At 72.2% G+C, this 230686-nt stretch carries 174 protein-coding genes and 4 pseudogenes (2 of these 178 running past the window's edge); 108 read left to right on the plus strand and 70 right to left on the minus strand.

What is annotated here, in order from left to right; all coding sequences use genetic code 11:
- A protein-coding gene (locus ACFVYX_RS03430) for an ROK family protein (RefSeq protein ID WP_389679608.1) crosses the window boundary here: on the minus strand, positions 1–1202 show its 5' portion. Its footprint begins 10 nt before the window's first position; only the first 1202 of its 1212 coding nucleotides appear in the window; its start codon is at positions 1200–1202; its stop codon lies beyond the left edge, outside the window.
- Positions 1203–1395: 193 nt separating this feature from the next.
- On the opposite strand from ACFVYX_RS03430, the gene ACFVYX_RS03435 reads away from it, so the two are divergent.
- A complete protein-coding gene (locus ACFVYX_RS03435; RefSeq protein WP_389679610.1) occupies positions 1396–4029 on the plus strand; it encodes an alpha-N-acetylglucosaminidase TIM-barrel domain-containing protein in 2634 nt (877 codons plus the stop codon).
- A 22-nt stretch (positions 4030–4051) separates the two neighbouring features.
- On the opposite strand, the gene ACFVYX_RS03440 is transcribed toward ACFVYX_RS03435, so the two are convergent.
- The 5 genes from ACFVYX_RS03440 to ACFVYX_RS03460 all read right to left on the minus strand — a co-directional run bounded on the left by ACFVYX_RS03440 (position 4052) and on the right by ACFVYX_RS03460 (position 10435).
- Positions 4052–6481 (minus strand): SpoIIE family protein phosphatase, encoded by a 2430-nt coding sequence (locus ACFVYX_RS03440; RefSeq protein ID WP_389679611.1) that lies wholly within the window; start codon positions 6479–6481, stop codon positions 4052–4054.
- Between the two features lie 167 nt (positions 6482–6648).
- Complete coding sequence (locus ACFVYX_RS03445) at positions 6649–7485, minus strand: ketose-bisphosphate aldolase (RefSeq protein WP_389679612.1); 837 nt, start codon at positions 7483–7485, stop codon at positions 6649–6651.
- The gene (locus ACFVYX_RS03450; RefSeq protein WP_389679613.1) at positions 7466–8398 is read right to left on the minus strand and encodes a 1-phosphofructokinase family hexose kinase; all 933 of its coding nucleotides are present in this window, start codon (positions 8396–8398) and stop codon (positions 7466–7468) included. Before ACFVYX_RS03450 ends, ACFVYX_RS03445 begins: the two co-directional genes overlap by 20 nt.
- Positions 8395–9492 (minus strand): ROK family protein, encoded by a 1098-nt coding sequence (locus ACFVYX_RS03455; RefSeq protein ID WP_389679614.1) that lies wholly within the window; start codon positions 9490–9492, stop codon positions 8395–8397. The genes ACFVYX_RS03450 and ACFVYX_RS03455 overlap by 4 nt, the downstream gene beginning before the upstream one ends.
- On the minus strand, positions 9485–10435 hold the full coding sequence (locus ACFVYX_RS03460; RefSeq protein ID WP_389679615.1) for an SIS domain-containing protein: 951 nt from the start codon (positions 10433–10435) through the stop codon (positions 9485–9487). The genes ACFVYX_RS03455 and ACFVYX_RS03460 overlap by 8 nt, the downstream gene beginning before the upstream one ends.
- A 312-nt stretch (positions 10436–10747) precedes the next feature.
- On the opposite strand from ACFVYX_RS03460, the gene ACFVYX_RS03465 reads away from it, so the two are divergent.
- Positions 10748–11545: a DeoR/GlpR family DNA-binding transcription regulator gene (locus ACFVYX_RS03465; protein ID WP_389679616.1), complete on the plus strand. Its 798-nt coding sequence runs from the start codon at positions 10748–10750 to the stop codon at positions 11543–11545.
- A gap of 225 nt (positions 11546–11770) precedes the next feature.
- On the opposite strand, the gene ACFVYX_RS03470 is transcribed toward ACFVYX_RS03465, so the two are convergent.
- Together ACFVYX_RS03470 and ACFVYX_RS03475 are read right to left on the minus strand one after the other, a co-directional pair.
- The gene (locus ACFVYX_RS03470) at positions 11771–12775 is read right to left on the minus strand and encodes an NEW3 domain-containing protein (RefSeq protein WP_389679618.1); all 1005 of its coding nucleotides are present in this window, start codon (positions 12773–12775) and stop codon (positions 11771–11773) included.
- Positions 12776–12809: 34 nt separating this feature from the next.
- Positions 12810–14255 (minus strand): Gfo/Idh/MocA family protein, encoded by a 1446-nt coding sequence (locus ACFVYX_RS03475; protein WP_389679619.1) that lies wholly within the window; start codon positions 14253–14255, stop codon positions 12810–12812.
- Positions 14256–14553: 298 nt separating this feature from the next.
- On the opposite strand from ACFVYX_RS03475, the gene ACFVYX_RS03480 reads away from it, so the two are divergent.
- Together ACFVYX_RS03480 and ACFVYX_RS03485 are read left to right on the plus strand one after the other, a co-directional pair.
- Positions 14554–15108 (plus strand): hypothetical protein, encoded by a 555-nt coding sequence (locus ACFVYX_RS03480; protein ID WP_389679620.1) that lies wholly within the window; start codon positions 14554–14556, stop codon positions 15106–15108.
- 195 nt (positions 15109–15303) lie between these two features.
- Positions 15304–17088, plus strand: a complete 1785-nt coding sequence (locus ACFVYX_RS03485) for a long-chain fatty acid--CoA ligase (protein WP_389679621.1) — start codon at positions 15304–15306, stop codon at positions 17086–17088.
- 74 nt (positions 17089–17162) lie between these two features.
- Here ACFVYX_RS03485 and ACFVYX_RS03490 read toward each other — a convergent pair whose 3' ends face one another.
- The 6 genes from ACFVYX_RS03490 to ACFVYX_RS03515 form a co-directional block, all read right to left on the minus strand.
- Positions 17163–17609: a hypothetical protein gene (locus ACFVYX_RS03490; protein WP_389679622.1), complete on the minus strand. Its 447-nt coding sequence runs from the start codon at positions 17607–17609 to the stop codon at positions 17163–17165.
- On the minus strand, positions 17606–18727 hold the full coding sequence (locus ACFVYX_RS03495) for a flavin-containing monooxygenase (RefSeq protein ID WP_389679623.1): 1122 nt from the start codon (positions 18725–18727) through the stop codon (positions 17606–17608). The genes ACFVYX_RS03490 and ACFVYX_RS03495 overlap by 4 nt, the downstream gene beginning before the upstream one ends.
- A 183-nt stretch (positions 18728–18910) precedes the next feature.
- Complete coding sequence (locus tag ACFVYX_RS03500) at positions 18911–32110, minus strand: amino acid adenylation domain-containing protein (RefSeq protein ID WP_389679625.1); 13200 nt, start codon at positions 32108–32110, stop codon at positions 18911–18913.
- 172 nt (positions 32111–32282) lie between these two features.
- Positions 32283–41828: an SDR family NAD(P)-dependent oxidoreductase gene (locus tag ACFVYX_RS03505; protein WP_389679626.1), complete on the minus strand. Its 9546-nt coding sequence runs from the start codon at positions 41826–41828 to the stop codon at positions 32283–32285.
- Positions 41829–42102: 274 nt separating this feature from the next.
- Positions 42103–42480, minus strand: coding sequence for a hypothetical protein (locus ACFVYX_RS03510; RefSeq protein ID WP_389679627.1), 378 nt, complete (start codon positions 42478–42480; stop codon positions 42103–42105).
- Complete coding sequence (locus ACFVYX_RS03515; protein WP_389679628.1) at positions 42477–43076, minus strand: RNA polymerase sigma factor; 600 nt, start codon at positions 43074–43076, stop codon at positions 42477–42479. Before ACFVYX_RS03515 ends, ACFVYX_RS03510 begins: the two co-directional genes overlap by 4 nt.
- 1016 nt (positions 43077–44092) lie before the next feature.
- Here ACFVYX_RS03515 and ACFVYX_RS03520 point away from each other — a divergent pair.
- Genes ACFVYX_RS03520 through ACFVYX_RS03540 form a run of 5 tightly spaced genes read left to right on the plus strand, consistent with a single transcriptional unit; the run spans position 44093 to position 48256 of the window.
- Positions 44093–45454, plus strand: coding sequence for an ATP-binding protein (locus ACFVYX_RS03520; protein WP_389679629.1), 1362 nt, complete (start codon positions 44093–44095; stop codon positions 45452–45454).
- 1 nt (position 45455) lies between these two features.
- Positions 45456–45863, plus strand: coding sequence for a roadblock/LC7 domain-containing protein (locus ACFVYX_RS03525; RefSeq protein WP_389679630.1), 408 nt, complete (start codon positions 45456–45458; stop codon positions 45861–45863).
- Complete coding sequence (locus tag ACFVYX_RS03530) at positions 45860–46216, plus strand: DUF742 domain-containing protein (protein WP_389679631.1); 357 nt, start codon at positions 45860–45862, stop codon at positions 46214–46216. Before ACFVYX_RS03525 ends, ACFVYX_RS03530 begins: the two co-directional genes overlap by 4 nt.
- On the plus strand, positions 46197–46820 hold the full coding sequence (locus tag ACFVYX_RS03535) for an ATP/GTP-binding protein (protein ID WP_389679632.1): 624 nt from the start codon (positions 46197–46199) through the stop codon (positions 46818–46820). Before ACFVYX_RS03530 ends, ACFVYX_RS03535 begins: the two co-directional genes overlap by 20 nt.
- Positions 46817–48256, plus strand: a complete 1440-nt coding sequence (locus ACFVYX_RS03540; protein WP_389679633.1) for a cytochrome P450 — start codon at positions 46817–46819, stop codon at positions 48254–48256. The genes ACFVYX_RS03535 and ACFVYX_RS03540 overlap by 4 nt, the downstream gene beginning before the upstream one ends.
- A gap of 99 nt (positions 48257–48355) precedes the next feature.
- On the opposite strand, the gene ACFVYX_RS03545 is transcribed toward ACFVYX_RS03540, so the two are convergent.
- The 5 genes from ACFVYX_RS03545 to ACFVYX_RS03565 all read right to left on the minus strand — a co-directional run bounded on the left by ACFVYX_RS03545 (position 48356) and on the right by ACFVYX_RS03565 (position 55064).
- Complete coding sequence (locus ACFVYX_RS03545; RefSeq protein WP_389679634.1) at positions 48356–49387, minus strand: hypothetical protein; 1032 nt, start codon at positions 49385–49387, stop codon at positions 48356–48358.
- Positions 49388–49811: 424 nt separating this feature from the next.
- Entirely contained in the window at positions 49812–51563 is a 1752-nt protein-coding gene (locus tag ACFVYX_RS03550) for a beta-galactosidase (protein WP_389679635.1), read from the minus strand.
- A 177-nt stretch (positions 51564–51740) separates the two neighbouring features.
- A complete protein-coding gene (locus tag ACFVYX_RS03555) occupies positions 51741–53078 on the minus strand; it encodes an ABC transporter substrate-binding protein (RefSeq protein WP_389679636.1) in 1338 nt (445 codons plus the stop codon).
- A 75-nt stretch (positions 53079–53153) separates the two neighbouring features.
- Positions 53154–54134, minus strand: coding sequence for a carbohydrate ABC transporter permease (locus tag ACFVYX_RS03560; protein WP_389679637.1), 981 nt, complete (start codon positions 54132–54134; stop codon positions 53154–53156).
- Between the two features lie 3 nt (positions 54135–54137).
- Complete coding sequence (locus ACFVYX_RS03565; protein WP_389679638.1) at positions 54138–55064, minus strand: carbohydrate ABC transporter permease; 927 nt, start codon at positions 55062–55064, stop codon at positions 54138–54140.
- A gap of 289 nt (positions 55065–55353) precedes the next feature.
- Between ACFVYX_RS03565 and ACFVYX_RS03570 the strand changes: the two genes are divergently transcribed.
- Positions 55354–56352 (plus strand): LacI family DNA-binding transcriptional regulator, encoded by a 999-nt coding sequence (locus ACFVYX_RS03570; protein ID WP_389680034.1) that lies wholly within the window; start codon positions 55354–55356, stop codon positions 56350–56352.
- A gap of 112 nt (positions 56353–56464) precedes the next feature.
- Here the strand turns inward: ACFVYX_RS03570 and ACFVYX_RS03575 are convergent, their stop codons facing one another.
- Positions 56465–57460, minus strand: a complete 996-nt coding sequence (locus ACFVYX_RS03575; RefSeq protein ID WP_389679639.1) for a LacI family DNA-binding transcriptional regulator — start codon at positions 57458–57460, stop codon at positions 56465–56467.
- A 696-nt stretch (positions 57461–58156) separates the two neighbouring features.
- Here ACFVYX_RS03575 and ACFVYX_RS03580 point away from each other — a divergent pair.
- Both ACFVYX_RS03580 and ACFVYX_RS03585 read left to right on the plus strand, forming a co-directional pair.
- Positions 58157–59596 carry an RICIN domain-containing protein gene (locus ACFVYX_RS03580; RefSeq protein WP_389679640.1) on the plus strand — a complete coding sequence of 480 codons (1440 nt, stop codon included), beginning with the start codon at positions 58157–58159 and terminating at the stop codon, positions 59594–59596.
- A gap of 113 nt (positions 59597–59709) precedes the next feature.
- Positions 59710–62130 (plus strand): RICIN domain-containing protein, encoded by a 2421-nt coding sequence (locus ACFVYX_RS03585; RefSeq protein ID WP_389679641.1) that lies wholly within the window; start codon positions 59710–59712, stop codon positions 62128–62130.
- 42 nt (positions 62131–62172) lie between these two features.
- On the opposite strand, the gene ACFVYX_RS03590 is transcribed toward ACFVYX_RS03585, so the two are convergent.
- The 3 genes from ACFVYX_RS03590 to ACFVYX_RS03600 all read right to left on the minus strand — a co-directional run bounded on the left by ACFVYX_RS03590 (position 62173) and on the right by ACFVYX_RS03600 (position 64791).
- Positions 62173–62406, minus strand: coding sequence for a hypothetical protein (locus ACFVYX_RS03590; RefSeq protein ID WP_389679642.1), 234 nt, complete (start codon positions 62404–62406; stop codon positions 62173–62175).
- A gap of 299 nt (positions 62407–62705) precedes the next feature.
- Entirely contained in the window at positions 62706–63425 is a 720-nt protein-coding gene (locus tag ACFVYX_RS03595) for a potassium channel family protein (protein WP_389679643.1), read from the minus strand.
- Positions 63418–64791 carry a TrkH family potassium uptake protein gene (locus ACFVYX_RS03600; RefSeq protein WP_389679644.1) on the minus strand — a complete coding sequence of 458 codons (1374 nt, stop codon included), beginning with the start codon at positions 64789–64791 and terminating at the stop codon, positions 63418–63420. Before ACFVYX_RS03600 ends, ACFVYX_RS03595 begins: the two co-directional genes overlap by 8 nt.
- A 375-nt stretch (positions 64792–65166) precedes the next feature.
- Here ACFVYX_RS03600 and ACFVYX_RS03605 point away from each other — a divergent pair, with 375 nt between their 5' ends.
- Entirely contained in the window at positions 65167–66228 is a 1062-nt protein-coding gene (locus ACFVYX_RS03605; protein ID WP_389679645.1) for an NAD-dependent epimerase/dehydratase family protein, read from the plus strand.
- A gap of 9 nt (positions 66229–66237) precedes the next feature.
- On the opposite strand, the gene ACFVYX_RS03610 is transcribed toward ACFVYX_RS03605, so the two are convergent.
- Together ACFVYX_RS03610 and ACFVYX_RS03615 are read right to left on the minus strand one after the other, a co-directional pair.
- Positions 66238–67350 (minus strand): sensor histidine kinase, encoded by a 1113-nt coding sequence (locus ACFVYX_RS03610; RefSeq protein ID WP_389679646.1) that lies wholly within the window; start codon positions 67348–67350, stop codon positions 66238–66240.
- Positions 67347–68078 carry a response regulator transcription factor gene (locus ACFVYX_RS03615; protein ID WP_389679647.1) on the minus strand — a complete coding sequence of 244 codons (732 nt, stop codon included), beginning with the start codon at positions 68076–68078 and terminating at the stop codon, positions 67347–67349. The genes ACFVYX_RS03610 and ACFVYX_RS03615 overlap by 4 nt, the downstream gene beginning before the upstream one ends.
- A gap of 135 nt (positions 68079–68213) precedes the next feature.
- On the opposite strand from ACFVYX_RS03615, the gene ACFVYX_RS03620 reads away from it, so the two are divergent.
- The 3 genes from ACFVYX_RS03620 to ACFVYX_RS03630 are packed head-to-tail and all read left to right on the plus strand — an operon-like array spanning position 68214 to position 70179.
- Positions 68214–68891, plus strand: a complete 678-nt coding sequence (locus ACFVYX_RS03620; RefSeq protein WP_389679648.1) for a glycosyltransferase family 2 protein — start codon at positions 68214–68216, stop codon at positions 68889–68891.
- Positions 68888–69520, plus strand: coding sequence for a DUF2064 domain-containing protein (locus tag ACFVYX_RS03625; RefSeq protein WP_389679649.1), 633 nt, complete (start codon positions 68888–68890; stop codon positions 69518–69520). The genes ACFVYX_RS03620 and ACFVYX_RS03625 overlap by 4 nt, the downstream gene beginning before the upstream one ends.
- On the plus strand, positions 69517–70179 hold the full coding sequence (locus ACFVYX_RS03630; protein WP_389679650.1) for a class I SAM-dependent methyltransferase: 663 nt from the start codon (positions 69517–69519) through the stop codon (positions 70177–70179). The genes ACFVYX_RS03625 and ACFVYX_RS03630 overlap by 4 nt, the downstream gene beginning before the upstream one ends.
- Here ACFVYX_RS03630 and ACFVYX_RS03635 read toward each other — a convergent pair.
- Together ACFVYX_RS03635 and ACFVYX_RS03640 are read right to left on the minus strand one after the other, a co-directional pair.
- On the minus strand, positions 70152–70574 hold the full coding sequence (locus tag ACFVYX_RS03635; protein ID WP_389679651.1) for a hypothetical protein: 423 nt from the start codon (positions 70572–70574) through the stop codon (positions 70152–70154). The two genes, ACFVYX_RS03630 and ACFVYX_RS03635, sit on opposite strands and share 28 nt — an antisense overlap.
- Positions 70571–71740, minus strand: coding sequence for a molybdopterin-dependent oxidoreductase (locus ACFVYX_RS03640; RefSeq protein ID WP_389679652.1), 1170 nt, complete (start codon positions 71738–71740; stop codon positions 70571–70573). The genes ACFVYX_RS03635 and ACFVYX_RS03640 overlap by 4 nt, the downstream gene beginning before the upstream one ends.
- A gap of 114 nt (positions 71741–71854) precedes the next feature.
- On the opposite strand from ACFVYX_RS03640, the gene ACFVYX_RS03645 reads away from it, so the two are divergent.
- A complete protein-coding gene (locus ACFVYX_RS03645; protein WP_389679653.1) occupies positions 71855–73261 on the plus strand; it encodes a glycosyltransferase 87 family protein in 1407 nt (468 codons plus the stop codon).
- A gap of 3 nt (positions 73262–73264) precedes the next feature.
- Here ACFVYX_RS03645 and ACFVYX_RS03650 read toward each other — a convergent pair whose 3' ends face one another.
- Positions 73265–73822 (minus strand): GNAT family N-acetyltransferase, encoded by a 558-nt coding sequence (locus tag ACFVYX_RS03650; RefSeq protein WP_389679654.1) that lies wholly within the window; start codon positions 73820–73822, stop codon positions 73265–73267.
- A gap of 137 nt (positions 73823–73959) precedes the next feature.
- On the opposite strand from ACFVYX_RS03650, the gene ACFVYX_RS03655 reads away from it, so the two are divergent.
- The 10 genes from ACFVYX_RS03655 (at position 73960) to ACFVYX_RS03700 (ending at position 82360) form a co-directional block, all read left to right on the plus strand.
- A complete protein-coding gene (locus tag ACFVYX_RS03655; protein WP_389679655.1) occupies positions 73960–74391 on the plus strand; it encodes an NfeD family protein in 432 nt (143 codons plus the stop codon).
- A 3-nt stretch (positions 74392–74394) separates the two neighbouring features.
- Complete coding sequence (locus ACFVYX_RS03660) at positions 74395–75453, plus strand: SPFH domain-containing protein (RefSeq protein ID WP_389679656.1); 1059 nt, start codon at positions 74395–74397, stop codon at positions 75451–75453.
- 246 nt (positions 75454–75699) lie between these two features.
- Positions 75700–76947, plus strand: coding sequence for an alpha/beta fold hydrolase (locus ACFVYX_RS03665; protein WP_389679657.1), 1248 nt, complete (start codon positions 75700–75702; stop codon positions 76945–76947).
- A gap of 9 nt (positions 76948–76956) precedes the next feature.
- Positions 76957–77589, plus strand: a complete 633-nt coding sequence (locus ACFVYX_RS03670; protein WP_389679658.1) for an MBL fold metallo-hydrolase — start codon at positions 76957–76959, stop codon at positions 77587–77589.
- A 48-nt stretch (positions 77590–77637) separates the two neighbouring features.
- Complete coding sequence (locus ACFVYX_RS03675) at positions 77638–78417, plus strand: exodeoxyribonuclease III (protein ID WP_389679659.1); 780 nt, start codon at positions 77638–77640, stop codon at positions 78415–78417.
- Between the two features lie 121 nt (positions 78418–78538).
- Complete coding sequence (locus ACFVYX_RS03680) at positions 78539–78982, plus strand: DUF6278 family protein (protein WP_389679660.1); 444 nt, start codon at positions 78539–78541, stop codon at positions 78980–78982.
- A 169-nt stretch (positions 78983–79151) separates the two neighbouring features.
- Complete coding sequence (locus ACFVYX_RS03685) at positions 79152–79898, plus strand: amino acid ABC transporter ATP-binding protein (protein WP_389679661.1); 747 nt, start codon at positions 79152–79154, stop codon at positions 79896–79898.
- A gap of 14 nt (positions 79899–79912) precedes the next feature.
- The gene (locus tag ACFVYX_RS03690; protein WP_389679662.1) at positions 79913–80830 is read left to right on the plus strand and encodes a glutamate ABC transporter substrate-binding protein; all 918 of its coding nucleotides are present in this window, start codon (positions 79913–79915) and stop codon (positions 80828–80830) included.
- Positions 80831–80861: 31 nt separating this feature from the next.
- Positions 80862–81506 carry an amino acid ABC transporter permease gene (locus tag ACFVYX_RS03695; protein WP_389679663.1) on the plus strand — a complete coding sequence of 215 codons (645 nt, stop codon included), beginning with the start codon at positions 80862–80864 and terminating at the stop codon, positions 81504–81506.
- A complete protein-coding gene (locus tag ACFVYX_RS03700) occupies positions 81503–82360 on the plus strand; it encodes an amino acid ABC transporter permease (protein ID WP_389679664.1) in 858 nt (285 codons plus the stop codon). The genes ACFVYX_RS03695 and ACFVYX_RS03700 overlap by 4 nt, the downstream gene beginning before the upstream one ends.
- A 37-nt stretch (positions 82361–82397) precedes the next feature.
- On the opposite strand, the gene ACFVYX_RS03705 is transcribed toward ACFVYX_RS03700, so the two are convergent.
- On the minus strand, positions 82398–83954 hold the full coding sequence (locus ACFVYX_RS03705) for a CocE/NonD family hydrolase (RefSeq protein WP_389679665.1): 1557 nt from the start codon (positions 83952–83954) through the stop codon (positions 82398–82400).
- A gap of 396 nt (positions 83955–84350) precedes the next feature.
- Between ACFVYX_RS03705 and ACFVYX_RS03710 the strand changes: the two genes are divergently transcribed.
- A complete protein-coding gene (locus ACFVYX_RS03710) occupies positions 84351–85607 on the plus strand; it encodes a cytochrome P450 (RefSeq protein ID WP_389679666.1) in 1257 nt (418 codons plus the stop codon).
- Here the strand turns inward: ACFVYX_RS03710 and ACFVYX_RS03715 are convergent.
- Positions 85558–86292, minus strand: a complete 735-nt coding sequence (locus tag ACFVYX_RS03715; RefSeq protein WP_389679667.1) for a hypothetical protein — start codon at positions 86290–86292, stop codon at positions 85558–85560. The genes ACFVYX_RS03710 and ACFVYX_RS03715 overlap by 50 nt on opposite strands.
- 105 nt (positions 86293–86397) lie before the next feature.
- On the opposite strand from ACFVYX_RS03715, the gene ggt reads away from it, so the two are divergent.
- Entirely contained in the window at positions 86398–88206 is a 1809-nt protein-coding gene (gene ggt, locus ACFVYX_RS03720; protein WP_389679668.1) for a gamma-glutamyltransferase, read from the plus strand.
- Between the two features lie 82 nt (positions 88207–88288).
- Here ggt and map read toward each other — a convergent pair whose 3' ends face one another.
- Complete coding sequence (map, locus tag ACFVYX_RS03725; protein ID WP_389679669.1) at positions 88289–89056, minus strand: type I methionyl aminopeptidase; 768 nt, start codon at positions 89054–89056, stop codon at positions 88289–88291.
- A 32-nt stretch (positions 89057–89088) separates the two neighbouring features.
- On the opposite strand from map, the gene ACFVYX_RS03730 reads away from it, so the two are divergent.
- The 8 genes from ACFVYX_RS03730 to ACFVYX_RS03765 all read left to right on the plus strand — a co-directional run bounded on the left by ACFVYX_RS03730 (position 89089) and on the right by ACFVYX_RS03765 (position 96445).
- Entirely contained in the window at positions 89089–89340 is a 252-nt protein-coding gene (locus ACFVYX_RS03730) for a helix-turn-helix domain-containing protein (protein WP_389679670.1), read from the plus strand.
- Between the two features lie 178 nt (positions 89341–89518).
- A complete protein-coding gene (locus tag ACFVYX_RS03735; protein WP_389679671.1) occupies positions 89519–89683 on the plus strand; it encodes a hypothetical protein in 165 nt (54 codons plus the stop codon).
- Between the two features lie 10 nt (positions 89684–89693).
- Positions 89694–90077, plus strand: a complete 384-nt coding sequence (locus ACFVYX_RS03740) for a PPOX class F420-dependent oxidoreductase (RefSeq protein ID WP_389679672.1) — start codon at positions 89694–89696, stop codon at positions 90075–90077.
- 210 nt (positions 90078–90287) lie between these two features.
- Entirely contained in the window at positions 90288–91607 is a 1320-nt protein-coding gene (locus tag ACFVYX_RS03745) for a UL36 very large tegument protein (protein WP_389679673.1), read from the plus strand.
- Between the two features lie 217 nt (positions 91608–91824).
- The gene (locus tag ACFVYX_RS03750) at positions 91825–92667 is read left to right on the plus strand and encodes a nitrilase-related carbon-nitrogen hydrolase (protein ID WP_389679674.1); all 843 of its coding nucleotides are present in this window, start codon (positions 91825–91827) and stop codon (positions 92665–92667) included.
- Positions 92664–93944 (plus strand): aspartate aminotransferase family protein, encoded by a 1281-nt coding sequence (locus tag ACFVYX_RS03755; RefSeq protein WP_389679675.1) that lies wholly within the window; start codon positions 92664–92666, stop codon positions 93942–93944. The genes ACFVYX_RS03750 and ACFVYX_RS03755 overlap by 4 nt, the downstream gene beginning before the upstream one ends.
- A 49-nt stretch (positions 93945–93993) precedes the next feature.
- On the plus strand, positions 93994–95385 hold the full coding sequence (gene hydA, locus ACFVYX_RS03760) for a dihydropyrimidinase (RefSeq protein WP_389679676.1): 1392 nt from the start codon (positions 93994–93996) through the stop codon (positions 95383–95385).
- Positions 95386–95431: 46 nt separating this feature from the next.
- On the plus strand, positions 95432–96445 hold the full coding sequence (locus tag ACFVYX_RS03765; RefSeq protein ID WP_389679677.1) for a TIGR03842 family LLM class F420-dependent oxidoreductase: 1014 nt from the start codon (positions 95432–95434) through the stop codon (positions 96443–96445).
- A 69-nt stretch (positions 96446–96514) separates the two neighbouring features.
- Here the strand turns inward: ACFVYX_RS03765 and ACFVYX_RS03770 are convergent, their stop codons facing one another.
- Positions 96515–104692 (minus strand): SpvB/TcaC N-terminal domain-containing protein, encoded by an 8178-nt coding sequence (locus tag ACFVYX_RS03770; protein WP_389679678.1) that lies wholly within the window; start codon positions 104690–104692, stop codon positions 96515–96517.
- Positions 104693–105145: 453 nt separating this feature from the next.
- Here ACFVYX_RS03770 and ACFVYX_RS03775 point away from each other — a divergent pair, with 453 nt between their 5' ends.
- The 5 genes from ACFVYX_RS03775 to ACFVYX_RS03795 all read left to right on the plus strand — a co-directional run bounded on the left by ACFVYX_RS03775 (position 105146) and on the right by ACFVYX_RS03795 (position 110978).
- Positions 105146–106144 (plus strand): arabinan endo-1,5-alpha-L-arabinosidase, encoded by a 999-nt coding sequence (locus ACFVYX_RS03775; RefSeq protein ID WP_389679679.1) that lies wholly within the window; start codon positions 105146–105148, stop codon positions 106142–106144.
- 36 nt (positions 106145–106180) lie between these two features.
- The gene (locus tag ACFVYX_RS03780; RefSeq protein WP_389679680.1) at positions 106181–107710 is read left to right on the plus strand and encodes an alpha-N-arabinofuranosidase; all 1530 of its coding nucleotides are present in this window, start codon (positions 106181–106183) and stop codon (positions 107708–107710) included.
- Positions 107711–107803: 93 nt separating this feature from the next.
- Positions 107804–109141, plus strand: a complete 1338-nt coding sequence (locus ACFVYX_RS03785; protein WP_389679681.1) for an extracellular solute-binding protein — start codon at positions 107804–107806, stop codon at positions 109139–109141.
- A complete protein-coding gene (locus tag ACFVYX_RS03790; protein WP_389679682.1) occupies positions 109138–110100 on the plus strand; it encodes a carbohydrate ABC transporter permease in 963 nt (320 codons plus the stop codon). The genes ACFVYX_RS03785 and ACFVYX_RS03790 overlap by 4 nt, the downstream gene beginning before the upstream one ends.
- Complete coding sequence (locus ACFVYX_RS03795) at positions 110097–110978, plus strand: carbohydrate ABC transporter permease (RefSeq protein WP_389679683.1); 882 nt, start codon at positions 110097–110099, stop codon at positions 110976–110978. Before ACFVYX_RS03790 ends, ACFVYX_RS03795 begins: the two co-directional genes overlap by 4 nt.
- 63 nt (positions 110979–111041) lie before the next feature.
- On the opposite strand, the gene ACFVYX_RS03800 is transcribed toward ACFVYX_RS03795, so the two are convergent.
- Together ACFVYX_RS03800 and ACFVYX_RS03805 are read right to left on the minus strand one after the other, a co-directional pair.
- On the minus strand, positions 111042–112127 hold the full coding sequence (locus ACFVYX_RS03800; protein ID WP_389679684.1) for an aldose epimerase family protein: 1086 nt from the start codon (positions 112125–112127) through the stop codon (positions 111042–111044).
- A gap of 66 nt (positions 112128–112193) precedes the next feature.
- Positions 112194–113210: a zinc-binding dehydrogenase gene (locus ACFVYX_RS03805; protein ID WP_389679685.1), complete on the minus strand. Its 1017-nt coding sequence runs from the start codon at positions 113208–113210 to the stop codon at positions 112194–112196.
- A 333-nt stretch (positions 113211–113543) separates the two neighbouring features.
- On the opposite strand from ACFVYX_RS03805, the gene ACFVYX_RS03810 reads away from it, so the two are divergent.
- The gene (locus ACFVYX_RS03810; RefSeq protein WP_389679686.1) at positions 113544–114797 is read left to right on the plus strand and encodes an FAD-binding protein; all 1254 of its coding nucleotides are present in this window, start codon (positions 113544–113546) and stop codon (positions 114795–114797) included.
- 138 nt (positions 114798–114935) lie between these two features.
- On the opposite strand, the gene ACFVYX_RS03815 is transcribed toward ACFVYX_RS03810, so the two are convergent.
- Positions 114936–117242, minus strand: a complete 2307-nt coding sequence (locus ACFVYX_RS03815) for a beta-L-arabinofuranosidase domain-containing protein (RefSeq protein ID WP_389679687.1) — start codon at positions 117240–117242, stop codon at positions 114936–114938.
- Positions 117243–117772: 530 nt separating this feature from the next.
- On the opposite strand from ACFVYX_RS03815, the gene ACFVYX_RS03820 reads away from it, so the two are divergent.
- From ACFVYX_RS03820 to ACFVYX_RS03860, 9 genes are all read left to right on the plus strand, one after another.
- Complete coding sequence (locus tag ACFVYX_RS03820; protein ID WP_389679688.1) at positions 117773–118774, plus strand: ABC transporter substrate-binding protein; 1002 nt, start codon at positions 117773–117775, stop codon at positions 118772–118774.
- Between the two features lie 65 nt (positions 118775–118839).
- Complete coding sequence (locus ACFVYX_RS03825; protein WP_389679690.1) at positions 118840–120402, plus strand: sugar ABC transporter ATP-binding protein; 1563 nt, start codon at positions 118840–118842, stop codon at positions 120400–120402.
- Positions 120399–121514 carry an ABC transporter permease gene (locus tag ACFVYX_RS03830; RefSeq protein ID WP_389679692.1) on the plus strand — a complete coding sequence of 372 codons (1116 nt, stop codon included), beginning with the start codon at positions 120399–120401 and terminating at the stop codon, positions 121512–121514. Before ACFVYX_RS03825 ends, ACFVYX_RS03830 begins: the two co-directional genes overlap by 4 nt.
- On the plus strand, positions 121511–122518 hold the full coding sequence (gene yjfF / locus ACFVYX_RS03835) for a galactofuranose ABC transporter, permease protein YjfF (RefSeq protein ID WP_389679693.1): 1008 nt from the start codon (positions 121511–121513) through the stop codon (positions 122516–122518). The genes ACFVYX_RS03830 and yjfF overlap by 4 nt, the downstream gene beginning before the upstream one ends.
- Before the next feature lie 110 nt (positions 122519–122628).
- Complete coding sequence (locus ACFVYX_RS03840; RefSeq protein ID WP_389679694.1) at positions 122629–123669, plus strand: LacI family DNA-binding transcriptional regulator; 1041 nt, start codon at positions 122629–122631, stop codon at positions 123667–123669.
- A gap of 703 nt (positions 123670–124372) precedes the next feature.
- Positions 124373–126064: a ribulokinase gene (gene araB / locus ACFVYX_RS03845; RefSeq protein ID WP_389679695.1), complete on the plus strand. Its 1692-nt coding sequence runs from the start codon at positions 124373–124375 to the stop codon at positions 126062–126064.
- Positions 126065–126132: 68 nt separating this feature from the next.
- Positions 126133–127641: an L-arabinose isomerase gene (gene araA, locus ACFVYX_RS03850; protein WP_389679696.1), complete on the plus strand. Its 1509-nt coding sequence runs from the start codon at positions 126133–126135 to the stop codon at positions 127639–127641.
- Positions 127642–127688: 47 nt separating this feature from the next.
- Positions 127689–128402: an L-ribulose-5-phosphate 4-epimerase AraD gene (gene araD, locus ACFVYX_RS03855; RefSeq protein WP_389679697.1), complete on the plus strand. Its 714-nt coding sequence runs from the start codon at positions 127689–127691 to the stop codon at positions 128400–128402.
- Between the two features lie 181 nt (positions 128403–128583).
- Positions 128584–131136 carry an alpha-L-arabinofuranosidase C-terminal domain-containing protein gene (locus tag ACFVYX_RS03860; RefSeq protein ID WP_389679698.1) on the plus strand — a complete coding sequence of 851 codons (2553 nt, stop codon included), beginning with the start codon at positions 128584–128586 and terminating at the stop codon, positions 131134–131136.
- A 96-nt stretch (positions 131137–131232) separates the two neighbouring features.
- Here ACFVYX_RS03860 and ACFVYX_RS03865 read toward each other — a convergent pair whose 3' ends face one another.
- Complete coding sequence (locus ACFVYX_RS03865) at positions 131233–132024, minus strand: serine protease (RefSeq protein WP_389679699.1); 792 nt, start codon at positions 132022–132024, stop codon at positions 131233–131235.
- 165 nt (positions 132025–132189) lie between these two features.
- Positions 132190–133245, minus strand: coding sequence for a biotin/lipoate A/B protein ligase family protein (locus ACFVYX_RS03870; protein WP_389680035.1), 1056 nt, complete (start codon positions 133243–133245; stop codon positions 132190–132192).
- Between the two features lie 111 nt (positions 133246–133356).
- Here ACFVYX_RS03870 and ACFVYX_RS03875 point away from each other — a divergent pair, with 111 nt between their 5' ends.
- The 6 genes from ACFVYX_RS03875 (at position 133357) to ACFVYX_RS03900 (ending at position 139277) form a co-directional block, all read left to right on the plus strand.
- Entirely contained in the window at positions 133357–134193 is an 837-nt protein-coding gene (locus ACFVYX_RS03875) for an inositol monophosphatase family protein (protein WP_389679700.1), read from the plus strand.
- A gap of 81 nt (positions 134194–134274) precedes the next feature.
- Positions 134275–135678, plus strand: a complete 1404-nt coding sequence (locus tag ACFVYX_RS03880; RefSeq protein ID WP_389680036.1) for a phytoene desaturase family protein — start codon at positions 134275–134277, stop codon at positions 135676–135678.
- Positions 135679–135687: 9 nt separating this feature from the next.
- Positions 135688–136308, plus strand: a complete 621-nt coding sequence (locus tag ACFVYX_RS03885; protein WP_389679701.1) for an L-threonylcarbamoyladenylate synthase — start codon at positions 135688–135690, stop codon at positions 136306–136308.
- A gap of 131 nt (positions 136309–136439) precedes the next feature.
- Entirely contained in the window at positions 136440–137204 is a 765-nt protein-coding gene (locus ACFVYX_RS03890; RefSeq protein WP_389679702.1) for a metallophosphoesterase, read from the plus strand.
- A gap of 78 nt (positions 137205–137282) precedes the next feature.
- Positions 137283–138767 (plus strand): AlkA N-terminal domain-containing protein, encoded by a 1485-nt coding sequence (locus ACFVYX_RS03895; RefSeq protein ID WP_389679703.1) that lies wholly within the window; start codon positions 137283–137285, stop codon positions 138765–138767.
- A gap of 6 nt (positions 138768–138773) precedes the next feature.
- The gene (locus tag ACFVYX_RS03900) at positions 138774–139277 is read left to right on the plus strand and encodes a methylated-DNA--[protein]-cysteine S-methyltransferase (RefSeq protein ID WP_389679704.1); all 504 of its coding nucleotides are present in this window, start codon (positions 138774–138776) and stop codon (positions 139275–139277) included.
- A gap of 55 nt (positions 139278–139332) precedes the next feature.
- On the opposite strand, the pseudogene ACFVYX_RS03905 reads toward ACFVYX_RS03900, so the two are convergent.
- A pseudogene (locus tag ACFVYX_RS03905) lies at positions 139333–139845 on the minus strand (NAD-dependent deacetylase); the annotation flags it as partial.
- A 65-nt stretch (positions 139846–139910) separates the two neighbouring features.
- Here ACFVYX_RS03905 and ACFVYX_RS03910 point away from each other — a divergent pair.
- A complete protein-coding gene (locus ACFVYX_RS03910; protein WP_389679705.1) occupies positions 139911–140114 on the plus strand; it encodes a type II toxin-antitoxin system VapB family antitoxin in 204 nt (67 codons plus the stop codon).
- A gap of 15 nt (positions 140115–140129) precedes the next feature.
- Here ACFVYX_RS03910 and ACFVYX_RS03915 read toward each other — a convergent pair whose 3' ends face one another.
- From ACFVYX_RS03915 to ACFVYX_RS03925, 3 genes and pseudogenes are all read right to left on the minus strand, one after another.
- Positions 140130–140615, minus strand: a complete 486-nt coding sequence (locus ACFVYX_RS03915; RefSeq protein WP_389679706.1) for an NUDIX domain-containing protein — start codon at positions 140613–140615, stop codon at positions 140130–140132.
- Between the two features lie 52 nt (positions 140616–140667).
- A pseudogene (locus tag ACFVYX_RS03920) lies at positions 140668–140817 on the minus strand (ADP-ribosylglycohydrolase family protein); the annotation flags it as partial.
- A gap of 29 nt (positions 140818–140846) precedes the next feature.
- Positions 140847–142517: a BCCT family transporter gene (locus ACFVYX_RS03925; protein ID WP_389679707.1), complete on the minus strand. Its 1671-nt coding sequence runs from the start codon at positions 142515–142517 to the stop codon at positions 140847–140849.
- A gap of 112 nt (positions 142518–142629) precedes the next feature.
- On the opposite strand from ACFVYX_RS03925, the gene ACFVYX_RS03930 reads away from it, so the two are divergent.
- Positions 142630–143781, plus strand: coding sequence for a glycerate kinase (locus ACFVYX_RS03930; protein ID WP_389679708.1), 1152 nt, complete (start codon positions 142630–142632; stop codon positions 143779–143781).
- A 110-nt stretch (positions 143782–143891) separates the two neighbouring features.
- On the opposite strand, the gene ACFVYX_RS03935 is transcribed toward ACFVYX_RS03930, so the two are convergent.
- Positions 143892–145094: a PucR family transcriptional regulator gene (locus ACFVYX_RS03935; protein ID WP_389679709.1), complete on the minus strand. Its 1203-nt coding sequence runs from the start codon at positions 145092–145094 to the stop codon at positions 143892–143894.
- 196 nt (positions 145095–145290) lie between these two features.
- On the opposite strand from ACFVYX_RS03935, the gene ACFVYX_RS03940 reads away from it, so the two are divergent.
- The 6 genes from ACFVYX_RS03940 to ACFVYX_RS03965 all read left to right on the plus strand — a co-directional run bounded on the left by ACFVYX_RS03940 (position 145291) and on the right by ACFVYX_RS03965 (position 151256).
- Positions 145291–146109, plus strand: a complete 819-nt coding sequence (locus tag ACFVYX_RS03940; RefSeq protein WP_389679710.1) for an ABC transporter ATP-binding protein — start codon at positions 145291–145293, stop codon at positions 146107–146109.
- Positions 146106–146915, plus strand: coding sequence for an ABC transporter ATP-binding protein (locus ACFVYX_RS03945; protein ID WP_389679711.1), 810 nt, complete (start codon positions 146106–146108; stop codon positions 146913–146915). The genes ACFVYX_RS03940 and ACFVYX_RS03945 overlap by 4 nt, the downstream gene beginning before the upstream one ends.
- Complete coding sequence (locus ACFVYX_RS03950) at positions 146912–147802, plus strand: branched-chain amino acid ABC transporter permease (protein WP_389679712.1); 891 nt, start codon at positions 146912–146914, stop codon at positions 147800–147802. Before ACFVYX_RS03945 ends, ACFVYX_RS03950 begins: the two co-directional genes overlap by 4 nt.
- Entirely contained in the window at positions 147795–148919 is a 1125-nt protein-coding gene (locus ACFVYX_RS03955; RefSeq protein WP_389679713.1) for a branched-chain amino acid ABC transporter permease, read from the plus strand. Before ACFVYX_RS03950 ends, ACFVYX_RS03955 begins: the two co-directional genes overlap by 8 nt.
- Positions 148916–150181 (plus strand): ABC transporter substrate-binding protein, encoded by a 1266-nt coding sequence (locus ACFVYX_RS03960; protein ID WP_389679714.1) that lies wholly within the window; start codon positions 148916–148918, stop codon positions 150179–150181. The genes ACFVYX_RS03955 and ACFVYX_RS03960 overlap by 4 nt, the downstream gene beginning before the upstream one ends.
- Before the next feature lie 64 nt (positions 150182–150245).
- Positions 150246–151256 (plus strand): GNAT family N-acetyltransferase, encoded by a 1011-nt coding sequence (locus ACFVYX_RS03965; RefSeq protein WP_389679715.1) that lies wholly within the window; start codon positions 150246–150248, stop codon positions 151254–151256.
- A gap of 70 nt (positions 151257–151326) precedes the next feature.
- Here ACFVYX_RS03965 and pssA read toward each other — a convergent pair whose 3' ends face one another.
- The 9 genes from pssA to ACFVYX_RS04010 form a co-directional block, all read right to left on the minus strand.
- Positions 151327–152199: a CDP-diacylglycerol--serine O-phosphatidyltransferase gene (gene pssA / locus ACFVYX_RS03970; protein ID WP_389680037.1), complete on the minus strand. Its 873-nt coding sequence runs from the start codon at positions 152197–152199 to the stop codon at positions 151327–151329.
- On the minus strand, positions 152192–152848 hold the full coding sequence (locus ACFVYX_RS03975) for a phosphatidylserine decarboxylase (protein WP_389679716.1): 657 nt from the start codon (positions 152846–152848) through the stop codon (positions 152192–152194). The genes pssA and ACFVYX_RS03975 overlap by 8 nt, the downstream gene beginning before the upstream one ends.
- 169 nt (positions 152849–153017) lie before the next feature.
- Positions 153018–154223, minus strand: a complete 1206-nt coding sequence (locus ACFVYX_RS03980) for an acyl-CoA dehydrogenase family protein (RefSeq protein ID WP_356889543.1) — start codon at positions 154221–154223, stop codon at positions 153018–153020.
- Between the two features lie 2 nt (positions 154224–154225).
- A complete protein-coding gene (locus ACFVYX_RS03985) occupies positions 154226–154738 on the minus strand; it encodes a MaoC family dehydratase (protein ID WP_056562929.1) in 513 nt (170 codons plus the stop codon).
- A 5-nt stretch (positions 154739–154743) separates the two neighbouring features.
- Positions 154744–155709: an HpcH/HpaI aldolase/citrate lyase family protein gene (locus ACFVYX_RS03990; RefSeq protein ID WP_389679717.1), complete on the minus strand. Its 966-nt coding sequence runs from the start codon at positions 155707–155709 to the stop codon at positions 154744–154746.
- On the minus strand, positions 155706–157718 hold the full coding sequence (locus ACFVYX_RS03995; protein WP_389679718.1) for a protein meaA: 2013 nt from the start codon (positions 157716–157718) through the stop codon (positions 155706–155708). The genes ACFVYX_RS03990 and ACFVYX_RS03995 overlap by 4 nt, the downstream gene beginning before the upstream one ends.
- A 14-nt stretch (positions 157719–157732) precedes the next feature.
- Positions 157733–159070: a crotonyl-CoA carboxylase/reductase gene (ccrA, locus tag ACFVYX_RS04000; protein ID WP_389679719.1), complete on the minus strand. Its 1338-nt coding sequence runs from the start codon at positions 159068–159070 to the stop codon at positions 157733–157735.
- A 411-nt stretch (positions 159071–159481) separates the two neighbouring features.
- Entirely contained in the window at positions 159482–160318 is an 837-nt protein-coding gene (locus ACFVYX_RS04005; RefSeq protein ID WP_389679720.1) for a TetR family transcriptional regulator, read from the minus strand.
- Positions 160319–160415: 97 nt separating this feature from the next.
- Complete coding sequence (locus ACFVYX_RS04010) at positions 160416–162197, minus strand: 3-hydroxyacyl-CoA dehydrogenase family protein (protein ID WP_389679722.1); 1782 nt, start codon at positions 162195–162197, stop codon at positions 160416–160418.
- 337 nt (positions 162198–162534) lie between these two features.
- Here ACFVYX_RS04010 and ACFVYX_RS04015 point away from each other — a divergent pair, with 337 nt between their 5' ends.
- Positions 162535–163140 carry a HEAT repeat domain-containing protein gene (locus tag ACFVYX_RS04015; protein ID WP_389679723.1) on the plus strand — a complete coding sequence of 202 codons (606 nt, stop codon included), beginning with the start codon at positions 162535–162537 and terminating at the stop codon, positions 163138–163140.
- Positions 163141–163240: 100 nt separating this feature from the next.
- On the opposite strand, the pseudogene ACFVYX_RS04020 reads toward ACFVYX_RS04015, so the two are convergent.
- The 3 genes and pseudogenes from ACFVYX_RS04020 to ACFVYX_RS04030 form a co-directional block, all read right to left on the minus strand.
- A pseudogene (locus ACFVYX_RS04020) lies at positions 163241–163639 on the minus strand (RidA family protein); the annotation flags it as partial.
- Positions 163640–163718: 79 nt separating this feature from the next.
- Entirely contained in the window at positions 163719–165431 is a 1713-nt protein-coding gene (locus tag ACFVYX_RS04025) for an alpha/beta hydrolase (protein ID WP_389679724.1), read from the minus strand.
- Positions 165432–165558: 127 nt separating this feature from the next.
- On the minus strand, positions 165559–166590 hold the full coding sequence (locus ACFVYX_RS04030) for an Rv2578c family radical SAM protein (protein WP_389679725.1): 1032 nt from the start codon (positions 166588–166590) through the stop codon (positions 165559–165561).
- Positions 166591–166759: 169 nt separating this feature from the next.
- Between ACFVYX_RS04030 and ACFVYX_RS04035 the strand changes: the two genes are divergently transcribed.
- Positions 166760–167203 carry an SRPBCC family protein gene (locus ACFVYX_RS04035; protein WP_365780064.1) on the plus strand — a complete coding sequence of 148 codons (444 nt, stop codon included), beginning with the start codon at positions 166760–166762 and terminating at the stop codon, positions 167201–167203.
- 253 nt (positions 167204–167456) lie between these two features.
- Positions 167457–169937: an MFS transporter gene (locus ACFVYX_RS04040; RefSeq protein ID WP_389680038.1), complete on the plus strand. Its 2481-nt coding sequence runs from the start codon at positions 167457–167459 to the stop codon at positions 169935–169937.
- Positions 169938–169952: 15 nt separating this feature from the next.
- Here ACFVYX_RS04040 and ACFVYX_RS04045 read toward each other — a convergent pair whose 3' ends face one another.
- Positions 169953–171092, minus strand: coding sequence for a hypothetical protein (locus ACFVYX_RS04045; protein WP_389679726.1), 1140 nt, complete (start codon positions 171090–171092; stop codon positions 169953–169955).
- A gap of 166 nt (positions 171093–171258) precedes the next feature.
- On the opposite strand from ACFVYX_RS04045, the gene ACFVYX_RS04050 reads away from it, so the two are divergent.
- The 6 genes from ACFVYX_RS04050 (at position 171259) to ACFVYX_RS04075 (ending at position 180354) form a co-directional block, all read left to right on the plus strand.
- Positions 171259–173028: a hypothetical protein gene (locus ACFVYX_RS04050; protein ID WP_389679727.1), complete on the plus strand. Its 1770-nt coding sequence runs from the start codon at positions 171259–171261 to the stop codon at positions 173026–173028.
- Positions 173029–173150: 122 nt separating this feature from the next.
- Positions 173151–173984, plus strand: a complete 834-nt coding sequence (locus ACFVYX_RS04055) for a M55 family metallopeptidase (RefSeq protein WP_389679728.1) — start codon at positions 173151–173153, stop codon at positions 173982–173984.
- Positions 173977–175311: a M20/M25/M40 family metallo-hydrolase gene (locus ACFVYX_RS04060; protein WP_389679729.1), complete on the plus strand. Its 1335-nt coding sequence runs from the start codon at positions 173977–173979 to the stop codon at positions 175309–175311. Before ACFVYX_RS04055 ends, ACFVYX_RS04060 begins: the two co-directional genes overlap by 8 nt.
- Positions 175312–175357: 46 nt before the next feature.
- Positions 175358–177358, plus strand: a complete 2001-nt coding sequence (locus ACFVYX_RS04065; protein ID WP_389679730.1) for a S9 family peptidase — start codon at positions 175358–175360, stop codon at positions 177356–177358.
- A complete protein-coding gene (locus tag ACFVYX_RS04070) occupies positions 177355–178401 on the plus strand; it encodes an LD-carboxypeptidase (protein WP_389679731.1) in 1047 nt (348 codons plus the stop codon). The genes ACFVYX_RS04065 and ACFVYX_RS04070 overlap by 4 nt, the downstream gene beginning before the upstream one ends.
- A 156-nt stretch (positions 178402–178557) precedes the next feature.
- The gene (locus ACFVYX_RS04075) at positions 178558–180354 is read left to right on the plus strand and encodes a CocE/NonD family hydrolase (protein WP_389680039.1); all 1797 of its coding nucleotides are present in this window, start codon (positions 178558–178560) and stop codon (positions 180352–180354) included.
- Between the two features lie 157 nt (positions 180355–180511).
- Here ACFVYX_RS04075 and ACFVYX_RS04080 read toward each other — a convergent pair whose 3' ends face one another.
- A complete protein-coding gene (locus ACFVYX_RS04080; RefSeq protein WP_389679732.1) occupies positions 180512–181600 on the minus strand; it encodes an adenosine deaminase in 1089 nt (362 codons plus the stop codon).
- 91 nt (positions 181601–181691) lie between these two features.
- Positions 181692–182510, minus strand: a complete 819-nt coding sequence (locus ACFVYX_RS04085) for a GntR family transcriptional regulator (protein ID WP_389679733.1) — start codon at positions 182508–182510, stop codon at positions 181692–181694.
- A 230-nt stretch (positions 182511–182740) separates the two neighbouring features.
- Here ACFVYX_RS04085 and ACFVYX_RS04090 point away from each other — a divergent pair, with 230 nt between their 5' ends.
- Together ACFVYX_RS04090 and ACFVYX_RS04095 are read left to right on the plus strand one after the other, a co-directional pair.
- Positions 182741–182992 (plus strand): lipopolysaccharide assembly protein LapA domain-containing protein, encoded by a 252-nt coding sequence (locus tag ACFVYX_RS04090; protein WP_389679734.1) that lies wholly within the window; start codon positions 182741–182743, stop codon positions 182990–182992.
- A complete protein-coding gene (locus ACFVYX_RS04095; RefSeq protein WP_389679735.1) occupies positions 182989–183342 on the plus strand; it encodes a hypothetical protein in 354 nt (117 codons plus the stop codon). Before ACFVYX_RS04090 ends, ACFVYX_RS04095 begins: the two co-directional genes overlap by 4 nt.
- Before the next feature lie 39 nt (positions 183343–183381).
- On the opposite strand, the gene ACFVYX_RS04100 is transcribed toward ACFVYX_RS04095, so the two are convergent.
- Positions 183382–183714, minus strand: a complete 333-nt coding sequence (locus tag ACFVYX_RS04100; RefSeq protein WP_389679736.1) for a DUF6204 family protein — start codon at positions 183712–183714, stop codon at positions 183382–183384.
- A gap of 591 nt (positions 183715–184305) precedes the next feature.
- Between ACFVYX_RS04100 and ACFVYX_RS04105 the strand changes: the two genes are divergently transcribed.
- On the plus strand, positions 184306–184443 hold the full coding sequence (locus tag ACFVYX_RS04105; RefSeq protein ID WP_389679737.1) for a hypothetical protein: 138 nt from the start codon (positions 184306–184308) through the stop codon (positions 184441–184443).
- A 119-nt stretch (positions 184444–184562) separates the two neighbouring features.
- Here the strand turns inward: ACFVYX_RS04105 and ACFVYX_RS04110 are convergent, their stop codons facing one another.
- Positions 184563–185408, minus strand: a complete 846-nt coding sequence (locus tag ACFVYX_RS04110) for a methyltransferase domain-containing protein (protein ID WP_389679738.1) — start codon at positions 185406–185408, stop codon at positions 184563–184565.
- A gap of 89 nt (positions 185409–185497) precedes the next feature.
- A complete protein-coding gene (locus tag ACFVYX_RS04115; protein ID WP_389679739.1) occupies positions 185498–186016 on the minus strand; it encodes a GNAT family N-acetyltransferase in 519 nt (172 codons plus the stop codon).
- Between the two features lie 295 nt (positions 186017–186311).
- Between ACFVYX_RS04115 and ACFVYX_RS04120 the strand changes: the two genes are divergently transcribed.
- Positions 186312–187544 (plus strand): aminotransferase class I/II-fold pyridoxal phosphate-dependent enzyme, encoded by a 1233-nt coding sequence (locus ACFVYX_RS04120; protein ID WP_389679740.1) that lies wholly within the window; start codon positions 186312–186314, stop codon positions 187542–187544.
- 193 nt (positions 187545–187737) lie between these two features.
- Positions 187738–188799 carry an MBL fold metallo-hydrolase gene (locus ACFVYX_RS04125; protein WP_389679741.1) on the plus strand — a complete coding sequence of 354 codons (1062 nt, stop codon included), beginning with the start codon at positions 187738–187740 and terminating at the stop codon, positions 188797–188799.
- Here ACFVYX_RS04125 and ACFVYX_RS04130 read toward each other — a convergent pair.
- Together ACFVYX_RS04130 and ACFVYX_RS04135 are read right to left on the minus strand one after the other, a co-directional pair.
- Positions 188779–189477: a DedA family protein gene (locus ACFVYX_RS04130; RefSeq protein ID WP_389679742.1), complete on the minus strand. Its 699-nt coding sequence runs from the start codon at positions 189475–189477 to the stop codon at positions 188779–188781. The two genes, ACFVYX_RS04125 and ACFVYX_RS04130, sit on opposite strands and share 21 nt — an antisense overlap.
- Positions 189474–190253 carry an MBL fold metallo-hydrolase gene (locus ACFVYX_RS04135; protein WP_389679743.1) on the minus strand — a complete coding sequence of 260 codons (780 nt, stop codon included), beginning with the start codon at positions 190251–190253 and terminating at the stop codon, positions 189474–189476. Before ACFVYX_RS04135 ends, ACFVYX_RS04130 begins: the two co-directional genes overlap by 4 nt.
- 134 nt (positions 190254–190387) lie before the next feature.
- Between ACFVYX_RS04135 and ACFVYX_RS04140 the strand changes: the two genes are divergently transcribed.
- The 3 genes from ACFVYX_RS04140 (at position 190388) to ACFVYX_RS04150 (ending at position 194615) form a co-directional block, all read left to right on the plus strand.
- Entirely contained in the window at positions 190388–190792 is a 405-nt protein-coding gene (locus tag ACFVYX_RS04140; protein WP_389679744.1) for a hypothetical protein, read from the plus strand.
- 232 nt (positions 190793–191024) lie between these two features.
- Positions 191025–193184: a phage holin family protein gene (locus ACFVYX_RS04145; protein ID WP_389679745.1), complete on the plus strand. Its 2160-nt coding sequence runs from the start codon at positions 191025–191027 to the stop codon at positions 193182–193184.
- Between the two features lie 66 nt (positions 193185–193250).
- Positions 193251–194615 (plus strand): amino acid permease, encoded by a 1365-nt coding sequence (locus ACFVYX_RS04150; RefSeq protein WP_389679746.1) that lies wholly within the window; start codon positions 193251–193253, stop codon positions 194613–194615.
- Between the two features lie 79 nt (positions 194616–194694).
- Here ACFVYX_RS04150 and ACFVYX_RS04155 read toward each other — a convergent pair whose 3' ends face one another.
- The gene (locus tag ACFVYX_RS04155) at positions 194695–195819 is read right to left on the minus strand and encodes a serine hydrolase domain-containing protein (protein ID WP_389680040.1); all 1125 of its coding nucleotides are present in this window, start codon (positions 195817–195819) and stop codon (positions 194695–194697) included.
- Positions 195820–196030: 211 nt separating this feature from the next.
- A complete protein-coding gene (locus tag ACFVYX_RS04160) occupies positions 196031–196927 on the minus strand; it encodes an alpha/beta hydrolase (protein WP_389679747.1) in 897 nt (298 codons plus the stop codon).
- A gap of 107 nt (positions 196928–197034) precedes the next feature.
- On the opposite strand from ACFVYX_RS04160, the gene ACFVYX_RS04165 reads away from it, so the two are divergent.
- The 5 genes from ACFVYX_RS04165 to ACFVYX_RS04185 all read left to right on the plus strand — a co-directional run bounded on the left by ACFVYX_RS04165 (position 197035) and on the right by ACFVYX_RS04185 (position 201482).
- Entirely contained in the window at positions 197035–198069 is a 1035-nt protein-coding gene (locus ACFVYX_RS04165) for a helix-turn-helix domain-containing protein (protein ID WP_389679748.1), read from the plus strand.
- A gap of 180 nt (positions 198070–198249) precedes the next feature.
- Positions 198250–198633, plus strand: coding sequence for a hypothetical protein (locus ACFVYX_RS04170; protein WP_389679749.1), 384 nt, complete (start codon positions 198250–198252; stop codon positions 198631–198633).
- A gap of 54 nt (positions 198634–198687) precedes the next feature.
- Positions 198688–198840, plus strand: a complete 153-nt coding sequence (locus ACFVYX_RS04175) for a hypothetical protein (RefSeq protein WP_389679750.1) — start codon at positions 198688–198690, stop codon at positions 198838–198840.
- Between the two features lie 93 nt (positions 198841–198933).
- Positions 198934–200892 carry an alpha/beta hydrolase gene (locus tag ACFVYX_RS04180; RefSeq protein WP_389679751.1) on the plus strand — a complete coding sequence of 653 codons (1959 nt, stop codon included), beginning with the start codon at positions 198934–198936 and terminating at the stop codon, positions 200890–200892.
- 167 nt (positions 200893–201059) lie between these two features.
- Positions 201060–201482, plus strand: a complete 423-nt coding sequence (locus ACFVYX_RS04185) for a hypothetical protein (RefSeq protein WP_389679752.1) — start codon at positions 201060–201062, stop codon at positions 201480–201482.
- A 6-nt stretch (positions 201483–201488) separates the two neighbouring features.
- On the opposite strand, the gene ACFVYX_RS04190 is transcribed toward ACFVYX_RS04185, so the two are convergent.
- Positions 201489–202328 (minus strand): helix-turn-helix domain-containing protein, encoded by an 840-nt coding sequence (locus ACFVYX_RS04190; RefSeq protein ID WP_389679753.1) that lies wholly within the window; start codon positions 202326–202328, stop codon positions 201489–201491.
- Between the two features lie 91 nt (positions 202329–202419).
- Here ACFVYX_RS04190 and ACFVYX_RS04195 point away from each other — a divergent pair, with 91 nt between their 5' ends.
- Together ACFVYX_RS04195 and ACFVYX_RS04200 are read left to right on the plus strand one after the other, a co-directional pair.
- Entirely contained in the window at positions 202420–202725 is a 306-nt protein-coding gene (locus ACFVYX_RS04195) for a 4a-hydroxytetrahydrobiopterin dehydratase (RefSeq protein ID WP_389679754.1), read from the plus strand.
- A 38-nt stretch (positions 202726–202763) separates the two neighbouring features.
- Positions 202764–203510: a class I SAM-dependent methyltransferase gene (locus ACFVYX_RS04200; protein ID WP_389679755.1), complete on the plus strand. Its 747-nt coding sequence runs from the start codon at positions 202764–202766 to the stop codon at positions 203508–203510.
- Between the two features lie 183 nt (positions 203511–203693).
- Here ACFVYX_RS04200 and ACFVYX_RS04205 read toward each other — a convergent pair whose 3' ends face one another.
- Positions 203694–204590, minus strand: coding sequence for an NmrA family transcriptional regulator (locus ACFVYX_RS04205; protein ID WP_389679756.1), 897 nt, complete (start codon positions 204588–204590; stop codon positions 203694–203696).
- Between the two features lie 97 nt (positions 204591–204687).
- Here ACFVYX_RS04205 and ACFVYX_RS04210 point away from each other — a divergent pair, with 97 nt between their 5' ends.
- Positions 204688–205620: a cupin domain-containing protein gene (locus tag ACFVYX_RS04210; RefSeq protein WP_389679757.1), complete on the plus strand. Its 933-nt coding sequence runs from the start codon at positions 204688–204690 to the stop codon at positions 205618–205620.
- Positions 205621–205702: 82 nt separating this feature from the next.
- Positions 205703–206629 carry a class I SAM-dependent methyltransferase gene (locus tag ACFVYX_RS04215; protein WP_389679758.1) on the plus strand — a complete coding sequence of 309 codons (927 nt, stop codon included), beginning with the start codon at positions 205703–205705 and terminating at the stop codon, positions 206627–206629.
- 18 nt (positions 206630–206647) lie between these two features.
- Here ACFVYX_RS04215 and ACFVYX_RS04220 read toward each other — a convergent pair whose 3' ends face one another.
- The 4 genes from ACFVYX_RS04220 to ACFVYX_RS04235 all read right to left on the minus strand — a co-directional run bounded on the left by ACFVYX_RS04220 (position 206648) and on the right by ACFVYX_RS04235 (position 211331).
- The gene (locus ACFVYX_RS04220) at positions 206648–207112 is read right to left on the minus strand and encodes an RICIN domain-containing protein (protein WP_389679759.1); all 465 of its coding nucleotides are present in this window, start codon (positions 207110–207112) and stop codon (positions 206648–206650) included.
- A gap of 145 nt (positions 207113–207257) precedes the next feature.
- The gene (locus ACFVYX_RS04225) at positions 207258–208052 is read right to left on the minus strand and encodes an aldo/keto reductase (RefSeq protein ID WP_389680041.1); all 795 of its coding nucleotides are present in this window, start codon (positions 208050–208052) and stop codon (positions 207258–207260) included.
- A 291-nt stretch (positions 208053–208343) separates the two neighbouring features.
- Positions 208344–210167, minus strand: a complete 1824-nt coding sequence (locus ACFVYX_RS04230) for an AMP-dependent synthetase/ligase (protein ID WP_389679760.1) — start codon at positions 210165–210167, stop codon at positions 208344–208346.
- A gap of 261 nt (positions 210168–210428) precedes the next feature.
- Positions 210429–211331 carry a LysR substrate-binding domain-containing protein gene (locus ACFVYX_RS04235; protein WP_389679761.1) on the minus strand — a complete coding sequence of 301 codons (903 nt, stop codon included), beginning with the start codon at positions 211329–211331 and terminating at the stop codon, positions 210429–210431.
- A 213-nt stretch (positions 211332–211544) separates the two neighbouring features.
- Here ACFVYX_RS04235 and ACFVYX_RS04240 point away from each other — a divergent pair, with 213 nt between their 5' ends.
- From ACFVYX_RS04240 to ACFVYX_RS04315, 16 genes and pseudogenes are all read left to right on the plus strand, one after another.
- A complete protein-coding gene (locus ACFVYX_RS04240; RefSeq protein ID WP_389679762.1) occupies positions 211545–212630 on the plus strand; it encodes a bile acid:sodium symporter family protein in 1086 nt (361 codons plus the stop codon).
- Between the two features lie 25 nt (positions 212631–212655).
- A complete protein-coding gene (locus tag ACFVYX_RS04245; RefSeq protein ID WP_389679763.1) occupies positions 212656–213177 on the plus strand; it encodes an isochorismatase family protein in 522 nt (173 codons plus the stop codon).
- A complete protein-coding gene (locus ACFVYX_RS04250; protein WP_389679764.1) occupies positions 213174–213557 on the plus strand; it encodes a (2Fe-2S) ferredoxin domain-containing protein in 384 nt (127 codons plus the stop codon). The genes ACFVYX_RS04245 and ACFVYX_RS04250 overlap by 4 nt, the downstream gene beginning before the upstream one ends.
- Before the next feature lie 177 nt (positions 213558–213734).
- A complete protein-coding gene (locus tag ACFVYX_RS04255; protein ID WP_389679765.1) occupies positions 213735–214691 on the plus strand; it encodes a beta-ketoacyl-ACP synthase III in 957 nt (318 codons plus the stop codon).
- Positions 214692–214869: 178 nt separating this feature from the next.
- A complete protein-coding gene (locus ACFVYX_RS04260; protein ID WP_389679766.1) occupies positions 214870–215424 on the plus strand; it encodes a hypothetical protein in 555 nt (184 codons plus the stop codon).
- Between the two features lie 116 nt (positions 215425–215540).
- Positions 215541–216260, plus strand: a complete 720-nt coding sequence (locus ACFVYX_RS04265) for a class F sortase (RefSeq protein ID WP_389679767.1) — start codon at positions 215541–215543, stop codon at positions 216258–216260.
- Between the two features lie 188 nt (positions 216261–216448).
- Complete coding sequence (locus ACFVYX_RS04270; protein ID WP_389680042.1) at positions 216449–217630, plus strand: ROK family protein; 1182 nt, start codon at positions 216449–216451, stop codon at positions 217628–217630.
- 171 nt (positions 217631–217801) lie between these two features.
- Positions 217802–219334 (plus strand): sugar ABC transporter ATP-binding protein, encoded by a 1533-nt coding sequence (locus ACFVYX_RS04275; RefSeq protein WP_389679768.1) that lies wholly within the window; start codon positions 217802–217804, stop codon positions 219332–219334.
- Positions 219331–220332, plus strand: coding sequence for an ABC transporter permease (locus tag ACFVYX_RS04280; RefSeq protein WP_389679769.1), 1002 nt, complete (start codon positions 219331–219333; stop codon positions 220330–220332). Before ACFVYX_RS04275 ends, ACFVYX_RS04280 begins: the two co-directional genes overlap by 4 nt.
- Positions 220333–220407: 75 nt before the next feature.
- Positions 220408–221454, plus strand: a complete 1047-nt coding sequence (locus tag ACFVYX_RS04285; protein ID WP_389679770.1) for a substrate-binding domain-containing protein — start codon at positions 220408–220410, stop codon at positions 221452–221454.
- 77 nt (positions 221455–221531) lie between these two features.
- On the plus strand, positions 221532–222734 hold the full coding sequence (locus ACFVYX_RS04290) for a Gfo/Idh/MocA family protein (protein ID WP_389679771.1): 1203 nt from the start codon (positions 221532–221534) through the stop codon (positions 222732–222734).
- 13 nt (positions 222735–222747) lie between these two features.
- Entirely contained in the window at positions 222748–223752 is a 1005-nt protein-coding gene (locus ACFVYX_RS04295) for a sugar phosphate isomerase/epimerase family protein (RefSeq protein ID WP_389679772.1), read from the plus strand.
- A gap of 246 nt (positions 223753–223998) precedes the next feature.
- Positions 223999–227673: a ThuA domain-containing protein gene (locus tag ACFVYX_RS04300; RefSeq protein ID WP_389679773.1), complete on the plus strand. Its 3675-nt coding sequence runs from the start codon at positions 223999–224001 to the stop codon at positions 227671–227673.
- A 111-nt stretch (positions 227674–227784) separates the two neighbouring features.
- Complete coding sequence (locus tag ACFVYX_RS04305; RefSeq protein ID WP_389680043.1) at positions 227785–228996, plus strand: inositol-3-phosphate synthase; 1212 nt, start codon at positions 227785–227787, stop codon at positions 228994–228996.
- Positions 228993–230255, plus strand: a complete 1263-nt coding sequence (locus ACFVYX_RS04310; protein ID WP_389679774.1) for an SCO3242 family prenyltransferase — start codon at positions 228993–228995, stop codon at positions 230253–230255. The genes ACFVYX_RS04305 and ACFVYX_RS04310 overlap by 4 nt, the downstream gene beginning before the upstream one ends.
- Positions 230252–230686 (plus strand): annotated as a pseudogene (locus tag ACFVYX_RS04315) (sugar phosphate isomerase/epimerase family protein) (its annotated part continues 543 nt past the right edge of the window); the annotation flags it as partial. The gene ACFVYX_RS04310 and the pseudogene ACFVYX_RS04315, both read left to right, overlap by 4 nt.

The following is a 230686-nucleotide window of genomic DNA, read 5'->3' on the forward strand; positions in this document are numbered from 1 at the left end:
TCGTGCGGCGTTCCCTGGATCCGGTCCTCCACCACGTCCAGGGAGTGGCGTACGGCGCCCAGCGCCACGGCCCGTTCCCCCAGGGCCGAGGGGTGCACCGCGACCGGCACCAGGGCGTGGCGGCGGAGGTGGCGGCGGACCGGTTCGAGCAGGACGTCACCCGCCCGGGACACTCCGCCGCCGATGACCACGCGGTCCGGGTCGAGCACAAGGAGCAGCGCGGCCAGACCGCGGGCGAATCGGGCGGCCACCCGCTCCACGACCTCGGTGGCCGCCCGGTCGCCTGCCGCCGCCGCCTCGAATAGCGGCGCGATGTCGTCCTCGTCACCCGCCGGGGCACCCGCCTCAAGGGCGAGCCGATGGATGGCCGCCGCCCCGGCCAGCCGCTCGAACGGTCCGGTGCCGTCCGGGGCGCGCGGTCCCGGCGGCGCGTCGGGACCGGACGCCAGGTCGATGAAGCCCAGTTCCCCGGCGGCGGCCGAGTGACCGCGGTACGGCCTGCCGCCGATGATGATGCCGCAGCCGATGCGCCGCCCCCACTGCACGAACACCAGGTTCTCGGCCCCGGCCTCCGGCCGGCGCTCGGCGAGCACGGCGAGGTTGACGTCGTTGTCGATGGACACCGGACAGTGCAGCCAGTCGCGGAGCCGCGTCACCGCGGGGAGCCCGGCCCAGCCGGGGATGCTCGGAGCCAGCAGTACCTCGCCGCGCTCCCGGTCGACGATGCCCGGCGTGCCGACGGTCACCGCCCACAGCGCGGACAACGGGACACCCGCCTCCGCGACCGCGGTGGTCAGCGCGGCGCGGACGGTGCCGAACAGCCGCAGGCCGTCCGCGCCCGCGTCCACCGTCGCACGGTGGACCGTCAGGACCCGCCCCCCGAGGTCCGCTATCGCCACCAGCACCTTGTGGGGTCCGATGTCGATCCCGGCGACGTGCCCCGCCTCGGCGCGGAACCTGGCGTACTGGGCCGGCCGGCCGGGCTGCGGCGAACTGTTCGGTGAGGTGAACTCCACCAGGCCGCGGTCACGGAGGCCCCCGAGCGCTCTCGTCACCGCGGGCCGGGACAGCCCCGTGGCCGTGGCGAGACCACTGACGCTCGTGGTGGCCGATTCGGCCTCCCGCAGTGCCGTCAGGACGGCGGCGACGTTCATCTGCCGCAGCACATGCGGTCCGTTCGCCGCTGTTCCCCTGGCTGCCATGTGCGCCGTTCCCCGTCCCCCCGCCACCTGGGGCCTGTCCCGCGGATCAGGGCCGGACAGAGCCTGGCGGGCACTCTACCCAGCCGGTTTCCGGACGGTGCGGTGCGGTGTCTTGACGGCCTCGGTGAACGCCTCCATATTATCGAACGCTCCATTAATAACCCTCCTCCGCCGGGTAGATGGGTAGCAGCCAGTGAGAAGACCGAGATCCTGGGCCGCCGCGTTCGTGGCCGTTGCCCTCGCCGTACCGGCCGCGACCCCGGGCACATCCGCCGCCGCGACCGTGACAGCGTCACCGACAGCGGCCGGGGCCGGCACCGACGTCGATGCCGCGGCCTCCGCCGGACGGCCCGCCTTCGCCCCAGGACCCGCCCAGGCGACCCTCGCCCGGCTGCTGCCGCGCCACGTCTCCCAGTTCACCCTCGTCCCGGTGAGCCGTCCCGCCTCCGGCGGTGACTACTTCACCGTCTCCGGCGACGCCGGCGATCTGCGGATCCAGGGCACCAGCCCCGCCACCATCCTCAGCGGCGTCAACTGGTACCTCAAGTACACCGCGAAGGTCGACATCGGATGGCCCGGAGACAGCACCGCGAGACTGCCCCGGATCCTTCCCGCCCCCTCCGGCACCGTCCGCAAGGACGCCTCCGTACCCCACCGCTTCGCCCTCAACGACACCGACGACGGCTACTCCGGCGCCTACCGCGACTGGGCCGCGTACGAGAAGCAGATCGACCTGCTCGCCCTGCACGGCGCGAACGAGGTCTTCGTCCAGATGGGTGCGGACGCCGTCTACCACGAGACGTTCCAGGAGTTCGGCTACTCCCGGGACGAACTCCGCTCCTGGATCCCCGGCCCCGCCCACCAGCCGTGGTGGCTGATGCAGAACATGGCGGGCTTCGGCGGCCCCGTCTCCGAACGGCTGCTCGACGACCGCGCGGCGCTCGGCCGCAGGATCGCGGACCGGCTGCGCCAGCTCGGCATGACCCCCGTCCTGCCCGGCTACTACGGCACCGTGCCCCCGGGCTTCACGGCGAAGAACCCCACAGGACCGGTCGTCCCGCAGGGCCGCTGGGTCGGTTTCGACCGGCCCGACTGGCTCGACCCGCGCAGCCCGGCGTACCGCGAGGTCGCCGCCTCGTTCTACCGCCACCAGCGCGAACTCCTCGGCGACTCCACGATGTACAAGATGGACCTGCTCCACGAGGGCGGCCGGCCGGGTGACGTCCCCCTGGGGGATGCCGCCAAGGCCGTGATGAACGCGCTGCAGACCGCGCGCCCCGGTGCCGTCTGGACCCTGCTCGGCTGGCAGAACAACCCCTCCGCACAGATCATCGACGCCGTCGACAAGAGCCGGCTGCTCATCGTCGACGGCCTGTCGGACCGCTACAACGGCCTCGACCGGGAGACCACCTGGCACGGCGCGCCCTACGCCTTCGGCACGATCCCCAACTTCGGCGGCCACACCACCCTCGGAGCCAACACCGCCGTCTGGGCCGACCGCTTCGACCAGTGGCGCGCCAAGCCCGGCAGCGCCCTCCAGGGCATCGCCTACCTCCCGGAGGGCACCGGCGGCAACCCCGTCGCCTACGAACTCTTCACCGAACTCGCCTGGCGGACCGGCCCACTGGACCACAAGGCCTGGTTCGCGCGGTACGCCGAACGGCGTTACGGCGGAGCCGACCCGCATGCGGCCAAGGCCTGGGAACTGCTGCGCGGCGGCCCGTACAGCACCCCGTCCGGCAAGTGGAGCGAGTCCCAGGACAGCCTCTTCGCCGCCCGCCCACGGCTCACGGCGACCTCGGCGGGGAGCTGGGGCCCCGGTTCCATGCGCTACGAAGCGAGCACGGTACGGAAGGCGCTCACGGAACTGCTCCAGGTCGCGCCCGAACTGCGGACCACCGACGCGTACCGCTTCGACCTGGTCGACGTGGCGCGGCAGGCCCTCGCCAATCACAGCCGGGTCCTGCTCCCGCAGATCAAGGCCGCCTACGACGCCGGGGACCTCTCCCGGTTCCGGCAGCGGGCCGGCGAATGGAAGGACAGCCTCTCCCTCCTCGACCGGCTGCTCGCCACGGACACCCGGTTCCTCCTCGGGCCCTGGCTGGAGGACGCCAGGTCCTGGGGCACCACCGAAGAGGAGCGGGCCGCGGCCGAGTTCGACGCCCGCTCCGTCCTCACCACCTGGGGGCACCGCTCCGGAAGCGACTCGGGAGGCCTGCGCGACTACGCCAACAGGGAGTGGTCAGGCCTTGTCTCCGACTTCTACGCCATGCGGTGGACGACGTACCTCGACTCCCTCGACACCGCGCTGACGACCGGCCGGGCACCGGTCGCCATCGACTGGTTCGCCGTCGAGAACGCCTGGAACCAGGAGCGCGACCCGTACCCCGTGCACGCCTCCGGCGACCCGGTGGCCCTGGCCACCGCGGTACACGAGGCCCTGCCGGCCCCGCCGCCCTCGGGTCCCGTCACCGCCTCCGGCGGCCGGTGCGTGGAGGTCGCGGGCAGCGGCTCCGCCGACGAAACCGCCCTGCGGCTCGGCACCTGCGACGGAACACCCGCCCAGACCTGGACCGTCCACGGCGACGGCACCATGCGCGCCCTCGGCTGGTGCATGGACGTCAGGAACGGGGCCGTCACCGACGGCACGGTCGTACAGCTCCACCCGTGCAACGGCACCCCCGCCCAGTCCTGGACCGCACCGGAGGACCGGACCCTGCGGAACACGAAGTCGGGGCGGTGCCTGCACGCGGAGGACGACGGCACCCGGCTGGTGATCCGGAGCTGCACGGCCGGTCCCGAGCAGAGATGGAGCCTGTCCGTCTGACCGGCCACGGACGGGGTGGTCCTCAGCGCCGCGGGGGCAGGGACTGCTCCGTCCAGATCGTCTTGCCGTGCCGGGTGTAGCGGCTTCCCCACCGGTCGGTGAGCTGCGCGATCAGGAAGAGGCCCCTGCCTCCCTCCTCCGAGGCCTGGGCGCGGCGCATCCTGGGCTGGGTGCTGCTGCGGTCGGAGACCTCGCAGATCAGTGACGCCGCGCGGATCAGCCGGAGTTCGAGCGGGCCGCCCGCGTAGCGGATGGCGTTGGTGACCAGCTCGCTCGCCACCAGCTCGGTGGTGAACGCCAGGTCGTCCAGGCCCCACAGCGACAGCTGCCCGAGGACGCGCTCCCGCGCCTCGGCCACCACCGAAGGATCCGCCGGGAACGTCCAGGCGACGGTGGACCCGTCGGGGACCACACGGGTCCTCGCGAGCAGCAGCGTCACATCGTCCGACAGCGGACCGGGAACGAGCTCGCCCACCACGGCGGGACCGGCCTCCTCCAGCGGGCGGCCCAGGGCGACCGCCGCCGACAGCGCGTCCCCGAGCGCCACCATCCCCAGATCGAGATCGGTGTGACCGCGGTCGATCAGACCGTCGGTGTAGAGCGCGAGGACGCTTCCGTCGGCCACCTCCGTCTCGGCGGGATCGAAGGGCAGCCCGCCGACCCCGAGCGGGGGGCCGGGGTTCACGTCCAGGTAGCGGGCGGTGCCGTCGGGAGCCACCAGCGCGGGCGGGGGATGACCGGCGCTGGCCGCGAGACACCGCCGGGTCACCGGGTCGTACGTCATGTACAGGCAGGTGGCGCCGAACGAGCCGTACGCGGTCTCCGCCCCGGGCGCACGCGTCGCCTCGCCGGCCTCGGTCACGAACTGGGACACGAGGTCGTCCAGGTGCGTCAGCAGCTCGTCGGGTTCGAGGTCGAGGTCCGCCAGCGTCCGTACGGCGGTGCGCAGCCGCGCCATCGTCGCGGTGGCCTGGAGACCGTGCCCGACGACGTCACCGACGACGAGCGCGACCCGCGCGGACGACAGCGGGATGACGTCGAACCAGTCGCCGCTGACGCCCGTGGCCGTGTCGGTCGGGAGGTAGACCGTCGCGGTGTGGACCGCGACGGTGTCGGTGGTGGGCGAGGGCAGCAGGCTCCGCTGCAGGCTGATCGCGGCGCTTCGCTCACGGTGGTACCGGCGGGCGTTGTCCACGACCAGGGCGGCGCGTGAGGCGATCTCCTCGAGCAGGGCGAGGTCGCCCGGGACGAACCGATGACGGCCGTCGCCCCGCCCGACCTGCACGCGGCCCAGGAGCAGCCCCCTGGCCCTGAGCCACGCGCTCATCCCGTGCGGAGAGCCGACCACACCGTCGTGGTGGGGTACGTCCGCCGCCCGTGACCACATGTGGGCCGCGAGCTCACCGCCCGAGTCGACCTCGATCCCGGCACCGGTCACGTCCGCGCCCGGCGAGGTCCCCGCGACGGCCGCCCGTCGCAGTGTGTGGTTGTGGTGGTGCTCGGGGGCCGGTTCGTCCGATGTGAAGACGGACTCCGCGATGTCGACGACCGCCACGTCGGCCAGTGCGGGCACGAGCACGTCGGCCAGGTCCCGCGCCGTCTCCTCGGCGGACAGATTGGTGCTCAGCACCGCCGTCGCGCGGTGCAGCAGGTCGAGACGGCGCTGCGAGAGCCGTTGCTCCGTGACGTCGAGGAACAGGGCCGTGACCCCCGCGACCTCCCCGTTCGTCCCCTGGAGCCGGAACGCGGACACCGCCATGATCCGTCCCGTACCCGGGTCGACACGGGTGTGGACCTCCAGATCGACCCCGACCAGCGGCACCCCGGTCGTGAGCACCTCACGCAGTCGCACGTCGATCTCACGGGCGTCCTCCTCCCAGAGGAAGTCCGCGAACCGGGCCCCGTGCAGATCGGGGGGAAGGCCCGTGTACGGCAGCAGATGCGTGTTCGTGCGTACGAGCCGCAGTTCCTTGTCCATCACGGCGAGACCGACGCGCTCCTGGAGGAACAGCTCCCGCATGAAGGCGTGGGCCTGGCGCCACTGCGCGACCAGCGTGCGCGGGGCGGCCAGGACCAGGAACTGGCGCGCCCCTCCGGCGCCCTGTCCGTCGCCGGTGTACGCCCCTCCAGCGCCCTGTCCGTCGCCGGTGCGAGTCCCTCCGGCCTCTCGCCCGTCGTCGAGCGGCAGGACGCGGAAGAGGACGTCGCCGCCGCGGCCCGCGGCCAGCTCCGCCCGCCCCTCCCAGACCGGCCCGTCCTGCTGCGCCATGACCGTCCGCCAGCTCTCGGGGTCCGCGAGCAGGTCGCGGACCCGGTGCCCGCGGAGCTCCGCGGCCGTGCGGTTCAGGAGCGCCTCCGCCGCGGGTGTGCAGCTCAGGATGGTCCCGTCGGCGTCCACGACGAGCCCGGCCGCGTGCCCGGCGTCGAGCGGGTCGTCGTTCGTGCGGGCCATCCGGATGCACACTCCGTTCCACGCCTGGTCACCGGCGAGGACCACGGCTCATGGCCACTCTGCCCCTGTGTCCGCTCCTCGGCACGCCGTCGTGGCCCGAATGGCGCGCGCCCGGGCGGGGGCCGGTGCCGGGCCGCGCACGGACGGGCCCGGGCCCCGACAGCGGGTCAGTCGACCGCGAGCACCTGCAGGAGCCGTGTCACCTCCGCGGCGACGGCGGCGCGGGCCGGACCGAAGTAGGTGCGCGGGTCGGCCGTCTCGGGGTGGGCGAGGAGGTGCTCCCGTACGGTCCGGGTGAAGGTCTTGTTGAGGTGGGTGGAGACGTTCACCTTGGTCATGCCGGCCGTGACCGCCTTGGCGAGATCGTCGTCGCCGACCCCGGACGAACCGTGCAGGACGAGCGGCACGCCCACGGCGGCCCGCAGCCGGGCGATGAGACCGAAGTCGAGGACGGCGTCGCGGGTGAGCATGGCGTGGGAGCTGCCCACGGCGACGGCCAGGGCGTCGACGGCGGTCGCCGTGACGAACGCGACCGCCTCGTCGGGATCGGTGCGGACGCCGGGGGCGTGGGCGCCGTCCTTGCCGCCGACCTCGCCCAGTTCCGCCTCGACCCACACGTTCGCGCGGTGGCAGTAGTCCGTGATGTCCCGGGTCGCCGCCACGTTCTGGGCGTAGGGCAGCCTGGAGGCGTCGAACATGACGGAGGTGAAGCCGAGGTCGACGGCCTCGCGGACCAGGTCCGTGGATTCGGCGTGGTCGAGGTGGACGGCCACCGGGACTCCCGCCGCGCGGGCGACCGCGAGGGACGCGAGGCCGATCGGCGCGAGCGAGCCGTGGTAGCGGGCGGTGTTCTCGCTGATCTGCAGGATCACCGGCAGGCCGGCGCTCTCCGCTCCGGCGACGATCGCCTCGGCGTGCTCGATCTGGATGACGTTGAACGCTCCGACGCCCGACGTTCCCGTGTACGCGGGGTCGACGATCTCGTCAGTCGTTGACAGGGGCATGGGTACTCTCCACAGGAACGGACGTACGGAACTGGGCGTGGAGGCCGGCGTCGAAGTCGCCGGCCAGGGGGCAGGGAACGGCGGCGGCCGAGAGGGCGACGGCCTCACGCAGGACGGCGGGCCAGGCCGCACCCGAGAGGAGCCCCGCGGCGATGGCCGCGACGCACGCGTCCCCGGCTCCCGTGGGGTTGCCCGTCAGCCGCTGCGGGGGAGTGGCGCGCCAGCTGCCCTCGGGAGTGACGGCGTACAGGCCGTCCGGCCCGCGTGACGCGACGACGGACCGTGCGCCGAGCGTCCGCAGGCCCGCGGCGGCGGCCACCACGTCGTCGTGGCCGGTGACCTCGGCGATCTCGGTGGCATTCGGTTTGATCACGGTCGGTCGCGCGGCGAGAGCCGCGAGCAGGGCGGGGCCACCGGTGTCGAGGACCGTCAGGGCCCCCGCCTCCGTGGCCAGGCGGATCAGCCGCCCGTAGGTGCCGGTGGGCAGCCCGGGAGGCAGACTGCCCGACAGGACGACGACCCGGGCGTCGCGTACCAGCCGGGTGAACCGCGTCGTGAACTCCGTCCAGGTCTCCCCGTCGACCCGTGGACCGGACGGGTTGAAGACGGTGGCGTCGCCGTCCTCCCGGGAGACCACGGTGACCGTACGGCGCGAGTCGCCCGGCATGGACACGAGCTCGTCGGTCAGCCGGGCCGCGCGCAGGTCGTCGCGGATGGCACGGCCGGTCGGGCCGCCCGCGAGACCGGTCACCACGGAGGGGAGGCCCAGCGCGGACAGCACGCGTGCCACGTTGACGCCTTTGCCGCCCGCCCGCTCGAAGGACTCGGTGACGCGGTGCGAACCGTTCGGCACCAGGGCGTCGACGGTGTACGTGACGTCCAGAGCGGCGTTGAGCGTGACGGTGAGGATCATGACGCCGCCGCCGACGAGACCCCCACGAGCCGCCGGGACGGCCGCGCGCTGCCGGCCGGGTGGGGAGCGGGGACCGCCGGTACGGGCGTGGTGCCGGCCGCGACGCCCGCCGCGTCCCATGCGGCGAGGCCGGCGCCGAGACAGCCGGCCAGGTCACCGAGCGCGGCGAGGGCCAGCTCGGGCCGCCGCTGGAACGTCAGCCGCCGGGCGAGGCCCGCGCGCAGCGGATCGAGCAGCAGACCCCCGGCCTGCGCGAGACCGCCCCCGAGCACCACGATCTCCGGTGCGAACAGCGTCGTGACGGTGGCGAGCGCCGTGGTGAGGGCGTCGACGGCCCGGTCCCAGACGGCCCGGGCGTCGGGATCGCCCTGGGTGAGCAGCGCCGCCACCTGGGCGGCGCTGTCGACCCGGCGTCCGGTGCGCGCGTCGTAGGCGGCGGCGACCGCCGCGGCCGAGGCCACCGTCTCCAGGCAGCCCCGGGCACCGCAGACGCACGGTTCCCCGCCCGGCTCGGCGACGACATGGCCGAGCTCACCCGCGTAGCCTCCGGCACGGACGGGCCGGCCGTCGCACAGGACGGCCGCGGCGATGCCGGTCCCGATGGGCACGAACCACGCGTCCCGGGCGCCCCGGGCCGCGCCGAGCCGGCACTCGGCGGCCCCGCCGGCCCGCACGTCGTGCCCGAGGGTGACGGGCAGCCCCGAGGCCTCCGCGAGGAAGGCCGCGAGCGGCAGGTCACGCCAGCCGATGTCGGCCGAATAGACGGCCGTCCCGGTCGTCTCGTCGACGATGCCGGGGACCACCACCCCGGCACCGCGGACGGTGAGCCCGCGGGCGGCGGCCTTCCTGTCCAGCTCGATCAGAGCGGCGGTGATCTCGGCGATCACCGGGTCGGGGCCCCAGTGCCGGGGCGTCGCCCTGCGCAGGGTGTGCCGGGACGTCAGGTCGCGGCCGAGGAGGGCCGCCTTCACGCCGGTTCCGCTCACGTCCAGCGCGATGACGCAGTCCTGTCCGCCGTCCGCCGCCGTGTCGCGATCGGGCCCGCCGTCGTCCGGTGCGGCGAGGCCGGGGTCCGCGCCGGTCCCCTCAGGCATGGGGGCTCCCGAGGATCACCGAGCGGGTGAGGTTGCGCGGGCGGTCGGGGTCGAAGCCCTGGGCCTCGGCGAGGCGGACGGCGAGGCGCTGGGCCAGGATGAGGTCGGCCAGCGGGTCGAGCGCGTCGGAGGCTTCGCCGGAGCCCGCGACCATCGTGCCGCCGACGCGGGCGACGTCGTCGGCGAGGCCCGCCGGGGTGGCACCGAAGACCCAGGCCACGCGACCGGGGCCGGTGATGCTGATCGGCCCGTGCCGGTACTCCATGGCCGGGTAGGCCTCGGTCCACGCCCCGGCGGCCTCGCGCATCTTCAGGCCGGCCTCCAGGGCGAGACCGTAGGTCCAATGGGTGCCGAGGAAGGTGAACTGCTCGGCGGCGCACACCTCGGCGTCCAGGTCCCGCGCGATCGCCCGCCGCGCGTCGTCGATCGCGCGGTCGAGCGGCCGCACGCCGGCCGGCAGTGCGTCCTCCGCCTCCAGGTGCGCGCGCAGCAGCGCGAGGACGGTCGTGGCGAACCGGGTCTGCACCACCGACTCCTCGTCGGCGAAGCCGAGCACGGCGACGCCGTCGGCCAGTCCCATGACGGGGGTCTCGGGGTCGGCGGTGATCGCCCCGGTCGGCGTGCTGCCCTTCAGCCGGGCCAGCAGGTCGAGGACCTCGGTCGTGGTGCCGGAGCGGCTGATCGCCAGCACGCGGTCGTAGCGGCGTCCGTGCGGGAACTCCGAGGCCGCGAAGGCGTCCGTCTCACCGTGACCGCCGCGCTCGCGGAGTTCGGCGTAGGCCAGGGCCATGAACCAGGAGGTTCCGCAGCCGACGACGGCGACGCGCTCGCCGCGGCGGGGCAGGACGTCGGCGTGGAGGGCCAGTGACTCCTTGGCCCTCAGCCAGGTGTCCGGCTGCGAGGCGATCTCGGCCGCGGTACGGGACGACGCTGTGGTGGTCATAGAGGACGGCTCCTTGAAGGGACAGGCCCGCACACCCCGGGGCTCGGTGCGTGAAAGCGCATGAGAACAGCTTGCTTCGAGCAGTATCAAGCATATTTGGTGCGAGAAGTATGGCGGAACGGCAGCTCATGGTCCAGAGGGCAGGCCGAGCGCCGCCGAGGCGCCCGGCACCCCGCAGCTGCGGGCTCTTCCGGGCACGCGTTACGCTCCCCCTCCGTCGGCGACACGGCCCGGCCGCAGGCCACCGGCCGGCACCTCGCGACACTCGCGTGCGTGGATCGAGGTCCATCGAGGTCTAAGGAGCTCCGAAGCATGTCCAAACACGAGCGGTGGAACGCGCTCCTCGAGCTGCTGGCCGCCGAGGGCAGGCTGGAGGTCGACGAGACCGCCGCGTCCCTCCAGGTCTCGTCCGCGACGATCCGGCGCGACCTCGACGAGCTCGCCGAGCAGCAGATGCTCGTACGGACGCGCGGCGGAGCCATCGCCCACGGTGTCTCCTACGAACTGCCGCTGCGCTACAAGTCCTCCCGGCACGCCTCCGAGAAGCAGCGCATCGCCGCCGCGGTCGTCGAACTCGTCGGCGAGGGAGACGTCGTGGGGCTCAACGGGGGGACGACCACGACGGAGGTGGCCCGCGCGCTCGCGCTGCGGGTGGGGGGAGGGCGGCGTCACACGAACGAGGCCACGGCGCCCGCCTTCACCGTCGTGACCAACGCCCTCAACATCGCCTCCGAGCTGGCCGTACGGCCCCAGATCAAGATCGTGGTGACCGGAGGTGTGGCCCGGCCCCAGACGTACGAGCTGGTGGGGCCCCTGACGGCCGGCGTCCTGAAGGAGGTCGTCCTCGACGTCGCCGTGCTCGGCGTCGACGGACTCGATCCCCAGCTCGGTGTGATGACCCATCAGGAGGACGAGGCGAGCATCAGCAGGCTGTTCGCCGAGCGCGCCCAGCGCGTCGTCGTGGTCACCGACTCCTCGAAGATGGGGAAGCGCGCCTTCGCCCGGATCTGCGGGCTCGACGCCGTCGACGTCATCGTCACCGACTCCGCGGTGCCGGCCGACATGGTCGCCCGCCTCCAGGACCTCGGCATCAAGGTGATCGCGGTCTGACCCGCCTCCGATCCGGAGTGATCGCGGCCCGACCTGCCGCCGATCCGGGGGATCGCGGCGCGTGACCTGCCTCCGATCCGGGGTGATCGCGGCCCGGCCCGCCGTCGATCCGGCTGATCGCGGCCTCACCCCCCCGCCGTATGACGTGCCGGGGGAACGGGGCAGCCCCGGACCTCGGAAGAGGTCCGGGGCTGCCGCCGGGCGTCAGGGAACGGCAGGCAGGGATCAGGGGGCGACGGCCATGTCGAAGAGGTGGATGTTGCCGTTGCTCGGCAGGACCACGAAGTCGATCTGCTTGCCGCGGTCGAGCGGTATGGAGTGGGCGAAGACCCGGTACTTGATGCCCGCGTTCCCGTACCCGCTCGGCCGGTTGCGTCCGTCGCTCGACGCCACCAGGGTCGCCCCGTGGGCGTTCGCCGGGTCGAACGACCAGTTCGGGAAGCCGAACGAGCCGCTGCTGCTCGTCCCGTCGGTGTAGTACACGGTGGCCGTTCCCGACGCCCCGCTCGTGACGCCGGACCCGAGGAAGACGAGCCTGCCGCCGGTGCCGCTCAGGGTGACGGCCTGGCCCGCGGCGGAGACGTTGTTCCTGGTGCCGCTCGGCACGTCAGGCCAGCGCAGTTCCGCGCCCAGGGCGCTGACGGCCGCGCCGGGGCGCAGTCCGACGTCGGCGAGCTTCTGCGCGGAGAAGCTGTTGCCCTCGCCGTCGTAGTCGCCGGGGCCTGTGTTGCTCTCGTCGGTCACGGCCACGTTGTTGTACGCGGCGGCGAGACCGGCCAGGGGGGTGCCGCTGCGCTGCGTCCTGGTGCCCGTGGCCGAGCCGAAGCCGTCGCCGCCCTGGTAGGTCGCGGTCGCGGTGAAGGTACGGACGGTGAAGCCGGCGCGCTGCTCCGGCACCTGGATGCGGAAGGTGGCGTCGGCGGAGGCTCCCGCGGTGAGGGAGCCGTCCACGCGGACGGCCGAGGGCTGTACGGCCCAGCCGGCCGGCCCGCCGAAGGACACCGTCAGCGAGCGCAGCCGCTCCGGTCCCGCGTTCTTGACGGTCACCTTCACCGTGGAGATGGCCGGGCCGGCCAGGTCGACGGGGGAGATCGTCACCGCCGTCCGCTCGGCGTCCGGCGCCGGCTCCTGTGCCGTCGCGACCGCCGTCCCGGCCGTCGCCGGGAGGAGGGCGAGCGCACCGGCCACGGCCACCGCTCTGAGTGATCCGAGCAGTCCTGCTGATCTCACGTGCTGCTCCTTCTGGGGAGGGGTGCGGGGGACGTCAGGCGACGGGCGGCATCTCGGTGGTGCGCGAGTCGAGCCCCATGCGGAGGTTGACCCAGGCGCCCCGGGTGAAGTCCGGAACCTGCACGGGCCGGCCCTTCGCTGCCAGGGACATGACACTCAGGGGTACCGGGGCGCACCAGGACGCCGAGTCGTAGACGTCGATGTCGGGCACGAGACCCGCCCTCATCAGCTGGATCGTCCGCCACTGCAGGACGTAGTCCATGCCGCCGTGGCCGCCGTTGTTCGCCGCGTCGTCGCCGATCTTCTTCCACAGCCAGTGGTCGAACTCCTTGCGGTAGGAGCCGAAGTCCCGCCACGCGTGCCCGCTGTGGTCGGGCTCGACGTAGACGCGCCCGCCCCCGGCCGACAGCACCCCGGCGTAGTCCTCGAAGATGCCCCGGCTGCCGGCGAGCGTGTTGATCCTGCTGTACGGACGGGGGGAGCTGACGTCGTGCTCCGCGCGGATGACCCGCCCCTTGGCCGTGTCGATCAGACAGGTGACCAGGTCGCCGTTGACGTACGTCTCGTTCCAGGACGGGTGGTTCCGGGGCACGAACCGCTCCCGGTAGTCGGCGAGCCCCTTCGGCGCGGTCGCGGTCGCGCGCAGCGTGGTCATGCGGTCGCCGCGGTTGATGTCCATGGCCGCGGCGATCGGCGCGAGGCCGTGCATGGCGTAGAAGGAGGCGGTGCTGCGGGTGTGCCACAGCCGGCGCCAGGAGTCGGTGTAGTACGTGTCGGAGAACAGCAGCGCGCGCAGGTCGTGGAGATAACCGCCGTGCCCGTTGGTGATGTCGCCGAAGAGCCCCTCGTGCGCCATCTTGAGCATGGCCAGTTCGTTGCGGCCGTAGCTGCAGTTCTCCGCCAGCATCAGATGGCGCCGGGTGAGCTCCGAGGTGTCGACGAGGTCCCAGAGTTCGTCGAGCCCGGTGGCGATGGGCAGTTCGACGATGACGTGCTTGCCGGCGAGCAGCGCGGCCTTTCCCTGCTCGTAGTGGAACTCCCACGGCGTGGCGATGTAGACGAGGTCGATGTCGTCGCGCCGCAGCATCTGGGCGTACGAGTCGGCGGAGCCGCCGAACTCGACGGGGCGGGGCCTGCCGTCGGCGGCCAGCCGGTCGGCGACCCTCTTGGCGCGGTCGGCGCGGATGTCGCAGACGGCGGTGACGGTGCAGCCCGGGACCACGGACCAGCCGGTGGTCATGCCGGAGCCCCGGTTGCCCAGCCCGATGACGCCGACGCGGACCGTGCGGTGGACGTCGTAGGGCACGTCGACCATCGACCGCTGGCCCGCCTGCCGGCGCGGCGTCGCCGCGGCCGCGTCCGCTGTTCCCGTCGCGGCGGCCGCGGTGGTGGCCGCTCCCGCTCCGGTGGCCAGTGCCCCGGTGGCGGCCACGGCGCCTCCCAGAATCAGGCGGCGCGAGACTGCGGGGGTTTCTGTCATGAATACATCGCTCCTCAGTGCGGACGGCGGCGGGCGCGTGACGACTGTGACGGGGCGATCGGATCCATGTCAATAGGTGTTCATTGCGGCGCAGTTCTAAGCATGGTCGCGCATCCTCGGTCGGATTCCCTGCGTGGAGCGCATGCGTCCGGTGTGCGGCGGAACCGACTCAAACCATAAGTACGAAAAAAGGCTGAATACCTCGACGGGAGGGCTGTCGATCAGGGAAGCTGTCCCTCAACAAGCCTGCGCTCAGGCCACGTTGAGGAACATCCGCATCACAGACACGGGGGATGACATGGCAGGATTCGCACACCGCTGGTCCGCGCGCGCGGCAGGCGTGGCGGCAGCGGCGTTACTGATCGCCGGTGGTACGGGCGGCGCCGCCCTCGCCGTCGACACCGACCGTACGGCCACCGCCGCCGCGACGTACCTTCCCACGGTCGAGATCACCGCCAACTTCGCGGTGGTCGCCACCACGCACCCCGACGTCGCGGGGTGCGACGGCTACGTGGTGAAGGGGGCGGGGACCGCCACCGGCAGACCCATATCCAGCAGCACCTGGTCACAGGACGAGGTGGCGTGCACCGCGACCATCCCCGGCAAGTACGACATCAAGGGGACGGCGACGATGACGGAGGCCGACGGTGACAAGCTCACCATCAGCTACGCGCTCACCGCGCCGCTGACCTCGGACACCATGGTCTACTCGTCCGGCACGTTCAAGATCACCGGCGGTTCCGGCAACTACCAGTTCGCGACCGGCAGCGGCAAGATGCACGCCCGGGTCAACCTGCTGGACCACGATCACGTCAGCTCCTCCCTGATCGGCGAGATCCAGTACCTGGGCTGATCCGATCCACGGCAGGACGGCGGCGGCCCCGCTCCCTCCCCCTTGACCGGGTGTTCCGGCCCTCGTAGGTTCGGGCGCGGAACGGGAGCGGGTCCGCCGCCTCCGTGGCTTCCGAGGGCCGCGCCGCCACACGTGGAGCGGCTCCCGTCCGACTCCGGGCACCTTCTGACTGCGCACCTCCAAAGGGGCCGCACCATGAAGAGCACGATGCAGGACCGAGAGTTACTGGTCCGCGACCTCCTCGCGCACGGGCAGCGCGTCTACGCGGACAGCCGGGTGGTGCGCTGCGCCGACGGGCCGACGCCACGCTCCTCACAGACCTTCGCCGACATCGCGGGCCAGGCCGAGCAACTGGCCGCGGCGCTGACCCGGCTGGGCGTCCAGCCCGGTGAGCGCGTCGCCACACTGGCCTGGAACACCCCCGAACACCTCGTGGCGTATCTCGCCGTACCGAGCATGGGCGCCGTCCTCCACACCCTCAACCTGCGGCTCCACCACGACCAGTTGGGGTACATCGTCGAGCACGCCGAGGACGCGGTCCTCCTGGTCGACGCGACCCTCCTGCACATGCTCGCACCCCTGCGGGAGCGGCTGGGCAGCGTACGTCACGTCGTCGTCATCGGCGACGCGCCGGAGGCGGAGCTGCCCGGGCACATCGCCGTGCACCGCTGGGACGAGCTGCTCGCGGCCGAGCGGCCCGGCTTCGTCTGGCCCGACCTGGACGAGCGCGAGGCGGCCGCGCTCTGCTACACGACCGGAACCACCGGCGACCCCAAGGGCGTGGCCTACAGCCACCGCTCCATCTCCCTCCACACGCTCGGTGTTTCGGCCGGCGCCGGCTTCGCCATGCACGACGGCGACCGCGTCCTGCCGATCGTCCCGATGTTCCACGCCAACGCCTGGGGATGGCCGTACGCCGCCTGGCTGGCCGGCTCCGACCTGATCATGAACGGACGGCTGCTGCACACCCCCGACCTCGCCCGGATCATCAACGAGGAGCGTCCCACCGCCGTCGCGGCGATCTGCACGATCTGGAACAGCCTTGTGCACCACGGCGCACGACACCCGCTGGACCTGAGCGCCGTACGGCTCGCGGGCTGCGGCGGCGCGACCCCGCCGCGCGCGCTGCTCAAGGAGCTCAAGGAACGCTACGGCGTCCGCCTCAAGCAGGGCTGGGGACTGACCGAGACCAGCCCCCTGGCCACCTTCGCCGTCCCCCCGCACGGCACACCGGACGAGGACGAGATCGACTGGCTCGCCAAGAGCGGCCGGGTGATGCCCTACGTCGAGGTGCGGCTGATCGCGGAGGACGGCAGCGAGCAGCCGTGGGACGGTACCTCGGTGGGCGAACTGGAGCTGCGCGGGCCGTGGGTCACCGGCTCGTACTACAACACCGAGGAGTCCCCGGAGAAGTTCCACGACGGCTGGCTGCGCACCGGCGACCTGGGAGTCATCGAGCCGGGCGGCTGGGTGGTGGTCAGCGACCGGCTCAAGGACGGCATCAAGAGCGGCGGCGAGTGGATCTCCACCATCGAGCTGGAGAACGCGATCATCGAGCACCCGGCGGTCCTGGAGGCGGTCGTGGTCGGCGTGCCCGACCCGCGCTGGGAGGAACGGCCGCTCGCCTGCGTGTCGTTGGTCCCGGGCGCCGGGACAGGCGGGGACGAGCTGCGGGAGTTCCTGTCCGGGCGGGTGGCGCGCTGGTGGATACCGGAGCGCTGGTCCTTCGTGGACGCGGTGCCCAAGACCAGCGTCGGCAAGTACGACAAGCGCTCGGTGCGGACGCTGTACGCGGAAGGGGCGCTGGACGTCTGGACCCCGCCCACCACGGACGCGCGGGAGCCCACGGAGCCTGTTCGATCCACGGAGTCCACGGTGCCTGTTCGATCCACCGAGCCCACGGAGTCCACGGTGCTTGTTCGATCCACGGAGCCCACGGAGCCCATGCGGCCTGCGGAGCCCGGGCCGCCCCGGGACTGAGAGGCGGTACGGCGCCCCGCGGGCGGACGGCGGTGCGGCGCTCCGGAGCACCGGAGCGCCGCGTCCCGTACGCCTCAGGCCGTCGCCAGGACCGCCGCCTCGGCCAGCAGCTCCCGCTGCTCGTCGGGGCCGAGCCCGAGCTCCCGTACCAGCCTCAGCGTCAGCACCAGCCGGGCCTGGATCGTCGCCTCAGGGCCCGGACCCTCACCGCCGGGCACCTCACCACCGCCGAGCGCGGTGGTGAACAGGCGCTCGAGGAACACCGGGTCGAAGTCCTCCGCGCCGGCTTCCAGCGAGCCGAGGAAACCCGCCACGTACGCGCCGATCCCCTCCGGTGTCCCGCCCTCCGGGAAGCGGCGGCGGACCGCGACCCCGAAGGCGGCCCCGACCGCCTGCCCGTACCGCGGGTCGGCGGGGTCGAGTGCGGCGGACTTCTGCGCGAACCCGATGAAGTCGAACGCCAACAGCGCCCCGAGAACATCGAGTTCGGTCGAGAGGGACGCGGAGGTGTCGGTCGTCATGACGACTCGCCTTCTGCCGGGGAGGATACGGTCGTGGAGCCCTGGGCGGCGGAGCCGGTGACCGCCGCCACCACGCGCTCGGCGTCCCGGCCGACGAAGCCGATCAGCGCCGAACCGCGGGTGCGCATCCGGTAGAGCCCCAGGTAGTAGCTGCCCGGCAGCGCCCCCAGGCCCTCGGACTGCCGGGGCTGCCCGTCGTCGTCGAGCATCTCCGGGTCGAGCCAGCTCCAGTCCGTCTCGTAGCCGGTCGCCCAGATCACCGTGGACGGCTTGACGCGCTCGCCGTCCGCGACCAGCAGCTCGGCGCCCTCGGCCGCGGTGACCCGGCCCACCGTACGGATCCGGCCCTCCGCGACGAGCTCGGGCACCCGGTCGCCGACGACCGGGTCGGGTGCCTGCATGTTCACCGGCAGGCTCATCACGCCGAGGACGCTCATCCACCAGAACATGTCCCGCCCGAGGACGGTCTGCGGCAGGGGCGGTGAGACCCTCTCGCTGCAACTGAGCACCACATGATGGGTACTCGCCAGCTCCCCGGCTATCTGCCGGCCGGAGTTGCCGTCGCCGACGACCACCACCGTGCCCGGCGGCACCTGGGCGGGGCCCCGGTACTCGCTGGTGTGCAGGGTGGACACGTCGGGGCTCAGCCCGGCGGCGAAATCCGGAACCCGGGGGGATCCGAACGCTCCCGTCGCGATCACGACCTGGTCGGCCCGGCAGTCGCCGTGCGGGGTGGTCAGCAGATAGCCGTCACCGTCCCTGCGCAGCGAGAGGACCGGGTGGTCGGTGAGCACCGGCAGGTCGAACCGCTCGGCGTACTCCCGCACATACGCCACCACCTCGTCCTTGCCGGGGTAGTGGGCACGGTCGCCGGGGAACGGGAGGCCGGGCAGCCCGGAGAACTGCGCGGACGTGAACAGGGTCAGCGAGTCCCAGCGCCGCTGCCAGCTCTCGCCGACCTCGCCGCCCGCGTCGAGCAGCACACACCGCACGCCGGCCTGCCGCAGGTAGTACCCGGCGGCCAGTCCTGACTGGCCCGCTCCGATGACGGCGACCGGCACGGTGGCCGGCAACGCGCTCGTCGGCCGCCGGCTCGGGTCGGCCTGATCAATTCGCATACAGAATGTCCTCACTGCTTCGCATACGGACTGTCCTCACTTCTCGGACCTGGACTCGGCCGGGCCCTCGATTTCCGGCCCGGGGCGGACTGGCGGGACCGGCCAGGGTCGGACCGTCCAGGGGTGGACCGGCCCGGGGTGGACCGGCCGGGCCGCCCGCGCGGGCGGCCCGGCCGGTTCGGGTCAGCCGGCGTCGAGGGCCCGCCGCAGCTCACCGGCGAGGACGCGCAGCCGCTCGCCGCGCATCACCGTGTAGTGATCGCCGGGAACATCGACCAGGACGGCGTCGCCGGAGAAGTACTCCATCCAACGGGACGCGGTCTCGACCGACGCACCGCCGTCCGCGGCCCGCAGCGACACCACCCGCCCGGCGAAGCCGCTCGGCGCGTACCGCAGCAGAGCCCGGTAGTTGCTCTGGAACCGGCCGACGATACGGCTCAGCGTGTCGAGGTCGATGTCCTCGGACAACGCCCCCGCGGCACGGGCCTCGTCGTGCAGCACCCGCACCGGCGGGCGCCCGTCGAACGCCTCCGGCGGCAGCTCCCAGTCCACCCCGGCCAGACCCGCCAGGTCCCGGGCGAACCAGGACAGCAGCACCTCGTCGGAGACGGGTGCGCCGCCGGCGGGACCCGGCTGCTCCATCAGGTCGATCACGGCGAGCAGGTCCACCTCGGCACCCGCCGCGGTGAGCTGGGCCGCCATCTCCAGGGCGATCACCCCGCCCATCGACCAGCCGCCGACCCGGTACGGGCCGTCGGGCAGCGCCTCGCGGACCGCCGCGACGTAGTGCGCGGCCATGTCCTCGACGCTCCGCAGCTCCGTGTCCGGCAGCTGGAGCGCGTAGAACGGCTGCTCCTCACCGAGGAGTTCGGCGAGTTCCGCGTAACAGAGCACATCGCCACCGACCGGGTGGACGAACACCAGCGGAGTCCGCGAACCCGTGGTGCGCACCGGCACCAGCGCCCCGCGGCCCTCCTCGCCGCCGCCGGACTCCCGGACCGCCCGGGCGAGCAGCTCGATGGTCGGCCGGGCGAAGAGGCTGGACAGCGGCAGGCCGACGCCCAGACCGCGGGCGATCCTGGCCATCAGGCGCACCGCGAGCAGTGAGTCCCCGCCGAGCTCGAAGAAGCTCGCGGTCACCCCGATCTCGGTCACCCCGAAGAACTCCGCCCAGATCTCCGCGAGCCGCCGCTCCACGTCGTCGCGGGGCGCGACGAACCCGGCGCCCTCGACCGCGACGTCGTCGGGCGCGGGCAGCGCCGCCCGGTTGACCTTCCCGTTGTCGCTGAGCGGCAGTTCGTCCAGGACGAGGACGCGCTGCGGCACCAGATGCTGCGGGACCATCCGGCGCAGCGCCTCGGTGATCTGGCGCTCGGTGTCGTCGCGGCCCTCGTCGAGGACGACGTACGCGATCAGCCGCTTGGGCCCGTGCTGCTCGCCCGCGGCGACGACCGCCGCGCGCCGCACGCCCTCGCACTGGGTGAGAGCGGCCTCCACCTCACCCAGTTCGATGCGGTAGCCCTGGATCTTCACCTGGGAGTCCTGCCGGCCGAGGAACTCGATGCTGCCGTCCGGCAGGAAGCGCCCGAGGTCGCCGGTGCGGTAGAGCCGTTCACCGGTGACCGGGTGGTGCAGGAACGCGGCGCGGGTCTTCGTCTCGTCGTTGAGGTAGCCCCGGGCCAGACCGACCCCGGCGATGTACAGGTCGCCCGGCACCCACACGGGGCAGGGCCGCATCGCACCGTCCAGCACGTGGAAACGCTGATTACGCATCGCCTTGCCGTACGGGATGCTCACACAGTCGTCCTGGACGTCCCCGATGGGGTGCAGGATCGACCAGATCGACGCCTCGGTGGCGCCGCCGAGGCTCCACAGCCCGGCGTCCGGCAGCAGCAGCATGATCCGGCCGGGCAGCGTCACCGGGATCCAGTCCCCGCTCATCATCACGAGCCGCAGCGGCAGCCCGGTGATCCCGTTCGCGAGGGCGTGCTCGGTGAACATCTCCATCAGCGCGGGCACGCTGTTCCAGAGGGTCACCCCGTGCTCGGTGACGAGCTCCGCCCAGCGGGCGGGCTCGCGGTGCGCGGCCGGCTCGGGCAGGACGAGTGCGCCGCCCGCCGAGAGCAGCCCGAACACGTCGTAGACCGACAGGTCGAAGTGCATCGAGGACAGCCCGAGGGCCCGGTCCGCCGCCGTGACGCCGTACCGCTCGTTGACGTCGACCACCGTGTTGAGAGCCGCGCCGTGCTCGATCATCACGCCCTTGGGCAGCCCCGTGGAGCCGGACGTGAAGATCACGTACGCGAGGTCGTTCGACTTGGCGCCGGACGGGCCCAGCGGGCGCTCCTCACCCTCGTCGTCGGCCCGCACCACCGTCCTGCGCACACCCTGCGGCCAGTCGGCCGTGTCGTCCACCCACGGCTGGGTCACGACGCTGCTGATTCCGGCGCTCTCCAGGAGCACGTGCAGCCGCTCGGCGGGCACCCGGGCGTCGATCGGGACGTACGCCGCCCCCGCCCGCAGGATGCCGAGAGCCGCGACGACCTGCTCCCAGCCCTTGTCCATGACGATCCCCACGAGGTCCCCCGGCCCGGCCCCCTGGGCGCGCAGCCGGTGCCCCACCTGGTTGGACCTGCGGTCGAGCTCCGCGTACGTCAGGGTCAGCGCCCGCGAGATCACCGCCGGCGCGTCGGGCGTCGCCGCGGCCCGGTCGAGGACCGCCTCGTGCAGCAGCCCCTCGGGCACGGGCCCCCCGGTGGCGTTGGCCGCGGCCCGTACGTCCAGGTCGGCGGCCGGCGTCAGAGCGGGCCTCGGCCGCTGCCAGGCCGCCGGGTCACCCGACAGGTCGTGCAGCATCCGCAGATAGGCCGCGAACATGGCGTCGACACAGCCCGCCGGGAACAGCTCCTCGATCACGTCCCAGTTCAGGACGAGTTCACCGGCCTCCTCGACCGCCTGGTGGTCCAGCCACACCTGCGGGGTGCGGACCGAGCTGCTCACCTGGCGGCCGTTCTCACCGATCCCCGCCAGGTACTGCACGACTCCGCGCCGTTCGGTGTCCTGCTGACCCGCGAAGTTCACCAGACTGGTGAAGACGACCGGCGCGGCGGCCCGCACCGAGGCCCCGCGGGCCCGGTTCAGCTCCCTGAGCACCTGCACACCACTGACCTGGCTGTGCTCCATGTCGCTCCACAGCCGGCGCTGGACGTCGGCGGCGCGGGCGGCGAACGTGTCCTCCGCCGAGTCGCGGATCTCCAGCATCAGCGTCGTGGAGAAGTTCCCGATGACGTCGCCGACCTGCGGGTGCAGCGGCAGCCGGTTGAAGTACAGCAGGTTCAGCGAGAAGTCGGGAGTGGCGCTCCACTCCGCGATCACCTGCGCGTACGCCGTGCACAGGGCCGCCGAGGCACTGACCCCGGCCGCCGCCGCGTGCTCCTTGAACCGGGCCCAGTCCTCCCGCGAGAGGGTCGCGCCACGGTGGTTGAACACCGGCCGGTCCAGACTCGACGGGTCGACGGCCAGCGGAAGCTGGGGCGCCGGCGGCAGGGTGTCGAGCCGGTCCCGCCAGTAGGACAGCGCCCGCTCGTAGTCGGGCCCGCCCTCCAGGGCGCGCGCCTGAAGGACGTAGTCCCGGTAGCGCAGGCCCAGTTCGGGCAGCGTCTCGCCGCGGTAGTGCGCGGCCCACTCCTTGAACAGGATCGAGGTGCTGAAACCGTCGATGATCAAGGCGTCGAAGCCTGCGTGCAGCCGTATCGTCCGTTCGTCGATCCGGGTCACCCGCACGTCGAACAGCGGCCAGCGGGCCGTGTCGAAGACCTGGTGCCGCATCTCCTCGTGGACGGCGGCCAGCGCGGCTTCCCGCCCGGCCGGGTCCAGTGCGGAGACATCGGTCTCACGGATCACGTACGCCGGGACATCGCGCTGTACGCGCTGCTCGCCCTCGGCGGTGAACACCGCCCGCAGCATGTCGTGGCGCTCGATCATCGCCCGGAGGGACGAGCCGAGCCGGTCCAGGTCCACGTTCTCCAGGTCGATCTCGATCTGGAAGTACGTGGACGTGTTCCCGAGCTCGAAGGCGTCACCCCGGCCCACGAGATAGGCCTGTTGGAGGTCGGTGAGACCGAACGGCTCGTAGCGGTCGGCGTCGTCTCCGGGGGCGCCGGTGTCGGCGTCGGTTCCGGCGTCCGCCTGCTGGGCTTCCGCCTCGGTTCCGGCGCCGAGAGCGGCGAGCACGTCCTCCGCGATGTCCTCGGTGCAGCGGCCGTCGAGGAACGCCGTCATCGGAAGCAGAACGTCGAACTCCCGGTTCAGCGCCGTCCGGATCTTCATCGCGATCAGCGAGTCGAGGCCGAGCGCCTGCAACGAGTGACGGGCGTCGAGCCGGGACGGAACGGTGCCCAGCGCCTGGGCGACGGTCCGGACCACGAAGGCCCGTGCCGCCTCGGGCGACAGGGCGGGTTCGACGCCGGCGGAGCCGGCCGGAACCTGCGCCGGGGCGGTCGCCACCGGCAGCACCGTCGGCGCCTCCGGGAGCGCGGGCGCGTGCTCGGCCGTCCGTACGCCTCCGGCCATGGGGACCCGTACGGCCGCGGGCTCCGCCACGGGCCGGGCCACGGCGGGGACGAAGCGTACGCCGTCGGCCTCCGCGACCAGCCTGCCCTGCGCGGCGACGAGCCGGATACGCGCCCGGGTGCCGCCGTCGAACAGTTCGGCGTGACATCGCAGCCCATCCTGAGACCCGCCGCGGTCGTAGTGGACGAAGCGGTCGAGACCGACCGGCACGAGGGCCGGGCCGTCCGTGGGGAAGCAGGCGAGCGCCGTCTGGAACATGGCGTCGACGAGGCCGGGGTGCATCAGATACGGCTCGGCCTCACCCGGCACGGCGGGCCTGATCTCGGCGGTGGCCTCGCCCCGGCCGAGCCTGATCCGCTCCACCCAGCGGGCGGCGGAGCCCAGATACAGGGCGCGCTGCCACAGCAGCCGGTACAGCTCGTCCCCGGTCAGCTCGCGGCCCGACCCGACCGGTGCGAGCGTCACCGTGGGTGCGGCCGACGCGCCCGACCGGGCCCGGCCCCGCGCGTGCAGCTCCCAACCGCCGGCGGCGTCCTGGGCGTAGTACCGGAACCGGTCCTCGTCCACGATGAGCTGGGCGGCGCGAACGCCGGGCGTCGCCGACGGATCGGCGGCGGCCGGTTCGAGGACCAGGTCGAGGGGCAGTTCCAGGTCCTCGACGGAGACCGGCCCGGGACCGGCGAGTTCGGCGACCGCCTCGATCAGCGTCTCCACGAACACCCCGGCGCTGACCACCGGCCGCCCGCCGACCACGAAGTCACCGAGGCACGGGTGCGCCGCCGGGTCGAGCCGCGGGGCGAACTGCGCCTGCGCGAGCGGCGACGACGGCAGCCGTACGCCCAGCAGGGCTGCGGCCTCCGCGACTTGCCCGGCCGGTCGCGGAACGCCGCGCGCGTCGGTGGCGGCGGGTTCGGGCGTGAGCCAGAAGGGCCGGCGCTGGAAGGGGTAGGAGGGGAGTTCGGTGGTGCGGGCCCGGTAGGGGGCCAGGAGGGTGGGCCAGTCGATGGCGAGGCCGTGGGACCAGGCTCCGGCGGCGGATTCGACGAAGCGTTCCAGGCTGCCGCTGTTGCGGAGGAGCGTGCCGACGGCCGCGCCGGTGTCACCGAGCGTTTCGATGATGCCGGAGACGAGGACGGGATGGGCGCTGACTTCGACGAACACGACGTCGGGTGCGGCGAGTTGTCCGATGACGTCGGCGAGCCGGACGCGGCTGCGGAGGTTGCGGAACCAGTACGCGGCGTCGAGTTCGGCGGTGTCGAGGAGGCTGCCGGTGACGGTGGAGTGGAAGGCGATCCGGCCCGACTGCGGGGTGACGTCCTTGAGTTCGCTGGCGAGGGTGTCGCGGATCTCGTCGACGTGGGGGGAGTGGGAGGCGTAGTCGACGGGGATGCGGCGGGCGTGGACGTCGGTGGCCTCGCAGTGGGCGAGAAGCTCGTCGAGGGCTTCGGGCCGGCCGGCGACCACGGTCGACGACGGGCCGTTGACAGCCGCCACCGATATGCGGCCGGACCAGGAGGTCAGCAGCTCCTCCGCCTGGGGTTCGGGGATGGCGAGCCAGGCCATGCCGCCGCCGCCGGAGAGGACGCGGAGTGCTTTGGAGCGGAGGGCGACGACGCGGGCGCCGTCTTGGAGGGTGAGTCCGCCGGCGATGACGGCGGCGGCGATCTCGCCCTGGGAGTGGCCGACGACAGCGATGGGGTTGACGCCGGCGGTGCGCCAGAGGGTGGCGAGGGCGATCATCGTGGCCCAGGAGGCGGGCTGGACGACGTCGACGCGGTCGAGGCCGGGGGCGCCGTCCTCGCCGCGGAGGACGGCGGTGAGTTTCCAGTCGACGTACGGGGCCAGAGCGGCCTCGCACTCGTCGATGACGCGGGCGAACTCGGGTGAGATATCAAGCAATCCCACCGCCATGCCGACCCACTGGGACCCCTGTCCCGGGAACACGAACACCGCTCGGGAAGGGGACACACCGTTCTCGCCGTCGATCTCGCGGGAGGCGAGTGCGTCCAGGCCGGCGAGCAGTCCGTCACGTCCTTCGGCGCCGGGGATGACGGCCCGTGACTCGAAGGCGGATCGGCCGGTGGCCAGGGAGACGGCCACGTCGGCCGGGCTGAGCTCGGGCCGTGCCCGTACGTGCGCGGCCAGTCGTCCCGCGGCCTCGGCGAGAGCGTCCGCCGAGCGCGCCGAGACCATCCACGGCAGGGCCGTACCGTCCAGCGCGGCCGCATCGGCGGGCGCGTCTTCGACGACCGGCTCTACGGGTGCTTCGGCGAGGACGATGTGGGCGTTGGTTCCGCTGATGCCGAAGGAGGAGATTCCGGCTCGGCGGACCTTGTTGTCGGTGGGGGGCCAGGGGCGCGGCTCGGTGAGTACTTCGACGCCGCCGGTGTCCCAGTCGACGAGTTCGCTGGGCTTGCTGACGTTGAGTGAGGCGGGCAGCTCGGCGTGGCGCAGTGCCATGACCATTTTGATGATGCCGCCGACGCCTGCGGCGGCTTGGGCGTGTCCGAGGTTCGACTTCAGCGAGCCCAGATACAGCGGCTGGCCGTCGCGTTCGCTGCCGTAGGTGGCGAGGAGGGCTTGGGCTTCGATGGGGTCGCCGAGGACGGTGCCGGTGCCGTGGGCTTCGACCGCGTCGACTCCGGCGAAGGTCACTCCGGCGTCCTGGACGGCGGCGCGAATCACCCGTTCCTGCGCCGGGCCGCTGGGTGCGGTGAGTCCGTTGGAGGCGCCGTCCTGGTTCACGGCGGTGCCGGCCACGACCGCCAGAACCGTGTGGCCGAGCCTGCGGGCGTCGGAAAGGCGTTCGACGACGAGTACGCCGATGCCTTCGGCCCATGCGGTGCCGTCGGCGTCCGCCGAGAACGACTTGCAGCGGCCGTCCGCCGCGAGCCCCCGCTGACGCGAGAACTCGATGAAGGTGTTGGGGGTGGACATCACCGCGGCGCCGCCCGCGAGGGCGAGGGAGCACTCGCCGGACCGGAGAGCCCGTACCGCGAGGTGCAGGGCGACAAGGGACGACGAGCACGCTGTGTCCACCGTCAGAGCGGGCCCCTGCAGCCCGAGCGTGTAGGCGATCCGGCCGGTGGCGACACTGCCGGCGGTGCCGGTCAAGAAGTGGCCCTCGGCCTCCTCCGGCAGCCGGCCGCCGCCGCCGTAGTCGTGGTACATCACCCCGGCGAACACACCGGTGTCGCTGCCGTGCAGCGACCCGGGCGCGATCCCGGACCGCTCCAGGGCCTCCCAGGACACTTCGAGCAGCAGCCGCTGCTGCGGATCCATCGCCAGCGCCTCACGCGGCGAGATCCCGAAGAACCCCGGGTCGAACTCGGCGGCCTCGTGAAGGAATCCGCCGTGCCGCACATAGGACGTACCGGAGTGGTCCGGGTCCGGGTGGTAGAGGCCGGCCAGGTCCCAGCCCCGGTCCGCCGGGAAGCCCGAGATCACGTCGCGCTGCTCGGCGACGACCTGCCACAGCGCCTCGGGCGAATCCACCCCGCCCGGGAAACGGCACCCCATGCCGACGATCACGATCGGATCGTCGTCGGGACGCGGCGCGGCGGCGGTGACGGGCTCGGGCGCGGCGCGCTCGGCGCCTTCCCGCGCGAGCGCGAGTGCGAAGTCGACGACGGCGGCCGGCGTGGGGTGGTCGAAGACGAGGGTGGCCGGGAGCCGCAGGCCGGTGGTGGAGTTGAGACGGTTGCGCAGCTGCACCGCGAGGAGCGAGTCGACACCGAAGCTCTTGAACGGCTGCTCCGGGTCGATCCCGTCCGACGAGTCCTGGCCGATGACCGCGGCGAGCTGCCCGCGGACGAGGTCCAGCAGCAGGCGGCGGCCCTCCTCCTCGGACATCCGGCCGAGCCTGCGGCGCAGGCCGGACTCGCCGGCGCGCCGCTGCGGGACCCGTACGAGCGCGCGCAGCACAGGGGACAGGGTGCCGGTGAGCGCGTCGGAGCGCAGCGCGGCCGGGTCGAGACAGGCCGGGACGAGCACCGGATGGTCGTCGGCGAGCGCCCGGTCGAGGAGTTCGAGACCCTGTTCTGTGGAGAGCGGTGCGATGCCGCGGGTCGAGAGGGTTCCGTCGTCCAGGTGGCCGGTCAGGCCGGTGCGTTCGGCCCAGAGGCCCCAGGCGAGCGAGGTCGCGGGGCGGCCGGCGGCCCGGCGGCGGGCGGCGAGCGCGTCGAGGAAGACGTTGCCGGCGGCGTAGTTGGCCTGGCCCGGGTTGCCGAGTACGCCCGCCACCGAGGAGAAGAGGACGAAGGCCGCGAGGTCCTGTCCGGAAGTGAGTTCGTCGAGGTGCGCGGCGGCGTCCACCTTGGGCCGCAGTACGGCGGTGAGCCGCTCCTCGGTCAGCGACTCGACCACGCCGTCGTCCAGCAGGCCGGCGGTGTGGACGACGGCGGTGAGCCGGACACCGGTGAGGAGCTGGGCGAGTGCCTCACGGTCGGCGGTGTCACAGGCGGCGACGACGACCTCGGCGCCCAGCTCGGCGAGTTCTGCGGCCAGCTTCCCGGCGCCCGGGGCGTCGGGCCCGCGACGGCTGACGAGGAGCAGTCGGCGAGCACCGTGCTCGGTGACCAGGTGCCGTGCCACCGACGCGCCGAGCACGCCGGTTCCGCCGGTGACGAGCACGGTGCCGTCCGGGTCGAGCCGGGTGCCGCCGGCCGGGCCGGCTGCGGCGGTGTGCCGGACCAGCCGGGGGGCGAGGAGCGATCCGTCCCGCAGGGCGAGCTGGGGTTCGGTGAGCACGGCACCGGTGACGTTGCCGGCCCGGTGCGGCGCCTCGTCCGTGAGCGTGTCCGTGCCCGCATCCATCCTCCCGTCCGTGTCCAACAGGACGAACCGGTCGGGGTGTTCGGACTGCGCGGCCCTGATCAGTCCCCACACGGTGGCCTGGGCGGGGTCCGTCACCTCGGGGCCGGCGGCGCCGTCGGTCAGGACGACGAGGCGGGAGCCCGCGAAACGGACGTCGGCCAGCCATTCCTGGACCAGTCCCAGAGCCCAGCACGCGGCAGCGTGGGCGTCGTCGGCGAGAGCGGCTCCCGTGCTGCCCGAGTCCCGTGAGGCGACCGGACATCGCACGCCGACCACCTTCGGGACCAGGTCCGGGACCTCCGCCAGGGCCGAGACCAGGCACAGGTCGACGTCGCCCGTGGTGGCCTGGACCGGCTGCCACTCCAGCCGGAACAGCGCGTCGGATCCGCGCCCGGCGGCCAGGTCGGCGGTGAACGGCCGCATCGTGACCGCCTCGGCGGACAGCACGGGCTTGCCCGCGCTGTCGGTGACGCGGAGACTCACGCCGTCCTCACCCCGGGTGCTCAGCCGTACGCGCAGGGCGCCGGCGCCTTCGGCGTAGCGGGTGACGCCGGACCAGGAGAAGGGCAGCACGGTTCCGGAGTCCTCGCGGAGCAGACCGACCGCGTGCAGAGCCGCGTCGAGCAGAGCGGGGTGGACCCCGAACGAGGTCGCGTCGAGCTCGGCGGGCAGGCTCACCTCGGCGTAGACGTCATGGCCGTCACGCCAGGCGGCCCGCAGGCCCTGGAAGGCCGGGCCGTAGTCGTAGCCCGCTTCCGCGAGGGTGTCGTAGCGCGTCTCGACGTCGATCTCGCGGGCGCCGGGCGGCGGCCACGCGGCGAGGTCGAAGTCCGCGGCGGCCTCGTCGATGTCGAGCACCGCCGCGGCGTGCCGCGTCCACGGGACACCCGGGTCGGCGTCCTGCGGCCGTGAGTGCACGGCCAGCTCCCGCTGCCCGTTCGCGCCCGCCGGCTCGACGGTCACCCGGAGCTGTACGGCTTCGCCGGGCGGAAGCACCAGGGGAGCCTGGAGGGTGAGTTCGGCGAGCCGCCGCCAGCCCGTCCTAGCTCCCACGGCCATGGCGAGTTCGAGGAACGCGGTACCGGGCAGCAGCACGGTGCCGAGCACGGCGTGATCGGCGAGCCACGGCTGGGTGTCGAGGGCGAGCCGCCCCGTGTACACCAGCCTGTCCTCCTCGGCGAGTTCGACCACGGCCCCGAGCAGCGGGTGCCCGGCCGAGGCCAGACCGAGTCCTCGTGCGTCGGTGGTGGCGGGTTGGGGTGTGAGCCAGTAGTGGTGGCGTTGGAAGGGGTAGGGGGGGAGTTCGGTGGTGTGGGTTTGGTAGGGGGTGAGGAGGGTGGGCCAGTCGATGGTGAGGCCGTGGGACCAGGCTTCGGCGGCGGATTGGATGAAGCGTTCGAGGGTTCCGGTGTTGCGGTGGAGGGTGGCGACGGCCGCGCCGGTGTCACCGAGCGTTTCGATGATGCCGGAGACGAGGACGGGATGGGCGCTGACTTCGACGAACACGACGTCGGGTGCGGCGAGTTGTCCGATGACGTCGGCGAGCCGGACGCGGCTGCGGAGGTTGCGGAACCAGTACGCGGCGTCGAGTTCGGCGGTGTCGAGGAGGCTGCCGGTGACGGTGGAGTGGAAGGCGATCCGGCCCGACTGCGGGGTGACGTCCTTGAGTTCGCTGGCGAGGGTGTCGCGGATCTCGTCGACGTGGGCGGAGTGGGAGGCGTAGTCGACGGGGATGCGGCGGGCGTGGACGCCGGTGGCCTCGCAGTGGGTGAGGAGTGCGTCGAGGGTTTCGGGCTGTCCGGCGACGACGGTCGAGGAGGGGCCGTTGACGGCTGCCACGGAGATCTGTCCGGGCCAGGAGGCCAGGAGTTCTTCGGTTTGGGGTTCGGGGATGGCGAGCCAGGCCATGCCGCCGCCGCCGGAGAGGACGCGGAGTGCTTTGGAGCGGAGGGCGACGACGCGGGCGCCGTCTTGGAGGGTGAGTCCGCCGGCGATGACGGCGGCGGCGATCTCGCCCTGGGAGTGGCCGACGACAGCGATGGGGTTGACGCCGGCGGTGCGCCAGAGGGTGGCGAGGGCGATCATCATGGCCCAGGAGGCGGGCTGGACGACGTCGACGCGGTCGAGGCCGGGGGCGCCGTCCTCGCCGCGGAGGACGGCGGTGAGTTTCCAGTCGACGAAGGGTGCGAGGGCGGCTTCGCAGGCGTTGATGACGCGGGCGAATTCGGGCGAGGAGTCGAGCAGACCGCTCGCCATGCCGACCCACTGGGACCCCTGCCCCGGGAACACGAACACGGCTCGGGAAGAGGACACACCGTTCTCGCCGTCGATCTCGCGGGAGGCGAGTGCGTCCAGGCCGGCGAGCAGCCCGTCACGTCCCTCGGTGCCGGGGACCACGGCCCTCGACTCGAAGGCGGACCGGCCGGTGGCCAGGGAGACGGCCACGTCGGCCGGGCTGAGCTCGGGCCGTGCCCGTACGTACTCGGCCAGACGTCCCGCGGCCTCGGCGAGAGCGTCCGCCGAACGCGCGGACACCATCCACGGCAGGGCTGCCCCTTCCAGGGGGCCCGCATCGGCCGAGGTCTCCCGCGCGGTCTCGTCCTCGGCCGGGGCTTCGGCGAGGACGATGTGGGCGTTGGTTCCGCTGATGCCGAAGGAGGAGATTCCGGCTCGGCGGACCTTGTTGTCGGTGGGGGGCCAGGGGCGGGGTTCGGTGAGTACTTCGACGCCGCCGGTGGCCCAGTCGACGAGTTCGCTGGGCTTGCTGACGTTGAGTGAGGCGGGGAGTTCGGCGTGGCGGAGTGCCATGACCATTTTGATGATGCCGCCGACGCCTGCGGCGGCTTGGGCGTGTCCGAGGTTGGACTTCAGTGAGCCGAGGTAGAGCGGCTGGCCGTCGCGCTCCTTGCCGTAGGTGGCGAGGAGGGCTTGGGCTTCGATGGGGTCGCCGAGGACGGTTCCGGTGCCGTGTGCTTCGACCGCGTCGACTCCGGCGAAGGTGATGCCGGCGTCCTGGACGGCGGCGCGGATGACCCGTTCCTGTGCGGGGCCGCTGGGTGCGGTGAGTCCGTTGGAGGCGCCGTCCTGGTTCACGGCGGTGCCGGCCACGACGGCGAGGACCGTGTGGCCGTGCCGGCGGGCGTCGGAAAGGCGTTCGACGACGAGTACGCCGACGCCTTCGGCCCATGCGGTGCCGTCGGCGTCCGCCGAGAAGGACTTGCAGCGGCCGTCCGCCGCGAGCCCCCGCTGACGCGAGAACTCCACGAAGATGCCCGGTGTCGACATGACGGTCACACCACCCGCGAGGGCGAGGGAGCACTCGCCGGACCGCAGGGCCTGCACCGCGAGGTGCAGGGCGACAAGGGACGACGAGCACGCCGTGTCCACCGTCAGCGCCGGGCCCTGCAGCCCGAGGGTGTAGGCCACACGTCCGGACGCCACACTCGACGTCGTCCCCGTCAGCCCGAATCCCGTGGCCGCCGCACCCGCCTCACCGAGGCGCGGACCGTACTCCTGGGCGATCGCGCCCAGGAACACGCCCGTCGACGTGCCGTGCAGCGATCCGGGCGTGATGCCGGACCGCTCCAGGGCCTCCCACGACACTTCGAGCAGCAGTCGCTGCTGCGGGTCCATCGCCAGCGCCTCACGTGGCGAGATGCCGAAGAACGCCGGGTCGAACTCGGCGGCACCGTCGAGGAAGCCGCCGTTGCGTACGTACGACGTACCGGCGTGGTCCGGGTCGGGGTGGTAGAGGCCGTCGAGGTCCCAGCCCCGGTCGGCCGGGAGACCCGAGATCACGTCGCGCTGCTCGGCGACGACCTGCCACAGCGCCTCGGGCGAGTCCACCCCGCCCGGGAAACGGCACCCCATGCCGACGATCACGATCGGATCATTGGTGCCCGCCTCCAGCTCGCGGACCCGCTGACGTGACTGGTGGAGGTCGACGGTGAGGCGCTTGAGGTAGTCGACCAGTTTGTCGTTGTCCGGTGTTGTCATGGCGATGATGCCCCCGTAGGCGTCGTGAAGCTGTGCGTGTGCATGTGCGTATGCATGTGCGTGTGCCTGAGTGCGTGCGGTACGGGCGTGGGTGCCCGTGCGACGCGCGGGAGCGCGCCGCACGCGGCGGACAGGCTGAGCGGGGTGGAGGTCCGCGCTGAGCGGAGCGGTGTCAGAGTTCGGAGTCGATGAACGCGAGGAGTTCGTCGACCGACGCGGACTGGACCCGCGCGGTCAGATCGTTGTCGTCGGCCCGGGACCGCTGGGCCGGTACACGGATCACCAGTGCCTGGAGCCGTTGGACGATCTCGGCCCTGATGTCGTCCTGGGTGTCGTCCGACAGCCCGGCGATCGCCGCTTCCAACCGGTCGAGTTCGACCAGACCGGGTACGGACCCGGGGGCGGTGGAGCCGACGGATTCCGGCTCTGTCGGAGCCAGTTCGGCGTGGAGGTGGGCCACGACCGCCAGCGGTGTCGGGTAGGTGAAGAGGAAGGTCGCGGGCAGCCGCAGTCCGGCGCCGCTCTGCAGCCTGTTGCGCAGTTCGACGAGGGTGAGCGAGTCGCAGCCCAGGTCCTTGAAGGAGCGGTCGGCGGGAATCCCGGCCGCGGAGGACCGGCCGAGTACGGCGGCGGTCTGCACGCGTACGAGATCGAGCAGCAGCTCCTCCTGCTCGGCCCGGCTCAGCCCGGCGAGCCGGTCGCGCAGGGTCCCGGTCGTCGCGGACACGGCGGCCGTGGCCGTGGCCTGGGCCGGTCGCGGCGCGGCCGGTGCCAGGTCCCGCAGCACCGCGGGGAGCTGGGCACCCAGCGCGCCGAGCGCGGCACGGTCGAGGGGCGCGGGCACGAGCGCGGCGGTGTCCATGCGCAGTGCCGCGTCGAGCAGGGCCAGGCCCTCCGCCCGGTCGATGGGGGCGAGGCCGGTCCTGGCGATGCGCCCCCGGTCGGCTTCGGACAGCGTGCCCGCCATGCCGGCGGCACCCGGCCCGCCCGCCGTGTCCGCCCACATGCCCCAGGCCAGGGAGACCGCGGGGAGACGCTGGGCCGCGCGGTGCTGGGCGAGGGCGTCCAGGTAGGCGTTGGCCGCGGCGTAGTTGCCCTGGCCGGCGCCACCGATGACACCCATGACGGAGGAGAAGAGGACGAAGGCCGCGAGGTCCTGGTCCACGGTCAGCTCGTGCAGATGACGGGCCGCGGTCGCCTTGGCCGCGAGCACCGTGTCGAGGCGTTCGGGGGTGAGCGCGCTGATCACGCCGTCGTCGAGCACGCCTGCGGCATGGACGACGGCGGTGAGCCGGACGCCGGTGAGGAGCTGGGCGAGTGCCTCTCGGTCGGCGGTGTCGCAGGCGGCGACGACGACCTCGGCGCCCAGCTCGGCGAGTTCTGCGGCGAGCTTCCCGGCGCCCGGGGCGTCGGGCCCGCGACGGCTGACGAGGAGCAGTCGGCGTGCGCCGTGCTCGGTGACCAGGTGCCGGGCGACGAGTCCGCCGAGGGCCCCGGTGGCGCCCGTGACGAGGACCGTGCCGTCCGGGTCGAGGGACGGAGGGAGGGTGAGGACGACCTTGCCGATGTGCCGGGCCTGGCTGACGTGACGGAACGCCTCCGGCGCCCTGCGGACGTCCCAGGTGCTGATCGGCAGCGGGGTGAGCGCCCCGGACGACAGCAACCGCAGGACATCCGTCAGCAGTTCGTGGATCCGCTCGGTCGGTTCCTGGAGCAGGTCGAAGAAGCGGTAGTCCACGCCGGGGTGGACGGCCGCGATCAGCTCCGGGTCGCGCAGATCCGTCTTGCCCATCTCCACGAAGCGGCCACCGTTCGGCAGCAGCCTGAGGGAGGCGTCCACGAACTCACCGGCGAGGGAGTTCAGTACGACGTCCATGCCGCGGCCCCCGGTGGCCGCGCCGAACGCGGCCTCGAAGTCCAGGGTGCGCGACGACGCCAGGTTCGACCCGGCCAGGCCGAGGCCACTCAGGGCGTCCCACTTGCCCGGCCCCGCCGTGCCGTAGACCTCCGCCCCCAGATGCCGGGCCAGTTGGACGGCGGCCATACCGACGCCGCCCGCGGCGGCGTGGATCAGGACACGCTCGCCCCGGGCCAGACCGGCGAGGTCGACCAGGGCGTGGTAGGCGGTCAGGAACACGATGGGCGCGGACGCGGCCTGGGCGTACGTCCAGTCGGCGGGCATGACGGCGACCCGCCGGTGGTCGGCGACGGTCACCGGACCGAACGCGCCGGAGAACAGGCCCATGACCCGGTCTCCTGCGGCGAGACCGGTGACGCCCGGCCCGACCTCGGTGACCACACCGGCCCCTTCGAGGCCGAGGAGACCGGGGTCGCCGGGGTAGAGACCGAGGGTGTTCAGGACGTCGCGGAAGTTGACGCCGGCGGCGCGTACCGCGATGCGCACCTCGCCGTCGCCCAGCGGGGCGACCGACTCCGGGCAGGGTTCGAGCAGCAGGTTGTCCAGGGTTCCGCGGTCGCGGACCGCGAGCCGCCAGGCGACCGTCCCCGCGGGGGGAACCAGGGCTCCGCCGCCCGTGGCCCGGCCGAGCCGCGGCACCAGCGGGGCCCCGTCCCGTACAGCCAGCTGCGGTTCCGCGTCGATCAGCGGCAGTGCGGTCCGGCAGTCGGCCGCGGAGTCCACGTCGAGGAGTGCCACCCGCCCCGGGTTCTCGGTCTGCGCCGAGCGTGCCAGACCCCAGACGGCCGCGCCGTCGGGGTCCACGTCGGCGTCGGGTGCCGTGGCCACGGCGGCCCGGGTGACGAGCACGAGCCGTGAGTCGGCGAGCCGGTCGTCGGCCAGCCAGGCCTGGAGAAGGGCGAGCGCCCGGTGCACGGCGGGCCGGGGACCGGCCGCCTGCCCGTCCCCGACGTCTGCCTGGTGTACGGCGGGCAGGGCACCGGCCGCCGGCCCGTCCCCGAGGCCTGCGGGGTTCGCGCTGCCGCCGGGCGCCGCGAGGTCCGCCGGGTCCGCGAGTGTCCCGAGCGGCGCGAAGACCACCGCGGGGGCGGGAAGCCCCGCGTCGAGGGCCAGGCCGAGCTCCGCGAGACCGGCGTACCGCGGGCCGACGCCCAGGTCGGCGGAGCCGAGCACGGCGGCCGACGGGGACGTTTCCCCGTCCGACGTGGCCGGCCGCCAGTCCAGGCGGTGGAGCGACCGGGGAACGGCCACGTTCTCGCTCACCGGCCGCAGGAGCAGCTCCTCGACCTCGGCGATCACCGCGTGGGACTCGTCGACGAGCGTCAGCGACACCGCGTCGGGACCGGTGGTGGTGATCAGGACGCGGGCGGCGCGGGCCCCCGGCTGGTGGACGCTCACGCCGCGCCACGAGAAGGGCAGCAGCCTGCGGTCACCGTCCTCGAGGGCGGCCAGGACGATCGGGTGCAGGGCCGCGTCGAGCAGCGCCGGGTGCAGCCCGTAGGAGCCGGCGTCGGTGACGGACGGCGGCAGGGCGACGTCGGCGAGCAGGTCCGTGCCGTCCCGCCACGCGGCGCGCAGGCCCTGGAAGACCGGCCCGTAGGCGTAGCCCGCCGTGGCGAGTCCGTCGTAACAGCCCTCGACGGCCAGCGGCTCGGCCTCCGCGACGGTCCGGCCCGCGGCGCTCGCGGACGCCCCGCCGTGCGGCGCGAGGGTCCCGGTGGCGTGGAGGGTCCATGGCTCGGTGGTGCCGTCGGGCGACTCGGTGCGGGCGTGCACGGTCAGCGCGCGCTGGCCGTCGTCGCCGGGCGCGGCCACCACGACCTGTACCTCGCTGCGGCCCTCCTCGGGGATCACCAGCGGGGCGAGCAGGGTGAGTTCGGCGACCCGAGGCGTACCCGTCCGTGCTCCCGCGTGGGCGGCGAGTTCGAGGAAGGCGGTGCCGGGCAGCAGGACCGAGCCGAGGACGGCGTGGTCGGCGAGCCAGGGGTGGGTACGGCGGCCGAGCCGGGCCGTCAGCGCGGTCTGCCCGGACTCGGCGAGTTCGACGGCGGCGCCGAGCAGCGGATGACCGGCCGGTCCTTCCGTGCCGTGCGCGGTCAGCCAGTAACGCTCCCGCTGGAAGGCGTACGTGGGCAGGCCGGGCGTCCGGCCAGGGCCGAACACGGCGTGCCACTCCGGGCTCCGGCCGCGGACGTGCAGGGCGCCGAGCGCACCGGCCAGTGTCCGGCGCTCGGACCGGCCACGGCGCAGCACGGGGACGAAAGCGAGCGCGTCGTCGTCCAGACAGCTCTGGCCGAGCGCCGACAGCACACCGTCGGGGCCGAGTTCGAGGAAGGTCCGCACCCCGAGGCCGTGGAGCGCGGCCAGACCGTCGGACATCCGTACTTCGCGGCGCACCTGCCTGACCCAGTAGTCGGCGGTGACCTCGACGGGCTGACCGGTGACGGTGGACACCATGGTGACGCGCGGCTCCGCGTAGCGGATGCCCGCCGTGACGGCGGCGAACGCGTCGAGCATCCCGTCCATGCGGTGGGAGTGGAAGGCGTGACTGACGACGAGCCGGCGCGTCTTGCGGCCGGTGGCGGCGAACGTGGCGGCGACCTGCTCGACGGCCTCGACGTCGCCGGAGACGACGACGGCCGAGGGACCGTTGACGGCGGCGATGCTCACCTCGTGCTCGCGGCCGTCGAGGAGCGCGCGGACCTCGTCGTGCGACGCCTGTACGGCCATCATCGCCCCGCCGGCCGGCAGGGCCTGCATGAGCCGGCCGCGCGCGGTGACCAGGGCACAGGCGTCGGGCAGGGTGAGGATCCCGGCGACATGAGCGGCGGCGAACTCGCCGATGGAGTGGCCGAGTACGGCGTCCGGTGCCAGGCCTTGGTGTTCGAGCAGCCGGAACAGCGCGACCTGGAGCGCGAAGAGGGCGCCCTGGGTGTTCTCGGTGCGGTCGAGTGCCTCGGCGTCGTGGAACATCACGTCGCGGATCGGCGGCGTGCCCGGCACGGAGCCGCGGCAGGCGTCGAGTTCGGCGCACACCGCGTCGAGTGCCTCGGCGAAGACCGGCTCCGCCGCGTACAACTCACCGCCCATTCCCACCCGTTGGCTGCCCTGCCCGGTGAAGAGGTAGGCGAGACCGTCGTCGGGGCGTGCCGTTCCGAGGGTCAGCGCGGAGTGCGCCTCACCGCGCCCGAGCGCGGCAAGCGCCGCGACGGCCTCGGTCCGGTCCTCCGCGGTGACGGCCGCGCGGTGGTCGAGCGCGGTACGGGTGGTGGCCAGGGCGCGGCCCAGGTCACGGGTCGACACGTCGTCGCGGGCGTCCAGGGCCTCGACGAGTGCGGTGGCCTGCGCGCGCAGTGCCGGTTCGGTACGGCCGGACAGCACCCAGAAGGGGGCGGAGCCGTCGTCCCCGGGCTCGTGCGCCGTCTCGTCCTCGGCCGGGGCTTCGGCGAGGACGATGTGGGCGTTGGTTCCGCTGATGCCGAAGGAGGAGATTCCGGCTCGGCGGACCTTGTTGTCGGTGGGGGGCCAGGGGCGGGGTTCGGTGAGTACTTCGACGCCGCCGGTGGCCCAGTCGACCAGCTCGCTGGGCTTGCTGACGTTGAGTGAGGCGGGCAGCTCGGCGTGGCGCAGTGCCATCACCATTTTGATGACACCGCCGACGCCTGCGGCGGCTTGGGCGTGTCCGAGGTTCGACTTCAGCGAGCCCAGATACAGCGGCCGGCCGTCACGTTCCTTGCCGTAGGTCGCCAGCAGGGCCTGCGCCTCGATCGGGTCACCGAGGACCGTGCCGGTGCCGTGTGCTTCGACCGCGTCGACTCCGGCGAAGGTGATGCCGGCGTCCTGGACAGCGGCGCGGATGACCCGTTCCTGTGCGGGGCCGCTGGGTGCGGTGAGTCCGTTGGAGGCGCCGTCCTGGTTCACGGCGGTGCCGGCCACGACGGCGAGGACCGTGTGTCCGTGCCTGCGGGCGTCGGAAAGGCGTTCGACGACGAGTACGCCGACGCCTTCGGCCCATGCGGTGCCGTCGGCGTCCGCCGAGAACGACTTGCAGCGGCCGTCCGCCGCGAGCCCCCGCTGACGCGAGAACTCCACGAAGATGCCCGGTGTCGACATGACGGTCACACCACCGGCAAGGGCCAGCGAGCATTCGCCGGACCGGACAGCGCGTACGGCGAGGTGCAGGGCGACGAGCGACGACGAGCACGCCGTGTCCACCGTCAGCGCCGGGCCCTGCAGCCCGAGGGTGTAGGCCACACGTCCGGACGCCACACTCGACGTCGTCCCCGTCAGCCCGAAACCGGCGGCCCCCACGCCGGCCTCACCGAGGCGCGGACCGTACTCCTGGGCCATGACACCGGCGAAGACCCCCGCCTGTGTGCCGCGCAGGGAGTCGGGGGCGATGCCCGCCCGCTCCAGGGCCTCCCAGCAGACCTCGAGGAAAGCGCGCTGCTGCGGATCCATCGCCAGCGCCTCACGCGGCGAGATCCCGAACAGTTCGGCGTCGAAGTCGGCGGCATCGTCGAGGAAGCCACCAGTGCGTACGTACGAGGTGCCCACGTGTGCGGGGTCCGGGTGGTAGAGACCGTCGAGGTCCCAGCCCCGGTCCGCCGGGAAGCCCGAGATCACGTCGCGCCTCTCCGCGACGACCTGCCACAGCGCCTCGGGCGAGTCCACCCCGCCCGGGAAGCGGCACCCGATGCCGACGATCACGACGGGGTCGTCCTGATCGGTACGGGCCTCCGGGGCCGCGGCGTCGTGCGGCGCGTCGGCGAGCAGCGCGGCCAACCGGGCCGGGCTGGGGTGGTCGTACACGACTGTGGTGGGGAGCTTGCGCCCGGTGGCGGCGACGAGCCGGTTGCGCAGCTCGACGACCATCGCCGAGTCGATGCCCAGCTCCTTGAACGTCCGCCGCGGTTCGATCTCGGCGGCGGACTCGTACCCCAGGACTGCGGCGGTGTGCGCCCGCACCAGTTCCAGGGCGGCGGGGCTGGTCAGCGAGCGGTCCTGGCCGGACTCGTGTCCGTCGGAGGTGTCCTGCCGGGGCTCCGGGGCCGGTGCCTGCGCGGTCGCCGCCGACGGCAGGGCGCGGGCCGCGCCGGGCTGCGCCGCGATCCAGTGGCGGCGCCGCTGGAAGGCGTACGTCGGAAGCTCGGCGCGGGCGGTGCCGGCGGGCAGGACGGCGGACCAGTCCACCTCCGCGCCGTGGCAGAACGCCTCGCCGAACGCGAGCAGCAGCCGCTGCGTGCCGCCCTCCTCGCGGCGCAGCGTGCCGAGCGCGGCCACCGGCAGGTCCGCGGCCTCCGCCGTCTGCTGGACGGCCAGCGAGAGCACCGGGTGGGGGCTCATCTCGATGAACAGCTCGTGTCCCGCGTCGAGGAGCGCCCGTACGGTCGGCTCGAACCGCACGGGTTCCCGCAGGTTGCGGTACCAGTAGTCGACGTCGAGCTCGGAGCCGTCGAGCGCCCCGGCGGTCACGGTGGAGTGCAGCGGCACGCTTCCGGTGCGCGGTGCGATCCCGACGAGGTCGGCCGGCAGCGTCTCGCGTACGGCGTCGACGTGCGGGCTGTGCGAGGCGTAGGCGACCGGGACGCGCCGGGTGCGGACGTCGCTCTCGCCGTACCGCGCGGCCAGCGCGTCCAGGGCGGCCCCGTCACCCGCCACCACGGTCATGCCGGGGGAGTTGACGGCCGCCACGCTCAACTGCGGGTACGCGGCGAGGTCCTCGCGCACCCGGTCGGCGGGCAGCGACACGGTGAGCATGCCGCCTCCGCGCCCGGCGAGGGCGCCGAGGGCGGTGCTGCGCACGGCGATCAGCCGGGCCGCGTCGTCCACGGTGAGGGCGCCGCTCACGGTGGCGGCGGCGATCTCGCCCTGTGAGTGGCCGACGACCGCGGCCGGTTCGACGCCCGCCGCCCGCCACAGCGCGGCGAGGCCGACCATCACGGCCCACAGGGCGGGTTGCACGACGTCGTCGCGGTCGAGGGCCGGCGCGCCGGGGCGGCCGCGCAGCACGTCGGTGAGCGACCAGTCGCGGTACGGGCGCAGTGCGCGCTCGCACTCCTCGACGACCCGGGCGAAGACGGGGGCGCTGTCGAGGAGTTCGGCTGCCATGCCGGCCCACTGCGAGCCCTGGCCGGGGAAGACGAACACCGCCTCGCGGACGGTCCGCCGGCTGGTTCCCTCGACCGCGGCCGGGGTGACCCGGGCCTCGGCGACGGCGTCCAGGGCGGTCAGCAGGGCGTCGCGGCCGGCGCCGACCAGGACGGCCCGGTGGGTGAAGGCCGTGCGGTCGTGGGCGAGGGTTCGGGCGACCTCGACGGCGGGGAGATCCTGGTGGGCGGCGAGGTGGTCGCGCAGCCGGGCCGCCTGGGCGCGCAGTGCCTTGTCCCCGCGCCCCGACAGCACCCAGGGGACGGAATCGAATCCCGTCGAAGCGTCCGCGTCCCTTGGCTGTTCTGGCTTGTTCTCTACGGCCGGGGCGGCGTCGCCCGACCACTCGCCGAGCACCAGATGACAGTTGGTTCCGCCCATGCCGACCGAAGTCACACCAGCGAAGAGCGGCTCATCGGGATTCGGCCACTGTCCGGTTTCCGTGAGGGCGGCGATCCGCAGATCGGAGAAAGGTATCTGTGGATGGGGGGTGCGGTAGTTGAGGGTGGGAACTAGCTCTCGCTCTTTGAGGCAGAGAATGGTCTTGATGAGCCCCGCTATGCCCGCGGCGCCTTCGAGATGGCCGATGTTCGTCTTGACGGATCCCAGTCTGAGCGGATTATCCGTGGTGCGGGACGAGGCGAAAACCGAGCCCAGAGCTGATGCTTCTATGGGGTCGCCGACCCGGGTGCCCGATCCGTGTATTTCTACGTACTGTGCTTGTTCCAGCGGTATTCGCGCGTTTTCCCAGGCGTCACGTATGACCCGTTCCTGGGCCTTTCCGCTCGGAGTGGGAAGGGTGTCGCTCGCGCCGTCGCTGCCGATGGCGCCACCGTGCAGCAGGCAGTGGACGCGGTCCCCGTCGGCCAGGGCCCGGCTCAGCAGTTTCAGCGTGACCACGCCGCCGCCCTCGCCCCGGACGTAGCCGTTCGCCCGGGCGTCGAGCGTGTGGCATCGGCCGTCGGGCGAGAGGCTCCCGAAGGCCGCGAGGGCCTCGGTGCTCTCCGGTGCCAGGTTGAGGTTGACGCCGCCGGCCAGGGCCACGGTGGACTCTCCGCGACGCAGGCTCTCGCAGGCCAGATGCACCGCGACCAGCGACGATGACTGCGCGGTGTCGACCACCATGCTCGGTCCCCGCAGGCCCAGGACGTACGAGACCCGGTTGGCGATGATGCCGCGGTGCAGCCCGGTCACCGTGTGCGCGGAGGTGGCGCCGGGGCCGGCCGCGTGGGTGAGGGTCGCGTAGTCGTCGGCGATCGCGCCGACGAAGACACCCGTGTCGGTGTCGGCGAGCGCGGCCGGGACGATCCTGGCGTCCTCCAGCGCCTCCCAGGCGAGCTCAAGCACGAGCCGCTGCTGCGGATCCATCGCGGCGGCTTCACGCGGGGATATCCCGAAGAACTCCGCGTCGAAGGTGTCGACCCGGGGCAGAAAACCCCCGGGGCGCGACGATCCGTCGCCTAATGCACCGAGGTGTGCGCGATCCGCGGGTGGCTCCCCTATCGCGTCGCGGCCGTTCCTGAGGAGATCCCAGAATTCGGCAGGGCTTGCCCCGCCGGGAAAGCGGCAGGAAAGTCCGACGACGGCAACGGTCCGGTCGTCACTGTCCGGCGGCGGCCCTGCCGCCTGATTCCGGGCATGGCGGATCATAGTGTTGTTGCTCCCCCCGTGAAGCACAATCAACGGCGCAGCCGACTCGGCGGCCCAGCCACATTCGATTCGGACACTAGCACCGAGTCGGCGCTCCGTAAACCAATGGCCATGGCCGCGAGTTGGTTAACAAAATTAATACGCCCGGGTAATCGGGGGAGGGCGTCACTCGCACCTTCTCGTCGACCACGGAAACACCGTCGACACGCGGTAAAGCGGTTGACAACGGCCGGCCCGCCGCTTTCGCGAGTTCAGCGGACGGGCCGCGGTCAGGTCACCGGGAAGCGGCCGGGGTGTCGCCCGTCGCGCCCTCCGCGGCCTTCGCCGCCGGGTCCGCCTTGGTGAGGGTGCAGACGCCGTCCACGCACTGGCGCTCCAGGCGCCCGCGCGAGATGGTCTGCGCCAGGCCGACCATCCAGCAGGTGGGGCAGCCGCGGAAGGCGATCAGGGCCAGCGGGGCCGCCAGCAGGGTGGCCGGGCCGGCGACGGGCACCATGGCGATCGAGCCGATGATGAGCCCGAAGCCGATGGCGCCGCGCGCCAGATGGCGCGGGACCGACTTGCTGGCGAAGTTCATGTCGCGGGACGCGGCCCGCGTGGTGGCCGGGGCCTTCACGTCCTGTGCGGGCTTCACGGTGTTCACGGTGTTCACGGTCGCGAGTCTCCTTCGACGGGTGGGTCGATGGCTTGATCCGGTATGGGGTCGGTCACCGCGAGGGACTGACGCAGTGACGCGCGCGCTCTGTGCAGCCGCGACTTCATCGCGGCGGTGCTCAGACCGAGCGAACTGGCCACGGTCCTCCCTGGCAGGCCTTGTACGTCCCGCATGATCAGGACCTGCCGCTGGTCACGGGGAAGAGCGCTGACCGCGGCGGCGATCCGTTCCACCTCCAGCCTGTGCAGCACCGCCTCCTCGGCGGACGGTTCCGCGGACGCCTCCGGTCCGGCCGACGCCTCGTCGCTCCGTGAGACGAGCAGCCGTACCTGCCGGAGGCATTCGTTGCGCACGATCCGGAACATCCATGAGGCAAGCGCACCGGTGGCCCGCAAGGTGCCGATCTTCCGGTAGAGGATGATCAGCGCCTCCTGTGCCGCGTCCTCCGCGTCCTGCGGCGAGGCGCACAGCGAGATGGCGAACTTGCGCACATGAGGCTGCGATTCCATGACGACGGTCGTGAGCGAAGTGACGTCGCCGTCCTGAGCGGCCTTGATGAGCCGCTCGTCCGGCCAGGGGAAACGTTGGTTCATGTGCTACTCATACCCGTAGGGCGCCCCGCGCGCAGGCGCGCCGGTCAGCTACGGCTCTTGTAGCGGCGCATCAGGTGCCAGCTGCACGCGCCCACGAGCAGGACGCCGACGACGACGAGGGTGGTGACCAACATGTGCGTTTCCTCCTGGTTCCACCGGCCGGTTCAGCCGGTACACGGATAAGAGACGGCGAGGTCCGGAAAGGATTCGGCTCCGCCCGAAGTTTTTTCCGAACCGCGCACGGCCCCGCTCGCGCGCGGGCACGGAGGCGTGCCGCCGGCCCTGCCGGGCCGTGACGCCGAGCGGGTGCGGCGGCGTCCGGGGGTGTGTCAGGTCGGAGAGCGTTGCCGCGCCTCGCGACGGACGCGGGCGTGCTCGCGGTCGCAGCCGAGCTCGCAGTCGCAGTCGCAGTCGCAGTCGCGATCGAGCTCGCAGTCGAGCCGGCAGTCGCGGTCGAGCTCCCCGCTCGCGACCGGGCGTCGCGGCGGCAGAGCGGGCAGCGCCCGAATGTGATCGGTTCATTGCGTCTTCGGTTCGGTGATTGGTCGTTTCATGGGGCCGGAATGACCGCTGGAGGCTGTCCTTCCAGCAAAGTCACATGGCGAACCCGAACTGACTATGCTCCCCGATGTGTTGCGCCGCGCTCACAGCGAGTCATGGACGCTGTGGTGTGCGCGGGACGGAGCGTGGCCGTAAAGGGGAGCGATCATCGGCACGATCTCGAAGCGACTCGCCGGGGCCTCATCGGGAGCACGCGTACGTGCCCGGATGAAATCCGGCCGGTCCGTTCCCTTCGGCGCACCGCACCCTTTCAGTCCGCTCATTCCAGAGTGTTTAGGGACCCCTTGATGGTTCGTGCAGGTTCGTTTTCCAGAGCCCGGCCGACTGCGGTTGCCCGGGAATGGCTTCTCCCACCCGGAGTCCTGGCCCTGGCGTCCGCGATAGCGCTGCTCTTCTGTCCCGCGCAGATACGGACACCGGTCGCCTGGTGCGGCGTCGCCGCGGTCGTCCTGACGGTGATCACCTCCGTCGCGACCGCGCACCGGCTGCGGGCCGCTGAAGCGGTCCGCCACGCGCGGGTGATCGCCGAGGCGGAGAAGTACCACGCGCAGCGCGAGGCCGCGCTGCTCACGCGTCTGGAGGATCAGCGGGCCGCCACCGTCTGGCTCGCCGAGGAGCTCCTCCCCGCGACCGTGGCGCGGCTGCGCAGGGGCGACCCCTCCGCGGAGATCATGCGCGCGGTCAGTTTCGGGGACCACCTCGCCGACGACTTCACCGAAGCGCTCAAGGGCGCCCTGCAGACGCTCCTGGAAGCCGTGGAGGCGGAGGAGAACACACGGGACGCCTCCCAGCGGGCCCTCGTGGCGATCGCGCGCAGGATGCAGGCGATCGTGCACCAGCTCGCCAAGGACCTCCACGCCATGCAGATCCAGCACGGCAACGACCTCGTGGTCTCCCGCGGTCTGCAGGGCGTCGACCACCGGAACGCCCTGATCGGCCGCCTCGCCGCCAACATCGCGGTCCTCGGCGACGCCCGGCCGGGCCGTCAGTGGCGGAAGGCGATTCCGCTCTACGACGTCCTGCGCGGCGCCATGTCACGCATCGTGGACTACCCCCGCGTGAAGCTGCACTCGGTGGCCGAGGTGGCCGTGGTCGGCCCGGGAGCCGAGCCGCTGATGCACCTTCTCGCCGAACTGCTCGACAACGGCACGACGTTCTCGCCGCCGCACACCCCGGTGGTGGTGACCGCGAGCGAGGTGCCCTCCGGCATCGCGATCGAGATCGAGGACCGCGGAGTCGGACTCACCGAAGAGGTCCGGGAACGCGTCGAACGCGTCATGGCGCAGTCGCGGAGGTACGTCAACCTGTCGGGCCTCGGCGAGGTGACCCAGCTCGGTCTGCCCGTCGTCAGCCGGCTGGCCCGCGAGCACAAATGCGAGGTCGACCTGCGCACGTCCGCGTACGGCGGAGTACGTGCCGTGGTCCTCGTTCCCCGGGACCTGATCACCACCATGCCGCCGTCCACCATGAAGCTGCCCCCGCACCTCATGAGGCGTCCGGGCGGCCCGGTCCTGCCGCGACCGACACCGGCGGCCGCCCCCGCCCCCTCCCCTGCCCCCGCCGAGGTCGCGATCACCGCCAACGGCCTCCCGCAGCGCCGGCGCGACTCACCCGTACTCCCGCAGCGGCGACGTGAGTCGCCCGTTCCTACACCGGTCGTCCAGACGACCCCCACGCCTCCCGTCGCTCCGACCGGCTCACGGGGCGACTCCCCCCCGCCGGGTCTGATGTGGGAGGCGTTCAACGGCACCAGGAGTCCGGACGCCGACGCCGAGCCCAACCCTTCCCCCGACGAGCCGTCAGATGAGGACGAGTAACATGCAGCCACTGCCCAACATGGACTGGATGCTCACGGACATCGTGAGCAGCGTCCCGTACGTGCGACACGTGGTCGTCCTGTCGGCGGACGGCCTGTGCATCGGGCAGGCGAACACGGCGCCCGACACCGCCGACGCGATCGCGGCCGCCTGCTCCGGCATCCAGAGCCTGGCCAGGGCCATCGCGCAGAGGTTCCCGGACGGGGACGGATCGACACGCATGGTCGGGATCGAGGCCGACGGCGGCTACTTCTGTCTGATGGCGGCCGGCCCCGGGGCCTATCTCGCGGTCCTCGCCGACGCGGAGGTGGACGCCGGGCTCCTGGGCAACCGGATGCGGACGCTGGTGGTCCGGATCGGCCAGCACATGACCAGCCCGCCTCGTGAGGACGTCGGGCAGGCGATGTGACATCGGAGAACCAGGACTCCTGGAGTGAGAACACTCCCGTCCCGCTCTACGTCATCACCGGTGATCAGGGTCCGGCCGCCAAGTCCTTCAACCTGGTCACCCTCATCGCGACGAGGTCCGAACCCGAGGCCGAGATGCAGCCCGAGCCGGCGGCCATCCTCACGATGTGCACCTACCCGCTGTCGGTGGCCGAGCTCTCGGCGTACCTCGGTCTTCCGTTCAGCGTCGTCACCGTGCTGCTGTCCCAGCTCGTCGACGAGGAGCGGGTCGAGGCCATCGCTCCCGTGCCGGTGGCGGCCTATCCCGAACGCGGCCTGCTGGAGGCGGTGATCCATGGACTACGCAAGCTCTGACGTACTCGACATCACCCGGCGTGACACCGACGTGCTGCTGCCTCACGGCGCCAGGGGCGTCAAGGTGGTCGTCGTCGGCGGCTTCGGTGTCGGCAAGACGACCATGGTCGGGGCGGTGAGCGAGATCCCGCCCCTGACCACCGAGGAGACCATGACCCAGGCGGGCGTCGGGATCGACGACAACCCCGGCGCCTCGGGCAAGAACACCACGACCGTCGCGATGGACTTCGGACGGATCAGCATCAACGAGGAGCTGATCCTCTACCTGTTCGGCACCCCCGGACAGGAGCGCTTCTGGTTCCTGTGGAACGGCATCTTCGAGGGGGCGCTCGGTGCCGTGGTCCTCGTCGACACCCGCAGGGTCGAAGTCTGCTTCGAGGTCATCACCCGCCTGGAGGACCGCCGGGTCCCCTTCGTCGTGGCCGTCAACGCCTTCCCGGAGGCTCCGCAGTACCCCCTGCCAGATCTGCGCACCGCGCTGGCCCTCAGCGACTCCGTGCCCATCGTCACCTGTGACGCACGGGACCGGGCGTCCTGCCGCGACGCCCTGCTCGCGCTGATGACCTACCTGTGCACCCTCGCCGCCGCCCAGGAGAACGCATGACCGTCCCACCCGCCGAGCACGCCACCGCGACACCGGGACCGATCCCGCCGCCCGGCTGCCCGGCCCACACCGCCACGGGACCCGGCGGGGCCACCCGGCTCTACGGCCCCGCCGCGTCGACGGACCCCATGGGCCTGTACGAGGAGCTGCGCGCCGCCCACGGTCCGGTGGCGCCCGTGCTGCTCGACGGCGACGTACGCGCCTGGCTCGTCCTGGGGTACCTGGAGAACCGTGACGTGGCCAGCCGCCCGACCCAGTTCTCCCGCGACCCGCGCGTCTGGCACGGCTGGACGTCCGGGGAGATCGACCCCGAGACCTCCCCGCTGGTCCCGATGATCGGCTGGCGCCCCGACTGCGTCTGCGCGGACGGCGAGGAACACCAGCGGCTGCGCGGCGCGGTCACCGCCGGTCTCGGCCAGTTCGACCACCGGGGGCTCCGCCGCCTCATCACCCGCTTCTCCCACCAGCTGATCGACGGCTTCTGCGAGGACGGCGAGGTGGAACTGGTGAGCCGGTTCACCGAGCACCTGCCCATGCTCGTCCTCATCCATCTGCTCGGGATGACCGACGAGGACAGCCCCGAGCTGGTCCGCGCCGCCCGTGACCTCTTCAAGGCCACCGAGACGTCGCTCGCCAGCAACGCCTATGTGCTGGAGAGCCTCAGGAAGCTCGTCGTCGCCAAGGCGGCCCGCCCGGGGCACGACATCGCCTCCGCCCTGCTGGCCCACCCGGCGGGACTCACGGAAGAAGAGGTCCAGCACCACCTCCGCCTCGTCCTGCTCGCCGGCTACGAGACGACCGCCAACCTGATGTCCAACGTCCTGCGCATGGTCGTCACCGATCCCCGGTTCCGCGGTTCGCTCGCGGGCGGCCAGATGACCGTGCCCGAGGCCGTGGAACAGGTCCTCTGGGACGAGCCGCCGCTGATGGTCTGCCCGGGCCGCTGGGCCAACGGGGACACCACCCTCGGGGGACAGGAGATCAAGGCGGGGGACATGCTCCTCCTGGGCCTGGCCGCCGGAAACGTCGACAAGACGATCCGCCCGGACGCCGAGACCCCCGTGCACCACAACCGCGCCCATCTGTCCTTCAGCGCCGGTACGCACGAGTGCCCCGGCCAGGACATCGGCCGCATCATCGCCGACACCGGCATCGACATCCTGCTCACCCGGCTTCCCGACATCGACCTGTCCGTCCCGGAGGAGAGCCTCAGCTGGCGCTCCTCCACGTGGGCCCGCCATCTCACGGCGCTGCCCGTGTCCTTCGGCCCCCGCGCTCCCCAGGGCTTCGACTCCCTCGCCCCGCTGCCGGCGCCGCCCGCCAGGAGCGAGGCGGTCCCGGCTCCACGGCCCGTGCCCGCCTCCGACACGGCCGGGCGGACCGGGCCCCGTCCCTCGTGGTGGGCGCGCGCCACGCGTTTCCTGCGAGGGAGGTAGCCGGCGCGGCCGGGCGCGCGGGGCCGACAGCGCCGCACGAACGGCCGGGGGGCGTCGACGAGTTCCTGTCGGCGCCCCCCCGGTGCGCTTCCCGTTTCCCTACTCCTGGAGGGAGAGGTCCGAGGAGGCGTAGCGAGGGGCCCCGGTGTACCAGGCGTGGAGTCCGGAGAGGAATCCGCAGGCTCCCCTGAGCCAGGTCTCCAGCTCGGCCCGCTCGTCGCGGTCGAGCCCGGACCTGCGGACGAGCTGCGGCAGGTCACTCTGCCGGAGGTGCTCGAAGTCCCGCAGCCGGGCGTTCACGAGATGCAGGGTGGCGGGCACCGCCTCGTGCAGGGTGATGCCCAGAGACGTTCCGACGACGAGAACCAGGTTGTTGACGTCGTGTTCCTCATGCACTTCCCTTTCGTAGGAGGCGATGTCGTTCGCCAGTCCCATGAAGTCCATGAAGGCGTCGAGCAGAGCCCGGACGGTCCTGCTCTGCCGAATCTGCTCGGGTATTCGCGCGCCGGTCGCCAGTTCCACGGAATAGGGCGCGGTATAGGCGGCGAAGCTCTCCCGCCGGAAGGGGGCGTAATCGATCAGGTGGGGAATGCGGCCGCTGCGGCTGTTGGCCAGTTCCTCGACTCCCGCGTCGATGTATCTCGCCAGGGCCCGGTTGAATTCGTGCCGCCAGTGCGCGAGTCGCGGTGGGAAGAGATCGTGCTGCAGATCCGCAATTCCCCGCTCGACGGCATTCGTCGGCTCCGGGAGCCGGGCGCCCTGCTCCGGTCGGAGAAAGGCGTGCAGCCGGGCGGTGAAGGCGACCGCGCCGGAGAGGTCACCGGTCTGCTTGAAGGCGGAGGCGAAGTAGTCGTCCCACGCGAGGGCCCAGACGTTGAACCGGTGGTTGAGCCGGAGGTCGGCGAGCGAGGCGTCGGGAAGAGTCCACGCGGTGAGCTGGTCCACGGTCATGTCGCGGAACGCGGACCGGGTCCAGATCGCCCGGTCGGCCGACGGCCCCCCGTGGTCGTCCAGCATGCCCATCGCGCGCGCCCAGCTCTCGTTCTCCTCGTGCAGGGCCGACAGCCAGGGGTTCACCCGCAGCGGGTAGGGCATCCACAGCTGGGGGAGCTCGATGGCACGCACGGTCATGGGGACCGACCTCCTTCTCTCCTCGGTCCGCACCGTGTGCGGACCACCATGCGAGTGGCCTCTCCGAGTGCCTCGAACCGCGAGCCGGAGGGGCGCGTTGTGCTGTGCGTGCTCCCGGGCGAGGTGACAGCCGCCGGGACCCCGAGGCCGGACGATGCCCGCCCTGCGGCTCTCCAAACCTGCCCACCGGGGATGTACGGCAATCCCGCCAATGCCCCTGGCATCAACCGGCGTTGATTCACGGACCGGTCTCCGCTCGCGCGCCGACGTCCTGCTCCGGCGGGACCACGGGCGACCGGCCCCGGCGAGGCCCGGTCGGCCTCCCCCGCTGACCGGACGCGACGGACCGGCGCACCGGCGCGCGGAGGAGGCCCGCCCCCTTCGGGGGAGCGGGCCTCACGGCGTCCCGGTGTCGCCGGGTGTCCTACTCCTCGGTGGGGCCGAGGTCGGGCGTCTCGCGGAAGGCGACGGTACGGGTCCGGGGGCCGGCGTGGAGTTCCAGGACGACGATCTCGTTCGTACCGGCGCGCAGGACGGGAGCGGGGACGTACAGCGACTGCTGCGGGCCGCGGGACCAGTAGCGGCCGAGCGGGAAGCCGTTCACCCAGGCGTTGCCCTTGGTCCAGCCGTCGAGGTGCAGATACGTGTCGGCCGCCTCGGTGAGCTCGAACGTGCCCCGGTGGAAGGCCGGACCCACGGGGGTCGTCGTGGTGGCCGCGAAGGGGATGCCCTCCGGGGAGGCGAGCGGCAGCGGACGGTTCGTCCAGGCCACCGGCTCGACGCCGTCGAGAAGGACCGCGCCGAGCAGTCCCTTGCGGTCGTGGATGCCCTGGCCGTAGTTCACCCGGCCCTGGTTCTCCACGAGGATCGAGAGCACACTGCCGGCCCGGGGAACCGCGAAGGCCAGGGAGTGCTCGTGGTTCTCGCGCTCCAGGACGCCCACCGGCTGCCCGTCGACGAAGACCTGGGCGCGGTCGCGGACGTGCTCGATCTCGAGCAGGGCGGGGCCGCGCACGGGCAGGGTGGTCTCGTAGAGGACGAAGCCGAAGTCCTGCTCCAGCTCCTCCATGGTCAGCGGCCGCCGGGAGTCGGTCCGCGGCGCGAGCGTGGCCGCGCTCGGCAGCAGCTCGGCACTCTCCGTCAACTCGACCGCCGGGAGGCACAGTTTGGGTCCCGGGGCCGGGACAGGGCCGTCCGGCACGGGTGCGTACCTGGCGATGACGTCACGGAAGGCGGTGTACTTCTCCGTCGGGTCCCCGGCCTCGTCGAGCGGCGAGTCGTAGTCGTAGGAGGTGACGGTGGGCCGGTAGGTGTGCTTGTCGTTGGCGCCGTTGGTGAAGCCGAAGTTGGTGCCGCCGTGGAACATGTAGAAGTTGACCGAGGCGCCGGCGGCGAGGGCCTCGTCGAGCTCGCGGGCGGCCTCTTCCGGGTCGCGGACCACGTGCCGGGCGCCCCAGCGGTCGAACCAGCCGATCCAGAACTCCGAGGCCATCAGCGGCCCCTCGGGCCGCTGGGCGCGCAGGGCGGCCAGATGGTGGGCCGAGCGGCTGCCGAAGTTGGCTGTGGCGAGGACACCGGGCAGGGCGCCCCGCTCCAGGTCGACGGGCTGGTCGCAGGTGAACAGGGGGACGTCGACCCCGCAGGCGCGCAGCGAGCCGGCGATGTGCTCCATATAGGCGGTGTCGTCGCCGTAGGCCCCGTACTCGTTCTCCACCTGGACGGCGAGGACCGGGCCGCCCCGCGAGGCGAGGTGGGGCTGGAGCGGGGTGAGCAGGCGGTGGAAGAAGTCGTCCACCGCAGCCAGGAACCGGGGGTCGCGGGAGCGCAGCCGTATGTCCGGCTCGGCGAGGAGCCACGAGGGCAGACCGCCGCCCTCCCATTCGGCGCAGATGTACGGGCCGGGCCGCAGCAGGACGTGCAGCCCTTCGGCGGCGGCGAGTTCGAGAAAGCGGGGGAGGTCGAGCCCGCCGTCAAGCACGAACCGGTCGGGGCGTGGCTGGTGGAGGTTCCAGGGGACGTACGTCTCGACGGTGTTCAGTCCCATGAGCCGGGCCTTGCGGAGCCGGTCCTGCCACTGCCCGGGGTGGACCCGGAAGTAGTGCAGCCCGCCGGACAGGAACCGGAAGGGCTGGCCGTCGAGCAGGAATCCGGCCTTGTCGGTCTGGAGAACGGGCATGCGCTGTTTGCTCCTGTACGTGGAGGGTCGTGCGGGGCGAGACCGCCGCCCTCTATGTTTACGTAAACATAGAGGGCGCGGCAAGCCTCTGCCGAAGCTGGTGGGGGTGGGGCCGGGCAGGTGGCGGCGGGCGGGGAGGCGGAGGCGCGACGCCGGGCTCGCACCGCCTCCACGGGGCTACTTGTTGACGGTGAAGCCCTGGTCCTTGCCGTACTTGACGCTGGTCTCCTGCCAGGCCTTCAGGCCGTCGGAGAGCTTCGTCGGGGAGACGTACGCCTTGCCGACGGTGTCGTTGAAGACGGAGTTCGCGTACACCTGGAAGGGCAGGTACGACCAGTCGGCGCCGACGTTACGGGCGGACTCGGCGAAGATCCGATTGGCCTGCTGGCCGCCGAAGTACGGGAACTCGGTGTCGAGGAACGCCTTCGACTCCAGGTCGGCCCGGGTGGCCGGGAAGGCGCCTTCGGCGACGCGGGCGCTCGCGCCGGCGCCGGTGGTGGCGAACTCGGTGAAGGCGTAGGCGAGTTCCTTGTTCTTGGCGGCCTTGGGCACGGCGAGCGAGCTGCCGCCGTTCTCGGCGGTCGTCTTCTCGCCCTTCGTCCACTGCGGCAGCGGGGCGACCCGCCAGTCACCGGAGGCGGAGGCGACACCGGAGCTGAGGTTGGCCGGCATCCAGGCGCCGATGGAGAGGGTGGCGATGGAGCCGTCGGCCAGTCCCTTGTACCAGGCGTCGCTCCACGAGCTGATCGGCGAGACCAGCTTCTCGTCGAGCAGCTTCTGCCAGGTGGCGGCGTACTTCCGGGTGCCCTCGTCGTCGAAGTTCACGGTGACGTCGGTGCCGTCGGTCCGGTACGGGCGGCCGCCGGCCTGCCAGATGAGACTGGTCGTGGCGCCGGCGTCACCGGTGTCGTTGGTGATGAAGATCTTCGGGTCGGCCTTGTGGAGGGTGCGGGCCGCCTCCACGTACTCGTCCCAGGTGGCCGGCACCTTGATGCCGTGCTTGTCGAAGACCTTCTTGTTGTAGAAGAACGCCATCGGGCCCGAGTCCATGGGCAGGGCGTGGATCGCCTTGTCCTCGGTGACCGCGTTCCACGGGCCGGGCGTGAAGGCCGTGCCGTACTTCTGGGCGCCGTAGGGGGCGAGGTCCTCGATGGTCCTGCCGATGGAGAACTGGCCCAGCGCGTAGTACTCGACCTGCGCCACGTCGGGGGCGCCGGAGCCGGCCGCCATCGCGTTCTGCAGGGCGGTGTACTGCTTGTCGCCGGTGCCCGCGTTGACCAGCTCGACGTCGACCTTGGGGTACTTCTTCTCGAAGTCCTCCACCACCTTCTTGAGCGTGGGCTCCCAGGCCCACACCGTCACCTTTCCGCCCTTCGCGAGCGCGGCGGCGATGTCCTTCGGGGCTCCGCCGGCGCCGGCGTCCCCGCTGTCGGAGCCGCAGGCCGTGGCGGTCAGCGAGAGCGTGGCGAGAACGGCGAGTGCGCCGAGCAGTCTGCGGGTGGTGTGCGTACGCATGGGAGGTGCTCCTGGTCGGGGGTGCGGGTGGGGACGTACTTCCGGAAGGGGACGGGACGGGTCAGGGGCGGGCTGTCATTCCTTGACGCTGCCGGCGGCCAGGCCGGACTGCCAGTACCGCTGGAGCAGCAGGAAGACGGCCACGATCGGGACGATCGTCAGCAGGGAACCGGTGACGATGAGGTCGAAGACGGCCTCGCCGCCGGCCGTCTGGGCCTGGGCGTTCCAGGCGTTGAGGCCGAGGGTCAGGGGGTACCAGTCGGGGTCCTTGATCATGATCAGCGGCAGGAAGTAGTTGTTCCAGGTCGCGACCATGGAGAACAGCAGCACGGTGACGGTGCCCGGCACGAGCAGGGGCAGCGCTATGCGGAAGAAGGTGCGCAGTTCGCCGGAGCCGTCGATGCGCGCGGCCTCCAGGAGCTCGGTGGGGACGGCCTCGGCGGCGAAGACCCACATGAGATAGAGCCCGAAGGGGGAGATCAGGGAGGGGATGATGACGGCCCAGGGGGTGTTCGTAAGACCCATGTTGCTGAACATCAGGAAGGTGGGCACCGCGAGGGCGGTGCCGGGGACGGCCACGGCTCCGATGACGACCGCGAAGACCGCCTTGCGGCCGGGGAAGTCGTACTTCGCGAGGGCGTAGCCGCCGAGGACGGCGAGGACCGTGGCGCCGCCCGCGCCGGCGGCCACGTACAGCATCGTGTTGAGCAGCCAGCGGACGAAGACGCCGTCGTCGTAGGTGACCGTGCGGGTGATGTTGTCCCACAGGTCGAGGTCGTCGGCGAACCACAGCCCGAAGGAGTCGAGCAGTCCCCGCTGGCTCTTGGTGGCGTTGATGACGAGCCAGGCGAGCGGGAGCAGGGTGTAGACGAGGACGAGGCCGGTGACGAGGGTCAGCGGGATGCTCGGGCGCGGGTGGAGCGGAGTGTGCGGGAGCCGCTTGCGGCGCCTGCCGGTGGCGGGGCGACGGGTGTGCGAGGAGGCGGGGGCGCCGGTCCGGGTCTCCGTGGCGGAGGGGGCGGGCTCGGCCGCCGCGGTGGTCATGGAGGTGGTCATGGCTCAGCCCTTCCGCATGCCGCGCAGCTGGACCGCGTAGGCGATGATCGCGGTGATCACACCCATCACGATGGCCACGGTCGCCGCGTAGTTGTGCTGCTGGCCCGCGAAGGACAGCGAGTACGTGTAGAGGTTGGGGGTGAAGTCGCTGGTGATGGCGTTCGGGGCGACCTTCTGCAGGATGCTCGGCTCGTTGAAGAGCTGGAAGCTGCCGATGATCGAGAAGATCGTGGCGATGACCAGTGCGCTGCGGATGGCCGGCAGCTTGACCGAGGTGACGACGCGCCACTCCCCGGCGCCGTCGATCGCCGCCGCCTCGTAGAGCGAGCGGGGGACGACCTTCAGGGCCGAGTAGAAGATCAGCATGTTGTAACCGACGAACTCCCAGGTGACGATGTTGCCGATCGAGGCCAGGGCGAGGGAGGGGGAGAGCGGGTCGGGCAGGGTGACGCCGAACGTCTCGTTGATGTTGCCGACCAGGCCGAACTGGTTGCCGTACATGAAGCCCCAGATGAGGCTGGCGACGACGGCGGGTACGGCGTACGGGAGGAAGATCGAGACGCGGAAGAAGGTCTTGCCGTAGAGGCGGCCGCTGTCGATCGCGAGGGCGGCGAGGAGCGCGATGCCGAGCATGACCGGCACCTGGATCAGCAGGAAGAGACCGACCCGCGTCAGGCCGTCCCAGAAGCGGGGATCCGTCAGGGCCTCGCCGTAGTTGTCGAGTCCGACGAAGGAGGTTCCGCCGATGAGCCGGTCCTGGAAGAGGCTCAGGTATCCGGCGTACCCGATCGGCGCGAGGAAGACGAGACCGAAGACGGCGACGAACGGGCCGGCGAAGCCCCAGCCCACGAGGGCCTCCTTGCGGAAGCGGAAGCGGGCTCGTGGGCGGGGCGGTGGTGCTGCCGTAGCGCGCGTCGACAGGAGCGTCATGGCTTGGGTCCTAGCGTCGGTGACCGAGCGGTCCGGAGACGGGGAGGGGTGGTGGGGGAGGCGGTGGGGCCTATGGCCGAGATCCGACCCTGCGGGAGGGCTGGCCGATGAGAAATGTTTACGTAATCATCGGTAGCGTGATGGTGACATTCCCGCTGAGGGGCGTCAAGCACGAAGTGACAGCGAAGGAGAGGGACATCGGGTGACCGAGCAGAACGCGACCGGCCGGCCGGCGGCAGCAGCGAACGACGGCCGACGGGGGGCGCGGAGGGCGCCGCGCCGTGTCTCCATGGCGGACGTCGCCCAGCGGGCGGGGGTCTCGTCGCAGACGGTGTCCCGCGTCTCCAACGGCGACGCGGCCGTCGTCGAGGCCACCCGGCAGAAGGTCCTCGACGCGATGAAGGAGCTGGGGTACCGGCCCAACAGCGCGGCCCGCGCCCTCAAGCGTGGCGAGTTCCGAGCCATCGGCGTCATCACGATGGGGCTCACCAGCACGGGCAACGTCCGGACCCTGGACGCCATCGCCGGCTCGGCGTCCCGCGCCGGCTACGCGGTCACCCTCATCCCGCTCGACGCGCCCACCCAGGACAACGTCAAGGGGGCGTTCACCCGCCTCGACGAGCTGGCGGTCGACGCGGTCGTGCTGATCATGGAGGTGCACCTGCTCGACGCCGCCGCCCTCACGCTGCCGCCGCACGTCAAGGTGGTCGTGGTGGACTCCGACGCCACGGGACGCTTCCCGGTGGTCGACACGGACCAGCGGCAGGGCGCCCGCGCCGCGGTGCGGCATCTGCTCGGCCTCGGCCATGCCACGGTCTGGCACATCGCGGGACCCGAGGAGTCCTTCGCCGCGGGCCGTCGTGCCGAGGCGTGGGAGGCGGCGCTGCGTGAGGAAGGGCGCACGGTGCCCCCCGTGCTGCGCGGGGACTGGACCCCCGAGTCGGGCTACGAGGCCGGTCTGCGGCTCGCCGACGAGGCCGACTGCACGGCGGTGTTCGTGGCCAACGACCAGATGGCCCTCGGTGTGCTGCGAGCCCTCCACGACCGCGGCGTACGCGTTCCCGGGGACGTCAGCGTCGTCGGCTTCGACGACATCCCGGAGGCCGCCTCCTTCATTCCGCCCCTGACCACGGTCCACCAGGACTTCGCCCAGGTCGGAGCGTGGTGCGTCGACGCGGTCCTGCGGGAGCTGGCGGGCGAGGAGGTGACGGGGGTACGGCTCGTGGCGACCACCCTCGTGGAGCGGAACAGCACGGCGGGCCCGGGCGGGCCCGGAGGGCGCGGCTGAAGCGGGGGCCACGGCGCGGAGTTCGCGCCGGCCCCGCGCCCTGTTCGCGCGCGAGAGCCGGAGTGGAGCGGGGAGGTGACGTCGGCGCCGGAGAGTGCGTCAGGCGCCCGCTTCAGGCCCTCGCGTCCGGTCGCGGGGGAGCCGTGCTCGAGCGCACCACGAGGACCGGTTCCACCGCCCTGCGCCGCGGCCCGTCCGTACGGCCTTCGATCTGGTCGAGCAGCAGCGCGACGCAGTGCTTGCCGACCACCTCGAAGTCCTGGTGCACGGTCGTCAGGGGCGGATGGAGGTACGCGGCCTCGGCGATGTCGTCGAAACCGGCCACACTGACGTCTCCCGGCACGTTCGTGCCCGACTCGTGCAGGGCGCGCATCAGCCCCGTCGCCATCTGGTCGTTGGCGGCGAAGACGGCCGTGACCTCCGGCCGCCGGGCGATGTCGAGCCCGGCCCGGTAGCCCGACCGCGCCGACCAGTCCCCGTACACCACCGGCGGGACGGGCGCGCCCGCGTCCGCGAGGGTCCGGCGCCAGGAGTCGGCGCGCCGGCGCGCGGCGAAGGAGTCCGGGGGACCGGCGAGGTGCCAGACCGTGCGGTGGCCGAGGCCGAGCAGGTGGGACACCACGCTGTGGGAGCCGTGGGCCTGGTCGAAGTCGACGCGGGAGTACGCGTGGCCGGTGTCGCCGTCGGCGACGACCACCGGCATGGACGGCGGCAGGCGCAGCGACGGGGTGTCGAGCATCTGCGACTCGACCAGCACGATGCCGTCGACGGACTGCAGCATCAGATGCTGGAACGCGTGGCGTACGGCGGCCTCGGTCTGGGCCCGTACGCCCATGAAGTTCACGGAGAAGTCGGCCTCGCGCGCGGCGTCGGCGATCGCCCCGAGCGTACGGGCGTTGCCGTGCGCGCCCACATCGAAACTGACCACGCCCAGGGCCCCGAACCGGCCGGTGACCAGTGCGCGGGCCGCCGTGTTGGGACGGTACCCGAGCGCCTGCATGGCGGAGAGCACCTTCTCGCGGGTGGCGGAGTCGACGTTCTGCCGGTTGTTCGCCACGCGGGAGACCGTCTGCGAGGAGACGCCCGCCATCGTGGCGACGTCCGCCATGGACGGCCACCGGCGGGCCGGCCGTGAGCGGGGCGACCGCGTTCTGTTGTCCGTCGCCATGCGCGCGACCTTCCGCCGGAAGACATCGAAGGTCCTCCCGCGCGGAGGTCCCTCGGCATGTTGACGTAAACACACCGGCCGGTCAAACTTCGGCGGATCTTGTCCGGGTCCTTGACAGCCCCCACGGCCCCTTCCAAACTCTCGTCCCAAGCGGTCGTGTTAACGCGAACATGGCAAGGCGGAACCTCTGCGCAACGCGGCGGCCACCTTCCGTCGGTGACGCCGGACCCCACCCGGTCGTCGCTTCCGGTCGGCGACGCCGCGCCCCACCCAGCGATCACCTCCGGTCGGTGGCACCGGACCCAACCTCCCAGCGACCTTCGGTCGGTGGCACCGGACGAACTCCCCGGCCGCCTGCGGTCGGTGGCACCTGACCCAACCCCCCCGGCCGCCTTCGGTCGGTGGCAACGGACCAACCCCGACGACTGCCGGTCGGTGACGTCGGACCGCACGCCGCGACCACCTCCCCCTCGGTGGGTGACGCCGGACCCCACCCGGCGATCCCCCCGCTGGGCATGCGATCCACCAGCGCGTTCCCCACCCCGTATCCGAAGGCGCCCCCCGCGCCGGAGGTGCTCCGCACGCCTGCCCTCCACCCCCGTCATCCCCCGGACCCACACCACGAGGTACGCGATCATGCGACGCACATCCTCGGGGACGGCCACCGTGCTCACCGCGCTCTGTGCCGTTCTCCTGTCCCTCCTCGGCACCGCCGGCACCGCCCACGCGGCGGCCGTGACCGTCGCCAACGCCACCCAGTTCACCGACCCGGCGGGCAACCCCGTCCACGCCCACGGCGGCGGGGTCCTCAAGGTCGGCACGTACTACTACTGGTTCGGCGAGAACCGCAACGCCGACAACAGCTTCCGGTACGTCTCCGCCTACCGCTCCTCCGACCTGAAGACCTGGGAGTTCCGCAACCACGTCCTCACGGCGAGCAGCCACCCCGAACTCGCGGGCGCCAACATCGAGCGGCCCAAGGTCATTCACAACGCCTCGACCGGGCAGTTCGTGATGTGGATGCACAAGGAGGGCAGCGCCACCGACTACTCCGAGGCGCGGGCCGCCGTCGCGGTCTCCTCGACCGTGGACGGCGACTACACCTGGCGCGGCAGCTTCCGGCCGCTCGGGCACATGTCCCGTGACATCACCACGTTCGTCGACACCGACGGCGCCGGCTACATGATCTCCGCCGCCAACGAGAACGCCGACCTGCACGTCTACCGGCTGACCCCGGACTACACCGGCATCGCGGCGCAGGTGCGGAAGCTCTGGGCCGGGCAGTGGCGGGAGGCCCCGGCGATGTTCAAGCGCGACGGCGTCTACTTCCTCCTCACCTCCGGCGCCACCGGCTGGTCCCCGAACCAGCAGAAGTACGCCACCGCCACCAGCATCACCGGCACCTGGACCGGCCTGAAGGACATCGGCGACGGGAACACCTACGGCTCCCAGACCGCGTACGTCCTCCCCGTCCAGGGCACCTCCGGCACCTCGTACCTCTATATGGGCGACCGCTGGGGCAACTCCATGGGAGGCATGGTCAACGACTCCCAGTACGTCTGGCTCCCGCTGGAGTTCCCGACCGGCACCACCATGACCATGGCCTACTACCCGCAGGTCACCGTGGACACCGCCACCGGCTCGGTGCGGGGCCTCGGAACGTGGGAGACGCTGACCGCCTCGCACAGCGGCAAGTGCGCCGACGTCGCCGACCGCTCCACCGCCGACGGCGCCGCCCTCATCCAGTGGGGCTGCGGCAGCGGCGTCAACCAGCAGTTCTGGCTCAGGTCCGCCGGCGACGGCCGGGTGCAGATCGTGGCCCGGTACAGCGGCAAGTGCCTCGCCGCCCGCGACGGGTCGACCGCCGACGGCGCGGCGATCGCCCAGTACACCTGTGACGGTACGGCCGCACAGCGGTGGAGCGTGACCGGCACCGGCGGCACGGTGCAGCTGGCCGCCGCGCACAGCGGCAAGTGCCTCGACGTCACCAACACGTCCACGAGCGACGGCACGCCACTCATCCAGTGGAGCTGCAACGGCGGCCTCAACCAGAAGTGGCGTCGCGCGGCCGTCTGACCGCCGCCCGCACCACGGCGACCACCGACCGCCGACCGCCGACCACCGAGCACCGATCACGACCACCAGCCCCCAACCACCGACCACCCCCGACTCAGGGAGACAGTCCGACCATGCGCCCCACCCGTGAACGACCCCCGACCCGTGTGCGCAGGAGCGGCGCGGTCCTCGGCACCGCCGCCGTGGCCGCGCTCCTCGCGACCGGCCTCACGCCCGTGACCTCCGTGGCCGCCGAGAGCGCCGGGCAGGCGGTGACCGTCCGCCCCGACCCCAGCTACCAGCAGCAGCCGTTCGAAGGGTGGGGGACCGCGCTCGCCTGGTTCGCCAACGTGACCGGAGGCTGGCCGGACGCCCAGCGCAACGCGCTCGCCGACGCCCTCTACGGCGCGGACGGCCTCGGCTTCACCATCGCCCGCTACAACATCGGCGGCGGTGACAGCCCCGAGACCACTCCCTACATGCGTCCCGGCGCCGCGGTACCCGGCTGGTGGAACCGCCCGGGGCCCGAAGCCCCCGACTGGTGGGACCCGGACAACCCCGCCCACTGGAACCCGAACGCCGACGCCAACCAACGCTGGTGGGTCAGCGCCGCCAAGGCGCGAGGCGCCGACACCTTCGAGGCCTTCTCCAACTCCGCGCCGTACTTCATGACGAACAGCGGTCTCGTCTCCGGAGCGCAGGACCCGAACCGCGACAACCTCCGCTCCGACCAGTACGAGCGGTTCGCCGCATACCTCTCCGGCGCCATGAAGCGCGCGCAGAACGCCACCGGCGTCACCTTCGACTCTCTGTCCCCCATCAACGAACCGAACACCGACTACTGGCGCGCCGGCGGGCGGCAGGAAGGCTCACACTGGGACCCCGCGTCCCAGGCGCGCATGATCACCACCATGCGCGCCCGGCTGAACGCCGACGGCATCACCACCCGCATCGCCGCCATGGACGAGACCAACCCGAACGTCTTCCGCGGCAACTGGGACACCTACGACCCGGCGGTCAAGTCCGCCGTCGGCAGGCTCAACACCCATACGTACGGCACCAACGGCCGTACCGGAGCCCGTGACATCGCCAAGGGGACGGCCACCCCGCTGTGGATGTCCGAGGTGGACATCGGCGGCAGCGTCGGACAGAGCTTCACCGACATGAGCCCCGCTCTCGACCTCACGCAGCGCGTCAACGAGGACTTCCGCGAGCTGGAACCCCGCGCCTGGGTCCTGTGGCAGGCCGTCGAGGACTACGAGAACATGACGCCGGGCCGCGAGAACTCCAACTGGGGCCTCATTCAGACCGACTTCACCCCGGCCGACGCCGCCACCGAACCCCTCCGCAAGAACAAGAAGTACTGGGCGATGGCGAACTACACCAGGTTCGTCCGCCCGGGCGCCCGCGTCATCAACACCGACAACGCCGACACCTTCGCCGCCCTGCGGCCGGCCGGCCAGGGCGCGGTCGTCGTCCACACCAACCCGACCGGCGAGTCCCAGCGGCTCACCCTGAACCTCGCCGGGTTCCAGAACGTCGGCACCGGGGCCGTCCAGCGATACACCACCGACGGCACCAAGAACCTCCAGCGCGAGAGCGACCTCACCACCGCGGGCAGGACGCTCACCACCACCGTGGGCGCGGGCTCTGTCACGACGTTCGTCCTGCCCGCCGCGACGGGAGTGAACGTCTCCGACACCACGGCTCCCACCGGCGCCGCGCGGCAGCTGCTCAACGACAACAGCGGCAAGGCCCTCGCCGTCGCCACCAGCAACGGGCGGACCACACTGGTCCAGCGCACCTCCAGCCCCGGCACCGCGGCGCAGCAGTGGACGTTCACCAAGCTCTCGCCGGGCGACTGGGGCAACACCGCGGCCTACCGCATCACCAGCGTCGCCGGCGGCGAGGCGCTGGCGGCCCAGGGCGACGCCCTCAGGCTGGTGAGCCCGGGCACCTCCGCCGAACAGAGGTGGATGCTGTCCACCACGGGCGACGGACACCACACCCTCGTCAACAGCGCCGACGGCAAACTGCTCGACGTCAGCGGCCAGTCGACGAGCGACGGCGCGCCCGTCGGTGTCTACCGTCCGACGACCGGGTCCAACCAGTCCTGGACGCTCCGCTCCGTCGCCGCGGACACCTGGACGCCGCTGCGCATGCGGCACAGCGGCAAGTGCCTCGACGTGGCCGGCGCCTCCACCGCGGACGGCGCGCAGGTCGTCCAGTACACCTGCGGCGGCGCGACCCACCAGCAGTGGTCCCTGCGGCCCGCGGGCGGTGGCTACGTCAACGTCGTCGCCCGGCACAGCGGCAGGTGCCTCGACGTCACCAACGAGTCGACCGCCGACGGCGCGATCGTCTTCCAGTACGGCTGCAACGGCGGCGCCAACCAGCAGTGGTCGGTGCACAGGACGTCCGACGGCTTCCTCACCCTCCTTGCCCGCCACAGCGGCAAGTGCCTGGACGTGAGCGGCGTCTCCACGGCGAACGGCGCCGATGTCGTCCAGTACGGCTGCCGCACGGCCGCCAACCAGAAGCTCACCACCTCCTAGGGGGTGTCTTGTCGATCAGGCCGGGCCCGCGACCCCTGCCGGTCACGGCGTCGCGTGGGAAGGGTAGGGCCACGGGGCCTGTGTCTGGGGCGGGCTCCAGGTGGGAGAGGGGGGCGGTGCGAAGGGGCCCGCGCGGTTCTCCATGAGGAGGACCATGACGACGGCGAGGCCGCCGCTGATGAAGATCAGGGCGAGACCGATCGGGTTGTTGGCGTTGTAGACGTAGCGGCTGGTGCCCCACTTGCTCTTCTTGAAGACGGGCTCGTCGTTGTTCATCGCAGCGGACTCCTTGTCGTGAGGGGGCGTGCGTGCCGGCCGTGCACTCGGCTGAACCGCCGCTGCGGACACGTGCCCCTTGTCCGCCGACCAGGCTTCCCGGCCCTCCGCTACGGACCTTACAAGTCCCGTACACGGCAGTGACACGTCCTTGGCGTGCAAGCAAGGACGCGAGCGGACTGCCGGAAACCGGCAATGCGGGCCGCGGATCCGCCGACCCCGTACGCGGACGAACTCCAGGGCCGGCGGAAGACCGAGCCGCCCGGGCTTCCCGGCACACCGTTGGCGGAATCTGCGCGTCAGGGCAGTTCGGTGAAGGTCTCCACGGCCCCGGTCCTGCCCGTGACGACGATGATGTCCCCCTCTTCGACGACCGTGTCGGCGGTGGCGTAGGTGAAGTCCTCGCCGGGGCGCTTGATGCCGACGACGGTGACGCCGTACTCGCTGCGCACCCTGGACCGGCCGAGGGGCAGTCCGGTGGCGGTCCTGGGGGCGACGGTCTTGACGAGGGCGTAGTCGTCGTCGAACTGGATGAAGTCGAGCATGCGGCCGGTGACGAGGTGGGCGACGCGTTCGCCCATCTCGTGCTCGGGAAGCACCACGTGGTGCACGCCGAGGCGTTCGAGGATCTTGCCGTGCTGGCGGCTGATGGCCTTGGCCCAGATGTTGGGGACGCCGGCTTCGAGGAGATTGGAGCTCACGAGGATGCTCGCCTCGATGTCGCTTCCGATGCCGACGACGGCGCTGGAGAACTCGTGGACACCGAGCTGGTTCAGGACGTCCGGGTCGGTGGAGTCCGCGACGGCCGCGTGGGTGAGGCCGTCGCTGTACTTCTGGACGAGGCGGGCGTCGGTGTCGATGCCCAGGACGTCCCAGCCCCGGCGCATCAGCTCGTTCGCCAGCGAGCTGCCGAAGCGCCCGAGACCGATGACGGCCACCCGCTGGTCCGCGACGGGCCGGTGCTTGTCGGTGAGCCGCTTGCCGCGCCGCTTGCGCAGGTTGCGGAGGTGGTCAGCCAATGACAGGTCGCTCCTCGGGCAGTTCGTACCGTCGCGTGCGTTCGCGCAGCGCGAGCGCGGAGACCAGGGTGATGGGACCGATGCGTCCGATGAACATCAGGGCGACGAGGACGAGCTGTCCGACCGCGGGCAGGTCGGCGGTGATGCCCGTGGACAGGCCCACGGTCGCGAAGGCGGACACGACCTCGAACAGGACGGCTTCGAAGGGCGCCTCGCTCGCCGAGAGCAGCGCGAGCGTGGCGCTCATGACCAGTCCCACACCCAGGAGCGCCACCGTCAGGGCCTGGCGCAGCACGTGCGGGGCGAGGCGGCGGCCGAGGACGACGGAGTTCGGCTCGCCACGCACCTCGGCGAGGATCGCGGCGGCCAGGACGGCGAAGGTGGTGACCTTGATGCCGCCCGCCGTGCCCGCGCTGCCGCCGCCGATGAACATCAGCATGCACGTCAGCAGGAGGGTGGACGCGTGCATGGCGCCGATGTCGAGGGAGTTGAAGCCCGCGGTGCGGCTCATCGACGAGTGGAAGAAGCTGTTGAGGAGCTTGCCCCAGACGTCGTACGCGCCGAGCGTGGCCGGGTTGGTCCACTCCAGCAGGCCCGTGAGCACCGTGCCGACCACCAGCAGCACGACCGAGGTGATGACCGTGAGTCTGGTGTGCAGGGTCCAGTTCTTCCGGCCGGTGGTGCGGGCGCGGTTGCGGTGGCGCAGCATCTCGAGCAGCACGGGGAAGCCGATGCCGCCCAGGATGACGGCGACGGCGATCGGCAGGGTGATCCACGGGTCCTGGGCGTAGCGGGTGAGGTTGTCCGCGTGGAGGCCGAAGCCCGCGTTGTTGAACGCCGACACGGAGTGGAAGAAACCGAGATAGGCGGCCTCGCCGAGGCCGTTTCCGTACCCGAGGCGGAACCGCAGCGCCAGGAAGGCACCCACGGCGAGCTCGACCATCAGGGTGGTGCCGGCGACGCCGAGCAGGACGCGGCGTACGTCCCCGATGCCCAGGCTCTTCGTCTCGGCCTGCGCCGTCAGCTGCATCCGCAGCCGCAGCCGCCCCGACACCAGCAGGGCGAGGAGCGAGGCCATCGTCATGATGCCGAAGCCGCCGACCTGGATCAGCGCCAGGATGACGCCCTCACCGAAGCCGCTCCAGTAGGTACCCGTGTCGACGACCGCGAGACCTGTCACACAGACGGCGGAGGTCGAGGTGAACAGCGCGGTCACGGCACCGGCACTGCCGTCGCCCTCGGCTGCGAGCGGCAGCATCAGCAGGACCGTGCCGATCACCACGACGCCGGCGAAGGCGAGGACGACGGTCCGGGCGGGATGCGTGGAGAAGAAGGAGTGCGCACGGTGACGCGTGGCGATGACCACGGCTCGCCTGTCTCCTTCCCGCGGATGCGCCGGGCCTCTCGTACCGGCGGCGCACCGATGAACGGCCGTCACCTTACCCGCGCCTCCGGCGCCAGGGCCGCACGACGCCTGCGCGGTCGTGCCGTCGTCGATCCACCGCGGTCGGACCGCGGAGATACGGGTTCGGGACGGGTGCGAGGAGCGCCTCGCCGGTGCGGGCCGCCGAGGACACGCTCCGGGAGGCCGCGTTCGCTCGGCGGTGCGAACGCTCGATGTGCGGAACGAGCGGCAGGAGCCGGCGGCGCGAGGCATCCCGGCGGACCGCCCTGATGACGGAACCCTTACGTCACGGCGGGGATGCTCCCGCCGCACGGCATCGGCCCCTAACGTCGCCCCATGCGCGTACTCGTCACCGGAGGGGCCGGATTCATCGGCTCGCAGATCGTCACGGCACTGCTCGACGCCGGCCATGATCCCGTCGTCCTGGACGCGTTGCTGCCCAGCGCGCACCCCAGCGCCCCGGCCCCCTCGCCCGTGGAGTTCCTGCACGCGGACGTCAGGGACCCGCAGAGTGTGCGGGCCGCACTGGACGGGGTGGAGGCCGTCTGCCACCAGGCCGCGATGGTCGGCCTGGGCAAGGACTTCGCCGACGCGCCGGACTACGTCGGCTGCAACGACCTCGGGACCGCGGTGCTGCTCGCGGCGATGGCGGAGAGGGGGGTGCGACAGCTGGTCCTCGCCGGTTCGATGGTCGTGTACGGGGAGGGGCGGTACGAGTGCCCCGGTCACGGTCCCGTACGGCCGGGTCCCCGGCGCGCCGAGGACCTGGCGGCGGGACGCTTCGAGCCCCGGTGCCCGGCGTGCGACGCCGAACTCGCCCCGGGACTGGTCCAGGAGGACGCGCCGGCCGACCCCCGGAACGTGTACGCGGCGACGAAGCTGGCCCAGGAGCACCTGGCGGCCTCCTGGGCCCGGTCGGTGGGCGGCACGGCGGTCTCGTTGCGCTACCACAACGTGTACGGGCCGGGCATGCCACGGGACACCCCCTACGCGGGCGTGGCGTCCCTGTTCCGCTCGGCACTCGCCCGCGGTGAGGCGCCCCGTGTCTTCGAGGACGGCGGACAGCGCCGGGACTTCGTCCACGTACGGGATGTCGCGGCGGCCGACGTCCTGGCGCTGGAAGCCGCCGCCGGTCTGCCGGTGGGGGCGCTCACCCCGTACAACGTCGGCAGTGGAGAGCCGCACACGGTGGGCGAGATGGCCGCCGCCCTGGCCCGCGCTCATGGTGGCCCGCAGCCGGTGGTGACCGGGGAGTTCCGGCTCGGAGACGTCCGGCACATCACGGCCGACTCGGCCCGGTTGCGGCACGACCTCGGCTGGCGGCCGCAGGTCGGTTTCACCGGGGGGATGGCGGAGTTCGCCCGGGCCGGCCAGCGGGCCTCCGCCGCCGTGGGCTGACCGGCGTGCTCAGCCCGCGGCGGCCGGAAGGGTGACTTCGAAACGGCACCCTCCGGGAACGTTGCGCACCTCCGCACTGCCCGCGTGGGCCTCGACGATGCCCCTGACGATCGCGAGACCCAGACCCGCGCCCGCGGGCGGGGTGCGTGCCTCGGTGCCGCGCCAGCCGGTGTCGAAGACCCGGGGCAGGTCCTCGTCCCGGATGCCTCCGCAGCCGTCGGTGACGGACAGGACGACGGCGCCGTCGCGCCGCTCGGCGGCCACCGCCACCGTGCCGTCGGGCGGGGTGTGGCGGATGGCGTTGACGAGAAGGTTGGCGAGGACGCGGGTCATCTCCTTGCCGTCCACTTCGACGGGCACCGCCTGGACCGTTTCTCCCACCAGGCGTACGCCGTGCTCGCGGGCCAGCGGGTCGGCGCCGCTGAGCGCGTCACCGACCAGGTCGTAGACGGAGAGGCGGCTCGGAGTGAGGGTGAGCGCGCCGGCGTGGATCCGGGAGAGCTCGAAGAGGTCGGTGACCATGGCGGTGAGGCGTTCGATCTCGGTGCGGATCTGCCGGTGGTAGCGGGCCGGGTCGGTTGCCACGCCGTCCTCCAGCGCCTCCGCCATGGCCCGCAGCCCGGCGAGCGGGGTGCGCAGGTCATGGGAGATCCAGGCGACGAGTTCCCGCCGGGAAGCCTCCAGGGCACGCTCGCGCCGACGTGATGCGTCCAGTTTGGCGCTTGTCGCGGCCAGTTCGCGGGTGAGGGCGGCGAGCTCGGCGGTGGCGGCGCCGTCCGGAGCGGAGAATCGGCCTCCGTCGCCGAAGTCCCGCGTCGCCTTCGTCAGGGCGCGACTGCGGGCCACCACCCACCTCCCGAGCAGGAGCGCCGTGGCCAGCGAGACGAGGGCGGCCATGGCGACGACGACGGTCACGACCCACAGGTCGTGGGCGGACAGGAACATCGCCTGGGCGACGGCGAGCGTTCCGGCGAGCATCGCCGTCACGGTGACGGCGGCGACCACGGTCAACGAGACCGCGACCGAGCGGTGGCGTACGAGCCGGAGGACGGCCGCGCCGGCCAGCCCGGCGGAGAGTGCTCCCGCGAGTGCGAAGACGGCGATGAGCAGGATGTCCTTCACGCCGCTTCCTCGTCGCTCTCCGGCTCGAAGCGGTAGCCGACGCCCCACACGGTCCTGACGAACCGGGGCCGGGCCGGATCGTCCTCGATCTTGGCGCGGAGCCGGCGCACGTGGACGGTGACGGTGGACAGGTCGCCGAAGTCCCAGCCCCATACCTCGCGCATCAGTTCCTCTCTGGTGTGCACCGCCCGCGGGTGACCCAGGAAGTACACGAGGAGGTCGAACTCCCGCAGGGTGAGGGCGAGTACCCGTCCTGCCCGGGTGGCGCGGCGGGTCGCGGGATCCACGGTGATGTCCCCGGCCCGAAGCACCGGTCCCGTATCCGCCGGGGCGGCGGTCGTACGCGTCCGCCGCAGCACGGACTCGACCCGCAGGACCAGCTCGCGCGGGCTGAACGGCTTGGTGACGTAGTCGTCCGCGCCCACCTCGAGGCCGGTGATCCGGTCGTCCTCGTCGCCGCGGGCCGTCAGCATGATGACCGCGACAGGCCCGCGGGCACGCAGCCGCCGGCACACCTCGAGACCGTCCAGACCGGGCAGCATCAGATCGAGCACGACCAGATCCGGCCACTGCTGCTCCGCCCACGACAGCGCCTGAAGGCCGTCGGCGGCATGCCCGACGGAGCAGCCCGCCCGCTTCAGATAACTGCCGACCACCTCGGCCACCGTGGGGTCGTCGTCCACCACCAGGATCCGGGCCGGTGCGGTCGGGGCGTCATGCTCGCTCATGGCGCCCACCCTCGCATCCGTGTGCCGCCGACGGCCACGCCCAGGCGGGGGTACGCGGACCGACGTCCGCGTTTCGTAAGGAGTGAAAGGACCTGGAAGGCGCAGGCGATTCCTACGGTGAGACGTGTGACACCCATGACCGCAGATGTCGTCCTCCCCTGCCTCGACGAAGCCGAGGCCCTCCCCTGGGTCCTCGCCAGGATCCCCGCCGGTTGGCGGCCGATCGTCGTCGACAACGGCTCCACCGACGGTTCGGCCGCGCTCGCCGCCGACCTCGGGGCCACCGTCGTGCACGAGCCCCGGCGCGGGTTCGGCGCCGCCTGCCACGCCGGGCTGCTCGCCGCCGAAGCCGAGTTCGTGTGCTTCTGCGACTGCGACGCCTCGCTCGACCCCGCTCTGCTGCCCGGCTTCGTCCGCTCCGTGGCCGAAGGCTCCGCCGACCTGCTCCTCGGCCGCCGTCGCCCCACCGAGCGCGGCGCCTGGCCGGCCCACGCCAGAGCGGGCAACATCGCCCTGTCCTGGCTGCTGAACCGCCGCACCGGGCTACGGCTGCACGATCTCGGACCGATGCGCACGGCCCGCCGCGAAGCCCTCCTGGCGCTGGGCCTCTCGGACCGGCGCAGCGGCTATCCGCTCGAGATGGTGGTGCGGGCCGCCGACGAGGGCTGGCGCGTGCGCGAGGTCGACGTACCGTATCTGCCCAGGGCCGGCCGGTCGAAGGTCACCGGCACCTGGAAGGGCACCTGGCAGGCCGTGAACGACATGAGGCGCGTGCTCGACGAGCCCGTCGCCGCCGGAGGTGGCCGCCCGTGACCACCCTTCTGGTCATCGCGAAGCAGCCGCTGCCCGGCCGCGTCAAGACGCGGCTCACGCCCCCGTTCACCCCGGTGCAGGCGGCCTCCCTCGCCGAGGCGGCCCTCGCGGACACGCTCGCCGCCGCGGCGCGCGTTCCGGCGGACCGGCACGTCCTCGTGCTCGACGGCGAACCGGGGCCGTGGCTGCCGCCCGGTTTCCTCGTCGTCCCCCAGGCGGCGGGCGGGCTCGACGTCCGGCTCGCGGCCGCGTTCGCCGCCTGTGACGGCCCGGCACTCCTCATCGGTATGGACACTCCGCAGATCACCCCGGAGACCCTCGCCCCCGCGCTGTGCTGGGATGTGCACGACGCCTGGTTCGGCCCCGCGGCCGACGGGGGCTTCTGGGCCCTCGGTCTCGCCGTTCCCGATCCCGCCCTGCCGCTCGGTGTTCCGATGTCGAGGTCCGACACCGGAGCGGTGCAGTACGCACGGTTGCGGGCGGCCGGACTGAGGATCGGCTCCCTTCCCGTCCTGCGTGACGTGGACACCGCGCGGGACGCCCGGCACGTCGCGGCCCAGGCTCCGGGCACCCGTTTCGCCGCCCGGCACGCCCGACTGACGACCTCGATGGCGGGGGCGGGCTCGTGACGACGACGGCCTGGCGCTCGGATCCGTACACCGACGCCCTGCGCACCGGACAGGGGCCGCTGTTCCTGCGGCGCGACGACGGCTGGCTGCTGCCCCTGGAGGTCGAGCGATGGTGCGATGCGCCGGACTCCGCGGACCTGTCCGTCCTGGAGCGCTGTGGTCACAGGGTCCTCGACATCGGCTGTGGTCCCGGACGGCTCGTCGCCGCCCTCGCCGCCGACGGGCGACGGGCCCTGGGCATCGACGTCAGCCCGGAGGCGGTGTCCCGTACGGAGAGGGTCGGCGGCACGGCTCTGTGCAGGTCCGTCTTCGAGCCGCTGCCCGAGGAGGGCCGCTGGGACACGGCCCTGCTGATCGACGGGAACATCGGGATCGGAGGCGATCCGGCCGGTCTGCTGCGGCGGCTGCGCCGGATCGTGTCCCGCACCGGTCGTGTCCTGGCCGAGTGCGCGCCCGTCGACGTCGACGAGCGCTGCGAGGTGCGGGTCGACGACGGCCGCGGCGGCCGGGGCGAGCCGTTCCCCTGGGCCCGGGTCGGCGCCCGGGCTCTCTCCGTCCAGGCAGCCGGGGCCGGATGGACCGCGTCCGAGAGCTGGACGGCCGCGGGACGCTCCTTCCTGTCCCTCGTTCCTCAGCCGTCCGTACCGGCCCGCCGCTGAGACCGCTGCCCCCACCGGCGTACGAGACGCGGCAGCACCGCCCCGACGGCCACGGCCGCCAGCACGATCACGAGGTTCCGCCCGTACGGGAGCGGCAGCGCCGACGGGTTGGGCGGCGGGCCGGGCCGTACGAGGAGCGGCAGGGTCACCAGAACCACGCTGCCGGCGATGACCAGCGCTCCGCGCCACAGTCTCCGTCCGGGCCGTCCGGCGATCAGCAGGCCGCCGGCCAGGACCAGCGGGGCGAGCACACCGTCGTGGAGGACGAGCGATCCGGCCAGCCACACCAGCACATCACCCGGCGCCGGTTCGGCGGCCACCAGCCAGGCTCCCAGGCAGATCAGGCCGACACCCAGACCGCCGACCGCGTGGCGCACCATCCGCAGCGGGTTCACAGCACCTCCAGGCGGTGCGCCCACTTGGTCTGAAGGACTCCGGGGCGGTTGGGGGCGATGATCCGGGCGGGGAATCCGTGGTCGAGGGAGAGCCGCTGCCCGTTGAGCGTCAGGGCGAGGAGGGTGAGCGGATCGTCCACGTACTCAGCGCCCATCTCCATCACCCGATAGGCACCACCGACCTCCAGGGAGGTCACCCGCAGCGCGTCCCGGCCCGGCCGCCCGCCGGCTCTCTCCACCAGGTCCCGCACCCGTACCCCGCCCCAGTCCGCGTCGACGCTCCAGCCCTCGACACAGGCGATCGGCAGTCGTGCCCGCGCGGGAGGCATCGCCCGCAGCGCGTCGAGGGAGAGCGTGTAGGGCCGGGGGCCGACGACCTCGAGGCGCCAGCGTCCCAGGCCCTCGGCCGAGACGCCGGCCGCCGCCGCGGTCCGGTTCACCGGCAGCCCCTGGGGCCCGTGGTCGGGGTGGCGGGGCGCGAGCAGGTCGAACGCCTTCAGGGAGGTGACGGACTGGCCGACCGTCGTCAGCGTCACCACACCCACCGCTCCGCCCACGGCGAGAAGCAAGGAGCGGCGATCGGCGTCGGCCTCGGCCGGCAACGCCCGTGTCCCCTTGGAGCGCCTGCTCCAATGGGACCTGATCTCCGGTGCCTTGATCGCGACGTGCAGCAGGATCGAGCCGGTCACGGCCCAGGCGACGGCGAAGTGCGCCGGCACGAAGGAGAACGACCACGGGTACCACTCGACGATGTTGAGCAGCCCGGTCACCACCTCGAAGACGGCCGTGGCCACCAGGACGGCGACGGACAGGCGTTCGAGCGCGTGCCGTACGGACCGGACCGGTGGCCACACGAACAGCCGCGGGTACACCGCCCAGAGCTTGACCAGGAGCAGCACGAGCGCGGCGATGCCGCTGGCGACGTGCAGGCCCTGGGTGAGCCGGTAGCCCCACACCGGCCGGGTGGGCAGACGGTCGGCGAGCCAGCTGGGCGGGTGCTGGAGGTAGTGGCTGACGAGACCGGTCACCAGGCAGACGCCGAAGGCGGCGGCGAGCCACCGGCCGACGGCCGTCGCTGTTCTGGCGTCGTGCAGCCGACCGCTGAACGCCGGTGGCCGCAGCGCGGACACGGCCCGGCTCGGAGGTTTGGGCAGACGAAAGGTCATGCCGTCCATGACACCTCCACGAGACGCCGTGGATAAGGTTCGACACCTTACGGAACGCGAACGCCCCGCCGGGTCGTCTCCCCTCCCGGGCCGGTGCGCTGCCACGCTTCGTACGTGATCCGCAACCGCCCGGTCGTCGTCGCCGCCCTGCTGCTCTCGGCCCTGACCACCCTCCTCACCGTTCTCTTCCACGGGAACGCGCGCGGCGTCGGCTTCCTCGCCGGTTACGCGGGGGCGTGGGCGTTGTTCGCGGCGGCCGTCGTCGTCCTGCGCCGGGTTCCCGGCCCGTCGGTCGTTCCGCTCCTGGTCGCCGGGGCGCTCGCGGTCACCGCCACCGGACTGACGGCGGCACCGGCCACGAGCACGGACTCCTACCGGTACGCGTGGGACGGACGGGTGCAGGCGTCCGGCATCTCCCCGTACGACCACGCACCGGACGACCCGGCACTCGCCGGGCTGCGCGACGGATGGCTCTTCCCCGACACCGAGGCCTGCGCACGCGGGGGAACCGTCCTCGCCCCCCTCGACGGCGGGATGTGCACCCGCATCAACCGGCCCGCGGTCCACACCATCTACCCTCCGACCGCCGAGGCCTGGTTCCTGCTGGTCCACGTCCTGTCACCGGACGGCGCCCGCCACAAAGCCCTGCAGACCGCCGCCGCCCTCCTCGCGCTGGCCGTCACGGGGCTGCTGGTCGTGACCACGCGCCGCCGGGGCGCCCCCCTCTGGGCCGCCGCCCTGTGGGCCTGGTGCCCGGCGGTCCCCGTCGAAGCCGTCAACAACGCCCACGTGGACGTCCTCGCGGTCCTGCTCTCCGTCGCCGCACTGGCCGTCATGGCACGCCGCCGCGCCACCGGGGGAGTACTGCTCGGTCTGGCGATCGCCACGAAGATGCTCCCGGCCCTGCTGGTACCGGGAGCGCTGTCCGGCGCGAGGCGGCCGCGCACGGCCCTGGCGGTCCTGGTCCCGATGACCGTCACCATCGGGGCGCTGTACCTGCCGTACGTCCTGCTCTCCCGGGGATCCGTCCTCGGGTACCTGAGCGGCTACGCCCAGGAGGAGGGGTACGACGACGCGGGCGCGAGCGGCCGGTACGCCCTGCTCCGACTCGTCCTGCCCGACGCGTGGGCGGTGCCCGCCGTCGCTCTCGTCATGACGGCGGTGGCGCTGACGGTCTGGTGGCGCGGAGACCCCGAACGGCCCTGGCGCGGCGCTCTGGTGACCACCGGCACCGCCTTCCTCCTGCTGACCCCCGGCTACTCCTGGTACGCCCTCCTCCTGATCGCGCTCGTCGCCCTCGACGGCCGCTGGGAGTGGCTGGGCGTGGCACTCGCCGGCGCCACCGCCTACCTCGCGGCACCCCTGGTCGGGTACGGGGTGGCCACCACCGCCTACGGGGTCGCGGCGGTCGCGGTCGGTGCGGGCTGGTGGACACGACGACGCCCGGACGGTCCGGGGCCCGGTCCGGGACGGCCACGACCGCGCCGGGAACGGGCCGCTCCCACCTTGGACGGCCGTTGACGCCTACCGCTGTTCCCACTCGGTCCGGGTGATTTCGTACTCGACCTCACCGTGTTCGGAGCCCTCGATCGCCTCCGTCCAGTCACCGGTGAAGCTCCGGACGAAGGACAGGCCCGACTTCTCCATGACGCGACGGGAACGCGTGTTGACGGCCATCGTGTTCGCCGTGACGCGCTCGACCCCCAGGTCCGTGAACCCCTTGTGGATCAGTGCCCGGGACCCCTCGGTGGCGTAGCCGTGGCCCCAGGCCGCCTGGTTCAGGCGGTAGCCGAGTTCGACCACGGCGGGGTCGTGCTCGTCCAGCGGCCGGAGTTCGAACCAGCCCAGGAACGTGCCGGTGGCCTTCTCCCGCGCGGCCCAGTAGCCGCGGGTCTTCCAGCACGGGTAGTCGTGCAGGAGCCGCGGCATGACCCGCGTCTCGATCGCCGCACGGCTGGTGGGGCGACCTCCGTTGATGAAGCGCATGACCTCGGGGTCGTTGTCCAGGGCGAGCAGGTGGCCGGTGTCGGCCGTCGTGAACGCGCGCAGGGCGAGCCGGTCGGTCTCCAGGAAGTCGGACATGCCGCGATCTTCACCCCGGTCCGGCCGGGCCCGCCACCGGATTTCCGACCGATGACCGTTGCCTCTTCGCGAAACGGGGTAGAAACCGCAAAAGGGTGCTGTTTGCTCAGAGGAGCGGCACCTGCCGGGAGAGTGCCATGGACCTATGGCTGGTCTGGTTGATCGTCGCAGGGGCGCTGGCGGTGGCGGAGATCTTCACCCTCACCGCCGCGCTCGGGATCCTCGGCGTCGCCGCGGCGGTCACGGCGGGAACCGCCGCCCTGGGGCTCCCGCCGCCCTTGCAGCTCGTGACCTTCACCGCGCTGGCCGTGATCAGCCTGCTGTTCGTGCGTCCCGTCGCCGTGCGCCACCTGCTCAGGCCTCAGGCCGAGCGATTCGGCGTGGACGCGTTGGTGGGCCGCCCCGCTCACGTCGTCTCGGAAGTGACCGGCCTGGGCGGCCGGGTCCGCATCGGCGGCGAGGAGTGGACGGCTCGCGCCTACGACGAGACGCTGGTGATACCTCCGGGGGCGACCGTCGACGTCATGGAAATCGATGGCGCCACCGCCGTCGTCTACCCCCGGGAGTGAGTCATGGACGTGCCGGGACTGCTCATAGCCGGTCTGATCCTCGCGGCGCTCGCCGTGTTCACGGTGGTGAGGGCGGTACGCATCGTGCCGCAGGCGCGGGCCCGCAACGTCGAACGCCTCGGCCGCTACCGGCGCACGCTGCGGCCCGGGCTCAATCTCGTCATCCCCTACGTCGACCGCGTCTATCCGGTGATCGACCTGAGGGAACAGGTGGTCTCGTTCAGGCCGCAGCCGGTCATCACCGAGGACAACCTGGTCGTCGAGATCGACACCGTGCTGTACTTCCAGGTCACCGATCCACGAGCGGCAGCCTACGAGATCGCCGACTTCCTGCAGGGCGTCGAACAGCTGACCGTCACCACCCTGCGCAACGTCGTGGGCTCGATGGACCTGGAGAAGACCCTGACCTCCCGTGACACCATCAACAACCAGCTCCGTGGGGTGCTCGACGAGGCGACGGGCAAATGGGGGCTGAGAGTCAACCGCGTGGAGATCAAGGCCATCGACCCTCCGCAGTCCATCAAGGACGCGATGGAGAAGCAGATGCGAGCCGAGCGGGACAAGCGGGCGGCGATTCTCGGGGCCGAGGGGCAACGGCAGTCGCAGATCCTGACCGCCGAGGGAGACAAGCAGGCCGCCGTGCTCCGGGCCGAGGGCAACCGCACGGCCGAGATCCTCAAGGCCGAGGGGCAGGCCCGGGCCGTCGACGAGGTCTTCCAGGCCGTGCACCGCAACGACCCCGACCCCAAGCTCCTCGCCTACCAGTACATGCAGATGCTGCCGCAGCTGGCCCAGGGCGCGGGCAGCACCTTCTGGGTGATCCCCAGCGAGGTCACCTCCGCGCTGCAAGGGGTGTCCCGCGCCTTCAACGAGGCACTGCCCCAGTCTCCGGCCACCCGGGACACGTCCGCGGAGGACAGGGCCGCCTCCCAGGCGGCCGACGACGCGGCGCAGGCCGCGGAAGCCGCCGCCGAGGCACTCGCCGACGCGGCAGAAGCCGATACCGGCCCCCACCCCTTCACCGCCGGCCGTCAGGTAACGCAAGGACCGGAGGACGGGTAGGGGCACCCGCCGGCGCCCTGGCCGGAAGGCAGGACCTACACCACTCTCGCGCCCCGGCCACGTGGACCGCCGTACGCGAGCTGAGGGAACCGGGCAGCGCGGGAAACGCGCGGGAGCCCGCCTCTCTTACGGGGCACGTCGCACGTGTACGGGTTCCAGCCGTCGCAGACCCCTGCCACCTGGTCGGACCCGTACAGCCGTGCCCCCGCTCACACCCGCGGGGGCGCGGGATGAGAGGGTCTTGCGGTGAGTGAGACACCGACGAACACCCTGCAATACCGCGTTGACGGGCGAGACGACGCTCCGGTCCTGGTCATGGGATCCTCCCTCGGGACCACATGGCACATGTGGGACCGGCAGATACCCGAGCTCACCCGGGACTGGCGGGTCGTGCGATTCGACCTTCCCGGGCATGGCGGCGCGCCCGCCGTTCCCTTCACCTCCGTGGCCGAGCTCGGCGACCGGCTCCTCGCCACCCTCGACGCCATCGGCGTCCAGCGCTTCGGCTACGCCGGGTGCTCCCTCGGCGGCGCCGTAGGCCTGGACCTGGCCCTGCGTGCGCCCCACCGGGTCGCCTCCCTCGCCCTGGTCGCCGCCTCGCCGCGGTTCGGGAGCGCCGACGAGTTCCGCCAGCGCGGTGTCATCGTCCGCACCAACGGCCTGGAGCCGATGGCCCGCGCCGCCCCCGAGCAGTGGTTCACCTCGGTGTTCGCCGGTGCGCAGCCCGCGATCGTCGACTGGGCCGTGCAGATGGTCCGGACCACCGACCCGGTCTGCTACACCGCCGCCTGCGAGGCCCTCGCCGGCTTCGACGTACGGGAGGCCCTGGACCGGATCACCATCCCGGCCCTCGTCCTCGTCGGTTCCGAGGACCAGGTCACCGGCCCCGCCGAGGCCAGGACGCTGGTCGCCGGGATCGCCGACGCACGTCTCGCCGTCGTCCCCGGCGCCTCGCACCTCGCGCCCGTCGAGCAGCCGGCCGCCGTCACCGATCTGCTCCTCGACCACTTCGCCGGTGCCGCCCCTGACACCAGCGGCACGCTGACCGTGCCGCCCCTGCCCGCGACCCCGGTGCCGGTGGCCCAGCCCGCGCCGGCGGACGAGGTCGCGGCCGGCCGTCCCGACCCGTACGACAAGGGGCTCGGGCTGCGCCGCGAGGTCCTCGGCGACGCCCATGTGGACCAGGCCCTCGCCGACGACCCCGACGGAGCCTTCCAGGAGCTCGTCACCCGCTATGCCTGGGGCGAGGTCTGGAGCCGTGAGGGTCTCGACCGGCGGACCCGCAGCGTCGTCACCCTCACCGCGCTCATCGCCGGAGGCCACCGCGAGGCCCTCGCCGACCACACCCGGGCCGCCCTCCGCAACGGCCTCTCACCCGAGGAGCTGCGGGAGATCGTGCTCCACGCGGGCGTGTACTGCGGCTTCCCCGCCGCCGAGAGCGCGCTCCGCGTGGTGGCTCGCGTCGTCGCCGAGGAGACCACGCCCCCGGCGTAGCCTGGGCCTGTGAAGCTGACGAAGAAGTCCCACGCCTGCGTGCGGCTGGAGAAGGACGGGCGGACGCTCGTCCTCGACCCCGGCATGTTCACGGAGGAGGACGCGGTCCTCGGGGCCGACGCCCTCCTCGTCACGCACGAGCACCCCGACCACTTCGACGAGGGCCGCCTGCGTGCGGCCCTCGAGGCCGACCCGTCCGCCGAGATCTGGACGCTGCGGAGCGTCGCCGACCAGCTCTCGGCGGCCTTTCCCGGGAGGGTGCACACCGTCGGGCACGGCGACACCTTCACGGCGGCCGGGTTCGACGTCCAGGTGCACGGCGAGCTGCACGCGGTGATCCACCCGGACATCCCGCGCATCACCAACGTCGGCTTCCTCGTCGACGGCGCCGTCTTCCACCCCGGCGACGCGCTCACCGTGCCCGACCGGCCCGTGGACACCCTGCTGCTCCCCGTCATGGCCCCGTGGAACAAGATCTCCGAGGTCATCGACTACGTCCGCGAGGTCAAGCCGCGCCGGGCCTACGACATCCACGACGCCCTGCTCACCGACCTCGCCCGGCCCATCTACGACCGCCAGATCGGCGCCCTCGGCGGCACCGACCACGAGCGGCTCGCCCCCGGCGCGTCCACCACCGTGTAGGGCCCGGCCGGGCGCCGATTGTCGGACCCCCCACGTAGGCTTGCGCACATGCGCATCGCCACCTGGAACGTCAATTCGATCACCGCCCGGCTGCCACGGCTCCTGGCCTGGCTGGAGAGCAGCGGCACGGACGTGCTGTGCGTCCAGGAGACCAAGTGCACGGCCGAGCAGTTCCCCACCGAGGAGCTGCGTGCCCTGGGGTACGAGTCCGTGGTCAACGCCACGGGCCGGTGGAACGGCGTGGCACTGCTCTCCCGTGTCGGCCTCGCGGACGTGGTCATGGGCCTGCCCGGCGGCCCCGACTACGAGGGGGTCGAGGAGCCCCGGGCGATCTCCGCGACCTGCGGCCCGGTCCGCGTCTGGTCGGTGTACGTGCCGAACGGCCGGGAGGTGGCCCACGCGCACTACGCGTACAAGCTGCGCTGGCTTGAGGCCCTGAAGGCGGCCGTCGCGGACGACGCGGCGGCGGAGCGCCCCTTCGCCGTCCTCGGCGACTACAACATCGCGCCGACCGACGACGACGTCTGGGACATGGCGGTCTTCGAGGGCGCCACCCACGTGACGGAGCCGGAGCGGGCCGCGCTCGCCGGTCTGCGCGAGGCCGGTCTCGCCGATGTGGTCCCGCGCCCCCTCAAGTACGACCACCCCTACACGTACTGGGACTACCGCCAGCTCTGCTTCCCCAAGAACAAGGGCATGCGCATCGACCTGGTCTACGGCAACAAGCCCTTTGCCGAAGCGGTCACGGACAGCTATGTGGACCGCGAGGAGCGCAAGGGCAAGGGCGCGTCGGACCACGCGCCCGTCGTGGTCGACCTCGATGTGTAGGGCGTGTCCCGGCGGTGCCACCACCGCGGCTGCCGTCACCACCGCTGCCGCGGCCCCGCGTCGATAACGATCTCAGCGCGCCGGGTGGTCGACCGGCAGGTGGCAGTGCGACGCTGTTCTGATGAACATCCCGTTTCTCGACAACTGGCGCAAGCGGCATGAACCCGAGCCGGCCGACTCCCCGCTGGTCGCGGCCTTCGACCGCGACCCCGAGGGAGTCGGCGAGCTGCTCGCCGAATGCGAGCTGCTGCGTGCCCGTGTCGCGGAGGCCGGGGTGGCTCTCGACGACACCCCCCGCTCCCTTCAGGAGCTGGACCAGCTGCCGCCCCGCTGGCGTGACGACCCGGAGGAGCTGCCCTGGATCGGGAACGACGCCGGCCTCTACCTCGGCACCGTCATCGTCCGGAACGTGCCGGGTGCCCGCTGGCAGGTCCAGCCCGGCGGCGGCCCGGTGGTACAGCTCGCCTCCGGCCGGGAGATCCAGGTCGTCGAGGCCGGTCTCGACTGGGCGATGACGGGCTCGCCGGAGCTCTCCCAGGTGTACGCGGAGTCCGCCGAGCACTGAGCCGCCCGGCACCCGGAGCTGCCGCCGCCGCCATTCGTCGTACACCGGCGCCACCCTTACGCAGTAAATACGGCTTTTTCCGTTTTCATGCGTGTCGGGTGTGAAGTCCCTTTCTCCGTCGATAGTTTGCGCTGACTCGACACCGCTGAGAAATGGGGCAGGGCAGCGTATGGCCGTCGTCGATCCGCTGATCGAACTGCGTGGCGTCAACAAACACTACGGCACGTTGCACGTCCTCCAGTCCATCGATCTCACCGTCGGCCGGGGGGAGGTGGTCGTCGTCATCGGCCCGTCCGGCTCCGGCAAGTCCACCCTCTGCCGGGCGATGAACCGACTGGAGCGCGTCGAGTCGGGCGAGATCGTCATCGACGGGCAGCCGCTCCCGGAGGAGGGCAAGGCGCTCGCCCGGCTGCGGGCCGAGGTCGGGATGGTCTTCCAGTCCTTCAACCTCTTCGCGCACAAGACCGTCCTCGCCAACGTCTCCCTCGCGCAGATCAAGGTCCGCAAGCGCAAAAAGGACGAGGCCGACCGGCGTTCCCGCGAACTCCTCGACCGGGTCGGACTCGCCGCGCACGCCGACAAGTACCCGGCCCAGCTCTCCGGCGGCCAGCAGCAGCGCGTGGCCATCGCCCGCGCCCTCGCGATGGACCCCAAGGCGCTCCTCTTCGACGAGCCCACCTCGGCCCTCGACCCCGAGATGATCAACGAGGTCCTCGAGGTCATGCAGCAACTCGCCCAGGAGGGCATGACGATGGTGGTCGTCACCCACGAGATGGGCTTCGCCCGGTCCGCCGCCAACCGGGTCGTCTTCATGGCCGACGGGAAGATCGTCGAGGACCGCGCGCCGGAGGACTTCTTCACCGCCCCGCGCAGCGAACGCGCCAAGGACTTCCTCTCCAAGATCCTCAAGCACTGAGCGGAACGGGAACCATGCAGCGTACGCACCGGACCCCGGTCGCTCTCGCCCTGCTGCTCGCCCTGACGGCGGCACTCGGCGGCTGCGGCAGGGAGGGCAGCCCGCCCGTCAAGGGTCCTCAGCCCGACCAACTCCCCGTCTACCAGGTCAGGACGGGCTTCACCCTGCCCGGCTCCGGCACCTGGAACCGGGCGAAGAAGCGCGGCCGGCTCGTCGTCGGCGCCAAGGAGGACCAGCCCTACATGGGCGAGAAGGACCCGGCCACCGGCCGCTACTCGGGCTTCGACATCGAGATCGCCAAGATGATGGCGGCCTCCCTCGGCTTCGACCCGGCCGGCATCGACTTCCGTACGATCGCCTCGGCCAACCGCGAGACCGCCCTGCAGAACGGCCAGATCGACTACTACGTCGGCACGTACACCATCAACGACAACCGCAAGAAGCTCGTCGGCTTCGCCGGGCCCTACTACCAGGCCGGCCAGTCCCTCCTGGTCCGCACCGACGAGAACGACATCAAGGGCCCCCAGGACCTGGCGGGCAAGCGGGTCTGCTCGGCCGCGGGCTCCACCCCGTACCAGCGGATCGAGAAGGACTACCCGAAGGCCGAACTCGTCGCCTACGACACGTACTCCGCCTGCGTGGACAATCTGCTCACCTACCAGGTCGACGCCGTCACCACCGACGACACGATCCTCATGGGCTACGCCGCGAAGGTCCCCGACGAACTCAAGGTCGTCGGAAAGCCGTTCTCGAAGGAGCCGTACGGCATCGGCGTCCCGCGCGGCGACAACGCGCTGCGCTTCGCCCTCGACGACGCCATCGCCGCCCACGAGAAGAACGGCGACTGGAAGAGGGCGTACGACGCCACCCTCGGTCTCTCCGGGGTCCCCGCCCCGAAACCGCCCGCCATCGACCGCTACCCGGCGAGCTGACCCGGAGGAGCCCCCACATGGAGTCACTGGCATGGACGTCCTGACCGACAACTTCTCGCTCTACGGCAAGGGATTCCTCGGCACCGTCGAACTCACCGTCTACGCCTCGGCGCTGGCCCTCGTCCTCGGCTTCGTCATGGCCTCGTTCCGGGTCGCGCCCGTCGGCTCCTTCCGGGTCTTCGGCACGGTCTGGGTCGCCGTCCTGCGCAACACCCCGCTCACCCTGCTCTTCTTCGCGGTCATGCTGGGCCTGCCCCGCTTCGGACTCGTGCTGCCCTTCGAGCTGTTCGCCGTCCTCGCGCTCGGCTGCTACACCTCGGCCTTCATCTGCGAGGCGCTCCGCTCCGGCATCAACACCGTGCCGCGCGGACAGGGCGAGGCCGCCCGCAGCCTCGGTATGACCTTCACCCAGACGCTCGGCACGGTCGTCCTCCCGCAGGCCTTCCGCACGGTCATCCCGCCGATCGGCTCCACCCTGATCGCCCTCGCCAAGAACTCGGCCATCGCCGGGGCCTTCAGCGTCACCGAACTCCTCGGCACCTACAAGACCTTGAGCGAACTCGGCTACAACATCGTCTGGACCTTCGTCTGGATCGCCGCCGGATACCTGATCATCACCCTCACCATCAGCGCCCTCTTCCACATCCTGGAGAAGCGCTGGGGAGTCGCCCGATGACCGAGTCCACCGCCCTCTACGACATCCCCGGACCGCACGCCCGGCGCCGTCACCTCCTCTACGGCCTCGTGTCCAGCGTGCTGATCCTCGCCCTGGCCGGCTGGATCCTCTATCTCCTGTTCGACAACGACCAGTTCACCTCCACGAAGTGGTCGCCGTTCGCGTACGAGGGCATCCAGGAGCTGCTGCTCGAAGGGCTCGGCAACACCCTCAAGGCCTTCGCCTACGCCTCGGTGCTCTCGCTGGCCCTCGGCGCGCTGCTCGCCACCGGACGCCTCTCCGAACACCGGGCACTGCGCTGGATCTCGACGCTGCTCATCGAGTTCTTCCGCGCCATGCCCGTCCTCGTGATGATCTTCTTCATCTTCGTGGCGCTCAAGGTCCAGGCGCTGCCCGCGCTCGTCGCCGGACTGACCCTCTACAACGGTTCCGTGCTCGCGGAGGTCTTCCGCACCGGCATCCACGCCGTCGCGCGCGGCCAGGGCGAGGCGGCGTACGCGCTGGGCATGCGCAAGACACAGGTCATGACGTACGTCCTGGTGCCGCAGGCGGTCCGCGCGATGCTGCCGGCCATCATCAGCCAGCTCGTGGTCGCGCTCAAGGACACCTCGCTCGGCTTCCTCATCACCTATGAGGAGTTCCTGCACGCGGGCAAGCTGATCGCCTCGAATCTCGACTACGACCTGCCGTTCATCCCCGTCGTGCTCGTCATCTCGCCGATCTACATCGGGATGTGCATGCTGCTGTCCTGGTTCGCCACCTGGGTGGCGCGCAAGGAGCGCCGCAACCCGAAGACGAAGGCCGTGGACGTCGCTCCGGCCGAACCACAGACGCTGCTGCCGGGACAGCAGTAGCGGCGAGGAGCCGCACCCGCCCGGCAGCAGCCGGTGATCACTCCTGCCGCAGCGGTACCGACACGTACGACGGGTCGGCCGCCGGGGAGGAGAAGGTCAGCTGCGCGCCGGTCGGGTTGTGCTCGATGTAGAGCGGGTCGACGGTGTCGACGACCAGGGCGAGCCGGTGCCCGGCCGGTACGTCGTACGCCGTGGAGAACAGCTCCAGGTCGAGTGCGAAGGGCTGCCCCGGCGTCCGGTCGTGGAAGGTGTACGGGGCATTGCTGACGAGCTTGCCGACGCCGAGCGGGCCCACGTCGTAGAGGTACGCGACGAGGGTGCCGCTCTCCTTGCTGGAGGCGACCGTGGTGTGCACCTTCACCGTGCCGCGCACCCGCTGCGGGGTGTCGTACCGCTCCGACTGCCAGACGCCGGCGAAGGCGCGGGGGAGGAGGGGGACGGAGACGACGGGCGGGGTGCGGAGGAACTGGTCGAGGGCGTTGGTGAGCAGGGTGATGCCGCCGTTGGCGCCGGAGTCGACGTTCGCCCAGATCCGCTGCGTACCGTCGAGGTCGAACTTCCGCTGGTTCGCGTGGACGGACTTCCAGTCGGGGTAGCCCTCGTAGCCGTCGGCGGACCGCGACTTGAGCTGGACCGGCTGCTCGCGGTCGATGCCGTTGTCGACGCCCTTGAGGTGGCGGTCGAACCAGCGGTGGGCGCTGGTCCAGGTGTCGTTGGGGAGCCCGAACAGGCCGGTGGCCTCGGCGGTGGCGTGGTCGCCGGGGCGGAACTCCAGGCGCTTGGGGCCGGTGAGCTTCTCGAAGAAGCTCGCGTACTGGTTGGGCGGGAAGATGGTGTCGCCCCAGGCGTTGCCGAGCATGATCGCGGCGCCGTTGGCGTTGATCCGGTCCAGGTGGGTGGCGGGGGACCGGGTGCGGCCCCAGGCGATCATCTCGTCCTCCTTGTCGAGGTTCGACGAGAGGAAGTCGCCGAGGACCTCCTTCAGTTCGGGCCCGGGGCGTCCCGTGAGGTATCCGGCGCCGCCGAGCAGGGCGGCGGCCTGGAGGTGCTGGGTGCGGCCGCTGTAGATGGACTCGATGAGGTCGGCCCAGCCGCTGAGCGCGGCGACGGCCTTGATCCGGGGGTCGTGGGCGGCGGCGAGGAGGCTGATCCCGGCGCCGTACGAGACACCCGCCATGCCCACGTGCGCGGGGTCGGAGGGCGTGTTCGCGAGGGCCCAGTCGATCACCTTCGAGGCGTCGGCGACGTCCTTCGGACCGGCGGTCTCGATCTCCCCGCCGGACTGCCAGAAGCCGCGCGAGTTGTAGCTCACCACGACGTAACCGGAGTCGGCGAGCTTCTTGGCCTGGGCGAGGTACTCGATCTGGGGCATGGCCCAGCTGGTGGGGAGCACGATCAGGGGATGGCGGCCGCCGCCGGCGGGGGCGATCACGTTCGCCTTGAGGACGGTGCCGCCCTCCCCGGCGATGTCGACGAAGCGGATGCCGGTGTCGGTGCTCGCTCCGGTCTCTCCGGCCTGGGCGGCGGGCGCGAGCCCGAGGGCCGTACCGGCCACGAGAGCGGCCGAGACGGCGAGGGCCAGGGATGTGCGCACGGGTCACTCCTCACTGGGGGCACTGTGGGGTCAGTGCGTGCACCGCTGGGGGGCGGTGCTGGGGCAGTCATGGGGGGCAGTGAAAGTGACCCGACGGTAACCGGAGCGGCTTACCCGTGGTAACTGGTCAGTAAGTTACGTGCCGGTAACGATTGGGGTGAGGGGCCTTCCCGGACCGTGCGATCAGCCCTGCGGCGGCCGCCCCCGGCCTGTCATGATGGTGCCGTTCTCACCTCTGAAGGGCAGTCGGCGGGAGGCGCGGTGACGGAACCGAGCGACGGACCCGACGTACCCGATGTGTCCGACCGGCCTGACGTGCGCGTCGTATCCGATGTGTCCGGCAGTCCCGACGTATCCGATGCGTCCGAGAGTCCCGGTGTACTCGACGTATCCGATGTGTCCGGCAGTCCCGACGTGCCCGACGTCTTCGATCCGCGGATCTACGCCACCGGCATCCCCCACGACCGCTTCCGCGCTCTGCGCGACCTCGCGCCCGTCGCCCGTCAGGAGGAGCCCGAGATCCTGGGATGGCCCGCAGGGCCAGGGTTCTGGGCCGTCACCCGGCACGCCGACGTCACCCGCGTGCTCAAGGACGCGGGGACGTACTCCTCCTGTCTCGGTGCCACCCAGATCCGCGACGCCGACCCCGCCGACCTGCCCTTCATCCGGCGCATGATGCTCAATCAGGATCCTCCGGACCACGGCCGGTTGCGGCGGCTTGTCAGCCGGGCCTTCACCCCGAGGCGGATCGAGCGCTTCGGAATCACCGCGCGGGAACGGGCGCGGGCCCTGATCGGTGCGGCAGTCGCGGACGGTGGCGAGGTGGACCTCGTCCGGGCCGTCACCGACGACTACGCGCTGCTCAACCTGACCGACCTGCTCGGCGTGCCCGCGAGTGACCGGGGGCTCCTCCACACCTGGACCGAACGGGTCATCGCCTACCAGGACCCGGACGAGCCCCCGGCCCTGGACGCCGAGGGGCGGCCGGTCAACCCCCGCTCGCCAGCCATGCTCGCCGAGATGTTCTCCTACGCCCAGGAGCTGGCCGCGTACAAGCGCGCGCACCCCGCCGACGACGTCATGACCTCCCTCGCCACCTCCGAGCTCGCCGACGCCGAGCTGGAGATGTTCTTCTTCCTGCTGACCGTCGCCGGCAACGACACGGTCCGCAGCGCCGCCCCGGGCGGACTCCTCGCGCTCGCCGAACACCCGGACGAGCAGCGGAGGTTCTGGGAGGGGGACGTCTCCCTGGACACGGCGGTGGACGAACTCCTGCGTGTGCACCCGCCCGTCCTGTCGTTCCGACGCACCGCGGCCCGGGACACCGAGCTGGCCGGCCAGGCGATCCGGCGCGGCGACAAGGTCGTCGTCTTCCACGCCTCCGCCAACCACGACGAGCGCGTCTTCCCCGACCCGCACCGCCTCGACCTCGGCCGGACCCCGAACCCTCACGTCTCCTTCGGCGACGGCCCGCACGTCTGCCTGGGCGCTCACTTCGCCAGGCTTCAGCTCCGGCTGCTCCACGAGGAGACGCGCCGGGCCTGCGACGGCCTGGAACTCGCCGGACCGCCCCGGCGCCTCGTCTCCAACTTCATCAACGGAATCAAGTCGCTGCCGGTGCGGCTGCGGGAGCCGTCCGCGCCTCGCGGGTGACATCGGCCACCAGCTCCGCCACATCGGGGCCGTACGCCCGCGAGTTGACCACCTTCAGAAGGAGCGCGAAGGAGCCGTCCGACCCGTATGTGCCGGCCAGCGCCTTGTGGTGGCGGGCCAGATACCGCGCCGCGGCCTGATTGGTGACAGCGGCCTGGCCGCAGATCAGGAACACCGGCCGGCCACCCTCACCACGGGTGAGGCGTGCGAGGACGACGTACTCCCTGACGCCCCACTCCGGACGGTAGGCCTCGCCCGCCACGGTGATCATCCCCCGGTCCTCGCGCGGCTCCTGCTCGACGTTCATCGTGAGTCCCGGCAGCAGGTTCGGCAGATGGGCCGCCATGCGCCGATTGGAGTAGGGGCCGCCGATGCAGAACTCGGCTATCTCGCCGAGTCCCTGCCGGGCCGTGTCGTGCTGCACGATACGGGGCCGCGCCCCGCAGTCCTTGACCAGCGCCGACAGTTCGAGCAGCGCCGAGACGTCGGTGGCGTGCACGCCGCGCTCGCTGCCGGCCAGACGGTTCACCACGAGCAGGCACTCCGCACCGGAGGGCAGCCCGAAGAACGCCTGCTTCCGGCGGAGCCCGCGCCGCCAGAGGTACGTACGGGCCAGCCAGCCCAAGGAGGCGCTGACCCCGGTCGCCAGGACTCCCAGCACGATGTTGCGCACGTCTTCGTTCATGGGCGCGCATGCTAGCGGCGAACCGGTTCCTTGTTCGAGGCGGTCCTGACGGAACGGGGCGGGGGAAGTTACGCTGCGCGGACGGTTGTTGACTGGAGGTAGGGAATGCGTCGTTCCGTCGCTGGGAAGGTCTCCGTTCTCGCCGTCGCGGCGACGGTGCTCTCGATGGGCGCCGCCCCGCCCACGGCCCGGCCGGCCACCCCGCCGCCACCGGTCAAGGAGCCCGTCGCCGTCGGATACGGGGGTGCTGTCGCCAGTGTCGACGCCGACGCGTCGGCCGCCGGGGTCGAGGTGCTCCGCGAGGGCGGCAACGCCGTGGACGCCGCCGTCGCCGTCGCGGCCGCGCTCGGCGTCACCGAGCCCTACTCGGCGGGCATCGGTGGTGGCGGCTACTTCGTCTACTACGACGCGAAGAGCCGTACGGTGCACACCGTCGACGGGCGCGAGACCGCGCCCCGCTCCGCCGACACGAACCTCTTCGTGGAGAACGGCAAGCCCATCCCCTTCGAGGAGGGCATGACCAGCGGCCTCGGCGTCGGCACCCCCGGCACCCCCGCGACCTGGAAGAGCGCTCTCGACGCCTGGGGCAGCAAGCGGCTCGGGGCGCTCCTCGAACCCGCCGAGCGGCTGGCCCGTGAGGGCTTCACCGTCGACCCCACGTTCCGCGCCCAGACCGCCTCCAACGAGGCACGGTTCCGTGACTTCCCGGCCTCGTCGGACCTCTTCCTGCCCGGCGGGCAGCTGCCGGTCGTCGGGTCCGTCTTCAAGAACCCCGACCTGGCCCGTACGTACGAGACGCTCGGCCGTGAGGGCGTCGGCGCCCTCTACCGGGGCCCGCTCGCCCGGGACATCGTGAACACCGTCCGTACGCCTCCGGTCCGCGAAGGCGCCACCCGGAAAGTCCGCGCGGGCGACCTGACGACCCGTGACCTCGCCGCGTACGAGACTGAGTTCCGGCGGCCCACGAAGGTCTCGTACCGGGGGCTCGACGTCTATGGCATGGCCCCCTCCTCCTCCGGCGGTACGAGCGTCGGCGAGGCGCTCAACATCCTGGAGGGCACCGACCTCGCGGACGCCTCCCAGGCCCGCTATCTGCACCGGTTCATCGAGGCCAGCCGGATCGCCTTCGCCGACCGGGGCCGCTGGGTCGGCGACCCGGCCTTCGAGCGGGTGCCGACGCGCGGACTGCTCTCCCAGCGGTACGCCGACTCCCGCGCCTGCCTGATCCGCGACGACGCCGTCCTGACCAGCCCGCTCGCGCCCGGCGACCCCCGCGACCCGGCGCCGTGCGCCAGCGGCGGCACGGCGGCCCCGACCACGTACGAGGGGGAGAACACCACCCACCTCACGGTGGCGGACAAGTGGGGCAACGTCGTCGCGTACACGCTCACCATCGAGTCCACCGGCGGCAGCGGCATCACCGTGCCCGGCCGGGGCTTCCTGCTCAACAACGAGTTGACCGACTTCTCCTTCGCCCCCGCCAACCCGGCCGTGCACGACCCCAACCTGCCGGGACCCGGCAAGCGGCCGCGCTCCTCGATCTCCCCGACGATCGTCCTCGACCCGCACGACCGGCCGGTCCTCGCCCTTGGTTCGCCGGGCGGCGCGACCATCATCACGACGGTCCTGCAGACCCTCACCGGGGTCGTCGACCGGGGTCTGCCGCTCGTCGAGGCCATCGCCGCGCCGCGCGCCAGCCAGCGCAACCAGGCGACCACCGAACTCGAACCCGCGCTCTGGAACAGTCCGCTCCGGGCGGAGCTCGAAGGGATCGGGCACGGTTTCCGGCAGAACCCGGAGATCGGCGCCGCCACCGGCGTCCAACGCCTGCCGGACGGCCGCTGGGTGGCCGCCGCGGAGACGGTCCGCAGGGGCGGCGGTTCGGCGATGGTGGTCCGGCCGGCGGGGCCGTAGGTCACCGGCGGCTGACGTCCCCGCTCGGGCGGCGGGGACGTGGGCGACCGGCGGCTGACGCCCCCCGCTCGGGCGGTGAGTGCTACAGCGCCGTCAGCACGCGTGGGCCCTCGTCCGTGATCGCGACCGTGTGCTCCGCGTGGGCCGCGCGCGAGCCGTCGGACGTGCGGATCGTCCAGCCGTCGGCCGCCGTGTAGTGGTCGTCCGTGCCTCCCCCGATGAGCATCGGTTCGATCGCGAGCACCATCCCGTGGCGCAGTTTCATGCCCCGGCCCGGGCGTCCCTCGTTGGGGACGCCCGGGTCCTCGTGCATCGTGCGGCCGATCCCGTGACCGCCGAAGCCGTCCGGGATGCCGTACCCGGCGGCGCGGCAGACCCGGCCGACGGCATGGGCGATGTCGCCGATGCGGTTGCCGACGACGGCCGCCGCGATGCCCGCGGCCAGGGCCTCCTCCGCCGCGGCGATCAGCCGGGTGTCCTCCGGCCGGGCCGGGCCGACCGTGAAGCTGACGGCCGAGTCGCCCGCCCAGCCGCCCAACAGGGCGCCGCAGTCCGCGGAGACCAGGTCCCCCGGGGCCAGCCGGGTTCCGTCCGGGATGCCGTGCACGATGGCGTCGTTGACGGAGAGGCACACCACCGCCGGGAACGGCACGGGTGCCCACTCCGGGCGGTACCCGAGGAAGGGCGATCCGGCGCCCGCCTCGGCCAGGACCTCCCGCGCGGCCAGGTCGAGGTCGGCCAGGGTGACCCCGGGCGCCGCCTTCTCCCGTACGGCCGCGAGGGCGCGCGCCACCACCCGCCCCGACTCGCGCATGGCCGCCAGGTTCTCGTTCGTCTTGATCTCCACCATTCCAATTACTATACCGGTATTAGAATGGTGGCATGGTGCGCACACCCCTGACCCCCGAAGAGCGCGAGCGCGGCGAGCGCCTCGGCCTGTTCCTGCGCGAGGCGCGCGGCGAGCGGTCCATGGTCGAGATCGCCTCGGCGGCCGGTCTGTCCGCCGAGACCCTCCGCAAGATCGAGACCGGCCGGGCCCCGACCCCGGCGTTCTTCACCGTCGCGGCCCTCGCCCGGGTCCTCGGCCTCTCCATGGACGAGCTGGTCGTCCGGTGCGCGCTCGTGCCCGTCTGAGCGCCGTCACCGCCCAGACGGAGACCGCCGCGCGGGCCGGTCACCCGGTGGCCCCGAACCGGATGCGCGTCCCGGGGCCCTCGGTGGGCCCCGGCCGAGCCGGCCGCCGTCGCCCCCGAGCGCTTCCGCCACCCCGGCGTCCTCGTCGGAGGCGTGCAGCCGGCGGTCGTGCGCCGCCGTGTCGCCGCACGTCGAGGTCGCCCTCAACCATCTCGCAGGGCGGATGGGCATGAAGCTCCCGCAGACCGCGAAGCTCGCCCTGGGCCGGCGGCCGGGCGGCATGCATGACCTCTTCGTCGCCCGGGAGACCCTGACCCACGCGTCCAACCCGGCCCCGGCATAGGCTCGCGGGCATGATGCCCGAGGAGCTGCGGCGCGGCCGCTACGCCAGCCTGACCACGTACCGGAAGAACGGCACGGGCGTCGCGACGCCCGTCTGGTACGCGGTGGACGGCGCCGAACTGTACGTCTGGACCCGCACCGACTCCTGGAAGGTCAAGCGCCTGCGCAACGACCCGCGGGTCGAGGTCGCCGTCTGCGACCTGCGCGGCAACGTCGCCGAGGGTGCCCGGCGCGTCGCCGGCGAGGGGCGGCTCGTGGAGGGGGAGGAGCTGCGCCGGATCCGGCGCCTGCTCGCGCGCAAGTACACCTGGCAGTTCTGGCTGACCGACGTGCCGGCCACGCTCGCCCGCCTCGGGAAGCGCCCGCACACCGGGATCGTCGTGCGCTTCGGGTGAGACGTGCGCTTCGGGTGGGACGTGCGCTGTGGGAGAGCTGAGACGCGCGCTTCGGCCGGGACACGCGCTTCGGGTGAGACGCGCGCTTCCGGTGAATTGCGCGGCAAGGCACCCGTAGGAAAACGGTCCGTAGTCGTCCCGTAACACGACTGCGGTCCAATACCCGCGGACCGGAAGGTTCCAGTCGACCGCGGGGCAGGTGCGTGACGCATGACGGTGTATCAACTGCCGGCTGAAATACTGGCGTTCACTCGCTGGCTGACGGAGCTCGTGGGTCGCATCACGCCGGGCGGCGGCTGGTACGGCGTCTTCGCCGAGCGCGACCCGGAGGGGCTGCGCGCCTGCTTCGACGGGACGGAGATCCTGCCGTGGGACGTCGTCGAGTCCCTGCTCCAGGACGCCGGCGAACCCGCCGAAGGGCCGCTCGCCCTGCGGGGCAGGACGCTGTACGCGGCCGCCGCCGGCGCCCACGACCGGCGCCCCGGGGGAGCGGAGGCGCTCGCCGAGCGCAGGGAACTCATGGAACGCGAACGCCGGTACGCCGACTCCCGCGCCCGCGAACTGGACGACCGGCTCCGCGCGGCCGCGGCCCAGGATCCGGAGGAGACGGCCCGCCTGGCGCACGACCTCGCCTGGACCCGCGACGACCACGCGAGGGCGACGGCTCGCGTCAGGGACCTGACGGCCCGCCTGGAGCGCCTGGGGGAGGGGAGCCCGCTCGGGAAGGCACCGGACTCGGCCCCCGACCTCACCTCCGCCGGAGATTCCCCCTCCCGCCCCGGCAGAGCCAAGCGGCGGCCCCGGGGCGCCCGGTACGCCTGGCTGGAGGGGGCCGAGGAGCAGGGACCGGTGGCCGCGCCCGAGACCGTACTGCCGACCGGGGGAGCGGCGCCCCGGGGAGCCCGCTTCGGCGGCGGGCCCGCCGCACCCGACCGGATGCCCGGCCCGGTGCGGGGCCCTGACGCGGCCCCCGCAGAGGACCTCGCGGAGGACCCCGCCGAGGCTGCCCGCGCCGCGGCCAACGCGGTCTACGCCCTGCGGCGGCTCCGCGCCCAGGGCCGTAGCGGCGAGGCCCACGCCCTGCTCTGCGAGGCGCTCAACGGGCCGCCCGACCGGCTGCCCGTCCTCGCCGGGGAACTCCACCGCGCCGGACTCGGGGCCGACTGGTCGATCCTGCTCTGGGAGGCCGCCTCGCTGACGCCCGGCCGGCTCGCCGCCGTCGCCGGAGCGCTGGCCGACGCGGGCCGGACCCCCGACTGCGAGCAGCTCCTGCGCCAGGGCGTGGCGCGCCCGGTCGAGGAGCTCGCGGGCGCGTGCGCCGCCCTGCGCGCGGAGGGCCACCACCGTGAGGCCGGTGCGCTGCTCGCCGCGTTCGTGCGGGTCCGCACCCCAGAGGACGCGGCGCGGCTCGCGGTCGAGGACCCGCGCGAGCTGCTCCCCGGGCTCCTCGAAGCGGCCAGAGCGGTGTCGGCGACCCGTGAGCGCGAACTGCTTCACGCCCTGCGCGTGGCGGGTGTCGCCGGCGCCTGACGGGGAGGGCGGCAGGGGCGGGACCCCGCACGTGTCGGTCCTTGCCGGTACGTGTCGGTACGTGTCCGACGTGGACCACTCGGGTATGAAACATGATCGACCCGGCCGCTTCACGGCGGCGGTCTTGCTCCGCGGTGTGACGGGGCTTACGTTCTCCTCCTACGCACCGCGTCTACGTGCGTAGAGGCTCTCTGACGCCGTGCCGAAGGAGCAGCTCATGACCGACGTCGTACGCGCCGCGCTCGTCCAGGCGACCTGGACCGGCGACACCGAATCCATGATCGCCAAACACGAGGAGCACGCCCGGGAGGCGGCCCGCCAGGGTGCCAGGGTGATCGGATTCCAGGAGGTGTTCAACGCCCCCTACTTCTGCCAGGTCCAGGAGCCCGAGCACTACCGCTGGGCCGAGCCCGTCCCCGACGGCCCGACCGTGCGCAGGATGCGGGATCTCGCCCGGGAGACCGGAATGGTGATCGTGGTGCCCGTCTTCGAGATCGAGAGCGAGGGCTTCTACTACAATACGGCCGCCGTGATCGACGCCGACGGCACGTACCTCGGCAAGTACCGCAAACACCACATCCCCCAGGTCAGGGGCTTCTGGGAGAAGTACTACTTCCGCCCGGGCAACGTCGGCTGGCCGGTCTTCGACACCGCCGTCGGCAAGGTCGGCGTCTACATCTGCTACGACCGCCACTTCCCGGAGGGCTGGCGCCAACTCGGCTTGAACGGCGCGCAGTTGGTCTACAACCCTTCGGCCACCCACCGCGGGCTCTCCTCCCACCTCTGGCAGCTGGAACAGCCCGCCGCGGCCGTCGCCAACGAGTACTTCGTCGCCGCCATCAACCGGGTCGGCGTCGAGGAGTACGGCGACAACGACTTCTACGGCACCAGCTACTTCGTCGACCCGCGCGGCAAGTTCGTCGGTGACGTCGCCTCCGACAAGACCGAGGAACTCGTCGTCCGCGACCTCGACTTCGGTCTCATCGAGCAGGTGCGGCAGCAGTGGGCCTTCTACCGGGACCGCCGCCCCGACGCGTACGACGGGCTGGTGCGGCCGTGAGCAGCCTCCACGACCGGCACAAGGCCGTCCTCCCCGAGTGGCTCGCCCTCTACTACCGGGACCCCATCGAGATCACCCATGGCGAGGGCCGCCACGTCTGGGACGCCGAAGGCCGCAGATACCTCGACTTCTTCGGCGGCATCCTCACCACCATGACCGCCCACGCCCTGCCCGAGGTCACCAAGGCCGTCGCCGAGCAGGCCGGGCGGATCATCCACTCCTCCACGCTCTACCTCAACCGCCCGATGGTGGAGCTCGCCGAGCGGATCGCCGGGCTCTCCGGAATCCCCGACGCCCGTGTCTTCTTCACCACCTCCGGCACCGAGGCCAACGACACGGCGCTCCTCCTCGCCACCGCGTACCGCCGCTCGAACCAGATCCTGGCCATGCGGAACAGCTACCACGGCCGCTCCTTCTCCACCGTCGGCATCACCGGCAACCGCGCCTGGTCACCGACCGGCCTCTCCCCGCTCCAGACGATGTACGTGCACGGCGGCGTCCGCACCCGCGGCCCCTTCGCCCAGTACACCGACGAGCGGTTCATCGAGGCGTGCGTCGCCGACCTGGAAGACCTCCTCGGCCACACCCGGGACGTCGCCGCTCTCATCGCCGAACCCGTCCAGGGCGTCGGCGGCTTCACCTCCCCTCCCGACGGTCTGTACGCCGCCTTCCGCCGGGTCCTCGACCGGCACGGCATCCTGTGGATCTCCGACGAGGTGCAGACCGGCTGGGGCCGCACCGGCGACAACTTCTGGGGCTGGCAGGCCCACGGCCAGGCCGGACCGCCCGACATCCTGACCTTCGCCAAGGGCATCGGCAACGGCATGTCCGTCGGCGGGGTCGTCGCCCGCGCCGAGGTCATGAACTGCCTCGGCGCAAACTCCATCTCCACCTTCGGCGGTTCACCCATCACCATGGCGGCGGGCCTCGCCAACCTCTCGTACCTCCTCGACCACGACCTCCAGGGCAACGCGCGCCGCGTCGGGGGCCTCCTCATCGAACGCGTCCGGGCCGCCTGCGCCGGAGTGGCGGCGGTACGGGAGGTCCGCGGCAGAGGCCTCATGATCGGCATCGAGCTCACCGAACCGGGCACCGACCGGGCCGCCCCGGACACGGCCGCCGCCGTCCTGGAGTCCGCCCGCGAGAACGGCCTGCTGATCGGCAAGGGCGGCGGCCACAACACCAGCACCCTGCGCATCGCCCCGCCGCTCTCGCTCACCGTCGCCGAGGCCGAAGAGGGCGCGGCGATCCTCGAACAGGCCGTAAGGGGCCTGTGAGCCCGTCTTGGTGGTGCTGGTCTGGTCGGTGTGAAGGGATGGAGGGGACATGACTCGGACTCTGATTACCGGTGGTCTTGTGATCACGGCGGCGGACGAGGTGCACGCGGATGTGTTGATCGAGCACGGCCGGGTGGTGGCCTTGGCGGCGCCGGGGACGCAGGAGTGGACGGCGGACCGGGTGATCGACGCGTCGCAGAAGTACGTGATCCCTGGTGGGGTCGACGCGCACACGCATATGGAGCTGCCGTTCGGCGGCACGTTCGCGTCGGACACGTTCGAGACGGGGACGAGGGCCGCGGCGTGGGGCGGGACGACGACGATCGTCGACTTCGCGGTGCAGGCGAAAGGCGAGTCGCTGCATGCCGGCCTGAACGCCTGGATGGAGAAGGCGGACGGGAACTGCGCGGTCGACTACGCGTTCCACATGATCATGTCGGACGTGAACGAGTCGACGCTGCGGGAGATGCCGAAGCTCATCGAGCACGGCGTTTCCTCGTTCAAATTGTTCATGGCGTATCCGGGTGTCTTCTATTCGGACGACGGCCAGATTCTGCGGGCGATGCAGGTTGCCGGCGATACGGGCGGGCTGATCATGATGCACGCGGAGAACGGCATCGCGATCGACGTCCTGGTCGAGCAGGCGCTCGCCCGGGGTGAGACCGACCCTCGCCATCACGGGGAGGTCCGCAAGGCCCTGCTTGAGGCGGAGGCCACGCACCGGGCGATCCAGCTCGCTCGCGTCGCGGGCAGTCCCCTGTACGTGGTGCACGTCTCCGCGCAGGAGGCGGTGGCCGAGTTGGCGGCGGCGAGGGACATGGGCCTGCCGGTCTTCGGCGAGACCTGCCCGCAGTACCTCTTCCTGTCCACGGACAATTTGGCGGAGCCGGAATTCGAGGGCGCCAAGTACGTCTGCTCCACGCCGCTGAGGCCGAAGGAGCACCAGGCAGCGCTCTGGCGCGGCCTGCGGACCAACGACCTCCAGGTGGTCTCCACCGACCACTGCCCCTTCTGCTTCGTGGGACAGAAGGAGCTCGGCCGGGGCGACTTCTCCAAGATCCCCAACGGGCTGCCCGGCGTGGAGAACCGCATGGACCTCCTCCACCAGGCCGTCGTCGACGGGCACATCTCCCGCCGCCGCTGGATCGAGATCGCCTGCGCGACACCGGCGAGGATGTTCGGCATCTACCCGCAGAAGGGCACGATCGCGCCGGGCGCGGACGCGGACGTCGTCATCTACGACCCGCACGCGACGCAGGTGCTGTCCGCCGAGACCCATCACATGAACGTCGACTACTCGGCGTACGAGGGCAAGACCGTCACGGGTCAGGTGGAGACGGTCCTCTCGCGTGGTGAGGTCGTCATCGATCAGCGGAAGTACGTGGGCCACGCGGGGCACGGGGTGTTCGTGCCGCGTGGTCTTTCCCAGTACCTGGGCTGAGTGGCCCGGGGTCTCGTCGTACCGAATCGAACGTGGAGGCCGCCCCTTGGACTTCGGACTCGTCCTGCAGACCGACCCGCCCGCCTCGCAGGTCGTCGGCCTGATGCGCCGGGCGGAACGCAACGGTTTCCGTTACGGCTGGACCTTCGACTCCGCCGTGCTGTGGCAGGAGCCCTTCGTCATCTACAGCCAGATCCTCGCCAACACCAAGAAGCTGCACGTCGGCCCCATGGTCACCAACCCGGGGACGCGTACCTGGGAGGTGACGGCCTCCACCTTCGCCACCCTCAACGACATGTACGGCAACCGGACCGTCTGCGGCATCGGCCGCGGCGACTCCGCCATGCGCGTCGCCGGCCGCAGGCCCAACACCCTGGCCCGGCTCGGCGAGGCCATCGACGTCATCCGCGACCTGGCGGAAGGGCGGGAGGCGCAGGTCGACGGCAACCCGATCCGCATCCCCTGGATCAAGAACGGCAAGCTGCCCGTCTGGATGGCGGCGTACGGCCCCAAGGCGCTCGCCCTGGCCGGGCAGAAGGCCGACGGCTTCATCCTCCAGCTCGCCGACCCGTTCCTGACGGAGTGGATGGTCAAGGCCGTCCGTGACGCGGCCCGGGAGGCCGGCCGCGACCCCGACGCCCTCACGATCTGCGTCGCCGCCCCCGCGTACGTCACGGCGGACGACTCGCCCGGGGCCCTGGCGCACGCCCGCGACCAGTGCCGGTGGTTCGGCGGCATGGTCGGCAACCACGTCGCCGACCTCGTCGCCAAGTACGGCGAACACTCCGGCATGGTCCCCGAGGAACTCACCGCCTACATCAAGGACCGGCAGGGCTACGACTACTCCCACCACGGCCGCGCCGACAACCCCGACACCACCTTCGTCCCCGACGAGATCGTCGACCGCTTCTGCCTTCTCGGCCCCGCCGAGGCCCACATCGAGAAGCTCCGCCATCTGAAGAGCCTGGGCGTCGACCAGTTCGCCGTCTACGACATGCACGACAACCGCGAGGCCACCATCGACGCCTACGGCACCGACATCATCCCGTTGTTCCGCTGAGCGGTGCCGGACTCGTGCGCGCGGGGGCAGCCGGGAACGCCGGCCGCCCCCGGGGTCGGCTCACGCCCGCTATTTCGGCCGGTGTCGGGTCATCCCGGCGTCCTTCAGCGCATCGAAATGGTTCTTGATCTCCGCCTCGAGGATCTCGGGTGTCATGCCCTTCTCGCCGTATCTCAAGTACAGGCCGACACCGAACGCGATCGCGGCGATGTCCGCCGCGTAGAGCGTCTGGTTCTCCTTCAGGTCCACCAAGCCCGCACCCGCTTGCAACACCCGGTGGCTGAACCCGGCCGCCGTGCCCACGTAGCCGTAGTGGACGTTGGACCAGAAGTCGTCCCGGACCTGTCCGTCGAACCCGGGGATGTCCGTCCAGTCCCAATCCTGGCCGGTCATGCCCTGGATGTCGTCCTTGTGATCCCACGGACCGCCGGTCTTGACGAGTTCCTTCCACGCCAGCAGCGCCGCCGCCTTGTCGGCGTACCCGTGCAGCGGCTGGTACCACTTCGTCTTCTTCTTGCCCGTGTTGATGTCGTTCATCTTCTGTACCGGTTCGGAGCGGGAGTTGACCGTCATCTCATGTGCCATGAAGGCCGTGAGCTTCTGGAAGGCCGCTTCTGGAGCCCGCCCGGTCGGATCGACCAGCTTGACGGGGTTGTTGTGCGCGTACGTGTAGACCGCGAGGTTGCGGGGTTCGGAGATCCCGCCCGCGAGCTTCGTGTCGAGGTACTCCGGCAGGGCCGGGTCGGCGCTCGCCCACAGTTGGGTGCGCGGGTTGTAGTAGCGGGCGCCGTGGTAGTTGAGGCCCGTCTCGCTGTCGAGTTCCTTGCCAGTGAACTGGTACGGCGTGTCCGCCTGCCCGGCCCGTTCCTCCACCCAGGTCTCCCCGGACGCGAAGTACTCCAGGTGCTCGGTCACCGCCCCCGTGCCGTCCGTGACGTACCCGGACGAGCCGAGGTGGTCGGTGTGGAAGAACGACCGGGCGTTCTCGACCCCGTCCGCCACGGTCTTGGTCGTCAGGCGGCTCTCGCCGATGAAGACGTGCTTGTAGCCGGTACCGTCCCGCTCGCTGTAGTTCCGGTTGGGGTACAGCGAGAGGCTTTCGGCCTTCTTGACCACCCGCTCGCCCGTCGCGTCGTACACATAGGACACGGTGGCGTCCGCGCAGCCCGCGGGGCTCTGCTCGACCGTCGGGGACGGGGCGTCCTGGTTGCAGGCGAGGCGGTTCTCCTCGTCCCACACGTACTGGCGGCGCTTGCCCGCCGCGGCCGTGTTCACCGTGGCGGTGAGGTTGCCGTTGGCGTCGTAGGCGTTCGTGACCGGGCCGACCCGGCTCGGCGCGTGCGGCTTGTCGCCGCCGTAGGCGTAGGTGTAGTCGTACGTGGTCCTGTCCTGCACCTCGGCCGGGTTCGACGGGTCGTCGACCGGCTCGATCGGGCCGGGGGAGCCGGTGCCGACCGGGAAGGCGGGGACGCCGCCGGTGATCTCGTGGCGCTGGGACTTGCCCGTGATGTTGTGCACGGAGTCGTAGCCCAGCGTCAGGCTGTACGTGTTGACCTGGTTGTTCTTGTCCGTGTACCGCCCGGACGCCGACGTCAGCCGGTTCAGGTCGTCATAGCCGTACGTCTGGGAGCTCGGACCGCCGATCTCCGCGTTCCGCGGCGCGGAGTTCGCCAGCGCCGTGACGTTGCCCGCGGCGTCGTAGGTGTAGCCCACGTCCTGGAACGTCGACGCGGTGGGCGCGGCGGACTTCAGCGTCGCCAGCCTGCGGTCCTCGGCGTCGTAGGTGTAGGTCGTGCGCACCCCGTTGCCGGTCTCCTGGAGGGCCTTCTGACCGAACTTGTCGTAGTCCAGCCGTTCCAGGTACGTGTAGTCGGTGCCGCCCTTGGCCCCGGTCGCCCGTGTGACCTGGCCACCCGAGTCGTAGGCGTAGGTGAGCACCTCGCCGTCGGGGTAGGTCAGCTGGAGCACGCGGTTGAAGCTGTCGTAGCGCCACGCGGTCGTGTACGTGCGGGGTGCGCCGGCGACGGCGCTGATCACGCGCGTCTCCCTGGTCAGCTCGCCCAGCGGCCCGTAGCCGCGGGTGGTCGTCCCGGCCGCGTCCCGGACCTCGGTGATCCGCGACGCGGCGTTGTCCGCCGCGCCGGGGGCGCCGTAGGAGTACGTGACGTCGTTGGCCGGGAACCTCGGGTACCGGACGGCCTTCAGCCGGGAGTAGTCGTAGTCGTACGCGATGGTCTGGTCCGTGGCCCGCAGGTTCGCGGTGGTCTTCGACGTGATGTTGCCGGCGAGGTCGTAGCGCGTCTCGGTCCGGCCCGCGTCCGGGCTGTCGAGCACCGTGCGCCGCCCGAGGCCGTCGTAGGCGGCGCGGGTGACGTTGTTCCGGTCGTCGGTGATGGTCGTGATCCGGCCGAGCGGGTCGTGCGCGTAGCTGGTCCAGACGGCCGTCGAGCCGTCGAACTCCTTCACCGCCGCGGTCGTGCCGCGGACGCCGGTGTAGACGCGGCGCTGCTTGCCGTTGGCGTTGGTCGCCGTGTTCTCGAACCGCGTCGCACCGGCCCGGTCGGGCCCGAATCCGTACGCGTTGGTCGTGCTGGTCCCGTCGGGCCGCAGGATCCTGACCGACCGGTCCAGGACGTCGAACGACTCCTTCGTCGGGGCCACCGTGTCGAACGCGGCGTTGAACGTCGTGTTCGCCGCGCCCTTGGGCTCGGTCACCGGGTAGTACGTCTGCGTCGTGCGGCCGAGGAAGTCGAACGTCAGCCGCCCGGACACCGTCATCACCGGCTGCGGCGCCGCCCCCGGCGACGCGGCGACCGATGCGTCCTTCTTGGTCTGCAGCACCCGCTTCAGGCCGTCGACGAACGTGACGGTGTCGATGGTGTCCGCCCGCGCGCCGCCCGCGTCCCGGTCCAGGTGCTTCGTCGTGGCGTACGGGACAGCCGCCTCGGGGTGGTAGTCGAAGTCGATCGTGACCCGGTCGCCGCCCGCCTCGTACGGGCCGGTGACCGTGTCCAGCCGGCCGACGCTGTCGTACGCCATCGTCAGCGGCTGGTCGTTCTGGTCGGTGCTCCGCTCCGGCAGGCCGTACTTCAGGTTGTGCGTCGTGGCCGACCGGTACCCGAAGCTGTCCACCACGGACTCGATGTGCACGCCGACGACGGTGTCGTAGCCGTACTCCAGCCGGTAGCGCTGACCGGACTCGTTCGCCGGCCGCGTCACCGACCGCAGGTTCCCGTCCGGGTGGTACTCCAGGTCCGTGACCGCGATGTCGGTGGGCGTCGCGTACTCCCGGATCTGCCGCAGCGCCCCGGTCGCACAGTCCACCGTGGCCTCGCGATGCTGGAGCGAGGTGTCCGTCGCGGTCGCGCGCCGGGCCACGGACCGGGCCAACCCGACCAGGTTGCGGTCCCGGCACGCCTGGTCCGACGTGGTGTACGCGAAGTTGGTCCGGACGTCGTCCTCGACTCCGTCGTCCCCGGCGTCGAAGGATTCCGTCAGGTTGCCGTACTCGTCGTAGGCCATGACGGTGTGTGTGGTCTTCGCGGGTTCCCGCGCCCCCTCGTGGAACTTCGTGTCCACCCGGGTCAGCTTCGGGAACACCGACGCGGTGGTGCCCGCCGGATCGGCCGCCGTGCCCGTGGCGATGTCGTGGAGCTGGTAGGTGTTGACGGTCTCGGTGAACGGGCGGCCCGCGCCGTCGGTGGTGAGGGTGCGGGCGAGCAGGCCCCTGGTGTAGACGCTGTCGGTCCTGTACTCGTTGGTCACCGACCGGTAGAGCGCATCGCCCGCACCCGGATCGCGGACCTCCGAGACGACCTTGCCGAAGCCGCGGAACTCGCGCTCCAGCCGGTCGTACGTGCCGTTCTCGTACCGGTGGGTCGTGAGCTGCTCGTCGGCCCCGTCGCCGGTCCGGCCGTCGAACACGGAGGTGCGGGAGAGGACCCAGCGGCTGTCGGGCATGGCCCGGGTGTTGCCGGTACGGGCGTAGTCCAGGTCGATCCGCGCGCCCATCGGCCGCGAAACCGAGCGCAGGAGGTTGGTGCGCCCGGTCTTGTTGGCGGCGACCAGCATCTCGTTGTCGCGGGTCGACCTGACGTGGTCGGCGAGGCCGTCGCCGTCGACGTCGCGCAGGATGGTCTCGGCCCGGCTGATGCCGGTGGAGGCGCTGGCTCCGGGGTTGAAGACGAAGACGCCGACGGGAGTGGGCAGGCCTACGGTGAAGTAGACGCCCGCGCCGAGGCTGGCGTTCTTGTCGACGGCGATCTCCGGGAAGCTGCCGCGGAACGGAGCGGGCGTGGTGAAGCCGGTGCCGGTGTTGACCGCGACCTTGATCGCGTTGGCCCCGTCGGTGAACACCCGGTCGGTGAGGCCGTCGCCGTTGACGTCCAGCATGCTCGCGTTCGTGAACGAGGTTCCCAGCTCGGCGGAGAGGCCGCCCGCGAAGCCGTAGCGGTCGACGTTGAACCCGAGGTTGACGCCGACGTTGCGGGTGGACGCGTCGTTGATCGGTCCGGCCGACCAGCGTTCGCGGGCGGCGAAGGAGTAGCCCAGGTTCAGCTGGGCGTCGCCGTTGCCGAACACCTTGTCCGGCAGCCCGTCCCCGTTGACGTCGATCAGGTCGACGCGGGAGTCGGACTCGCCGCCGCCGAGGCTGCCGCCGATGCCCAGCGACGGCTGGACCGCGCCGGTGGAGGAGGTGTTGGCGCTGGTGCCGGCGTCGGGCGCGGCCATGCCCAGGGCGCTGGCGATGGTGGCGGTCTCGCTGCCCGCCGAGAGCGACACGTTGCCGGAGACGTTGTCCGCCTCGCGCACGTTGCCGCCGAGGGTGCCGCGCGTGGCGCCGAGCGCGCCGTTCATGTCGGAGAACTGGATCTCCTTGGCGCCCACGACGTCGGGGTAGCCGTCGCCGTTGAGGTCGAGGTAGTCGACCGAGCCCGCGGTGATTCCGCCGACCACGGTGCCGCCGAACGGGCCGGCCGCGAGGGTGGCCGACACCTGGCCCGTGACACCGCGCCGCATCACCGCCCGGTCGCCCGCCACGTCGGCGTCGGTGACGACGTCGATGGTGTCCGCGCCGAGGCGGGAGCTCGTCGCCATCGCGGCGGTGACCCAGGAGGACTCGTCCTGGGCGGCCCAGCCGCCCTTGGCGGGAACGGGGGCGAACACCGCGAGCCGCGGCATGGTGAGCCGGGGGTTCGCGGCGAACGCCGGGACGTCCGCCTCCTTGGGCTGCTTGGGGAGCGCGTCCTTGAAGCTCTGGTCCAGCGTGAGTTCGGCCTGCTTGAGCGGCTGGGTGGCGCGCTCGCGGTTGCCCTGGTAGCCGATCACACCCCAGCCGCGGTAGGGCTGGGCGAAGGCGCCCTGCCCTACGGAACCGTGCATGGCGCTGGGCGCCTGGGTGAAGGTCGGCCAGCTCGACGTCACGTCGTAGGTGACCGAGGCGGACTGCTCGACGAGCATGGGGAGCACTCCGGGATCGGTCGTGGAGTAGTCGATGTAGAGCTCGTCACCGACGGTGACCGGTACGGTCAGGTCCAGGTTCGGGCCACCGAAGTAGGTGTCCTTGGCCTGGAAGATCCGTTTGCCGATCAGCTGCCCGCCGCGCTTCTTCACCGTGAGCGCGATCTTGGCGTCACTGAGGAACCCGAAGGTGAGGGACATCTTCGGCCGCACCTTCATCTGGCCGGTTTTGGTCGCCCTGTAGGTCTGCTGCGGCGCGGTGAGGGTGTCCGCCGGGAACAGGCTCATGTCGTACGGCGGGGTGATCACCAGCGTGGGATCCCCGGCGGCGTCGACGACCGACTCGACCCCCTGCGCGGCCGTGTAGTGCGCCTTCGGCGCCCAGCTCACCGCCGAGGGGTCGATCGGGGAGTCGGTCTTCAGCTTCCACGACATCTTCTCGAACATGGTGACCGGGATGCTCACGTCGATCGCGGTGGTGCCGGTCGACGCGGCGGGCAGGACCTTGCGGAACACCTCGGTGCCGGGGTGGACGCCGTTGCCCTTCTCGATCACGACGGTCACGTCGTCCGAGGTCGCCTCGGACTTGACCACGTCACCGGTGAGCCGCAGCGTGCCGTTCACCGGCACGGTCACCAGGGACGGCCTGCCGCCGAAGGTGAAGTCCGTCGACGCCCGGAAGACGGTGTCCGGCAGCCCGTTCGCGTCCGTGCCGGCCGGCAGGTCGGTGTAGGTGATCGCCGGGTCCCACGCCACGGTGTCGTACCTGCCGTCCAGGATGGACTGGGTACGGAAGTACAGCGCGTCGCCCTTCTTCACGGGGATCGCCGCCACGTTGCCCGGGGTGAACCGGGTGTGGTCGTCGGGGCCGATTCGCTGCGCCCAGAGTTCGGCGTCCTTGTGCTGGATGGTGACCCGCACGCCGTCGGCCTTGGTGTAGGCCGCCCGCGCCGCGGAGGGGTCCTCGGTCAGCTGCACGCCGCCGTCCACGCGGACGGTGCCGTCGAACGGCGCGATCCAGCGGCGTACCGTGTCGAGGAGCGGCGAGTTGTCCACCTGCTGGTTGAACTGCGCGGTCTGGTCGCCGACGATCGCGCCGGTCACCGAGCCGCCCCCGATCGGCGCCGGCGTACGGGCCGAGTCGGCGCTGTAGGCGGGCTGCCCCTCGGCGTCCAGGTAGCCGAACAGCACGCCGCCGTTGTTGACCAGGTCGGTGATGCCGTCACCGTTGACGTCGCTGAAGAACCGGTCCGAGGTGGTCGTCGTGCCGACGAAGTCCAGCTGCGCCGAGGTGGTGAGGACGTACGACTCGACGCCGATGGTGCCGGTCAGCGTGCGCTCGGTCGAGATGCCCGGGAGGTTCGTGAGCTTGACCGGAGTGTCGCCGAACTTCGGCTCACCGCCCGGCCCGGCCAGATTGGGCCGGTAGAAGACGTCGTTCTTCTTGCGGAACACCTTGTCCGGCAGGTTGTCGCCGTTCACGTCGACCAGCGACGACAGACCGTCGGACTGGCCCGCGCTGAAACCGACCTTCAGCCCGACGGAACCCTCCTTGGTCGGCAGCCCCTGCACGTTGTAGCCCGCGAACAGGTGCGCGCCGAAGCCGGCCGACGTGTTCGCCGAGATCGCGCTCGCCTCGCCCTCGCGGATGTTCACCCCGAGGTCGTCGTCCGGCACCGACCAGCCCTTCGCGGCGCCGAAGGCGTTGTAGTGGCCCGACTGGTCGCGCACGTCGTCGAAGTAGTCGAACGTGTGGGTGTTGAACAGCTGGTTGCTCTCGCCGAACTGCGACACCGAGGTGAGCAACGTCGTGGCGAACGCACCGGTCCGGTAGTTCAGCTCGTAGGCGCGGATCAGCTGGTCGTCCAGCTTGACCTCGACGCGTCGCAACAGGTCGGCGGTGACTTTCTTGAACCCGTACCTGGCGTCGATCCGCACGTCCGGCCGACGGGGCTCGCCACGCTCACGGTCCCGGACGAACGTCACCGAGTACCTGCCGTCGGTGTCGCCGCGGCCGGTGTAGGTGATCTTCTGCGGGTACAGGTCGCTGCCCGGCACCGCGGAGTCCGCCGTGCCACCGTCGGCCACCTTGGCGTACCGGTAGCGCAGGACGTTGTCGTTGCCGTCGCGGGTCTCCCGTGCCGCCCAGGTGGCGACGTGGCCCTTGCCGTCGGCCAGCGTGCTGTCGGCCGTACCGCCGAAGAGCGTGCGGACACCCTGCTTGTCGGTGACCTCCCACCAGTAGTTCGCGGGGCTGTCGCCGTGGCGCACGATCCGGTCGAAGCGGCCCTCCACCCGGGAGTGGAACACCTTCTCCGCGGTGCGCGCCCGTAACGCGCTCCGGTGCGCCACCGGGGTCAGCTGCTCGCCGTTGAGCAAGTAGGTCTCGGTCTCGAGGCCGGCGTCGTAGCGCGGCACACCCCACCGTGTGTCGACCGTGACCATGGGGGTGGTGACGTCCCACCCGACGCCGAGCCACCCGTTCGCCGCCGACGAGTTGTAGGTGACGGCCAGCTTCGGCTCCAGGCCCGCACGGCCCTTCGGGACCTCCAGCGGGTACGACAACCGCGCGTCACCGCTGTTGTTCGCCGAGGGCGCCTCGACCAGGTTCACCCCGGAGCCGGGGTCGGCCGCCTTGATGTCCTTGATCTGGTTCGGGTTGAACGACGTGCCCTCAGGGTGCTCGGGGCCCTTCACCGCCGAGTCCGCACCCGCCTGCGGTCCCGCCGCAGTGGCCCACCCCGGTGGCATCACCCCCAGTGCCGGCAACGCGACGACCAAGGTCACCAGCAAGCTTCTGACGCGCGCACGAGCCGACGCGAGGACGATCATGCCCCCGACCCCCTCTGGAGACTGAACTCGACCTGGGACACGGAACTTTCCGTGGAATCGCGGCCAGTAGACCCACCCCGGTGACCGCGATGTGAACGTACACGTTCAGAAAGGTCGCGGGCAGGGTGATCGCGACATCGGCCGGTTCGTCACCTTGGGCTCGCCGGCGGCTGCCCGTCACCGGCAACCGGTGACCGGGCCCGGCTCGTTGGGCGACCGGCTGACGGGCCGTCAAACAAGCGGCCGTATTCACCACCCCTTCCGTTCGAGATGTCGAACGGCGTTCGGTATTTTGCGCAATCCATTGACGCTGTGTTTCCGGCGGTCTAATTTCGCGATTCGAAGTTCCGGAAGGCGTTCGGAATTTCGAATGCCCTTCTTCCCGATTCGGTCGAAAGGAGACCCTCCATGCCCGTCGGGCGCCCCGTCCGTCGCCGGACCGCGACACTCCTGGCCGCCGGTGCCGCGGTCCTCGCCTGTCTGGCCCCCTCGGCCGCCGCCGTGCCCCCGGCCGCCTACCCCGACCCGCTGCCCGTCACCGGCGACGTCGTCGTCCACGACCCGGCGGCGATCAGGCTCAAGGACGGGACCTACGTGGTCTACTCCACGCACGGCGGTCTCGAAGCACGCACCTCGCGGGACGGCCGCCACTGGGAGCGGGCGGGATCCGCCTTCACCACGCTCCCGGCCTGGTGGCGCGCCTACTCCCCGGAGAGCGACCCCTGGGCCCCGGAGATCGTCCAGCGCAAGGGCCGCTACTGGCTCTACTACGCGGTCTCCTCCTTCGGTTCGAACCACTCCGGCATCGGGCTCGCCACGTCGCCCAGCGGCCGACCCGGCACATGGACCGACCACGGAGAGATCTTCGCGAGCGGTACGACGGACCCCTACAACGCCATCGACCCGGGCATCGTCGAAGGCGGAGGCCGGCTGTGGATGTCCTTCGGGTCGTACTGGACCGGCATCCGCATGGTGGAGCTGGACGGCCGTACCGGACGCCCGCTGCCCAACGCCCCCGTCCACCACCTCGCCACCCGCCCCGATGCCCCCTACGCGGTCGAGGCCCCGTACATCGTGCGCCGGGGCGGTCACTACTACCTCTTCGTCTCCTACGACCGCTGCTGCGCGGGCACCGAATCGACGTACAACATCCGCGTCGGCCGCTCCACCTCACCGACCGGCCCCTACGTGGGACGCGACGGCAGGCCGATGACGCAGGGCGGCGGTGACGTGCTCCTTGCCGCGCACGGCAAGTACCTCGGGCCCGGCGGACAGTCGGTGCTTCGCGACCGGGGCAGGGACGTCCTGGTCCATCACTACTACGACGCGGAGGACCGGGGCACCCCCAAGCTCGGCCTCACGCCCCTCTCCTGGAGGGCCGACGGCTGGCCCGCGCTCACCCGCTGACCACGACCCGCCCCCTCGATCCACGTAAAGGAAGTCATGACCCCGACCCCGGACCACGGCGCCCGGTTCACCCTCGATCCGGCGTTCACCGTCGGTGAGGTGAACCCCAGGCTCTTCGGCTCGTTCGTCGAGCACCTCGGGCGCTGCGTCTACACCGGCATCTTCGAACCCGGCCACCCCACGGCGGACGAGGCGGGCCTGCGCACCGACGTCCTCGAGCTCGTACGCGAGCTCGGTGTCACCGCCATCCGCTACCCCGGCGGCAACTTCGTCTCCGGATACCGCTGGGAGGACTCCGTCGGCCCCGTCGAGGACAGGCCCCGACGCCTCGACCTCGCCTGGCGCTCCACGGAGACCAACCGCTTCGGACTCAGCGAGTTCATGGCGTTCCTGAAGAAGGTCGGCCCCGAGGCCGAACCCATGATGGCCGTGAACCTCGGCACCCGGGGCGTGGCGGAGGCCCTCGAACTCCAGGAGTACGCCAACCACCCCGCCGGTACCGCCCTTTCCGACCGGCGCGTCGCCCACGGGGACAAGGAACCGTTCGGCATCCGTCTCTGGTGCCTCGGCAACGAGATGGACGGGCCGTGGCAGACCGGTCACAAGACGGCGGAGGAGTACGGCCGGGTGGCGGCCGAGACCGCGCGCGCCATGCGTCAGATGGACCCGGGCCTGGAACTCGTCGCCTGCGGCTCGTCGAGCCAGGCCATGCCCACCTTCGCCGCCTGGGAGGCGAAGGTCCTGGAGGAGACGTACGACCTCGTCGACCACATCTCGCTGCACGCCTACTACGAGGAGAAGAACGGCGACCGCGACTCCTTCCTGGCCTCCGCCGTGGACATGGAGTCGTTCATCGAGAACGTGGTCGCCACCTGCGACCACGTCGGAGCCCGGCTGAAGTCCCGGAAGAAGATCAACCTCTCCTTCGACGAGTGGAACGTCTGGTACCAGAGCCGCTTCGAGGCCGAGGCCGCGGCGAACCCGCTCGACTGGCCGGAAGCCCCCCGCCTCCTCGAAGACAGCTACTCCGTCACCGACGCCGTCGTCTTCGGCTCCCTGCTCATCGCCCTGCTGCGGCACGCCGACCGCGTGACGGTCGCCTGCCTCGCCCAGCTCGTCAACGTCATCGCCCCGATCATGACCGAACCCGGCGGCCCGGCCTGGCGACAGACCACCTTCCACCCCTTCGCCCACGCCGCCCGCCACGGCCGCGGCGAGGTCCTCGACGTGCGCGTCGACTCGCCCACGTACAGCACGGCCGTCCACGGAGACGTACCGCTGCTGCAGGCCACCGCGGTGCGGGACCCGCGGACCGGCGCCGTCACCGTCTTCGCCGTCAACCGGGCGCAGCACCGTCCTCTGCCGCTGCGCGTCGCGCTCAACGGCATGGACCTCGGCGAGATCGTCGAGCACACCGTCCTCGCCGACTCCGACCCGGACGCCCGCAACACCCTCGACGCGCCGGACCGCGTCGCGCCCCACCCGGGCGAGGGAGCCGTGCTGGCCGACTCCGCGCTGAGCGTCACCCTCGAACCACTGTCCTGGACCATGATCCGCCTGGCCTGACGGGCCACTCCCTCCACGAAAGCCGCCTCCGGGTGGCTCCGCACCGGAGGGCGGTCCCCAGCCGCCCTCCGCACCCCGGGAATACGAGCCGCTATGCATGCATCCCACCCCAGCCGGCGCCGTGTGCTCGCCGGCTCTCTGAGCGCCCTAGCCACCACGGGCGTCCTCGCGTCGACCGCGAGCTGCGCGGTGCCCACGACCGTCGCGTCCGGCCGGACCCGCCTCCGGTTCTGGCACCTCTTCGGCGGCGGGGACGGCGTCAACATGCAGACGATGCTGGACGCCTTCCGCGCCGCCCATCCGGAAATCGAACTGGAGGCCGCCACCCTTCAGTGGGGCGCCCCCTACTACACCAAACTCGGCATGGCGGGAGCGGGAGGCCGCGCGCCCGAGGTCGCCGCACTCCACATGGCGAGGCTGGCCGGGTTCGGCCCCGGGCGACTGGTCGACCCGTTCGACCCCGACCTGCTCGCCGAGGCCGGCATCCGCCCGGCGGACTTTCCCGAGGACCTCTGGCGGCGGGGACAGATCGAAGGGCGCCAGTACGCCGTCCCTCTCGACACCCATCCCCTCGTGCTCTACTACCAGACCGACATTTGCCGCAAGGCCGGTCTGATGGACGGCCGACGCCTCAAGCCCATCACAGGAGCGGCGGACTTCACCGCGGCCCTGCGCGCCGCCAAGAAGGTCACGGGAGGACCCGGCCTCGTCACCGAGACCCTGGGCCCCGACTGCATCACGCCCTGGCGCGTCTTCTCCACCTTCTACTCCCAGACCGGCGGGACCGTTCTCACGCCCGACGGCAAGGGACTGGCCCTCGACGACGCCAAGGCCCTGCGGGTCCTCGAGTACATGGCCTCGCTCATGGAAGAGGGGCTGTGGAGGCGCCGCGCCGACTACGGGGCCTCGGTGGGCATCTTCAACCAGGGACGAACGGCGTTCCACCTCAACGGGGACTGGGAGGTGACCACCTTCCGGACGGGAGGGACACCGTTCTCGATGACGCGGATCCCCGCTCTGTTCGGTCGGGCCACGGCTCAGGCCGACTCCCACGCCTTCGTCCTGCCCCACCAGCGCGCCCGTGACACCGCGACGGACAGGGCGGCCTGTGCCTTCGTCGCCTGGATGCTGAAGCACTCCGTCGAATGGGCGGCGGGCGGCCACGTCCCGGCGTACCGGCCCGTTCTCACGGATCCCGCCTACCTCGCGCTCGATCCGCAGTCCGCGTACCGCGACGTGATCGACGACGTGGTGCTCGACGAGCCGGCCTGGTTCGCCGGGTCAGCCTCCCGGATGTGGATCGAGCTCGGCGAGGTGTTCTCGACGCTCCTCACCGGCTCCCGCACGCCCCGCGAGGCGCTCTCCGAGGCGAAGCTCCGGCTCGGGCGCCTCCTCGACACCCGAAACCCCCTCCCCGGAGTCACGTCATGAGCACGCTCACCCCCGCCGCCCCGGCGCCCCCGGCCTCCGGGACGGGCCGCGGTGCCGGCACGGCCCGTCCCGGAGCGGTCCGGAGGAAGTGGACCGAACACGGTCTCGTCTTCGTGGCCCCCTTCCTGATCGTCTACGGCCTCTTCCTCGTCTGGCCTCTGATCAGCGGCCTGGGGATGAGCCTGACCAGCGAGAACATCACCGGCACCGAGGCGGAGTTCATCGGCCTCGACAACTACGCGGAGGCGCTGGCCGACCCGCAGATGTGGTCCTCGCTCTGGAACACCGTCTGGTTCACCGTGCTCTCCACCATCCCGCTCGTGCTGGTCGGACTCGTGCTCGCCCTGGTCGCCCACCAGCTGCGCGTCGTGCAGTGGCTGTGGCGGATCAGCTGGTTCGCGCCCTTCCTGCTGCCTTCCGGCGTCGTCTGCATGCTGTTCGCGCAGATGATATTCCCGCCGGGATTCGGGCTCGCCGACCAGCTTCTCGCCTCCGCGGGACTGGAACCAGGCATCGGCTGGCTGAGCGACGAGCGCTACGCCATGCTCTCCATCGTCCTGACCACGGTGTGGTGGACGGTCGGATTCAACTTCCTCCTCTACCTCGCGGCGCTCCAGGCCGTCCCGCAGCATCTGTACGAGGCGGCGGAACTCGACGGCGCCGGCGCGTGGCGGCGGCTCCGCCACATCACCCTGCCGCTCCTGCGACGCACCACCGGACTCGTGCTCGTGCTCCAGGTGCTCGCCTCGCTCAAGATCTTCGACCAGGTCTACCTGATGACCGGCGGAGGACCGGACGACTCCACCCGGCCGATCCTGCAGTACGTCTACCAGCAGGGCTTCACCGGCTACCGGATCGGCTACGCGTCCGCCGTCTCCTACATCTTCTTCGCCCTCATCCTGACCGTCTCCCTGGTCCAGCCCTGGCTGGCCCGGCGCCGAGAGGAGGCCGGCAAGTGAGCCTCGCCGTCCGTGACCGCACCGTCCGAGCGTCCCGCACCGAGAGGCGACGGCTCCGGTGGACCGCGGGCCGGATCTCGCTGCTCGTCGTGGCACTCGTCCTGGCCGCCGCCTGGCTGCTGCCGCTGCTCTGGGCCGTCGCCACCTCGCTGAAGCCGGAGGGGGAGACGACCGGGACACCGCTGGAGTGGATCGGGTCGCGGATCACCTTCGAGGCGTACACCAAGGTGTGGGAGTCGGGCACCCTCCTGCGGTGGACGGTGAACTCCTTCGTCGTCTCGGGGCTCACCACCCTGCTCACCGTCGCCCTGTGCGCCATGGCCGCCTACGGCTTCACCCGGACCGTGTTCCGGGGGCGCAGGTTCCTGTACGGCCTGGTCCTCGCCGGCATCATGGTGCCGCCCCAGGTCCTCATTGCGCCGCTGTTCACCCAGATGGTCCGCATGGGGCTCGTGGACACCTACTGGGGAGTGATCCTCCCTCAGGTCGCCGTCCCCGCGATGGTGTTCATCCTGGTGAAGTTCTTCGAAGGGGTGCCGAGGGAACTGGAAGAGGCGGCCTTCGTCGACGGCGCCGGCCGCTGGCGGGTCTTCTGGACGATCGTCATGCCGCTGTCCCGGCCCGTTCTCGCGGCTGTCGCGATCTTCACGTTCATCTCCACCTGGAACAACTTCCTGTGGCCGTTCCTCGTGACCACGGACCCCCAGGCCATGACGCTCCCGGTGGGTCTTGTCAACGTGCAGTCCGGATTCGGGGTCCGCTACGCCCAGATCATGGCCTCCCTGGTGATCGCGGGCCTTCCCCTGCTGTTCGTCTTCGCCCTGTTCCAGCGGCAGATCGTGCGGGGCATCGCTCACACGGGCCTGGCCGGTCAGTGAACCGTGTGCGAAGGGCCCGTTCCTCCGTGGGGGAGGAACGGGCCCTTCGCGCCGGGCGGTTGGTCAGAGCGTGGTGAAGGAGTGCACGGTCGTGGACCGGTAGGTCTCACCGGGACGCAGGACCGTACCGGGGAACTCGGGCTGGTGGGGGGAGTCGGGGAAGTGCTGGGTCTCCAGGCACAGTCCGTCTCCGCGCCGGTAGGGGCGGCCGCCGCTGCCCGTCGAGGTCCCGTCGAGGAAGTTGCCGGAGTAGAACTGGACACCGGGCTCGGTCGTCGCGATGCGCAGCATCCGGCCGGACACCGGCTCGTACAGCGTGGCGGCGGGCTCCGGGGTGGGGGTGACCCCTTTGTCGAGCACCCAGTTGTGGTCGTAGCCCCCCGCGTGCCGGAGCTGGGGGTCGTCGGCCGAGAGCCCCGGGCCGATCGCCCTGGCCGTCCGGAAGTCGAAGGGCGTGCCGGCGACCGGAGCCAGCCGGCCCGTCGGGATCAGCCCCGTTCCGACCGGAGTCGTCCGGGACGCCGCGATGGACAGTTCGTGTCCGTCGACGGAGCCGGCGGACTCGCCGGCAAGGTTCCAGTAGACGTGGCTGGTGAGATTGACGACCGTGGGCCGGTCGGTGACGGCGCGGTAGTCGATGCGCCAGTCACCCCCCTCGGTGAGGGTGTACACCACGCGTACGTCCAGGGTCCCGGGGAAGCCCATGTCGCCGTGGGGACTCGTGAGGGTGAGGACGAGACCGACGTCGGTGCCGCGGGCGAATCCGTGCACGGTCCAGTTCCGCCGGTCGAATCCCAGAGCGCCGCCGTGCAGGGTGTGTTCACCGCTCGCGACGGACAGGAAGTGGCGTGTGCCGTCCAGGTCGAACCAGCCGTGGGCGATCCGGTTGCCGTAGCGGCCGACGAGGGCACCGAAGTACGCCCGGGAGCCGAGGTAGTCGTCGAGCCCGCGGAAGCCCAGCGACACGTTGGCGCGTCGGCCGTCCCGGTCGGGTGTCTCCAGGGACTGCACGATGCCGCCGTGGCTGAGCACCGCGAGGCGTGTTCCGCCGTTCTCCAGCCACCAGCGGCGCACCTCCGTGCCGTCGGGCAGACGGCCGAAGGGCTCGGAGACGGGGGGACGGGACGGGTGGTGGGGCAGTGTCGTCATCGCGTTCCGGAGGTCGTCGAGGAGATGAGGAGAGATCAGGACGGAGGGCCGGTGCCTTACGGGCCCTCAGGGGCGCAGCAGCACTTTCCCGGTCGCGGGATCGCCGTCGCGGACGAGCTCCATGGCCCGTCCGAACTCGTCGACGCCCAGCTCGTGCGTGACGAGCGCGAGCGGGGTCAGCAGCCCCGCGGCGAAGGCGCGCACGGCGTAGGTCCAGGCGCCGGACGAGGCTCCGAAGACGGTTCCGACCGACAGTTGCCGTACGACGACCTGGGCGGGGTCGAGTCCTTGCGCACCGGGTGCCAGGTTGCCGGTGAGGACCAGACGTCCTCCCCGTCGCAGCAGGTGGGTCGCGGCGTGGGCCGTCGAGACGGCCCCCGCGGCCTCGATCACGACGTCGAAGTCGGCGAGACCGGCGGTCCGGTCCCATGTCCGGTAGGAGGTGGCCCCGAACCGGTGGGCGAGACCGGCGCGGCCGGGGTGTGTGCCGATCACCACGAGTTCGCTCGGGGAGAAGGCACCGAGCAGCTGTGCGGTGAGCAGGCCGAGGGCGCCGGTGCCGATGACGGCCACCCGTGAGCCGGGGAGCGGGGACGCCTTCAGGACGGCGGCGGCGGCGCAGGCCGCGGGCTCGAGGAGCGCGGCGGCGGTGAGGTCGGCGTCCGGCGGAAGGGTGTGCAGGAGGCGGGCGGGGAGTGTCAGGGTGGGGGCCATGGCGCCGGGAACGGTGAATCCCGTCTCCTCGTAGCCGGCCGTGCACAGGTTGCTCTCGCCGTCGCGGCAGCGTGCGCACGTCTGGCAGTTGTGCAGCCCCTCGCCCACCACCTTGTGGCCGATCAGGGAGGAGGGCGCGTGCTCTCCCACGGCGATGACGGTCCCTGACCATTCGTGGCCGGGGACGATCGGATAACGGACGTACTCCGGGGGGCGGCTGCCCTGGTAGAGCTCGCGGTCGCTGCCGCAGACCCCCACGGCGTGGACGCGTACCTGGGCCTCGCCGGGGCCCGGTTCCCGGGGCGTGTGCGCGACGAGGCGGAACCTCCCGGGGGCGTCGAGGACGACGGCCGACTCTCGGGGGCTCACCGGGAGCCGCCCCCGGGCGTCCCCACCCCATGGGTGCTGATCCGAGTGACGCGCACGTCGGCGACTCCCCTCGTTCGATATCTCGGCCAACGTTCGAAATCTTGCCGCGACAGTACGAAGTGTGATGTGGCGGTGTCAACGGTCGTGCACGCCGGGCGGATTGAACGGTCCGCGGAGCGGCCCTTGACTGCCCCGAAGCGGCGATCCTAGTCTGCGGCGACCGAGATCATGAACGTTGTTCGATATGACGAACGGTGAGTCGGTGAAGTCACCGTCAGGGCCGTCACCGCCCAGCACCTCGTACGGGAAACCGCGGGAACGACAAGGACGGACATGAACGACACCCTCACCAACTGGGCGGGGAACATCACCTTCGGTGCGGAACGCTTCAGCGCCCCCACCTCCGTCGAGGAGCTCCAGGAGCTGGTGGCCCGTTCCCGTGCCGTACGCCCCCTGGGCACGGGACACTCCTTCAACGCGATCGCGGACACGTCCGGGGACCTGGTGTCCACCGCACGACTGCCCCGCGTGCTCGACATCGACAGGCGGGCGGGCACCGTCACCGTGAGCGGGGGAACACGGTTCGGGGAGATCGCCGGTGTCCTTCACGAGGCCGGATACGCCCTGCACAACCTCGGTTCCCTGCCGCACATCTCGATCGCCGGCGCCTGCGCGACCGGCACGCACGGTTCGGGAGACGGGAACGGCACCATCGCCTCGGCGGTACGGGCCGTCGAGTACGTATCGGCCTCCGGCGAGCTGGTGACGACGCAGCGAGGAGGAGAACACTTCGCGGGCTCCGTCGTCGCCCTCGGCGCCCTCGGCATCGTCACCACGCTGACACTGGACCTGGTACCCGCCTTCGACATCCGGCAGTGGGTGTACGAAGGGCTGGCCGTCAGCACCCTTCGCGACACCTTCGACGAGGTGATGTCCGCCGCGTACAGCGTCAGCCTCTTCACCCGCTGGCAGGGAGACCTGATCGACCAGATCTGGCTCAAGCGGCGTGCGGACGCCCGCGAGCCCGCGCCCGCGCGCTGGCTCGGCGCCGTACGGGCCGACGGGCCGAGGCACCCCGTCCCCGGCATGCCGGCCGACTCCTGCACCCCGCAGCTGGGACTGCCGGGCCCGTCCCCGTTCCGGCTGCCGCACTTCAGACTGGAACACACGCCGAGCAGCGGCGCGGAACTGCAGTCGGAGTACTTCGTCGCCCGCGAGGACGCCGTCGCGGCCTTCGACGCCCTGCACGCGGTACGGGACGCCTTCGCACCCCATCTGAGAGTGGGGGAGATCCGGAGCGTGGCCGCGGACGACCTCTGGCTCAGCCCCGCGTACCAACGCGACTCGGTCGCCTACCACTTCACCTGGCTGCCCGACGCCGGGTCCGTGACGAAGGCCCTCCGGGTCATCGAGGACGCTCTGGCGCCCTTCGCCGCCCGGCCGCACTGGGGCAAGCTCTTCACCACGGAGCCCGACGCCCTGCGCGGTCTCCATCCGTGTCACGACCGCTTCGCGCGGCTGATGACGGCCCGCGACCCGGCGGGCGTGTTCCGCAACGACTTCATCGCCCGCCACTTTCCTTCCTGAGACCCGCACGGTGAGGGAAACGGTCCCGTGGCCGTCGCGCGCGGCGGCGCGGGAGGCCGTGACCCGTGTTCGGCCTGCCCCTTCCCCGGCCGGATGCGCGGGGAAGGGGCACGCGTCACGGCTCCTCCGCCGCGCGCCTCAGTCGCGTACGATGCGCCACCGGTTGTCGGCGGTGCCGTCGTCCGAAGCCTGGACCACATAGGCGCCGAGGGCCGCGGAACCGTTCTCGATCGCGAGAAGCCTGCCGCTGTGCGCGTTGCGGATCTTGAAGGTGCCGTCGTTCTGGCCGAGCAGGGTCCACCGGTGGTCGGCGGTGCCGTTGTCCGACCACTGCAGGACGGGGGCGCCGTCGGCCGTGGACATGTTCAGCACGCCGAGGACCTTTCCGCTGTGCGCGTTGCGGAACCGGAAGGCGTCGCCTTCCGCGATCATCACCCAGTCGTGGTCGGCGGTGCCCGAGTCGGTCCACTGAAGTGCCCTGCCGCCATCAGCGGTGGACATGTCCTGGATGCCCAGGACGAGGCCGCTGCCCGCGTTGACGAGACGGACGGTGGGGGCGGTGTTCCAGTAGACGGTGTAGTTGTGGCCGTGCGCGTCGTGGAACGGGCCGAGGGCGACGGCGGAGCCGTTCGCGGTGGCGGTGAAGGCGAGCGCGGTGGAGCTGGTCCGCCTGATCGAGGACGTGTCCAGCGACGGCAGGGAGCTGAGGGCGGTCGCGCCGTAGTCGCCGGACAGGACGACCGGCCCGTAGGTGACCGCGGCGACAGCGGGGTCGTCGTTGGCCGGACGCGTGACGATCCGCATCGGCAGACGTACGGTGACCGTGTCCCCGGAGGTCCAGGCGCGGGTCACGGTCGCGTAGGTGCCGGGCACGGCGGCGATGTTCTGCGGGACGCCGTTGACGCTGACGACGGCCCCGGTGGTCCAGCCGGGGATACGGACGCGCAGGGACCAGGTCCCACCGGCGTTGCCGGTGACGCGCAGGGTCGTGGTGTCGTTCGCCGGGTACGACGTGGTCTGGACGACGGTGATGCCGCGTTGCGTCCAGGTGAGGACCGAGGGCACGTACAGGTTCACGGTCAGGGTCGTGCCCGCGTGGAAGTAGACGGAGTCCATCAGACGGGTGTGCATCTCGAGGCCCGTGCCCTGGCAGCACCAGAAGGTGGAGTAGTCGGTGCTCCACGTGCCCCCGCCCCAGGCCGGGCCCACGCCCCGCCGGCCTCCGGGACGCAGCGGGGTGAAGTAGGTGACGTGGCCGTGCGGGTCGGCCGGATTCTGCTGACCGATCATGTGGTTCAGCCACGCCTGCTCGTAGTAGTCGAACAACGCCGCCCGGTCAGGAGTCAGCGAGAACAGCTCGCGGGTGAGCGTGAGCATGTTGACGGTGTTGCAGCTCTCGCACGTGTCCTGGCTCAGGTAGGCGGCGATGGAGTTCGGGGCACGGAAGTGCTCCCCCTGGCTGTTGCCTCCGATGGCGTAGGTGTGCGTGCCCACGCACATGTCCCAGGCATGGGTGGCGATGTCCCGGTAGCGCCTTGCCCCGGTCGCCTTGTACTCGCGGACGGCCCCGATCCATTTCGGCACCTGCGTGTTGGCGTGCAGCCCGGCCAGCGTGTCCTGGTTCGCCGCCAGCGGGTCGAACACCGCGGCGTGGTCGAACCGCTGGGCGACGGCGAGCCACCGGGCCTCGCCGGTCTGCTGGTAGAGGTCGGTCAGGACGGCGTTCATACCGCCGAACTCGGTGCCAAGCACGGCCTGCATCTGACCGCTGCTCAGCCGTCCGGTCCGCCGGTCGACCCAGCCCGCCAGGGCCAGCAGCACATCACGGGCCTGGGTACTGCCGAGGTGCCGCCACACGTCCAGCAGGCCGGCCATGGTCTTGTGAACGGTGTAGTACGGCACGTTGCCGTTGGTCAGCGTCCGGGCCTCCAGGGCGGTGAAGTCGGACTCCGGATAGCCCGACAGATACCCGGCGCTGAAGCCCGCGGCGGTGTTGTTGGCCTGGCACCGGGCCAGCTCCGCGACCATGTACAGGGCTTTGTCCCGGCATACCGCGTCCCCGGTCACGGCGTACACCTGCGCCCACGCCGTGAGGAAGTGGCCCTGGACGTGACTGCGGAAGGGGAAGTCGGGTGCTTCCCATCCGCCGGTGGCGGACGCGCCGGCGGTGGACAGCCGGTGGTTGGCGCGGAAGTTGTACAGCAACCGGTCCACGTCGACGAACCGCAGGTAGCTGTGGGTGCGGTTCTGGTTGTCCAGCCACCGGCTCGCGGTCAGCCGGACCTGGCCGAGTTCGAAGGGGGAAGCCAGGGATCCGATGTCGGGCCGGGCCGGAGGGACGGCCGCTTGCGCCGGGGAACCGCCGAGGAGAGGGCCGACGGCGGATGCCGCGGCGGTCGCTCCGGCCAGGTGGAGGAGGCGTCGTCTGCTGACGGAGGAGGACATGATGCACCTTTTCTCACGGACGAGTGACGGCTGTGTGCTGGAGCGGTTCTGGTCTCCTTCGGAGATGCGTACGCGAGGGGGCGCCCGTCGTCGGCGCTCCCGCCGATGGGCGAGCAGGGAATGACGGCATGAGTGTTAACGCTCACAAAGCTGCGGTCAATACTCGGCGTACGACGGGGAGTCGGGGGCGGGGAGGGGGTCGGGCCCCGATTCGGCCGGAAGTCGTCGACCCGACAAGGGGAGGGGGTTGGCAGCTGTAAGTGCCAGGATCCGAGGAGCCTTGGCCTGTTTCGCTGCTCGGCCACCGACGTGCTCCCCCGCATCAAGAACGTGTAACGGTCGTGCGAACCCTTGAGTTACGTCTGTGTTAGCGCTCACAATGTGTCGCACTCGTCGGTCCCCGGCGGTCGAGGTGGACGCCTCGTCCGCCTCGCCTTCCGCAACCGACCCCTGCGCAGTCACACCTCCACCGGGCCCATCGCCTTCAGGGCTCTGCCTGGTACGACGCACGTCCCGAGAGGATCCACGACATGGCCCACAGAGCCCTCCGCATCGTCGCCGCCGCCGCCCTGGCCGGCAGCGTGCTGACCGCCTGCACCACCGAGCCCGCGACCACCGGAAGCACCGGCGGCACCGGCAAGGGCTCCTCCGACGGAAAGCTGGTGCTCGGTTTCGCTCAGGTGGGCGCCGAGAGCGGCTGGCGCACCGCCAACACCAAGTCCGTCCGCGAGGCGGCCGAGAAGGCCGGTATCACGCTGAAGTTCTCCGACGCGCAGCAGAAGCAGGAGAACCAGATCAAGGCGATCCGCACCTTCATCCAGCAGAAGGTGGACGTCATCGCCTTCTCGCCGGTGGTGGAGTCCGGCTGGGACACGGTCCTGAAGGAGGCCAAGAGCGCCGGCATCCCGGTCATCCTCACCGACCGCGCGGTGGACTCGCAGGACACCTCCCTCTACCGGACGTTCCTCGGCTCCGACTTCGTCAAGGAGGGACAGGAGGCCGGCAAGTGGCTCGTGAAGGAGTACGAGGGCGCCCCCGGGCCGGTCAACGTCGTCGAGCTCCAGGGCACCACGGGCTCCGCGCCCGCCAACGACCGCAAGGCCGGCTTCGCCGAGGCCGTCAAGGGCGACCCCAAGTTCAAGGTCGTCGCCTCGCAGACCGGGGACTTCACCCGCGCCAAGGGCAAGGAGGTCATGCAGGCCTTCCTCAAGTCCCACGAGGACATCGACGTCCTGTACGCCCACAACGACGACATGGCCCTGGGCGCCATCCAGGCCATCGAGGAGGCGGGCAAGAAGCCGGGCACCGACATCAAGGTGATCTCCGTGGACGGCATCAAGGACGCCTTCGTCGCCATGCAGCAGAAGAAGATCAACGTGGTGGTCGAGTGCAACCCGCTCCTCGGTGACCAGCTCATGGAGCTCGCCAAGAAGGTCGCGGCGGGGGAGAGCGTCCCCCGACGGGTCGAGGTCAAGGAGGGCGTCTTCACCCAGGACCAGGCCGCGGCCGCCCTGCCCGGCCGCCAGTACTGACCTCACGCCCGCACCGGACCGGGGCGGCCTCGCGCCTGCCCCGGTCCCTCAGGAGAGGAGGGCGGATGGCAGCCCCACCCACCCCTCGCACACCCACCCGCGCCGACCGGCCGGTCCTGGAGGCGCACGGCATCCGCAAGGCCTTCCCCGGCGTCCTCGCCCTCGACGGCGTGGACCTGCGCCTCTTCCCGGGGGAAGTGCACGCGCTGATGGGCGAGAACGGCGCCGGCAAGTCGACCCTCATCAAGGTGCTCACCGGAGTCCATCCGCCCGACGCGGGAACCATCGCCATCGACGGCGGTCCCCAGCGGTTCACCGAACCACTGGAGGCGCAGCACGCCGGAATCAGCACGGTCTACCAGGAGGTGAACCTGTGCCCCAACCTCTCGGTCGCCGAGAACATCCTCATCGGCCGTGAGCCACGGCGCCTGGGGCTCGTCCACTGGTCGGCTCTCCACCGGCGCGCGGCCCAGCTCATCACCGAACTGGACCTCGACCTCGATGTCGGCCTTCCGCTGAGCGCGCACTCCCTCGCCGTCCAGCAACTCGTCGCGATCGTCCGCGCCGTGGACATCCGGGCGAAGGTGCTCGTCCTCGACGAACCCACCTCAAGCCTCGACCGGGACGAAGTCGCCCAGCTGTTCGCCCTGGTGCGCCGGCTGCGTGACCGGGGCGTCGCGATCCTCTTCGTCACCCACTTCCTCGACCAGGTCTTCGACCTGTGCGACCGGGTGACCGTCCTGCGCAACGGACGTCTCGAAGGCGAGTACCGCATCGACGAGCTGACACCCGTCACCCTGGTCCACCACATGGTCGGCAGCGAGCTGCGCACCCTGGACGAACTGGCCGAGACGTCCCACACCGGCACCGCCGCCACCCCCCGTTCCACGGACACCCCCTTCCTGAGCGCCCGCGGACTCGCCCGCGCCGGTTCCATCCAGCCGTACGACCTGGACATCCACCGCGGCGAGGTCATCGGTCTCGCCGGACTCCTCGGATCCGGACGGACCGAGGCGGCCCGGCTGCTCTTCGGGGCCGACCACGCCGACGGCGGCGAGCTGCGGATCGACGGCGAACGCGCCGCACTGCGCTCGCCGCGCGCCGCGATCGCCCGCAAGATCGCCTTCTGCTCGGAGAACCGCAAGGCCGAGGGGCTGATCGGCGAACTCACCGTCCGCGAGAACATCGTGCTGGCCCTCCAGGCCGCACGCGGCTGGACCAGGCCCCTCTCCCGTACCCGACAGGACGAGATAGCCGCCCGGTGGATCGAGGTCCTCGACATCCGCCCGGCCCATCCCGAGGCGCAGGTCCGCAACCTCAGCGGGGGCAACCAGCAGAAGGTGCTGCTCGCCCGGTGGCTGCTCACCGACCCCCGGCTGCTGATCCTGGACGAACCCACCCGCGGCATCGACATCGGGGCCAAGACGGAGATCCAGAGACTGGTCACCCGCCTGGCCGCGGAGGGCACCGCGGTCCTCTTCATCTCCGCCGAACTCGAGGAAGTGCTGCGGCTGAGCCACCGAGTGGGCGTCCTGCGCGACCACCGGCTCGTCGCCACCCTCCCCAACGACACGACCCTGACGCCCGACCGGATCCTGGGCGCCATCGCCACCGGAGCCACCTCATGACACCACCCGACGACACAGGCGCGGGCGCGCGCAAGGCCCCTGCCGCCGGCGCCCGGCGGCTCACCGAACACCGGCTGTTCTGGCCCGCCGCCGTCCTCACCGTCCTGTTGCTGGGGAACGTCGCTCTCACCCACGACTTCTTCGCCGTCCGCGTCCAGAACGGACATCTGTACGGCAGCCTCATCGACATCCTCCAGTTCGGCGCCCCCCTGATCCTGGTGTCGCTCGGCATGACGCTGGTCATCGCCACCCGGGGCATCGACCTCTCGGTCGGCTCGACGGTGGCGATCGCCGGCGCCCTCGCCTGCGAGCACATCGCCACGGCCGAGGACCCCGGAAGCCTGGGCACCGTCATGTCGGCGGTGGCCGTGGCGGTCTGCGTCGCCGCCGCGATCGGGCTGCTGAACGGCTTCCTCGTCGCCAGGCTGGGCGTCCAGCCCATCGTCGCCACGCTGGTCCTCATGGTCGCCGGACGCGGCGTGGCCCAGCTGATCACCGACGGGCAGATCATCAGCGTGTCCAGCGGCGCCTACAAGATGATCGGCGGCGGCTACTGGCTCACCCTCCCGTTCGCCGTCCTGCTGGCCGGGGCCCTCGTCGTCGTCGCCTCTCTCCTCACCCGACGGACCGCACTCGGCATGCTCATCGAATCAGTGGGCGGCAACCCGGTTGCGAGCCGACTCGTCGGGATCAGGGCGAGCGGACTCCTGGTCATGGTCTATGTCGTCAGTGCCGTCTGCGCGGCGGTGGCCGGACTGATGATCAGTTCCAACGTCTCCAGCGCCGACGGCAACAACGCGGGCCTGTGGATCGAACTGGACGCGATCCTCGCCGTGGTCATCGGCGGCACCGCGCTGACGGGCGGCCGATTCTCCCTCGGCGGCACGGTCCTGGGCGCGCTGATCATCCAGACCCTCTCGACCACGATCTACACCCTCGGCGTACCGCCCGAGACCACGCTCGTCTTCAAGGCCCTGGTCGTCATCGTCGTGTCTCTCGTCCAGTCGTCCGCGTTCCGCGCGCGACTCTCACGCCGTCGCGGACCGGCCGCCCCCGACACGGTCCCCGCGGCCGGCGACCTGGGAGTCCGTCAGCAGGAGGTCCACCCGTGAGCACCACCCTCGCCTCCCTCACCAAGCCGCTCCACCGGTTCTCGGTACGGCACGCCACCCGCCTGCCGCTCATGGTGACGGCCACTCTGCTGGTCGCCATGTTCTCGATCGGCTCCGTCCAGTACGAAGGCTTCTTCTCGGCGCAGGTCCTGCTCAACGTCCTGGTGGACAACGGCTTCCTGCTCGTCGTGGCGATCGGCATGACGTTCGTCATCCTCACCGGCGGAATCGACCTGTCCGTCGGCTCCATGGTGGCCCTGTCGACCATGCTGACGGCCTGGCTCGTCGAACAGAACGGCCTGCCGCTCGCTCTGGCGGTACCGGTGGTCCTGCTGGTGGGGGCCGGAGGCGGCGCGCTGATGGGGTGGGTGATCCACGCCTTCGAGATCCAGCCCTTCATCGTCACCCTCGCGGGCATGTTCCTCGCCCGTGGTCTCTGCTACATGATCAGCACGGAGTCCATCTCCATCACCGACCCGACCACCACGCGGATCGCCCAGACACGGGTGCTCCTGCCCGGAGGCCTGTTCGTCTCACCCGCTGTGATCATCGCCCTGGTCGTGCTGGCGCTCGCCTTCGTCGTCCTGCACCACACCCGCTTCGGCCGTACCGTCTACGCCCTGGGCGGCAGTGAGTCCTCGGCCCGTCTCATGGGCCTGCCGGTGGGACGCACGAAGGTCGCGGTCTACGCCGTGAGCGGTCTGTGCTCCGCCCTGGGCGGCCTGCTGCTGACCTTCTACATGCTGTCCGGTTACGCCCTGCACGCCGTCGGCATGGAGCTCGACGCCATCGCGGCCGCCGTCATCGGAGGGACGCTGCTGACCGGGGGTTCCGGATTCGTCCTGGGGACCGCACTCGGCGTGACGGTCCTCGGTCTGATCCAGACCATCATCAGCTTCCAGGGCACGCTCAGCTCGTGGTGGACGCGCATCGTCATCGGCGGCCTGCTGTTCGTGTTCATCCTTCTCCAACGGCTCTTCGGCGGCTCCCGTCCAGCGGAATAGACCACCCGGCCGATCGGCGCTTGTTAGCGCTCACAATGGTGTGACGGAAGAGGCGCTAAGGTCTTTCACGCATCGACACACAGCCGTAAGCAGGGAGAAGGGAGGCGAACGTGGCACATCCCGCGGAAGACGTCCGCCCGCCGACGATGGCCGACGTCGCACGAGAGGCGGGGGTCTCCCACCAGACCGTCTCCCGGGTGCTGAGCGGTCACCCCAACGTGCGAGCGGCCACCCGGGAGCAGGTCACCCTGGCCATCGAGCGGCTGGGCTACCGCCGTAACTCCGCCGCGCGCGCCCTGGTGACGCGCCGCACGAGGACCCTGGGCGTCATCGCCGTCAACACCACCCTGTACGGCCCCGCCAGCACCATGGCCGGCCTGCAGGAGGCGGCCCGGGACGAGGGCTACCTCGTGTCGACCGTCAATCTCCGCACGGGGGAGGGGCAGGGGCTGAAGGACGCCATCGACCACCTCGCGTCCTGGGGCGTGGAGGGTGTCGTCGCCATCACCCCGCAGCGCTCGCACGTGCAGGCGCTCGCCGAGCTCGACGCGCCCTTCCCCGTGGTCACCGTGGAGGGCGGTCACCAGCTCGACCTGCCCGGCGTCTCCCTCGACCAGGAGCTCGGCGCCCGCATGGTCACGGAGCACCTGCTCGCCGCCGGACATGCCACCGTCTGGCACGTGGCGGGGCCCGAGGACTGGCTGGAGAGCGAGGCCCGCACCGCGGGATGGCGTGCGGTCCTGGAGGAGAGCGGCATCCGGCCGCCCCGTGTGCTGACGGGCGACTGGAGTCCGCTGTCCGGGTACCGCGCGGGGCAGGAACTCGCCGGACTGGCCGTGGCCCGCCGGGGGACGACGCCGGTCACCGCGGTCTTCGTCGCCAACGACCAGATGGCGCTCGGTGTCCTGCGGGCGCTGCGCGAGGCCGGCATCCGCACCCCCGACCAGGTGGCCGTCGCCGGCTTCGACGACATCCCGGAGGCCGAGTACTTCCCGCCGTCGCTGACAACGGTCCGCCAGGACTTCACCGCCATCGGGCGCCGGAGCATCGGCCTCCTGGTGGACCACATCGAGGGACGCGCCCGCAAGGCCGAGCACCTCCTGGTGGAGCCGCAGCTCATCATGCGCGCGAGCACACGCCCCTCGAACTAGGGGGTGCCTTGTCGATCAGGCCAGGCTCGCGGCGCCTGGCACCGCGCCTCGCCGCGTTGTCGTCGGTCGGCATGGCTCCGCCATGCCTCCTTCCTCCGCCTTGCGATGCACGGCACCGGACGCCGCTCCCTGATCCGGCCTGATCGACAAGACACCCCCTAGGGAGTGTCCGGCGATTCGCGTCGGATCAGGCCGGGTCGTTCGGCGCGTGCGACCCGGCGTGCGGCCGGGGCGCCGCTCGTAGGGGAGCTGCTCGGGTTTCCGGGAGACCCCCAGGCCTGACGCGGCCGGCGGCTCCCGTCACCGCTCTTCCGGCCACCCGCCTCGGGTCGGCCAGTTCGTGGCACGCGGCGCGGCTCCCTTCTCGGCAGCCCACGGCCACCCGCCTCGGTCCGCCCGGCCCTGGCGTGCGCCGCGGCTCCCTTCCCGGCGGCGGCCCACGGCCACCCATCTCGGGCCGGCCCGGCCCTGGCGCGCGCCGCGGCTCCCTTCCCGGCGGCTCACCCTGTGCCGCCCGCGCCGGACACGGCGTGGGCCCCGCACCCGGTGACCAAGTGAGCGCTCACGTCAGAGTCCTCATTCCTCCGCGGGATTTCGATAGAACTGCACGAAGCTCTTGTCCAACCCGATTGTGAGCGTTAACAATCGGTGGCGCCCCACCCCTGCCCATGACGAGAGAGACCGCATCGTGACCACACACGCCATGTCCGGCCCTGCAGCCCGTCACGACCCCGAGGCCTGCACGATCGGAGTCGACTTCGGCACCCTCTCCGGGCGCGCCGTCGTGGTCAGGGTCCGGGACGGCGCCGAACTCGGTTCGGCGGTCCACGAGTACCGCCATGCCGTCATCGACGACCGCCTTCCCACCAACGGCGCCCCGCTGCGCCCCGACTGGGCCCTGCAGCACCCCGAGGACTGGCGCGAAGTCCTGCGCACCGCCGTCCCGGCGGCGGTCGCCGACGCCGGGGTCGACCCCGCCCGCGTCATCGGCATCGCCACCGACTTCACCGCCTGCACGGTCCTGCCGACCACACCGGACGGCACGCCCCTCGCCCTGACGCCCGAGTGGGCCGACCGCCCGCATGCCTGGCCCAAGCTGTGGAAGCACCACGCGGCCCAGGACCAGGCCGACCGCATCAACGCCCTCGCGCACGCCCAGGGCGAGAAGTGGATCGCACGGTACGGCGGCAAGATCTCCTCCGAGTGGCAGTACGCCAAGGCCCTGCAGGTCCTGGAGGAGGACCCCGCCGTCTACGCCGCCTGCGCCCGCTGGATCGAGGCGGCCGACTGGATCGTCTGGCAGCTGACCGGCACCGAGTCGCGCAACACCTGCACCGCCGGCTACAAGGGCATCCACCAGGACGGCGCCTACCCCTCGCCCGGCTTCCTCGCCCGGCTCCACCCGGACTTCGCGGACTTCCCCGCCACGCGTCTGGAGCACCCGCTGTCACCGCTGGGCTCCCGCGCCGGCGGACTGAGCAGCCGGGCCGCGCGCTGGACCGGCCTCCCCGAGGGCATCGCGGTCGCCGTCGGCAACGTCGACGCCCACGTGGCCGCGCCCGCCGCGGGCGCCGTGGAGAACGGCCGGATGCTCGCCATCATGGGCACCTCCACCTGCCACGTCCTCAACGGCGCCGCCCTTGCCGAGATCCCCGGCATCTGCGGCGTCGTCGACGGCGGCATCGTCAAGGGCGCCTACGGCTACGAGGCGGGCCAGAGCGCGGTCGGCGACATCTTCGCCTGGTGGCTCCGCCAGGGCGTCCCGGAGCACTACCACGCCGAGGCCTCGGCGGCCGGCGAGGACCTGCACCAGCTCCTGACCCGCAAGGCCGCCGGCCGGCCCGTCGGCGCGCACGGTCTGGTCGCCCTGGACTGGATGAACGGCAACCGCTCCACCCTGGTCGACCACCACCTCTCGGGAGTCATCGCCGGACTCACCCTCGACACCCGGCCCGAAGACGTCTACCGGGCCCTGCTCGAATCCACGGCCTACGGCACCCGGATGATCGTCGAGGCCTTCGAGGACGGCGGGATTCCCGTCGAGGAGTTCATCGTGACCGGAGGCCTGAAGAAGAACGAACTGCTCATGCAGATCTACGCCGACGTGCTCCGCCGCCCCGTCTCCCTCGGCACCTCCGAGCAGGGGCCGGCACTCGGTTCGGCCATTCACGCCGCCGTCGCCGCCGGGTCGTACCCCGACGTCCGCTCCGCCGCCTCCGCCATGGGAAGCGTCCAGCGGCACGCCTACGTACCCGATCCCGCGAGGGCCGACGCCTACGACGCGCTGTTCCACGAATACCGCGCTCTGCACGACCACTTCGGCACGGGAGCGGACCTCCTCCTGCACCGCCTGCGCAGGATCCGCAACGCCGCCCGCACCGCGACCACCGACTGACCGGTCCGCCTCCCCGGCCTCATCGGTCCAGCCTCTCCACCCCAGCACCTCCGAGGAGCACACCCGACATGACGCTCGCCCCGCCCGACCGCGAGATCTGGTTTCTCACCGGCAGCCAGGCCCTCTACGGCGACGAGACCCTGGCCCAGGTCGCCGAACAGTCACGCACCATCTGCCAGACCCTCGCCGGCCAGCCGCAGATGACCGTCCGCCTCGTCTGGAAGCCGGTCCTCACCGACGCGGCCGCCATCCGCGCGGTCTGCCTGGAGGCCAACGCCGACGACCGCTGCATCGGCCTGATCGCCTGGATGCACACCTTCTCCCCGGCCAAGATGTGGATCGCGGGACTCGACGCCCTGAGCAAGCCGCTGCTGCACCTGCACACCCAGGCCAACCGCCGACTGCCCTGGTCCACCATCGACATGGACTTCATGAACCTGAACCAGGCCGCCCACGGCGACCGCGAGTTCGGCTTCGTCCAGACCCGCCTCGGTGTCCCCCGCAAGACCGTGGCCGGCCACGTCTCCACTCCCGAGGTCGTCGACCGCGTCGCCGGATGGGCCCGCGCGGCCGTCGGCCGCTGCGAGCTGACCACCCTCAAGCTCGCCCGCTTCGGCGACAACATGCGCGACGTCGCCGTCACCGAAGGCGACAAGGTCGAGGCGCAGCTGCGGTTCGGGGTCTCGGTCAACACCTACGGCGTCAACGACCTCGTGGCCGCGGTCGACGCCGCCGACCAGGACACCGTCACCGCGCTCGTCAAGGAGTACCAGGACCTCTACGCCCTCGCGCCCGAACTGCGGCCCGGCGGCGAGCGGCACGACTCCCTGCGCTACGCCGCCCGGATCGAAGCCGGCCTGCGCGCCTTCCTCACGGAAGGCGGCTTCCGCGCCTTCACCACCAACTTCGAGGACCTCGGCGGCCTGCGCCAGCTGCCCGGCCTCGCCGTGCAGCGCCTGATGGCCGACGGCTACGGCTTCGGCGGCGAAGGGGACTGGAAGACCTCGACCCTGCTGCGCACGCTCAAGGCGATGGCCGACGGCCTGCCCGGCGGCACCTCCTTCATGGAGGACTACACCTACGACCTCACGCCCGGCCAGGAACTCATCCTCGGCGCCCACATGCTGGAGGTCTGCCCCTCCCTCACGACGGCGACGCCCACCTGCGAGATCCACCCGCTCGGCATCGGCGGACGCGAGGACCCGGTCCGGCTCGTCTTCGACGCGGACCCCGGTCCGGCCGTCGTCGTCGGTCTCGCCGACATGGGCGACCGGTTCCGGCTCGTCGCCAACCACATCGACGTCGTCGCCCCGCCCGAGCCGCTGCCCCGGCTCCCCGTCGCCCGCGCCGTCTGGCAGCCCCGCCCCGACCTGCGGACCTCCACCGAGGCGTGGCTGACGGCCGGAGCACCGCACCACACCGTCCTGACCACCGCTCTCGGCGGCGAGGAGCTCGAAGACCTCGCCGAGATGCTGCGGACCGAGCTCGCCGTCATCGACGAGGACACCACCATCCGGCGCTTCACGCGTGAGCTGCGCTGGAACCAGGCCTACCACCGCCTGGCCCAGAGCCTGTGAACACCCCCGCCTCCGCCACCACCGCCGCCACCAGGACGGAGCCCTCCGTGCGTACGACCGTTTCCAAGGAGCTGCGCCGAGAGGTGCTGGAGGCCAACCTCCGCATCCCCCGGGCCGGGCTCGCCACCCTCACCTGGGGCAACGTGAGCGGTGTGGACAGAGAGGCCGGCGTCTTCGTCATCAAGCCCTCGGGAGTCGCCTACGACGTGCTGAGCGAGGAGGACCTGGTCGTCGTCTCCCTGTCCGACGGGAGCGTCGTGGACGGCCGCCTGCGCCCGTCGACCGACACGGAGACGCACCGCAGTCTCTACCTGGCCTTCCCCTCCATCGGAGGCGTGACCCACACGCACTCCACCCACGCCGTCGCCTTCGCCCAGGCCCGGCGCGCGATACCGGTGCTCGGCACGACCCACGCCGACACCTTCAACGGTCCCGTCCCCGTCACCGAGGTCCTCACGCCGCAACAGTGCGCCACGGACTACGAGTACAACACCGGCCAGGTCATCGTGGACCTGCTGGATCGTGACGACACCCGGGCCCGGGAGGTCCCCGGCGCCCTGGTCGCCCACCACGGCCCCTTCACCTGGGGCACCGACGCCACCGCGTCCCTGGAGCACGCCATCATCTGCGAGGCGGTGGCCGAGATGGCCCTCCACACCATCGCCCTGGGCACGGTCGAGCCCCCGCAGCACGTCCTGGACCGCCACTTCACCCGCAAACACGGCCCGGACGCCTACTACGGCAACCCTCCCACCGTGTGAGCACACCGGCACGGCCGCGGCGCGCGTCCACCAGCGCGCCGCGCCGTGAAGGCTCCTCGAAGCGGACGCGCGCCCCCGGGCGACGGGAGCCCGCGTGCCGATGAACGCCAGGGCCCCGCCCGTACCGCACCGCGCACCGAGAGCACGACGCCCATCACCGTCCATCTCAAGGAGAGCACCCTTGCGCACGCACGCCCGCACCACCAGAAAGGCCGGTGTCATCGCCGGTGGCCTGCTCGCCACCTCGCTGGCAGCCGGTCTCCTCACCCAGTCCCCAGCGGTGGCGGACACCGCCGTGACGGACTACACGATCTCCGTCGACGCCGATCGCGCGGGACCGGCGATCGACCCCACGATGTATGGCGTCTTCTTCGAGGACATCAACAACGCCGCCGACGGCGGGCTCTACGCCGAACTCGTCCAGAACCGTTCCTTCGAGTTCAGCCCCGTCGACAACCGGTCCTACACCCCGCTGACCTCCTGGCGGCAGACCGCGTCCGGCGGCGCCACCGGCACCCTCCGCGTCGCCGACGACGCCGAGCGGCTGAACGAGCGCAACCGCAACCATCTGCGTCTGGACCTCGCCGGGACGGGCGGCACCAACGGCCGCTTCGGCGTCGTCAACACCGGTTACGGCGCGGGCATGGCCCTCAGGGAGGGCGCACGCTACGACTTCTCCGTCTGGGCGCGCACGGACAACCCAGCCGGTACGCGTCTGACCACGGAGTTCCGCACGGACGACGGCACCGTCCTGTCCGCACCCCTGGGCATCGCCGTACGAGGCGACCGGTGGACCAAGTACACCGGCACGCTCGTCCCCAAGGTGACCACCACCGCGGGGCGGCTCGCGGTGACGGCCGCGGGCGCGGGAACCGTACGCCTCGACATGGTCTCGCTCTTTCCCCGTGACACCTACAAGGGCCGCAAGAACGGGCTGCGCAAGGACCTCGCCGAGAAGATCGCCGCACTTGACCCCGGCTTCCTGCGCTTCCCGGGCGGCTGCCTGGTCAACACGGGCAGCCACGAGGCCTACGAGGCCCCCGACTGGGAACGCCGCCGCTCCTACCAGTGGAAGGACACCGTCGGCCCGGTCGAGCAGCGGGCCGTGAACGCGAACTTCTGGGGCTACCACCAGAGCTACGGCCTCGGCTACTACGAGTACTTCCAGTTCGCCGAGGACATCGGCGCGATGCCGCTGCCCGTCGTGCCCGCCCTGGTAACCGGCTGCGGTGAGAACCAGGCCACCGACGACCCCGCGCTCCTGAAGCGACACATCCAGGACACCCTGGACCTGATCGAGTTCGCCAACGGTCCCGTCACCTCCCCGTGGGGTCGCAAGCGAGCCGCGATGGGCCACCCGAAGCCCTTCGGCCTGACCCACGTGGGCGTCGGCAACGAGGAGAACCTGCCCGACGCCTTCTTCGCCCGCTTCACCGAGTTCCGCAAGGCGATCGAGGCCGAGTACCCGCAGATCACGGTCGTCTCCAACTCGGGCCCCGCCTCCAGCGGCGCCACCTTCGACCGGCTGTGGGACCTCAACCGCCAGGCGGGCGTCGGCCTGGTCGACGAGCACTACTACAACTCGCCGCAGTGGTTCCTGGAGAACAACAACCGTTACGACTCCTACGACCGTACGGGCCCCAAGGTGTTCCTGGGGGAGTACGCCTCCCGTGACAACCGCTTCTCGAACGCACTCTCCGAGGCGGCGTTCATGACCGGCCTCGAGCGCAACGCCGACGTGGTCAAACTCGCCTCCTACGCCCCGCTGCTGGCCGACGTGCACCAGAACCAGTGGCGGCCGGACATGATCTGGTTCGACAACAACCGCTCGTGGGGCTCGACCAGCTACGAGGTCCAGAAGCTGTTCATGAACAACACCGGTGACCGGGTCGTGCCGAGCCGGGCCTCCGCCACGCCCTCGGTCTCCGGCCCGATCACCGGGGCGATCGGCCTGTCGACATGGGCCACCAGCGCCGCCTACGACGACGTCGAGGTCACCGCCGCGAACGGCACCACGCTGCTGAAGGACGACTTCTCGACCGGGGCCTCCCGATGGACGCCGGCAGCCGGGCGCGGCACCTGGGCCGTCCAGGACGGAGCCTACGTCCAGTCCGACGAGGCCGCCGAGAACACCCTGGTCACCGCCGGTGACACGAGCTGGCAGGACTACGACCTGAAGGTCAGGGCCACGAAGAAGTCCGGCAGGGAAGGCTTCCTGATCGCCTTCGGCGTACGTGACACCGGCAATCACTACTGGTGGAACCTCGGCGGCTGGGGCAACACCCGCTCCGCCGTCGAGAAGGCCGTCGACGGAGGCAAGCAGACCCTGCTGGAGACCCCCACCGCCATCGAGACGGGCCGCACCTACGACGTCCACGTCCAGGTACGGGGCCGGCAGGTCACCCTCTACCTCGACGGGCAGAAGTGGGGCTCCTTCACCGACGACAAGACCGCCGAACCGTTCCGCCAGGTGGTGACGAGGGACAAGGGCGACCTGATCGTCAAGGTCGTCAACGCCCAGGCCGCCGCGGCCCGTACGCGCATCGACCTCGGGACCGCGGGCGTCGCGTCGACCGCCAGGCTGACCACGCTGGAAGGCGCACCGGACGCGGTGAACAGCGCCGACGCCTCCCCGATCCAGCCGCGCACATCGACGCTGCGGGGCATCGGGCGGACCTTCACGCACACCTTCCCCGCCCATTCGGTCACGTTCCTGCGGATCAGGACCAGCTAGAAGGAGCCGGCGACGGGCCGCACCGCGGTCCCGCGCCCCGGCCGGGAAGGGCAGTCGTCCGCCCCGGCCGGGGCGCGTCCGCGAGCGGCCCCGCGCTCACGAGGCGCGGGGCAGCCGCCCGGTCGTCCGCTCGATCCAGCCGAGGTAGGACCCGACACGGGTGTTCACGGCGGGAGTGTCGGTGGCGCACTCCCTGCCGTAGGACACCAGACCCACGACGTACGGCCGCCCCTCGACCACCCGGACCAGGGGGCCGCCCGAGTCGTACTGGCAGCTGTCACGGCCGGGGGCGTACGTGCAGATCTGGGTGGAGGCGATCTGCCCCATGCCCCGGCTCGCGCAGACCGGGTTGCTCAGGGTGCGGAGGGCCACGGTCCGCAGGACGTCGGAGGCGCGGCCGCCGAACGAGGTGGTGCCCCAGCCGGGCACCTCGACCTGGGCGCGGTCCAGGGACCCGCCGGCGTACGGAGCGGGCAGGCCGACCGGGCTCACGTCACGGCTGAGGGCGACCGGCTCGGGGAGCCGGACGAGCGCGATGTCGTTGCGCTGGCTGACCGGGTCGTACTCCGGGTGCGGGACGAACCGGTCGGGGGTCACCAGGACCGCGTGCGGGCTGTCGGCGCCGGTCGTCAGATCATGGTCGCCCAGGAGCACACCCACCCGGGCGGGACTCGCGTACGACCCCGTCAGACAGTGGGCCGCGGTGAGCACGTACCGGTCGCCGATCAGCGCGCCGCCGCACATCACCCGACGCTCCACGACGTCGACGAGCCCCGCCATGAAGGGGTACTGATGAGGCCGCGCCTCCTGTCCGCCGACGACCGCCTGCGCGGGCGGCGCGATCCCGAGCGGACACACCCCCATCACCACGCCCGCGACCGTCGCCATGAGCTTCCTCGCCCGTCCCACCAGATCTCCGCACTCTCGGCGCCGCGTTCCCGGGCCGGAGAGGTGCGGAGACGTTTCCGCACGCCCGTCCCGGCCCGCGTGGGCATCAACGAGACAAGCGGGACGCGGTCACTCGATCACGGGGCCGGACCGGTGACCGATGCCCTACGGCACCCGGGCCGTCCACTCCGGCGTGCCGAACTTGGACTCCGCGAGTTCCTTCGCCCGGGTCAGCTCGTCCTCCGTGACATGGCCGTCCGACAGCCCGTACCGGCCGCGGAAGGAGGCGATCATCCGCTCGATGACCGCCTCGCGCGGCAGGCCCGTCTGACGGCGCAGCGGGTCCACGCGCTTCCTGGCGCTCTTCGTGCCCTTGTCCGAGAGCTTCTCGCGGCCGATGCGGAGGACCTCCGTCATCTTGTCCGCGTCGATGTCGTACGCCATCGTCACGTGGTGCAGCACCGCCCCCCGGCCCGTCACGATCCGCTTCTGCGCCGCGCCCGCGATCTTGCCGGCGTCCGTGGCGATGTCGTTGAGCGGCTGGTACCAGGCCCTGACACCCATGTCGCCGAGCGCGCCGAGGACCCAGTCGTCGAGGTAGGCGTAGCTGTCGGCGAAGGACAGACCCTGCACCAGGGCATCGGGTACGGAGAGCGAGTACGTGATCGTGTTGCCGGGCTCGATGAACATCGCCCCGCCCCCGCTGATCCGCCGCACCACCTGGATGCGGTGCCGCTCCGCCGCCTCCGGGTCGACCTCGTTGCGCAGGGACTGGAAGCTGCCGATCACCACCGCGGGGGCGCCCCACTCCCAGACCCGCAGGGTCGGCGGGCGGCGCCCGGCGGCGACCTCGGACGTCAGGACCTCGTCGAGCGCCATGTGCAGGGCGGGCGACTGCGGCGGCTCGTGGACCAGCTGCCAGTCGTAGTCGGTCCAGTCCGTGGCGTGGGCGAGGGCACGGCGGACCGCGATCCCGACGCCCTCCGTGGTGAGCCCGAACATCCGGGTGTCCGGGGGCAGTGCCGCGTCGATCCGCGCCGCGAGCCCCAAGGCGTCGGTGTCGGCGGGCGCGCCCTCCAGGGCGCGGTCGATCGCCAGGATCGCCTCGTCGGGCTCCAGGAAGAAATCGCCCGCGACCCGCACGTGACGCAGGACGCCGTCCTCGGTGTCGAGGTCGACGACCACCAGCTTCCCGCCGGGGACCTTGTACTCGCCGTGCACGGAACCCTCCCGTAGGTAAGGGGTGAACTCGGCCAAAGGGTACTCCCCGGGAGAACGGGGGGTGACGAGTGCGGTGGTCCGGTTGTCAGCGCCGCGTGCTTAGCTGGACACATGACCGAAGACTTCATCGAGCACGTCCTCGGCGGCCGTACGACCGAGGTGGAAGAGGCCGTCCGCAAGGCCGCCGCCGCCGAGATCATGCCGCGCTTCCGGCAGCTCGCCGCCGACGACATCGTCGAGAAGAACGGCCCGCACGACCTGGTCACCGTCGCCGACCGGGCGGCCGAGGCCCACCTCACCACCTCCCTGACCGCCCTGCTGCCCGGCTCGGTGGTCGTCGGCGAGGAGGCCGTCCACGCCGACCCCACGGTCTACGAGGCGCTGCGCGGCGACGCCCCCGTCTGGATCGTCGACCCCGTCGACGGCACCCGGCAGTTCGTCCACGGCGACCCCGCCTTCTGCACCCTCGTCGCCCTCGCCCGGCACGGCGAGCTGCTCGCCTCCTGGACCTACGCGCCCGCTCTGGAGGAGTTCGCCATCGCCGTACGCGGCCGGGGCGCCACCCTCGACGGGCAGCCCCTGCACGCCGGTTCACCCGAGCCCGGCGCCGCCCTCACGGTCGCCACCTCGCACCCCGACTACACCACGCCGGACCAGAAGCGGGCCCTGCTCGGCCTGGTCACCGAGGGCGTCGCCCCCCGGCCCTGCGGCTCCGCGGGGCTCGAATACCTGGCTGTGGCGCGCGGCGCGCTCGACGCCACCGCCTTCAGCTGGGAGTACGCCTGGGACCACGCGGCCGGGCTGCTCCTGGTCACCGAGGCCGGCGGTGCGCAGACGACCGTCGCCGGTGAGCCCTTCCGCATCACCGGCGGCAACGCGCTGCCGTTCACGGCCGCCAGGGACACCGCCACCGCCGACCGTGTCCGTACGCTCCTGAGGGGCCGTTAAGAGCCGCCGGAGCACAGGAATATCCTGAGAGCCCTGGCCATCGGCTGACGAAGGAGTCCGAAGGTGTCGAAGAGGACGTCGATGCTCGATGCCGTCGTCGTGGGCGCGGGGCCCAACGGACTGACCGCCGCCGTCGAACTGGCCCGCCGCGGCTTCTCCGTGGCCGTCTTCGAGGCGAAGTCCACCGTCGGCGGCGGCGCCAGGACCGAGGAGCTCACCCTCCCCGGCTTCCGGCACGACCCCTGCTCCGCCGTCCACCCGCTCGGCGCCGGCTCGCCCGTTTTCAGGACGATGCCGCTCGACCGGTACGGCCTGGAGTGGCTCCACCCCGAACTGCCCATGGCCCACCCCTGGGACGACGGCACCGCCGCCGTCCTCGCCCGCTCCGTCGCGGAGACCGCCGCCTCCTTCGGACCGCGCGACGCGGGCGCGTACCGCAGGCTCGTCGGCCCCTTCCTCGGCAAGTGGGACACCCTCGCGGGGGACTTCATGCAGCTGCCGCTCACGGCGCTGCCCCGCGATCCGGTGACCCTCGCCCGCTTCGGCCTCACCGGGCTGCCTCCCTCCACCTGGCTGATGCGCCGCTTCCAGGACGAGAAGGCCCGCGCGCTCTTCGCCGGCCTCGTCGGCCATGTCATGGCCCCGCTGGACGGTTTCGCCACCGGCGCCGTCGGCCTCGTCTTCGCGCTCGCCGCCCACGCCGGCGGCTGGCCCATGCCCCGGGGCGGCTCCCAGTCGATCTCCGACGCCCTCACCGCGTACCTCCAGGACCTCGGCGGCGCCGTCCACACCGACTTCGAGGTCAAGCGCCTCGACGACCTGCCGCCCGCCCGCGCCTACGTCTTCGACACCTCGCCCACGGCCCTCGCCCGGATCGCCGGCTTCGGCGGCCACTACGACCACTACCGGTACGGCGCCGCCGTGTTCAAGGTCGACTACGCCCTGGACGGCCCCGTGCCGTGGACCGCCGAGGAAGCCCGGCGGGCCGGCACCGTCCAGATCGGCCCCACCGCCGGAGACATCGGAACCGCCCTGCGGGAGGCCTCCTCAGGCACCGCCCCCGACGCCCCCTTCCTCATCACCGCACAGCCCAGCCTCGTCGACCCCTCCCGCGCCCCCGAGGGCAAGCACGTGTTCTGGGCGTACGGCCATGTGCCGAACGGCTGGCGCGGCGACCTCACCGAGGCGATCGAGCGTCAGATCGAGCGCTTCGCCCCCGGCTTCCGGGACCGCGTCCTCGCCCGCGCCACCGCGGGCCCGCCCGAACTCGCCGCGCACAACGCCAACTACGTCGGCGGCGACATCGCCTGCGGCGCCGCCCGCGGCCTCCAGCTGCTGCTGCGCCCCACCCTCTCGCTCCGCCCCTACGCCACCCCGCACCCGGCGGTCTTCCTCTGCTCCTCCGCGACCCCGCCGGGGCCCGGCGTGCACGGCATGTCCGGCCACAACGCGGCGAAGGCGGTATGGCGGCGGCTGCGAAAATAGACTGCCCCCATGGCCAAGTACTTCGACGTCCACCCCGACAACCCGCAGCCCCGCACCATCGGTGCGGTGGCCGACTCCATCCGGAACGGGGCGCTCGTCGCGTACCCGACCGACTCCTGCTACGCGCTCGGCAGCCGCCTCGGCAGCCGCGACGGCATCAGCCGCATCCGGGCCATCCGCGACCTCGACGACCGGCACCACTTCACGCTGATGTGCCAGAACTTCGCCCAACTGGGCCAGCTCGTGCACATCGACAACGACGTCTTCCGCGCGGTGAAGGCGGCCACCCCCGGCGCGTACACCTTCATCCTGCCGGGCACCAAGGAGGTGCCGCGGCAGCTCCTCCACCCCAAGAAGAAGACGGTCGGCGTCCGCATCCCCGACCACGTCGTCACCCAGGCCCTCCTCGCCGAACTCGGCGAGCCGCTGCTCTCCAGCACCCTGCTGCTGCCCGACGAGGCGGAACCCCTCACCCAGGGCTGGGAGATCAAGGAGCGGCTCGACCACCAGGTGGACGCGGTGCTCGACTCCGGCGAGTGCGGGACCGAACCCACCACGGTCGTCGACTTCTCCAGCGGCGAGCCCGAGATCGTCCGCCGCGGGGCGGGGGACACCGCGCGGTTCGAGTAGGACGCGGAGGCGGGCCACCGTGCGGGGCAAGGAAGCGGGCCACCGGTCCCGACGCGGCCCTTCCCGGCCCGGTCGTGGCCACCGTACGGTCACGGTGAATGCCCTTCGCACCCCATGGAGGTCCCGCCCGCATGATCGTCCTCGCTCACCTCAGCGACGTCCACATCGACGGCGGGCAGCGCGGCGCGGACCGCACCCGCGCCGTCCTGCGGTACTTGGAGGAGCTGCCGTACGACCTGGCGGCCGTGCTCGTCACCGGGGACATCACCGACCACGGAACCCCCGACGAGTACGCCCGGGCGCGGGAACTGCTGAGCTCCCGCCATCCGCTGCTCCTCTGCCCCGGGAACCACGACGACCGCGCGGCCTTCCGGAAGACCCTGCTGTCCGAGGAGACGGGAACCCGCCCGTACGCCCCCGTCAACCAGGTGCTCCGGGGCGAGGGCTTCGTCATCGCCCTCTGCGACTCGTCCGTCCCCGGTGAACACCAGGGCCTCCTGGAGGACGAGACGCTGGAGTGGCTGGACGCGGTCCTCACCGGCACCCCGCCCGAGGTGCCCGTCCTCGTCGCCTTCCACCACCCGCCCGTACCGCTGCACACCCCGTACGTGGACGAGATCCGACAGTTCGGCGAGGAGCGGCTCGCCGCGCTCGCCGACCGCCACCCCCACCTCACGGCCTTCCTCGCGGGCCACGCGCACACGGCCGCCGCCACCACCTTCGCCGGGCGCCCGCTGCTCGTCGCGCCCGGCGTCGTTTCCACCCTCCGGCTGCCCTGGGAGAACCCGGGCCCGGACGACCCGCACGTGCACCTCGACCTGCCGCCCGCTCTCGCTTTCCACGTCCTCGGCGACGACGGCAGGCTGACCACCCACTTCCGGACGGTCACCGGCTGAGCGCGACCGGGGCGGGGGACGGACGTCCATGTCGTTTTCTCGCCAGCCCGCGGGCCGTCCGTCCCCGATCCTGGACTCATGCACACCGACACCGAGCGCTGCGTACGGGCCGTCCAGTCGAAGGACGCCCGCTTCGACGGCGTCTTCTTCACCGCCGTCCGCACCACCCGGATCTACTGCCGGCCCAGCTGCCCGGTCGTCCCGCCCAAGCCCGAGAACATGGAGTTCCACGCCAGCGCCGCCTCCTGTCAGCGCGCCGGTTTCCGGGCCTGCAAGCGGTGCCGCCCCGACACCAGCCCCGGCTCGCCCCAGTGGAACGTCCGCGCCGACGCCGTCGCCCGCGCCGTCCGGCTCATCCAGGACGGGGTCGTCGACCGGGAGGGCGTCCCCGGTCTCGCCCGCCGCCTCGGCTGGTCCACCCGCCAGATCGAACGCCAGCTCCTCGCCGAACTGGGCGCAGGACCCCTCGCCCTGGCCCGCGCCCAGCGCGCCCAGACCGCCCGGGTCCTCATCGAGACGACCCCGATGCCCCTGGGGGAGATCGCCTTCGCGGCCGGCTTCTCCGCCATCCGCACCTTCAACGACACCGTCCGCGAGGTCTTCGCCCTGACCCCCGGCGAACTGCGCGCCCGTGCGGCCCGCCCGATCCCCGACCGGACCCCCACCCCCGGCGTGATCAGCCTCCGCCTGCCGTTCCGTGCCCCGCTCGAACCCTCCAACCTCTTCGGCCACCTCGCCGCGACCGCCGTGCCCGGCGTCGAGGAGTGGCGCGACGGTGCCTACCGGCGGACCCTCGCCCTGCCGTACGGGCACGGGATCGTCGCCCTGGCCCCGCGCACCGACCACATCGCCTGCCGCCTCTCCCTCACCGACCCCCGCGACCTCACCCACGCCATCAGCCGCTGCCGCCGCCTCCTCGACCTCGACGCCGACCCCGTCGCCGTCGACGAACGGCTGCGCGCCGATCCGCTGCTCGCGCCGCTCGTCGACAAGGCGCCGGGCCGCCGGGTGCCCGGCACCGTCGACCCCGCCGAGTTCGCCGTACGGGCCGTCCTCGGCCAGCAGGTCTCCACCGCCGCCGCCCGCACCCACGCCGCCCGGCTCGTCACCGCGTACGGCACCCCCGTCGACGACCCCGAAGGCGGCCTCACCCACCTCTTCCCGGACCCCGAGGCACTCACCGCCCTCGACCCCGAGACCCTCGCCCTGCCCCGCAGCCGCCGCACCACCCTCCTCACCCTGGTCCAGGCCCTCGCCGACGGTTCACTCACCATCGGCCCCGCCGACGACCGCGAGGAGGCCCGCGCACGACTGCTCGCCCTGCCCGGATTCGGGCCCTGGACCACCGAGGTCATCGCCATGCGTGCCCTCGGCGATCCCGACGCCTTCGTCCCCGGGGACCTCGGCGTCCGCCGCGCCGCCGAGGGTCTCGGCCTGCCCGGCACCCCCGGCGCGCTCACCGCACGGGCGGCCCACTGGCGCCCCTGGCGCGCGTACGCCGTCCAGTACCTCTGGGCGACCGACGACCACCCGATCAACCACCTGCCCAGCGAAGGACACTGAACCGTCATGGCCCCCACCGTCCGGCACACCGTCGTGGACAGTCCGTACGAACCGCTGACCCTCGTCGCCGTCGACGGCGTCCTCAGCCGCGTCCACATGACCGGGCAGCGCCACCGCCCGCCCGAGGAGAGCTTCGGCGAGCCCGACCCACGCCCCTTCGGCGAGGCGATCCGCCAGCTCGACGCCTACTTCGCCGGCGAACTCACCGCGTTCGACCTGCCGTTGCACCTCATCGGCACCCCCTTCCAGAAGCGGGTCTGGGAGCAGCTGCTCCGCATCCCGTACGGGGAGACCCGGACGTACGGCGAACTCGCCGAGGAACTGGGCAGCCCAGGGTCCTCCCGGGCCGTGGGCCTCGCCAACGGGAAGAACCCGGTCAGCATCATCGTCCCCTGCCACCGCGTGATCGGCGCGGGCGGCGGCCTGACCGGCTACGGCGGCGGCCTCGATCGCAAGCAGCGGCTCCTCGCCTTCGAATCGGGTGCGGCGGAACCGGACGCCCTCTTCTAGGACCGGCTCCTTCCGCGAGCGCCGCCTTCCACGAAGCGGCTCCCTGCCGCAGCGGCTACCGGAGCCGGTCGAGCAGCGCGGGCAGCGCGGTGCCGATCGGCTCACGGACGACCTCGTCGGCGACGGGGTCGTACGGGGTGGGCTCCGCGTTCACGATGACCAGCCGCGCGCCGTGCTCGGCCGCGATCCCCGCGAGGGAGGCCGCCGGCTGCACCTGGAGACTGCTGCCGACCGCGACGAACACCTCGGTGGCCTTGGCGATCGACATGGCCTCCCTGAGCACCACCGGATCGAGCCGCTGTCCGAACATCACGGTCGCTGTCTGCAGGATCCCGTGGCACACCCGGCACGCGGGGTCGTCCTCACCGGCCCGCACCCGGTCCAGCGCCTCCGCCATCGACGAGCGGGCGTGGCAGGCCGTGCACACCACCGACCGCGCCGAGCCGTGGAGTTCGAGCACCTTGCGGCCGGGCACCCCGGCGGCCTGATGCAGTCCGTCCACGTTCTGGGTGATCACCCGCAGCGCGTTCCCGCTCGTGCGCTCGTACGCGGCGATCACGTGGTGCGCCACGACGAGCCCAGGCACCGCGAAACCGCTCCCGCGAACGGGTTTCCGGATGCTAGGTTCCCGGCATGGCCAAGGTGAACATCACGCTCGACGCCGACCTCGTCGTGGAGGTCATGGTCCTGGCAGGGGTCGGGAACCCGCAGGACGCGGTGGAGGCCGTCGTCCGCGACTACATCGCGCGCGGCCACCGTACCGAGGCCAGGGTCGCCACCCGCGACGAGCCGCACCGCACCGGCGAACTCCTTCCACCCGAACCCCCGCAGGGCTAAGGGGCGTCTTGTCGATCAGGCCGGGTGACCGTTCTCCAGCTCCACCGGCCCCGTGCCCGTCGCCAGGACGTCCAGCGAGGCGAGGACCCGCAGGCCCAGGCTGCCCGGAAGGTGGGCGGTGACCTCCCCGCGCTCGATCAGCTTCCAGGAGAGCAGCTCCTCCTCCTGGAGCCGGATCTCCGCGAACCGCTCCTCGGCCAGCACACCGCCGTCGTACACGTACGCCACGATCGGCGGCCGGGCCGAGCCGTGCGACCAGTCCACCGCGAGCAGCGGACCCAGGGCCAGGTCCAGGCCGAGCTCCTCAGCCGTCTCCCGGCGGGCGGCCTGACGAGGCGTCTCGCCGGCGTCGGACTCGATCGTGCCGCCGGGCAGTGCCCAGCCCTCGCGGTAGCTTGGCTCCACCACGAGGACACGCCCTCCGGCGTCCCGGAAGAGCGCGGCGGCGGCCAGGACGCGGGGGAGACCGGCGATGTACGTGGCGTAGTCGGTGGTGGTCATGGCGGCAGCGTAGCCAGCCGCAGGGTCCGCTCGGCCGGTTCACCCACCCCGGCGCCGCCGCCCCGTCGGAGTCCGTGTCCAGGCCGTCGCGTTCGGTAAGCGCGACCGTGCGGGTGAAGCCGCCCTCCCCGTAGAGGAGTCCGGCGGTCGGTACGGACGTGTTCGGCATGGTGTGGATCCGGCCGAGGCCCGTCGTGCGCTCCGTGGGTTCCCCGTCCGCGCGGGGCCGTGTCAGTCCTTGTCCTCCGGCGGTTCCACGTCCGTGCGCGCCTTCGCCGCCCGGCGCAGCCGGTGATGACGGGAACCCCCCTGCTCGGTGATCGCCTCGCCGACCAGGGCCCGTACCGCGTCACCGAGACCGTGCAGCGCGTGGTGCCGGACCGGACCCGCCCCCGGGTCCTCCCGCAGCTCCTTCAGGAGCGCCCAGCACAGGGCGAGCATCACCAGCACGAACGGCAGCGCCACCAGGATCGTCGCCGTCTGGAGCGACTCGAGACCGCCCACCACGAGCAGGACCGCCGCCACGGCGGCCATCAGGACGCCCCAGGTGACCACGAGCCAGGTCGGCGGGTGCAGCGAGCCGCGGCTCGTGAGCGAGCCCATCACCAGCGAGGCCGAGTCCGCGCTCGTGATGAAGTACGTCATCACGAGCAGCATCGCCAGAACCGACGTGACCGTGCCGATCGGCAGCGCCTCCAGCATCGCGAACAACGAGGCCTCCGCCCCGTCCTTCACGGCCGCCGCCAGGTCCGCCGCGCCCGTGGACTCCAGCCGGATCGCCGTACCGCCCATCACGCAGAACCACACCACCGTCGCCCCGGACGGCACGAGCAGCACACCCACCAGGAACTCCCGGATCGTCCGGCCCCGTGAGATCCGGGCGATGAACGTGCCCACGAACGGCGCCCAGGAGAGCCACCAGGCCCAGTAGAAGATCGTCCACGCCCCCAGCCACTCGGGGTCGGTGAACGCTCCCGTCCGGCTCGCCAACGGCAGCAGCTGGTGCAGATAGCCCCCGACGGAGGCCGGGATGGTGTCCAGGATGTAGACCGTGGGACCGAGCAGGAACACGAAGAGCATCAGACAGGCCGCGAGGACGATGTTCAGGGTCGACAGCCACTTCACGCCCTTGTGCAGCCCCGAGAAGGCCGACAGGACGAAGGCCGCGGACAGCGACGCGATGACGATCAGCTGGGTGGAGGTCGAGTTCTCCACGCCCATCGTCAGGTTCAGCCCCTCGGCGACCTGGAGCGCACCGAGCCCGAGGCTCGTCGCCGTGCCGAACACGGTCGCGAACACCGCGAGCAGGTCGATCGCCCGTCCCGGCCAGGACTCCACCCGGCGCGCGCCCAGGAGCGGTACGAAGGCGGAGCTCAGCCGGTTGCCCCGGCCCTTGCGGAAGCCCGCGTACGCGAGGGCGAGGCCCGCGATGCCGTAGATCGCCCACGGGGTGAGCGTCCAGTGGAAGAACGAGTACTCCATCGCGTTCAGGGCCGCCGTGCCCGTTCCGGCCGGCGCCCCGCTCGCCGGGGGCGGGCTCAGGAAGTGCTGGAGCGGCTCCCCGACCCCGTAGAACATCAGCCCGATGCCCATGCCGGCGCTGAACATCATCGCGATCCACGCCAGGTTGTCGAACTCGGGCTCCGAGTCGTCCGCGCCCAGCCTGATCCGGCCGAACCGGCTCAGGGCGATCACCACGCACAGGACGAGGAAGATGTCCGCGGCGATCACGAAGAGCCAGGCGAAGTTCGACAGCACCCACTGAAGCGCCGAATCCGACGCGCTGTCGAAGGACTCCTCGCCCAGGGCGGCCCAGCCGACGGCCGCGACGACGGCCGCGACCCCGATCCCGATGACCTGCACCTCGGGCCTGTCGTCGGGAACGATCTTTTCCGTACTCATGGGACCCCACTATGGTGCGGCATATCGTCTTATCCGGGGGTGGCACGCCGTCCGGGGGTACGGATAGGGTCGGCCTCGGCGCGACTGCACGTTCGAAAGCAAGGGATGCAAGGTGACGGACGGAGCAGCAACTCGGGTCGCTCACGTACTCGTGGCGGCCGACAAGTTCAAGGGTTCGCTCACGGCCGTACAGGTCGCGGAGCGGGTCACAGCAGGACTGCGACGGGTCATCCCCGAGCTCACGGTGGAGACGCTGCCCGTCGCGGACGGCGGCGACGGCACCGTCGCGGCAGCCGTCGCGGCCGGATTCGAACGCCGCGAGGTCCAGGTGACGGGACCGCTCGGCGAACCGGTCACCGCGGCCTTCGCGCTGCGCGGCACCACCGCCGTCGTCGAGATGGCCGAGGCCTCCGGCCTCCAGCTACTCCCGCCCGGCGTGTTCGCCCCGCTGACCGCGACGACGTACGGCTCCGGCGAACTGCTCCGCGCGGCGCTCGACGCGGGCGCCACCACCGTCGTCTTCGGCGTCGGCGGCAGCGCCACCACCGACGGCGGCGCCGGCATGCTCGCCGCGCTCGGCGCCCGCTTCCTCGACGCGTCCGGCGCGCCCGTGGGCCCCGGCGGCGCGGCCCTCGCCGACCTGGCCACCGCCGACCTCACCGGGCTCGACCCCCGCTTCGGCTCCGTCGACCTGATCCTCGCGAGCGACGTCGACAACCCGCTCACCGGTCCCAAGGGCGCCCCCGCCGTCTACGGACCCCAGAAGGGCGCCACCCCGGACGACGTCCGCACCCTGGACGCGGCCCTCGCCCACTTCGCCACCGTCCTGGAGAAGGCCATCGGCCCCAAGGCCGCCGAGGCGGCTCTCGCCCCGGGCGCGGGCGGCGCGGGCGGCATCGGCTACGGCGCGCTCATCCTGGGCGCGAGCTTCCGCCCCGGCATCGAGCTGATGCTGGAGGTCCTCGGCTTCGCCCCCGCCCTGGAGCGCGCCACCCTGGTCATCACCGGCGAGGGGTCCCTCGACGAGCAGACCCTCCACGGCAAGGCCCCGGCGGGCGTCGCCGCGGCGGCCCGCGCGGCCGGCAAGGAGGTCGTCGCGGTCTGCGGCCGGCTGGCTCTGCCCCCCGAGGCCCTGGGCACCGCCGGCATCCGCCGCGCGTACCCCCTCACGGCGCTCGAGCCCGACCCGGCGACGTCGATGGCGAACGCGGGCCCGCTCCTGGAGGAAGTGTCGTCGCACATCGCGCGAGACTTCCTGACGTAGCACCGCCGTCCACGCCCGCCGCCCTCGTTGTGGGCATTCGTCCCGCCCAGCGGGACGATCGCCCACACGGGGCCGAGGGGGTGGGGAGAGCCACACGCGGGGGCCGGTCCTCAACCTCCCGACGCCGTCAGGCGGAACGCGTCCAGGGCCAAGGTCATCTCCGTCAGGTCCCGCGGCCGGGACAGCGACCGCGACGTCAGCTGCTCAAGCCGCCGCAGCCGGTTGAAGACCGTGTTCCGATGGCAGTACAGCCGCCCCGCCGCCCGCCCCGCCGACCCCTCGCAGTCCAGCCACGCGTCCAGCGTCTCCAGGAGCACCGCCCGGTCCGCCGGATCGAGTTCGAGCAGGCCGCCCAGGACGTCCGAGACCAGCAGGCTCGCCATCTCCGGCTGGCCCACCACCAGCGCGCCCGCCATCCGCCGGTCGAGCCGCACGATCTGCCGGCTGCCCGGCGGGCAGGTCCGCAGGGCCAGTTCCGCGAGCCGCCGCGCCCGGCCGAGCTCGGTGAGGCCCACCACCACCGGACTGATCCCGCCCGGCCCGGGGCACCGCCCGTCGAGGAGCTCCGACAGCGCGTCGAGACCGGTGTCGCCGGCGAGCGCCACCACCCCCAGCTCGCAGTCCGCGCCCATCCGCCACAGGAACCGCACGCCCTCGCCCTGCACCTGCCGGTGGAACGGCTCGCGCTCCTCCCGCCGGTCGTAGCGCAGCACCACCACCGCGTACCGCCCCTGCTCCGGCAGATCGAGGCCCGCCGCCGCCCGCGACACCAGCTCGGGCGACCGCTGACCCTGGAGCAGCGCGTCCAGGAGCGCCTGGAGCTGCTCGTCGGTCCTGCGGCGCAGCTCAAGCTCCGTCTCCCGGTAGGCCTCCGACGCGGTGTCCGCCTGCGCGTCCACCGCCGACCACACCGTGGTCGCCGACTGCATCAGCGCCGCGAGCTGCGCCGTGTCCGACCCGGCGCCGTCGATCAGCGCGTCCCAGACCAGATGCCCCGCGTGCCGGTACGCGTGCACGACGAGTTCCAGCGGCATGCCCTGCGCGGCCCGTCGCCGGCCCATCTCGTCCGCGTGCTCCAGGTCCCTCCGGGGCGAGTTGCGGGGCGCCGAGATCATCTCGATCCCGATCCGCATCGCCTCGTGGGCCTCCTGCCAGTGCTGGTCGTACGGAAGAATCCGCCCGTAGGCGGGCTCGTAGGCGTGAAGTTCCCTCAGATGCTCGTCCACCAGCTCCGGCACCCGCTCCAGAAGCGCCGTGCACGCCTGCGCGAGCATCTTCCAGTCGTCGCCGGTCCGCCGTCTGCGCCGTCCCATGCCGGGAGGATCCACCGCCCCGGCCCCCTCCGCACAGCCCTGACGCGCACTGTTGTGCGCATGCACAGCCCGCCGCCGTCCCCGCTGGTCACCGGCAGCGTTTCGGCCGCGGAACGTGGACGCGCGGTCGGGCGCGGTGTTGGGGTGAGCGCCACTGAACGGCCGAGTAACAAGCGAGGCCGGGGAAAGGGGAACCATGGGAGGTACCGCACCCGCCCTCGAGGTGACGGACCTGACGGCGGGATACGGCCCGGTGCGCGCGCTGCGGCGGGTGTCGTTGACCGTGCCGGCGGGCGAGGTCGTCACCGTCCTCGGCGGCAACGGCGCAGGGAAGTCCACACTGCTGCGGGCGGTCTCGCGCACCCTGCGGTTCCACGGCGGTGCCGTGGTCTCCGGCGCGGTGAGCCGGGACGGCAGGCCGCTCGACGGGCTGCCGCCGGACCGGGTCGTCGCGGCCGGTGTCTCCCAGGTTCCCGAGGGCCGCCAGGTCTTCGCCCGGATGACGGTCGAGGACAACCTGCGGGCCGGCGCCCTCGGGGGGCGCGGCAACCGGGCGGCGAAGGCCGACGCCCTCCGCCGCGTCCACGAGCTGTTCCCGGTCCTCGCCGAACGCGCCCGGCAGCAGGCCGGACTGCTCTCCGGCGGCGAGCAGCAGATGCTGGCCGTCGGCCGCGCCCTGATGGCCGGACCCGACCTGCTGCTCCTGGACGAGCCCTCGCTCGGCCTCGCCCCGCTGATGGCCGCCCGGATCGCGGACGCGATCCGCGAGATCAACGCCCAGGGCACCGCGGTGCTCCTCGTCGAGCAGAACGCGGCGCTCGCCCTGCGGCTCGCCTCCCGCGCGTACGTCCTGGAGGTCGGCGAGGTCACCCTCTCCGGTCCTGCCGCCGAACTCGCCGCCTCCGACGAGGTACGACGGCGCTATCTGGGCGTGGTCGACGAGGACGCCGCCGCCGACGCGGACCGCGCCCGCACCACACACCCGGTCCTGTCCCGCTGGGAGGAGACCCGATGACCGACGCACCCGCGACTCCCACGGCCGCGCCGGACGTCCCCGCACTCGTCGTCGAGGGCCTGACCGTCCGCTTCGCCGGACTCACCGCCCTCGACGGTGTCGGCTTCACCGTCCGGCCCGGCACCGTGCACGCCCTCATCGGGCCGAACGGCGCCGGCAAGTCCACCTGCTTCAACGTGCTCTCCGGCGTCTACCGGGCCACCGAGGGCTCCGTCCGCCTCGGCCCGCACGAGCTGACCGAACTGCCCCCGCACCGGATCGCGGACCTCGGCGTCGGCCGGATCTTCCAGAACCTGGCCCTGCCGCCGCGCGCCACCGTCGAGGACAGCCTGATGCTCGGCCGCCACCGGCTGACCCGCACCGGCTTCGTCGCCGCGGGGCTCCGGCTTCCGTCCGCCGCCCGCGAGGAGGCGCGCCACCGCGCCAGGGTCCGGGAGATCGCCGCCTTCGTCGGCCTGGAGGATCAGCTCGCCAAGCCCGCGGGCTCGCTGCCGTACGGACAGCAGAAACTCGCCGAACTCGCCCGCGCCCTCTGCATGGAGCCGAAGCTGCTGCTGCTCGACGAGCCCGTCGCCGGCATGACCGCCGACGAGCGGGTCCGTACCGCTTCGGTCATCGCGGGCGTCCGCGACAGCCTCGGCATCTCGGTCCTCCTCGTCGAGCACGACATGGGCCTGGTGATGCGGCTCGCCGACTCCGTCACCGTCCTCGACTTCGGCCGCCGCATCGCCGACGGGGCACCCGCCGCCGTCCAGAACGACCCGGCGGTCGTCCGCGCCTACCTCGGAGAGGAGTCCGCCGCGTGAGCACCTTCGCCGAGTTCCTGATCAACGGCATCTCACTGGGCTCGATCTACGCCCTCATCGCCCTCGGCTTCGTGATCATCTTCCGTGCCACCGAGGTCGTGAACTTCGCCCACGCCTCCCTCCTCCTGGCCGGCGGTTACGTCACCGCCGTGCTCCACGACGAGATCGGCTTCTGGCCCGCCCTGCTCGCGGGCATCGCGGGCGCGGCCGTCGTCGGCGCGGCTGTCGAGTTCCTCGTCATGCGCCGCCACCGGGGCGGTGACCACAGTGTCCTCGCGATCGTCACCATCGGCGTCGACATCCTGCTCGCCACCGAACTGACCCGCAGGATCGGCACCGACATCCTCGCCCTGGGCGACCCCTGGGGCGACGCCGTCGTCACCGTCGGCCCGGTCACGATCGCGGAGACCCGGATCGCCGCCCTGCTCGCCGCGGCCCTCCTCATCACCGCCTTCCTGCTCGCCTTCCGGTACACCTCCTGGGGCGTCGCCATGCGGGCCGCCGCCGAGAACCAGGAGACCGCCGCCCTCATGGGCATCCGGCTCGGCCGGGTCTCGCTCGGCGCCTGGGCGGTCGCCGGCGGTCTCGCCGCCGTCGCCGCGCTCTTCCTGACCGTCTTCCCGACACCGGGCCTGGAGCGGGCCACGTCGCTCGCCGCGCTCAAGGCCTTCCCCGCCGCCATCCTCGGCGGCCTCGACTCCACGACGGGCGCCCTCGTCGGCGGTCTCCTCGTCGGCGTCACCGAGTCCCTCGCCACCGGCTACCAGGGCGACCTCGCGTTCCTCGGCCGGGGGATCGGCGACCTCGCCCCCTACCTCGTCATGGTCGCGGTGCTCCTGATCCGCCCGGCCGGACTCTTCGGCACGAAGGAGCTGGCCCGTGTCTGAGACCCTCGCCAGGAGCGGCCTCCGGGTCCGTACCCCCGCGGTGTACGGGTGGGCCGCCGCCGGCCTCGTCCTCGTCGTCCTCCCCTTCTACCTGGACCGCTTCTGGCTCCAGGCGGGCCTGTTCGCGATGGCCGCCGCCCTCGGCGCGATCGGCATCAACCTGCTGACCGGCGCCACCGGGCAGCTCTCCATGGGGCACGCCTTCTTCCTCGCCGTCGGCGCGTACGGCTACTGCGCCTTCGCCGGTGACGGCGCCGACGGGCTCGCCGGGCTCGGACTGCCCGGCTGGCTCGCCGCCGTCCTGGCGGTCGCCCTCTCGGGTGTGGCGGGCGGGGTGTTCAGCCCCATCGCGGGACGGCTCCGCGGCGCGTACCTCGGCATCGCCACCCTCGCGCTGATCTTCATCGGGCAGCATGTGCTCTTCAACGCCCATGACCTCACCGGCGGCTACAACGGCCGTGCCGTCCCCCCGCTCAGCCTCTTCGGTCTCACCTTCGACGACAGCGAACTCCTGATCGCGCAGGTCCCGTTCGGGGCGGTCGAGAAGCTCTGGTACCTCGGTCTCGTGCTGCTCCTCGCCGGAGTGGTCTTCGCCCGCGGTGTCCTGCGGGGCCGCCCGGGCCGTGCGATGAACGCCATCCGGGACCACCGGATCGCCGCGGGCGTGATGGGCATCCCGGTGGCCCGCTACCGCGCCGCCGTCTTCGTCCTCTCCTCCATGTACGCGGGCCTGGCGGGCGTCCTGCTCGCCCTGGTCTTCCAGCGCACGGTGCCCGAGTACTTCGGCATGGCGCTCTCCCTCGAGTACCTGGCCATGATCGTCATCGGCGGTCTCGGCTCGGTCGCCGGCGCGGTGGCCGGAGGCGTCTTCGTGTCCCTCCTGCCGCAGCTCCTCAACCGGTACAGCGACGCCCTCCCGCTGGTCTCCGCCCCGGGGACGGGCGGGATCGCACCGGGGGAGGCCTCCCGCTACCTGTACGGCGCCGCCGTCGTCGCGGTGGTGCTGTTCCTGCCCGGAGGCCTGGCCCGGCTCGCCGCCCGCAGGCCCGGCAAATCCAAGAACCCCACATCCAAGAGCCCCACACCCACCACCGAACCCTCTGGGGAGACACGATGAACCACAGCAGACAGGCCGTGCGGGGCCTGGCCGCCGCGCTCGCCGCACTGGTCGCCCTCACCGCCGCCGGATGCAGCTCCAAGGCCAAGACCGGCGACGGCAAGCAGACCGACGCGGGCGGGGTGAAGACGGGCGAGGGCGTCACCGACAAGACGATCTCGCTCGGCGCGCTCACCGACATGACCGGCGTGTACGCCACCCTCGGCAAGAGCGTCACCCAGGCCCAGCAGCTGTACGTGAAGCAGGTCAACGCCGCCGGCGGGATCTGCGGCCGGCAGCTGGAGCTGACGGTCCGCGACCACGGCTACGACCCGCAGAAGGCGCTCGCCGCCTACACCGAGCTGGAGCCGAAGGTCGTCGGCTACGCCCAGTTCATCGGCTCGCCGTTCGTCGCCGCCGTCAAGCCCCGGGTGGACGGCCAGGACAAGGGCCTCGTCCTCCCGCAGGCCTGGTCGGCCTCGCTGCTCGGCTCCCCGTACATCCGCGTCCTCGGTGCCACGTACGACGTCGAGACCATCAACGCCGTCGACTTCCTGGTGAAGGAGAAGGGCCTGAAGACGGGCGACAAGCTCGGCCACGTCTACTTCGAGGGCGACTACGGCGAGAACGCGCTCAAGGGCTCGAAGTACGCGGCGGAGAAGGCGGGCCTCACCGTCGTCGAGCAGAAGATCAAGCCGACCGACAACGACATGTCGGCGCAGGTCGCGGCGCTCAAGCAGGCCGGGGTCAAGGCCATCGTCATCAGCGCGGGCCCCCGCCAGGCCGCCTCCCTCGTCGGTGTCGCCGCCGCCACCGGCCTCAAGGTCCCGGTCGTCGGCAACAACTCGGCCTTCGCCCCTCAGCTCCTCGGCACCCAGGCGGGACCCGCCCTGGAGAAGATGTACTGGTTCGCCTCCCCGAGCCTCCCCATCGGCGCCGACACCCCGACCGCGAAGAAGCTGGTCGCGGAGTACAAGGCCGCCTACCCGAGCGACGCCCTCGACAACGGCATCGTCGCTGGCTGGACGGCGGCGAGCGTCTTCGGCGAGGCCCTGAAGAAGGCCTGCGCGGACAAGGACCTCACCCGTGACGGCGTCGGCAAGGCGCTCCTCACCCTGACGGCACACGACGCCGGCTTCGGCATGAGCCACGACCTCGGCGATCCGAAGGCACCCTCGTCCCGCGAGTCCGTCATCATCCAGCCGGACAAGACCGTCCCCGGCGGTATGCGCACGGTCCGGCAGCCCTTCGTCTCGGACGCCGCGAAGGCCTACACCCCCTGATCGACCCCGCTGGACCCGGGCCGGGCTTCACACACGTGAAACAACACGGTGTGAAGCTCGGCCCATGAACGTGATGATCGAGGAGAACCGCTCCCACCCGCGCCTTCCTGAGCTCCTTGCGGCCTACCACCTGATCAACCAGGCGGGGAAGGGGACGCCCGTGGCGACGGCAGCCGGGCTCCCGGCCGCATACCGCGCCGAGACCGAGGACCCGGCCGCCGCCTTCGTCGCCGACACGGTCCTGCTCGCCACCCCGCCCGGCGGAGACCTCCCGGCCGGCTGCGTCGTCCTCAAGGCCCCGCAGGAGGGCCGGGCGCCCGAGATCAAGCGGCTCTGGGTGGCCCCCGAGGCCCGCCGCAAGGGGATCGCGAAGGCCCTCATGACCGAGGCCCTGCGCCGGGCGGCCGCCGCCGGCGCCTCCGCCGTACGCCTCACGGTCTGGAACGGGCGGGAGGAGCCGCTGGCCCTCTACCGGGGCCTCGGCTTCGAGACCGTCGCCTCCTGGGACGACCGCCCGGACCTGCTCTGTCTGCAGAAGCCCCTCGGGACGGCCGACCGCGTCGAACGCCTCACCGCCGAGGAGGTACGGGCCCACGCCCCCGCCGGTCTCGCCGCGCTCCTCGTCGACGCCGTCGAGGGCGGCGCCTCCGTCGGCTTCCTGGCGCCCCTGGAGACCGCCGAGGCGGCCGCCTGGTGGACCCGCGTCGCCACGGAGACCGCGGAGGGCGCCCGGGACGTCTGGGCGGCGCACGCCCCCGACGGGCGTCTGACGGGCGTCGTCACCCTCGTACGCGGCTCCACCGCCAACGGCCGGCACCGCGGCGAGATCGCCCGGCTCCTGGTGCGTCGCGACGCCCGGGGCAGGGGCCTCGGGTACCGCCTGCTCGCGGCGGCCGAGGCCCACGCCGCCGCCACCGGTCTCAGCCTGCTCGTCCTGGACACCCAGACCGACAGCCCGGCCGAGCGCCTCTACCGGGGAGCGGGCTGGACGGCCGCCGGAACGATCCCCGACTTCGCCGCCGACCCGGCGGGCGTCCCGCGCCCCACCACGCTCTACTACAAGCGCCTCGGCTAGACAGGCCCCAGGGCACGCGGAAGGGCCCCGGAGGCGTCTCGCCTCCGGGGCCCTTCTCGTACAGCGTCCGCTACGGCAGCTGGGCCGCCCGCGCCTCCCGGCTCTCACGCCGGTTGCCGCGGAAGGTGTTCACCCGACGGGCCGTCGCGAAGAGGGGGATCACGGCGCCCATCACGACCTGCAGCGCGCAGCCGGCCTGGAGCAGGAACGCGCCGCCCGGGGCGTCGAACGCCCAGGCCGCCAGCATGCCCATCGCTCCGACGATCCAGCTGAGCATCGCCACCGCGAGGATGCCCCGCGGCTTCGGGTACTCGACCCGGCTCACCATCAGCCAGGCGACACCGATGATCGCGAGCAGCGTCGGGACGAACGGCAGCTCGAGGAGCACGATCGAGACGACCGTCAGCGCGCCGAAGGGGCTCGGCATGCCCTGGAACATGCCGTCCTTCATGGTCACGCAGGAGAATCTCGCGAGCCGCAGCACCACCGCGAGCAGCACCGCGACCGCGGCCACCGCCGAGACCTTCTGCTGCGCGCCGTCCGGGACCGCGACCATCCCGTACACAAGTACGAAGTAGGCCGGGGCCAGACCGAAGCTGATCAGGTCCGACAGGTTGTCGAGCTCGGCGCCCATCGGGGACGAGCGCAGCTTGCGCGCCACGATGCCGTCGAAGAGGTCGAAGATCGCCGCGGCGAGCATGAGGATCACGGCGGTGGCGGCGCTGTTGCGCGCCATGCCGGTCTCGGCGCTGCCCGTGAGGTGCGGGATGAGGATTCCGGTGGTGGTGAAGTACACCGCCATGAATCCACAGGTGGCGTTACCGAGCGTGAGGGCGTCCGCTATGGACAGCCTCAGCGACAACGGCATCTCCTCGGCCTCGTCGGCCGCGTCCGCATCGGTGCCGGCGACCCAGTCGGCGGCCCGTGTGTCGGGATCAATCACGGTCAATGCGAGTCACCCCCGCTGTGGTGACCTGACCGACCTCGACGTCGACCTCGACACCCTCGGGGAGGTAGATGTCGACGCGTGAACCGAAGCGGATCAGACCGATGCGGTCACCCTGCTCGACCTTCGTCCCCTGCGGGATGTACGGCACGATGCGCCGGGCGACGGCACCCGCGATCTGCACCATCTCGATGTCGCCGAGCTCGGTGTCGAAGTGCCAGACAACGCGCTCGTTGTTCTCGCTCTCCTTGTTGAACGCCGGGACGAACCCGCCGGGGATGTGCTCCACGGACGTCACGGTGCCGGCCAGCGGCGCCCGGTTGACGTGGACGTTCAGCGGGCTCATGAAGATGGCGACCCGGGTGCGTCCGTCCTTCCACGGCATGATGCTCTGCACCACACCGTCGGCGGGGGAGATGACCCGGCCCTGAGCGATCTCACGCTCGGGATCGCGGAAGAACCACAGCATGCCGGCCGCGAGAGCGGTGGTCGGCACGGCGATGGCCGCGGCCCGCCTCGACTTGCGCGCGCGCACGAGACTGAGCGCCGCGGTGGCGACGGTCGGCAGAAGCCACGGCGATGCTCCGCGCGCGAGGCGTACGCCCGTGAGGCTGTCGCGGTGTGCAGAGGTTTGGCTGTGGGGCATGGATGACCTTCGTAGCGGATGATGCCGCACTGGCAACGGGGGACGGCGGCTTTCCCGCGATGTTATCGGTTGCGGGGCGCAACTGGGTAAGCCAGGAACCGAGTCGACGGCCGGAAGACGAACACAGGGTGTGATCTTCTTCGCGGCCGAAACGACTCAAAGCCGACAATCACCCCTGGAAACGGTACTCCTCGAGGAGCCGGCGACCAATGATCATTTTCTGGATCTCGGCGGTACCTTCACCGATGAGCAGCATCGGAGCCTCACGGTAGAGGCGCTCGATCTCGTACTCCTTGGAGAACCCGTACCCGCCGTGGATACGGAAGGCATCCTCCACGACTTCCTTGCAGTATTCGGAGGCGAGGTACTTCGCCATCCCTGCTTCGAGGTCGTTTCGTTCCCCGGAGTCCTTTTTGCGTGCTGCGTTCACCATCATGGCATGCGCGGCCTCGACCTTGGTAGCCATCTCGGCCAGCTTGAACTGGATCGCCTGGTGCTGGGCGATCGGCTTGCCGAAAGTGTGACGTTGCTGGGCATACGAGACGCCCAGCTCGAAGGCACGCTGAGCGACGCCACAGCCACGCGCCGCCACGTTGACGCGGCCCACCTCGACGCCGTCCATCATTTGGTAAAACCCTCGGCCGGTGGTGCCGCCGAGGACCCGATTGGCCGGAATGCGCAGTCCGTCCATGATGAGTTCGGTCGTGTCGACGCCCTTGTAACCCATCTTGTCGATCTTCCCGGGGATGGTGAGGCCGGGGCGGACCTCTCCGAAGCCGGGCTCCTTCTCGACGAGGAAGGTCGTCATCGACTTGTGGGGGGCGGTGCCCTCCGGGTGTCCTTCGTCACTTCGGACGAGAACGGCGACCAGCGTTGACGTTCCGCCGTTCGTCAGCCACATCTTCTGACCGTTGAGGACGTACTCGTCGCCGTCCTTGACCGCCTTCGACGTGATGGCCGACACGTCCGAGCCGAGCGCCGGCTCCGACATCGAGAACGCGCCACGCGTCTCGCCGGCCGCCATCCGCGGAAGGAAGTACTCCTTCTGCTCCTGCGTGCCGTGCTGCTTCAGCATGTACGCCACGATGAAGTGCGTGTTGATGATGCCGGAGACCGACATCCAGCCGCGGGCGATCTCCTCCACGCACAGCGCGTAGGTGAGGAGCGACTCACCCAGACCCCCGTACTCCTCGGGGATCATCAGACCGAAGACGCCGAGCTCCTTGAGCCCGTCGACGATCTGCTGCGGGTACTCGTCGCGGTGCTCCAGCTCCGTCGCGACCGGGATGATCTCCTTGTCGACGAAGTCCCGGACAGTGGCGAGGATCTCCTGCTGGACATCGGTCAGACCGTGGGTCTGGGCGAGACGCGCCATGGCTACTTCCCCTGTTCCTTGAGCTGGGGGCGGCCGGGCTGCTCGCCGCCGCGCTCCTTGATGTACGTCTCGGTGGGGACCATCACCTTGCGGCGGAAGACGCACACGAGGGTGCCGTCCTGCTTGTAGCCCTTGGTCTCGACGTAGACGATGCCGCGGTCGTTCTTCGACTTCGACGGGGTCTTGTCGAGGACCGTGGTCTCGCCGTAGATCGTGTCGCCGTGGAAGGTCGGCGCCACGTGCCGCAGCGACTCGATCTCCAGGTTGGCGATGGCCTTGCCGGAGACGTCCGGCACGGACATGCCGAGCAGCAGCGAGTAGATGTAGTTGCCGACGACGACGTTCTTGCCGAAGTCCGTCGTGTTCTCGGCGTAGTTCACATCCATGTGCAGCGGATGGTGGTTCATCGTCAGCAGACAGAAGAGGTGGTCGTCGTACTCGGTGACCGTCTTCCCGGGCCAGTGCTTGTAGACGGCACCGATCTCGAACTCTTCGTAGGTACGGCCGAACTGCATGGGACTCAGGCCTCCGGGATCTCGAACTTGCTGGTGCGCTGCATGCCGGCGGCGCGGCCCTTGCCGGAGATGACCAGGGCCATCTTGCGGGAGGCCTCGTCGATCATCTCGTCGCCGAGCATCGCGGAGCCCTTCTTCCCGCCGGCCTCGGACGTGTAGTAGTCGTACGCGTCGAGGATCAGCTCGGCGTGGTCGAAGTCCTCCTGCGAGGGCGAGAAGATCTCGTTCGCGGCGGCGACCTGGTCCGGGTGCAGCACCCACTTGCCGTCGAAACCGAGGGCGGCGGCGCGCTGAGCGACCGCCTTGTAGCCCTCCTGGTTGCGGATCTGGAGGTAGGGGCCGTCGATCGCCTGGAGGTTGTTGGCGCGGGCGGCCATCAGGATGGCCATCAGGATGTAGTGGTACGCGTCGGCGCCGTAGCCGGGCGGCTGCTCGCCGACGACCAGCGACTTCATGTTGATGGAGGCCATGAAGTCGGCCGGGCCGAAGATGATCGTCTCGACCCGCGGGGAGGCCTGCGCGATCGCGTTGACGTTGTTGAGGCCCTGGGCGTTCTCGATCTGCGCCTCGATGCCGATCTTGCCGACCTCGAAGCCCATCGTCTTCTCGATCTGCGTGAGCAGCAGGTCGAGCGCCACGATCTGCTGGGCGTCCTGGACCTTCGGCAGCATGATGCAGTCGAGGTTCTGGCCGGCGCCCTCGACGACCGTGACGACGTCACGGTACGTCCAGTGGGTCGTCCAGTCGTTGACCCGCACGACCCGGGTCTTGCCGGTCCAGTCGCCCTCGTTGAGGAACTTCACGATGGTGTGCCGGGCCTCGGGCTTGGCCAGCGGCGCGCACGCGTCCTCAAGGTCGAGGAAGACCTGGTCGGCGGCGAGGCCCTGGGCCTTCTCGAGGAAGCGCGGGTTGGAACCGGGTACCGCCAGGCAGGAGCGGCGGGGGCGGAGCCGGTTCACGGGGCTGGTCATGCGGGAACCTCCAGGGGGTCGAGCTTGTTCGCTGTCCGGATCTCGTCGACGATACGGCCGATGATCTCCGTGATACCGAAGTCCTTCGGTGTGAAGACGGCGGCCACACCCGCCCGCTTCAGTTCTGCGGCGTCGGCGTTGGGGATGATCCCGCCGACGATGACCGGAACGTCGGTCGCGCCCGCCTCGCGGAGGCGGTCGAGGACGTCCGGGACCAGCTCGGCGTGCGAGCCGGAGAGGATCGAGAGACCGACGCAGTGCACGTCCTCGGCGAGGGCCGCGTTCACGATCTGCTCGGGGGTCAGCCGGATGCCCTGGTAGACCACCTCGAAACCGGCGTCACGCGCGCGTACGGCGATCTGCTCGGCCCCGTTGGAGTGTCCGTCGAGCCCCGGCTTGCCGACGAGCAGCCGCAGCCGCCCGCAGCCCAGCTCCTCGGCGGTCCGCGCCACCTTCTCCCGTACGAGAGCCAGCGGGGTGCCCGCCTCCGCCGTCACGGCGACCGGAGCGGAGGACACGCCCGTGGGGGCGCGGAACTCGCCGAAGACGTCCCGCAGCGCCCAGGACCACTCCCCGGTCGTGACGCCCGCACGCGCGCACTCCAGGGTGGCGGCGAAGAGGTTGCCGTCGCCGGCAGCCGTCGCCTTCAGCTTCGCCAGGGACTCCTGGGCGCGGGTCTCGTCGCGGTTGTCGCGCCACTCGTGGAGGGCGGCGACGACGCGCGCCTCGTTCGCCGGGTCCACCGTCATGATGGCGGTGTCCAGATCGGCGGTGAGGGGGTTCTCCTCGGTCGCCTGGAAGATGTTGACGCCGATGATCTTCTCGTCGCCCGCCTCGATCCGGGCGCGCCGCTCGGCGTGCGAGGAGACCAGCTGCGACTTGAGGTAGCCGGACTCGACGGCGGCCATCGCGCCGCCCATCTCCTGGATCCGCCCGATCTCGGCCAGGCACTCCTCGACGAGCGACTCGACCTTGGCCTCGATGACGTGCGAGCCGGCGAAGATGTCCTCGTACTCCAGGAGGTCGGACTCGTGGGCGAGGACCTGCTGGATGCGGAGCGACCACTGCTGGTCCCAGGGCCGGGGCAGACCGAGCGCCTCGTTCCAGGCGGGGAGCTGCACGGCACGCGCGCGGGCGTCCTTGGAGAGGGTGACGGCCAGCATCTCCAGGACGATCCGCTGGACGTTGTTCTCCGGCTGGGCCTCGGTCAGACCGAGCGAGTTGACCTGCACGCCGTAGCGGAACCGGCGCTGCTTCTCGTTCTCGATGCCGTACCGCTCGCGGGTGATCTTGTCCCAGATGCGGCCGAAGGCGCGCATCTTGCACATCTCCTCGATGAAGCGGACGCCCGCGTTCACGAAGAAGGAGATACGGGCGACGACCTCGCCGAAGCGGTCCGCCGGGACCTGCCCGGAGTCCCGTACCGCGTCGAGCACCGCGATCGCGGTGGACATCGCGTACGAGATCTCCTGGACCGGGGTCGCCCCCGCCTCCTGCAGGTGGTAGCTGCAGATGTTGATCGGGTTCCACTTCGGGATGCTGTTCACCGTGTAGGTGATCATGTCCGTCGTGAGGCGGAGGGAGGGGCCGGGCGGGAAGACGTGCGTCCCGCGCGACAGGTACTCCTTCACGATGTCGTTCTGGGTGGTGCCCTGGAGCCGGGTGACGTCCGCGCCCTGCTCCTCCGCGACCACCTGGTAGAGCGCCAGGAGCCACATCGCCGTGGCGTTGATGGTCATCGAGGTGTTCATCTGGTCCAGGGGGATGTCCTGGAACAGCCGCCGCATGTCACCGAGGTGCGAGACGGGGACACCGACCCGGCCGACCTCGCCGCGCGCGAGGATGTGGTCGGGGTCGTACCCGGTCTGCGTCGGCAGGTCGAACGCGACCGAGAGTCCGGTCTGACCCTTGGCGAGGTTGCGCCGGTACAGCTCGTTGGACGCCTCGGCGGTCGAGTGACCGGCGTACGTCCGCATGAGCCACGGCCGGTCCTTCTGGCGCTCAGTCATCTATGGTCCCGGGCTCAGATGTTGCGGAAGCGGTTGATGGCGTCGATGTGCTTCTCGCGCATCTCCGGGTCGCGCACACCCAGGCCCTCCTGGGGCGCGAGGGCGAGGACGCCGACCTTGCCCTGGTGCAGGTTGCGGTGCACGTCGTAGGCGGCCTGGCCGGTCTCCTCCAGGGAGTAGACCTTCGACAGGGTCGGGTGGATCTTGCCCTTGGCGATGAGGCGGTTGGCCTCCCACGCCTCGCGGTAGTTCGCGAAGTGCGAGCCGATGATCCGCTTCAGCGACATCCACAGGTAGCGGTTGTCGTACTCGTGCATGTAGCCGGAGGTCGAGGCGCAGGTGGTGATCGTGCCGCCCTTGCGGGTGACGTACACGGAGGCGCCGAAGGTCTCGCGGCCGGGGTGCTCGAAGACGATGTCGATGTCCTCGCCGCCGGTCAGCTCGCGGATCTTCGAGCCGAAGCGCTTCCACTCCTTCGGGTCCTGGGTGTGCTCGTCCTTCCAGAACTTGTAGCCCTCGGCGTTGCGGTCGATGACCGCGTCCGCGCCCATCGCCCGGCAGATGTCGGCCTTCTCGGGGGAGGAGACGACACAGATCGGGTTGGCGCCGCCGGCCAGCGCGAACTGGGTGGCGTACGAGCCGAGTCCGCCGCTCGCGCCCCAGATCAGGACGTTGTCGCCCTGCTTCATGCCGGCGCCGTTGCGGGAGACCAGCTGGCGGTACGCGGTGGAGTTGACGAGACCGGGGGAGGCCGCCTCCTCCCAGCTCAGGTGGCCGGGCTTCGGCATCAGCTGGTTCGACTTGACGAGGGCGATCTCGGCCAGGCCGCCGAAGTTGGTCTCGAAGCCCCAGATGCGCTGCTCGGGGTCGAGCATCGTGTCGTTGTGGCCGTCCGAGGACTCCAGCTCGACCGAGAGGCAGTGCGCGACGACCTCGTCGCCCGGCTTCCACGAGTTCACGCCGGGGCCGGTGCGCAGCACGACGCCCGCGAGGTCGGAGCCGATGATGTGGTACGGGAGGTCGTGGCGCTTGCTGAGGTCGCTGAGCCGCCCGTAGCGCTCCAGGAAGCCGAAGGTCGACACCGGCTCGAAGATCGAGGTCCAGACCGAGTTGTAGTTGACGGAGCTGGCCATGACGGCGACCAGGGCCTCGCCCGGGCCGAGCTCGGGCAGCGGCACGTCGTCGAGGTGGAGCGACTTGCGCGGGTCCTTGTCACGGCTGGCGAGCCCGGCGAACATCTCCGTCTCGTCCTTGTGGACGGTGACGGCCCGGTACGACTCGGGGAGCGAGATGTTCGCGAAGTCGGCGGACGTGGAGTCCGACGACTGGATCGCGTCCAGGATGTCCTTCACGGGTGTGCCTCCGGCGGTGCGGCGTCCGAGGGGGACGCGCTGAGGGTCTCGTCTTGGGTGCTGCTGTGGAGGTGTGCCGTCGGTTCGGCGGGTGGAGCGGCTGCGCCTGGTGAGCGCGGTGGTGCCCCGAGGGGCGGGTGCCTGTGACGCAGGCGTCCGGGCGCACATTCACGATCGCCTGTGGGGACAGCCGGCGCACGAGGAGACCTCTGCGCGCCGGCCGCCCGGACACCCTCAACGTATGGCACGCCGTGTCACGTGACAAGGCACTGCGTGCCAACAATTTCACTCATGTGCAATCTGCCGGTCACATGTGAGCGATGATCGATCGAAGGAGGGGTGAAAACGGACGAAGGCCGCCCCCGGTGAGGGGGGCGGCCTTCGTCGTGGGCAGGGATTGTGGGCGGACGGTCAGCTCTTCCGCAGGGCCTGCTGAATCGTGCGCATGACCTCGTCCAGGGGCGCGTCCGTACGGGCCACGGCGACCACCACGTCGCCCTCCGTGGAGGCCATGGCGAGAGGGGCCGGGGCGGCCGGCTGCGAGGCGGTGGCGGGCCGGGCGCCTATGCCCGAGCCGAAGGTCTCCCGGACGATCGCGAAGGCGTGGTCCAGCTGGGTCTCCACGTCGCCCTGGCCGCCCGCCCGCAGCCAGCGGCGCAGGACGTGGTTGTGGGCCGTGACGACCGCCGACGCCGCCACCTCCGCGAGCAGCGGGTCGTCGTTTCCGTCGTGGTGGTCCCGCTCGTCGAAGTGCCCGAGGAGATAGCGGGTGAACAGACGCTCGTAGCGGGCCACCGAGGCGATCTCCCGCTCCCGCAGCGTCGGCACCTCACGGGTGAGCCGGTACCGCTCCACGGAGACCGCGGGCGACCCCGCGTACATCTTCATGACTTCCTTGATGCCCCGGCACACCGTGTCGAGCGGGTGCTCGTGCGGCGGCGCCGCGTTCAGCACCGCCTCCGCCCGCACCAGCGTGTCGTCGTGGTCGGGGAAGATCGCCTCTTCCTTGGAGCGGAAGTGCCGGAAGAAGGTCCGCCGCGCGACCCCGGCCGTGGCCGCGATCTCGTCGACCGTCGTGGCCTCGTACCCCTTGGTCGCGAAGAGCTCCATCGCGGCCGCGGCGAGCTCCCGGCGCATCTTGAGCCGCTGGGCGGCGGCGCGAGTACCGGCCGCGCTCTCCGGAGCGTCGGTCGGCAAGGTGGCACGGGGTGTCTTCGCGGCCTTGGGCATGGTCCGAACGTACTGCATCGGAGGGACAGTGTGCCCAGGTGGGGGCGGGGAACCCCCCGGGACACCGACGGTGCCCGGGGAGCTCAGCAGACCACCCCAGCCGGCCGCTCCGGGCTCAGCGTCGGGCATATTCGCGGAAGCCGCGCCCCGTCTTGCGGCCCAGGCAGCCGGCGGCCACCAGGTGCTCGAGGAGCGGGGCGGGGGCGAGGCCCGGGTCGCGGAACTCGCGGTGCAGCACCTGCTCGATCGCGAGCGAGACGTCCAGACCGACCACGTCGAGCAGCTCGAACGGGCCCATGGGGTACCCGCCGCCCAGCTTCATCGCCGCGTCGATGTCGTCCAGGGTCGCGTAGTGCTCCTGGACCATCTTGATCGCGTTGTTCAGGTAGGGGAAGAGCAGCGCGTTCACGATGAAACCGGCCCGGTCGCCGCAGTCCACCGGGTGCTTGCGGATCTTCGTGGTGACCTCGCGCACGGTCGCGTGCACGTCGTCGCCGGTCAGGACCGTGCGGACGATCTCGACCAGCTTCATCGCGGGCGCCGGGTTGAAGAAGTGCATCCCGATGACGTCCTGCGGGCGCGAGGTGGCGCGGGCGCAGGCCACGACCGGCAGCGAGGAGGTCGTGGTGGCGAGCACCGCGCCCGGCTTGCAGATCTTGTCGAGCCGCGCGAACAGCTCCTGCTTGATCTCCAGGTCCTCGGCGACCGCCTCGACGGCCAGGTCGACCTCGGCGAAGGCGTCGAGCGTGCCCGCCGCGGTGATCAGGGCCAGCGTCGTGTCGCGCGCCTCGGCCGTCATCCGGCCCTTGTCGACCGAACGGGCAAGGGACTTGGCGATACGGGCCTTGGCGGTGTCGGCCTTCTCCTGGGAGCGGGCGGCGAGCACGACCTCGTACCCGGCCTTGGCGAAGACCTCGGCGATGCCGGAGGCCATGGTGCCCGAGCCGGCGACGCCCACCGAGCGGACCTCGCGGCCGGCGGCGGCCTCCGCGGAGCCGAGCGGGGTCAGCGCGTCCCGCACCACCTCGCCGGAGCCCGGCTCCGCGTACGTGTAGAAGCCGCGGCCCGTCTTGCGGCCGGTCAGACCGGCCTCGCTGAGCTGCTTGAGGATCGGGGCCGGGGCGTGCAGCCGGTCGTGCGAGTCCGCGTACATGGCCTCGAGGACCGTACGGGCCGTGTCGACGCCGATCAGGTCGAGCAGCGCGAGCGGACCCATCGGAAGCCCGCAGCCGAGCCTCATCGCCGCGTCGATGTCCTCACGGGAGGCGTACTTGGCCTCGTACATGGCGGCGGCCTGGTTCAGGTAGCCGAAGAGCAGACCGTCCGCGATGAAACCGGCCCGGTCGCCGACCGCCACCGGCTCCTTGCCGAGGTCATGGGCCAACCGGGTGACGGCGTCGACGGCCCGCGGGTCGGTCAGCACGGAGGAGACGACCTCGACCAGCTTCATGGCCTGGACCGGGGTGAAGAAGTGGAGACCGAGGACCCGCTCCGGGTGCGCCGAGTCGGCGGCGAGCCGGGTCACGGAGAGCGCGTTGGTACCGGTCGCCAGGACGGCGTCGGGCCGGACGATGCCGTCGAGGGCCCGGAAGACCTCCTGCTTCGCCTCGTACGACTCGGGCACGACCTCGATCACGAGGTCGGCGTCGGCGGCCGCCTGGAGGTCGGAGAAGGTACGGAAGCGGGCCAGGACGTCCTGCCGCTCCTCCTCGGTGATCCGCTCGCGGGCCACCGCTCGGGCGGTGGAGGCCTCCAGGGCGGCGACGGCCTGGGCGGCGGCGGTGTCGCTGATGTCGATGCCGATGACCTCGCGGCCGGCGCGGGCCAGGACATCGGCGATACCGGTGCCCATGGTGCCGAGACCGACGACGGCGATGGTGGAGAGAGGGGTGTCCATCAGGGGACTCCAGAGAGGAAGAGTGACGACTGAGGGCAGTACGTGAGGGTGGTGCCGCTGAATTCGCGCGGAGAGAAGCGCGAAAGGGGGAAGCGGGAGAACACGCGGGGAAGACCCTGGAAAAGCAGGGCGGTGCCCGGTGAAAGGGCGACGGACTCTGTCCCGGAGCCACGTCGAACTGCCGAACCGACGTACGCCCACCACGGCTGCGTCACCAGGCCGTCGTGGGAAGTGCGGGGGGTGCCCCGCTCACCTGAGACTAACTGGCCGGTAACGAGCGCGCCAGTCCCGGGAAGTTGAGGAAGATGTGATCTGTATCGCGGATAGGCTCGGATTCATGGAATACGCCGAGGATCCGGAATTCTGCTCGATGATCGATCGATTGCGGGACGAGATCGAGAATGACTCCGGAGAGGTCCCCGCCGCATTCGAACGGCTCGCGCGAACCGCCGACCCCGAGGAACTGCACAGCGTCCTCACCGCACCCGCGCAACCCCTCTGGGCCCGCGAGATCGCCGCCTACACGCTCGGCGTCGCGGGCGACCCGCGCGCCTTCGAGGCGCTCGTCCTGCTCCTCAACCACCGCGACCCCGAGCGCTGCGTCACCGCCGCCCACGCCCTGACCCGGCTCGCCGACCCGCGCACCGCCCGCGCCGCCGCCGCCCTCGCCACCAACGAACTCCGCGCCGCCTACGCCCTGCTGCCGGTCCGGCTGCTCGCCGCCCTCCGCGCCCCCGAGTCCGTCCCGGCCCTGATCACCGTCCTCGAACGGCGCCTTCCCGCCGACGACCCCCACTGGCGGGTCGGCCTCGCCTGCGTCGAAGGACTCGGGGCCCTCGGCGATCCGCGGGCGCGTCCCGTCCTGGAAGCGGCGCTCCCGCACCCCCGGCTCGGCGCGGCGGCCGAGCGGTCCCTGACCCGGCTCGCCGCGGCCGCCGGCTAGGCAGCGGGCAGGCGGGTCAACGGAGCAGGCGCAGACCCGCCCCGGCGCCGTCGGCCGGACCGGGCTCCGGTGAACGCTCCGGGCTCCGCTCCGTCCTTCGCTCAGGCACGAGGGCGAACGCCTCGATCTCCAGGAGCAGTTCGGGGCGGACGAGCGCCGACACCTGCACCGCCGAACTCGCCGGCAGCGGCTTCCCCGCGAAGTGCTCGTCCCGCGCGTCCCGCACCGCCGGGAGATGGGCGACGTCCGTGACGAAGTACGTCAGCTTCACCACGTCCTCGAAACCGGCGCCCGCCGCGGCGAGGCAACGTGCCAGGTTCTCGAAGACCTGCCGGGCCTGCGCCACCGCGTCGCCCTCCCCGACCACCCCGCCGGACGCGTCGAGCGCGCACTGGCCGGATATGGCGACGAAGCGGCCCGTCCCCCATACGACGTGGCTGTACTGGGGGCTGGCGGCGACGCCGTCGGGGGCCGGGACGTGGGTGAGGTGGCTCGTCATGACGGACATCCTCGCGCACGCCACTGACAGTGCCCGCGTCCCCAGGGGCGCGGGCACTGCCGACGGGTGTACGGCGAGGTCAGCGCTCGTGACCGAGGAGCCCGTGCAGGGTGCCGCCGGCGGCCTCGGCGCGCAGGGCGGCGGCGCGGTCGACGGCCTTCCGCGCCGGGTCCTGTCCCGCCTTCCCCGCCAGGTCCTGTCCCGCCGTCCGCGCCGCGTTCTGCTCTGCCTTCCTGCCCGTCCTCTGCCCCGTCCCGGCCCCGGCCGGGGCGACGGGGTCCGGCTCCGGCTCCGGGAGCGCGGCACAGACCGCGTCGACCTCCGCGTCGTCCTCGCCGCGCGGGACCTTGCCCGTGGCGAGGTACTCCGCGAGGTGCCCGTCCATGCAGTCGTTGCCGCCGAGCGTCACCCCGTGGTTCCCGCCGCCCTCCTCGACCACCAGGCTGGAGCCGCGCATCAGGCGGTGCAGGGCGACCCCGCCCTCGTACGGCGTCGCCGCGTCGTCCGTGGCCTGGAGGATCAGCACGGGCGGTACCTGGTCGTTGGCGACGTCCGGCGGAGTGAGCGAGTCCACCGGCCAGAACGCGCACGGCGCGTTGTACCAGGCGTTGTTCCAGGTGGAGAAGGGCGCCTTGGCGTGCACGTCCCAGCTGTCCTTGCGCCAGACGTTCCAGTCGCGGGGCCAGGCCGCGTCCCGGCACTGCACGCTGGTGTAGACCGAGTAGCCGTTGTCGCTGGCGGCGTCGGCCTCCCCGTACCGCTCGTACGCCTCCGTCAGCGGCACCGCGTCCGCGTCGTTGACGTACGAGGAGAACGCGCTCGCGAGGCGGGGCCAGTAGCCGTTGTAGTACCCGCCGGGCAGGAAGGTGTCCTCCAGCTCGCCCGGACCGACCTTCCCGCCGGCCGGGGCGGTGCGCAGCGCGTCGCGCATCCGGTACCAGGCCGCCTCGACAGCCGCCGGGTCGGTGCCCAGCTTGTACACGGCGTCCTGCCGGGCCACCCAGGCCATGAAGTCCTTGTGGCGGGTGTCGAAGGCGTAGTCCTGCGCGATGTTGTCCTCGTACCAGACGCCGAGCGGGTTGACGACGGAGTCCAGGGCCATGCGCCGCACCCGGTCGGGGTGGAGCCGCGCGTACACGGCGCCCAGATAGGTCCCGTACGAGTAGCCGAGGTAGTTGATCTTCGGCGCGTCGAGGGCGCGGCGGATGAGGTCCAGGTCCCGCGCGGTGCTCACGGTGTCGATGTACGGCAGCACGTCCGCGTACTTCTTGCCGCAGGCCGCGGCGAAGGCCTGGGCGCGCTCGACCGCGGCCCGCTCGCTCGCGGCGCCGTTCGGCACCGAGTCCGGCCGGACCGGATCGAAGTGGCCGGGCCGGCAGTCGAGCGCCGGCTCGCTCTTGCCGACCCCGCGCGGGTCGAAGCCGATGACGTCGTACTCGGCGGCCACCTTCGGGGGCAGCGAGGCCGCGACGTACCCGGCCATTCCGCGCCCGCTGCCACCGGGCCCGCCCGGGTTCACGAGCAGCGGCCCCTGGAACTTCTCGGCGGTGTGCTGGATCCGGGTGAGGGCCAGCGTGACGGTCCGGCCGGCCGGGTCGTCGTGGTTGAGGGGGACCTTCAGGGTGGCGCACTGGAGCTTCGGGTACGCCTTCGTGGCGCAGCCGGTCCAGGCGAGCGGGGGGAGCGGTCGGGGGGCCGGTTCACCGGCGCCCGCGGGGGCGGCGGGCAGGACGGTCACCGTCCCGGCGACCAGCGCTCCTGCGGCGATCAGCATTCCTGCGCGTGGGGTCATAGGGCGTTTGTGTCCCGAACGGGCCTCGGCGGGACCCTTTTCGCCGAGAGTTGACCCGAACGGAGGGGAATCCGACGGCGTGTCAGGTGACTGGTCCGATGATCGGAAGACGTCGTGGGGGCGGTGGTCAGAGGAGGGTGAGCTGCTCGGGGGCCGCCTCCGCCTCCGGTTCCTCCGGTGCGGGTGTCCGGCGCGAGGCTCCCCGGTGCGCGGGTCCGATGCCGAACTCGGCGGCGAGTTCGTGCACCTGACGGGTGATCCGGCGCTGATACCAGGTCGGCGCGTAGGCCCCGTCCGCGTACATCCGCTCGTACCGCCGCACCAGACCGGGGTGGTGGCGCCGCAGCCACTGCATGAACCACTCGCGGGCGCCCGGCCTCAGATGCAGCACGAGCGGGGTGACCGAGCTCGCCCCGGCCTCGGCTATCGCCCGGACCGTGTCCCGCAGCTGCTCGGGGCGGTCGCCGAGGAAGGGGACGACGGGGGCCATCAGGACCCCGCAGTCGATGCCGTGCTCGCCGAGCGTGCGGACCACGTCGAGACGGCGCTGCGGGGACGGGGTGCCGGGTTCGACCGTGCGCCAGAGCTCCTGGTCGGTGAAGCCGACGGAGACGGAGATGCCGACCTCGGTGACGCGGGCCGCCTCGGTCAGGAGCTCCAGATCGCGCAGGATCAGGGTCCCCTTGGTGAGGATCGAGAACGGGTTCGCGTGGTCCCGCAGGGCGGTGAGGATGCCCGGCATCAGGCGGTAGCGGCCTTCGGCCCGCTGGTAGCAGTCCACGTTGGTGCCCATGGCGACGTGCGCGCCCTGCCAGCGGGGGGAGGCGAGCTGGCGGGCCAGCACCTCGGGGGCGTTGATCTTGACGACGATCTGGGAGTCGAACCCGAGCCCGGTGTCGAGGTCGAGATAGCTGTGGGTCTTGCGGGCGAAGCAGTACACACAGGCGTGCGTGCAGCCCCGGTACGGGTTGACCGTCCATTCGAACGGCATGCGGGAGGCGCCCGGCACCCGGTTGAGGATCGAGCGGGCGCGGACCTCGTGGAAGGTGATGCCCCGGAACTCGGGGGTGTCGAAGGTGCGGGTGGTGACCGCGTCCGTGCCGAACAGCGCGATGTCCGCGGGAGCGGCAGGGGTGTCGCCCAGATTGTCCCAGCGCATGGACGCCTCCTCGATGGCTCTGCCTCGGCTCCGCTTCGACTCCGCGTCGGCCGTTCGACCAGAATAGAACACATGTTCCCTTGATCGTCGCAACCCGGATTTCGCACGCCGGAGCCCTCGTGGTTCTCTTGGCCCACACCCCTGAGGAACCACGAGCTGGAGGAAGTCAATGGCGCAGGTCGAGGCCACGACGGAACGAATCATCGCCGCCGACGCGGAGACGGTGTTCGACGCGCTGGCCGACTACAGCGGCACGCGCGCGAAGGTGCTCCCCGAGCACTTCAGCGAGTACGAGGTGCGCGAGGGCGGTGACGGCGAGGGCACCCTCGTCCACTGGAAGCTCCAGGCCACCAGCAAGCGCGTCCGCGACTGCCTCCTGGAGGTCACCGAGCCCACCGACGGGCAGCTCGTCGAGAAGGACCGCAACTCCTCCATGGTCACCACCTGGACCGTGACCCCCGCGGGCGAGGGCAAGTCCCGTGCCGTCGTCACCACCGTCTGGGACGGCGCCGGCGGTGTCGGAGGCTTCTTCGAGCGGACCTTCGCACCCAAGGGCCTGGGCCGGATCTACGACGCGCTGCTCGCCAAGCTGGCGGACGAGGTCGAGAAGTAACGCCCGAAGCGTTCACCGATTCGAGTGGATCGCCCGTGCCCCCGGTCACTCGCGCCCGCGCGCGACGGGGGCGCGGGCGCTCTCGTAAACGCGCTGATGAGCGACCCAAGTGCGCCGCACCGCCGGGACGTTCGACGCCTTGGACGCCACTGACCTCCCGTCCCGCCCGACTTGCTCCCTCTTCGCGCCCAATGCGAAGAATGGCGCGGCGCAGACGCCGTGACGAGGGGAGCAGTACGTGGGTGCGATCACGATGGCGAAAGCCGCCGACGGTGCGGCGGGCACCGCCGGTGCCGCGGACACCGAGGGGGGAGCGGAACCCCTCGCCGCGGGCGGCCCGCCCGCCGGCCTCGCGCCGTCCTCCGGACCGGGACCGGCCGCACTCGACCCCCGCCGCGTCCGGCTCGTCTTCTGCGGCCTCATGCTCGCGCTGCTCCTCGCCGCGCTCGAGCAGATGATCGTGGCCACCGCCCTGCCGAAGATCGTCGGCGAGCTCCAGGGCCTCGACCGGATGTCCTGGGCGATCACCGCCTACCTGCTGACCTCCACCATCGGCCTGCCGATCTACGGAAAGCTCGGCGACCTCCTCGGCCGCAAGAGCGTCTTCCTCTTCGCCATCGTCGTCTTCGTCATCGGCTCGGGCCTCGCGGGCTGGTCCCGCAGCATGGACGAGCTCATCGCCTTCCGCGCGATCCAGGGCGTCGGTGCCGGCGGCCTGATGATCGGCGTCCAGGCGATCATCGCCGACATCGTCCCGGCCCGGGAACGCGGCCGGTACATGGGCCTGATCGGCGCCGCCTTCGGTCTCGCCTCCGTCGCGGGACCCCTGCTCGGCGGCTTCTTCACGGACCACGTCTCCTGGCGCTGGTGCTTCTACTTCAACGTCCCCTTCGGGCTCGTCACCCTCGCCGTCGTCGCCGTCGTCCTCAAACTCCCCAAGCCCACGGCCCGCGCGCGCTTCGACGTCCTCGGCGCGCTGCTCCTCGCCGCCGCCTCCACCTGCCTCGTCCTGCTGACCAGCTGGGGCGGCACCGAGTACGCCTGGGACTCCCGGGTCATCCTCGCCCTCGCCTGCGGCGCCGCCGGAACGACCCTGCTCTTCCTGGTCGTCGAACACCTCGCGCCCGAACCCCTCATCCCGCTCCGGCTCTTCCGCGACTCCGTCTTCACCGTCACCGCCCTCGTCGGCGCCGTCGTCGGCATCGCGCTCTTCGGCGCCGCCAGCTACCTCCCCAGCTTCCTGCAGATGGTCGAGGGCGCCACCGCCACCGAGTCCGGCCTCCTGATGCTGCCCCTGATGGGCGGCATCGTCATCGCCTCCGTCGTCTCCGGCCAGCTCATCAGCCGTACCGGCCACTACAAGATCTACCCGGTCGTGGGCGGGGCCGTCTCCGTGCTCGGCATGTGGCTGCTCTCCCGGATGGACACCGACACCCCGCGCCTCCAGCACAGCCTCTGGCAGGCCGTCCTCGGTACCGGGATCGGCCTCGTCATGCCGGTCCTCATCCTCGCCGTGCAGAACTCCGTACGCCCCGCGGACCTCGGCACCGCCACCAGCGCCCACAACTACTTCCGGCAGATCGGCGGCAGCGTCGGCGCCGCCGTCTTCGGCACCCTCTTCGCCTCCCGGCTCGACGACGCCCTCGCCGACCGGCTCTCCGGCGTCCTCACCGGCGGCCCGACCTCCCTGCCACCGGCCGAGTCGATCACCCCGCAGACGGTGCACACCCTGCCGCCCGCCGTGCGCGACGCCTACATCCAGGCGTACGCGGACGCGATGCCACGCATCTTCCTCTACCTCGTGCCGGTCCTCGTGCTCGGCCTCGTCCTCGCCTTCTTCCTCAAGGAGAAACCGCTGGTGTCCCACCACAGCCCCACCACCGAGGCCACCGGGGCCGACGACTTCGGCGGCGTCCAGGCCGTCCCGCACGCCCGGCACGCCGCTCCGGCCCCGGCCCCCGCCGCCCCACCACACTCCGGCGTCCCGGTCTGCGGCACCGTCCAGCACCACGACGGCAGCCGGGTCCCCCGCGCCGCCCTCACCCTCATCGACGTCCAGGGCCGACAGGTGGGCCGCGGGGCCAGCGGCGAGGACGGCCGGTACGCGCTGAGCGTCCCCGGCGGCGGGGCGTACGTCCTCATCGCGGCGGCCGGCGGGCACCAGCCCCAGGCCGTCTCGGTCACCGTCGGCGACCGGCCGATCGACCTCGACGTCGTCCTCGGCGGAGCCGGTCGGCTGGCCGGCAGCGTCGTCACGGCCGACGGGACGCCCGTGCGGGACGCGGCCGTCACCCTCACCGACGTACGTGGGGAGGTCGTCGCCTCCACCCGCAGCGGACGCGAGGGCGGGTACGTCATCACCGAGCTGGTCGCGGGCGAGTACACGCTCGCCGCCAGCGCCCCCGCCTTCCGTCCCGCCGCGCTCCCGGTGAGCGTCCAGGCCTCACGTGAGACCCGCCAGGACATCGAACTGGCCGGCGGAGCCGTGCTGCGCGGTACCGTACGGGCCGGTGGCGGGCGCCCCGTCGAGGACGCCCGGGTCACCTTGCTCGACGCCGCGGGCAACGTCGTCGACACCCTCACCACCGGCCCCGACGGCATCTTCCGGTTCGTGGACCTGTCCTCCGGCGAGTACACGGTCATCGCCGCCGGGTACCCACCGGTCGCGACCGTCCTCCAGATGGCCGGCGGGGGCCGCACCGAGCGCGACCTCCAGCTCGGCCACCAGGACTGAGGCGGCAAGGGCCCGTCAGGAGGCGGTCGCCTTGCGCAGGGCGCTGATGCAGGTGCCGATCGCCTCCTGGAGGGCTTCGAGGCGCTGGAGCATGTCCGCCTCGTAGATGTCCTCCTCCATCACCTCGTCCAGGGTCAGCTCCTCGAAGACCTTCGTCGCCTTCTGCAGGCTGTTGTAGAACTTCGTCCGCCGCTCCTGGACGCGCAGCGCGGGATCCTCCTCGACCGCCTTCGCCACCAGGCCCTTCACCGTGTCGTACGCCTCACCGGCCCACTCGCCCGCCTCCTCGGAGTCGTCGAGCTCGTCGAGGAGGGACAGGTGCCGCTCCGCCTCGGCCCGCAGCTCGGCCGGCGCGTCCACGGTCTGCCCGGCGGGGGTCCTGATCTGGCCGTTCTCGACGATCTGGCGCACGTACCCGATGCGGTCGGCCGCCTTCGCCTCGCTCGCCACCGCCTTCTTCAGGTCATCGGTCCGCGCGATGGCGCGGGCCATCTCGGTCTGCAGGGCCGGGTCCTCCTTCATCCGGTCGAGCAGCGCGCCGCGCGCGGCCTCCGCCGTCCCGGGGTCGGCGAGGATCGCGGCCCGCAGCGCCGTCGGGTTCTCGGCGACCTCCAGGGCCTTCGTCGGCCGGATGCCCTCCGCCTCGGCCGCCGCGCTGATCGCCTGCCCGCGCACCGACGAGGCGCTGTTGCGCGAGGTGTAGTACGAGAGCCAGACGTCCGCGTCGGGCAGCTCGATGTCCTCACCGGGGACGAGCACCTCGAACTGCGGGACCAGACCGTCGTCGGCCGCCATGTCCCAGGCCTTGTAGTAGCGCATCACCCGCTCGGGGGAGCACCCCGCGAGCTCCGCGAAGGCCTTCGCCGAGACCTTGGTCCGGGCCGTCCCCTCGGCGGCCTGGCCGCCGGGCCGGACACTCCGCGCCACCTTGAGGGCGAAGGCCCAGCCGCCCGTGCGCGCGTACACCCCGAAGTCCTGGGCGTCACGGACCACGACGGGGTCGTGGTCCTCGGCTGCGTCCTGGACATCCGGCGCGTCGTGCGTCGCCTCCCGGGGCTCGGGAGCCGACGGCTCCCAGAACTCCGGCTCGGAGATCGCCGTGACGCTCTCGGGTTCGGCGGGCGAGGTTTCGGACGGGGAGAAGGCGATGGTCACCGAGAGCGCTCCGGAAGGTCGGCGAGGACGATTGCGGCCGACAGCCTATACGCACCCGTTGACGATAATTCGTCCGATTCCATGCTCCGGTAAATCACTGGCGGTGCGAGCGACGCCCACGACATGATGCCTCCATGACCTACCGAATCGAGCTCCACACCGCGCGTTGAGCGCCCCGCACGAGCGCCCGACGCTCGCACCCGCGCTGTACGCGTACGCCAAGGGCCTGCACGACAGCGACCCCGACAGGCCCCCGCCCCAGGGCGGTCACCCCGTCCCCGACACGGCACGGTCCCAGGGCCGCAGGCGCCCCGGTCTGAGCTACCGCGAGGCCCGCAGGGCGGTCACCGACGTCCTGCTCCCGTTCCTCGACGCCCCCGCCCCCGACCCCGCAGAGGTCGTCGCCGAGGCGGAACGGGCGCTCGCCGCGACGGGCGTCGTCCGCGGGCAGGCCGTCTTCCACACGGCGGCGGCCATCGAACCGCCCGACGCACCCGCCTCCCGCGCTCTCGCCCGATCGTTCGCCCGGCACCTCGTCCGGACCGGAACGACCGTCCTGGGCGTCTCCGCCGGTCTCGGGCTCCTGAGCCGGCTCGCGGAACCCGAGGACGTTCCGTACCTGCGCGTCCTCGGCCTGCTCGACGGTCTCGGCCACTCCGTCGACGGGGCCCTCGCACCCCTGGACCGCGAGGCCGCCGGCCTGATCTGGCTGATCCACCGGACCCACGGAGAGGAACTGCGCGGCCTCGTCGACACCCTGGCCGCCGGAGACCGGGCGGCCGCGCTCGACCGGCTCCTGAACCTTCCCGCGGACGCGCGTGTGCTGGGGCCCGAGGTCGCACGGCGGGTCGCGGAGGCCGTCGGCCTCGCCGGACTCCTCCGGGCGGACCCGGACCACCCCGGCCTCCTCGGGCGGGCCGTGCACCTCCTCGGCCGGATGACCAGCAGCCGCGACTACCACGCCGAGGTCCTGCGGTACGCGGACGCCGTCGACCTCTACGAGACGGTGGCCGCCCACGCCCACCGGCTGCCCCGCGACGTGGAGCACCGTGCCCGGCTGCTCACCCTCGCCCTCGACCTGCACAGCGGCCCCTCACACGTCCTGGCCTGGCCGCCCGGCCGGCGCGAGGCGCTCCACCGCACCCTCCTGGACACGGCGGCGTGGCCGGGGAAAGTCCCTGCCGACCCGGACGGGCGACGGCGCGCCGCGTGGATCCGCCGCACGGCACGTCAGCTGCGAGCCGCTCCGCAGGACCCGCCCCGGTTCCGGATCGAGGTGGCCGTCGCGGACCCCGGCGACCCGGACGTCGTCGAGACCCGCATCCTCATCGACGGGCGACCCCTCCTGCCCGAGGCCTTCGGCCCGGGCCCGGGGGAGTCCCCCGAGCGGCTTCTCGACAGCGGCGCCCTGCGGGCGGGTCCCGAGCCCCGGGAGGTGCGGCTCGCCGAGGCGTACTGCACCGAGGGCTGCTGCGGCGCGCTGTACGTGACCGTGCGCCGTGCGGGCGAGCACGTCGTGTGGAGCGACTGGCGAAGGCCGGGCATGGCCGCGCCCACGGACCTCCCCGAGCACCGCTTCGACGCCGCCGCCTACGACGCCGAGATCGCGCGCGTCGAGCACGACCACGGCTGGACCTGGCCGGCCCGCCGCACCGCCCGGCTGATCACCGCCGGGCTGCGCGACCGACCGGACCTCCTCACCCGCTGGGGTCTCCGGCAGGGCTGGATCAGCTCGGACTTCAGCGAACCGGACACCACCGTGGTCACCTTCACCGGGCCGCCCCTGGGCGGTCCCGGCGGGAGCGCCGCAGAGGGAGAGTCCCGCCAGTTCCTCTGGCGGCTGCCCGACGACGGCACCCCGCCGGAGCGCCGCGCGGCCGAGGCGTTGCGCCGGCTGGCGGAAGAGGACCCGAGGTCCTTGGCGGGACGCCCCTAGGGCCTGATCCAAAAGACACCCAGCAGCCCGTACGGCCGTCCCGGTGACTGCCAGTGGTCCACTCCAACGGCGGTTGTCCACAGGGGTGGTGAGGCCGCCGGGCGGCGCGTACGGTGCCAGACATGAAGATCCTCATCAGTGCCGACATGGAGGGCGCGACCGGTGTGACCTGGCCCGCCGACGTGCTGCCCGGCACGCCCCAGTGGGAGCGGTGCCGCGGAATGTTCACCTCCGACGTGAACGCCGCCGTGCTCGGATTCTTCGACGGCGGCGCCGACGAGGTCCTCATCAACGAGGCGCACTGGTCCATGCGGAACCTGCTCCTGGAGCGGCTCGACGAGCGGGCCGAGATGCTCACCGGGAAGCACAAGTCGCTCTCCATGGTCGAGGGCGTGCAGCACGGGGACGTCGACGGCATCGCCTTCGTCGGCTACCACACGGGCGCCGGCGCCGAGGGCGTCCTCGCACACACCTATCTCGCGAACTCCATCACGGGCGTCTGGCTCAACGGCGAGCGGGCGAGCGAGGGCCTGCTCAACGCGCATGTGGTCGCGGAGTACGGGGTCCCCGTCGTCCTCGTCACCGGCGACGACCTCACCTGCGAGGACGCCCTGGGGTACGCGCCGGAGGCACCCAAGGTCGCCGTCAAGGACCACGTCTCGCGGTACGCGGCGGTGTGCCGGACCCCGGCCAGAACCGCCGCCGACATCCGGGCGGCGGCGAAGACCGGCGCCGCGCTCGCCATCCGTCACGAACCGGTCCGGGGCGGCCCCTTCACCGTGGAGCTGGAGTTCGACGCCGAGCACCTGGGGGCCGCCGCCACGGTGGTTCCCGGCGTGGCGCGGAGCGGCGAGCGGCGCGTCGCGTACACCAGCGAGACGATGTACGAGGCAATTCGTACGTTCAAGGCGGTCACGACCATCGTCTCGGCCGCGGTGGAGGAGCAGTATGGCTGAGGAGGTCCGGGGCCCGGACACGACGGCGCTCGACGAGGTGGTCACCTACACCTCGGAGCTCATCCGCATCGACACCACCAACCGGGGCGGCGGCGACTGCCGCGAACGGCCCGCCGCCGAGTACGTCGCCGAGCGGCTCGCCGCCGCCGGCGTCGAACCCACCCTCCTGGAGCGGACCCCCGGCCGCACCAACGTGGTGGCGCGCATCCCCGGCACCGACCCCTCGGCCGAGGCGCTCCTCGTCCACGGCCACCTGGACGTCGTGCCCGCCGACCCCGCCGAATGGACCACACACCCCTTCTCGGGGGAGGTCCGCGACGGGATCGTCTGGGGACGCGGCGCCGTGGACATGAAGAACATGGACGCGATGGTCCTCGCCGTCGTCCGCTCCTGGGCACGACAGGGCGTCCGGCCCCGCCGCGACATCGTCCTGGCCTACACGGCCGACGAGGAGGCCAGCGCCGAGGACGGCTCCGACTTCCTCGCCGACCGGCACGCCGCGCTCTTCGAGGGCTGCACCGAGGGCATCAGCGAGTCCGGGGCGTTCAGCTTCCACCCCCAGCCCGGCACCACGATCTACCCGATCGCCGCGGGGGAGCGGGGCACCGCCTGGCTCAAGCTGACCGCGCACGGCCGGGCGGGCCACGGCTCCAAGGTGAACACGGCCAACGCCGTCACCCGTCTCGCCGACGCCGTCGCCCGCATCGGCTCCCACACCTGGCCGGTCCGCCTCACCGCGACCGTCCGCGCCGCCCTCACCGAACTGGCCGCGCTGTACGCCATCGAGATCGACACCCACGCACCCGACCTCGACGTGGACCTGCTCCTCGACAAGCTCGGACCGGCCGCGGCCCTCGTCGAGCCGACCGTCCGCAACAGCACCAACCCGACGATCCTGGACGCCGGTTACAAGGTCAACGTCATCCCCGGGCAGGCCGTCGCCTACATCGACGGACGGACGCTGCCGGGCACCGACGAGGAGTTCGCCGCGACCATGGACCGGCTCACCGGGCCGGACGTGGAGTGGGAGTTCCACCACCGCGAGGTGGCACTGGAGGCCCCCGTCGACTCGCCGACCTTCGCCAAGCTGCGGGCCGCCGTCGAGCGGTTCGACCCGGCCGGACACGTCGTGCCGTTCACCATGTCCGGCGGCACCGACGCCAAGCAGTTCTCCCGGCTCGGCATCACCGGCTACGGCTTCTCGCCGCTCCGGCTGCCCCCGGGCCTCGACTACGGGGCCCTGTTCCACGGCGTCGACGAACGCGTCCCCGTGGACGCCCTGCACTTCGGTGTCCGGGTGCTCGACCACTACCTGAAGACCGCGTAGCCGTGAAGCGGCGTGTGCGCGCGACACCGGGACCGGGGGAAGTCGTATGAAGAGCACGGCAGCCTACGGCAGCTGGCCGTCACCGGTCGACGCGGCGCTCGCCGCCGCGCACGACGGGCGGCCCGAGTACCTCGGCGCCGTCGGCGACGAACTGTGGTGGACCGCGCCGCGCCCCGCGGAGGGCGGCAGGCGCGCCCTCGTCAGACGGCGCGCCGACGGCACCGAGGAGAGCGTGCTGCCCGCCCCGTGGAACGTCCGCAGCCGGGTCATCGAGTACGGCGGCCGGCCCTGGGCGGCGGCCGCACGGCCGGAGCACGGACCGCTCGTCGTGTTCGGCCACTTCCCGGACCAGCGCCTCTACGCGTACGAGCCGGACTCCGGCCCCGGCGCCGGGCCCCGGCCCCTCACCCCCGTCTCGGACGTCGGCGGCGGCCTGCGCTGGGCGGACCCCGTGATCCACCTCGACCGGGGCGAGGTCTGGTGCGTCCTCGAGGAGTTCACCGGACCCGCTCCGACCGATGTGCGCCGGGTGCTCGCCGCCGTGCCCCTGGACGGATCGGCCGCCGACGACCGCGCGGCGGTACGCGAACTGTCCGACGGACGCCACCGGTTCGTGACCGGGCCCCGGCTCTCCCCGGACGGACGGCGGGTGACCTGGATCGCCTGGGACCATCCCCGGATGCCCTGGGACGGCACCGAGGTCATGCTCGCCGAGCTCGGCCCCGGCGGCACCTTCCGGGGTGCGAGGGCCGTCGCGGGCGGGCCCGCGGAGTCGATCCCCCAGGTCGAATGGGACACGGCGGGACGGCTGCTCCTCGTGAGCGACCGCACCGGCTGGTGGAACCTCTACCGGGCGGAGGTAGACGCGGACGGCGGGGTGGGAGAACCGCTCGCGCTCTGCCCCCGGGCCGAGGAGTTCGGCGGACCGCTCTGGAAGATCGGACTGAACTGGTTCACCCCCCTGGAGGACGGTCTGATCGCCGTCGTCCACGGGAAGGGGAGCACCACCCTCGGCATCCTCGACCCCGAGCGCGGCACACTCGTCGACGCCGTGGGCCCCTGGACCGAGTGGGCCTCGACGCTCGCCGCCCACGGCACCCGTGCGGTCGGCGTCGCCGCGGGACCGCACACCTCGTACGAACTCGTCGAGCTCGACACCCGCACCGGCCGCACCCGGGTGGTCGGCGCCGCCCACACCGACGCCGTCGATCCCGCCTACCACCCCGAGCCGCAGGTCCGCACCTTCGCGGGACCCGGCGGCCGGGACATCCACGCGCAGATCTACCCGCCCCACCACCCCGCGTTCACCGGGCCGGAGGGCGAACGGCCGCCCTACGTCATCTGGGCGCACGGCGGCCCCACCGGACACGCGCCGCTCGTCCTCGACCTGGAGATCACCTACTTCACCTCGCGGGGCATCGGCGTCGCCGAGGTCAACTACGGCGGTTCGACGGGCTACGGCCGCGCGTACCGGGAGCGGCTGCGCGAACAGTGGGGTGTCGTCGACGTCGAGGACTGCGCCGCCGTCGCCGAGGCCCTCGCGGCGGAAGGCACCGCCGACCCGGCCCGCCTCGCCGTGCGCGGCGGCAGCGCCGGAGGCTGGACGACCGCAGCCTCCCTCGTCGCCACCGACGTGTACGCCTGCGGCACGATCATCTACCCCATCCTCGACCTGCGGGGCTGGGCGACCGACGAGACCCACGACTTCGAGTCCCAGTACCTGTACGGCCTCATCGGCGCCCTCGAAGAGGTGCCCGCCCGGTACAAGGAGCGCTCCCCGATCGAGCACGTCGACCGCGTCACGGCCCCCTTCCTGCTGCTCCAGGGGCTCGACGACGTCATCTGCCCGCCCGCGCAGGCCGAGCGGTTCCTCGCGGCCACGGCCGGCCGGGGCGTCCCGCACGCCTACATCGCCTTCGAGGGCGAGGGCCACGGCTTCCGCGGGGCCGACACCCTGGTGCGCGCGCTGGAGGCCGAACTCTCCCTGTACGCCCGGGTGTTCGGTGTCGAGCGGACGGACGTTCCCGGCCTGGAGTACCGCACATGACGGGAACGGCCGCTCGTCCGGCGACGGGATCGGTGGCCGGGTCACCTGCCGCCGGCCCGGCGGTCGGTCGCGCGGCCGGTCCCGCCGCCGGTGGGGCTGTCGGGGCCGGGCCGCACGCCGGCCCGCTCACCCGGCCCGAGCGGCTCCGGCCAGGGGCGCGGGTCGCCGTCGTCGCCCCCTGCGGGCCCGTCCCGGAGGAGCGGCTGCGGGCGGGGCTCGACGTCCTGCGCGGCTGGGACCTGGACCCCGTGGTCGCCCCGCACGTCCTCGACACCCATCCCGCCCTCGGACACCTCGCGGGCGCCGACCGGGCGCGGGCCCGGGACCTCACGGAAGCCTGGTGCGATCCCTCGGTCTCCGCCGTCATCTGCGCGCGCGGAGGGTACGGGGCGCAGCGCATGGCCGACCTCGTCGACTGGAGGGCGATCACGGAGGCCGGGCCCAAGGCGTTCGTCGGCTACAGCGACGTGACCGCCCTGCACGAGGCCTTCGCCGTCCGGGCCGGATTCGCCACCCTGCACGGTCCGATGGTCGCCGCCGGCACCTTCCTCACGGACCCGCACACCCAGGAGTCCTTGCGGGCCACCCTGTTCGAGCCCGAGTCGGTGAGGACCCTCGGCCTGGAGACGGCGCGGGCCCTGGTGCCGGGCCGGGCCCGGGGAGTGACCCTCGGCGGCTGCGTCAGCCTCCTCGCCGCGGACCTGGGCACCCCGCACGGCCGGCCCTCCGCGCACGGCGGGCTGCTGCTCCTGGAGGACGTGGGGGAGGAGCCGTACCGGCTCGACCGGGTCCTCACCCAACTGCTGCGCGCCGGTTGGTTCGACGGGGTCGCCGGCATCGGCCTCGGTTCCTGGGAGGAGTGCGGGCCGTACGAGGAGGTGCGGGCGGTGCTCGCCGACCGGCTCGGCGGGCTCGGCGTGCCCGTCGTCGAGGAGATGGGCTTCGGGCACAGCGCGACGGCCCTCACGATGCCGCTCGGACTGCCCGGGACGCTCGACGCGGACGGGGGCACGCTCACCCTCGACGTACCGGCCCTGCGCTGAACGACGCGAGACGCGCCTTCCGGTGCGCGGCCTTCACCGAATCTCCGTCAACAACCTCTGCCGGGAGCGTTGACGGGCTTTGACACGTGTCACAGCATGGGCGCTGCCCGTACCTACCAGTCGGTAGATGCCCGGGTCTTCGGCGTCGTCCTCAGCGTGGAGGTCTCTGTGTCCCGTGCCGTGCCCCGTTCCCGCAAGACCCTCGCCCTCGTGGCCGGTGCGGCCGCGCTCGCCGCCCCCCTGACTCTCGCCGCGCCCGCGAGCGGAGCGGATGCGGAGACCGGCACCGGCGCGTACACCGTCACCCCGCTCCGGTTCACCGTCCAGGCGGGCGGCCGGAGTTGTGCCGTCGACGCCGACCTCTACCGGCCCGCGGGCGTGGACGCCGCGCACCCCGCCCCCGCCGTGCTCGCCACCAACGGCTTCGGCGGCAGCAAGAGCGACGGCTCCACCGGCGCCATCGGCAGGGCTTTCGCGGCGCGCGGCTACGTCGGCCTCGTCTACTCGGGCCTCGGCTTCGGGAAGTCCGGCTGCCTGATCTCCCTCGACGACCCGGAGATCGACGGCCGCGCCGCCTCCCGACTCGTCGACTTCCTCGCCGGCGGCCTCGCCGCGGACGACGGAACCCGCGCGGACTTCGTCACCCGGGACGGCGCCGGAGACCCGCGCGTCGGCATGATCGGCGGCTCGTACGGGGGCGCGGTGCAGCTCGCCGCCGCCTCCGTCGACCACCGGATCGACGCCCTCGTCCCCCTCATCACCTGGAACGACCTCGCGTACTCCCTCGCCCCCAACGCCGCGGACCGCGAGACTCCCGGCGTCTTCAAATGGCAGTGGGCCAACGGCTTCTACCTGATGGGGGAGGGGCAGCCGCTGCTCGTCCCCTCCCTCGACCCCAGCCGGATCAACTCGCTCGGCTGCCTGCACTTCGTCACCGACGCCTGCGACACCGTGCGGCTCCTCAACTCGGGCCGCTACCCGAAGGCCGAGACGGAGAAGATGCTCGCCTACGCCCGGAGCGTCTCCCCCGTCTCGTACGTGGACCGGATCACCGCCCCCACGCTCATCGTCCAGGGTCAGGCCGACACCCTCTTCAACCTCAACGAGGCACGGGCCACCTACGACCGGCTGCGCGAGCGGGGTGTCGACACCCGGATGATCTGGCAGTCCTGGGGCCACAGCGGCGGACAGAAGCCCGGCGAGCTCGACCTCGGGCAGGGCAACCTGGAGAGCAGCTACGTCGGGCAGCGGGTCCTCGGCTGGTTCGACCGCCACCTCCGCGAGAACCCCACCGCGGACACCGGCCCCGCCTTCGCCTGGTACCGCGACTGGCAGAGCGGATACGGCACGGCGGCCCGGGTCCCGGCGCTCAGCCAGCGGCTGTACCTCTCCGGCGACGGCAAGCTCGTCGACAACCGTACGAAGGTCGCCGAGGGCTCCCGGCGGTACAGCAACTGGCTGGTGCCGACGAGCCATTCGGAGTCCTCGCTCGCCGGGACGATCGGCCTGCCCGACCCCCGGCCGTACGACACCCCGGGCACCTACCTCGGCTGGACCAGCGCCCCGCTCGACGCACCCGTCGACCTGGTCGGCGCGCCGAGGGCCACCCTGAAGGTGGTCTCGCCCGCGACCGAGCGGGTCCAGGGTTCCGGCGACGCCGCCGACAAGCTGGTGCTCTTCGCCAAGCTCTACGACATCGCGCCCGACGGGACGAAGACCCTCGTCAACCGGCTCGTCGCGCCGGTACGGGTGCCGGACGTCACCCGCCCGTTCACCGTCGAACTGCCCGCCGTCGTCCACCGGTACGAGACCGGCCACCGCCTTGAGTTGGTGATCGCGGCCAGCGACACGGCGTACTCCGGCAACCGGGGCATCAAGCCGGTCACCGTCGTCAGCGCCCCCGAGGACACGGGGACGCTCGAACTGCCCCTGGTCAAGGGGCGGGTGGGGTAGCGACGCGACCGGCCCCCCGGTTGCGGGTGGGGGAGCCGACGCGGCCCCGAGGCCCCGGGGTGGGGGAGCCGACGTGCCCCCAGGTTCCTGGGCGGGGGAGCCGACGCACCCCCCGCTTGCCGGACGGGTAGTCGGCGCGACCCGCCCCCGGGCGCGGTCAGAGCGCCGCGTACCCCGGGCGGACCACCTCGTCGATCAGCCGCTGCCGCTCCGGCAGCGGCAGGAAGGCGGCTTCGAGGGCGGCGACCGTGAACTCCTCGAAGACCTCGGGGCCGTATCCGAAGGCGTCGACCATGTGCTGGAACTCCTCGCTCATGGTGGTGCCGGAGACCAGCCGGTTGTCCGTGTTGAGCGTGATCCGGAAGCCGAGCCGGCGCAGCTCGTCGATCGGGTGCGAGGCGTAGTCCTTCGCCGCGCCCGTCTGGAGGTTGGAGGTCGGGCAGACCTCCAGGGCGATGCGGTTGTCCCGGACGTACGAGGCCAGTCGGCCCAGCGTGCCGTCCTCGGCGATGTCGTCCGTGATCCGCACGCCGTGGCCGATCCGCTCGGTGCCGCAGACCTGCACGGCCTCGTGGATCGACTCGGCGCCGACCGCCTCGCCCGCGTGGATCGTGAAGTGGCAGTTCTCCCGCTTCAGATGCTGGAAGGCGGGGAGGTGACGGGCCGGCGGGTTGCCGATCTCGCCGCCCGCGATGTCGAAGCCGGCCACGCCGTTGTCCCGGTGCGCGACCGTGAGCCGCGCTATCTCGAGGGAACGGTCGGTGTGGCGCATGCCGGTGAGGAGGGTACGGACGGTGATGCGGCCGCCGGAGCGGCGCTCGCCCTCACGGAAGCCGTCGTTGACCGCCTCGACGACCTCGTCGAGGCTCAGCCCGCCCTGGAGGTGCTGCTCGGGGGCGTAACGGATCTCCGCGTAGACGACGCCGTCCGCCGCCAGGTCCTCGGCGCACTCGGCCGCGATGCGCGTGAGCGCCTCACGGGTCTGCATGACCGCGCAGGTGTGGGCGAAGGTCTCCAGGTAGCGCTCCAGCGAACCGGAGTCGGCGGCGTCCCGGAACCAGACCGCGAGCGCGGCCGGGTCCTCGGTCGGCAGCGCGGTGTAGCCGCACTCCCGCGCCAGCTCGACGATGGTCGCGGGGCGCAGTCCGCCGTCGAGGTGGTCGTGGAGGACGGCCTTGGGGGCCCGGCGGATCCACTCGGAGACGGTGGCGGCGGCAGGCGTGGCAGAGTTGTCAGACAAGTGCATGGCGGGGAAGTGTACGCGACGGCGGAGGGGTGCGCTGTGACGGCCCGCGCGCGGGGCCCGGAGGCGGTGGTGAGCACGGCCGAAACGGTGGTCAGTGGGACTGGAGCACCGGCAGGGCGGGGGCGCCCGTCGGGAGCATGTGCTTGGCCGCGAGGACCGGGACCTGCCCGACCCGCACGACCTGGGTGACCAGCACCGCGGGGGTGTCCGCCGGGCGTCCCAGCTGCTCTCCGCGCCGCCGTCCGAGCAGCGTCGCCGTGATCCCGCTGCGCGCGCTCAGGGCCGTCTCGCGTGAGGCCCCGAGGAGGACCGAGAGCATGGAGGACGCTGGTCCGCGCCCGGCGACCACGGCCCGCGCCGGGGTGTCCGCGCGTGCCGGAATGTCCGCCTCCGTCGGGGTGTCCGCCTCGGTCGCCCGCAGGGCCCGTGCGAACTCGGGGTGCACCCGGTCGAGCAGCTCGTCGGCCGCCGCCCACTCGTGGCTGAGGGCGGCCGCCGTACCCTCACCGGTCAGCACGGACTCCCAGAACCGCAGCTCGGCACGGGCCGGCGCGAGGAGATGCTGGGTGGTGAAGTCGGTGGGCTCCTCGACCGTCCGGAGCAGTGCCCGCACCCGCAGCGGCGCCCCCACGCCGATCAGCTCCTCCAGCGGCTGGACGTGCTCGAAGCCGCGCCGGGGCGGGCGGTCGTTGACGGTCCTGCCCACCCCGCGCCGTACGGAGAGCAGGCCGTCCTCCTGCAGCAGCAGCAGCGCCTCGCGCAGGGCGGGCCGGCTCACGCCGAGCTCCGCGGCGAGCCTGGGCTCGGAGGGGAGCGTCGAGCCCGGCGGGTACGTGCCGTCGTGAACGGCGTCCGCGATCCGCTCGTAGAGGGCCACGACCGGTCGCCGCCGCTGTCCGCTGACCGCCACGGCCGCTCCTCGTCTCGATTCCGGTGGATCCGGTCGGATCCGGTGCAGGGCCCCGGGGGTCCGTACACCAGGCTCCGGCGGTGTCCGGCACCACGGTAGTCGGCCCACGTTGTCTGACAAGTCACCCGTACGGCTCTCCTCGCCGTCACGGTGACGCCCCGCTCCCCCCATTCTGGTCCCACGGCGGTGGCCGGGTACGGCCGACGGCACGACGGAGGAGAGGGCCGGGCATGAGTCCCCAGGAGACGTCACGGACAACGGGCCGGGGCAGGTCCCGGTTCACCGAATCCCTCACCCCCGGCCGCATCGGGATGGCCGCGCTCGCGATCATCACCCTCGTCTTCATCTTCCAGAACACCCGCGAGGTCAAGATCCGGCTCCTGATTCCCGAAGTCACCATGCCGCTCTACCTGGCCCTGCTCGCGACCGCGATCCTCGGCGCGGCCTGCGGCTTCTACGTCGCCGCCCGGAGGCGGAAGTGAGGCGGCGCGCCGTCGTGGGCGCGGGCGCCGTCCTCGCGCTCGCCGCCTTCGCCGTCAGCTCGACCGAGGAGACGGCCACGGCCGCACCCGGCGACGCCGGGACCCACCCGGTGCCGGACTTCCTCGGCCGGGGCCTCTGGCAGGTCTTCACCCGTCTGGACCGCCGGACCCGGATCGACGTCCACGACGTGAGCGGACGGGACCGGCGGATCCTCTGGCCGCCACGGTGGCAGGTGTGCACGCAGTACCCGGCGGCGGGCACGGGCCTCGACCGCCGCACCACCGTCATGATCGGAGTCGTACGGAAGGGGGAGAGCTGTCCGCCCCGGGTGCGCATGGCGCGACGCTGAGCGGTCCGCCCCCGTACCCCACCGCCCGACCCGAATCGCTCAGCGCTTGTAGTTGATCTTCATCGTGTCGAGGTCGGTCACCGTCGACCGCAGCGCCCTGAATCCGTGCCCGAGCTCCCCGAGCGCGGTCTCCACCCGGTCCTCCGCGAGCGCGCCCGCCATCTCCTCGCCGTCCGCGGCGTCGGAGACGACGACCAGGCGGTACGAGAAGTGCTTCAGCGTCCTGTCGTAGCTGAGCGAGCCCTCCTCCGTGAACTGCATCGCGGTCAGCCCGTGCGCGTCCACCTCGGCGAGCAGCCGGGCCCGGCTCTCCTCCGACAGACCGTCGAACGTGCCGCGCACGATGACCCGGTAGGTGTGCTGCGTGCCCATTCCTCGTACTCCCCGCGCCCTGGTTCTCCGGCCGCCCGACGGCGCGCCGACCCTCCACCCTACGGCGGCGGCCGTCCGATCCGCCGGGAATTTCCGGCCGTCCCCGCGCCCTGGGACCGGCGGAGCCCGACGCGGCGAACTCCTGCCGGAGGACTATGAGTTCACGATGCGACCGAGCTGAGGGCGGGGGCGGTCCGGGGGCGCGGTCGCTACCCTGGACGGGCGGAGACCGTGAGGGACCGGAGGTCCGGGGATGGCCGCGTGGGCGACACAGGAGTGCCGGTGCGGGCATCCGCGTTTCCGTCACGGGGCACCCCGGTTCTCGGGAACCTGTGAGGTCTGCCTCTGTGAATTCTTCGAGCTGCCCCCGGCTCCGGCCTTCACGGACGAGCCGCCCCCGCCGCCCGTCGTGGGCAGGGTGGCAACCGACGACGGGCCAACGGCGGTTGCCAGCCTTGCGGGACCTCGTCCGGTGACCGCGGGAGTTCTTGTGAGTGATGGGCCTGCTCAGGCATCTCCCAGAAGGGTGAGAACCTCTACCTCCACCAGGACGCCACAACAACCGGCTCGAAGGCCCTCGCTGTCGCGGGGGTGAAGGCCGGAGAAGCCAAGCGTACCTGGAGTCGGCAGACGTTCAACCTCCAGAAGCTGGTCTGCAAGGAGCGCCACAACATCAATCTCAAGGACCGTCTCACCGACGGTGTGTGGCCCCAGGGGCCCAACGGCTGAGCCCAGCCCTCGTTCCGGAACCGAACGGGGGAAGCCCCCGACCGCATCCGCGGTCGGGGGCTTCCCCCCCCCCTTGTCGGCGCCACCGTCCGTGGAAGGGCGGTGAGTCCGGAGCCCCGTCAGGACACCCGGCACAGGATCTCGCCGTGCGGGACCATGAACCAGGCGTCCTCACGGGTGCCCCACTCCCGCCAGGCCTCCGCGATCGACGCCAGCTCGGCGGCGGTCGTGTGGCCGCCGGACACGGCCAGATCGGCGTAGCCGGAGCCGGTCGTACGGTCCGCCCACAGGCCGCTCCACCAGGCCCGCTCGTCGGGCGTGGCGAAGCACCAGGTCGCGGCGGTCGTCGTGATGTCGGTGAAGCCGGCCTCGCGTGCCCAGGCGAACAGGCGCCGCCCCGCGTCCGGTTCGCCGCCGTTGGCCCGCGCGACCCGGTGGTACAGGTCCAGCCAGCCGTCGAGGGCGGGCTGCTCGGGGTACCAGGCGAAGGCCCCGTAGTCGCTGTCGCGGGCCGCGACGACACCGCCGGGGCGGCACACCCGCCGCATCTCGCGCAGCGCCTGGACGGGGTCGCCGACGTGCTGGAGGACCTGGTGGGCGTGGACGACGTCGAAGGAGTCGTCGGGGAAGTCCAGGGCGTGGACGTCGGCGACGGCGAACTCGACGTTCTCCAGGCCGCGTTCGGCAGCAACGGCACGGGCGTTCACCAGGACGCCCTCGGCGGCGTCGACGGCGGTGACGCGGCCGGGCGAGACCAGCGCCGCCAGGTCGGCGGTGATGGTGCCCGGCCCGCAGCCGACGTCCAGGACGTCGAGGCCGGCCCGCAGTTCGGGCAGCAGATAGGCCGCCGAGTTGGCGGCGGTCCGCCAGCTGTGCGAGCGCAGGACCGACTCGTGGTGACCGTGGGTGTAGACGGCCGTCTCATGGGCCGCGGGGTGCGCGGAAGGGGTGGAGGCATGCGACATCGAAGCGACTCCCTCGGTGTGGGTGCGTGCTCACCACCGTACGCAGGGATGTCGAATGATGAGATCCATGTCTTGGTATATGGACGGCGTCAGTCGAACAGATCGGCCCTGTAACGGAGTTCGCCGAGAACCCTGCCTCCCGTCTCCTCCCGCACGGCCGCGCCGTCCGGGCGCCAGCCCGCCGCCTCGTAGAAGCGGCGCCCCCGTGTGTTCCCCGCGAACACCCACAGCGCCGCCGTACGGAACCCGGTCGCCAAGAGCACCTCCGTGGAGGCCGCGAGCAGGGACCGCCCGACCCCTGTGCCCCACACCTCCGGCAGGGCGTACAGGGCGGCCAGTTCGGCCGTCGTCGACCGGTCGAACTCCTCGTCCGGCCAGGCCCGGAAGCAGGAGAACGCCCGCACCCGCTCGTCGGGGCCCGTCTCGACCAGGACCGTGGGCCGGTCCGGGGTGGTGAGGCGGGTCCGCCAGGTGGCGGTGCGCTCCTCGATGTCCAGGGCGTCCAGGTAGGGGCCGGGCAGCAGGTCGCGGTAGGCGGCCTGCCAGGACAGCACGTGCACGGCGGCGACGGCCGCCGCGTCCGCGGGAAGCGCTTCACGTATCCGCATCCCGCATTCTGGGCCGGGGAGCGCCGTCGGCGCCTCCGAAATTCGGCGCCGCCGACGCCTCCGTGGGGTGGTGACCACGGCCGTCCCCGCCCCGGCGGAGCTTCTGGGATCGTCACCCGTACGGCCCTGGTCGCACGCGCCACGAACGGCCGGGGGCGTCTGCGGTACCCGGTCGCCGTCACCGCCCCGCCCGTCGCCTGAAGCGACGCCTGGAGCGGCGGAAACGTCCGAAACTTCGTATAAAGGGCACGGGGGTGCCGTGCCGGCGCCCCCGTGCGCTCAGGAGGTACGGGACATGCGGCAGACGGCTCCGGACGGCCGTGGCCCGGTGCGGTACGGCCCTCCCGACCCCGACACCGGCCTCCCCGTCCTGCCCGGGCTCGCCGGACTCCTCGCCGCCGCCGCCGGACGGACCGCCCCCGAACCGCCCGGCGGCGGACCCGTCCTCCGCGAGGCGGCCGCCGGCTACTGGTGGCGCCGCGGCCTGCGCACCCACCCCCAGGACGTGGTGGCCGCCCCCGGCGCCCCCGCCCTCCTGCTCGCCCTGATCGCCGCCCACGGCGGCGACCTGCTGCTGCCCCGGCCCTGCCCCGCCCGATGGACCCCGCAGGCCCGCCTCCTCGGCCGCCCCGCCTACCACGTGCCGACCCCCGCCGAGTGCGGCGGCGTCCCCGACCCGTACGCCCTCCTGGAGACGGTCCGCCGGATCCGCGCCGAGGGTGGCACCCCCCGCCTCCTGCTGCTCTCCGTCGCCGACGACCCCACCGGCACCGTCGCCCCGCCCGAACTCGTCCGCGAGGCCTGCGAGGCCGCCGTCGCCGAGGGCCTGCACGTCGTCAGCGACGAGACCTGGCGCGACACCCTCCACCACCCGCACGACACCGTGTTCCTCAGCCCCGCCGAGATGAGCCCGGACGACGTGACCGTCGTCAGCGACCTCGGCGGCGCCCTCACCCCGGCCGCCTGGCCCTGCGCCGTCGCCCGCTTCCCGCCCACCGACCCCTCCCGGGCGGACCGTTGGACCGACCGCAGGGCCCGCGTCCTCGACGTGCTCACCGCCCTCGGGGCCGTCGTCCCCGGCCCGGTCGCCCCCGCCGCCGCGCACGCCCTCGACGAACCCGAGGACGTCACCGTACGGGCCGGGCTCGCGGCCGCCGTCCACGGCCGCCTCGCCGCGGCCGCGCATCAGGCCGTACTCGCCGCCGGAGCCCTCGCCCGTCCGCCGCAGGCCGGCCGGCACCTCTACGCCGATCTCGGACCGCTGCGGGCAGGCCTCGCCGCCCGGGGCGTCACCGATTCCCTGGAACTGGAGAGCCATCTCACCGAGCGGCTCGGCGCCCCGGTGACCGGTGGCCACCGATTCGGCGACGAACTCGGCGCGCTGCGCGTCAGGTTCGACACGGGCATGTTCCTGGGAATCGCGGAGAAGGAGAGGGTCGAGACACTGGAGTCTCCGGAGCCGCTGCGACTCCCCCATGTGGCCCGGGCGCTCGCGAGGTTCGGGGGAGCCCTGGAAGAACTCCGATGACGGCACGAGCCGCAAGCCCGCCAAGCCCCGCACGAGCCATGATCCCCAAAAGCCCCGCCCGACCCGCACGAGCCGCAAGCCCCGCCCGACCCGCACGAGCCGCAAGCCCAGCCCGACCCGCACGAGCCGCAAGCCTCGCAAGCCCCGCCCGCACCGCACGCCCCGTCCGACCCGCGTAGAACGGAGTCCGCAGATGACCGAACGGACGGCACCGCCCGCGCGCGCCGCACAGCCCCAGGCCACGGCTTCCGCAACCGCCCCCGAGCCCGCTTCAGCGCCCCCGCCCCTGTCCGCCCTCCAGCCGGTCGGGCGGCTGCGGTCGGACTGGCCGCGCACGTTCGCCGACCGGCTCACCGCCCCCCTTCCCGGGCTCGGGGCCCTGGCCCGGCTCGCCCGCGAGGGAGCACTGCGCCCCCGCCCCGGGGCCCTCCGTGACACCCCCCTGCTGCCCTTCGAACCGGGCCCGCTGCCGCACGCCGGGCCCGGCACCCTCGCCGTCACCTGGGCGGGGCACGCCAGCTGGGTGCTGAGGCTCGGCGGGCTCACCGTCCTCACCGACCCCGTCTGGTCCCGCCGCATCTTCGGCACGCCCGCCCGCCTCACCCCGGTCGGGGTCCGCTGGGAGGACCTGCCGCCCGTCGACGCCGTCGTCATCAGCCACAACCACTTCGACCACCTCGACGCCCCCACCCTGAAACGGCTGCCCCGCCACACCCCGGTCTTCGTCCCGGCCGGCCTCGGCCGCTGGTTCACCCGCCGCCGCTTCAGCCGGGTGACCGAGCTCGACTGGTGGGAGGCGGCCGAACTCGACGGCGTCCGCTTCGACTTCGTCCCCGCCCACCACTGGTCCAAGCGCACCCTCCTCGACACCTGCCGTTCCCTGTGGGGCGGCTGGGTGCTGACCGACCGGGACGGCCGCCGGGTCCACTTCGCGGGGGACACCGGATACGGCCACTGGTTCGCCGAGATCGGCCGCCGCTATCCCGGCATCGACCTGGCACTGCTCCCCATCGGGGCCTACGACCCCCGCTGGTGGCTGAGGGACGTCCACACCGACCCGGAGGAGGCGGTCCGCGCCCACCAGGACCTGGGGGCGCGGCGGATGGCGCCGATGCACTGGGCCACGTTCGTCCTGTCCTCCGAGCCCGTCCTCGAACCCCTCACCCGGGTCAGGACCGCCTGGGAGAAGGCGGGCCTGCCCCGCGAGGACCTGTGGGACCTGCCGGTCGGCGGCTCACGGGTGCTCGTGCCCTGACTCCTGCCCCGAAGGAGCCGCGGGCTCCTGCCCCGAAGGCGCCGCGGGGGCCGTCCCCCGGACCCGCCGCCACAACGCCGGGACCGCGCTGATCAGCACGGTGAGAACCACCGCCGCGACGACTCCCTGCCACGGCTCGGGGAAGAGCGAACCGCCCAGGACGCCGATCAGCTGGTACGTCGCCGCCCACGCCAGGCAGGCCGCGACGTCCCCCCGGACGAAACGCCGCAGCGGCATCTCCGAGAGCAGGCACGCCAGCATCACCGGGATCCGCCCCGCCGGCACGAGCCGGGACAGCACGAGGACCGACACCTGATGGCTGTCGAGCCGCTCCTGCGCGTGGGCGAGCCGCTCGGGGGTCGCCCGGCCCCGCAGCGCGGCGAGCCACCGCGAGCCGTTGCGGGAACGGACCCCGCGCTGCCCCAGCCAGTAGAGGGCGGCGTCGCCGAGGCACGCGGCGAAGGCCGCCACCAGGAAGACGAAGAGCAGGGCGAGCGGCGAGGTCTGGTGGAAGGCGACCACCGCGGCCGAGCTGACGATCGCGCCCGTCGGCACGACCGGCACCAGCGCGCCGAGCGCCACGAGCAGGAAGAGGGAGGGATAGCCGACCGCCTGCTGGGTCGACTCGGGCGGGAGATCCCCCAAAGCGGCCGCGATCCGGGTGAACCCGTCGGTCACCGCGCGACCTCCGGCCGCACCCGTTCACCGTGGCCGAGGAGATGCACCGCCACCTTCGGCGCGAGCCGTGCCGCATGGCGTACGAACTCGTCGCCCGGCGCGTGGAACTCGTGCGGGCGGACACCGTCGAGCCCGATGGGCCAGTACGTTCCGTAGTGCACCGGCACCGCCGCCGCGGGGGAGAGCGCGGCGAGCGCCTCTGCGGCCCGGCCCGCGTCGAGGTGGCCGTGCCCGAGGTACGGTCCCCAGCCGCCGACCGGCAGCAGCGCCACGTCCACCGGCCCCACCGCCTCCGCCATGCCGTCGAACAGCCCCGTGTCCCCGGCGAAGTACGTGCGCGCCTCGCCCTCGACGACGTATCCGAGGGCGGGCGCGCGATGCGGTCCGACCGGCAGCCGCCGTCCGTCGTGCAGCGCCGGCACGGCCCGTACCGTCACGCCCTCCACGGTCACCGTGTCGCCCGGCTCCACCTCGGTCAGCCGCAGCCCGTTCCCGTCGAGCCTGCGCAGCCCCGGTACGGCGGCGGGGGCGCCGCGCGGTACGACGAGCAGCGTCCCGGGCGCGAGCCGGGCGAGCGACGGCAGATGCAGGTGGTCGGCGTGCAGATGTGAGACGAGGACGGCCTCGGCGGCCGCTGCCTCGGGCGGCGGCAGGGCTCCGCGGCGCCGCCGCAGATGGGCGAGCCGCCGGGTGAACAGCGGATCGGTGAGGAAGCGGACCCCGGAGTCCTCGACCGTGCAGGTCGCGTGACCCCACCAGGTGACCTCCACCGGCATGCCGCCTTCCGTTCTCGGGGCTCCGGCCGTCGTCCACGAGGGCGCGGCCGTTCCATACCTCCCTCCCGAGGGTAAATGTCCGGAGCGGCCGCCGGAGGATGTTCGGCCGTACCGTCCCGCAGTAGGGTCGGCCCATGGACGACGTTCGGGTGGCGGCGATCGCCAGCCTCACCCCGCTCGAAGAGCTGGACAGCGAGCCCTTCCTTGTGGACACGCGCGGCCAGCACGCGGTGTGTGCCCGCTGGGCGGACGACAAGGGGTACGTGGTGGCCCGCCAGTTGCTGTTCTACGGCATCCGGCCCGACCACGCCGCGCTGTGGGCGGACGTGGAGGCGGGAGCGGTCGACCTCTTCGTCGCCGCCAACGAGCGGGTCCTCGCCCGCGCGTTGACCTCCGTGCCCGGCTTCCGCGCCGAGTGCGCGCGGCGGGGGGTGCGGCTCGAGACGGTCTGTCCCGAGGAGCCGGCGTACGACGCGGCGGCCAAGGCGGGGGTGCACCGGCGGCTCTCCATGCCGACGGCCGGGTACGACGGCTGCTGATCCCGCCCACGACCGGACACACGACCGGACCGGGCGACCGGACACACGACCGGACCCGGCGACCGGCGCGGTCCCGGGCACCCGGTCCGGCACACGACCTGCTGCGTTGCCTGACGTACGACCTGACACACGACCTGACACATCCGGGCCGATCGCCCTCACCCGTTTCCCACGCCGGCCGTGGGCGTTGTGCCACGCTTGAGGCAGGAAACAGGCGAAAGGTGAAGCGGGCGTGGGTGACGGGCGATGGGGTGGCGCCAACCGCTGGCGATCGGCGGGCGGTGCGCTGGGGCGGGTGGCCGTGGTCTGGGCGGTGTCCACGCTCACCCTGCTGATCCTCGCGGGGCTGCTCCCCGACTTCCAGCTGCAGTCCGCCGACGGCGACACCTTCACGAGGACGGCGCTCACCGCCGCCGCAGCGGCCGGCGCGTTCGGTCTCCTCGGCGCGCTCGTGTGGCCGCTGATCGTGCGGGCCCTGCTGCTCGTCCCGGCCCTGGTCCTCGGTCTCCTGGTGTTCTTCCTCAACGGCTCGCTGCTGCTGCTCGCGCTCTGGCTGATCCCCGACGGGCGGGGCGCCGCCGACCCCGAGACCGCCGTCGTGGTCGCCGCCGTCATGTCCGCGGTCGCCTCCGCCACCTCCACCGCCCTCGCCGTCCGCGACGACGACGCCTACCGCCGCCGCCTCTACCGGCTCACCGGCCGCACCCGCCCCCGCGCGCAGGTCGCAGGTCCCGAGCAGGTCCCGGGCACGGTCTTCCTCCAGCTCGACGGAGTCGGCCACCACGTGCTGCGCGGCGCCGTCGCCGACGGGCTCATGCCGACCGTCGCCGCCATGCTCGACGCCGGCCACCGGCTCACCCCCTGGCGTACCGACTGGTCCAGCCAGACCGGCGCGAGCCAGCTCGGCATCCTGCACGGCTCCAACGAGGACGTGCCCGCCTTCCGCTGGTACGAGAAGGACACCGGCCGGCTCATGGTGTCGAACCGCCCGGCCAGTGCCGTGGAACTCCAGCGCCGGGCCGTGCGCCGCACCGGGGACGGCGGGCTGCTCTCCTTCGACGGGGCCTCCCGGGGCAACCTCTTCAGCGGGGGCGCCGACCAGGTCGCCCTTGTCCTGTCGGTCGCCGCCCGGCGCGGCCGGCGCAACCGCTCGCGGGCCGGCTACTTCGCGTACTTCTCCGATCCGGCCAACGCCGTCCGCACCGCCGGGTCTTTCGTCGCCGAGTGCCTGCGGGAGATGGGTCAGTCGACCCGGGCGCTGCTGCGCCGCGAGACCCCGCGGGTCTCGCGCGGCGGCACGTACCCCTTCGTCCGGGCGTTCGCGACGGTCCTGGAGCGGGACGTCGTGGTCTCCGCCGTGATGGGGGACATGCTGGCCGGGCGGACCGCCGTCTACGCCGACCTCGTCGCCTATGACGAGGTGGCGCACCACTCGGGCCCGCACGGCCGGGACACCGACCAGGTCCTGCGGCGCCTGGACCGCGCGATCGGCCTCGTCTCCACGGTCGCCGAGCACGCCCCCCGCCCGTACCGGATCGTGCTGCTCTCCGATCACGGGCAGAGCCCGGGCGAGACCTTCGAAGGGGCGTACGGGCTGACGCTGAAGGACCTCGTCAGGGCCGGGTGCGGGCTTCCGGTCCCGCGTCGCGTACGGCGCACCAGGAGCGGTTCGGAGGCGCGGGACGCGGCCAGGGACGCGCTGCGCCTCGCTCTGCACCGGCCGGTGGACGAGACCGGCGAGACGGCGCGGGAGCTGCCGGCGCGGCCTTCGGAGCCGGTCGTCCTCGCCTCGGGCAACCTGGGGCTCGTCTCCTTCCCGGACGTGCCGCACCGGATGACCCGGGAGGAGATCGACCGGCGCCACCCGGCGCTGCTCCGTACGCTGGCGAACCATCCGGGCGTCGGCTTCGTCCTGGTGGCGAGTGCCGAGCACGGGTCGGTGGTCCTCGCCAGGGACGGGGTGGAGGTGCCGGTCGCCGAGCTGGACGACGGGGGACCGCTGGCCGTCTTCGGGCCGGGCACGGCGGCGGCGGTGCGGCGCACGGACGGCTTTCCGCATGTCGCGGACATCATGGTCAACTCCATGTACGACCCGGCGACCGGCACCGTGCACGCCTTCGAGGAGCAGATCGGCTCGCACGGCGGTCTCGGCGGCGAGCAGTCGCACCCCTTCCTCCTCTGGCCGCCGGAGCTGTCGCCGCCCGTCGCCGAGGGGGAGCGGCTGGTCGGCGCGGAGCAGGTGCACCGGGTGCTGCGGCGGTGGCTGCGGGAGTGCTCGGGTCCGCAGGTGCCGCTGCCACCACGGTCACCGCTGGAGATTTCACCGTCCACAGACGGATCGGAATCACTTCTTCCGGTTGACGGCCCGGTCCCGCAGGACAAAAACCGCTGATTTGGACGCGTGTTCGTCGCTACCGGACGATGGTCCGGATTTGTACGACGGAAGGCGCACCACCCCATGAGCACGGCCACCACAACTCCACAGAGCGGACCCCGGACGGACCCCGAGCCGGTCGAACGGCGCTCCCGCCGCTTCGGGCTCCCCGTTGCGACCGCCCTGGTCATGGGCAACATCATCGGCGGCGGAATCTTTCTGCTGCCCGCCTCCGTCGCCCCCTTCGGCACCATCAGCCTGGTCGCCTTCGGCGTCCTCACCCTCGGCGCGATCGCCCTCGCCCTCGTCTTCGGCCGCCTCGCCCACCGCCACCCGCGGACCGGCGGACCGTACGTCTACGCCCGCGAGGCCTTCGGTGACTTCGCCGGATTCCTGACCGCATGGTCGTACTGGATCACCACCTGGGTCTCCAACGCGGCCCTCGCCGTCGCCGCCGTCGGCTACCTCGACGTGCTGATCCCCCTCCACGGATCGACGCCCGCCACCATCGCCGCCGCCCTTCTCATCCAGTGGCTCCCGGCCCTCGCCAACCTCGCCGGCACCCGCTGCGTCGGCGCCGTACAGCTCGTGGCGACCGTGCTCAAGTTCCTGCCGCTGCTGCTCGTCGCCTTCGGCGGACTCTTCTTCTTCGACAGCGACAACCTCGGGCCCTTCCACGCCGGCGGAGACAGCGCGCTCGGCGCCGTCTCCGCCTCCGCCGCGATCCTGCTCTTCAGCTACCTCGGTGTCGAGTCGGCCGCCGTCAGCGCCGGCGAGGTCCGCGACCCGCGCCGGAACGTCGGCCGCGCCACCGTCCTCGGCACCCTCGCCGCCGCCCTCCTCTACCTCCTCACCACCCTGTCCGTCTTCGGCACCGTCCCGCACGAGCGGCTCGTCGCCTCCAGCGCCCCCTTCACGGACTCCGTCAACCTCGTGTTCGGCGGCTCCTGGGGCGGCACCGCCGTCGCCTGCATGGCCCTCGTGTCCATGCTCGGCGCCCTCAACGGCTGGACCCTGCTCAGCGCCCAGACCCCGTACGCGGCGGCCCGCGACGGCCTCTTCCCGAAGGCCTTCGCCCACAAGCGGCGCGGCGTCCCCACGGTCGGAGTGATCGTGACCGTCGTCCTCGCCTCGCTCCTCACCGTCTACAACTACACGGCCGGCACCGAGGGAGTCTTCGAGACCCTCGTCCTCGTCACCACCTTCACCGCCACCGTCCCCTATCTGCTCTCCTCAGCCGCCCAGTTCTTCTTTCTGCTCTCCGGACAGTCCGACCGGGTCCACCGCCCCCGGCTGATCCGCGACACCCTCCTCACCCTCGCCGCCTTCGGCTTCTCCCTCTGGCTGGTCGCGGGCTCCGGCTACGCGGCCGTCTACCAGGGCGTGCTGTTCCTCTTCGCCGGTGTGCTCGTGTACGCCGGGATGGCGGGCCGCAGGCAGCGCGCCTGACACCCCGGAGGCGGGGCGGCGCGGGGCGACGGACTTCGATCAGCCTCCGCCCTCGGCCTGCGGGCCTGCGACGCTCCGGCTACGGGGTGGTCTCCGGGGCCTGTGAGGCGTTCTCGGCGTGGACGCTGCCGTTGTCGCACATCGCTCGCTGGTACAGCGTCTTCAGCGCGTCGTCGATGGGGTGGTGCTGCGGCTTCCCCGAGGAGTCCGGCTGGTTCCACCTCTGGAGGTTGACCGCGACGGACATCTGGCGCTTGCCGTCGGCCGAGGTCAGGGAGATCGTTCCGGCCCCCCAGACCGTGCCGTCGTGACCCCAGAACGTGCCGCAGCCCCGGATGTCGACCTTGTGCAGGCCGAGGCCGTACTGGATCGTCGTGCCGTCCAGGGCGATCACCGGGACCGTGCGTCGCATCTCCGCGAGCGACGACCGGCTGACGATCCCGCCGCCGAGCAGCTTGCCGTAGAAACGGTTGAGGTCCTCCATGGTCGACACCAGAGCGGCCCCCGTCCCCGTCCAGGACATGTCGTAGACGCTGTAGTCGCGCGGCGGGTCGTTCAGTCCCCACAGGGCCTCGTACATCCGCGAGTGCGGTCCCCGGATGCGTGGCCCGGCAGGGAACCCGGTGTGCCGGAGCCTCGCACGCTCGATGACGTTCCGGGTGATGTACTCCTCGGCCGGGGCGCCGGTCACGTGCTCCAGCAGCTCGCCGAGGAGCAGGTAATTGGTGTTGGAGTACACCCCCGGAGTGGCTCCGGGCTCGCCCGCGGGAGGCGCGTCCACGCCCATCCCGATCAGCTCGGCCGGGCGGAACCGCCTGAACCGGTTGTCGTCCAGGCTCTTGGGCGACATGTCCTGCAGAGAGGGGAACGCGTAGCGGATGTAGTCGGGGAGGCCGCTGGTGTTGTTCAGCAGCATGCGGACCGTGATCTTCCTGCCGCGCTCTCCCGGTACCAGCCGCGGCAGGTAGTCGCCGATCGGCGCGTCGAGCCGGATCCGGCCCTGCTCGACCTGCTGCATGATCGCGGCGGCGGTGAAGGTCTTGGTGATGCTGCCGACGCGCTGCCGCATGCCGGGCGTCACGGGACGGCCGGTCCTGACATCGGCGACCCCCGAAGCCTCGCGCCACACCTGGCCGGCGGCGCGCACCTCGGCGAACGCCCCCGGGATCCCCGCGTGGTGGACAGCCTCCAAGGCGGACTTCAGCTCCGCGGGATCGAAGCCGGTCGACGGGTTCGCGCCGGCGGCCGGGACGGCCCTTGTCGCATCGGGCGCGGGAACCGCCGCCACCGTGCCCGCCGCACAGACACTCAGCGCGGCCACACTCCCGCATATCGCCAGTCGGATCTTCAAGACGTCCGTCCTTTCGTGATCGGTGAACGCACAGGGGACTCCCCGTGCAGGTCGACATCCACGGCTATCCCGCCAGCGCGCGGCGCAGAGCGGCGCCGAGTTCGGCGTTCTGCCGCTGCGAGACATCGGCGGAGAGGATCGCCTGGGACCCGTGGAAGGTGCCGGGCCACTGGTGGAGTTCGACCGACACACCCGCCTGCATCAGGCGCAGCGCGTAGGCGATGCCCTCGTCCCGATTCGGACAGAACTCCGCGGTGGCGATGTAGGCCGGCGGCAGGCCGGACAGATCGGTGGCCCGCGCGGGGGCGGCGTACGGCGTGGCGGGCCGGGAGCCCAGGCAGTGCCGCCACGCCGCGGCGAGCTTGTCCCGATCGAACCACGGCGTGTCGGTGAAGTTCCGTGCCGACCACGACTCCTGACGATCGTCCAGGCCCGGCTGGTTGAGCAGCTGGAAGCAGATCGCCGGCCCCTGCTCGTCACGCGAACGCAGGCTCACCGCGGCCGCGAGGTTCGCACCGGCGCTGTGTCCCCCGACCGCGATCCGCGCCGGGTCGACGCCGAGTTCGCCCGCGTGCTCGCCGGCCCAGGCCAGTACGGCACAGGCGTCGTCGAGGGCGGCCGGGAACCGGTGCTCGGGCGCCAGGCGGTAGCCCACCGAGATCACCACCGCCCCGGAGAGGTCCGCGATCCGGGCGGCCCACGGATGCTCGGTGTCCAGGTCACCGAAGACTCCGCCGCCCCCGTGCAGCCAGACGACGGCGCCCTGTGCCCGGTGCGGACGGTAGACCCGCACCTTCACGTCCGGATCGGCGGGCACCGTGCGGTCCTCGACGTCCATGCGGGAGGTGTCCGGCGCCGGCGCCGCGGCCGCCCGCTCGGCGAAGTCCTTGCGCGCGGCGACCGGGTCGTTCATGTCCATGTGCGGGAGGAAGGGGATGAATGCTTCGAGTTCGGGATCCATGACGACCATCCTCACGGCCGTGGGCCGAGAGGTCGTCCGACATCCGTCGCGCGTCCCGCACCGATCACGCGCCCCTCGGCGCACCCCCGTTCTTCTACCCTTCTGCCATGGAAGCACTGGCCGTACGGCTGTCGGGACTCGATCCGTACGTCGACGGAGCGATCCGCATCCTCGCGTTCTACGACACGCTGATGCGCCGACGGGTGGATCTGCCGGCGCTCGCACGGGCATCGGCGGGCCTTGCCGAGTGCGTGACCGGCATCCGGCTCCACGGCACGGGCCGGACGATCCGCTTCGCGCCCGACGGCAGGCAGGCCACCACCCCGCCGTCGCCCGCGTCCACCACCCTCCCCATCACCCTCGACGAGGAGGAGATCGGCACGGCGTGGCTGGAGCGCCCCGGCTCACCCAATCCGCTCGACGAGGTACTCCTCGACCGGCTCGCTCTCGCCACCGCGGCGGCCGTCGAGCGATACGGCCCGGCCCGCACGACCATGGCCGACCCCGCCCTCGTCGAGCTGGCCGTCAGCTCCGACGGCGACGAGGTGGCCAGGGCGCGCGCGTTGCGGCTCCTCGGCTTCGCCGCCGACCTGCCGGTCCACGTCGTCGCCGTGCGCTCGCGGCTCCCGCTCGACCGGATCGGCGGCCTGATCTGCCCGGCCCGCCCGGTGAAGGCGGCACCGCTCGCCGACGTGGGCGTCATCCTGGCCACCACCCTGGACCCCGCCCGGTTCCCGGCGGGCGTGCGCGCGGGCATCGGCGCCGCCGGGAGCCCCGACCGGTCCTGGCGGGAAGCCCGTGCCGCGCTCCGCTTCACCACTCCTCGCGAACCCGTCGTCCGCCACGCCGACCTGGGCGCGCTCGCGCTCCTGGCCCAGCTCCCTCCGGACGCCTTGCGTGACAACGCCGACGTCGCCGCCATCGCCCGCGTCGCGGGCAACCCGGGAGACATGGAGACTCTGGACGCCTACTGCGGCACCGGCTCCCTGCGCCGGGCCGCCGATCTCCTCCACCTGCACCACAGCAGCGTCGCCCGCCGACTCGAACACATCGCGAGGACCCTGGACATCGAACTCACCGAACCCGCGGGACTGACGCGGGTCAGGCTCGCCCTCACCGCATGGCGGCTGCTCGACGCATGAGAAAGATCCACCCCTCAATGAGCGCAGCCTTGTTGGAAGGGTGGTGCGGCCGGCCTCGTGAGGCAGGCGTGCGCGGCACGCAGGGGATCGTCGGGGAGTCCTTACGCCGCTCGGGCGGATCTGAGCCCCGGCCGGCCTTCCCGGGGTGCTCGCGGGGCAGTACGGATCACCGTGAGCCCCGTGAACCGGACGACCGGAGCGCCCGCCACCCCGGCGGGCGCTCGGACGCGCCCGGCCCGGGGCGGCGGGTACCCCTGGATCGTCCTGTTCCTCGTCCTGCTCGCCCTCGTCGGCACCGGCACGGCGGGCGTTCTCCCCGGCGGCGCCGAGTTCCGTACCGCCGCCGCCGCCCCGGCGCCCGACCCCCACGGCGAGACCCACGACCCGGCGGCCGCCGAGGCCGGACCGCCCCGTCGGGCCAGGCGGCACCGCACGGGCATCCGCCCGGCCCCCGCACGGCGGCACCCCCGTACCGGCCGCCGCCGGCCGTCCCGTACCGCCGCCCCCGCTCCCGTACCCGCCCCGCGCGGCGACGCGCTCCGGCGCGTGGTGATGCGCTGCTGAGAGGAACGCACCTCCCGGCAGCCCACTTCACCCCGCACCACGAGGAGTTCCGTCATGCCCGTCGACCCGTTCGCCGTCCTCCAGGCCCTGCTGCGCGCCGAGGCGTCCCGCTCCCGGCTCGCCGAACGCCGTTCCGCCGAGCCCGCAGAACCGGCGCCCGCTCCGGCGCCCGAGCGGCCCGCACCCCGTGAGGAGCCCACCCGCTGACCTCGCGTAACCGCTGAACCCGGCGGGACGGCCCGACGCGGGCCCGGCACAAACGCATTGCGGACCGATGTCCGGTCGTACGAGGCTGACCCGATGACCTCGACCGACCGGAACACCAGCCCCGATCGGTCCGCCGGACCCGCGCCCGGCCCGGGCCCCCACACCGACGCCCTGACCGCCGAAGCTCCGAGCACGGACACCGGGACGACCGACGCCCTGACCGCCGAAGCTCCGAGCACGTACGCCGGAACGACCGACGGCCGGGACACCGGCGCGCGGCGCGCCCCCGCCGCGAGCTCCGACGCCGGCGGCCGTGGTCTCCCCTCCCGCGCCGCCGACCGGCTCCTCGCCTTCGCCCTGCGCCCCTACTGGGACCGCCCGGACCCCGCGTACCTCATCCGCCGCTGGCCCGACCTCTTCGCGCTCAGCTGCGCCACCGTCTTCTTCTGGTCCAGCCTCACGCCCTCCCTCGTGCCCCGCCCGTGGCACCTCCAGGGGCTCGTCGGCGGCATCACCGCCGTCATCGGATACGCCCTCGGCTCCACCCTCGCCTGGCTCTTCCGCGCCCTCTCGCCCCGGCAACCGCCCACCTGGGTCCGTACCCGCTGCTGGCAGGCGTACTGGCTGCTCAGCCCGGTCCTCGCCGTGTGGCTCATCTCCGAGAGCGCCCGGATGCAGCGTCAGCTCCGGGTCCTCCAGGGCCTCCCGCCCTCCCTCACCTGGCACACGCCGGTGATCGCGCTCATCGCGCTCGGCCTGCTCCTCTCCGCGCTCCTCGTCGCCCGTGCCGTACGTCTCGGCTCCGTCACCCTCATACGCGTGCTCGGCAGGCTCCTGCCCCGGCCCCTCGCCTTCGCCGTCGGCGCGGTCCTCTCGGCGCTCGTCGTCCTCGTCGGCGTCCGCGACATCGTCTACGACCGAGGAGTCGTCGACATCGCCGACCGCATCGCCGAGGCCACCAACGACGGCACCAAGGACGGCATCCGGCGACCCGGCTCCCGGTTCGTCTCCGGCGGTCCCGGCTCCCTCGTCCCCTGGTCGGACCTCGGCTACCAGGGCCGCAACTTCACCGGCTCCACGCCCACCCGGGACACCCTCGCCGCCTGGACCGGCCGGCCCGCCCGCGCGCCCGTCCGCGTCTACGTGCCCTCCGCGCTGCCCGCCGCCTTCGCGGACGACCTCCCCTTCGCCGCCCAGGCCCGGCTCGCCGTCCGCGAACTCGAACGCACCGGCGCCTTCGACCGGGCGGTGCTCGCCGTGGCCGGCACGACCGGCACCGGCTGGGTCGACCCGAACGTCGCCGAGGCCCTGGAGTACATGTACGGAGGCGACACCGCGATCGTCGCCGTCCAGTACTCGTACCTCCCCAGCTGGGTCTCCTTCCTCGTCGACAAGGAGAAGGCCGGGCAGGCCACCCGCGCCCTCCTCGACGCCGTACGCACCCGCCTCGACGCCCTGCCCGCCGACCGCCGGCCCCGGCTGGTCGTCACCGGCGAGAGCCTCGGCGCCTACGCCGTCGAGGCCTCCTTCGAGGACGCAGACGACCTCCTCGCCTCCGTCGACGGCGCCCTCCTCCTGGGCGCCCCGAACTTCTCCCCGATATCCCGGGAGATCCGCCGCGACCGCGACCCGGGCAGCCCCGTCTGGCGGCCCCAGTACCGGGGCGGCGCCCATGTCCGGTTCGCCCAGTTCCCCGAGACCGACCTCGCCCGCCCGGCCGCCGACTGGGCCGCACCGCGCGCGGTCTACCTGCAGAACGCCTCCGACCCCGTCGTCTGGTGGTCGCCCGACCTCCTCGTGAGCCGCCCCGCCTGGCTCGACGAACCCCTCGGCCCCGACATCACCCCCGAGATCACCTGGTTCCCCTTCGTCGCCTTCTGGCAGACCTCCGTGGACATGGCCGTCTCGTACGGCGTGGGCGCCCCGCACGGCCATCGCTACGGTGCCGGGGCCGTCGACGGCTGGGCCGCCGTCCTCCCGCCACCCGGCTGGACCGCAGCCGACACCGCCCGCCTGCGCGCCCTCATCAGCCACCGGCCCGCCGCGTACTGAACCGGCGCCACCGGTTCCATCCGCGCGACCTGGGCATTACCTCTCACGTAATCGACCCCCTCCCAGGCCGCGCGGCATGCTCGGGGACACCGGAACCCGGGCGGCGCACTCCGCTCGGGCTCCGGCCCACCAGCCGCGCGAACGTCCCCCATGGAGGGTGATCCGCCATGTCCCAGGCCCTGCTCACCGGTCTCGCCCGCACCAACCGGCCGCAGTCCGCGGTCCGCCGCTTCCTCGCCCTCGACGCCGTCGTCACCGGTGCCAACGGCCTCGCCTACGCCACCGCCTCCGGGCCGCTCGGCGAGTTCCTCGGGGTCGACGCGGGGCTGCTGCTCGAACTCGGTCTCTTCCTCGTCCTGTTCGCCGCCGGGGTCGGCTGGCTCGCCACCCGCCCGCAGCCCCCGGCGCTCGCCGTGAAACTCGTCGTCGACGTCAACGCGCTCTGGGCCGTCCTGAGCGTCGTCGCCCTCGTCGCGTGGCTGGAGCCGACCACCGCGGGTCTGGTGTGGACGCCGACGCAGGCGGCCACCGTCGCCGGGTTCGCCGTCCTCCAGTGGACCGCGCTGCGGGCGGCCGGCCGCACTCGCTGACCGGCCCTACCGCCGACCGGCCTCACCCTCGACCGGCGGCAGGGACCGGAGGTACGCGACCGTCGCCGGGTCGGCCGGGAGGAACGTCTCGATGGCCAGCTCGGCGACCGTCACGTCCAGCGGCGTGTTGAACGTCGAGATCGACGACACGAACGACAGCACCCGCCCGTCGTGCTCGACACGGAGCGGCAGCGCGAAGTACGGATACATCTCCGCGTCCGGAACGTCCTGAGCGCCTTCCCCGTCCGCGCCGGGAGGCAGCGGATAGGCCGACACCTCCTCGTACAGCGCACGCAGCGACTCCGACCGCACCAGCGCGATCTGACGCTCCATCTGGTGCAGCAGATGTCCCCGCCACTCCCGCAGGTTCCGGATCCGGGGCGCGAGACCCTCCGGGTGGAGGGTGATCCGCATCGCGTTCAGCGGCGGCGTCAGCAGATGCTCCGGAAGCCCGTCGAGCAGCAGCCCGATGCCCCGGTTCGCCGCCACCACCGTGTACGAGCCGTCCACCACGAGCGCCGGATACGGCTCGTACCCCGACAACAGCCGCTCGATGCCCTCCCTGAGCGTCTCCAGACGCGGCGCGTCGAGCGGCGACTCCGCGTACCGGGGCGCGTACCCGGCGGCAAGCAGCAGCGCGTTCCGCTCACGGACCGGCACCTCCAGGTGCTCGGCCAGCCTCAGGACCATCTCCTCGCTCGGCCGGGAACGGCCCGTCTCCACGAACGAGATGTGCCGCGCCGAGGAGTCCGCGCGCAGCGCCAGCTCCAGCTGGCTCAGCCGCCGCTGCTCACGCCAGCCGCGCAGCAGCGTCCCTACCCCCGTGTCGCTCACGACAGTTGTCATGGCCAGACGGTATCCCAGAGGGGGACCCGGGTACGTTCTCCCGGGGACCCCTGTCCGTCACCCGCGCCACCCGACCCGAGGGAGCACCGCCGTGCCCACACAGCCGCTGTCGCAGAAGGAGATCGAGGACCGCCTTCGGGAGCTCCCCGGCTGGTCCGTCGAGGACGACCGCCTCACCCGTGTCTACCGGCTCGGCGACCACTTCGCCGCCACCGCGCTCGTCGTCCACGTCGCGCAGATCCAGCAGGAGCTCGACCACCACTCGGACCTGACCCTCGGCTACAACACCGTCTCCCTCTCCGTGAACACCCACTCCGCCGGCGGCACCGTCACCGAGAAGGACTTCGAACTCGCCGAACGCGTCGAGGGAGTCGCCCCCGGCCACGGCGCCAACTGACCCCCGGCTGCCCCCCAACCCCTCGTAAGATCATCCGCATGGCGGAGACCGTGCTCGACTACGAGGCCGAGGCAGCGCACTACGACCGGACCCGGGGCGGGCTGCCGCGGGCCGAGGCGGCCGCCGAGGCCGTCCTGCGGCTCGTGCCGCCCGGCGCCCGCACCCTCCTTGACCTGGCCTGCGGCACCGGCCTCGTCACCGAACGGCTCACCCGGCCGGGACTGCGCGTCCACGGGGCCGACGCTGCCCACGCCATGCTGCGGGTCGCCGCCGCCCGCGTACCCGGCCGGGTCGTCCGCGCCGACGCCCGCCGGCTCCCGCTCCCCGACGCCTCCCTGGACGCGGTCAGCGCCGTCTGGCTGCTGCACCTCGTGCCCTTCGCCGCGGAGATCGTCGCCGAAGCCGCCCGCGTCCTGCGCCCCGACGGCGTCTTGATCGCCACCGTCGACAAGGACGCGGCCCACGACGTCGGCAGCGACATCGACGCCATCCTCCGCCCGCACCGGTCGGCCGACGCGGCCTCCGACCGCGCCGACCTGATCACCCGGTACGCCGCCGCCCACGGCCTCGAACCCGCCCCCGGCACCCACTTCACCGGGCACGGCCAGGGCGCCACCCCGCGCGACACCGTACGCAAGCTGCGCGGCGGCTACTTCGTCTCCTGGTTCGATGGCGACACCGCGTCCTCCGACGCGCTCGCCGCCGCCCTCACGGCCCTCCCGGACCAGGACCGCCCCCGTGACGACCCCCGATACCGGCTGGCCCGCTTCGTCAGGCGCGGCTGAACTCCCTCACTCGGTTCGTCACCCGCTCCGCCCCGTTCCCCATCGTCCGCCGACGCGAACGCCTGCTCCCGGCGCGCCGAGTCCGGCCGATCCCGGACCAGCGGAACCGCACCCGGACCGGACGGGCGCACAGCGGTCCGTCCTCGCGATGTTCCTCCCTGACTCCTCCCGCTGGGGACGGTCTCAGGCGCCCCGACCGCCCCAGGCCTCCGCCGCGAACGCGGCGAACGAGCGCGGCTCACGGCCCAGGATCCGCTTCACGCCGTCCGTCACCGAGGCGTTGTGGCCGTCGAGGAGCGTCGCGAACAGGGCCGCGAGCCACCCGGCCTCGGGCGCCGGAAGCCCGAACCCGGTGAGCAGCCCCGCGTAGTCGGCCTCCGACACCGCCTCGTAGGCCACCGGGCGGCCCGAGACCCGGGCGATCTCCGCCGCCACCTCGGCGAATCCCACCGGTCGCGGCCCCGTCACCTCGTGCACCCGACCCGCGTGCCCGTCCGCCGTCAGGGTCTCGACCACGACGTCCGCCAGATCGTCCACGTCGATGAAGGGCTCCGCCGTGTCACCCGCCGGGAAGACCAGCGATCCCTCCGCGACCCCCTCGGCGAGCAGCCCCTCGGAGAAGTTCTGCGCGAAGAACGCGGCCCGCACGACGGCCAGTTCGACTCCCGTCGCCGCCGCCCGCAGCGCCTCCTCCGCCACGACCGCCTCGGGCTCCCCACGGCCGGACAGCAGCGTCACCCGCCGCACACCGCTCTCGGCGGCGAGCCGCCCGAAGGTGCTCATCGCCTCGGCCGCGCCGGGCGCGGCGAGATCCGGGTAGTACGCCACGTACGCGGCGTCCGCGCCCCGCAGCGCGGGGGCCCAGGTCGCCGGGTCCTCCCAGTCGAAGGGGGTCGCGCCGGTACGGGACCCGGCGCGGACCGTCGCCCCGCGCGCCCCGAGCCGCTCGGCCACGCGCCGCCCGGTCTTGCCGGAGGCGCTCGTCACGAGGATCGTGCGGGCGCCGAGAGCGGTGCGGGCGTCCTGGGCCGGCGTTTCCCGGGTCTGCGTGGTCTGTGCATTCCGCGTGTTCGTCGTCATGGCTCAAGACTCCCGCCCACGGCCCCGTCCGCCCATGCTCCGCAGTCTCACCCGCCTACGTCTCCGTCTCACTCCGGACGCCCTACCCTTGCCCCTCATGGACGCACTCGCCGGACTCCTCGACGGGCCCCGCGCCAGGGGCGCCTTCCTGCTCCGCATGATCATGGAGCCGCCGTGGTCCGTGCGCGTCGAGGACGGCGCTCCGATCTGTCTGATGTGCGTCACCGAGGGCGAGGCCTGGATCGTCCCCGGCACCGGTGACCCCGTCCTCCTGCGGCCCGGGGACATCGCCATCGCCCGCGGCCCCGAGCCCTACACCGTCGCCGACGCCCCCGATGCCCCGCCCAGCGCCCGGATCGGCCCCGACGGAGCCTGCTCCACCCTCAGCGGGGAGCCGCTCGCCGAAACCATGCGGCTCGGCGTCCGTACCTGGGGCAACGCCCCCGACGGCGGCACCACCGTTCTCGTCGGTACCTACCGGATGGACGGCGAGGTCGGCCGTCGGCTGCTCGACGCGCTGCCGGGGCTGCTGCACCTGCCCGCCGACGTGTGGAACTGCCCCCTCATGCCGTTCCTCGACGAGGAGATCGCCCGCGACGAACCCGGCCAGACCGTCGTCCTCGACCGGGTCCTCGACCTCCTGCTCATCGCCGGCGTCCGCGCCTGGTTCTCCCGGCCCGGCGCCGAGGCCCCCGCCTGGTACCGGGCCATGGGCGACCCGGTGGTCGGCCGGGCGCTCCGGCTGCTCCAGAACGACCCGGCCCATCCCTGGACCGTCGCCTCGCTCGCCGTGAGGGCGGGGGTCTCCCGGGCCGCGCTCGCCCGTCGCTTCACCGCGCTCGTCGGCGAGCCCCCGATGGCGTATCTCACCGGCTGGCGGCTCGCACGCGCCGCCGACCTGCTGCGCGAGACGGACGCCACCGTGGAGGCCGTCGCCCGGCAGGTCGGCTACAGCGGGGCGTTCGCCCTCAGTGCCGCGTTCAAGCGGGTCCGGGGCGTCAGCCCGCAGGAGCACCGCGCCACGGCCTGAGCAGCGGGTCCCCAGCGGGGGTTCTTTGCCGGACCGGCAACCTTTCTTGCACCGCTGTCCGAGTCGTCGCACGCTGGACCCCATGAGTCAGCAGAGCGAATCCCACGACGGACACGGACACAGGCACGGGCACGCCCACGCGCCCGGCCATCACCACCACGACCCCACCCACGTCGACTGGAACGAGATCGCCCCGCTCCTGGAGCGGCAGGCCGAGATCGCGAGCCCCGCCTACGCGGACGCCGCCGCCTGGCTCGGCACGCTCGCCCCGGCCCCGGGCGTCCGCCGGATCCTCGACGTCGGCAGCGGCCCCGGCGTCGTCACCGGTGTGCTCGCCGAGGCCTTCCGGGCCGCCGAGGCGGTCGCCGTCGACGGCTCGCCCGAACTCCTCGCCCGTGCCCGCGACCGTGCCGAGGCCCATGGACTGGGCGGCCGGGTCTCCACGCTCCACGCCGAACTCCCCGAGGGCATCGCGGGCCTGGGGCAGGCCGACCTGATCTGGATGGGCAACTCGCTGCACCACATCGGCGACCAGCGGGCCGCGCTCGTGGAGTTCGCGGGCCTGCTGAACCCCGGCGGCCTGATGGTCCTCGTCGAGGGCGGTCTGCCCACCCGTCATCTGCCCCGGCACATCGGGTTCGGCCGGCCGGGTCTCGAGGCGCGCCTCGACGCCGCCAACGCGGAATGGTTCGGCGAGATGCGAGCCGAGCTCCCCGGGTCCAAGGAAGAGCCGGAGGACTGGCGGGCGCTCCTCGCCGGCGCCGGCCTCACCCCCGCGGGCACCCGCACCTTCCTCACCGACGTCGCCGCGCCGGTGTCCCCTGCCGTACGGGAGTTGGCCCTCGCCCACTTCGGGCGGCTCCGGGAGGGCTGCGGCACCCGGCTCGACGCGGACGACCGGGCGACGCTCGACCGGCTCCTCGACCCGTCCGACGAGCAGTCCCTGCACCACCGCACGGACCTGTTCCACCTCACGGCCCGCACCGTCCACACCGCCCGCAAGGGCTGAAGGACCGGCCCGCCCGGGTCAGGACACCGGCTCGAGCCGCCACCACTGGAACGGGGAGTCGGTGTCCTCCCACTGCCGTACGTTGCCGCCGTCGGCCGTCGAACCGTCCGCGACCTCCAGGAGCCGTCCGCTGATGAAGCTCACCAGCGCGACCGTCCCCGGAGACTCCATGTCCCGCTCGATGATCCACTCCTGCGCGCCGAAGTTGTTCGCCTTCCACTGCTGGACGTTGGCGCCGTTCTCCGTGGACGCGTTGGCGACGTCGAGCCGCTTCCCGCTGGCCGCGTTCACCAGGTGGTAGAGCCCGCCGCCGTTCGGCACGGGCCTGATGTGCCAGTGCTGACCGGCCGTTCCGTTCCCGGTGCCCTGCTGCACGTTGGCGCCGCTGCGGCTCGACCCCTCGTACACCTCGAGGAGCAGCCCGCTGGCCACGTTCCGCACCCGGTAGAGGCCCTCCTCGACGGGCCCCGGAGAACCGCTCACGTACCGACTCCTTCTGTTCGCACCCCTGTTGGACGTCGCGGCAGGCGGCCGCGCGGGCCCCGAGGGCCGTCACCGACCCTATGTCCCGGGTACGACAGCGGCGCCGCACCACGGTGGTGGCACGGCGCCGCGGGAGCCTTTGGCCTCAGGCGCCGGCGTTGAACTCCGCCGGGTCGGGGCCCAGTCGGCGGTTCTCGTCGAGCGCGGCGATCGCCGCCAGGTCCTCGGCGTCCAGCTCGAAGCCGAAGACGTCGATGTTCTCCTGGATGCGGGACGGGGTGACCGACTTCGGGATCACCACGTTCCCCAGCTGGAGGTGCCAGCGCAGCACGACCTGCGCCGGGGTCCTGTCGTGCTTGCGGCCGATCGCGACGATCGCCGGCACGTCCAGGAGTCCCTTGCCCGAGCCCAGCGGCGACCAGGCCTCGGTCGCGATGCCGTACCGGGCGTGCGCCTCGCGGGAGGCCTGCTGGGGGAGGTGCGGGTGGAGCTCGATCTGGTTGACGGCGGGCACGACCGAGGTCTCGCCGATCAGCCGCTCCAGGTGCTCGGGGAGGAAGTTGGAGACGCCGATCGCCCTGGCGCGGCCGTCCGCGTAGATCTTCTCGAAGGCGCGGTACGTGTCGGGGTACGCGTCCTTGGCGGGCACCGGCCAGTGGATCAGGTACAGGTCGACGTAGTCGAGACCCAGCTTGTCGAGCGAGGCGTCGAAGGCCTTCAGCGTCGAGTCGTAGCCCTGCTCGCTGTTCCACAGCTTGGTGGTGACGAAGAGGTCCTGGCGGGCGATCCCGGACGTGGCGACGGCACGTCCCGTGCCCTCCTCGTTCCCGTAGATCGCGGCGGTGTCGATGGAGCGGTAACCGGCCTCCAGAGCGGTCGTCACGGCTGCCGCCGCCTCGTCGTCCGGCACCTGCCAGACGCCGAAGCCCAGCTGCGGCATCCGGACGCCGTTGTTCAGGGTGACCGAGGGAACCTTGCTGTCCGTGCTCACGTGGGAGGGGTCCTTACGTTGTCGCGGGTCGTGACGCCCGTACGACCCCTGACGACCGTACGGGTACTCCCAGGGTCAACGATCACGGGCCACGGCGCATTCCGCGTCCGGCCTTCCGGCCGACCCCGCGCACAGCGGCCGCCCCGGTCGCCCAGTAACGAGGCCGCCCCACCCCGCGGCCGCCCCGCACCTAGGCCGCCCCGCACCTAGGCCGCTCCGCGTCCCGGCCGCGGGAACGGCTCAGGCGTACAGCGCCGCGACCTCCGCCGCGTACGCCCGTTCGATCGCCTTCCGCTTCAGCTTCAGGGACGGGGTGAGCAGCCCGTGCTCCTCGCTGAACGGATGCGCCAGGATCCGGAAGGTGCGGATCGACTCCGCCTGCGACACCAGCGTGTTCGCCGCCACCACTCCCCGCCGGATCTCCGTCTCCAGAGCCGGATCGCGCACCAGCTCCGCCGGTGCGAGCGGCGCCCGCCCCTGCATCGCGAGCCAGTGCTCCACCGCCTCCTGGTCGACGGTCACGAGCGCCGCGATGTACGGCCTGTCGTTGCCGACGACGATGCACTGGGCGATCAGCGGATGCGCCCGCACCCGCTCCTCCAGGCGCGCCGGGGCGACGCTCTTGCCGCCGGAGGTCACCAGGATCTCCTTCTTGCGCCCGGTGATCGTCAGATAGCCGTCCTCGTCGAGGGCCCCCAGATCGCCGGTGGCCAGCCAGCCGTCGTTCAGGACGGCCGCGGTCGCCTCCGGATCGTTGAGATAGCCGGAGAAGACCTGACCGCCGTGCAGCCACACCTCGCCGTCCTCCGCGATGTGCACCGTCGTGCCCGGGACCGGCTGCCCGACCGTGCCGTACTTCACGCGCTCGGGAGGGTTCGCCGTCGCGGCGGCCGAGGACTCCGTCAGGCCGTACCCCTCGAACACCGTGATCCCCGCACCCGCGAAGAACAGCCCCTGCCGGCGGTCCATCGCCGAACCGCCCGACATCGCGTGCCGCATCCGCCCGCCCAGGGCCGCGCGGACCTTCCCGTACACCGTCCTCTCGAAGAACTGGTGCTGCACGCGCAGCGCCGCCGAAGGGCCGGGTCCGGTCCCGAACGCCTTCTGCTCCAGCGCCTCCGCGTAGGCCACGGCCACCTCGACCGCCTTGTCGAAGGGGCCCGCCTTCCCCTCCCGCTCCGCCCTGCGCCGCGCCGCGTGGAAGACCTTCTCGAAGACGTACGGCACGGCCAGGACGAAGCTCGGCCGGAACGCCGCCAGGTCCGGGAGTAGCTCGCCGGCCGCCATCACCGGCTGGTGCCCCAGCTTCACCCCGCTCCGTACCGCCGCGACCTCCACCATCCGGCCGAAGACGTGCGCGAGCGGCAGGAACAGCAGCGTCGACGCCTGTTCCCCCGGCCGGGAACGGAACACCGGCTCCCAGCGGCCCACCAGCATGTCCGTCTCGAACATGAAGTGGGAATGGGTGATCACACAGCCCTTGGGGCGACCGGTCGTCCCCGACGTGTAGATGACCGTCGCCACCGTCTCCGGGGTCACCGCCCGCCGGTGCCGGTGCACGACGTCCTCCTCGATCTCCGTCCCCGCCGCCGTCAGCTCGGCCACCGCGCCCGCGTCCAGCTGCCACAGACGCTGGAGCCGGGGCAGCCGGTCGATCACCGAGCCGATCGTCATCGCGTGGTCCCCGTGCTCCACCACGCACGCCGTGACCTCGGAGTCGTGCAGCATCCAGAAGACCTGCTCGGCCGATGAGGTCGGATAGACCGGGACCGGCTGGGCGCCGAGCGTCCACAGCGCGAAGTCGAAGAGGGTCCACTCGTAGCGGGTACGGGACATCACGGCGACCCGGTCGCCGAACCGCACGCCCTGCGCGATCAGGCCCTTCGCCAGACCCAGGACCTCGTCACGGAACCGCGCGGCCGTCACGTCCCGCCACTGCCCGTCCGGCCCCTTCCGGCCGAACACGATCCGCTCGGGCTCGGCGAGGGCGCGCTCGAACACGGCGTCCGCCAGACCGCCGACCTGAGGCGCCGCCTCGACGGGCGGCACGGTGAACTCGCGCACTGACCTGCTCCTCGACGGCTCGGTGGCTGGAAAAGCCCGTTGTCGCGCTCCGTACGGCGCGGGTGACGGTACCCCACACGACAGCCCCGCGGCAGGGCCTTCACCAAGCCGGGACATTCCCCGTTCGCACAGGTCAGCGCGGGTGACCGAGCCAAGTGACGGACATCCCGGGGCCGTTACCGACCGCCCGGTACGCCCGCCGGGCAGGAATCTCCACGGAATCTGTACCGGCCGCTCACGCGACCCCTGCCCCCGACCGGTTCACCCGGTCCTCCGCGGTCCGTCACCGACGGTCGGAGCACCGTCCCGCCGCAGCCGGTCGCCGCCCGCCAGGATCGCCTCCGCCAGCGCGTCCGCCGCCTCCTGCACCGCGCCGCCCCCGCGCCCACCGCGCAGCACGAAACCCACGTCCCCCAGCTCGGGAAGCCCCGCGCGGGCCGGGACCGGCACGAGCCCCGGCGGCACCAGGCCCCGAGTGTGCGCCATCACCCCGAGCCCCGCGCGCGCCGCCGCCACGTTCGCGCTCAGACTGGAACTCGTACACGCGATCCGCCACGCCCGCCCCTGCGCCTCCAGCGCCTCCAGAGCCCGCGCCCGGGTGATCCCCGGCGGCGGATACAGGATCAGCGGCACCGGCCGGTCGGGATCGAGCCGAAGGCCCGGCGCACCGATCCAGATCAGCGCGTCCTCCCACACGAGTCGGCCCTCGCTCTCCGCGTCCCGCCGTTTCGCCAGGATGAGATCGAGCCGGCCGGCCGCCAGCCGGGCCTGGAGCGTGCCCGACAGCTCGACCGTCAGCTCCAGATCGACCTCCGGATGCTCCCGCCGGAACGACTCAAGGATCTCCGGCAGCCGGGTCGTCACGAAGTCCTCCGAAGCGCCGAAGCGCAGTCGGCCGCGGAGCCGGGTCCCGCCGAAGAACGCGGCCGCCCGCTCGTGCGCCTGGAGGATGGTCCGCGCGAAGCCGAGCATCGCCTCCCCGTCCTCCGTCAGCGCCACCCGGTGCGTGTCCCGGGTGAACAGCGGCCGGCCGGTCGCCTCCTCAAGGCGTCGCACGTGCTGGCTCACGGTCGACTGCCGCAGCCCGAGACGGGCCGCGGCACGCGTGAAGCTCAGCGTCTGGGCCACGGCGAGAAAGGTGCGCAGATGCGTCGGCTCGTACACGGGACGACCGTACGCTCATCGCATGCCGTGATGACAGTCAGAGTGCTGTACGGGATTCCCGATCACCGGCCCGTGGACCAGGATGGGGGGCGCGCCCCCGCGCGCCCCGCGGGCCCGCCCGAAGCGCACGAGCCGCCACCCTCGCAGCGCGAGAGCATCCGCCCCGGAAGCGCGAGAGCCCCCGCCCCCCGCAGCGCAAGAGCAGTGGAGCCCATGACCCCCCGCACGACCGGCACCGTCCCACGCCGCCGCACCCTCCGCCTGCCGTCCCGACTGCCGTTCCGCCTGCCGTCCCGACTGCCCGTCGACGGCTACGTCCTCGCCCTGCTCGGCACGGTCGCCCTCGCCGCGCTGCTCCCCGCGTCCGGCGCCGCCGCGGACATCGCGGAAGGCGCCTCCACCGGCGCCGTGGCCCTCCTCTTCTTCCTCTACGGCGCCAGGCTCTCCACCCACGAGGCCCTCGACGGCCTCAAGCACTGGCCGCTCCACCTCACCGTCCTCGGCTCCACCTTCCTGCTCTTCCCGCTCCTCGGACTCGCCGCCCAGGGCCTCGCCCCCACGGTGCTCACCCCCCAGCTCGCCGGCGGCCTCCTCTTCCTCTGCCTGGTGCCCTCCACCATCCAGTCCTCCATCGCCTTCACCTCCCTCGCCCGCGGCAACGTCCCCGCGGCGATCTGCGCCGGATCCTTCTCCTCACTCGCCGGCATCGTCCTGACCCCGCTGCTCGCGGCACTGCTCCTCGGCGGCGCCGCCGGCGACCTCTCCGCCGACGGGCTCCTGAGGATCGTGCTCCAACTCCTCGCACCGTTCCTCCTCGGACAGCTCCTGCGCCGCTGGGTCGGCGGCTTCCTCGTCCGGCACAAGAAGGTCCTCGGACACGTCGACCGCGGCTCGATCCTCCTCGTCGTCTACACCGCTTTCAGCCAGGGCATGGTCGCCGGGATCTGGCACCTGGTGACCCCCGCGAGGCTCGGCCTGCTGCTCGCCGTCGAAGCCGTCCTCCTCGCCGCGATGCTGACCCTGACCTGGTACGGAGCCCGCCGGCTCGGCTTCGACCGGGCCGACCGGATCGCCATCCAGTTCGCCGGCTCGAAGAAGAGCCTCGCGGCCGGCCTGCCGATGGCCAGCGTCCTCTTCGGCCCCCAGGCCGCGCTCACCGTGCTCCCGCTGATGCTCTTCCACCAGATGCAGCTGATGGTCTGCGCGGTCATCGCCAGGCGCCGCGCACATGACACGGAGACGGAGGACCGGGAGAGCACCCCCGTAGGCCGGATCACACCCCTGACCGGACCTCGGTGATCATCCGGACCGCTACGGTGCTCCCATGCCCGCACTCGATCCCGGCCGCACCGCGCTCGTCCTCGTCGACCTCATGGAACGCATCGTCGCGCTGCCCCTCGCCCCCAGGCCAGGCACCGACGTCCTCGCCGCGGCCGCCCGGCTCGCCGACACCTTCCGGGCCGCCGGAGCCCCCGTCGTCCACATCCGGGTCGAGCGGCCCCACGTCGACCGCCAGCCCCCCGGCAGCGACCTCGTCCCCGACCTCGTCGAGGACGGCGACCGCGTCGTCGTCAAGCGCACCATCGGCGCCTTCCAGGACACCGGACTCCACGAGCTGCTCAGCGGACTCGGCGCCACGACCCTCGTCCTCGGCGGCATCGCCACCAACCTCGGCGTCGAGTCCACCGCCCGCGCCGCCTGTGACCACGGCTACGAGCTCGTCTTCGCCGAGGACGCCATGAGCGCGCTCACCGCCGACGAGCACCACGCCTCCGTCGCCCTCGACTTCCCCCGCCTCGGCACGGTCGCCCCGGCCTCCGCGATCACCCTGGACGGCTCCGTATGACGCCCGTCCCGATACGGTACGGGGCCCGCCCCTGCTCCCTCGTCGTCTGCCGCGGATGCTGCTGCGGCGACGCCCGCAAGAACCCCGGCACCGACCACACCGGCCAGCTCGCCCGCCTCCGGGAGGCCGCCGCGGCCTCCGGCGGCCGCCTCGCCGTCCGCACCAGCGACTGCCTCGGACCCTGCGCCCAGGCCAACATCGTCGTCGTCCAGCCCTCCACCGAGGGCCGGCGGCGCGGCGGACGGGCCGCCTGGATCGCCTTCACCCTGGACGAGGACTCCCTCGACGACATCCTCGCCTGGACGGCCGCCGGCGGCCCCGGCATCGCCCCGCCTCCGGCGACCCTCGCCCTCCAGATGATCGACCCGCCCAAGAACTGACCCGCCCGCCGCCTCCGCCCGTCGGGGCCGGAGGCCGTGCCCCGCCCGGGGCCTTGTCACGGTCGGCCAAGGGGTACGGGGGAATGTTGGTGGTTTACGTCACCTGTTACCCATCAGTCGCTGGCAAGACTGGGGAGTTCCTTCCGACGATCGAAAATCACCTAGGGGGTCCCGGGTATGACGGGCACTCGCATCGCCGCGCTCGGGCACTACCAGCCCGCCAGGGTGCTCACCAACCAGGACCTCGCGGAGCTGGTCGACACCGACGACGCCTGGATCACCAGCAGGGTCGGCATCCGCACCCGGCACGTCGCCGGGCCCGACGAGCCCGTCGACGAGCTCGCCGCGCACGCGGCGGGCAAGGCCCTGGCCACGGCCGGGCTCACCGCCGACGACATCGACCTGGTCCTCGTCGCCACCTCCACGGCGATCGACCGCTCGCCGAACATGGCCGCCCGCGTCGCCGCCCGCCTCGGCATGACCTCGCCCGCCACCATGGACCTCAACGTGGTCTGCGCCGGGTTCACGCACGCCCTGGCCACCGCCGACCACGCCGTACGGGCCGGAGGGTCGCGCCGCGCCCTGGTGATCGGCGCCGACAAGATGACCGAGGTGGTCGACTGGACGGACCGCACCACCTGCGTCCTCGTCGGCGACGGCGCGGGCGCCGCGATCGTCGAGGCCGTGGACGACGACACCCCCGGCGCCGTGCCCGGCATCGGCCCGGTCCTGTGGGGCTCGGTCCCGGAGATGGGCCACGCCGTCCGCATCGAGGGCACCCCGCCCCGCTTCGCGCAGGAGGGCCAGAGCGTCTACCGCTGGGCCACCCAGCAACTGCCCGCCCTCGCCCGGCAGGCCTGCGAGCGGTCCGGCATCTCTCCCGAGGAACTCGCCGGAGTGGTCCTGCACCAGGCCAACCTGCGGATCATCGAGCCGCTCGCCGCGAAGATCGGCGCCGTCAACGCGATCGTCGCCCGCGATGTCGTCGACTCGGGCAACACCTCGGCGGCCTCGATCCCGCTGGCCCTGGCCAAGCTGGTCGAACGCGGCGAGCTGGTCTCCGGCGCCCCGGTCCTCCTCTTCGGCTTCGGCGGCAACCTCTCGTACGCGGGCCAGGTCGTCCGGGTTCCCTGACGGGTCCGGGGCGCGGCCGTAACCATCACGGGGCTCACCGACGGTCATGACCCGTTCGGCGGAGCCCGGTGGCGGCGTGCCGGGGGCCGACCTAGCTTCGATCGCGGTGAGGGTCGTCGCCTTTCCGGCACGGAATCGCTCCGTGGCCGGGCCCTCGCGGGATCTGGAGGACACCGCCATGCGCGCGATACGTGCCGCTTCCGCCGCCCTGCTGAGCGCCGCCGTCGTCGTCGCGGTCGCACCGACGGCCCTGGCGGGCGAGAACGACCCCAACATCACGTCGTTCGGCTTCTCCGTCACCCCCGCGACGGTCGCCCCCGGTGGCACCGTCACCCTCACCTCCGACGGCTGCGAGACACCGTCGGTGACCGTGACCTCCGGCGTGTTCGACACCGTGACCCTCGACGAGGGCCGTCCGGGCACCGCGACCGTGGACTTCGACGCCAAGGCGGGCGCCCAGTACGAGATCACCTTCGACTGCAAGGGCGAGCGCGGCACCACCACCCTCACCATCGCCCAGGGCGGCACCGGCGGAAAGACGCCGGAGCACGAGAAGGGCCTGCCCCCCGGAGCGCAGAAGGGCGTGAAGGCCGGCTACGGGACCGCCGCCTCCGGCGCGGACTCCGAGGGGCTCGGTACGACCGAGGTGGTCACGGGCGTCCTCCTCATCGCCGGTGCGCTCGGCGCCGCCGTCGTGCTCACCCGCCGCCGCGACGCCGACGGCCGCGTCTGACGCCGGGAACCGGGGGGCCACAGACGGCCCCTCCGTCCCGGTGTGACGAGGTCCGGGACGGAGGGGCGCCATGACCGCTTCGGCATCGCGAGCGCCGGCGCGAGAGGAGAGTGGACGTGGGGCGGTCGGACGGTACGGGGACGGGAACGCCGGACGGCGGGGGGAGGGCAGGGCCGGACGGCAGGGGAGGGCCGGACGGCGCGGGGCGCCGCGGCGCCTGGGGCGTCATCGCCGTCGTCCTCCTCATCGGCGTCCACCTCGTGCGCGGCGGTACGGAGGAGCTCCGGGCCGACGGACCGCCGCAGCCCCTCGCCGCCGCCGCGCCCGACGGCACCCGCGCGGCCGCCGCCCTCGCCCCCCTGCCCGTACCCGGGCCGCTTCCCCCCTCCACACCGGTCCGGGTCCGCGTACCGGCCGTCCGGATCGACGCCCCCGTCACGGAGGTCGGGCTCGACGCCGACGGCTGGATCGAGGCCCCGCCCCCCGAGGACAACCGGCTCGCGGGCTGGTTCACCGGCGCGGTCACCCCCGGCGAGCGCGGCACCGCCATCGTCGTCGGCCACGTCGACACCCCGGGCGGAAGAGCCGTCTTCTACGACCTCGGCGCCCTCGGCAGGGGCCACCGCGTGGAGATCGCGCGCCGCGACGGCCGGACCGCGGTCTTCACCGTGTACGGGGTCGAGGTCGTCCCCAAGGAAGGCTTCCCCGCCGCGCGGATCTACGGCGACGTCGGCATCCCGGAGCTCCGCCTGATCACCTGCGGCGGCGCCTTCACCGAGGAGAACGGCTACGCGGGCAACGTGGTCGTCTCGGCCCGCCTGGCCGAAGTCCGCTGACCGTCACGACCCCCGCGCCCCGCCTCGTACCCGCCCCTTCTCCCTCCCGGCCCCCGCCTTTGTCCCCACCGAGGAAAAAGTCGGGGTCGATTCATGCTCAACTTCTTCCCACCCCGGTACCCCGCTGCTACGTTCCCCTCGAAAGCCCGCAGACGAGCGTGTGCGAGAGGGAGGGGCGCGTGAGACGCATGACGGCACGACCTGCCAACCGGCATCAGGCGCGACTTCTCAGGCTGTTGCGCGACGGAGGACCCAACTCCCGAGCCCAGCTGGGAGATCAGATCGATCTCTCCCGCTCCAAACTCGCCGTCGAGGTCGACCGGCTCCTGGAGACCGGTCTCGTCGTCGCCGACGGCCTCGCCGCCTCCCGCGGCGGCCGTCGCTCGCACAACATTCGGCTCGCGCCCGAACTCCGCTTCCTCGGCATCGACATCGGAGCCACCTCCATCGACGTCGCCGTCACCAACGCCGAGTTGGAGGTGCTCGGGCACCTCAACCACCCCATGGACGTCCGCGAGGGCCCCGTCGCCGTGTTCGAACAGGCCCTGTCGATGGCGGCGAAGCTCCGCTCCACGGGACTCGCGGAAGGCTTCGACGGCGCCGGCATCGGCGTCCCCGGACCCGTCCGCTTCCCCGAGGGCGTCCCCGTCGCACCGCCGATCATGCCCGGCTGGGACGGCTTCCCCGTACGGGAGGCACTCAGCCAGGAACTCGGCTGCCCCGTCATGGTCGACAACGACGTGAACCTCATGGCCATGGGGGAGCAGCACGCCGGCGTCGCCCGCTCCGTCGGCGACTTCCTCTGCGTCAAGATCGGCACCGGCATCGGCTGCGGCATCGTCGTCGGCGGAGAGGTCTACCGCGGTACGACGGGCAGCGCGGGCGACATCGGGCACATCCAGGTCGAACCCGACGGGCGTCCCTGCGCCTGCGGCAACAACGGCTGTCTGGAAGCCCACTTCAGCGGCGCAGCCCTCGCCCGCGACGCCGAGGACGCGGCGCGCGGCGGCGGATCCGAGGAGCTCGCCGCCCGGCTCGCGGCGGCCGGGCACCTCACCGCCGCCGACGTCGCCGCGGCGGCGGCCGCGGGCGACGCCACCTCGCTCGCCCTCATCCGTGCGGGCGGCAACCGGGTCGGGCAGGTCATCGCCGGACTCGTCAGCTTCTTCAACCCCGGTCTGGTGGTGATCGGCGGCGGCGTCACCGGCCTCGGTCACAACCTCCTCGCCAGTGTCCGCACCCAGGTCTACCGGCAGTCGCTGCCCCTGGCCACCGGCAACCTTCCCATCGTCCTCGGGGAACTGGGCCAGACCGCCGGCGTCACCGGCGCGGCCCGCCTCATCAGCGACCACCTCTTCTCCCCGGCGTAGACAGCCGGCCCGCCCGTGGTGTGCGGGCATCCGTTCCTCCCCCGAGGACCACGTCCAGGGCGACCCCCAGGGCGGGACGGACGCGCACACACCACCCACCGGCCCGCACCGCCGGGCCCACCCCGCCCACCCGCTCCGGCGCCACCCGCACCCGCCGAGGGGACCTCCGCCATGCCCCAAGACCACGCGCTCCCCGCACAGACACCCCTCCTCACCATGCACCGCATCACCAAATCCTTCCCCGGCGTCCGCGCCCTCGACGGCGTCGACCTGGAGGTTGCGCCCGGCGAGGTCCACTGCCTCCTCGGCCAGAACGGCGCCGGCAAGTCCACCCTCATCAAGGTCCTCGCCGGCGCCCACCAGCCCGACGACGGCCGCATCACCTGGAACGGCGAGCCCGTACGGCTCCGCTCGCCGATCGCCGCCGTCCGTCTCGGCATCGCCACCATCTACCAGGAACTCGACCTCGTCGAAGGCCTCTCCGTCGCCGAGAACGTCCATCTCGGCCATGAACCCACCACCGCCGGATTCGTCCGCTCCCGCGCCGCCCGGGCGACCACCGCCGCACTCCTGGAACGCCTCGGCCACCCCGAGATCGACCCGGGCCGACGCGTCGGAGCACTCTCCGCCGCCCAGCGGCAGATCGTCTCCATGGCCCGCGCCCTCTCCCACGACGTACGCCTCATCGTCATGGACGAACCCTCCGCCGCCCTCGACCCCGACGAGGTCGCCAACCTCTTCCGGATCGTCACCGACCTCACCGCCGACGGCGTCGCCGTCGTCTACATCTCGCACCGCCTGGAGGAGATCCGCCGCATCGGCGACCGCGTCACCGTCCTCAAGGACGGCCGGGCCGTCGCACGAGGACTGCCCGCCGCGACCACCCCGACCCGTGAGGTCGTCGCTCTCATGACCGGCCGGGACGTCCCGTACGTCTTCCCCGAACGCCCCGCCCTCCCGCCGGCCGGTCCACCCGTCCTCCAGGTCCGAGGCCTCGCGAGAAAAGGGGAGTTCGAGGCACTGGACCTCGAACTGCGCCCCGGTGAGATCGTCGGCCTCGCCGGACTCGTCGGCTCCGGCCGCTCCGAGATCCTGGAGACCGTCTACGGAGCGCGGCGCCCCACCGCCGGCCAGGTACTCGTCGACGGACGGCCCCTGCGCCCCGGCAGCGTCCCCGCCGCCGTCGCCGCAGGCCTCGGCCTCGCCCCCGAGGAACGCAAGGCCCAGGGCCTGCTCCTCCTCGAATCCGTCACCCGTAACGTCTCCGTCTCCTCCCTCGCCCGCTTCTCCCGGGCCGGCTGGATCGACCGCCCCACCGAACGCGAGACCGCGAGGACCGCCACCCGCGCCCTCTCGCTCCGCCCCGACCTCCCCGACGCCCCCGTCCGCACCCTCTCCGGCGGCAACCAGCAGAAGGCCGTCCTCGCCCGCTGGCTGCTGCGCGGCTGCCGCGTCCTCCTCCTCGACGAACCCACCCGCGGCGTCGACGTCGGCGCCCGCGCCGAGCTGTACGCCGTCATCCGCGGCCTCGCCGACGACGGCCTCGCCGTCCTCCTCGTCTCCAGCGAGGTGCCCGAGGTCCTCGGCCTCGCCGACCGCGTCCTGGTGCTCCGCGAAGGCCGTGTCGTCCACCAGGCGCCCGCCCGTGACCTCGACGAACACCACGTACTCGACCTCGTGATGGAAGGGAGCCCGGCCGAATGACGCTCAGCCCCCCGGCCCAGGCGCCGACACAGGAAGGGCGTCGGCGCGCACTCGGCCTCCGGGCCGACGTCCGCAACCTGTCCCTGCTCGGCGTCCTCGCCGCCCTGATCGCCGTCGGCGGTCTGACCCGGCCCGCCGAGTTCCTCGCCACCTCCAACCTGCAACTCGTCCTGACGCAGGCGTCCGTGATCGGTGTCGTCACCGTCGGCATGACCTTCGTCATCACCAGCGGCGGCATCGACCTCTCCGTCGGCGCGATCGTCGCCCTCGCCTCCGTCTGGGCCACCACCCTCGCCACCCAGGAGTTCGGCTTCGCCGGCATCCTCTTCACAGCGGTCGTCGTCGGGCTCGGCTGCGGCCTCGTGAACGGCGTCCTCGTCGCGTACGGCCGCATGGTCCCCTTCATCGCCACCCTGGCCATGCTGGCCTCGGCCCGCGGTCTCGCCCTCCAGATCACCGACGGCAGGACCCAGATCGTCACCGTCCCCTCGGTGCTCGACCTCGGCGTCCCGGACTCCTACGTCCTCGGCATCCCACCGCTGGTCCTGGTCTTCGCCGCCGTCACCGCCGCCGGATGGCTGCTGCTCAACCGCACCACCTTCGGCCGCCGCACCATCGCCGTCGGAGGCAACCCGGAGGCCGCCCGCCTAGCCGGCATCGACGTACGACGCCAGCGGCTCCTCCTCTACCTGCTCTCCGGACTGTGCTGCGGCATCGCCGCCTTCCTGCTCGTCGTGCTCTCCGGCTCCGGCCAGAACACCAACGGCAACCTGTACGAGCTCGACGCCATCGCCGCCGCCATCATCGGCGGCACCCTCCTCAGCGGCGGCCGCGGCACCATCGTGGGCTCCGTCCTCGGCGTCCTCGTCTTCACCACCATCACCAACATCTTCGCCCTCAACAACCTGCAGAGCGACGTTCAGCAGATCGCCAAGGGCGCGATCATCGTGGCCGCCGTCCTGGTCCAGCGCCGCACCGCCCGCGACGGCGAGACCTGACCGGACGGCCCCCCCCCCCGCGCCCACCCCCAAGCCCCCTTTCCACCACCACCCCCTCGGAAGGGATCCACCGCCATGCCCGAAACCAGCCGCAGACACCTTCTCCTCGGCGGCGCGGCCGTCTCCGCCGGCGCCCTCCTCACCGCCTGCACCAGCAACGAACCGAAGGCCACCGGCAACCAGGCCCCCGCCGCGAGCGCCGGCCCCGCCACCGACGACAAGCCCGGCACCCCCGTCACCATCGGCTTCGCCGGCCCGCAGGCCGACCACGGCTGGCTCAACGCCATCAACCAGAACGCCAAGGACCGGGCGAAGAAGTACCCCGACGTCACCCTGGAGATCACCGAGGGCTCCAACGACACCGCCGCCCAGATCGGCCAGGTCCAGACCCTCATCAACAAGAAGGTCGACGTCCTCGTCATCCTCCCCGCCGACGGCAAGGCCCTCACCCAGGTCGGCCTCCAGGCCATGAGGGCCGGCATCCCCGTCATCAACCTCGACCGGATCTTCGCCTCCCCGCAGGCCTACCGCTGCTGGATCGGCGGCGACAACTACGGCATGGGCCTCAACGCGGGCAACTTCATCGGCGAACAGCTCAAGGACAAGCCGAACGCCACCGTCATCGAACTCGCCGGCATGGACAGCCTGGAACTCACCAAGCAGCGCACCCAGGGCTTCGACGACGCCCTCAAGAACTACCCGAACATCCGTAAGACGGCCCGCCAGGCCGCCGACTTCACCGTCGAGTCCGGCCAGGCCAAGATGGCCCAACTCCTCCAGGCCCAGCCCAAGTTCGACGCGCTCTGGAACCACGACGACGACCAGGGCGTCGGTGCGCTGCGGGCCATCGCCCAGGCCGGCCGCAAGGACTTCCTCATGGTCGGCGGCGCCGGCGCCAGGTCCGCCATGGACGCCATCAAGGCCGACGGCAGCGTCCTCAAGGCCACCGTCCTCTACCCGCCGACCATGGCCGCCTCCGCGATCGACCTCGCCCGCGCCCTCGGCCAGAAGAAGGGGATCGGCGGCATGGCCGAGCTGGAGATCCCCGCCTCTATCACCCTCTACTCGGCCGTCGTCACCAAGGACAACGTCGACGAGTACCTGCCCACCGGCTTCAACTGACCCACGGCGTGTCCGCCGGACACGCCCTGGCCGGCCGGACAGGTATCCCGTCGCGCACCACGAAACGGAGGAACCGTATGGAACAGACGGAGAGCGGGGCCGCACCGCCGACGCTCGGCGTCGGCATGGTCGGCTACGCGTTCATGGGAGCCGCCCACTCGCAGGGCTGGCGCACCGCGGGACACGTCTTCGACCTGCCGCTGCGCCCCGTCCTCGCCGCCGTCGCCGGCCGTGACGCCACCGCCGTCCGGGCCGCCGCCCGCCGGCACGGCTGGGCCGCCGCCGAGACCGACTGGCGCGCCCTGATCGCCCGCGACGACGTCCAGCTCGTCGACGTCTGCACCCCCGGCGACAGCCATGCGGAGATCGCCGTCGCCGCCCTGGAGGCCGGCAAGCACGTCCTGTGCGAGAAGCCCCTCGCCAACTCGGTCGCCGAGGCCGAGACGATGGCGGCGGCCGCCGAGGCCGCCGCCGCCCGGGGCCAGATCGCCATGGTCGGCTTCAACTACCGCCGGGTGCCCGCCCTCGCGTACGCCCGCGGGCTCGTCACGGACGGGCGGCTCGGCGCCCTGCGGCACGTCCGGGTCAGCTACCTCCAGGACTGGCTGGTCGACCCCGCCTTCCCGCTGACCTGGCGCCTGGAACGCGAACACGCCGGCTCCGGCGCCCTCGGCGACCTGGGGGCGCACGCCGTCGACCTCGCCCAGTACCTGACGGGGGAGCTCCTCGTCGGCGTGTCGGCGCTCACCGAGACCTTCGTACGGAAGCGGCCGCTGCTCGCCGCCGCCGGCGCGGGCGGTCTCGGCGGGGGAGCGGGATCGGAGGCGTACGGGCAGGTCACCGTCGACGACGCGGCCCTGTTCACCGGGCGGCTCACCTCGGGGGCGCTCGCCTCCTTCGAGGCCACCCGGATGGCTGCCGGCCGCAAGAACGCGCTGCGCCTGGAGATCAACGGGGAGCGCGGCTCGCTCGCCTTCGACCTGGAGCGGCTGAACGAGCTGTCCTTCCACGACCACACCGAACCGGCCGTGTCGGCGGGCTTCCGCCGCATTCTGGTGACCGAACCCGACCACCCGTACCTGGAGGGCTGGTGGCCGCCCGGCCACGGACTCGGTTACGAGCACACCTTCGCCCACCAGGCCCGCGACCTGGTCCACGCCGTCGCGACCGGTACCGCTCCGACGCCGTCCTTCGCCGACGGCCTCCAGGTGCAGCGGGTCCTGGCCGCCGTGGAGGACAGCGCCCGGAACCACGCCGTCTACACCGCCGTACCCAGCTAGGAGGCTGCCGCCCGTGCCCCGACCCTTCACGCTCTTCACCGGCCAGTGGGCCGACCTGCCCCTGGAGGAGGTCTGCCGGCTCGCCCGCGACTTCGGCTACGACGGTCTCGAACTCGCCTGCTGGGGCGACCACTTCGAGGTCGACAAGGCCCTCGCCGACCCCGCGTACGTCAAGGGCCGGCGCGAACTGCTCGACGCGTACGGCCTGAAGTGCTGGGCGATCTCCAACCATCTGGTGGGGCAGGCCGTCTGCGACCATCCGATCGACGAGCGCCACCAGGCGATCGTGCCCGCCCGGATCTGGGGCGACGGCGACGCCGAAGGGGTACGGCGGCGGGCCGCCCGTGAGCTCGCGGACACCGCGCGGGCCGCCGCGGCGCTCGGCGTCGACACCGTCGTCGGCTTCACCGGCTCCTCCATCTGGCACCTCGTGGCGATGTTCCCGCCGGTGCCCGAGCGCATGGTCGAGCGCGGTTTCGAGGACTTCGCGGAGCGGTGGAACCCGATCCTCGACGTCTTCGACGCCGAAGGAGTGCGCTTCGCCCACGAGGTGCATCCCAGCGAGATCGCCTACGACTACTGGACCACCCGGCGGGCCCTGGAGGCGGTCGGCGGGCGCCCCGCCTTCGGGCTCAACTTCGACCCCAGCCACTTCGTGTGGCAGGACCTCGACCCCGTCGGCTTCCTGTGGGACTTCCGCGACCGGATCTACCACGTGGACTGCAAGGAGGCCCGCAAGCGGCTCGACGGCCGCAACGGACGGCTCGGCTCCCATCTGCCCTGGGGCGACCCGAGGCGCGGCTGGGACTTCGTCTCCGCCGGCCACGGCGACGTGCCCTGGGAGGACGTCTTCCGGATGCTCCGGTCGATCGGCTACGCCGGGCCCGTCTCCGTGGAGTGGGAGGACGCCGGCATGGACCGGCTGACCGGCGCCCCCGAGGCGCTGTCCTTCCTCAAGCGGTACGACTTCGACCCGCCGGCGGCCTCCTTCGACGCCGCCTTCGGGAGCGGCGACTGAGCTGAAAGCGCGGGTCCGTGCCCGGCGGCCGTGGTGCGGCCGGGCAGATCCGGCGTGCCTGCGAGAGCCTTTGTCCTCTCGCAGGGAAAAGTTCGACCGCGTCGGTGCGCAAGGGCTTTCCGCGCTGGACGAACCCGGCTACGGTCCCTGATGTGTACATGACGTAACACTGTGGAGCGACCAGCGTGACGGCGCACGCCGGTCCCCGGACACCCCGCACACCCGGCCCACCTCCGGAGGACACCCGTGCACAGAAAACGCCCCCGAGCCAGGAAGACACTCGCCCTCCTCACCGTCGGACTGCTCGCCCTCGGCGCCCCCCAGAGCCTCGCCGCGGAGACGGACACCACCACCCCCACCGCCGAGGAATTCCAGCAGGTCACCCTCGCCAAAGGCGGCGAAGAAGTCGGCGAACCCATGTCCCTCGCCGTACTCCCCGACCGCAGCGTCCTGCACACCGACCGCGGCGGCGAACTCCGCCGCACCGACGCCGCAGGCAACACCACCGTCATCGGCACCGTCCCCGTCTACTCCCACGACGAAGAAGGCCTCCAAGGCATCGGCATCGACCCCGGCTTCGCCCACAACAGAGCCATCTACCTCTACTACGCCCCGCCCCTCGACACCCCCGCGGGAGACGCCCCCGAGAACGGCACACCCGCCGAACTCGCCCCCTACGACGGCGTCAACCGCCTCTCCCGCTTCACGCTGAAGACCGACGGCACCCTCGACAACGCCAGCGAGAAGAAGGTCATCGACATCCCCGCCACCCGCGGCATCTGCTGCCACGTCGGCGGCGACATCGACTTCGACGCCCAGGGCAACCTCTACCTGTCGACCGGCGACGACTCCAACCCCTTCGCCTCCGACGGCTACACCCCCATCGACGAACGCCCCGGCCGCAACCCCGCCTTCGACGCCCGCCGCACCTCGGGCAACACCAACGACCTCCGCGGCAAGATCCTCCGCATCAAGGTCGCCGACGACGGCACCTACACCGTCCCCGAAGGCAACCTCTTCGCCCCCGGCACCGCGAAGACCCGCCCCGAGATCTACGCCATGGGCTTCCGCAACCCCTTCCGCTTCAGCGTCGACAAGCCCACCGGCATCCTCTACGTCGGCGACTACGGCCCGGACGCCGGCGCCGCCGACCCCCGCCGCGGACCCGCAGGACAGGTCGAGTTCGCCCGCGTCACCAAACCCGGCAACTTCGGCTGGCCCTTCTGCACCGGTGACAACGAGCCCTACGTCGACTACGACTTCGCCACCAGGACCTCCGGCGCCACCTACGACTGCGGCGCCCTCAAGAACGACTCCCCCCACAACACCGGACTCGTCGACCTGCCCCCCGCCGAACCCGCCTGGATCCCCTACGACGGCGGCTCCCTCCCCGAGTTCGGCACCGGCTCCGAGTCCCCCATGGGCGGCCCCGTCTACCGCTACGACGCCACCTCCACCTCCCCCGTCAAGTTCCCCGAGGCCTACGACGGCGACTTCTTCGCCGCGGAATTCGGCCGCCGCTGGATCAAGCGCATCGACCACGACACCGACGGCACCGTCCGGTCCATCAACCCCGTCCCCTGGACCGGCACCCAGGTGATGGACACCGCCTTCGGCCCCGACGGAGCCCTGTACGTCCTCGACTACGGCACCGCCTGGTTCGGCGGCGACCACAACTCAGGCCTCTACCGCATCGAGAACGCCACCGGCGGACGCTCCCCGGTCGCCGAAGCGAGCGCGAACAAGACCTCCGGAACCACCCCCCTGAAGATCAATTTCTCCTCCGCCGGCACCACCGACGCCGACGGCGACACCCTCACCTACAGCTGGGACCTCGGCGACGGCGCCACCTCCACGGCCGCCCACCCCACCCACACCTACCGCAAGAACGGCACCTACACGGCAACCGTCACGGCGAAGGACGCCGGCGGCCGCACCGGCTCCGCCTCCGTCCGCATCGTCGTCGGCAACACCGCCCCCAAGGTCACCCTCGAACTCCCCGCCGAAGGAGCCCTCTTCAGCTTCGGCGACGACATCCCCTTCAAGGTCAAGGTCACCGACCCCGAAGACGGCACCATCGACTGCGCCAAGGTCAAGGTCACCTACATCCTCGGCCACGACAGCCACGGCCACCCCGTCACCTCCGCCAACGGCTGCACCGGCACCATCAAGACCTCCGCCGACGGCGGCCACGACGACGACGCCAACATCTTCGCCGTGTTCGACGCCGAGTACACCGACGGCGGAGGCGGCGGCCAGGCCGCCCTCACCACCCACGACCAGGCCAAACTCCAGCCCCGCCACCGCCAGGCCGAACACTTCGACGCCCAGCACGGCGTCAGCGTGATCGACAAGGCCCCGGCGAACGGCGGCCGGACCGTCGGCGACATCGACAACGGCGACTGGATCTCCCTCAAGCCCTACAACCTGAGCGGATCCACCAAACTCACCGCCCGCGTCTCCTCCGGCGGAGCCGGCGGCTTCCTCGAAGTCCGCACCGGCTCACCCACCGGCACCCTCCACGGCTCCACGCCCGTGCCCGTCACCGGCGGCTGGGAGACCTTCCAGGACATCGACGTACCCCTGCGCAACGTACCCCGCAGGACCACCGAACTCTTCCTCGTCTTCAAGGGCGGCGCCGGCGCGCTCTACGACGTCGACGACTTCACCCTCTCCCACACCCCGGTCGACAGAGCCGGCAAGCGAGTCCTCGTCTTCTCCCGCACCGCCGGCTTCCGCCACGACTCGATCCCCGCCGGAATCGCCGCCCTCAAGGAACTCGGCGCCGACAGCGGCATCACCGTCGACGCCACCGAGGAACCACGCCAGTTCACCACCGGCAACCTCGCCCGCTACGACGCCGTCGTCTTCCTCTCGACCACCGGCGACGTCCTCAACACCGAACAACAGACCGCCTTCGAGAACTACGTCTCCACCGGCGGCGGCTACCTCGGCATCCACGCCGCCGCCGACACCGAGTACGACTGGGAGTTCTACGGCGGACTCGTCGGCGCCCACTTCGCCTCCCACCCCCGGATCCAGCCCGCCACCGTCCGCGTCGAGGACCACGACCACCCGGCCACCGCACACATCGACGGCCCCTGGCAGCGCACCGACGAGTGGTACAACTACCGCACCAACCCCCGCGGCCAGGCCCGCGTCCTCGCCACCCTCGACGAGACCACCTACCAGGGCGGCACCATGAAGGGCGACCACCCCATCGCCTGGTGCCAGACCTACGGCGGCGGACGCTCCTTCTACACCGGCGGCGGCCACACCAAGGAGTCCTACACCGAACCCGCCTTCCGGCAACACCTCCTCGGCGGACTCCAGTACGCCACCGGCCAGACCAAGGCCGACTGCCGCCCCCGCACCGGCTACCGCGACCTCTTCAACGGCGAGACCAGCGAAGGCTGGAAGCAGGCCGGACCCGGCGGATTCGACATCACCGACCGCGAACTCCGCTCCACCGGCGGCATGGGCATGCTCTGGTACCAGGCCAAGGAATTCCGGTCCTACTCCCTCACCCTCGACTGGAAACTCACCGGCGACGACAACTCCGGCATCTTCGTCGGCTTCCCCGCCTCCGACGACCCCTGGTCCGCCGTGAACAACGGCTACGAGATCCAGATCGACGCCACCGACACCCCCGACCGCACCACCGGAGCCGTCTACGGCTTCAAGTCGGCCAACCTCAAGGCCCGCGACCAGGCCCTCCGCCCGCCCGGCCAGTGGAACACGTACGAACTCCGCGTCCGGGGCGAACGCCTCCAGGTCTACCTCAACGGCACCAAGATCAACGACTTCACCAACACCGACCCGGCCCGCAGCCTCACCAGCGGCCACATCGGCATCCAGAACCACGGAGCCGGAGACCACGCCGCCTTCCGCGACATCCGGATCAAGGAGCTCCCCTCCTGACGGAGCCCCACCCAGCCGACGGTGGGCGGGGAGGCGCCGTACCCCCCGCCCACCGTCACCCACCCTCCACAACCAGGGAGGCCGATCGTGACCCACAGGGAGGCCGACGCCATGACCCCCGCACCCCGCACCGGAATCTGGCTCATCGGCGCCAGAGGCTCCGTCGCCACCACCACCGTCGCCGGCTGCGCCGCCCTCGTCGCCGGACTCCACCCGCCCACCGGCATGGCCACCGAAACCCCCGAACTCGCCGACGCCGGCCTCCCCCCACTCGCTTCCCTCGTCTTCGGCGGACACGACACCACCGACTGCCCCCTCCCCAAACGCGCCGAACAGCTCACCACCGCCGGAGTCCTCCCCTACGGCCTCGTCCCCGCCCTCACCCACGAACTCGAAGCCGCCGACCAGGAGATCCGCCCCGGCGGACCCGCCCCCGGCGACACCCGCACCGACGAACAACTCATCACCGCCTTCACCGACGACCTGACGGACTTCCGCCAGAGGATTGGCCTGGACCGCGTCGTGGTCGTCAATGTGGCCTCCACGGAGCCGGCGTCGGGGGGCGCCGGGCTCCCACCCAGCAGCCTCTACGCCGCCGCCGCACTCCGCGCCGGATGCCCGTACGTCAACTTCACCCCGTCCACCGGCCTACGGCACCCCGCCCTCGCCGCACCGCTCGCCACGAGCGGACTGCCCCACGCCGGCCGCGACGGCAAGACCGGACAGACCCTCCTCCGCGCCGTCCTCGCCCCGATGTTCCACCAGCGCGCCCTGACCGTACGCGCCTGGTCCGGCAGCAACCTCCTCGGCGGCGGCGACGGAGCCGCCCTCGCCGACCCGGCGGCCGCGGCCGCCAAGAACGCCGGCAAGGAACGCGTCCTCACCGACACCCTCGGCACCGGCGTCGAAGGCCAGGTCCACATCGACGACGTCCCCGCCCTGGGGGAGTGGAAGACCGCCTGGGACCACATCGCCTTCGACGGCTTCCTCGGCACCCGCATGATCCTCCAGACCCTCTGGCAGGGCTGCGACTCCGCCCTCGCCGCCCCCCTCGTCCTCGACCTCGCCCGCCTCACGGCCCGCGCCCACGAGCGGGGCCTCACCGGCCCCCTCGAAGACCTCGCCTTCTACTTCAAGGACCCGGAAGGCACCCCGCCCGCCTCCCTGGCACACCAGTACACCCGCCTCCTCGCCTTCGCCCACACCCTCGCCGCGGAACCCCGGCCGGCCCCGTCGACCCCCGCCCCGTCGCCCCCCGGCCCGGAGACGCCCCACCGCCCGGCCCCGCCGGACGCCCGGGGCCTCGTGGAGGGGTCCCGATGAGCCGGCTCGCCGGACGGCCAGGGCCTCGTGGAGGGGTCCCGATGAGCCGACTCGCCGGACGGCCAGGGCCTCGTCGAGGCGTCGCGACGGCCCGGATCGCCGGGAAGGCGCGTGCCTGGGCGGAGCTCCTCCGCGTCTCGGCGCTGCTCTCGGTGCCCGGCGACGCCCTCGCCGGGGCCGTCGCCGCAGGCGCCCGCCCCGGACGCGGCACGCTCTGCGCGATCGGCGCCTCACTCTGCCTGTACGAGGCCGGGATGGCCCTCAACGACTGGGCCGACCGCGCCGAGGACGCCGTCGAACGCCCCCACCGCCCGCTGCCCTCCCGCCGCATCACCCCGGGGGCCGCCCTCGCCGCGTCGGCCGCCCTGACAGTGACCGGCCTCGCCCTCGCCGCCCGAGCGGGCCGCCCGTCCCTCGCGGTCGCCACCGCCCTCGCCACCACGGTCTGGTCCTACGACCTCGGCCTCAAACACACCCCGGCGGGCCCCGCCACCATGGCCGCAGCCCGAGCCCTGGACCTCCTCCTGGGCGCGACGGCGTCCACCAGCGGAACCGTCCGCCCCAGCACGGCGGGCCACCTCGCGCCGCCCGTCACCCCGGCGGGCCACCTCGCGCCGCCCGTCACCCCGGCCGGCCACTCCGCGCCGCCCGCCACCCCGGCCCGCACCGTCCGTGCCCGCGGCCGTGCCTGGCGGGCCCTGCCCTCCGCCGCCCTCCTCGGGGCCCACACCTACGCCGTCACCACCGTCTCCCGCCACGAGACCCAGGGCGGCTCCACCGCGACCCCGCTCGCCGCCCTCGCCGTGACCATGACGGTGGCCGCGGCGGTGTCCGGCGTGGCGAGGGGCGCGGTGACGGACGGGGTGACGGACGCGGTAACGGACGGGGTAACGGGCGCTGTGATGGGTGCGGTGACGGGAGGTCGGCCCACCCCCGCCGCCGTTCCCTTCCCCTCCGGGGGCCCCGCCCCCGCCCCCCGCCCCCGCCCCGCCCTCCCCTCCCGTGGCCCCCACCCCTCCCCGCGGCTCGGCGCGCTCCTCGCCCTGGCCTACGCCCGTACCCCCGCCACCCTCCTCCTGCACGCCGCGCTCAACCCGTCGGCAGCGCTCACCGAGCGGGCCGTCGGCGGCGGGGTCCGGGCCACCATCCCGCTCCAGGCCGCGCTCGCCGCCCGTGCCGGGTCGCCGGGAACCGCGCTCGTGCTGCTCGGTCTCGTCCCGGCCGCCCGCGCACTCGCCCGGAAGGTGAGCCCCACATGAGCACCGCAGGCCGCCCCGCCGGCCGCACCACGGCACGCGCCGCCGGCCGCCCCACCACACGCGCCTCCGCCGACCGCATCGAGCCCCGGGTAGGAAGGCCCGCCCCGCGAGCCGCCGCTCGGCCCCGGCTGGGTTACGGAACCAACGGCCTCACCGACCTCCGGCTCGACGAGGCCCTCGGGCTGCTCGCCGACCTCGGCTACGACGGCGTCGGGCTGACCCTCGACCACATGCACCTCGACCCGGTCGCACCGGCCCTGGCCGCCCGCACGGCCCGGGTCGCCCGCCGCCTGGGCGAACTCGGCCTCGGTGTCACCGTCGAGACCGGCGCCCGTTACGTCCTCGACCCGCGTCGCAAGCACGGTCCTTCCCTGCTCGACGCAGACCCCGAGGACCGCGCCGCCCGGGTCCGGCTACTGCTGCGGGCCGTG

The sequence above is a fragment of the Streptomyces sp. NPDC058326 genome (genome assembly GCF_042879855.1).
Lineage (GTDB): Bacteria > Actinomycetota > Actinomycetes > Streptomycetales > Streptomycetaceae > Streptomyces.

Bases quoted from the DNA above. Each gene is read 5' to 3' on its own strand.
- ACFVYX_RS03890 (WP_389679702.1), top strand. From the start codon at position 136,440: ATGATCGTCCTCGCTCACCTCAGCGACGTCCACATCGACGGCGGGCAG.
- ACFVYX_RS04250 (WP_389679764.1), top strand. From the start codon at position 213,174: ATGACGCCCGTCCCGATACGGTACGGGGCCCGCCCCTGCTCCCTCGTC.
- ACFVYX_RS03730 (WP_389679670.1), top strand. From the start codon at position 89,089: ATGGTGCGCACACCCCTGACCCCCGAAGAGCGCGAGCGCGGCGAGCGC.
- ACFVYX_RS03985 (WP_056562929.1), bottom strand. From the start codon at position 154,738: ATGCAGTTCGGCCGTACCTACGAAGAGTTCGAGATCGGTGCCGTCTAC.
- ACFVYX_RS04115 (WP_389679739.1), bottom strand. From the start codon at position 186,016: ATGCGGATACGTGAAGCGCTTCCCGCGGACGCGGCGGCCGTCGCCGCC.
- ACFVYX_RS03825 (WP_389679690.1), top strand. From the start codon at position 118,840: ATGGCAGCCCCACCCACCCCTCGCACACCCACCCGCGCCGACCGGCCG.
- ACFVYX_RS03615 (WP_389679647.1), bottom strand. From the start codon at position 68,078: ATGAGCGAGCATGACGCCCCGACCGCACCGGCCCGGATCCTGGTGGTG.
- ACFVYX_RS03945 (WP_389679711.1), top strand. From the start codon at position 146,106: ATGACCGACGCACCCGCGACTCCCACGGCCGCGCCGGACGTCCCCGCA.
- ACFVYX_RS04240 (WP_389679762.1), top strand. From the start codon at position 211,545: ATGACCCCCCGCACGACCGGCACCGTCCCACGCCGCCGCACCCTCCGC.
- ACFVYX_RS03575 (WP_389679639.1), bottom strand. From the start codon at position 57,460: ATGGCGGACGTCGCCACGATGGCGGGCGTCTCCTCGCAGACGGTCTCC.
- ACFVYX_RS03480 (WP_389679620.1), top strand. From the start codon at position 14,554: ATGGCAGGATTCGCACACCGCTGGTCCGCGCGCGCGGCAGGCGTGGCG.
- ACFVYX_RS03465 (WP_389679616.1), top strand. From the start codon at position 10,748: ATGTCCAAACACGAGCGGTGGAACGCGCTCCTCGAGCTGCTGGCCGCC.
- ACFVYX_RS03495 (WP_389679623.1), bottom strand. From the start codon at position 18,727: ATGCGAATTGATCAGGCCGACCCGAGCCGGCGGCCGACGAGCGCGTTG.
- ACFVYX_RS04165 (WP_389679748.1), top strand. From the start codon at position 197,035: ATGGAAGCACTGGCCGTACGGCTGTCGGGACTCGATCCGTACGTCGAC.
- ACFVYX_RS03965 (WP_389679715.1), top strand. From the start codon at position 150,246: ATGAACGTGATGATCGAGGAGAACCGCTCCCACCCGCGCCTTCCTGAG.
- ACFVYX_RS03675 (WP_389679659.1), top strand. From the start codon at position 77,638: ATGCGCATCGCCACCTGGAACGTCAATTCGATCACCGCCCGGCTGCCA.
- ACFVYX_RS03490 (WP_389679622.1), bottom strand. From the start codon at position 17,609: ATGACGACCGACACCTCCGCGTCCCTCTCGACCGAACTCGATGTTCTC.
- ACFVYX_RS03580 (WP_389679640.1), top strand. From the start codon at position 58,157: ATGCGACGCACATCCTCGGGGACGGCCACCGTGCTCACCGCGCTCTGT.
- ACFVYX_RS03655 (WP_389679655.1), top strand. From the start codon at position 73,960: ATGGACCTATGGCTGGTCTGGTTGATCGTCGCAGGGGCGCTGGCGGTG.
- ACFVYX_RS03590 (WP_389679642.1), bottom strand. From the start codon at position 62,406: ATGAACAACGACGAGCCCGTCTTCAAGAAGAGCAAGTGGGGCACCAGC.
- ACFVYX_RS04120 (WP_389679740.1), top strand. From the start codon at position 186,312: ATGCGGCAGACGGCTCCGGACGGCCGTGGCCCGGTGCGGTACGGCCCT.
- ACFVYX_RS03715 (WP_389679667.1), bottom strand. From the start codon at position 86,292: ATGAACGAAGACGTGCGCAACATCGTGCTGGGAGTCCTGGCGACCGGG.
- ACFVYX_RS04055 (WP_389679728.1), top strand. From the start codon at position 173,151: ATGAAGATCCTCATCAGTGCCGACATGGAGGGCGCGACCGGTGTGACC.
- ACFVYX_RS03865 (WP_389679699.1), bottom strand. From the start codon at position 132,024: ATGGCGACGGTCGCGGGCGTGGTGATGGGGGTGTGTCCGCTCGGGATC.
- ACFVYX_RS04285 (WP_389679770.1), top strand. From the start codon at position 220,408: ATGCCCGAAACCAGCCGCAGACACCTTCTCCTCGGCGGCGCGGCCGTC.
- ACFVYX_RS03570 (WP_389680034.1), top strand. From the start codon at position 55,354: ATGGCGGACGTCGCCCAGCGGGCGGGGGTCTCGTCGCAGACGGTGTCC.
- ggt (WP_389679668.1), top strand. From the start codon at position 86,398: ATGCGTCGTTCCGTCGCTGGGAAGGTCTCCGTTCTCGCCGTCGCGGCG.
- ACFVYX_RS04225 (WP_389680041.1), bottom strand. From the start codon at position 208,052: ATGCCGCAGCTGGGCTTCGGCGTCTGGCAGGTGCCGGACGACGAGGCG.
- ACFVYX_RS03810 (WP_389679686.1), top strand. From the start codon at position 113,544: ATGAACGACACCCTCACCAACTGGGCGGGGAACATCACCTTCGGTGCG.
- ACFVYX_RS04200 (WP_389679755.1), top strand. From the start codon at position 202,764: ATGGCGGAGACCGTGCTCGACTACGAGGCCGAGGCAGCGCACTACGAC.
- ACFVYX_RS03440 (WP_389679611.1), bottom strand. From the start codon at position 6,481: ATGGCCCGCACGAACGACGACCCGCTCGACGCCGGGCACGCGGCCGGG.
- ACFVYX_RS03960 (WP_389679714.1), top strand. From the start codon at position 148,916: ATGAACCACAGCAGACAGGCCGTGCGGGGCCTGGCCGCCGCGCTCGCC.
- ACFVYX_RS03525 (WP_389679630.1), top strand. From the start codon at position 45,456: ATGCAGCCACTGCCCAACATGGACTGGATGCTCACGGACATCGTGAGC.
- hydA (WP_389679676.1), top strand. From the start codon at position 93,994: ATGACTCGGACTCTGATTACCGGTGGTCTTGTGATCACGGCGGCGGAC.
- ACFVYX_RS03555 (WP_389679636.1), bottom strand. From the start codon at position 53,078: ATGCGTACGCACACCACCCGCAGACTGCTCGGCGCACTCGCCGTTCTC.
- ACFVYX_RS04035 (WP_365780064.1), top strand. From the start codon at position 166,760: ATGGCGCAGGTCGAGGCCACGACGGAACGAATCATCGCCGCCGACGCG.
- ACFVYX_RS04185 (WP_389679752.1), top strand. From the start codon at position 201,060: ATGTCCCAGGCCCTGCTCACCGGTCTCGCCCGCACCAACCGGCCGCAG.
- ACFVYX_RS03885 (WP_389679701.1), top strand. From the start codon at position 135,688: ATGGCCAAGTACTTCGACGTCCACCCCGACAACCCGCAGCCCCGCACC.
- ACFVYX_RS03585 (WP_389679641.1), top strand. From the start codon at position 59,710: ATGCGCCCCACCCGTGAACGACCCCCGACCCGTGTGCGCAGGAGCGGC.
- ACFVYX_RS04245 (WP_389679763.1), top strand. From the start codon at position 212,656: ATGCCCGCACTCGATCCCGGCCGCACCGCGCTCGTCCTCGTCGACCTC.
- ACFVYX_RS04260 (WP_389679766.1), top strand. From the start codon at position 214,870: ATGCGCGCGATACGTGCCGCTTCCGCCGCCCTGCTGAGCGCCGCCGTC.
- ACFVYX_RS03750 (WP_389679674.1), top strand. From the start codon at position 91,825: ATGACCGACGTCGTACGCGCCGCGCTCGTCCAGGCGACCTGGACCGGC.
- ACFVYX_RS04310 (WP_389679774.1), top strand. From the start codon at position 228,993: ATGAGCCGGCTCGCCGGACGGCCAGGGCCTCGTGGAGGGGTCCCGATG.
- ACFVYX_RS03910 (WP_389679705.1), top strand. From the start codon at position 139,911: ATGGCCAAGGTGAACATCACGCTCGACGCCGACCTCGTCGTGGAGGTC.
- ACFVYX_RS04125 (WP_389679741.1), top strand. From the start codon at position 187,738: ATGACCGAACGGACGGCACCGCCCGCGCGCGCCGCACAGCCCCAGGCC.
- ACFVYX_RS03500 (WP_389679625.1), bottom strand. From the start codon at position 32,110: ATGACAACACCGGACAACGACAAACTGGTCGACTACCTCAAGCGCCTC.
- ACFVYX_RS03690 (WP_389679662.1), top strand. From the start codon at position 79,913: ATGCAGCGTACGCACCGGACCCCGGTCGCTCTCGCCCTGCTGCTCGCC.
- ACFVYX_RS03460 (WP_389679615.1), bottom strand. From the start codon at position 10,435: ATGACCACCACAGCGTCGTCCCGTACCGCGGCCGAGATCGCCTCGCAG.
- ACFVYX_RS04190 (WP_389679753.1), bottom strand. From the start codon at position 202,328: ATGACAACTGTCGTGAGCGACACGGGGGTAGGGACGCTGCTGCGCGGC.
- ACFVYX_RS03485 (WP_389679621.1), top strand. From the start codon at position 15,304: ATGAAGAGCACGATGCAGGACCGAGAGTTACTGGTCCGCGACCTCCTC.
- ACFVYX_RS03650 (WP_389679654.1), bottom strand. From the start codon at position 73,822: ATGTCCGACTTCCTGGAGACCGACCGGCTCGCCCTGCGCGCGTTCACG.
- ACFVYX_RS03640 (WP_389679652.1), bottom strand. From the start codon at position 71,740: ATGACCTTTCGTCTGCCCAAACCTCCGAGCCGGGCCGTGTCCGCGCTG.
- ACFVYX_RS03775 (WP_389679679.1), top strand. From the start codon at position 105,146: ATGCCCGTCGGGCGCCCCGTCCGTCGCCGGACCGCGACACTCCTGGCC.
- ACFVYX_RS04135 (WP_389679743.1), bottom strand. From the start codon at position 190,253: ATGCCGGTGGAGGTCACCTGGTGGGGTCACGCGACCTGCACGGTCGAG.
- ACFVYX_RS04275 (WP_389679768.1), top strand. From the start codon at position 217,802: ATGCCCCAAGACCACGCGCTCCCCGCACAGACACCCCTCCTCACCATG.
- ACFVYX_RS04010 (WP_389679722.1), bottom strand. From the start codon at position 162,197: ATGGACACCCCTCTCTCCACCATCGCCGTCGTCGGTCTCGGCACCATG.
- ACFVYX_RS03680 (WP_389679660.1), top strand. From the start codon at position 78,539: ATGAACATCCCGTTTCTCGACAACTGGCGCAAGCGGCATGAACCCGAG.
- ACFVYX_RS04060 (WP_389679729.1), top strand. From the start codon at position 173,977: ATGGCTGAGGAGGTCCGGGGCCCGGACACGACGGCGCTCGACGAGGTG.
- ACFVYX_RS03995 (WP_389679718.1), bottom strand. From the start codon at position 157,718: ATGACTGAGCGCCAGAAGGACCGGCCGTGGCTCATGCGGACGTACGCC.
- ACFVYX_RS03990 (WP_389679717.1), bottom strand. From the start codon at position 155,709: ATGACCAGCCCCGTGAACCGGCTCCGCCCCCGCCGCTCCTGCCTGGCG.
- ACFVYX_RS04215 (WP_389679758.1), top strand. From the start codon at position 205,703: ATGAGTCAGCAGAGCGAATCCCACGACGGACACGGACACAGGCACGGG.
- ACFVYX_RS04305 (WP_389680043.1), top strand. From the start codon at position 227,785: ATGACCCCCGCACCCCGCACCGGAATCTGGCTCATCGGCGCCAGAGGC.
- ACFVYX_RS04290 (WP_389679771.1), top strand. From the start codon at position 221,532: ATGGAACAGACGGAGAGCGGGGCCGCACCGCCGACGCTCGGCGTCGGC.
- ACFVYX_RS03475 (WP_389679619.1), bottom strand. From the start codon at position 14,255: ATGACAGAAACCCCCGCAGTCTCGCGCCGCCTGATTCTGGGAGGCGCC.
- ACFVYX_RS04150 (WP_389679746.1), top strand. From the start codon at position 193,251: ATGAGCACGGCCACCACAACTCCACAGAGCGGACCCCGGACGGACCCC.
- ACFVYX_RS03820 (WP_389679688.1), top strand. From the start codon at position 117,773: ATGGCCCACAGAGCCCTCCGCATCGTCGCCGCCGCCGCCCTGGCCGGC.
- ACFVYX_RS03450 (WP_389679613.1), bottom strand. From the start codon at position 8,398: ATGATCCTCACCGTCACGCTCAACGCCGCTCTGGACGTCACGTACACC.
- ACFVYX_RS04040 (WP_389680038.1), top strand. From the start codon at position 167,457: ATGGCGAAAGCCGCCGACGGTGCGGCGGGCACCGCCGGTGCCGCGGAC.
- ACFVYX_RS03455 (WP_389679614.1), bottom strand. From the start codon at position 9,492: ATGCCTGAGGGGACCGGCGCGGACCCCGGCCTCGCCGCACCGGACGAC.
- ACFVYX_RS04205 (WP_389679756.1), bottom strand. From the start codon at position 204,590: ATGACGACGAACACGCGGAATGCACAGACCACGCAGACCCGGGAAACG.
- map (WP_389679669.1), bottom strand. From the start codon at position 89,056: ATGGTGGAGATCAAGACGAACGAGAACCTGGCGGCCATGCGCGAGTCG.
- araA (WP_389679696.1), top strand. From the start codon at position 126,133: ATGACGCTCGCCCCGCCCGACCGCGAGATCTGGTTTCTCACCGGCAGC.
- ACFVYX_RS04255 (WP_389679765.1), top strand. From the start codon at position 213,735: ATGACGGGCACTCGCATCGCCGCGCTCGGGCACTACCAGCCCGCCAGG.
- ACFVYX_RS03790 (WP_389679682.1), top strand. From the start codon at position 109,138: ATGAGCACGCTCACCCCCGCCGCCCCGGCGCCCCCGGCCTCCGGGACG.
- ACFVYX_RS03780 (WP_389679680.1), top strand. From the start codon at position 106,181: ATGACCCCGACCCCGGACCACGGCGCCCGGTTCACCCTCGATCCGGCG.
- ACFVYX_RS03660 (WP_389679656.1), top strand. From the start codon at position 74,395: ATGGACGTGCCGGGACTGCTCATAGCCGGTCTGATCCTCGCGGCGCTC.
- ACFVYX_RS03830 (WP_389679692.1), top strand. From the start codon at position 120,399: ATGACACCACCCGACGACACAGGCGCGGGCGCGCGCAAGGCCCCTGCC.
- ACFVYX_RS03915 (WP_389679706.1), bottom strand. From the start codon at position 140,615: ATGACCACCACCGACTACGCCACGTACATCGCCGGTCTCCCCCGCGTC.
- ACFVYX_RS03540 (WP_389679633.1), top strand. From the start codon at position 46,817: ATGACCGTCCCACCCGCCGAGCACGCCACCGCGACACCGGGACCGATC.
- ACFVYX_RS04180 (WP_389679751.1), top strand. From the start codon at position 198,934: ATGACCTCGACCGACCGGAACACCAGCCCCGATCGGTCCGCCGGACCC.
- ACFVYX_RS03445 (WP_389679612.1), bottom strand. From the start codon at position 7,485: ATGCCCCTGTCAACGACTGACGAGATCGTCGACCCCGCGTACACGGGA.
- ACFVYX_RS04280 (WP_389679769.1), top strand. From the start codon at position 219,331: ATGACGCTCAGCCCCCCGGCCCAGGCGCCGACACAGGAAGGGCGTCGG.
- ACFVYX_RS03700 (WP_389679664.1), top strand. From the start codon at position 81,503: ATGACCGAGTCCACCGCCCTCTACGACATCCCCGGACCGCACGCCCGG.
- ACFVYX_RS04140 (WP_389679744.1), top strand. From the start codon at position 190,388: ATGGACGACGTTCGGGTGGCGGCGATCGCCAGCCTCACCCCGCTCGAA.
- ACFVYX_RS04080 (WP_389679732.1), bottom strand. From the start codon at position 181,600: ATGCACTTGTCTGACAACTCTGCCACGCCTGCCGCCGCCACCGTCTCC.
- ACFVYX_RS03535 (WP_389679632.1), top strand. From the start codon at position 46,197: ATGGACTACGCAAGCTCTGACGTACTCGACATCACCCGGCGTGACACC.
- ACFVYX_RS04270 (WP_389680042.1), top strand. From the start codon at position 216,449: ATGACGGCACGACCTGCCAACCGGCATCAGGCGCGACTTCTCAGGCTG.
- ACFVYX_RS04175 (WP_389679750.1), top strand. From the start codon at position 198,688: ATGCCCGTCGACCCGTTCGCCGTCCTCCAGGCCCTGCTGCGCGCCGAG.
- ACFVYX_RS03740 (WP_389679672.1), top strand. From the start codon at position 89,694: ATGATGCCCGAGGAGCTGCGGCGCGGCCGCTACGCCAGCCTGACCACG.
- ACFVYX_RS03620 (WP_389679648.1), top strand. From the start codon at position 68,214: ATGACCGCAGATGTCGTCCTCCCCTGCCTCGACGAAGCCGAGGCCCTC.
- ACFVYX_RS03785 (WP_389679681.1), top strand. From the start codon at position 107,804: ATGCATGCATCCCACCCCAGCCGGCGCCGTGTGCTCGCCGGCTCTCTG.
- ACFVYX_RS03900 (WP_389679704.1), top strand. From the start codon at position 138,774: ATGGCCCCCACCGTCCGGCACACCGTCGTGGACAGTCCGTACGAACCG.
- ACFVYX_RS04065 (WP_389679730.1), top strand. From the start codon at position 175,358: ATGAAGAGCACGGCAGCCTACGGCAGCTGGCCGTCACCGGTCGACGCG.
- ACFVYX_RS03875 (WP_389679700.1), top strand. From the start codon at position 133,357: ATGACCGAAGACTTCATCGAGCACGTCCTCGGCGGCCGTACGACCGAG.
- ACFVYX_RS03685 (WP_389679661.1), top strand. From the start codon at position 79,152: ATGGCCGTCGTCGATCCGCTGATCGAACTGCGTGGCGTCAACAAACAC.
- ACFVYX_RS03975 (WP_389679716.1), bottom strand. From the start codon at position 152,848: ATGCCCCACAGCCAAACCTCTGCACACCGCGACAGCCTCACGGGCGTA.
- ACFVYX_RS03980 (WP_356889543.1), bottom strand. From the start codon at position 154,223: ATGGCGCGTCTCGCCCAGACCCACGGTCTGACCGATGTCCAGCAGGAG.
- ACFVYX_RS03515 (WP_389679628.1), bottom strand. From the start codon at position 43,076: ATGAACCAACGTTTCCCCTGGCCGGACGAGCGGCTCATCAAGGCCGCT.
- ACFVYX_RS04005 (WP_389679720.1), bottom strand. From the start codon at position 160,318: ATGCAGTACGTTCGGACCATGCCCAAGGCCGCGAAGACACCCCGTGCC.
- ACFVYX_RS03925 (WP_389679707.1), bottom strand. From the start codon at position 142,517: ATGAGTACGGAAAAGATCGTTCCCGACGACAGGCCCGAGGTGCAGGTC.
- ACFVYX_RS03940 (WP_389679710.1), top strand. From the start codon at position 145,291: ATGGGAGGTACCGCACCCGCCCTCGAGGTGACGGACCTGACGGCGGGA.
- ACFVYX_RS03505 (WP_389679626.1), bottom strand. From the start codon at position 41,828: ATGATCCGCCATGCCCGGAATCAGGCGGCAGGGCCGCCGCCGGACAGT.
- ACFVYX_RS04110 (WP_389679738.1), bottom strand. From the start codon at position 185,408: ATGTCGCATGCCTCCACCCCTTCCGCGCACCCCGCGGCCCATGAGACG.
- ACFVYX_RS04030 (WP_389679725.1), bottom strand. From the start codon at position 166,590: ATGCGCTGGGACAATCTGGGCGACACCCCTGCCGCTCCCGCGGACATC.
- ACFVYX_RS04090 (WP_389679734.1), top strand. From the start codon at position 182,741: ATGAGTCCCCAGGAGACGTCACGGACAACGGGCCGGGGCAGGTCCCGG.
- ACFVYX_RS03605 (WP_389679645.1), top strand. From the start codon at position 65,167: ATGCGCGTACTCGTCACCGGAGGGGCCGGATTCATCGGCTCGCAGATC.
- araB (WP_389679695.1), top strand. From the start codon at position 124,373: ATGTCCGGCCCTGCAGCCCGTCACGACCCCGAGGCCTGCACGATCGGA.
- ACFVYX_RS03565 (WP_389679638.1), bottom strand. From the start codon at position 55,064: ATGACGCTCCTGTCGACGCGCGCTACGGCAGCACCACCGCCCCGCCCA.
- ACFVYX_RS03560 (WP_389679637.1), bottom strand. From the start codon at position 54,134: ATGACCACCTCCATGACCACCGCGGCGGCCGAGCCCGCCCCCTCCGCC.
- ACFVYX_RS04210 (WP_389679757.1), top strand. From the start codon at position 204,688: ATGGACGCACTCGCCGGACTCCTCGACGGGCCCCGCGCCAGGGGCGCC.
- ACFVYX_RS03935 (WP_389679709.1), bottom strand. From the start codon at position 145,094: ATGGGACGGCGCAGACGGCGGACCGGCGACGACTGGAAGATGCTCGCG.
- ACFVYX_RS03815 (WP_389679687.1), bottom strand. From the start codon at position 117,242: ATGTCCTCCTCCGTCAGCAGACGACGCCTCCTCCACCTGGCCGGAGCG.
- ACFVYX_RS04160 (WP_389679747.1), bottom strand. From the start codon at position 196,927: ATGGATCCCGAACTCGAAGCATTCATCCCCTTCCTCCCGCACATGGAC.
- ACFVYX_RS03745 (WP_389679673.1), top strand. From the start codon at position 90,288: ATGACGGTGTATCAACTGCCGGCTGAAATACTGGCGTTCACTCGCTGG.
- ACFVYX_RS04070 (WP_389679731.1), top strand. From the start codon at position 177,355: ATGACGGGAACGGCCGCTCGTCCGGCGACGGGATCGGTGGCCGGGTCA.
- ACFVYX_RS03550 (WP_389679635.1), bottom strand. From the start codon at position 51,563: ATGCCCGTTCTCCAGACCGACAAGGCCGGATTCCTGCTCGACGGCCAG.
- ACFVYX_RS03695 (WP_389679663.1), top strand. From the start codon at position 80,862: ATGGACGTCCTGACCGACAACTTCTCGCTCTACGGCAAGGGATTCCTC.
- ACFVYX_RS03545 (WP_389679634.1), bottom strand. From the start codon at position 49,387: ATGACCGTGCGTGCCATCGAGCTCCCCCAGCTGTGGATGCCCTACCCG.
- ACFVYX_RS03880 (WP_389680036.1), top strand. From the start codon at position 134,275: ATGCTCGATGCCGTCGTCGTGGGCGCGGGGCCCAACGGACTGACCGCC.
- ACFVYX_RS04015 (WP_389679723.1), top strand. From the start codon at position 162,535: ATGGAATACGCCGAGGATCCGGAATTCTGCTCGATGATCGATCGATTG.
- ACFVYX_RS04025 (WP_389679724.1), bottom strand. From the start codon at position 165,431: ATGACCCCACGCGCAGGAATGCTGATCGCCGCAGGAGCGCTGGTCGCC.
- ACFVYX_RS03895 (WP_389679703.1), top strand. From the start codon at position 137,283: ATGCACACCGACACCGAGCGCTGCGTACGGGCCGTCCAGTCGAAGGAC.
- ACFVYX_RS04100 (WP_389679736.1), bottom strand. From the start codon at position 183,714: ATGGGCACGCAGCACACCTACCGGGTCATCGTGCGCGGCACGTTCGAC.
- ACFVYX_RS03800 (WP_389679684.1), bottom strand. From the start codon at position 112,127: ATGACGACACTGCCCCACCACCCGTCCCGTCCCCCCGTCTCCGAGCCC.